Source organism: Pseudomonas cerasi (assembly GCF_900074915.1).
GTDB lineage: Bacteria > Pseudomonadota > Gammaproteobacteria > Pseudomonadales > Pseudomonadaceae > Aquipseudomonas > Aquipseudomonas cerasi.
The window spans coordinates 3239954-3470639 of record NZ_LT222319.1; the positions used below are offsets into that span (position 1 = coordinate 3239954).

At 59.7% G+C, this 230686-nt stretch carries 203 protein-coding genes, 1 tRNA gene and 15 pseudogenes (1 of these 219 only partly in view); 91 read left to right on the plus strand and 128 right to left on the minus strand.

What is annotated here, in order from left to right; all coding sequences use genetic code 11:
- Positions 1-694: the 3' portion of a class I SAM-dependent methyltransferase gene (locus PCPL58_RS16900; protein WP_065349973.1), read on the plus strand. The gene continues 269 nt to the left of window position 1, outside the view; only the last 694 of its 963 coding nucleotides appear in the window; its start codon lies beyond the left edge, outside the window; its stop codon occupies positions 692-694.
- 57 nt (positions 695-751) lie between these two features.
- Here PCPL58_RS16900 and PCPL58_RS16905 read toward each other — a convergent pair whose 3' ends face one another.
- Complete coding sequence (locus PCPL58_RS16905; RefSeq protein ID WP_065349974.1) at positions 752-2371, minus strand: methyl-accepting chemotaxis protein; 1620 nt, start codon at positions 2369-2371, stop codon at positions 752-754.
- A gap of 194 nt (positions 2372-2565) precedes the next feature.
- Positions 2566-3405: an IclR family transcriptional regulator gene (locus tag PCPL58_RS16910; RefSeq protein WP_065349975.1), complete on the minus strand. Its 840-nt coding sequence runs from the start codon at positions 3403-3405 to the stop codon at positions 2566-2568.
- Positions 3406-3646: 241 nt separating this feature from the next.
- Between PCPL58_RS16910 and PCPL58_RS16915 the strand changes: the two genes are divergently transcribed.
- The 9 genes from PCPL58_RS16915 (at position 3647) to moaA (ending at position 13028) form a co-directional block, all read left to right on the plus strand.
- A complete protein-coding gene (locus tag PCPL58_RS16915; protein WP_065349976.1) occupies positions 3647-4675 on the plus strand; it encodes an ABC transporter ATP-binding protein in 1029 nt (342 codons plus the stop codon).
- Positions 4672-5544: an ABC transporter permease gene (locus PCPL58_RS16920; protein WP_065349977.1), complete on the plus strand. Its 873-nt coding sequence runs from the start codon at positions 4672-4674 to the stop codon at positions 5542-5544. Before PCPL58_RS16915 ends, PCPL58_RS16920 begins: the two co-directional genes overlap by 4 nt.
- Before the next feature lie 3 nt (positions 5545-5547).
- Positions 5548-6342, plus strand: coding sequence for an ABC transporter permease (locus PCPL58_RS16925; protein ID WP_003348289.1), 795 nt, complete (start codon positions 5548-5550; stop codon positions 6340-6342).
- A 17-nt stretch (positions 6343-6359) separates the two neighbouring features.
- The gene (locus tag PCPL58_RS16930; RefSeq protein ID WP_003432864.1) at positions 6360-6650 is read left to right on the plus strand and encodes a (2Fe-2S)-binding protein; all 291 of its coding nucleotides are present in this window, start codon (positions 6360-6362) and stop codon (positions 6648-6650) included.
- Positions 6647-8038 carry an FAD/NAD(P)-dependent oxidoreductase gene (locus PCPL58_RS16935; protein WP_065349978.1) on the plus strand — a complete coding sequence of 464 codons (1392 nt, stop codon included), beginning with the start codon at positions 6647-6649 and terminating at the stop codon, positions 8036-8038. Before PCPL58_RS16930 ends, PCPL58_RS16935 begins: the two co-directional genes overlap by 4 nt.
- Positions 8035-9219: an NAD(P)/FAD-dependent oxidoreductase gene (locus PCPL58_RS16940; RefSeq protein WP_065349979.1), complete on the plus strand. Its 1185-nt coding sequence runs from the start codon at positions 8035-8037 to the stop codon at positions 9217-9219. Before PCPL58_RS16935 ends, PCPL58_RS16940 begins: the two co-directional genes overlap by 4 nt.
- Positions 9216-10268 (plus strand): ABC transporter substrate-binding protein, encoded by a 1053-nt coding sequence (locus PCPL58_RS16945; protein ID WP_065349980.1) that lies wholly within the window; start codon positions 9216-9218, stop codon positions 10266-10268. Before PCPL58_RS16940 ends, PCPL58_RS16945 begins: the two co-directional genes overlap by 4 nt.
- Positions 10269-10417: 149 nt before the next feature.
- The gene (locus PCPL58_RS16950; RefSeq protein ID WP_065349981.1) at positions 10418-11764 is read left to right on the plus strand and encodes a cation:proton antiporter; all 1347 of its coding nucleotides are present in this window, start codon (positions 10418-10420) and stop codon (positions 11762-11764) included.
- 265 nt (positions 11765-12029) lie between these two features.
- Positions 12030-13028, plus strand: coding sequence for a GTP 3',8-cyclase MoaA (moaA, locus tag PCPL58_RS16955; protein ID WP_003317890.1), 999 nt, complete (start codon positions 12030-12032; stop codon positions 13026-13028).
- Between the two features lie 39 nt (positions 13029-13067).
- On the opposite strand, the gene PCPL58_RS16960 is transcribed toward moaA, so the two are convergent.
- From PCPL58_RS16960 to PCPL58_RS16990, 7 genes and pseudogenes are all read right to left on the minus strand, one after another.
- Complete coding sequence (locus tag PCPL58_RS16960; RefSeq protein ID WP_065349982.1) at positions 13068-13601, minus strand: DUF3833 domain-containing protein; 534 nt, start codon at positions 13599-13601, stop codon at positions 13068-13070.
- 17 nt (positions 13602-13618) lie between these two features.
- Positions 13619-14137: a chalcone isomerase family protein gene (locus tag PCPL58_RS16965; protein WP_044310570.1), complete on the minus strand. Its 519-nt coding sequence runs from the start codon at positions 14135-14137 to the stop codon at positions 13619-13621.
- Positions 14138-14351: 214 nt separating this feature from the next.
- Positions 14352-14669, minus strand: coding sequence for a hypothetical protein (locus tag PCPL58_RS31390; RefSeq protein WP_065349983.1), 318 nt, complete (start codon positions 14667-14669; stop codon positions 14352-14354).
- 617 nt (positions 14670-15286) lie between these two features.
- Positions 15287-17248: a methyl-accepting chemotaxis protein gene (locus tag PCPL58_RS16975; RefSeq protein WP_065349984.1), complete on the minus strand. Its 1962-nt coding sequence runs from the start codon at positions 17246-17248 to the stop codon at positions 15287-15289.
- A gap of 373 nt (positions 17249-17621) precedes the next feature.
- Positions 17622-19341 (minus strand): annotated as a pseudogene (gene poxB, locus PCPL58_RS16980) (ubiquinone-dependent pyruvate dehydrogenase).
- Positions 19342-19497: 156 nt separating this feature from the next.
- The gene (gene mrdA, locus PCPL58_RS16985; protein ID WP_044308376.1) at positions 19498-21387 is read right to left on the minus strand and encodes a penicillin-binding protein 2; all 1890 of its coding nucleotides are present in this window, start codon (positions 21385-21387) and stop codon (positions 19498-19500) included.
- Between the two features lie 138 nt (positions 21388-21525).
- Positions 21526-21990 (minus strand): annotated as a pseudogene (locus tag PCPL58_RS16990) (winged helix-turn-helix transcriptional regulator).
- A gap of 88 nt (positions 21991-22078) precedes the next feature.
- Between PCPL58_RS16990 and PCPL58_RS16995 the strand changes: the two are divergent.
- The 3 genes from PCPL58_RS16995 (at position 22079) to PCPL58_RS17005 (ending at position 24344) form a co-directional block, all read left to right on the plus strand.
- On the plus strand, positions 22079-22936 hold the full coding sequence (locus PCPL58_RS16995; protein ID WP_065349985.1) for an SDR family oxidoreductase: 858 nt from the start codon (positions 22079-22081) through the stop codon (positions 22934-22936).
- Positions 22937-23033: 97 nt separating this feature from the next.
- Positions 23034-23342 (plus strand): RcnB family protein, encoded by a 309-nt coding sequence (locus PCPL58_RS17000; protein WP_003367279.1) that lies wholly within the window; start codon positions 23034-23036, stop codon positions 23340-23342.
- Between the two features lie 168 nt (positions 23343-23510).
- The gene (locus PCPL58_RS17005) at positions 23511-24344 is read left to right on the plus strand and encodes an AraC family transcriptional regulator (RefSeq protein ID WP_065351072.1); all 834 of its coding nucleotides are present in this window, start codon (positions 23511-23513) and stop codon (positions 24342-24344) included.
- Between the two features lie 9 nt (positions 24345-24353).
- On the opposite strand, the gene PCPL58_RS17010 is transcribed toward PCPL58_RS17005, so the two are convergent.
- The gene (locus tag PCPL58_RS17010; RefSeq protein ID WP_065349986.1) at positions 24354-24938 is read right to left on the minus strand and encodes a LysE family translocator; all 585 of its coding nucleotides are present in this window, start codon (positions 24936-24938) and stop codon (positions 24354-24356) included.
- A gap of 209 nt (positions 24939-25147) precedes the next feature.
- Here PCPL58_RS17010 and PCPL58_RS17015 point away from each other — a divergent pair, with 209 nt between their 5' ends.
- The 3 genes from PCPL58_RS17015 (at position 25148) to PCPL58_RS17025 (ending at position 26255) form a co-directional block, all read left to right on the plus strand.
- Positions 25148-25636 carry a DUF3828 domain-containing protein gene (locus PCPL58_RS17015; RefSeq protein WP_003317876.1) on the plus strand — a complete coding sequence of 163 codons (489 nt, stop codon included), beginning with the start codon at positions 25148-25150 and terminating at the stop codon, positions 25634-25636.
- Positions 25637-25699: 63 nt separating this feature from the next.
- Positions 25700-25903 carry a hypothetical protein gene (locus PCPL58_RS17020; protein WP_003367271.1) on the plus strand — a complete coding sequence of 68 codons (204 nt, stop codon included), beginning with the start codon at positions 25700-25702 and terminating at the stop codon, positions 25901-25903.
- Between the two features lie 154 nt (positions 25904-26057).
- On the plus strand, positions 26058-26255 hold the full coding sequence (locus tag PCPL58_RS17025) for a hypothetical protein (protein ID WP_003367267.1): 198 nt from the start codon (positions 26058-26060) through the stop codon (positions 26253-26255).
- 6 nt (positions 26256-26261) lie between these two features.
- Here PCPL58_RS17025 and PCPL58_RS17030 read toward each other — a convergent pair whose 3' ends face one another.
- Both PCPL58_RS17030 and PCPL58_RS17035 read right to left on the minus strand, forming a co-directional pair.
- On the minus strand, positions 26262-27719 hold the full coding sequence (locus tag PCPL58_RS17030) for an MFS transporter (protein WP_065349987.1): 1458 nt from the start codon (positions 27717-27719) through the stop codon (positions 26262-26264).
- Positions 27720-27780: 61 nt separating this feature from the next.
- Entirely contained in the window at positions 27781-29088 is a 1308-nt protein-coding gene (locus tag PCPL58_RS17035; protein ID WP_162273832.1) for an Nramp family divalent metal transporter, read from the minus strand.
- 315 nt (positions 29089-29403) lie between these two features.
- On the opposite strand from PCPL58_RS17035, the gene PCPL58_RS17040 reads away from it, so the two are divergent.
- Positions 29404-30822, plus strand: a complete 1419-nt coding sequence (locus PCPL58_RS17040) for an MFS transporter (protein ID WP_044308370.1) — start codon at positions 29404-29406, stop codon at positions 30820-30822.
- Positions 30823-30844: 22 nt separating this feature from the next.
- Here PCPL58_RS17040 and PCPL58_RS17045 read toward each other — a convergent pair whose 3' ends face one another.
- The 5 genes from PCPL58_RS17045 to PCPL58_RS17065 all read right to left on the minus strand — a co-directional run bounded on the left by PCPL58_RS17045 (position 30845) and on the right by PCPL58_RS17065 (position 37438).
- On the minus strand, positions 30845-31069 hold the full coding sequence (locus PCPL58_RS17045; RefSeq protein WP_003367262.1) for a DUF6555 family protein: 225 nt from the start codon (positions 31067-31069) through the stop codon (positions 30845-30847).
- Between the two features lie 736 nt (positions 31070-31805).
- Positions 31806-33632, minus strand: coding sequence for a glycoside hydrolase family 15 protein (locus PCPL58_RS17050; RefSeq protein ID WP_065349989.1), 1827 nt, complete (start codon positions 33630-33632; stop codon positions 31806-31808).
- Positions 33625-34425 carry an SDR family oxidoreductase gene (locus PCPL58_RS17055; RefSeq protein WP_058397301.1) on the minus strand — a complete coding sequence of 267 codons (801 nt, stop codon included), beginning with the start codon at positions 34423-34425 and terminating at the stop codon, positions 33625-33627. Before PCPL58_RS17055 ends, PCPL58_RS17050 begins: the two co-directional genes overlap by 8 nt.
- Positions 34426-34491: 66 nt before the next feature.
- Complete coding sequence (locus tag PCPL58_RS17060; protein ID WP_065349990.1) at positions 34492-35529, minus strand: NADP(H)-dependent aldo-keto reductase; 1038 nt, start codon at positions 35527-35529, stop codon at positions 34492-34494.
- A 97-nt stretch (positions 35530-35626) separates the two neighbouring features.
- Positions 35627-37438 (minus strand): ABC transporter ATP-binding protein, encoded by a 1812-nt coding sequence (locus PCPL58_RS17065; RefSeq protein WP_065349991.1) that lies wholly within the window; start codon positions 37436-37438, stop codon positions 35627-35629.
- Positions 37439-37526: 88 nt separating this feature from the next.
- Here PCPL58_RS17065 and PCPL58_RS17070 point away from each other — a divergent pair, with 88 nt between their 5' ends.
- Complete coding sequence (locus tag PCPL58_RS17070; protein WP_065349992.1) at positions 37527-37952, plus strand: DUF1810 domain-containing protein; 426 nt, start codon at positions 37527-37529, stop codon at positions 37950-37952.
- Positions 37953-37959: 7 nt separating this feature from the next.
- Here PCPL58_RS17070 and PCPL58_RS17075 read toward each other — a convergent pair whose 3' ends face one another.
- From PCPL58_RS17075 to PCPL58_RS17115, 9 genes are all read right to left on the minus strand, one after another.
- Positions 37960-39030, minus strand: coding sequence for a DUF1615 domain-containing protein (locus PCPL58_RS17075; RefSeq protein ID WP_065351073.1), 1071 nt, complete (start codon positions 39028-39030; stop codon positions 37960-37962).
- An 87-nt stretch (positions 39031-39117) separates the two neighbouring features.
- Positions 39118-40026, minus strand: coding sequence for a glutaminase B (gene glsB, locus PCPL58_RS17080; RefSeq protein ID WP_003367254.1), 909 nt, complete (start codon positions 40024-40026; stop codon positions 39118-39120).
- 70 nt (positions 40027-40096) lie between these two features.
- A complete protein-coding gene (locus tag PCPL58_RS17085; RefSeq protein ID WP_003367253.1) occupies positions 40097-40912 on the minus strand; it encodes a class II aldolase/adducin family protein in 816 nt (271 codons plus the stop codon).
- A gap of 866 nt (positions 40913-41778) precedes the next feature.
- Entirely contained in the window at positions 41779-44181 is a 2403-nt protein-coding gene (locus PCPL58_RS17090; RefSeq protein WP_065349993.1) for a TonB-dependent receptor plug domain-containing protein, read from the minus strand.
- Between the two features lie 281 nt (positions 44182-44462).
- Positions 44463-44864, minus strand: coding sequence for an ExbD/TolR family protein (locus PCPL58_RS17095; RefSeq protein WP_044308364.1), 402 nt, complete (start codon positions 44862-44864; stop codon positions 44463-44465).
- A gap of 1 nt (position 44865) precedes the next feature.
- Positions 44866-45594 (minus strand): MotA/TolQ/ExbB proton channel family protein, encoded by a 729-nt coding sequence (locus PCPL58_RS17100; protein WP_044308363.1) that lies wholly within the window; start codon positions 45592-45594, stop codon positions 44866-44868.
- A gap of 130 nt (positions 45595-45724) precedes the next feature.
- Positions 45725-46558: an energy transducer TonB gene (locus PCPL58_RS17105; protein ID WP_065349994.1), complete on the minus strand. Its 834-nt coding sequence runs from the start codon at positions 46556-46558 to the stop codon at positions 45725-45727.
- A gap of 393 nt (positions 46559-46951) precedes the next feature.
- Positions 46952-47446, minus strand: coding sequence for a copper chaperone PCu(A)C (locus PCPL58_RS17110; protein ID WP_003367247.1), 495 nt, complete (start codon positions 47444-47446; stop codon positions 46952-46954).
- On the minus strand, positions 47440-48045 hold the full coding sequence (locus PCPL58_RS17115) for an SCO family protein (protein ID WP_003367246.1): 606 nt from the start codon (positions 48043-48045) through the stop codon (positions 47440-47442). The genes PCPL58_RS17110 and PCPL58_RS17115 overlap by 7 nt, the downstream gene beginning before the upstream one ends.
- A 390-nt stretch (positions 48046-48435) precedes the next feature.
- Here PCPL58_RS17115 and PCPL58_RS17120 point away from each other — a divergent pair.
- Positions 48436-50920, plus strand: a pseudogene (locus PCPL58_RS17120) (TonB-dependent receptor plug domain-containing protein).
- Between the two features lie 17 nt (positions 50921-50937).
- Here PCPL58_RS17120 and PCPL58_RS17125 read toward each other — a convergent pair.
- Positions 50938-51492, minus strand: coding sequence for a TetR/AcrR family transcriptional regulator (locus tag PCPL58_RS17125; protein ID WP_003367243.1), 555 nt, complete (start codon positions 51490-51492; stop codon positions 50938-50940).
- Positions 51493-51671: 179 nt separating this feature from the next.
- Between PCPL58_RS17125 and PCPL58_RS17130 the strand changes: the two genes are divergently transcribed.
- Together PCPL58_RS17130 and PCPL58_RS17135 are read left to right on the plus strand one after the other, a co-directional pair.
- Positions 51672-52832, plus strand: coding sequence for an efflux RND transporter periplasmic adaptor subunit (locus PCPL58_RS17130; RefSeq protein ID WP_065349995.1), 1161 nt, complete (start codon positions 51672-51674; stop codon positions 52830-52832).
- Between the two features lie 33 nt (positions 52833-52865).
- Complete coding sequence (locus tag PCPL58_RS17135) at positions 52866-56009, plus strand: efflux RND transporter permease subunit (protein ID WP_065349996.1); 3144 nt, start codon at positions 52866-52868, stop codon at positions 56007-56009.
- Between the two features lie 21 nt (positions 56010-56030).
- On the opposite strand, the gene PCPL58_RS17140 is transcribed toward PCPL58_RS17135, so the two are convergent.
- Positions 56031-57623, minus strand: coding sequence for a sensor domain-containing diguanylate cyclase (locus PCPL58_RS17140; RefSeq protein WP_044308358.1), 1593 nt, complete (start codon positions 57621-57623; stop codon positions 56031-56033).
- Positions 57624-57941: 318 nt separating this feature from the next.
- Positions 57942-59042 carry a dimethylsulfone monooxygenase SfnG gene (gene sfnG / locus PCPL58_RS17145; RefSeq protein WP_003432900.1) on the minus strand — a complete coding sequence of 367 codons (1101 nt, stop codon included), beginning with the start codon at positions 59040-59042 and terminating at the stop codon, positions 57942-57944.
- A gap of 323 nt (positions 59043-59365) precedes the next feature.
- Here sfnG and PCPL58_RS17150 point away from each other — a divergent pair, with 323 nt between their 5' ends.
- Positions 59366-59701, plus strand: coding sequence for a hypothetical protein (locus tag PCPL58_RS17150; RefSeq protein ID WP_065349997.1), 336 nt, complete (start codon positions 59366-59368; stop codon positions 59699-59701).
- Positions 59702-59908: 207 nt separating this feature from the next.
- Entirely contained in the window at positions 59909-60946 is a 1038-nt protein-coding gene (locus PCPL58_RS17155) for an LLM class flavin-dependent oxidoreductase (RefSeq protein WP_044308356.1), read from the plus strand.
- 291 nt (positions 60947-61237) lie between these two features.
- On the opposite strand, the gene PCPL58_RS17160 is transcribed toward PCPL58_RS17155, so the two are convergent.
- The 5 genes from PCPL58_RS17160 to glnT all read right to left on the minus strand — a co-directional run bounded on the left by PCPL58_RS17160 (position 61238) and on the right by glnT (position 67636).
- Positions 61238-62563, minus strand: a complete 1326-nt coding sequence (locus tag PCPL58_RS17160; RefSeq protein ID WP_065349998.1) for an ammonium transporter — start codon at positions 62561-62563, stop codon at positions 61238-61240.
- Between the two features lie 664 nt (positions 62564-63227).
- A complete protein-coding gene (locus tag PCPL58_RS17170; protein WP_003367224.1) occupies positions 63228-64568 on the minus strand; it encodes an FMN-binding glutamate synthase family protein in 1341 nt (446 codons plus the stop codon).
- A 15-nt stretch (positions 64569-64583) separates the two neighbouring features.
- The gene (locus PCPL58_RS17175; RefSeq protein ID WP_003367221.1) at positions 64584-65267 is read right to left on the minus strand and encodes a GltB/FmdC/FwdC-like GXGXG domain-containing protein; all 684 of its coding nucleotides are present in this window, start codon (positions 65265-65267) and stop codon (positions 64584-64586) included.
- Complete coding sequence (locus PCPL58_RS17180) at positions 65264-66184, minus strand: class II glutamine amidotransferase (protein WP_003319399.1); 921 nt, start codon at positions 66182-66184, stop codon at positions 65264-65266. Before PCPL58_RS17180 ends, PCPL58_RS17175 begins: the two co-directional genes overlap by 4 nt.
- A gap of 117 nt (positions 66185-66301) precedes the next feature.
- Positions 66302-67636, minus strand: coding sequence for a type III glutamate--ammonia ligase (glnT, locus tag PCPL58_RS17185; protein WP_003367219.1), 1335 nt, complete (start codon positions 67634-67636; stop codon positions 66302-66304).
- A 289-nt stretch (positions 67637-67925) separates the two neighbouring features.
- Between glnT and PCPL58_RS17190 the strand changes: the two genes are divergently transcribed.
- Positions 67926-68531: a helix-turn-helix domain-containing protein gene (locus PCPL58_RS17190; RefSeq protein WP_003423969.1), complete on the plus strand. Its 606-nt coding sequence runs from the start codon at positions 67926-67928 to the stop codon at positions 68529-68531.
- Positions 68532-68579: 48 nt separating this feature from the next.
- Here the strand turns inward: PCPL58_RS17190 and PCPL58_RS17195 are convergent, their stop codons facing one another.
- From PCPL58_RS17195 to PCPL58_RS17210, 4 genes are all read right to left on the minus strand, one after another.
- Positions 68580-69746, minus strand: a complete 1167-nt coding sequence (locus tag PCPL58_RS17195; protein ID WP_065349999.1) for a DUF1624 domain-containing protein — start codon at positions 69744-69746, stop codon at positions 68580-68582.
- A gap of 51 nt (positions 69747-69797) precedes the next feature.
- Positions 69798-70358 carry a gamma carbonic anhydrase family protein gene (locus PCPL58_RS17200; protein WP_003367212.1) on the minus strand — a complete coding sequence of 187 codons (561 nt, stop codon included), beginning with the start codon at positions 70356-70358 and terminating at the stop codon, positions 69798-69800.
- Between the two features lie 11 nt (positions 70359-70369).
- The gene (folE2, locus tag PCPL58_RS17205) at positions 70370-71275 is read right to left on the minus strand and encodes a GTP cyclohydrolase FolE2 (RefSeq protein WP_065350000.1); all 906 of its coding nucleotides are present in this window, start codon (positions 71273-71275) and stop codon (positions 70370-70372) included.
- A gap of 174 nt (positions 71276-71449) precedes the next feature.
- The gene (locus PCPL58_RS17210; protein WP_065350001.1) at positions 71450-72358 is read right to left on the minus strand and encodes a LysR substrate-binding domain-containing protein; all 909 of its coding nucleotides are present in this window, start codon (positions 72356-72358) and stop codon (positions 71450-71452) included.
- Between the two features lie 208 nt (positions 72359-72566).
- On the opposite strand from PCPL58_RS17210, the gene PCPL58_RS17215 reads away from it, so the two are divergent.
- From PCPL58_RS17215 to PCPL58_RS17250, 8 genes are all read left to right on the plus strand, one after another.
- A complete protein-coding gene (locus PCPL58_RS17215) occupies positions 72567-74087 on the plus strand; it encodes an ABC transporter substrate-binding protein (protein WP_065350002.1) in 1521 nt (506 codons plus the stop codon).
- A gap of 102 nt (positions 74088-74189) precedes the next feature.
- Entirely contained in the window at positions 74190-75107 is a 918-nt protein-coding gene (locus tag PCPL58_RS17220) for an ABC transporter permease (protein ID WP_002553855.1), read from the plus strand.
- 8 nt (positions 75108-75115) lie between these two features.
- The gene (locus PCPL58_RS17225) at positions 75116-76024 is read left to right on the plus strand and encodes an ABC transporter permease (protein ID WP_065350003.1); all 909 of its coding nucleotides are present in this window, start codon (positions 75116-75118) and stop codon (positions 76022-76024) included.
- A 16-nt stretch (positions 76025-76040) separates the two neighbouring features.
- Positions 76041-77042 carry an ABC transporter ATP-binding protein gene (locus tag PCPL58_RS17230; RefSeq protein ID WP_065350004.1) on the plus strand — a complete coding sequence of 334 codons (1002 nt, stop codon included), beginning with the start codon at positions 76041-76043 and terminating at the stop codon, positions 77040-77042.
- Entirely contained in the window at positions 77039-78061 is a 1023-nt protein-coding gene (locus PCPL58_RS17235) for an ABC transporter ATP-binding protein (RefSeq protein WP_083188412.1), read from the plus strand. The genes PCPL58_RS17230 and PCPL58_RS17235 overlap by 4 nt, the downstream gene beginning before the upstream one ends.
- Positions 78058-79485, plus strand: coding sequence for a M20 family metallopeptidase (locus PCPL58_RS17240; RefSeq protein ID WP_065350005.1), 1428 nt, complete (start codon positions 78058-78060; stop codon positions 79483-79485). Before PCPL58_RS17235 ends, PCPL58_RS17240 begins: the two co-directional genes overlap by 4 nt.
- Positions 79482-80633 carry a M20 family metallopeptidase gene (locus PCPL58_RS17245; protein WP_058396773.1) on the plus strand — a complete coding sequence of 384 codons (1152 nt, stop codon included), beginning with the start codon at positions 79482-79484 and terminating at the stop codon, positions 80631-80633. Before PCPL58_RS17240 ends, PCPL58_RS17245 begins: the two co-directional genes overlap by 4 nt.
- Positions 80634-80755: 122 nt before the next feature.
- Entirely contained in the window at positions 80756-82279 is a 1524-nt protein-coding gene (locus tag PCPL58_RS17250) for an amidase (protein ID WP_065350006.1), read from the plus strand.
- Positions 82280-82341: 62 nt separating this feature from the next.
- On the opposite strand, the gene PCPL58_RS17255 is transcribed toward PCPL58_RS17250, so the two are convergent.
- The 16 genes and pseudogenes from PCPL58_RS17255 to PCPL58_RS32715 form a co-directional block, all read right to left on the minus strand.
- Positions 82342-84723, minus strand: coding sequence for a glucose/quinate/shikimate family membrane-bound PQQ-dependent dehydrogenase (locus tag PCPL58_RS17255; protein ID WP_065350007.1), 2382 nt, complete (start codon positions 84721-84723; stop codon positions 82342-82344).
- A 207-nt stretch (positions 84724-84930) separates the two neighbouring features.
- On the minus strand, positions 84931-85680 hold the full coding sequence (gene phnP / locus PCPL58_RS17260) for a phosphonate metabolism protein PhnP (RefSeq protein WP_065350008.1): 750 nt from the start codon (positions 85678-85680) through the stop codon (positions 84931-84933).
- On the minus strand, positions 85671-86237 hold the full coding sequence (gene phnN, locus PCPL58_RS17265; RefSeq protein WP_024663751.1) for a phosphonate metabolism protein/1,5-bisphosphokinase (PRPP-forming) PhnN: 567 nt from the start codon (positions 86235-86237) through the stop codon (positions 85671-85673). Before phnN ends, phnP begins: the two co-directional genes overlap by 10 nt.
- On the minus strand, positions 86237-87382 hold the full coding sequence (locus PCPL58_RS17270; protein WP_003432916.1) for an alpha-D-ribose 1-methylphosphonate 5-triphosphate diphosphatase: 1146 nt from the start codon (positions 87380-87382) through the stop codon (positions 86237-86239). Before PCPL58_RS17270 ends, phnN begins: the two co-directional genes overlap by 1 nt.
- A complete protein-coding gene (gene phnL / locus PCPL58_RS17275; RefSeq protein ID WP_003367180.1) occupies positions 87376-88092 on the minus strand; it encodes a phosphonate C-P lyase system protein PhnL in 717 nt (238 codons plus the stop codon). The genes PCPL58_RS17270 and phnL overlap by 7 nt, the downstream gene beginning before the upstream one ends.
- 41 nt (positions 88093-88133) lie before the next feature.
- Positions 88134-88955, minus strand: a complete 822-nt coding sequence (gene phnK, locus PCPL58_RS17280) for a phosphonate C-P lyase system protein PhnK (protein WP_065350009.1) — start codon at positions 88953-88955, stop codon at positions 88134-88136.
- Positions 88952-89824: an alpha-D-ribose 1-methylphosphonate 5-phosphate C-P-lyase PhnJ gene (locus PCPL58_RS17285; RefSeq protein WP_414860616.1), complete on the minus strand. Its 873-nt coding sequence runs from the start codon at positions 89822-89824 to the stop codon at positions 88952-88954. Before PCPL58_RS17285 ends, phnK begins: the two co-directional genes overlap by 4 nt.
- An 11-nt stretch (positions 89825-89835) precedes the next feature.
- Entirely contained in the window at positions 89836-90915 is a 1080-nt protein-coding gene (locus PCPL58_RS17290; RefSeq protein WP_058396777.1) for a carbon-phosphorus lyase complex subunit, read from the minus strand.
- Positions 90915-91511: a phosphonate C-P lyase system protein PhnH gene (gene phnH, locus PCPL58_RS17295; protein WP_065350011.1), complete on the minus strand. Its 597-nt coding sequence runs from the start codon at positions 91509-91511 to the stop codon at positions 90915-90917. The genes PCPL58_RS17290 and phnH overlap by 1 nt, the downstream gene beginning before the upstream one ends.
- Positions 91511-91975: a phosphonate C-P lyase system protein PhnG gene (phnG, locus tag PCPL58_RS17300; protein WP_065350012.1), complete on the minus strand. Its 465-nt coding sequence runs from the start codon at positions 91973-91975 to the stop codon at positions 91511-91513. The genes phnH and phnG overlap by 1 nt, the downstream gene beginning before the upstream one ends.
- 14 nt (positions 91976-91989) lie before the next feature.
- Entirely contained in the window at positions 91990-92739 is a 750-nt protein-coding gene (phnF, locus tag PCPL58_RS17305) for a phosphonate metabolism transcriptional regulator PhnF (protein WP_065350013.1), read from the minus strand.
- Positions 92740-92775: 36 nt separating this feature from the next.
- Positions 92776-93564, minus strand: a complete 789-nt coding sequence (gene phnE, locus PCPL58_RS17310; RefSeq protein WP_003367163.1) for a phosphonate ABC transporter, permease protein PhnE — start codon at positions 93562-93564, stop codon at positions 92776-92778.
- Positions 93565-93592: 28 nt separating this feature from the next.
- Positions 93593-94603, minus strand: a complete 1011-nt coding sequence (gene phnD, locus PCPL58_RS17315) for a phosphonate ABC transporter substrate-binding protein (RefSeq protein WP_065350014.1) — start codon at positions 94601-94603, stop codon at positions 93593-93595.
- Between the two features lie 44 nt (positions 94604-94647).
- Complete coding sequence (gene phnC, locus PCPL58_RS17320; protein WP_044308342.1) at positions 94648-95481, minus strand: phosphonate ABC transporter ATP-binding protein; 834 nt, start codon at positions 95479-95481, stop codon at positions 94648-94650.
- Between the two features lie 241 nt (positions 95482-95722).
- On the minus strand, positions 95723-96487 hold the full coding sequence (locus tag PCPL58_RS32710; RefSeq protein WP_371124460.1) for a methyl-accepting chemotaxis protein: 765 nt from the start codon (positions 96485-96487) through the stop codon (positions 95723-95725).
- Between the two features lie 93 nt (positions 96488-96580).
- A pseudogene (locus tag PCPL58_RS32715) lies at positions 96581-97612 on the minus strand (HAMP domain-containing protein); the annotation flags it as partial.
- Between the two features lie 333 nt (positions 97613-97945).
- On the opposite strand from PCPL58_RS32715, the gene PCPL58_RS17330 reads away from it, so the two are divergent.
- From PCPL58_RS17330 to PCPL58_RS17340, 3 genes and pseudogenes are all read left to right on the plus strand, one after another.
- Entirely contained in the window at positions 97946-98773 is an 828-nt protein-coding gene (locus PCPL58_RS17330) for an HDOD domain-containing protein (protein ID WP_032609424.1), read from the plus strand.
- Between the two features lie 170 nt (positions 98774-98943).
- Positions 98944-100919: pseudogene (locus tag PCPL58_RS17335) on the plus strand (DNA topoisomerase III).
- Between the two features lie 63 nt (positions 100920-100982).
- Positions 100983-101384, plus strand: a complete 402-nt coding sequence (locus PCPL58_RS17340; RefSeq protein ID WP_003367150.1) for a RidA family protein — start codon at positions 100983-100985, stop codon at positions 101382-101384.
- Between the two features lie 6 nt (positions 101385-101390).
- On the opposite strand, the gene PCPL58_RS17345 is transcribed toward PCPL58_RS17340, so the two are convergent.
- Entirely contained in the window at positions 101391-101702 is a 312-nt protein-coding gene (locus PCPL58_RS17345) for a DUF6482 family protein (RefSeq protein ID WP_065350015.1), read from the minus strand.
- 205 nt (positions 101703-101907) lie between these two features.
- Here PCPL58_RS17345 and PCPL58_RS17350 point away from each other — a divergent pair, with 205 nt between their 5' ends.
- Entirely contained in the window at positions 101908-102279 is a 372-nt protein-coding gene (locus PCPL58_RS17350) for a PH domain-containing protein (RefSeq protein ID WP_003367147.1), read from the plus strand.
- Between the two features lie 45 nt (positions 102280-102324).
- Here PCPL58_RS17350 and PCPL58_RS17355 read toward each other — a convergent pair whose 3' ends face one another.
- From PCPL58_RS17355 to PCPL58_RS32725, 3 genes and pseudogenes are all read right to left on the minus strand, one after another.
- The gene (locus PCPL58_RS17355) at positions 102325-104121 is read right to left on the minus strand and encodes a methyl-accepting chemotaxis protein (RefSeq protein WP_065350016.1); all 1797 of its coding nucleotides are present in this window, start codon (positions 104119-104121) and stop codon (positions 102325-102327) included.
- 162 nt (positions 104122-104283) lie between these two features.
- Positions 104284-105147, minus strand: coding sequence for a methyl-accepting chemotaxis protein (locus tag PCPL58_RS32720; RefSeq protein ID WP_371124462.1), 864 nt, complete (start codon positions 105145-105147; stop codon positions 104284-104286).
- A pseudogene (locus tag PCPL58_RS32725) lies at positions 105142-105897 on the minus strand (MCP four helix bundle domain-containing protein); the annotation flags it as partial. The gene PCPL58_RS32720 and the pseudogene PCPL58_RS32725, both read right to left, overlap by 6 nt.
- Positions 105898-106105: 208 nt before the next feature.
- On the opposite strand from PCPL58_RS32725, the gene PCPL58_RS17365 reads away from it, so the two are divergent.
- Positions 106106-107050, plus strand: coding sequence for a DNA/RNA non-specific endonuclease (locus PCPL58_RS17365; RefSeq protein ID WP_065350018.1), 945 nt, complete (start codon positions 106106-106108; stop codon positions 107048-107050).
- Between the two features lie 97 nt (positions 107051-107147).
- Here PCPL58_RS17365 and PCPL58_RS17370 read toward each other — a convergent pair.
- From PCPL58_RS17370 to PCPL58_RS17400, 8 genes and pseudogenes are all read right to left on the minus strand, one after another.
- Positions 107148-108069: pseudogene (locus PCPL58_RS17370) on the minus strand (substrate-binding domain-containing protein).
- 18 nt (positions 108070-108087) lie between these two features.
- Positions 108088-108801: a methyl-accepting chemotaxis protein gene (locus PCPL58_RS32730; protein WP_414860617.1), complete on the minus strand. Its 714-nt coding sequence runs from the start codon at positions 108799-108801 to the stop codon at positions 108088-108090.
- Positions 108802-108942: 141 nt separating this feature from the next.
- Positions 108943-110073 (minus strand): annotated as a pseudogene (locus PCPL58_RS32735) (HAMP domain-containing protein); the annotation flags it as partial.
- Positions 110074-110278: 205 nt separating this feature from the next.
- The gene (locus PCPL58_RS17380) at positions 110279-111115 is read right to left on the minus strand and encodes a DUF1206 domain-containing protein (protein WP_065350020.1); all 837 of its coding nucleotides are present in this window, start codon (positions 111113-111115) and stop codon (positions 110279-110281) included.
- Positions 111116-111223: 108 nt separating this feature from the next.
- Positions 111224-112315 (minus strand): SMP-30/gluconolactonase/LRE family protein, encoded by a 1092-nt coding sequence (locus PCPL58_RS17385; RefSeq protein ID WP_065350021.1) that lies wholly within the window; start codon positions 112313-112315, stop codon positions 111224-111226.
- A gap of 115 nt (positions 112316-112430) precedes the next feature.
- The gene (locus PCPL58_RS17390; protein WP_065350022.1) at positions 112431-112742 is read right to left on the minus strand and encodes a hypothetical protein; all 312 of its coding nucleotides are present in this window, start codon (positions 112740-112742) and stop codon (positions 112431-112433) included.
- Entirely contained in the window at positions 112739-113269 is a 531-nt protein-coding gene (locus PCPL58_RS29690) for a DUF2778 domain-containing protein (RefSeq protein WP_083188414.1), read from the minus strand. Before PCPL58_RS29690 ends, PCPL58_RS17390 begins: the two co-directional genes overlap by 4 nt.
- A gap of 22 nt (positions 113270-113291) precedes the next feature.
- Positions 113292-113792 carry an Hcp family type VI secretion system effector gene (locus PCPL58_RS17400; RefSeq protein WP_065350023.1) on the minus strand — a complete coding sequence of 167 codons (501 nt, stop codon included), beginning with the start codon at positions 113790-113792 and terminating at the stop codon, positions 113292-113294.
- A 206-nt stretch (positions 113793-113998) separates the two neighbouring features.
- On the opposite strand from PCPL58_RS17400, the pseudogene PCPL58_RS17405 reads away from it, so the two are divergent.
- From PCPL58_RS17405 to PCPL58_RS17415, 3 genes and pseudogenes are all read left to right on the plus strand, one after another.
- Positions 113999-114211 (plus strand): annotated as a pseudogene (locus PCPL58_RS17405) (hypothetical protein); the annotation flags it as partial.
- 2 nt (positions 114212-114213) lie between these two features.
- Positions 114214-114396, plus strand: coding sequence for a DUF1289 domain-containing protein (locus tag PCPL58_RS17410; RefSeq protein ID WP_065350024.1), 183 nt, complete (start codon positions 114214-114216; stop codon positions 114394-114396).
- 105 nt (positions 114397-114501) lie between these two features.
- Positions 114502-115755, plus strand: a complete 1254-nt coding sequence (locus tag PCPL58_RS17415) for an MFS transporter (RefSeq protein ID WP_065350025.1) — start codon at positions 114502-114504, stop codon at positions 115753-115755.
- Positions 115756-115761: 6 nt separating this feature from the next.
- Here PCPL58_RS17415 and PCPL58_RS17420 read toward each other — a convergent pair whose 3' ends face one another.
- Complete coding sequence (locus PCPL58_RS17420; protein WP_065350026.1) at positions 115762-116511, minus strand: carbon-nitrogen hydrolase family protein; 750 nt, start codon at positions 116509-116511, stop codon at positions 115762-115764.
- Positions 116512-116749: 238 nt separating this feature from the next.
- On the opposite strand from PCPL58_RS17420, the gene PCPL58_RS17425 reads away from it, so the two are divergent.
- The 11 genes and pseudogenes from PCPL58_RS17425 (at position 116750) to PCPL58_RS32745 (ending at position 129733) form a co-directional block, all read left to right on the plus strand.
- On the plus strand, positions 116750-118861 hold the full coding sequence (locus tag PCPL58_RS17425; RefSeq protein ID WP_065350027.1) for a TonB-dependent siderophore receptor: 2112 nt from the start codon (positions 116750-116752) through the stop codon (positions 118859-118861).
- Between the two features lie 53 nt (positions 118862-118914).
- On the plus strand, positions 118915-119643 hold the full coding sequence (locus tag PCPL58_RS17430) for a DUF4198 domain-containing protein (RefSeq protein WP_065350028.1): 729 nt from the start codon (positions 118915-118917) through the stop codon (positions 119641-119643).
- Positions 119644-120040: 397 nt separating this feature from the next.
- On the plus strand, positions 120041-120496 hold the full coding sequence (locus PCPL58_RS17435; RefSeq protein ID WP_024663487.1) for a hypothetical protein: 456 nt from the start codon (positions 120041-120043) through the stop codon (positions 120494-120496).
- Between the two features lie 295 nt (positions 120497-120791).
- Positions 120792-121658, plus strand: coding sequence for a formyltetrahydrofolate deformylase (purU, locus tag PCPL58_RS17440; RefSeq protein ID WP_003346974.1), 867 nt, complete (start codon positions 120792-120794; stop codon positions 121656-121658).
- A complete protein-coding gene (gene folD / locus PCPL58_RS17445) occupies positions 121655-122557 on the plus strand; it encodes a bifunctional methylenetetrahydrofolate dehydrogenase/methenyltetrahydrofolate cyclohydrolase FolD (RefSeq protein ID WP_065350029.1) in 903 nt (300 codons plus the stop codon). Before purU ends, folD begins: the two co-directional genes overlap by 4 nt.
- The gene (locus PCPL58_RS17450; protein ID WP_065350030.1) at positions 122539-123780 is read left to right on the plus strand and encodes an FAD-dependent oxidoreductase; all 1242 of its coding nucleotides are present in this window, start codon (positions 122539-122541) and stop codon (positions 123778-123780) included. The genes folD and PCPL58_RS17450 overlap by 19 nt, the downstream gene beginning before the upstream one ends.
- Before the next feature lie 13 nt (positions 123781-123793).
- Positions 123794-124099, plus strand: a complete 306-nt coding sequence (locus PCPL58_RS17455) for a sarcosine oxidase subunit delta (RefSeq protein ID WP_003367099.1) — start codon at positions 123794-123796, stop codon at positions 124097-124099.
- Complete coding sequence (locus tag PCPL58_RS17460) at positions 124096-127002, plus strand: 2Fe-2S iron-sulfur cluster-binding protein (protein WP_065350031.1); 2907 nt, start codon at positions 124096-124098, stop codon at positions 127000-127002. The genes PCPL58_RS17455 and PCPL58_RS17460 overlap by 4 nt, the downstream gene beginning before the upstream one ends.
- Positions 127003-127005: 3 nt before the next feature.
- A complete protein-coding gene (locus PCPL58_RS17465; RefSeq protein WP_065350032.1) occupies positions 127006-127578 on the plus strand; it encodes a sarcosine oxidase subunit gamma in 573 nt (190 codons plus the stop codon).
- A gap of 370 nt (positions 127579-127948) precedes the next feature.
- Positions 127949-128875: pseudogene (locus PCPL58_RS32740) on the plus strand (HAMP domain-containing protein); the annotation flags it as partial.
- 129 nt (positions 128876-129004) lie between these two features.
- Positions 129005-129733: a methyl-accepting chemotaxis protein gene (locus PCPL58_RS32745; protein ID WP_371124464.1), complete on the plus strand. Its 729-nt coding sequence runs from the start codon at positions 129005-129007 to the stop codon at positions 129731-129733.
- A 104-nt stretch (positions 129734-129837) separates the two neighbouring features.
- Here PCPL58_RS32745 and PCPL58_RS17475 read toward each other — a convergent pair whose 3' ends face one another.
- Positions 129838-130728, minus strand: coding sequence for a LysR family transcriptional regulator (locus PCPL58_RS17475; protein ID WP_065350034.1), 891 nt, complete (start codon positions 130726-130728; stop codon positions 129838-129840).
- Positions 130729-130836: 108 nt separating this feature from the next.
- Here PCPL58_RS17475 and PCPL58_RS17480 point away from each other — a divergent pair, with 108 nt between their 5' ends.
- The 3 genes from PCPL58_RS17480 to PCPL58_RS17490 all read left to right on the plus strand — a co-directional run bounded on the left by PCPL58_RS17480 (position 130837) and on the right by PCPL58_RS17490 (position 132779).
- Positions 130837-131712: an MBL fold metallo-hydrolase gene (locus tag PCPL58_RS17480; protein WP_065350035.1), complete on the plus strand. Its 876-nt coding sequence runs from the start codon at positions 130837-130839 to the stop codon at positions 131710-131712.
- A 121-nt stretch (positions 131713-131833) separates the two neighbouring features.
- Positions 131834-132232 carry a hypothetical protein gene (locus PCPL58_RS17485; RefSeq protein ID WP_003367095.1) on the plus strand — a complete coding sequence of 133 codons (399 nt, stop codon included), beginning with the start codon at positions 131834-131836 and terminating at the stop codon, positions 132230-132232.
- 61 nt (positions 132233-132293) lie between these two features.
- Complete coding sequence (locus PCPL58_RS17490; RefSeq protein ID WP_003367094.1) at positions 132294-132779, plus strand: GNAT family N-acetyltransferase; 486 nt, start codon at positions 132294-132296, stop codon at positions 132777-132779.
- 71 nt (positions 132780-132850) lie between these two features.
- On the opposite strand, the gene PCPL58_RS32340 is transcribed toward PCPL58_RS17490, so the two are convergent.
- The 6 genes from PCPL58_RS32340 to PCPL58_RS17515 all read right to left on the minus strand — a co-directional run bounded on the left by PCPL58_RS32340 (position 132851) and on the right by PCPL58_RS17515 (position 140953).
- Positions 132851-132976: a hypothetical protein gene (locus tag PCPL58_RS32340; RefSeq protein ID WP_083188418.1), complete on the minus strand. Its 126-nt coding sequence runs from the start codon at positions 132974-132976 to the stop codon at positions 132851-132853.
- 55 nt (positions 132977-133031) lie between these two features.
- Positions 133032-134519, minus strand: coding sequence for a chemotaxis protein CheW (locus PCPL58_RS17495; protein WP_044308321.1), 1488 nt, complete (start codon positions 134517-134519; stop codon positions 133032-133034).
- Complete coding sequence (locus PCPL58_RS17500) at positions 134516-136648, minus strand: methyl-accepting chemotaxis protein (RefSeq protein ID WP_065350036.1); 2133 nt, start codon at positions 136646-136648, stop codon at positions 134516-134518. Before PCPL58_RS17500 ends, PCPL58_RS17495 begins: the two co-directional genes overlap by 4 nt.
- A gap of 769 nt (positions 136649-137417) precedes the next feature.
- The gene (locus PCPL58_RS17505; RefSeq protein ID WP_065350037.1) at positions 137418-138953 is read right to left on the minus strand and encodes an amidase; all 1536 of its coding nucleotides are present in this window, start codon (positions 138951-138953) and stop codon (positions 137418-137420) included.
- 222 nt (positions 138954-139175) lie between these two features.
- Positions 139176-139808: an ANTAR domain-containing response regulator gene (locus tag PCPL58_RS17510; RefSeq protein WP_003367076.1), complete on the minus strand. Its 633-nt coding sequence runs from the start codon at positions 139806-139808 to the stop codon at positions 139176-139178.
- Positions 139805-140953 carry a transporter substrate-binding domain-containing protein gene (locus PCPL58_RS17515; RefSeq protein ID WP_004412535.1) on the minus strand — a complete coding sequence of 383 codons (1149 nt, stop codon included), beginning with the start codon at positions 140951-140953 and terminating at the stop codon, positions 139805-139807. Before PCPL58_RS17515 ends, PCPL58_RS17510 begins: the two co-directional genes overlap by 4 nt.
- Before the next feature lie 728 nt (positions 140954-141681).
- Here PCPL58_RS17515 and urtA point away from each other — a divergent pair.
- From urtA to PCPL58_RS17570, 11 genes are all read left to right on the plus strand, one after another.
- Entirely contained in the window at positions 141682-142863 is a 1182-nt protein-coding gene (gene urtA, locus PCPL58_RS17520; RefSeq protein WP_016567925.1) for an urea ABC transporter substrate-binding protein, read from the plus strand.
- A gap of 66 nt (positions 142864-142929) precedes the next feature.
- Complete coding sequence (urtB, locus tag PCPL58_RS17525; protein ID WP_003432973.1) at positions 142930-143832, plus strand: urea ABC transporter permease subunit UrtB; 903 nt, start codon at positions 142930-142932, stop codon at positions 143830-143832.
- 1 nt (position 143833) lies between these two features.
- Positions 143834-144976, plus strand: a complete 1143-nt coding sequence (urtC, locus tag PCPL58_RS17530) for an urea ABC transporter permease subunit UrtC (RefSeq protein ID WP_003432974.1) — start codon at positions 143834-143836, stop codon at positions 144974-144976.
- The gene (urtD, locus tag PCPL58_RS17535; protein WP_003367067.1) at positions 144973-145710 is read left to right on the plus strand and encodes an urea ABC transporter ATP-binding protein UrtD; all 738 of its coding nucleotides are present in this window, start codon (positions 144973-144975) and stop codon (positions 145708-145710) included. The genes urtC and urtD overlap by 4 nt, the downstream gene beginning before the upstream one ends.
- Before the next feature lie 2 nt (positions 145711-145712).
- Complete coding sequence (urtE, locus tag PCPL58_RS17540) at positions 145713-146402, plus strand: urea ABC transporter ATP-binding subunit UrtE (RefSeq protein ID WP_003432976.1); 690 nt, start codon at positions 145713-145715, stop codon at positions 146400-146402.
- A gap of 22 nt (positions 146403-146424) precedes the next feature.
- Positions 146425-146865, plus strand: coding sequence for an urease accessory protein UreE (gene ureE / locus PCPL58_RS17545; RefSeq protein ID WP_003432977.1), 441 nt, complete (start codon positions 146425-146427; stop codon positions 146863-146865).
- Positions 146862-147593: an urease accessory protein UreF gene (locus tag PCPL58_RS17550; RefSeq protein ID WP_065350038.1), complete on the plus strand. Its 732-nt coding sequence runs from the start codon at positions 146862-146864 to the stop codon at positions 147591-147593. Before ureE ends, PCPL58_RS17550 begins: the two co-directional genes overlap by 4 nt.
- Before the next feature lie 27 nt (positions 147594-147620).
- Positions 147621-148316, plus strand: a complete 696-nt coding sequence (locus PCPL58_RS17555) for an urease subunit beta (RefSeq protein ID WP_003367059.1) — start codon at positions 147621-147623, stop codon at positions 148314-148316.
- 3 nt (positions 148317-148319) lie between these two features.
- The gene (ureC, locus tag PCPL58_RS17560; protein WP_065350039.1) at positions 148320-150032 is read left to right on the plus strand and encodes an urease subunit alpha; all 1713 of its coding nucleotides are present in this window, start codon (positions 148320-148322) and stop codon (positions 150030-150032) included.
- Positions 150033-150057: 25 nt separating this feature from the next.
- The gene (gene ureG / locus PCPL58_RS17565) at positions 150058-150720 is read left to right on the plus strand and encodes an urease accessory protein UreG (RefSeq protein WP_003367054.1); all 663 of its coding nucleotides are present in this window, start codon (positions 150058-150060) and stop codon (positions 150718-150720) included.
- Complete coding sequence (locus tag PCPL58_RS17570; protein ID WP_003367052.1) at positions 150717-151574, plus strand: urease accessory protein UreD; 858 nt, start codon at positions 150717-150719, stop codon at positions 151572-151574. The genes ureG and PCPL58_RS17570 overlap by 4 nt, the downstream gene beginning before the upstream one ends.
- 41 nt (positions 151575-151615) lie before the next feature.
- Here the strand turns inward: PCPL58_RS17570 and fabF are convergent, their stop codons facing one another.
- The 4 genes and pseudogenes from fabF to PCPL58_RS17590 form a co-directional block, all read right to left on the minus strand.
- A complete protein-coding gene (gene fabF / locus PCPL58_RS17575; RefSeq protein WP_065350040.1) occupies positions 151616-152905 on the minus strand; it encodes a beta-ketoacyl-ACP synthase II in 1290 nt (429 codons plus the stop codon).
- 2 nt (positions 152906-152907) lie between these two features.
- Positions 152908-155956 (minus strand): annotated as a pseudogene (locus PCPL58_RS17580) (efflux RND transporter permease subunit).
- A complete protein-coding gene (locus PCPL58_RS17585; RefSeq protein ID WP_065350041.1) occupies positions 155953-157056 on the minus strand; it encodes an efflux RND transporter periplasmic adaptor subunit in 1104 nt (367 codons plus the stop codon). The pseudogene PCPL58_RS17580 and the gene PCPL58_RS17585 overlap by 4 nt, the downstream one beginning before the upstream one ends.
- 77 nt (positions 157057-157133) lie before the next feature.
- Complete coding sequence (locus PCPL58_RS17590; protein ID WP_065350042.1) at positions 157134-157748, minus strand: TetR/AcrR family transcriptional regulator; 615 nt, start codon at positions 157746-157748, stop codon at positions 157134-157136.
- An 87-nt stretch (positions 157749-157835) separates the two neighbouring features.
- On the opposite strand from PCPL58_RS17590, the gene PCPL58_RS17595 reads away from it, so the two are divergent.
- The gene (locus PCPL58_RS17595; RefSeq protein ID WP_065350043.1) at positions 157836-159308 is read left to right on the plus strand and encodes an efflux transporter outer membrane subunit; all 1473 of its coding nucleotides are present in this window, start codon (positions 157836-157838) and stop codon (positions 159306-159308) included.
- Between the two features lie 38 nt (positions 159309-159346).
- Here PCPL58_RS17595 and PCPL58_RS17600 read toward each other — a convergent pair.
- Positions 159347-160437: pseudogene (locus PCPL58_RS17600) on the minus strand (NADH:flavin oxidoreductase/NADH oxidase).
- A 59-nt stretch (positions 160438-160496) separates the two neighbouring features.
- On the opposite strand from PCPL58_RS17600, the gene PCPL58_RS17605 reads away from it, so the two are divergent.
- Positions 160497-160832, plus strand: coding sequence for an ArsR/SmtB family transcription factor (locus PCPL58_RS17605; protein ID WP_003367037.1), 336 nt, complete (start codon positions 160497-160499; stop codon positions 160830-160832).
- Between the two features lie 12 nt (positions 160833-160844).
- Here PCPL58_RS17605 and PCPL58_RS32345 read toward each other — a convergent pair whose 3' ends face one another.
- From PCPL58_RS32345 to PCPL58_RS17635, 8 genes and pseudogenes are all read right to left on the minus strand, one after another.
- Complete coding sequence (locus PCPL58_RS32345) at positions 160845-160973, minus strand: hypothetical protein (protein WP_260431462.1); 129 nt, start codon at positions 160971-160973, stop codon at positions 160845-160847.
- 56 nt (positions 160974-161029) lie between these two features.
- Entirely contained in the window at positions 161030-162106 is a 1077-nt protein-coding gene (locus PCPL58_RS17610; RefSeq protein ID WP_414860619.1) for a methyl-accepting chemotaxis protein, read from the minus strand.
- Between the two features lie 15 nt (positions 162107-162121).
- Positions 162122-162670, minus strand: a pseudogene (locus PCPL58_RS32755) (CHASE3 domain-containing protein); the annotation flags it as partial.
- Between the two features lie 562 nt (positions 162671-163232).
- Positions 163233-164555, minus strand: a pseudogene (locus PCPL58_RS17615) (MFS transporter).
- An 83-nt stretch (positions 164556-164638) separates the two neighbouring features.
- Positions 164639-165517, minus strand: coding sequence for an SMP-30/gluconolactonase/LRE family protein (locus PCPL58_RS17620; protein ID WP_046719564.1), 879 nt, complete (start codon positions 165515-165517; stop codon positions 164639-164641).
- Between the two features lie 47 nt (positions 165518-165564).
- Entirely contained in the window at positions 165565-166497 is a 933-nt protein-coding gene (gene kce / locus PCPL58_RS17625; protein ID WP_065350044.1) for a 3,5-dioxohexanoate:acetyl-CoA acetone transferase, read from the minus strand.
- Between the two features lie 90 nt (positions 166498-166587).
- Positions 166588-167376, minus strand: a complete 789-nt coding sequence (locus PCPL58_RS17630; RefSeq protein WP_065350045.1) for an SDR family oxidoreductase — start codon at positions 167374-167376, stop codon at positions 166588-166590.
- Positions 167373-168095, minus strand: coding sequence for a GntR family transcriptional regulator (locus PCPL58_RS17635; RefSeq protein WP_065350046.1), 723 nt, complete (start codon positions 168093-168095; stop codon positions 167373-167375). The genes PCPL58_RS17630 and PCPL58_RS17635 overlap by 4 nt, the downstream gene beginning before the upstream one ends.
- A gap of 192 nt (positions 168096-168287) precedes the next feature.
- Here PCPL58_RS17635 and PCPL58_RS32110 point away from each other — a divergent pair.
- Positions 168288-168589: pseudogene (locus tag PCPL58_RS32110) on the plus strand (tyrosine-type recombinase/integrase); the annotation flags it as partial.
- 82 nt (positions 168590-168671) lie between these two features.
- Here the strand turns inward: PCPL58_RS32110 and PCPL58_RS17640 are convergent.
- The 9 genes from PCPL58_RS17640 to thrS form a co-directional block, all read right to left on the minus strand.
- Positions 168672-168748: transfer RNA gene (locus PCPL58_RS17640), tRNA-Pro, on the minus strand.
- 88 nt (positions 168749-168836) lie between these two features.
- On the minus strand, positions 168837-169193 hold the full coding sequence (locus tag PCPL58_RS17645; protein ID WP_003315559.1) for a MerR family transcriptional regulator: 357 nt from the start codon (positions 169191-169193) through the stop codon (positions 168837-168839).
- Positions 169174-169476, minus strand: a complete 303-nt coding sequence (gene ihfA, locus PCPL58_RS17650; RefSeq protein ID WP_002553164.1) for an integration host factor subunit alpha — start codon at positions 169474-169476, stop codon at positions 169174-169176. The genes PCPL58_RS17645 and ihfA overlap by 20 nt, the downstream gene beginning before the upstream one ends.
- A 3-nt stretch (positions 169477-169479) precedes the next feature.
- Positions 169480-171858: a phenylalanine--tRNA ligase subunit beta gene (gene pheT / locus PCPL58_RS17655; RefSeq protein WP_065350047.1), complete on the minus strand. Its 2379-nt coding sequence runs from the start codon at positions 171856-171858 to the stop codon at positions 169480-169482.
- Between the two features lie 28 nt (positions 171859-171886).
- Positions 171887-172903, minus strand: a complete 1017-nt coding sequence (gene pheS, locus PCPL58_RS17660) for a phenylalanine--tRNA ligase subunit alpha (RefSeq protein ID WP_065350048.1) — start codon at positions 172901-172903, stop codon at positions 171887-171889.
- Positions 172904-173007: 104 nt separating this feature from the next.
- The gene (rplT, locus tag PCPL58_RS17665; protein WP_002553161.1) at positions 173008-173364 is read right to left on the minus strand and encodes a 50S ribosomal protein L20; all 357 of its coding nucleotides are present in this window, start codon (positions 173362-173364) and stop codon (positions 173008-173010) included.
- A 29-nt stretch (positions 173365-173393) separates the two neighbouring features.
- Complete coding sequence (gene rpmI / locus PCPL58_RS17670) at positions 173394-173588, minus strand: 50S ribosomal protein L35 (RefSeq protein WP_002553160.1); 195 nt, start codon at positions 173586-173588, stop codon at positions 173394-173396.
- Positions 173589-173648: 60 nt separating this feature from the next.
- Positions 173649-174200, minus strand: coding sequence for a translation initiation factor IF-3 (gene infC, locus PCPL58_RS17675; protein WP_170846037.1), 552 nt, complete (start codon positions 174198-174200; stop codon positions 173649-173651).
- A complete protein-coding gene (gene thrS / locus PCPL58_RS17680; RefSeq protein ID WP_065350049.1) occupies positions 174200-176122 on the minus strand; it encodes a threonine--tRNA ligase in 1923 nt (640 codons plus the stop codon). The genes infC and thrS overlap by 1 nt, the downstream gene beginning before the upstream one ends.
- A 349-nt stretch (positions 176123-176471) precedes the next feature.
- On the opposite strand from thrS, the gene PCPL58_RS17685 reads away from it, so the two are divergent.
- Positions 176472-176777 (plus strand): hypothetical protein, encoded by a 306-nt coding sequence (locus PCPL58_RS17685; protein WP_065350050.1) that lies wholly within the window; start codon positions 176472-176474, stop codon positions 176775-176777.
- A 295-nt stretch (positions 176778-177072) separates the two neighbouring features.
- Positions 177073-177285 (plus strand): cold-shock protein, encoded by a 213-nt coding sequence (locus PCPL58_RS17690; protein ID WP_003315566.1) that lies wholly within the window; start codon positions 177073-177075, stop codon positions 177283-177285.
- Between the two features lie 65 nt (positions 177286-177350).
- On the opposite strand, the gene PCPL58_RS17695 is transcribed toward PCPL58_RS17690, so the two are convergent.
- Positions 177351-177692 (minus strand): I78 family peptidase inhibitor, encoded by a 342-nt coding sequence (locus PCPL58_RS17695; RefSeq protein ID WP_065350051.1) that lies wholly within the window; start codon positions 177690-177692, stop codon positions 177351-177353.
- Positions 177693-178001: 309 nt separating this feature from the next.
- Here PCPL58_RS17695 and PCPL58_RS29710 point away from each other — a divergent pair, with 309 nt between their 5' ends.
- Positions 178002-178196: a hypothetical protein gene (locus PCPL58_RS29710; protein WP_003367008.1), complete on the plus strand. Its 195-nt coding sequence runs from the start codon at positions 178002-178004 to the stop codon at positions 178194-178196.
- 22 nt (positions 178197-178218) lie between these two features.
- Here PCPL58_RS29710 and PCPL58_RS17700 read toward each other — a convergent pair whose 3' ends face one another.
- From PCPL58_RS17700 to PCPL58_RS17735, 8 genes are all read right to left on the minus strand, one after another.
- Complete coding sequence (locus PCPL58_RS17700) at positions 178219-179244, minus strand: nucleoside hydrolase (protein WP_065350052.1); 1026 nt, start codon at positions 179242-179244, stop codon at positions 178219-178221.
- Between the two features lie 23 nt (positions 179245-179267).
- Positions 179268-179672: a D-ribose pyranase gene (gene rbsD / locus PCPL58_RS17705; protein WP_003350274.1), complete on the minus strand. Its 405-nt coding sequence runs from the start codon at positions 179670-179672 to the stop codon at positions 179268-179270.
- Positions 179669-180589: a ribokinase gene (gene rbsK / locus PCPL58_RS17710; protein WP_058416612.1), complete on the minus strand. Its 921-nt coding sequence runs from the start codon at positions 180587-180589 to the stop codon at positions 179669-179671. The genes rbsD and rbsK overlap by 4 nt, the downstream gene beginning before the upstream one ends.
- 30 nt (positions 180590-180619) lie before the next feature.
- Positions 180620-181636 (minus strand): LacI family DNA-binding transcriptional regulator, encoded by a 1017-nt coding sequence (locus tag PCPL58_RS17715; RefSeq protein ID WP_065350053.1) that lies wholly within the window; start codon positions 181634-181636, stop codon positions 180620-180622.
- 1 nt (position 181637) lies between these two features.
- Positions 181638-182630, minus strand: a complete 993-nt coding sequence (locus tag PCPL58_RS17720) for an ABC transporter permease (RefSeq protein WP_003366998.1) — start codon at positions 182628-182630, stop codon at positions 181638-181640.
- A complete protein-coding gene (locus PCPL58_RS17725) occupies positions 182627-184180 on the minus strand; it encodes a sugar ABC transporter ATP-binding protein (protein WP_065350054.1) in 1554 nt (517 codons plus the stop codon). The genes PCPL58_RS17720 and PCPL58_RS17725 overlap by 4 nt, the downstream gene beginning before the upstream one ends.
- A gap of 53 nt (positions 184181-184233) precedes the next feature.
- A complete protein-coding gene (locus PCPL58_RS17730) occupies positions 184234-185193 on the minus strand; it encodes a sugar ABC transporter substrate-binding protein (protein WP_003366993.1) in 960 nt (319 codons plus the stop codon).
- 193 nt (positions 185194-185386) lie between these two features.
- Positions 185387-185611 (minus strand): YgdI/YgdR family lipoprotein, encoded by a 225-nt coding sequence (locus PCPL58_RS17735; RefSeq protein WP_003433005.1) that lies wholly within the window; start codon positions 185609-185611, stop codon positions 185387-185389.
- A gap of 139 nt (positions 185612-185750) precedes the next feature.
- Between PCPL58_RS17735 and PCPL58_RS17740 the strand changes: the two genes are divergently transcribed.
- The 3 genes from PCPL58_RS17740 (at position 185751) to PCPL58_RS31550 (ending at position 187167) form a co-directional block, all read left to right on the plus strand.
- The gene (locus tag PCPL58_RS17740; protein WP_003366989.1) at positions 185751-186002 is read left to right on the plus strand and encodes a DUF1654 domain-containing protein; all 252 of its coding nucleotides are present in this window, start codon (positions 185751-185753) and stop codon (positions 186000-186002) included.
- Positions 186003-186006: 4 nt separating this feature from the next.
- A complete protein-coding gene (locus PCPL58_RS17745) occupies positions 186007-186708 on the plus strand; it encodes an endonuclease (RefSeq protein ID WP_024663346.1) in 702 nt (233 codons plus the stop codon).
- A gap of 222 nt (positions 186709-186930) precedes the next feature.
- A complete protein-coding gene (locus PCPL58_RS31550; protein ID WP_003366986.1) occupies positions 186931-187167 on the plus strand; it encodes a DUF6555 family protein in 237 nt (78 codons plus the stop codon).
- A gap of 74 nt (positions 187168-187241) precedes the next feature.
- On the opposite strand, the gene map is transcribed toward PCPL58_RS31550, so the two are convergent.
- From map to PCPL58_RS17770, 4 genes are all read right to left on the minus strand, one after another.
- Positions 187242-188033 carry a type I methionyl aminopeptidase gene (map, locus tag PCPL58_RS17755; protein WP_003433008.1) on the minus strand — a complete coding sequence of 264 codons (792 nt, stop codon included), beginning with the start codon at positions 188031-188033 and terminating at the stop codon, positions 187242-187244.
- Positions 188030-188287, minus strand: coding sequence for a ParD-like family protein (locus PCPL58_RS17760; protein ID WP_065350055.1), 258 nt, complete (start codon positions 188285-188287; stop codon positions 188030-188032). The genes map and PCPL58_RS17760 overlap by 4 nt, the downstream gene beginning before the upstream one ends.
- Before the next feature lie 87 nt (positions 188288-188374).
- Entirely contained in the window at positions 188375-188572 is a 198-nt protein-coding gene (locus tag PCPL58_RS17765; protein WP_065350056.1) for a hypothetical protein, read from the minus strand.
- Positions 188573-188674: 102 nt separating this feature from the next.
- A complete protein-coding gene (locus PCPL58_RS17770) occupies positions 188675-189706 on the minus strand; it encodes an Ldh family oxidoreductase (RefSeq protein WP_065350057.1) in 1032 nt (343 codons plus the stop codon).
- A gap of 270 nt (positions 189707-189976) precedes the next feature.
- On the opposite strand from PCPL58_RS17770, the gene PCPL58_RS17775 reads away from it, so the two are divergent.
- Complete coding sequence (locus PCPL58_RS17775) at positions 189977-191005, plus strand: FecR family protein (protein ID WP_065350058.1); 1029 nt, start codon at positions 189977-189979, stop codon at positions 191003-191005.
- A 227-nt stretch (positions 191006-191232) separates the two neighbouring features.
- On the plus strand, positions 191233-191625 hold the full coding sequence (locus tag PCPL58_RS17780; protein WP_024663342.1) for a Fe2+/Zn2+ uptake regulation protein: 393 nt from the start codon (positions 191233-191235) through the stop codon (positions 191623-191625).
- A gap of 33 nt (positions 191626-191658) precedes the next feature.
- Here PCPL58_RS17780 and PCPL58_RS17785 read toward each other — a convergent pair whose 3' ends face one another.
- Positions 191659-191847, minus strand: coding sequence for a hypothetical protein (locus tag PCPL58_RS17785; protein WP_003366968.1), 189 nt, complete (start codon positions 191845-191847; stop codon positions 191659-191661).
- A gap of 249 nt (positions 191848-192096) precedes the next feature.
- On the opposite strand from PCPL58_RS17785, the gene PCPL58_RS17790 reads away from it, so the two are divergent.
- Positions 192097-193905 (plus strand): monovalent cation:proton antiporter-2 (CPA2) family protein, encoded by a 1809-nt coding sequence (locus PCPL58_RS17790; protein WP_065350059.1) that lies wholly within the window; start codon positions 192097-192099, stop codon positions 193903-193905.
- Between the two features lie 37 nt (positions 193906-193942).
- Here PCPL58_RS17790 and PCPL58_RS17795 read toward each other — a convergent pair whose 3' ends face one another.
- The 3 genes from PCPL58_RS17795 to moaB form a co-directional block, all read right to left on the minus strand.
- Complete coding sequence (locus PCPL58_RS17795) at positions 193943-194869, minus strand: glycosyltransferase family 2 protein (protein WP_065350060.1); 927 nt, start codon at positions 194867-194869, stop codon at positions 193943-193945.
- An 89-nt stretch (positions 194870-194958) separates the two neighbouring features.
- Positions 194959-196170, minus strand: a complete 1212-nt coding sequence (locus PCPL58_RS17800) for a molybdopterin molybdotransferase MoeA (protein WP_058416611.1) — start codon at positions 196168-196170, stop codon at positions 194959-194961.
- 6 nt (positions 196171-196176) lie between these two features.
- Positions 196177-196716: a molybdenum cofactor biosynthesis protein B gene (moaB, locus tag PCPL58_RS17805; RefSeq protein WP_002553131.1), complete on the minus strand. Its 540-nt coding sequence runs from the start codon at positions 196714-196716 to the stop codon at positions 196177-196179.
- 75 nt (positions 196717-196791) lie between these two features.
- Between moaB and mobA the strand changes: the two genes are divergently transcribed.
- Both mobA and PCPL58_RS17815 read left to right on the plus strand, forming a co-directional pair.
- On the plus strand, positions 196792-197397 hold the full coding sequence (mobA, locus tag PCPL58_RS17810; protein WP_024663339.1) for a molybdenum cofactor guanylyltransferase MobA: 606 nt from the start codon (positions 196792-196794) through the stop codon (positions 197395-197397).
- Positions 197398-197493: 96 nt separating this feature from the next.
- Complete coding sequence (locus tag PCPL58_RS17815; RefSeq protein ID WP_002553129.1) at positions 197494-197718, plus strand: YgdI/YgdR family lipoprotein; 225 nt, start codon at positions 197494-197496, stop codon at positions 197716-197718.
- Positions 197719-197795: 77 nt separating this feature from the next.
- On the opposite strand, the gene PCPL58_RS17820 is transcribed toward PCPL58_RS17815, so the two are convergent.
- Complete coding sequence (locus tag PCPL58_RS17820) at positions 197796-198686, minus strand: pseudouridine synthase (RefSeq protein ID WP_065350061.1); 891 nt, start codon at positions 198684-198686, stop codon at positions 197796-197798.
- A 197-nt stretch (positions 198687-198883) separates the two neighbouring features.
- Here PCPL58_RS17820 and PCPL58_RS17825 point away from each other — a divergent pair, with 197 nt between their 5' ends.
- Positions 198884-199738 carry a shikimate dehydrogenase gene (locus PCPL58_RS17825; RefSeq protein WP_065350062.1) on the plus strand — a complete coding sequence of 285 codons (855 nt, stop codon included), beginning with the start codon at positions 198884-198886 and terminating at the stop codon, positions 199736-199738.
- Positions 199739-199741: 3 nt separating this feature from the next.
- Here the strand turns inward: PCPL58_RS17825 and PCPL58_RS17830 are convergent, their stop codons facing one another.
- Both PCPL58_RS17830 and quiC read right to left on the minus strand, forming a co-directional pair.
- Positions 199742-200398 (minus strand): TetR/AcrR family transcriptional regulator, encoded by a 657-nt coding sequence (locus PCPL58_RS17830; RefSeq protein ID WP_003433017.1) that lies wholly within the window; start codon positions 200396-200398, stop codon positions 199742-199744.
- A 107-nt stretch (positions 200399-200505) separates the two neighbouring features.
- On the minus strand, positions 200506-202413 hold the full coding sequence (gene quiC, locus PCPL58_RS17835) for a 3-dehydroshikimate dehydratase QuiC (RefSeq protein WP_003433018.1): 1908 nt from the start codon (positions 202411-202413) through the stop codon (positions 200506-200508).
- A 627-nt stretch (positions 202414-203040) separates the two neighbouring features.
- Here quiC and PCPL58_RS17840 point away from each other — a divergent pair.
- Positions 203041-204369 carry an MFS transporter gene (locus PCPL58_RS17840; protein WP_003433019.1) on the plus strand — a complete coding sequence of 443 codons (1329 nt, stop codon included), beginning with the start codon at positions 203041-203043 and terminating at the stop codon, positions 204367-204369.
- A 729-nt stretch (positions 204370-205098) separates the two neighbouring features.
- On the opposite strand, the gene PCPL58_RS17850 is transcribed toward PCPL58_RS17840, so the two are convergent.
- Positions 205099-205986 carry a DMT family transporter gene (locus PCPL58_RS17850; RefSeq protein ID WP_054081863.1) on the minus strand — a complete coding sequence of 296 codons (888 nt, stop codon included), beginning with the start codon at positions 205984-205986 and terminating at the stop codon, positions 205099-205101.
- A gap of 246 nt (positions 205987-206232) precedes the next feature.
- Between PCPL58_RS17850 and PCPL58_RS17855 the strand changes: the two genes are divergently transcribed.
- The gene (locus tag PCPL58_RS17855; protein ID WP_065350064.1) at positions 206233-207489 is read left to right on the plus strand and encodes an OprD family porin; all 1257 of its coding nucleotides are present in this window, start codon (positions 206233-206235) and stop codon (positions 207487-207489) included.
- Positions 207490-207544: 55 nt separating this feature from the next.
- Here PCPL58_RS17855 and pcaC read toward each other — a convergent pair whose 3' ends face one another.
- The 8 genes from pcaC to PCPL58_RS17895 all read right to left on the minus strand — a co-directional run bounded on the left by pcaC (position 207545) and on the right by PCPL58_RS17895 (position 214577).
- Positions 207545-207943, minus strand: coding sequence for a 4-carboxymuconolactone decarboxylase (gene pcaC, locus PCPL58_RS17860; protein WP_003366946.1), 399 nt, complete (start codon positions 207941-207943; stop codon positions 207545-207547).
- Positions 207940-209301: a 3-carboxy-cis,cis-muconate cycloisomerase gene (locus tag PCPL58_RS17865; protein WP_003433023.1), complete on the minus strand. Its 1362-nt coding sequence runs from the start codon at positions 209299-209301 to the stop codon at positions 207940-207942. The genes pcaC and PCPL58_RS17865 overlap by 4 nt, the downstream gene beginning before the upstream one ends.
- A gap of 24 nt (positions 209302-209325) precedes the next feature.
- On the minus strand, positions 209326-210675 hold the full coding sequence (gene pcaK, locus PCPL58_RS17870; RefSeq protein WP_044308284.1) for a 4-hydroxybenzoate transporter PcaK: 1350 nt from the start codon (positions 210673-210675) through the stop codon (positions 209326-209328).
- Positions 210676-210762: 87 nt separating this feature from the next.
- On the minus strand, positions 210763-211365 hold the full coding sequence (gene pcaG, locus PCPL58_RS17875; protein WP_003366941.1) for a protocatechuate 3,4-dioxygenase subunit alpha: 603 nt from the start codon (positions 211363-211365) through the stop codon (positions 210763-210765).
- Between the two features lie 11 nt (positions 211366-211376).
- Positions 211377-212096: a protocatechuate 3,4-dioxygenase subunit beta gene (pcaH, locus tag PCPL58_RS17880; RefSeq protein ID WP_003366939.1), complete on the minus strand. Its 720-nt coding sequence runs from the start codon at positions 212094-212096 to the stop codon at positions 211377-211379.
- 137 nt (positions 212097-212233) lie between these two features.
- Positions 212234-213154 carry a pca operon transcription factor PcaQ gene (gene pcaQ / locus PCPL58_RS17885; RefSeq protein ID WP_003366937.1) on the minus strand — a complete coding sequence of 307 codons (921 nt, stop codon included), beginning with the start codon at positions 213152-213154 and terminating at the stop codon, positions 212234-212236.
- 52 nt (positions 213155-213206) lie between these two features.
- The gene (locus tag PCPL58_RS17890) at positions 213207-213407 is read right to left on the minus strand and encodes a glutaredoxin family protein (RefSeq protein ID WP_232002956.1); all 201 of its coding nucleotides are present in this window, start codon (positions 213405-213407) and stop codon (positions 213207-213209) included.
- A gap of 99 nt (positions 213408-213506) precedes the next feature.
- Positions 213507-214577 (minus strand): acyltransferase family protein, encoded by a 1071-nt coding sequence (locus PCPL58_RS17895; protein WP_065350065.1) that lies wholly within the window; start codon positions 214575-214577, stop codon positions 213507-213509.
- A gap of 247 nt (positions 214578-214824) precedes the next feature.
- On the opposite strand from PCPL58_RS17895, the gene PCPL58_RS17900 reads away from it, so the two are divergent.
- The 7 genes from PCPL58_RS17900 to PCPL58_RS17930 all read left to right on the plus strand — a co-directional run bounded on the left by PCPL58_RS17900 (position 214825) and on the right by PCPL58_RS17930 (position 222655).
- Positions 214825-215139 carry an ElaB/YgaM/YqjD family protein gene (locus PCPL58_RS17900; RefSeq protein ID WP_002553118.1) on the plus strand — a complete coding sequence of 105 codons (315 nt, stop codon included), beginning with the start codon at positions 214825-214827 and terminating at the stop codon, positions 215137-215139.
- A gap of 4 nt (positions 215140-215143) precedes the next feature.
- A complete protein-coding gene (locus PCPL58_RS17905; RefSeq protein ID WP_002553117.1) occupies positions 215144-215536 on the plus strand; it encodes a phage holin family protein in 393 nt (130 codons plus the stop codon).
- Entirely contained in the window at positions 215533-215889 is a 357-nt protein-coding gene (locus tag PCPL58_RS17910; RefSeq protein WP_003366928.1) for a hypothetical protein, read from the plus strand. Before PCPL58_RS17905 ends, PCPL58_RS17910 begins: the two co-directional genes overlap by 4 nt.
- A gap of 178 nt (positions 215890-216067) precedes the next feature.
- Entirely contained in the window at positions 216068-217399 is a 1332-nt protein-coding gene (locus PCPL58_RS17915; protein ID WP_003433027.1) for a deoxyguanosinetriphosphate triphosphohydrolase, read from the plus strand.
- 249 nt (positions 217400-217648) lie between these two features.
- Entirely contained in the window at positions 217649-218041 is a 393-nt protein-coding gene (locus PCPL58_RS17920) for a response regulator (RefSeq protein WP_065350066.1), read from the plus strand.
- Positions 218042-218399: 358 nt separating this feature from the next.
- Positions 218400-219026: a response regulator transcription factor gene (locus PCPL58_RS17925; RefSeq protein ID WP_065350067.1), complete on the plus strand. Its 627-nt coding sequence runs from the start codon at positions 218400-218402 to the stop codon at positions 219024-219026.
- Positions 219027-219034: 8 nt separating this feature from the next.
- The gene (locus PCPL58_RS17930) at positions 219035-222655 is read left to right on the plus strand and encodes a transporter substrate-binding domain-containing protein (RefSeq protein ID WP_083188420.1); all 3621 of its coding nucleotides are present in this window, start codon (positions 219035-219037) and stop codon (positions 222653-222655) included.
- Positions 222656-222746: 91 nt separating this feature from the next.
- Here PCPL58_RS17930 and PCPL58_RS17935 read toward each other — a convergent pair whose 3' ends face one another.
- Complete coding sequence (locus PCPL58_RS17935; RefSeq protein ID WP_003346101.1) at positions 222747-223091, minus strand: YggL family protein; 345 nt, start codon at positions 223089-223091, stop codon at positions 222747-222749.
- Between the two features lie 338 nt (positions 223092-223429).
- Between PCPL58_RS17935 and dacB the strand changes: the two genes are divergently transcribed.
- A complete protein-coding gene (gene dacB, locus PCPL58_RS17940; RefSeq protein ID WP_065350068.1) occupies positions 223430-224896 on the plus strand; it encodes a D-alanyl-D-alanine carboxypeptidase/D-alanyl-D-alanine endopeptidase in 1467 nt (488 codons plus the stop codon).
- Positions 224897-224951: 55 nt separating this feature from the next.
- Here dacB and PCPL58_RS17945 read toward each other — a convergent pair whose 3' ends face one another.
- A complete protein-coding gene (locus PCPL58_RS17945) occupies positions 224952-227342 on the minus strand; it encodes a sensor domain-containing diguanylate cyclase (RefSeq protein ID WP_065350069.1) in 2391 nt (796 codons plus the stop codon).
- Between the two features lie 202 nt (positions 227343-227544).
- Positions 227545-229797, minus strand: a complete 2253-nt coding sequence (gene rlmKL / locus PCPL58_RS17950) for a bifunctional 23S rRNA (guanine(2069)-N(7))-methyltransferase RlmK/23S rRNA (guanine(2445)-N(2))-methyltransferase RlmL (RefSeq protein ID WP_065350070.1) — start codon at positions 229795-229797, stop codon at positions 227545-227547.
- A 588-nt stretch (positions 229798-230385) separates the two neighbouring features.
- On the opposite strand from rlmKL, the gene rmf reads away from it, so the two are divergent.
- Positions 230386-230601 carry a ribosome modulation factor gene (gene rmf / locus PCPL58_RS29720; RefSeq protein WP_002553055.1) on the plus strand — a complete coding sequence of 72 codons (216 nt, stop codon included), beginning with the start codon at positions 230386-230388 and terminating at the stop codon, positions 230599-230601.
- Positions 230602-230686: the final 85 nt, after the last annotated feature.

The window sequence follows — 230686 nt, forward strand, 5'->3', positions numbered from 1 at the left end:
ACACCGCTATCTGCCACAGAGCACCACGCAATGGCTGACCGGCGAGGTCATGGATGAATGGGTGATCACTGAAAACGGCCTGCGCTACAAAGTCGATTTCGGCAAAAAGCAGAACAGCGGCCTGTTTCTGGACATGCGCTACGGCCGTGAATGGGTGCAGGCTCAGGCCAAGGGCAAGCGCATCCTCAATCTGTTCGCTTACACCTGCGGCTTCTCGGTCGCCGCCCTGGCCGGGGGTGCCGACCACGTCGTGAATCTGGACATGGCCCGCGCTGCATTGAATCGCGGCCGCGAGAATCATCGCCTCAATGATCAGGACCTCAGCCGCGTGACCTTTCTGGGCCATGACCTGTTCAAGTCCTGGGCCAAGGTCACCCGTTGCGGCCCTTATGACCTGATCATCACTGATCCGCCGTCCTTCCAGAAAGGCAGTTTCATGCTCGACAAGGACTACCAGCGTGTCCTGCGTCGATTGCCGGAGTTGCTGGACGAGAACGGTTCAGTGCTGGCGTGCATGAACGATCCCGCACTGGGACCGGACTTTCTGATTCAGCACACCGCAATCGAAGCGCCCTGCCTGCGCTGCGAACAGCGCCTGGAAAACCCGCCAGAGTTCCCCGACGCTCGCGTTGAGGGCGGCTTGAAGGCGCTGGTGTTCAAGGCAGAAGGCTTGAGCCGCAGCGGATGGGCGTAACGGGCCGGGGCTGACAGCCTCTTATACGCCGAAGAGGCTGTCAGGTTTTCAAGTGACTCAGGCACCCAAACGCGCAATCACATCCCCGAGGCCAGTAGAAAGGCCCCTCAGTTCCTGACTGGCGTTCTGGGTACGTTTGACGTTGTCCTGATTGGTCACGGCGATGGCGGTGATTTCAGTGAGGTTGCGCGAGATGTCCTCTGCCACGGAAGTCTGCTCTTCGGCAGCCGTCGCAATCTGGCGATTCATGTCGCGAATATTCTCCACGGCCATGGTAATGCGCTGAAGGGTTGCGCCAGCGTTCGCGACCTGTTCCACGCTCTCTTCACTCCGCGCCTGACCGCCCTGAATGGCCTGCACCGCATCACTGGCACCGGTTTGCACCGAATTGATGATCTGATTGATTTCGGAGGTTGAAACGGCAGTACGCTGCGCCAGTGTACGAACCTCGTCAGCCACCACCGCGAAACCGCGTCCGGCGTCACCGGCCCGTGCGGCTTCGATCGCGGCATTCAGCGCCAGCAGATTGGTCTGATCGGCAATGCTGCGGATCACTTCCAGCACTTTGCCAATACGGCCGCTGTCGGTTTCCAGTCGCTCGATGACATCGGCCGTCAAAGCGATCTCGTTGCGCATGCGGGTGATGGTCGCAATGGTCAGTTGCATGACCCGCTCGCCATCCTGAGCGCTCTGGTCGGCCTCATCCGCAGCTCGCGCAGCATCGGCGGCATGTCGGGCAACGTCCTGAGCGGTGGCAGACATCTCGGTCATGGCGGTCGCGACCTGATCGGTACGCTCGAACTGCTCATGAGTGCCTTGTGCCATCAACTCGGCAATGGCATTCAACTCGCCGCCCGCCGTGTCCAGATCGGTGCTGCTGCGCTTGAGGCGGTTGAAGGTGTCAGCCAGGAAATCCCGCAGGGTATTTGCGGCAACGGCCAGACGACCCAGTTCGTCCTGTCGCGTGACCTCGACACGCGCCCCGAATTTGCCTTCGCTCAACTGGGCGACGTATTCGATAAGCATGCGAATGGGCGCAATCAGGTTGCGATTGACCATCCACAGCGCCAACAAACCGACCAGCAGCGCAGACACCAGCATCACCACGGCACCGACCAGAATGGTACGTTGGGCTTCATGGCTGATGGCAACGGACTGAGCATCGCTGCTCTTGTGCAATTGTTCGACCAGACCAGCCATCTGCTCGCTGGTCGGACGGTCGACACCTTTGACCGCCATGTCACCCGCGCCAGCGTCACCGCCCGCAGCAACAAACGCATCACGACCGGTCCGGTAGGCCGTACCCAGCGCCTGGTGTGCCTGCTGCAGCGTCTGCACCTGGCTTTTCAGCGCCGCGTCGGTGCCGTGCATTTCAGCAAGCCGACCCAGCGTGCCTTGCACCTTGCGCTCTTGCTCTTCGAACTGCCCCCAGTACTTGTCGCGCTCGGCGGGTGTTTTGCCACGCAACAGGACGTTTTTCCACTCCTGGACCTGAATCTTGAACTCCAGGTTGGCTTCGTCCACCAGTTGCGACGCCCGGACCGGGCCGTCGATAAGGCTGCGATAAGCCTGCACGTTATCGGAGAGAAAGTTGAAGCAGGCCAAGGCAATGACCAGCACAAGCGCAAGGCTACCGCCGAGCAGACCTAGAATTTGCAGTCGCAGGGATTTGGACATCAGGACGATCTCTGGAGAAAAAGAATCCGCGGGATACGCGAAAGTTGCAGACACGTCCCTGTAGACCGATCTTGTGGATCAGGTATATGTGGCCCTTGCGATCAACATCGGCCTACAAAACTTTTTCTTTAAAAACAGCGATGATCGGCAATACACCCGATAAAAGAACAAAACAGCAGCGGGTAACCTGCTGGCTAATCAACCTGCCCGAACACCTGGCTGGGCCGCCGCAGCGACGGGTCGAACGGGTTGATTCTGGCGCTGATGGCCGTGGCTTCACGCTTGAGCAATTCAACTACGGTCATCAGGCGATCGGGCCCCAGCCGGTCGGAGATGGTCGCCACACTGAGCGCAGCCACTGCACGACCGTTGCGGTCCAGGATCGGCACTGCCAGCCCGGCCATGCCCGGTAACGCGCCGGTGTTTCGCCCGGCATAGCCCAGACGCCGCACGTTTTCCACCTCCGAACGCAGAAACACCTCGTCGTACAGGTGAAAATCCTTGAGCCGTGGCAGGTTGTAGGCAATGACCGTTTCCCGCTCGTCCTCGGGCAGAAACGCAAGAATCGCCAGACTGCCCTGCCCCACGCCCAAGGCAACACGACCGCCGATGTCGCCGGTGAACGTGCGGATCGGGTACGGGCCTTCGCTGCGGTCCAGACAGATCGCATCGAAACCGCTGCGTGCCAGCAGAAACAGCGAGTCACCCAGTGACGCAGACAGGCGCAACAGGCTGGGGCGCACCACGTCACGCAGGTTGCCGGTATTACCCGCCTTGGCGGCCAAGGCGAAGAACTCAATGCTCAACCGGTAACGTTTGCTGAGCAGATCCTGCTCGACCATGCCCTCATCCATCAGGCTGCGCAGCAAGCGGTGCGTGGTGGGTTGCGACAGCCCGACACGCTGGGCGAGTTGCGTGACCCGCTCGCCGCCTTCATCACACTCGCCCAGGCAGCGCAGTACCGCGAACAGACGGGAAACAGCTCCCACACCGACTTCAGCTTTCGTAATATTCCGATCAGTGGAATTATCCATGACAATATCTCTTTATATTTCCACCAAAAGAATTAATTCAAAGAAAGATGTTATTCAGTGAAATTCCTTGTTGAGCCCATCCTAGCCTTCGCCCTACTCTCAGTCCACCGGGGCGATTTGAACAATCATCGGTAGCCGACTCAGAGCGAGCGCCAACGTCCACACAACTGCATGACTTCATTTCGCATCTGCCCATGACAAACGCGTGCTTCGGCGCGCATGCACAAAGGTGGAAGCAGGCATGGCATTTCTGCAGCTCGAAGGTCTCTCCAAACGCTACGGCTCCATTGACGCGGTCGTTGCCACCAACCTGGCCGTCGACAAGGGCGAATTCGTTTCTCTGCTCGGCCCTTCCGGCTGCGGCAAAACCACCACCCTGCAAATGATCGCCGGCTTCGTCGAAGTCAGTGACGGACGCATTGTGCTCGACGGGCGCGACATCACTCACGCCAAACCCAGCAGCCGGGGCCTCGGCGTAGTGTTCCAAAGCTATGCGCTGTTTCCGCACATGACCGTGGCTGACAACGTTGCGTTTGGCCTGCGTATGCGCAAGGTGCCTGCCGCCGAGTTGCACCCGCGTGTCAAACGGGTGCTGGAGCTGGTGCGCCTCGGTCAGCATGCCGAGCGCTATCCGCGCGAGTTGTCCGGTGGGCAGCGCCAGCGGGTCGCATTGGCCCGCGCACTGGTCATCGAGCCGCCAGTACTGCTGCTCGACGAGCCGCTGTCCAACCTGGATGCCAACCTGCGCGAAGAGATGCAGTTCGAAATCCGCCGCATTCAGAACGAAGTCGGCATTACCACGCTGATGGTCACCCATGATCAGGCCGAAGCCCTGTCGATCAGCGATCGGGTGGTGGTAATGCAGGCCGGTCGTATCACCCAGATCGACGAGCCTTACAAGCTCTACGAACACCCGCGTACACGCTTCATCTCGGGTTTCGTCGGCAAGGCCAACATGTTGCAGGGAGATCTGGACAGCAACGGCATCCCGCAGATTCGTCAGGTGCCCGGCGATGGCAGCCTGACCCTCAGCCTGCGTCCCGAGAAGATCGATCTTGTAGCACCTGGCTGCGGACGACTGTCCGGGCGCATCGTCACCCGTTATTTTCTTGGCAGCCAGTGGCTGTATCGCATCCAGACCAGCATTGGCGAAGTGACGGTTGTACGCCGTAACGATGGCCAAGCGCCGCTGGAACAAGGCGCGGCGGTCGATATGGACTGGCCCACCGAGTTGCTGCGCGTGCTGGATGCCGACGAGGTGCGCGCATGAGCCTGCTGAGCGAAATGCGTCAGGGCGGTCGCGGCTATTGGCTGTCGGCTCCGGCGCTGGCGCTGTATATCGGCTTGCTGGTGTTGCCGCTGGGGCTGACTCTGGTGCTGTCGTTCAACGTGTTCGACTATCAGGTCGGGGTGAAAAGCGACAGCTACACGCTGGCCAACTATATGGCCGTGGTCACCGACTCGTATTTCTATGAAATCTTCCTGCGCACCTTCTGGATCAGCGCGCTGGTCACCCTGCTGTGCGTGCTGATCGGCGTCCCCGAAGCCTACATTCTCAGCCGCATGGGCACGCCGTGGCGCTCGATCTTCCTAATCCTGATTCTCACGCCGCTGCTGATCTCGGTGGTGGTCCGGGCGTTCGGCTGGAGCCTGCTGCTGGGCGCGGACGGTTTGATCAATCAGGTCATCCAGTTCATGGGCGGTCGCCCGATGAAACTGCTGTACACCCCGTTTGCCGTGGTCATTGCGTTGGTCCACGTCATGTTGCCGTTCATGATCATTCCGGTCTGGACCTCGCTGCAGAAGCTCGACTCCACCGCCGAGCAGGCCGCGCTGTCGCTGGGCGCCAGCCAGGCGAAAGTCATGCGCCTGATCGTGCTGCCGCAGGTCATGCCCGGCGTGCTGTCCGGCTCGCTGATCGTGTTCGGCCTGGCCGCCAGTTCGTTCGCCATTCCCGGCCTGCTCGGCGGACGACGTCTGAAGATGGTCGCCACGGTGATCTACGACCAGTACCTCTCGGAGTTGAACTGGCCGATGGGCGCAACCCTTGCCGTGGCGCTGCTGTTGGTCAACCTGCTGGTCATGCTGTCCTGGAACCGCATGATCGAAGGCCGTTACAAAAAAACTCTGGGGGAATGATCCATGTCCAAGAACGGTCCGTTGGCCCTCTCGTTTCATGCGCTGGTGGTGATCTTCATGATGGCCCCGCTGGTCGTGGTGTGCCTAGTGGCGTTCACCCCGGAAAACACCCTGAGCCTGCCCACCACCCATTTCTCGCTGCGCTGGTTCAAGGCCGTCTTCGAGCGCGCCGACTTTATCGATTCGTTCTACAACAGCCTGATCCTGGCGTTCGTATCAGCGACGCTGGCCACGCTGATCGCGGTACCTGCCGCACTGGCAATCACGCGTCATACATTTCCCGGTCGCAATTTTTTCAACGCCCTGTTTCTCTCGCCGATCATCATTCCTCATTTGGTACTGGGGGTGGCGATGCTGCGCCTGTTTGCGCTGATGGGTGTGAACGGCAGCTTCACCTGGCTGATCTTCGCCCATGTGCTGGTCATCACGCCTTACGTACTGCGCCTGGTACTGGCGGCGGCAATCGGCATCGACCGCAGCGCCGAGCACGCCGCCGAGTCCCTGGGGGCCGACCGTTTCACGCTGTTTCGGCAGATCACCCTGCCAATGATTCTGCCCGGCGTGGCAGGCGGCTGGTTACTGGCGTTCATCAACAGTTTCGATGAAGTCACGCTGTCGATCTTTGTTACATCGCCAGCGACGCAGACCCTGCCGGTGCGCATGTATGTCTACGCCACCGAATCCATCGACCCGATGATGGCCGCCGTATCGGCACTGGTCATCGCCCTCACCGCCGCCACCATGATCCTGCTCGACCGGGTCTACGGGCTGGATCGCGTGCTGGTCGGCAAACACTAATCCGGAGCTTTCACGTTATGGCATTGCTGAAACGACTGACCGAACATGATCGCCCGGTTCTGTCCTTCACCCTTGACGGCCAGCCGGCCAGCGGTCTGTTGGGCGATACCTTGCTGACCGCGGTACTGACCGCCAGCGAACACTTGCGCGGCAGTGACTTCAGCGCCGAACCTCGCGCCGGTTTCTGCATGATGGGCGCCTGTCAGGACTGCTGGGTGAGGCTGGGTGACGGTCAGCGCGTACGTGCCTGTTCGACGCTGCTGGAGGCCGGTCAGGCGGTGATTCGTGAACCGGGGCGCTGCGTATGAGCGATCAGACAATTGCCATTGTCGGCGCAGGACCGGCCGGCATTCGCGCCGCCCAGACGCTACTGGCCCACGGCATCAAGGCCTGCCTGATCGATGAAGGGCTGCGCGGCGGCGGCCAGATCTACCGTCGCCAGCCGGACAATTTCCAACGCTCGGCCAAGGCGCTCTACGGCTTTGAAAGCGCCAAGGCGGTCGCGGTGCACGACGCGCTCGACACGCTGGCCGCGCAGATCGACTATCGGCCGCAGACGCTGGTCTGGAACGCCGAAAATCACCAACTCGATACCCTGCAAAACGGTACCGCCGCCACTGTTGATTTCAGCCACCTGATCGTCGCCACCGGTGCCACTGACCGAATTCTGCCGGTGCCCGGCTGGACCCTGCCCGGCGTGTATAGCCTCGGCGCAGCGCAGATCGCGCTCAAATATCAGGGCTGTGCGATTGGCCAGCGCGTGGTGTTTTGTGGCAGCGGCCCGCTGCTGTATCTGGTCGCTTACCAGTACGCCAAGGCTGGCGCGAAGGTGCTGGCGGTGCTCGACAGCGCGCCGTTTTCGGCGCAATGCAAGGCATTGCCGGCCCTGCTGGGCCAACCGGCAACGCTGGCCAAAGGCATCTATTACCGCGCATGGCTGAGTGCAAACGGCATTCCCGTGCATCAAGGTGCGCAGCTCACACACATCGACGGGGAAAAACGCGTAGACGGCATTCAATGGCAACGCAACGGTAAGTCGGGCCACCTGGCTTGTGACGCGGTCGCTTTTGCCCATGCGCTGCGCAGCGAGACGCAACTGGCCGACCTGCTGGGCTGTGAATTCGCCTGGAGCGCGCTCAACCGGGCGTGGCTGCCGACCCGCGACGACTGTGGACGCAGCAGCGTGTCAGGCATCTATCTGGCGGGCGACGGTGCGGGAATCATGGGCGCCGACGCTGCGGAAATGGCCGGAGAACTGGCCGCGCTCGGGCTGCTGCAAGACATCGGTGTGGTGGCAGACACCGCCCGTACCGACACGCTTAAAACTGCCTTGCGACGCATCGAACGCTTCCGCCACGGGCTGGAAACCGCGTTTCCGTTCCCTGAGGGCTGGGCCGCCAACGTGGCGGATGACACGCTGGTGTGCCGCTGCGAAGAAGTCTCTGCAGGCAAGATTCGCAGTGCCGTGCAGGATGGCCATTGGGAGATCAACCGGGTCAAGGCCATGTGCCGGGTCGGTATGGGTCGCTGTCAGGGCCGGATGTGTGGCCTGGCCGCGGCCGAGATCATCGCCCGCGAGAGCGGCCGGTCCGTCGAGCACGTCGGCCGCCTGCGCGGTCAGGCACCGATCAAGCCGCTGCCCTTCGGTATGGGGATGCAGCCCATGGAGAAGCAATCGGTGGAGACGCAACCATGAGCACACTGATTGAAACCGATGCGATTGTCATCGGCGGCGGCATTGTCGGCGCCTCGGCAGCCTTGACGCTGGCCCTGAAGGGCAAGCGGGTCGCCTTGCTGGAACGCGATTTTTGCGGATCGCACTCCAGCGGTGTCAATTACGGAGGCGTGCGGCGTCAGGGCCGTCCGTTGTCGCAGTTGCCCTTGTCGCAACGGGCGCATCAGATATGGGGCAACCTGCGTGAGCTGATCGGCATCGACGGCGAGTACCAGCGCTCGGGCCACCTCAAACTGGCGCGCAGCGAACAGGACATGAATGCCTTGCGCGCCTACGCCGAAGCCAGCCAGGGATTCGGCCTGGATTTGCAACTGCTTGATCGCGATCAGCTGCGCGCGCGTTATCCCTGGGCCGGCGATATCGCTGTCGGTGCATCGCTGTGCGCCGACGACGGACACGCTAATCCACGTCTGGTATCGCCGGCCTTCGCCCGCGCTGCTCGTCGGGCAGGCGCACAGGTGTTCGAGCAGGCGCCGGTCAGCGAAGTCAGCCACGACGGCAACGTGTTCGTCGTCACCACCGCCAGCGGTCTGACACTGCGCGCCACCTGGCTGCTCAACTGCGCCGGGGCGTGGGCCGCAGCGCTGGCAGCACAATTCACCGAACCGGTGCCGATGTATTCAGGGCACCCGGCAATGCTGGTGACAGAACCGCTGCCGATGTTTATGGACGTCAGCACCGGTGTCGAAGGCGGCGGCATTTATGCCCGGCAAGTGGCTCGCGGCAATTGCGTTCTGGGCGGCGGACAAGGCTTTGCCCTCGACCCGGCACGCACCAGACCGGGACAGGCGGCGGTGCTGGATATCCTGCGCAACGCCGTCGAACTCTACCCGCCACTCGCCGGCGCTCAGGCCATTCGCACCTGGAGCGGCACCGAAGGCTATCTGCCGGACCGTGAACCGGTGCTGGGCCCAAGCCTGAACCGTCCAGGTCTGCTGCACGGCTTCGGCTTTGCCGGGGCGGGCTTTCAGATCGGTCCGGCAGCGGGTGAAGCGCTGGCCGAATGGGTCTGCGAAGGCGCCTCACGGATTTCGCTCGATGCCTTTTCCATCGGCCGCTTTCAGCAAATCGCCCTGCAAACCCCTGCCATCGAACTTGTTACGAACGTCATCCCATTGCACAGAGGAAGGTCGTCCCTATGAAAAGCACCAAACGTCTCGCCCTCACCGGGCTGTCCTGCCTGCCGCTGGCCGCCGCACTTCTGTCCACGCCTGTCATGGCCGAAACCACGCTGTACCTGGGCATGAACGGTGGGACCATGGAGCGCCTGTATGCCGATCAGGTGCTGCCGGCTTTCGAGAAGGCCAACAACGTCAAGGTGGTGATCGTGCCTGGCACATCGGCCGATATCCTCGCCAAGGTTCAGGCGAGTAAGGACAACCCGCAGATGCACGTCATCTTTCTCGACGACGGCATCATGTATCGGGCTATTTCCATGGGCCTGTGCGACACGCTGCAGCCCAGCGCCAGTCTGGCCGACCTGCCTGCCAAGGCCAAAATCAAGGAACAGGCAGCAGCCGTCAGCCTGGGCGTGACCGGCCTGGCCTACAACACACGGATGTTCAAGGAGCAGGGCTGGAGCGCGCCCATCTCGTGGATGGACCTGGCCGATAAACGTTTCAAGGACAAGGTGGTGTTCCAGTCACTGGCCTCCTCGACCTTCGGCCTGCATGGCTTTCTGATGTTCAACCGTATCCAGGGCGGCAGCGAGAAAGACGTCGAACCCGGCTTCAAGGCCTGGCCGAAGACCATCGGCCCGAACGTACTGGAATACATCGCCAGCTCGGCCAAGATCTCGGAAATGGTGCAGACCGACGAAGCCGCCCTGTTCCCACTGACACCCACCCAGGTCACCGCGCTGAAGATCAAGGGTGTACCGGTGGAATATGCATCGCCCAAGGAAGGCGGCGTGGTGTTGAACGTGGCTGAATGTGCAATAGCCAATAACAACCAGCCGGAGCTGGCCCAGAAGCTGGCGGCCTACCTGCTGACACCAGAAGCACAGGCGCCTGCGCTGGAGTTCGGTGACCAGATCCCGTCGAACCCGAAAACCCCGACCACTGACAAGACACGCAGTCAGGTCGAGGCCATGGAGAAATACCTGGAAACAGCAGTGACCATCGACTGGGATCAGGTCAATCAGATCCGTCCCGAGTGGAACGCACGCTGGAGCCGCAGCATCGAGCGCTAGAGGTCCACGGCGACGCCGAAAGGCATCGCCGTGCGTAAAAGACGCATGCTGATTGCCATCCGGCAAATTATTTCAACTTATTACCGTGCACGGGAGTCCCACCGTTACGCCCTCTGCTTCGGGCGCATTTTGACGGTGGTTCTTTCTCTATGAGTTTTATTGTCTGCATGGGCGTGCTTGGCGTGCTGTTGATGCTATTGGCGCTCACTTCCTCTTACCTGCGCTGGATGCCAGTGACCACATCGGCCGTGTGCCTGGCGTTCGGCTTCGGCATCGGCCCGATGGGCCTGGATATCGTCGATCTGAATTTCGAGAAATCCTACGAGTGGCTGGAACGCCTGACCGAAGTGGCGGTGCTGTTTTCGCTGTTCGGTACGGGTATCAAGTTGCGCCTGCCCTTGCGCGGCAAAGCCTGGCATTCAGCCTATTGGCTGGCCGGGCCGGTGATGCTGGCGACCATTGCCGGCGTGACTGTCGCGGGGCATTACATCATCGGCCTGGACTGGGGCGTGTCGTTGTTGCTCGGCGCGATGCTGTCGCCGACCGACCCGGTGCTCGCCGGCATGGTGCAGGTCAACAACGCCCAGGATCAGGACCGCCTGCGCTTCGGCCTGTCCGGCGAAGCGGGCCTCAACGACGGAACCGCGTTTCCATTCGTGATTTTTGCCTTGCTGTACCTGAGTTCCGGGGGCGCGATGGGCGACTGGGTCCAGGGATGGCTGATCAAGGATTTGATCTGGGCGGTGCCGGCCGGTCTGTTGATTGGTTACGGGATGGGCCGCGGGGTCGGCCATCTGATGATCTTTCTGCGCATCAAGAACGCCGACAGCACCACCTCGCCCAATGACTTTCTGGCGCTGGCACTGATCGCCCTGGCTTATGTCGTTGCGCAAAGCGTGGGTGCCTTTGGCTTTCTTTCGGTATTTGCCGCCGGATTCGGGCTGCGTCAGGCTGAGGTACGTGTCACGCGGTCAGAGCTACCGTCCGAGCACGTCGCGCAGCCGGTCCTCGGGCATATGACGTCCTCCCTCGAGCAGGGCACGGTCGCGCAGGTCGACGACATGAGCGACTCGCAACTGGCTGCCGGCGTGATGATGGGCGATATGCTGGCGTTCGGTAGTCTGGTGGAGCGCGCGATGGAAGTCCTGCTGATCACCCTGCTGGGCGCGGCGCTGGCGATGTATTGGGACTGGCGAGCCATTGGCCTGGGTATCGCGCTGTTCTGCGTGATTCGTCCTGCCAGCGTCTGGTTGCTGGTGAGTCGTCGCCTGCTCAATTTCCGACAAAAAGCACTGGTTGGCTGGTTCGGTATTCGTGGGATCGGCAGTCTTTATTACCTGTGTTTTGCCTTGTCGCATGGTCTGGCACACGATGTCGGCCACGTCGTCGTTGGCATGACCCTCTCGGTCGTCGCCCTGAGCATTCTGGTACACGGCATCAGTATCCAGCCTTTGCTGGAGCGTTACGAGCGCAGTTCCGCCGCCAGGCCTGATTGATCAGTCATCAAGGCAAAGCGCCATAGAGCGTGTCGATGAGCGTATTGGAACAAGCAATTGGACTGCGGCATTTCGACTCGGTTAGCGTGGCGTCATCCGGCCAGTGCAAACCGCAATGCGTGCGGCTACTATGTTTATACGCACAAGGCACTTTGCCAGCCTGCGATCAGGCGTGAAATTGGCGCATTACAAATTGGCTGAACCCTTGTCACGCACTGGCCTCCAAACCCGGTAATACAGCCCACTCGATTATTTAGAAGGTGAAATGTCAGAACCCGTCCTGATGGACCGCTTTGCACGTAAGGTCGATTATCTGCGCATGTCGGTCACCGACCGCTGCGATTTTCGCTGCGTGTACTGCATGGCCGAAGAGATGACGTTTCTGCCTCGGCAACAGATTCTGTCGCTGGAGGAGATCCTCCAGGTGGCCGAGCGCTTCGTGGCACTGGGCACGCGCAAGATTCGTCTGACCGGTGGTGAGCCGCTGGTGCGCGCAGGCGTAGTGGGGCTTTGTGAAAAGATCGCCGCCCTGCCCGGCCTGCGTGAATTGTGCATGACCACCAACGGTTCGCAGCTGGACAAACTGGCTGCCCCGCTGTTCAAGGCCGGCGTCACGCGCCTGAACATCAGCCTGGACAGCCTCGATCCACAGCGTTTCCGCGAGCTGACCCGCACAGGCGATCTGCACAAGGTGATTGCCGGCATCGATGCCGCCAACGCCGCCGGTTTTGTGCACACCAAGCTCAACTGCGTGGTAATGCACGGTCGCAATGATGATGAGATCAACGACCTGCTGGCGTTCGCCATCGATCGCAACCTGGACGTTTCGTTTATCGAAGAAATGCCGCTGGGCATCATCAGCGAACACAGCCGCGCCGAATCCTTCTACTCCAGCGATCAGGTGCGCGAACGCATTGCCGAACGTTACACGCTGGTGCCTTCCACTGATTCGACTCAAGGGCCATCGCGCTACTGGCGCCTGGCCGAGGCACCGGGCATTCGCATCGGCTTCATCTCGCCGCACAGCCACAACTTCTGCGGCACCTGCAATCGCGTGCGCATGACCGTCGAAGGTCGCTTGCTGCTGTGCCTGGGCAACGAGCATTCCGTGGATTTGAAGGCGGTATTGCGCGCCAATCCCGGCCAGCCGGAAAAGCTGGAAAAAGCCATCATCGACGCCATGCAGCTCAAGCCGTGGAGCCACAACTTCACCCACGACGATGGTGTGCAGGTGGTGCGCTTCATGAATATGACGGGCGGCTGACAGCCGCCCTGAAGGATGACGCCTCATATGAGGCGTTATTTATTTACCGGCCTTGCGAAAGAACAAGGTGATCTGCCCGACTTCGACACCCAGCTTGGTCATCGACGAACGATTGGCCATGGTCTGCTTGTCGATCAGGTACATCCAGTCATCCAGGCTCACGTCATACTCGGTGCCATCCACCGGCAACCTGAGCACATAGTTCCAGTGGAAGCTGTTGCCTGACACTTCGCCATAGGCCTCGCCAACCACGTCACCTGCCGTGCCCTTCCAGCGCCCCGGACCATCGGGACGCAAGCGCCACTCCCGGACCTGTTTAGTGCCATCGCTGTAGCTGAAGGCCTCGTGCATGACCAGCACTTCGCCTTCACTGTGCCCGTCGATCAGCACGGTAAAGCGCTTGGTGACTTCACCGGAGCGCTTTTGAAACATTCCCCAGGCCTCGACACGCCCGGTGAAGTACTGTCTCAGATCGAGCTTGGGCTCTTCCTGACTGTAACGGGTTACCGGCACACCGCCGCAGCCGCTCAATACAAGCCCCGCACACAACATCAACATCCACTTTCTCAGCATGCGCCCTCCTTGATGGGTCATGAGCCGGTACTGCCGAGCAACTGCTCGCGAAGCTCCGGGTTACGGGTTTTCGGGTCAAGCCAGATGGAAAAGAAAGCCTTGGCGAACTGGCTGTCGGGCACCACATGCTGGAGCTTGTCGCCAACATAAAACCGCGCTTCGCGGCCAGGCAGGTACACACCGGTAATCTTCATGCCCGGCTGGACGTCGACAAATGACTGGTTCATCTGCTGGCGCCATTCAGTCAGTTGCTGTTCGGTCACCTTCGAACCGGAAATACGCTTGATCTCATCGATACTGGCATCGACCAGATCTTCCCGGTCAATGTCGCGGTGGTAGGTCAGCTCGAGAGCCAGCGGTGCATCCGCGACGAAGGGCTTGGTGGGGCTTAGCAACCTGGCCGTATAGATGCGAAAACCGAACAGACTAAGGTCACCGCCACCGACGACCTGAGCATTGGGCAATGCCTCACGCCAATCCGCCGAAGCGCCAGCGCTGAGCAACATCACCAACCATAACCATCGTGGCGCACGCATCGGCAACCTCTGTTTATGTCATGTGCAGGCACTGCCGTGACAGTCACCACAGGCAGCGAGTTAGAAGAGTCAGAATCGCTGACTCATGGCCGGAATCTATACCACCAAAAACGCTTTGTACAACCTGTAGGCCCTCGCCGTCCCGGTGACGAAAACCAAAAAGCCTGTTCCCGATCAGGATCGGGAACAGGCTTCAGGACCTGCGATGCCCTACTCAGGCAACCTGCGAGTGCGCCTGCCGACGGGTCTTCTGCCACTCACCTTTCAACGCCTGCAGCGTGTCCTCCATGTAGGCGCGATCGGCAGCGGCCTTCTTGCCGACATAACCCTGGCCACGACGGAACATCTTCAGGGATATGCGCAGTTGCGGGTGCGCATCACGAAACTCGTGCTCTTGCGTGAATGGCGACATGGCGTCGACGCGAACTTCACCCGACTCGGCCACCCAGGCGATATGGTTATCCAGCGTGTCTTTGCACGCAGCAAACAGACGAGCCAGTTCATCAATAGTCGGTTGTGTGTTGATATTCATGTTGATGCCCCTTCGCTCGTAGACTGTTCAATAATTGATACATCAAGTTCATGCGCCAGAACTTCAGCAATGCACACGATTGAGTGTGCGTCGAATACCGTTCCAGCCCTCAAGGACATGCAGGTAGCCTTGATGAAGAGCCGCTACACAGCGGCATCAGCGTAGAGAGAAGAAGTCACGAAACCCAAAGACCCGGCCCAGGATCGGCAATCGATCCGTTACAAGCATCATGAGGACATTTCGCCAGCTTCTCGCCCTTATCGACGACAAATGCCAGTTCAGCTCCATCAATCTGCCTTGTGGGCAGCCTACATCCGGGAACATCTCGACGGCTTGCCGAGCCTGTTCATCACACCTTTTGCAGCGCTCCCGATCGGGGAGACAGCTGCATAATGCAAAAGGAAAACGGGCACGTCAACGATTATGTAGTGATTATTTTTTATAACTACATAATCGTATGAGGGACGTGGGGTTACGTGAAAAGGTGACTGAATGGTCATGGGGTACAGGTTATCAAGGGTGGTCAGGGACATCGGCACGACAGCCTCTGAAGACCAGCAAAAAGGCCTGAAAGCGTTCGCTTCCAGGCCTTTTCACAACACACAAACCGCTGACTGTCAGCTCACCTTGAAGCGACCCACCAGGCCCTGCTGCTGCTCCGCCAGACGCGCGAGTTCGCGGCTGGTGACGGCGGTCTGCTCGGCACCGGCACTGACCTGGATGACCAGCGAGTTGATGTCGTCGACGTTGCGGTGGATCTCTTCGGCCACCAGGCTTTGCTCTTCAGCGGCCGAAGCGACCTGGATGTTGCGGTCGCTGATGGTCGCGATGCCTTCGGCGATCTCTTCCAGCAGTTCACCAGCGCGTACGACGTTGCTGGCACCCTCCTGCGCCTTGCCCAGAGTTTCCTGCATCGACGCGGCTGCGCGTTCCGAGCCGGACTGCAGGTTGGCGATCATTTTCTGGATGCTGACGGTAGAGTCCTGAGTCTTCTTGGCCAGATTGCGTACTTCGTCGGCAACCACCGCGAAACCACGCCCCTGCTCGCCGGCACGTGCAGCCTCGATGGCTGCGTTGAGCGCCAGCAGGTTGGTCTGGTCGGCGACGCCACGAATGACATCGAGCACTGAGGAGATCGAGTTGCTCTCGCCCTTGAGCTCGTCGATGATCCGTGAAGTCTGTTCAGCCTGCACCGAGAGCTCCTGAATCAGGCCGATGGTGTTGTCGATTTCGGTCTTGCCCTGCACGGTGCTGTTGTTGACGCGTTGCGACATCTCGGCCGCGTCGGTGGTGCTGCGCGCGACATCCTTTACCGTGGCGCTCATCTCGCTGATGGCAGTAGCGACCTGATCGGTACCCTGGCGTTGTTGCGCCACGTTCTGATTGGTTTGCAACGCCACTGCGGAAGACTGCTCGGCAGCGGTGGCAACCTGCGCCGTGGCGCTGCCGATGTCGCGGATGACCTCACTGATCTGATGCGCCATGTTGTCAAGATTGCGTGAGATCTCGCCAAACTCATCCTTGCCGATATAGCGGGTCCGCGCGGTCAGGTCGCGGGTGGAAAGAGCCATCAATGTGCGGTTCACATCGACCACTGCGACCTTGATGTTGCGGATGATGACCGACGCCAGCCACAGCACTACGATCAGCATCAGGACAACAGTAGCAACCGCCACATACAGGCTGCTTTGAGCAGAGCTGCGCGCATCCGTTGCCAGGCCGACCACGTTCTGGCCAAGCTCTGCTTCTACCTGAGCCATCATGTCGATACGTACGGTGGCAAGGTTGAACCAGTCTTCCGGCTTGACGTTGAGCGGATCACCCATCGGGGTATCGAAACCCAGGCGTTGCAAGCGCGCTACTTCCAGCGAGCCCGGCTGCTGCATGACGTCATTGAGTTTGGTCTTGAATACTTCAGGGGACCAGCGTTGAAACGCTTCGAGGTAACCGGAGAACTCTCCAAGGTTACGACTGAAGCGTGACAACAGGGGCGCGTCAAAGCGGTTCTGGTTGAATGCCTGGACGAGCAGCACGCGCTCGCGACCGGCACGTTCCTTCATGTCGACGAACTGGTTGAGCGAACTCAGGCCACGCAGTATTTCCGGATCTTCGATACTCGCTTCCAGCGAATAGGAGAACCCGACGAGAGTTTTGATAACGTCGGTGAACCGCGCAGAGGACTCGGTGTTGTTGATCCCCAGCGTATCGATCTTGAGGCGCAACGCAGTCAGGTCATCCAGTGCACGGTAGACTTTGTCCGGACCGGGAATACCGTCGGTCGACTGGGCACGCATCTCGCTTATCGCCTTGTCGGTTTCCTGACGGAAGGTCTTCAATTTGTCCTGCATGGACTTGCCGCCGCTGTCCAGAAACACGCCGCTGGCGCCGCGCTCGCGCTGCATGGTGGTAACCACGTTACTAAGTTTCTGTGCAACCGCGGTGGCTGTTACTGCTCGCCTCATGTCACCGAGGTTTTCGCTTTTGTCAGCGACGAACAAACCTGCAAAGGCCAGGAAGCCCAATAGGGGGAATATTAAAATAAGCAGCAGTTTCATACTCAAAGGAGCATTTCTAAGCATTGCAGACCTCATGACGTGCAGACTTTTCTATAAAGAATATCCAGGGCGTAACGTTCTGTAGCGTCGACGTTTTTTTTGTCGCCAGGGACTGTTCGGTAATCAGCCTGCCGTAGCCGATCTTGCTTCCGTATCACTGTCTCGGCTGTCTTCCGGGAAGCTTTACCCAGTATTTGAATTTGTTAGTTCAAACAGCGAACTCAATAAAGCACAGGGTGCGAGAAGTTTGGATCCACAAAGAAATGACCGCCTTGGGCGGTTATGTTGAGAAGAGAAATATAAATCCACCGAGAGTGTCACCTGTAACGGCGACGACAATCTCGGTGGATAGAAGTTGCAACTTTTTTCTATTCAACCCATACGTTTTTATAACTGATTAACGCAGGTTGGTTTTCGCCAGTTCCAGCACTTCACTGCCGCGCCCGCTCATGATCGCGCGCATCATGTACAGGCTGAAGCCCTTGGCCTGGGCCAGCTTGATTTTCGGTGGGATGCCCAGCTCCTGCTTGGCAGTGACAACGTCGATCAGCACCGGACCGGGATGATCGAACGCCTCGCGCAAGGCGGCAGGCAACTCTTCGGCGTTCTCGACACGCAGGCCCAGAATGCCTGCGCCCAGGGCAATCCCGGCGAAGTTGGTTTCATGCAGGTCAGTGCCATGCGGCACGTAGCCGCTGGCTTTCATTTCCATGTCGACGAAGCCCAGCGAGCTGTTATTGAACACCACTATCTTGATAGGCAGGTTCAACTGACGAATGCTCAGCAGGTCGCCCAGCAACATGGACAGACCGCCGTCGCCACACAAGGCTACGACCTGACGATCCGGATGTTCAGCCTTGGCCCCCAGAGCTTGTGGCAAAGCGTTGGCCATCGAGCCGTGGTTGAACGAGCCGAGCAGACTGCGCTTGCCATTCATGTGCAGATAGCGTGCAGCCCACAGCGTCGGCGTACCGACGTCGACGGTAAAGATCGCATCGGCATCCGCCTGCTCGTCGACCAGTCGAGTGAGGTACTGCGGATGAATCGGCGTACCATCTGGCGTCGGGGTGGCCAGCTCGTCCAATTCTTCACGGGCCTTGGCGTAGTGCTTCAGGGCCTTGTCGAGGAAACGGCGATCGGTGTGCGGCCTGAGCTTTGGCTGAAGCGCCTCCAGGGTTTCCCGCACCCCGCCCACCAGACCCAGCGCCACCGGCGTGCGACGCCCTAGCTGGGTCGGATCGAGGTCAATCTGGATGATGTCGGCTTTTTCGGGATAGAAATTCCGATAGGGGAAGCTGCTGCCGAGAATCACCAGCGTGTCGCAGGAGAGCATGGCGTGGTAGCCGGAGCTGAAGCCGATCAGGCCGGTCATGCCGACGTCGAAGGGATTGTCGTATTCGACATGCTGCTTGCCGCGCAATGCGTGAACGATCGGCGCGCCCAGCGTATCCGCCAACGCCAGAACCTGCTCGTGGGCACCCTCGCAACCCGCACCGCACAGGAGTGTGACGGCTTTGGAATCGTTGAGCATGTCGGCCATCGACTGCAGATCGTTTTCGGCAGGCACCACGTTGGGCGCTGTAGCCTCGATCCATTTTGCCGCGACATCCGGCGCAGCGCTGAGCGCCACGTCGCCCGGCAAGACGATTACCGCCACACCTTTCTGACTGATCGCAGCACGCATGGCACGTTCCAGCACACGCGGGAACTGCTCGGGGTTGCTGACCAGTTCGACGAAGTGGCTGCACTCCTTGAACAGCTCCTGCGGATGGGTTTCCTGAAAGTAATCCAGACCGATTTCCGAAGACGGAATATGCGCAGCAATTGCCAGAACCGGCACCCGGTTGCGATGGCAGTCGTACAGGCCATTGATCAGGTGCAGGTTGCCCGGTCCGCAGCTGCCGGCGCAGACCGCCAGCTTGCCGCTGGACGCCGCCTGCGCACCGGCAGCAAAGGCTGCGACTTCTTCATGACGGGTGTGCATCCAGCGAATCGAATCGGTGCGTTCCAAGCTGTCGGTCAGGCCGTTGAGGCTGTCTCCGGCCCCCCCCCCAGATGTGCGAAACACCCGCCGCTGCTAGGGTTTGCGCGAGATGGTCGGCAATGGTCTTGGACATTCCGGGTTCCTTGTCGAGGCAATGATAATGAGTTCGGTAAAACGCGCGCAGCGCTCTGCTACGCCTGTTGTGGTCGACCCGATACATTCTCGACAGTTCAGAAAACCTGAGCCCTGTTCAGGGCTCGGTCGTTCGGCAAGCGTTTTAAAACGCTGATCAGGCGTGCGGGTTGCCCGGCGCCTTGGTGGGTGTGGCGTACTCAGGCTTGAGCTTGCCCTCGCTGTCCAGCAGCCAGGCATCGAGAATCTCCCGCACCACGGGGCCTGCTACCCGGCCACCCGCCTCGCCGTTCTCGATGGTCACCGACACAACGATTTTCGGATGGTCGGCCGGCGCGAAACCGACGAACAAGGCGTTGTCGCGGTTACGCTCAAGGGTCTTCAGACGGTTATAGCGCTCACCCTGCTTGATCGCCACCACCTGCGCCGTACCACTTTTGCCGGCGATGCGGTACTGAGCGCCCTTGGCCGCATCCCGTGCAATGCCGCGGGGATCGTGCATGACCATCTGCATGCCGGTATTGACCTGATTCCATTCATTGGGATCGCGCAACACGATATTTGGCATCGGATGCTCGTCGACGGGTGCCTTATCACCGACTTCCATCGCCAGATGCGGTCGATGCCAGACACCCTTGCTGGCAATCAGTGAAGTGGCCTGAGCCAGTTGCAACGGCGTGACCTGCATGTAGCCCTGGCCAATGCCGAGAATCACCGTTTCGCCGGGGAACCATGCCTGGCGACGCGTGGCCCGCTTCCATTCGCGGGACGGCATAAGCCCTGCAGACTCCTCGAACATGTCCAGCGACACCTTCTGGCCGATGCCGAACATGGTCATGTAGTCGTGCAGGCGGTCGATGCCGAGCTTGTGCGCCACCGTGTAGAAATAGGTGTCATTGGAACGCATGATCGCCGTGTCCATGTCCACCCAGCCATCGCCACTGTGGTTCCAGTTACGGTATTTGTGGTCGAAGTCCGGCAACTGGAAGTAGCCGGGATCGAAGACCTTTGTCGAGGCGGTCATCACACCGCTGTCGAGACCGGCAATCGCCACTTCCGGCTTGACCGTCGAGCCCGGTGCGTACAGGCCACGCAGCACTCGGTTGAACAGTGGCCGGTCAATGGAATCGCGCAGCGCCGCATACTGTTTGAAGCTGATACCGGTGACGAACAGGTTGGGGTCGAAGCTTGGCTTGCTGACCATCGCCAGCACGTCACCGGTTTCCGGGTCCAGTGCAACCACGGAGCCGCGTCGATCACCCAGCGCGTTTTCCGCCGCGGCCTGCAAATGCGCGTCCAGCGTGAGGGTAATGTTCTTGCCCGGCACCGGGTCAGTGTGTTTCAGCACGCGCAGCACGCGGCCCTGGGCGTTGGTTTCGACCTCTTCATAGCCTACGTGGCCGTGCAGCTCAGACTCGTAGAAGCGCTCGACGCCGGTCTTGCCGATGGACTGCGTGCCGCGGTACTCGTTATCGAGATGGGCCGCTTCCTTTTCGTTGATGCGGCCGACGTAGCCGATCGAATGCGCGAAATGGGCGCCCAACGGGTAATGGCGAACGAACTGCGCCGCCACGTCCACGCCCGGCAGCAGGTACTGATTGACCGCCAGAATAGCGATCTGCTCTTCGGTGAGTTCATAGAGCAATGTTGCCGGTTCGAACGGATGACGGACCTGCTTCAGTTCTTTGTCGAACAGAATCCGGTCTTCGTCGGGCAATTCCAGCAGGGTCATCAGTTCGTCGATGACCTTGTGCCAGTCGCCAGCGCGTTCACGGGTCAGGGTCAGGTTGAAACTGGGGCGATTGTCGGCAAGCACTTCGCCATTGCGGTCAAAGATCAAACCGCGCTCGGGCGGGATCGGCAGCACGTGAACACGGTTGTTTTCGGAAATGGTCGAGTGATAGTCGAACTCGGTGACTTGCAGGAAATACATGCGCGCGACCAGACAGGCAGCCAGCAGGCCGACCAGCACCGCGCAGGCAATCAGGCGCTGATTGACCAGCCGCGTCTCTTTTTCGTGGTCTTTCAGGGGAATTGGATTGGGCATTTCTACAGCTTCTCGGTGAAGGGCAAACGGCGCAACTAAACGTGTATATAAAGATTTCGGCGCGCACCATACCAAGAAGCGGCTGATTACAGGCGATCAAGCCGACAATCGCAGGATGAAAAATCTGTCAGAAAAGACTCATTCGGGCGTGATCTGCAGCGTATTCGACGCTTCACGGGCCTGCATGATGCGCGGCAAATTGGTCTCGATCCAGGTGACGAGGGTTTCAACCTGCAAGGCGACCTCTTCGCCCATCGGGGTCAAGCGGTACTGAACATGCGGAGGCACTACCGGCAACGACTTGCGGCTGACGAAACCATCATGCTCCAGATGTTGGAGCGTTTGCGCGAGCATTTTCTCGCTTACCCCGCCGATCTTGCGGCGTACTTCGCTGAAGCGATGCATGCCACCCCGCAACACCACCAGCACCAGCACGCCCCAACGGCTGCAGACATGATTGAGCACCACCCGCGAAGGACAGTCAGTGGCCAGCACCTAGCCCTGACGGACCAGCGCCAATAGCGTCTCGGCCGCTTCCGGCGGGAAGCCTTGCTGCATAACACCTGATTGCGGGGTACTTGATTGCGAAGCGGATTCGCTCATGACACTTACCTTTTTGTACGTACTTACTAAAGGTAAGCATCATGACTATGCTGGCGCTTCCTTTCAACCTGATTCAAGGAATCATTCCATGATCGTTGTCACCGGTGCCACAGGCCAGCTTGGCCGCCTCGTCATTGAACAGTTGCTCAGCCGCGTACCCGCTTCGCAAATCATCGCCGCCGTGCGCAGTCCGGAAAAGGCCGCCGATCTGTCCAGGCAGGGTATTCAGGTTCGTCAGGCCGACTATTCACAGCCTGCGACACTCGACAGTGCATTTGCCGGTGCCGGCAAAGTGCTGCTGATTTCCTCCAGCGAAGTGGGTCAGCGCCTGCCGCAGCACAAGGCGGTGATTGATGCGGCCAAGCGCGCCGGGGTCAAGCTGCTGGCCTACACCAGCGTTCTGCGTGCCAAGACCTCGGCATTGAGCCTGGCCAGGGAGCACAGCGAAACCGAAGAGTACCTGAGCGCCAGCGGCCTGCCGTTCGTGTTGCTGCGCAATGGCTGGTACACCGAAAACTACACCGCAGGCATTCCGGGCGCACTGACCCATGGCGCGGTCATGGGCAGTACCGACGAGGGTCGTATCAGCTCTGCTTCGCGTCTGGATTACGCCGAGGCGGCCGCAGTGCTGCTGACATCGGAAACGACACAGGCCGGTAAGGTGTATGAGCTGGCAGGCGACGAGTCCTACACGCTGTCCGAATTTGCAGCGCAGTTGTCGACGCAGAGCGGCAAGTCCCTGCCTTACGTCAACCTCCCACAGGCCGAATTCGAAGCCGCGCTTATCCAGGCAGGCCTGCCTGACTTCGTGGCCCGGTTGCTGGCAGATTCCGATGCCGCTGCTGCCAAGGGCGCCCTGTTCGATGACAGTCGCCAATTGCGCGCGCTGATCGGCCGCCCGACCACCCCGCTCTCGGCAACCATCGCCGAGGCACTGAAAGGCTGAGCACAGCAAACCCGATCGAATGATTTGCCACGGTGAAGGTCCGAGTTATTACGAGGCATTAAGCCATCGCCTGATACCAAAGACTGGGAGTCTTCACATGAACAGCAAATCGTTGATCGCCTGCATGACCTTGCTCGGCTGCTTTTCCGCCGTCACCCTGCCCGTTCACGCGGCAGAGACGGCGGACCCGAAAGTCACCGAATCCAAGGACAACGTCCATGAGCTGGAAGTAGGCTCCCGCGTTCCGGAAAAATATCGTCGCAGCGACCTGGAAGTGAAGGACTGGAAAAGCAAAGGCCTGGAAACACCCGCCAAGGAAAGCGAATGGGTGAAAATTAACGACAAGTACGTGCGTTTCCAGAAGGTCAATGGTCAGATCATGGACATCGTGCCGGTCAAGAAGTAAGGCGCAGCCTGCTTCGCCAGTGCTCTGCGTGAACATGTCCGAGCGCCGCAGGGCGCCATTCGGGGCATGTAAGCGCAGAGCTCGTCTCGACAGGCCAACATCGCATGAGCGATGGCCAATATCGCTCAGCATCCGGTACTCTCGTCGCTCTGCCGACGGGATATCAGCATGAACCGCAACGAACCCAGCAAATCGACCGCAACCCCTTTTTTCTGGCGCGATGAGCACCTTTCGTTCATCGAAGCCCGTTCTGTAGAGGATGGCCGACGGGTCTGTTACGCGCCTCACTCGCATGAAATCTTTTCCGTCGGCGCGATCACTGCCGGAAAGAGCACCTATGTGCATGAAAAGACCTCACAGTGCGTCACGTCAGGCACTGTAGTGTTGATGAATCCGGGCGACGTGCATGCCTGCAACCCGATCAATGACCAGGCCTGGTCGTACCTGATGCTCTATGTGGACAGCGGCTGGCTGGGCGACATTCAGGGCGAAACGGGGTTGAATGCCGGGCATGGTTTTCAACCATTGCCCCATACGCACAGCGATGATTCGATCCTGTTCGCTGCATTGACTGCGCTGTTCCAGACGCTGACTGATACGAGAATCGATACGCTGCAAAAACACTGCTCAGCCGTGGCCTTCTTTACCCTGATGCTGGAGTCACTCGGCACGGCACCGGCACGGCACCGCCCACCATCACCTCGCGTTGCCCGAGCCGCCGAATACATCAACGACAATTTCACCCGGCCCATCAGGCTTTCCGACATTTGTGCCGCAGCCAATCTCTCGGCGTCCTACCTGATTCGCTCGTTCGAACAGCGCTATCATCTGACTCCGCATGCCTACCTGCTCAATCGGCGGATCCAGCATGCCCGCAGACAGCTGAAAAGCGGCAAGATGATCGCCGATGTTGCTCAGGAGGCAGGCTTTGCCGATCAGGCGCACTTTCAACGTGAGTTCAAAAAGCATCTGGCAGCAACGCCAGGGCAGTATCGGCTGTGATGACACGGGTCAGATCAGCAGATATACCGCGCAGCCAGCCAGTAGTAGCGCCATGATGCGGTTGAAGACGCGCACACTTGCCGAGCTGCGCAAGCAATGCCCAAGAAAGCTTCCGGCAAAGACCCAGCAGCCCAGCGACAGATAGCACACCACGCAGTAGATTCCTGCGAATTGCCAGATCAAGGCAGCCTCGCCGTTGGCGACAAAAACTCCCATGCCGGCTATCGAAGCCAGCCAGGCTTTGGGGTTGAGCCACTGCATGATTGCTCCGTGCACCAGCGAAGGACCAGCGCCCTGCTCGCTCATGTTCAGTTGTCCATTGTCGATGGCTAGTCGAAACGCCATGTACAGCAGAAATATCACGCCGGACCACTGAATGATTCGGGTCAGAAAGGGCCATTGCTGCAAGGTTTCATGCAGGCCAAAACCGATGAGCAGCAACAAAAGAGTAAAGCCCAGCGTGGCACCCAACACATGGCGCATGGCTGGTCTGACGCCATAGCGTGCACCGGCACTCAGCGCCACGATGTTGACCGGCCCGGGAGTGATGGAAGAAGCCAGTGCAAACGCGGCCATGGAAATCAGCAGACTCATGGAAAACCCCCTTGAATACGATCGGAAATGACCGGATCAAGGTAGTGACGGCAGCGAACCGCGTATTGAATGAAATTACCCTCAATCCGGTTCAGCCTGCCCGACCCTCTGATGCGTGACCAAAACCATTGCTTTTTTGTCCACTTGGCTTACAAATGCACTGTCATGTGCCTGTCACTCTCACTGCCACCTTTTCTGCGAGCCGCTCCATGTCCAGAACCGTCGCCATTGCCTTCGCCTGCCTGCTTTCCACCACTGCCCATGCGGCCTGCCCGGCTGCGACCCCGGTCGACACGGCGCGCTGGATCTACGAGAAGCACCAGGATTTTTATCTGAACGGCAAAGGCAGCGCTGATTATTTGTCCAAACCTCTGCTGAGCCTGCTCAAGAAGGACTGGGCGTGCCAGAACGGCGATCAATGCGCCGTCAGTGCCAACCCGTGGACCGATGCGCAGGACGGGGATGTGCAGAAGCCGATCGACTGGAAGCTGGTGTCCAACTCGGACAAGCAGGCGGTGGTCGAAATGACCTATAACCTGGGTTACAAGGACGCCCCGCAGCAGCCGGTCGCCAGCCAGACGACACGCCTGCTGCTGGCCAAAAATGCCAACAGTTGCTGGGTGCTGGAGAACCTTCAGGGGCCACAGGGCGTTGCCTTGATGCAGAGCCTGGAGGAATTTCCCTACGAAGGTGATTGATCGGCCTTGAAACAATCCGCCATTCTCGGTATCACAGGCACTTGAATTTCACGAGCGAGCACCATGAATACCTTTGAGCAATCGATTATTGAGGCTGCGCAGGCCGCCACGCCCAATAACACCGATGCCGAACGCGAAGCCGCCAGAGTCGCCGCCACGCAGGCGGTAGCCGAAATCATGTCCACGCGCAGTGGACTGGACCGCACGCTGGCACTGGCCGAGTTGCTGGATTCCTATTCGGAACACGATGATCAGGAAGATGATTAGGCTGATCGGCACGATGCGAAAAAATGATTGGCCTGTTTATTTATCTGCGGCATTAAAGAAAGCCGACCTTGCCGCCGACAACTCGGTTAGGTGGATTGATGATAGCCACCCGTTCATTTAGTGCGCTCGGATGCGACCTATAAGGGCACCATCCGTGCAGATCGAACAAATGCAAGACATCCAGGCCTACGTCAGGCGCACCGCCGACGAGCTAGAGCGAGTTTCGGCCAACCTCGCCGGGCATCTCCTCTACCTCGAGCGAACCTCCCGTGCACATGAAGCGCAAGAAGTCAGTGAGCGGATCATCGGCCTGCGTGCATCCGTAGATGGCCTTCGCGGTGTGTTCCGTTAACCGCCACTAGTTGTCCCCGGCCTGCGACAGCGGTCTCGCTAGGTCCTCCAGAGACTTGCGCTCGGCAGCCGCACCCCATATCGCCTGCACCAGCGCCGCCAGCAACATCAGCCCGGCGCCGATCAGATAACCGATCAACACATTGCTGCGCTCACCTGTTTCAATCAACTCCCCAAACAGGGTCGGGCCAATCATACCGCCCAGCCCCGTACCGAACGCGTAGAACACTGCGATTGCCAACGCACGGATTTCCAGTGGAAAGGTTTCCGCCACTGTCAGGTAGGCCGAGCTGGCCGCTGCCGACGCAAAGAAGAAAATCACCATCCACGCAATGGCCTGCTGGGTCACGTCCAGCACACCTTGCTGGAACAGGTAGCCACTGATTGCCAGCAGTACGCCCGACAGGCCATAAGTGAGGCTGATCATCACCCGCCGGCCAATCACGTCAAACAGTCTGCCTAGCAGCAGCGGACCGCAGAAATTACCCAGCGCCAGCGGCAGCGGCAGCACGTACCAGCCGACGCGCTCGGCCGGCACGCCATAGAAGTCGGTCAGCACCAGGGCGTAGGTGAAAAAGATCGCGTTGTAGAAAAACGCCTGGGCGGTGAGCAGCGTCAGGCCTACCAGCGAACGCTGACGAAACGTCACCAGCAACGTCCTGGCGACCTCGCCCAGCGGCGTGTGGTCTCGTGCGTGCAGGCGCAGGGGCTTGCCTGCTACGGCGGGCAATACGTGTCCCTGGCGCTGTAAGTCGGCTTCTATCTGCTCGACGATCTGCTTCGCCTGTTCAGCCTGGCCGTGTATCAACAGCCAGCGCGGGCTTTCCGGCAGCCACAGTCGCATCAGCAGAACCAGCAGACCCAATACCGCACCAATGCCGAAACACAGGCGCCAGCCCAGCTCGGCCCCGATCCACAGGGGGTCGAGCAAGACAATCGAGCCAATCGCACCGAGCGCGGCACCCAGCCAGAACGTGCCGTTGATGGTCAGGTCGACCCAGCCCCGGTAGCGGGCCGGGGTAAATTCCTGAATGGTCGAGTTGATTGCCGTGTACTCGCCACCGATGCCCATACCGGTCAGAAAGCGGAACAACATGAAGCTCCATACGCTGAAGGAGAACGCCGTAGCGGCCGTCGCACCGACATACAGCAGCAAGGTGATGAAGAACAGCTTGCGGCGCCCGAGACGGTCCGCCAGCCAGCCAAAGAACAACGCGCCCAACACGGCACCGGCAATGTACGCAGCGCCCGCCAGGCCAATGTCGCTATTGGTGAGATTGAGCGCCGGGCTGGCTTTCAAGGCGCCGGCTACCGACCCTGCAAGGGTGACTTCCAGGCCGTCAAGCAGCCAGGTGATGCCCAGCGCCACGACCAGCAAGGTGTGAAACCGCCCCCAGGGCAGTCGGTCCAGTCGGGCGGGCAAATCGGTTTCGAAGACGCTGCCCTTGTCGCTCGGTGTGCTCATGTCCGGCTACCTGACGGCTGACATTGGTGTCAGGCTTGAGAGTCGCTGCCGCCGCCCAAGTTCAGCTGATCCAGAACCACAGCAATGTAAGATTGGCCGCCGAGATCAGCCCGAACAGACCCCAGGCAGCCGTTTTCACCAGCCGGCTGTTGACGAACGGCCCCATCAGTTGTGGGTCGCTGGTAAAGCGAATCAGCGGCCAGAGCGCGAATGGCAGCTGCAGGCTCAGCACAACCTGGCTGAGCACCAGCATCTGCCCCACCGAGCTGTCACCCAGCCAGATCACACCGATCAGCGCCGGAATCAGTGCCAGCGCCCGCGTGATCAAGCGCCGCTGCCAGCACGGAATCTTTGCCTGCAGAAAACCTTCGAGCACCACTTGCCCGGCAATCGTGCCGGTAAATGTCGAGCTTTGCCCTGCCGCCAGCAGCGCGATACCGAACAGCACGCTGGCGATCGCGCCACCTACCAGCGGATCGAGCAGGTGATAGGCGTCCTGAATCTCGACCACCTCGGTATGCCCGGTCTTGTGAAAAGCGGCAGCAGCGAGGATCAGAATCGCCGCATTGATCAGCAGTGCCAGGCTCAGCGAACCGATGGTGTCGAGGCGCGCATAGCGAATGGCGCTGGCCTTGCTGGCCTGGTCCGAACCGTTGACCCGCGTCTGCACCACAGACGAATGCAGGTAAAGGTTATGCGGCATGACGGTGGCGCCCAGAATGCCGATGGCGATGTACAGCGGCTCCTGGCTGCTCAATACATCCCAACTCGGCTTCAGACCCGCGACGACGTCCGGCCAGAACGGTTTGATCAGAAACAGCTCGACGGCGAAGCAACTGGCGATGGTTGCAATCAGCCCCAGCACGATGGCCTCCAGACGGCGAAAATTGGCGCCCTGCAAGGCCAACACGATCAGCGTATCGAAGGCGGTCAGCGCCACACCGGTGGTGATGGAGACGCCGAGCAACAGATGAAACGCCAACGCTGCCCCCAGCACTTCCGCCAGATCGGTGGCGATGATCGACAACTCCGCCAGCAACCACTGGCCCTTGGCGACCTTACGGCTGTAGCGGGCGGCCGACAGCTGCGCCAGATCACGGCCGGTAGCGATGCCCAACCGCGAACAGAGGTTTTGCAAGACCATTCCCGAGAGGCTGGCCAGCACCACCACGAACAGCAGTGAGTAGCCGAAGCGCGACCCGGCCTCGATGGCCGTCGCCCAGTTGCCAGGGTCCATGTAGCCGATGGAAACCAGCAGGCCAGGCCCGACGAACAGCATCATCTTGCGCAGCAAGGACGCGTTCGGCGGAATGGCCACACTGTCGGTAATCGCCGAGGGGCAGAAAGGAGCGGTGGCAGTAGTGGGCAGTTTGTACGTCACGGGAACCCGGAATGCAGAAAGTTAAGGCATCATCCTAAGGTTTTACGACACATGTTGATACATCATTGCTGGCGTCATGCCTGCTGTTTTTCGCCTGCCTCTCTGCCTGACTAGGTCATCACTGCGCCGTTCTCATTTCCACGTAATTCCATCGCTTTAATGGATCCGATATAAAAAATCGAAAAATTGATCCGGTAAACAATTTTTCATCTTTTAGAGCTTGATAACCGCATTAAAAGACCAATGATTACAAATTGTAAGGAGTAGTATTCAGGCCTTAACAAGAACTCAGGATGGCCATCCATGACCTCATTACCTCATGCCGAGGCAGCCGCGAACGAGCCGTTGCGGGCAGCGTATATCTCGGCGCGCATTGACCGACTGCCTGCGGTCGCGACTATCTGGCGACTGGTCGCCCTGCTGTCTCTCGCCGGTTTTTTCGAGCTTTACGACCTGTTCCAGACCGCTTACATCAGTCCCGGCCTGATCCGCGACGGGATCTTCGCCACAGGAAGCCAGGGTCTGTTTGGTTTCTCCGATCAGGCGGCCTTCGCCTCGGCGACCTTTCTGGGGCTGTTCTTCGGTGCCAGCCTTGTCAGCCCGATTGCCGATCGTTACGGACGCCGTGCGATCTTTACCTTCGCGCTGATCTGGTACACCGTGGCCACCGTAATCATGGGCCTGCAAACCTCTGCACTGGGCGTGATAGGCATGCGCTTCGTCGTGGGTATCGGCCTGGGGGTCGAGCTGGTCACCATCGACACTTACCTGTCGGAACTGGTGCCCAAGCGCATCCGCAGTTCGGCATTCGCCTTTGCCTTCTTCATTCAGTTTTTGTCAGTCCCCAGCGTTGCGCTGATGTCGTGGTGGCTGGTGCCCCAGGACCCTTTCGGTTTTTCCGGCTGGCGTTGGGTAGTGATCAGCAGTGCAGTCTTCGCCCTGTTTGTCTGGTGGCTGCGCTCGGCGCTGCCGGAATCGCCGCGCTGGCTGGCGCAGAAGGGACGCTTCGATGAAGCCGAGCGAATCATGGACGGCATTGAGGCACGCTGCATCAAGGACCACGGCAAACCACTGGATGAGCCTGAACCGGAAAACGTAGCGCTGTCAGGCAACGGCCGATTTGCCGACATGTGGCAGCCACCCTATCGGCGCCGCGCGCTGATGCTGATTGTGTTTCATGTGTTCCAGGCCATCGGCTTCTTTGGCTTCGGCAACTGGCTGCCTGCCCTGCTCTCGGGTCAGGGCCTGAGCGTTACTCACAGCCTGGGGTATGCGTTCGTGATCACGCTGGCTTATCCGCTGGGGCCGCTGCTGTTCGTGAAATTTGCCAACCGCTTCGAAAACAAATGGCAAATCGTCGGTTCGGCGTTGGGGGCGATGATTTTTGGCAGCCTGTTCGCCTTTCAGACCAGCGCGGCAGGACTGATTTTCTGCGGGATCATGATCACGTTCTGCAACGCATGGCTGAGCTTCAGCTACCACTCGTATCAGGGTGAGCTGTTCCCAACCAACATCCGCGCCCGCGCGGTAGGCTTCTGCTACTCGTTCAGCCGACTGTCAACGGTGTTCAGCAGCCTGCTGATCGGGATATTTCTAGACCACTTCGGCACGCCGGGCGTGCTGGCCTTCATCGTCGGCAGCATGTTGATCGTGATCGTCACCATCGGCCGATTCGGGCCACGCACACGCAATCTTGCGCTGGAGCAGATCGCTCACCGGTGACAGGGTGCAGGGTTGAGTGGGTTCAGGCCTGAGCCCACTCAACGTTGGTGACACCAAAGTGCTCGGCATAGGGTTTCGATACCCGAGCGACCTTCTCCAGTCGATATTTCGGTATGCGTGCGAGACCTGCATCGACACTTGCGTGGTGCCATGCTTCAGCGTTATCCATATTCTCGGTTCGTATATAAAAGCTCTTGAACGAACCATTCAGCAGATAATCAATGCGGTAATGCTTTGGAAGTGCCATTGAAAGTCTGATCCTTTTTCAGCAGTGACTTGAAGTATAGGTGACTCTATTCGTGGCGAAGAAATTCATTATTTTTTTGATGTCTGCGACCAATGAACTCTTCTTTTGGCTATATCTGTGGATCCCAACCGCCTGGCAAGTCGTTTGGGATTTGCCCTGTCGGCACATAACTCGCGCTTGATCTCCACACACCGGCGCTTTCAGGATCCCCTGAAGCACGGACGTTGCAGTGGGTAACGGCGCGCCGGCCAGTTGTCGACCAGTCCGATCTCCTGCCGCACACGCTGGTGAGCGGCACGCTGGCAGATGAGTTCACGGGGCGCCAACCCGCCATCACCGTCGCCGCCGCGAGGTTGGCGAAGGCCTGCAGAGTATCCAGATGACGCTGCCGAAGCTCGCGGGGGTCCAACGAATCCAGGAGCGGCCTTCGGCAGACAGAATCACTGCTTAACTACCGGCCCTTCGCGCCGCGCATGGCTGATAACTTTGAAGTTGTACTGCGCGATCCGGTTACTTGATTGAACCATGAATCAATACTTGTCGCAGCGTAGAAAGTGTCAGACAACCGAATGGTATAACGCCCCCGGCGCGGCTGATGGGTTGATAGCGTTTAGCTCATGATTCAAGTAGTCAATATCGGCCATCGTTTCAAAACCACCGGCCGAAAGAACAGCCGGTGGCATTATTCATTGCGACAACGTGGAGCCGCTTGTGATTGATGCGTTTCTGTACCTTTTCAGGGCTGCCAAAGCGCCTGCCCGCCGCCCAGTTTGCGGTCCAGAAAACTGGCCGCACTGATCAACGCCAGATGGCTCAAGGCCTGTGGCGTATTGCCCAGATGATGAGCATGCGCGTCGAACTCTTCGGCGTACAAGCCCAACGGATTGGCGTAACGCAGCAACTGCTCGAACTCCAAGTGCGCCTGTTCGACCCGACCGGCGCGAGCCAGACATTCGACGTACCAGAACGAGCAAGCCACGAAGGCGCCCTCCTCACCTGCCAGGCCATCATCATGATCGTCGTCGTTGCGGTAACGGAACACCATTCCGTCACGCACCAGCGCGGCCTCAATGGCATCCAGCGTCGCAAGCCATTTGGGATCATTGGCACCGACGAAGCGCACCAACGGCATCAGCAACATCGAGGCGTCCAGATTGCGACTGCCCTTGTGCTGCACGAAGTGCCCCAGGTCGTCGTTCCAGAAGTTCTCCCAGATATCGTTGTGGATCTCCTCGCGCACCTTGGTCCAACGCTCGAACGGCCCCGACAGTGAACGCTTGAAGGCCAGACGCAGTGCCCGGTCCAGCGCTACCCAGCACATAAGCCGGGAGTGCAGGAAGTGCTGATCGCCGCCGCGCATTTCCCAGATGCCCACGTCCCTGTCGTTCCAGTGCTCGCACACATAGTCGACCTGACGCACCACATGTTGCCAACCGTCGTGCGAGATGGCGTCGCCGTACTTGTTGGCCAGGTACACGGCATCCATCAGCTCACCGTAGATATCCAGCTGAACCTGCTTGTACGCTTCGTTGCCGATGCGTACCGGCTGCGCACCGCCGTAGCCGGACAAGTGATCGAGATTATCTTCCGGCAGCTCGGCGTGGCCATCCAGCGCATAGAGAATGCCGAGTTTCTCGGTCTGTTCGCAGCAGTCATCCAGTCGCCCACGCACCCAGCTCATGAAGGCATTGGCTTCATCGGTGTACCCCAGGCGCATGAACGCATACACGGTGAACGACGCGTCACGTATCCAGGTGTAACGGTAATCCCAGTTACGTTCGCCGCCCTCGGTCTCCGGCAGCCCGAACGTCGCGGCCGCGACAATACCGCCATGCTTGCGCGAGGTCAGCAGCTTGAGCGCCAACGCCGAACGAGTGACCATTTCACGCCAGCGCCCGGTGTATTGCGATTGCCCTGACCAGCGCCGCCAGAACTTCAAGGTGTCATCGAAATAACGCGAGCATTTGCCCGCAGCAACGTTCGGATCGTCAATTCGGCCAAGGATGAACTCGATGGTCTGGCCCTTGTGCATATGAAATTCGGCCACGGCGTCGTGCTGCTCGAGACGCAACGGCGTCGCCGCCGACAGGCGCATGCCCGGTTGCCCGGCGGCTTCGAAACAGATGTCCTCACCCTCGACCCGCGCGGTGGTGTCGGCGCGGCTGTAATCCATGCGCACTCGGCAGCGCATGCGCAGCGTGGCTTCGCCAAAGCGCACCTGAACGCGGCGCACGATGCGCGGCAGATCGTCCTTGTCCTCGCCGATCGGCATCAGGTCGGTGACTTCCACCACCGCGTCCTCGGAAATCCAGCGGGTTTGCAGGACGTTGGTGTCCGGCAGGTAGATTTGCAGCCGCCTGGCGTCAGGCAGATCGGGCGCCAGCTGAAAGATCCCGGCGTCGGGCGTGTCCAGCAGCGCGGTGAAAATCGACGGGCTGTCGAAGTCCGGCCAGCAACAGAAATCGATACTGCCTGTGTCGGCGATCAGGGCAGCACTGCGCATGTCGCCGATGATGCCGTGATCCTCGATACGGTTTTGCGCCTCTGCGGAAAAATCAGCCATTGCCTCGGAACTCCGGATAGAGGGTCATGCCCCCGTCGATGAACAGGGTGGTGCCATGCACATAATCCGAGGCATCGGAAGCCAGCCAGAGCACGGCATTGGCGACATCTTCCGGCTCGCCGATACGACCATAAGGGATCAGCTTGAGCATTTCCTTCTCTGCGTCGCCCTTGCGTGCATCGGCATTGATCGGCGTACGGATGGCACCTGGGGCAACACTGTTGACGCGAATTTTCAGCTCGCCGACTTCCTGAGCGATGCTGCGCATCAACAGGTCGACGCCGCCCTTGGACGCTGCGTAATTGACGTGCCCGGCCCATGGAATCAACTGGTGCACTGAACTCATGTGAATGATCTTGCCCATTGCCCGCGACACACCGGGGCGCATGCCCTGCTTGATGAACTGGCGCAATGCAGCGCGGGCGCAGAGAAACTGTCCGGTCAGGTTGACGTTAATGACGGTATTCCAGTCTTCCAGCGTCATGTCGACGATCGACGCGTCCTTCTGCAAGCCGGAATTGGCGACCAGAATATCCACGGCGCCGAAATGTTCGATGGTCTGTGCAAACAGCCGCTCGACGTCTTCTTCTTTCGAAACGTCGGCACCCACAGCCAGCGCCTTGCCCCCGGCCGCGCGAATCTCTTCGGCCAGCTTCTCGGCAGGTTCAGGCTTGGAGTTGTAGTTGATCACGACGGCGGCACCGGCCTCTGCCAGCGCGCGCGCGGCACCTGCGCCCAGACCGGAACTGGCGCCGGTAACGATTGCGACTTGTTGCTTGAGTGAGATGTGCATCAATTTCAGCCTCGGAGTAAGCGTATTAGTGCTGACTGGCGAGGCTGAAATTAAGTTCAGTGCAGGTTATGGCGCGGGGTTTGGCTGCGAGGTGTGAATGGCCTCGATACCGGCGATGACTTCATCGGACAGCGTGACGTCGATGCTCTCCAGATTGATCTTCAGTTGATCGAGTTTCGTGGCGCCAATGATGTTGGTGGTCACGAACGGCCGACTGGTCACGTAGGCCAGCGCCATCTGAGAAGGATCCAGACCATGCTCGCGGGCCAGCGCGACGTACCTGGCTGTAGCCGTGACGGCCTGCGGATTGTTGTAGCGCTGAAAACGCTCGAACAGGGTCAGACGGCCATCGGCCGGACGTGCGCCATCCAGGTACTTGCCCGCCAGCACACCGAACGCCAGTGGCGAGTACGCCAGCAGGCCGATCTGTTCGCGAATGGCGATTTCCGCCAGACCGACTTCAAACGTGCGGTTAAGCAGGTTGTAGGGGTTCTGGATCGAGACGGCACGTGGCAGATCGAGGGTTTCGGCAAGGTGCAGAAAACGCTGAGTGCCCCATGGCGTTTCGTTGGAGAAGCCGAAGTGGCGAATCTTGCCCGCCTTGACCAGATCGCCCAGTACCGACAGAGTCTCTTCGATTTCGACAGCCTGATCATCCGGGTCGTGGGTGTAACCGAGTACGCCGAAGAAGTTGGTCTTGCGATCCGGCCAGTGCAACTGGTACAGGTCCAGGTAATCGGTATTAAGGCGCTTGAGGCTGGCTTCCAGCGCCGCAGTGATGTTCTTGCGGTCGAGGCGCGGATTGCCATCGCGGATATGATCCATACGACCTGGACCGGCGACCTTGCTGGCCAGTACCCAGTCGTTGCGGTCGCCGTACTTCTTGAAGTACTCGCCGATGATGCTTTCGGTCTTGGTGTAGGTCTCGCCACGCGGCGGCACCGGGTACATTTCTGCGGTGTCGAGGAAGTTGACCTTGGCATCCTTGGCCATACGAATCTGTTCGAATGCTTCATCCTGGGTGTTCTGCTCGCCCCAGGTCATGGTGCCCAGACAGATCGCGCTGACCGACAGATCGGTTTTGCCCAATTTACGAAATTGCATCGATGTCTCCGTTTGATTCAAAAAGATACAGCCTGAAACAGGGCTCCCATAAAACGCCGACTGGTCATTCACTGCAACACTTTTTATCCGGTTTCACCTAGCGATAACCCTGCGCCTGCAGATCGAACAGCGCGGCGTAGCGCCCTGCGGTGGCGATCAGGCTGTCATGATCACCGCGTTCCAGCACCCGCCCGTGCTCCAGCACCACAATGTGTTCGGCGTTGCGCACGCTGGAAAACCGATGCGATATGAGTAGCGTCATGCGCCCTTTGGCGTACCCGCGAAAATGCTCGAATACTGCCGCTTCTGCGCCTGCGTCCAGCGCGGCAGTCGGCTCGTCGAGAATCAGGATATCGGCGTCGCGGCGCATGTAAGCGCGTGACAACGCGATTTTCTGCCATTGCCCGCCGGACAGCTCCTGACCTCCCGCAAACCAGCGACCCAATTGTGTGGCGTAGCCTTTATCGAGCTGTTCGATGAACTGCGCGGCCATGCCCTGCGCCGCCGCTTCGCGCCAACGGCCTTCATCATGGAAGGCCTGAGTGTCGCCAACGCCGAGGTTCTCGCCGACCAGAAACTGATAGCGAATGAAGTCCTGAAAAATCACGCCGATGCGCGAGCGCAAGGCGTCTTCATCCCACTCCTGCAGGTCGCTGCCGTCCAGCAGAATGCGGCCTTGATCAGGTTGGTAAAGACGCGTCAGCAGCTTGATCAGGGTGGTTTTTCCCGAGCCGTTCTCGCCCACCAGGGCCACGCTGCGCCCCGGCGCCAGGTGCAGATCGATGTTTTCCAGTGCCGGACGGCTGGTCCCCGGATAAGTGAAACTGACGTTCTCGAAGCGCATGCCATCACCGGGCTGCGCGCCCACGGTCAGGCTGCCGGCAGACGGCGTAACTGGCTGACCGAGGTAGACATACAGGTCGGCCAGATACAGCCCGTCCTCGTATAAACCACTGATGGCGCTGAGACTGCTGCTTACTGCGGCCTGCCCCTGCTTGAACAGCACCAGGTACATGGTCATCTGCCCCAGGGTGATCCGCCCGTGCACCGCATCGACCACCACCCAGGCGTAGGCCAGGTAAAACGCAGCCGTGCCGAGCAGGCCGAGCAGGAAGCCCCAACCATCACGGCGCACCGTCAGGCGCCGATCTTCGGCATACAGACGCTCGAAGGTGTCGCGGTAACGCTTGAGCAGCAGCGGCGCGAAGCCGAACAGCTTGACCTCTTTGATGTAGCCCTCGTGGGAGAGCAGTGTTTCGATGTAGTTCTGCCGACGGGTTTCCGGAGCACGCCGGGTAAACAGGCGGAACGCGTCGCCGGAAAAATGCGCCTCGGCAAAGAACACCGGCAATGCGCCGAGCACCAGAATCAGCAACGCCCAGGGCGAGAAATGCACCAGCAGTACGGCAAAGCTGATCAGCGAAATGAGGTTTTGCAGCAATCCCAGGGATTTGGTCACCAGTGCCAGCGGCCGTGTCGAGGCTTCACGCCGGACGCGCACCAGCTTGTCGTAAAACTCCGAGTCTTCGAACTGCGACAGCGACAGGGTCTGGGCCTTCTCCAGAATCAGGGTATTGACCTTCTGCCCCAGCAGCACCCGCAGCAACGCCTGCTGCACGGAAAGCCCGCGCTGTGCTGCCGCGAGCAGAGCCAGCACACCGGCTTCGAACAACACATAGCGCAACACCGGCCACAACGGTGCTTCGCCTGCGCTGGCGTGCAACTGCATGGCAGCGACCACCGCATCGACGATGCGCTGGCCTAACCAGGCGGCCAGCGCCGGCAGCAAGCCGGCGATCAGCGTGGCGACGATCAGGCCGATGGACAGCGCTCGGGAAGTAGTCCAGACCAGATGCATCGCGCGCAAGGCCTGGTGCATGAACGAAATGAAACGCTTGAAAACCGGCATACGCTTAAAAACTCTTCAGACAGGTCGAACCCCCATGTCGGGCGGCCATCATACGACCACAGGTTCGTTGAAAAACAGGAAACTCATCATGAAAGATGCTTACAACCTGCAACGCTTTGTCGATGCCCAGCAACCGCTGTTCCAGCAGGTATTGACAGAACTCGAAGCCGGGCAGAAACGCTCCCACTGGATGTGGTTCATGTTCCCGCAGATCCAGGGGCTGGGGCGCAGCGACACGGCGCGACACTACGCAATCACCGACATCGACGAGGCCCGGGCTTACCTGCAACATCCTGTATTGGGCCCGCGTCTGGAACAGTGCGCCGGCATCATTGCTCCTCAGGTAGAACGTTCGGCACGACAGATCTTCAGCTCGCCTGATGACATGAAACTGCATTCGAGCATGACCCTGTTCAGCATCGCAGCGCCTGAGCGACCTGTGTTTCAAAAGGTGCTGGATACGTTTTTCGAGGGCAAGCGGGATGCGATGACGGTGAAACTTCTGTCACGTTGATTCAAACTCACTTCGGTGCGCGCTGTACGCAACGCTCGCGTCGGTCGTCGACACGTTCGGCAAACCAGGCGGTGGTAAGGTTACGGGTGATTTTCGGGCTTTTCAGGGTGATGCCGGGCAGGATCGCTCTGGGCAACGGTTTGCCAGCTGCCCTGTCCGCCAGTGCGAATACCTTGCTACACAGGTCGGTCTCCTCGAATTCCAGCGTGTCGCCCTGCTTGAGCTGGCTCCATATCTGCGACTTGTTCATGCCCAGTCGATCGCCAAGGGTGCGCACCGCAAGCTCGGTGGAGCCCGGCGAGGTGGAGTCAAAGCGGATCAGATCGCCATCCAGCGCCAGCTCGATGCCGGTCGCCCGACTCACGGCATTCTGGAAGGCAGCATTGCGGCTTGCGTACCAGCCGGCATTGAAGTCGGCAAAACGGTACAGCGACTGGGTGTAGTTGACCGGATAGCCCAGCAGGTGGGCAATACCGAAGTACATGCCGCCACGGCGGGTGAAGACTTCGCGACGAATCGAACCATCGACCGTGTAGGGGTAATCCTCGGCGTGTTTCTCGGCAAAGGCGATGCTGACCTGCATCGGCCCGCCGGTCTTGACCGGATTGAAGTTGCCGAACAACGTCTGCCCCAGCGGCACCATGCCGATGAAATCATCGAAGATCGCGCTGAGGTCTTTCTCGGTGCGCGCAGAGTCGAGGCGTTTGCCGTAAGTCTTGCCGTCCGGCGAGCGCACGCGCAATGCGGTGGCGATCAGCGCATTGGGAATGTGCAGCCGCGCCGCGCGGCGGTTGATTTCGGCGCGGGCGATGCGGCCCATGTCCGGCACCGCTGGATCGACCTGAAAGGTCGACTCCTGCTCGGTAACGGCCATCACCGAACACAGGTTTTCGGTGGTCAGCGGGATCTTCTGCGCAGCAAACGCGGCATGAATATCCGTAGCCCACGCCTGGCGATCCGTCACATTGGCAGGCATCAGACGCACGATCTGCGCACGCGCCTGTTCAGGCGTCAGTTCGGGTTCCTGGACGCCCTGCGTGCCACAGCCTGCCAACACCAGCAGCCCGACGCTCAGCAGGAGCGATTTGCATAGCCTTCGATTCAATCCATGACTCCTGTCTGGTTCGCGCTTCGACGCGCTGTTCACTTCAGAAGGCTTTTTATCTCAAAAGACCGACCAGTCGACCCGCGCGCTGAGTTTCTCCAGCGCAGCCATACCGACAAGGGAATTGCCCGCTGCGTTCAACTCCGGGGACCATACACAGACCGAAGCACGTTCGGGCACGATCGCAACGATACCACCGCCTACCCCGCTCTTGCCCGGCAGGCCTACGCGATAGGCGAAATTGCCGGCTTCGTCGTACAGGCCGCTGGTGGCCATGATCGAGTTGACCTGGGTGGCCTGTCGCGCCGTAAGGACCTGCTCGCCGCTGTGGGCGCAAAAGCCCTGATGGGCCAGAAACCCGAACGCCTTGGCCAGGTCGATGCAGTTCATGCTCAGCGCACAATGATGAAAGTAGCTGCGCAGCACGTCTTCCACATCGCCGTGAAAATTATCGAAGGATTTCATCAGATAGGCCGCCGCAGCATTGCGCGAACGGTGCTGGTATTCGGAGTCAGCGACTTTGGAGTCGGAGGTGATCGCCCGATTGCCGCACAGGCGTCGAACGAAGTCGCGCATTGACAGTGACGGTGCTGCAAACCGCGCCTGGTTGATGTCGCAGATCACCAGCGCACCGGCATTGATGAACGGGTTGCGCGGCCTGCCCTGCTCGAATTCCAGTTGCACCAGCGAGTTGAACGGCTGGCCGGAAGGCTCGTGCCCGAGGCGCTGCCAGATCTCCTCGCCCGAGTGACCGATGGCTTGTACCAGGCTGAACACCTTGGAAATGCTCTGTATCGAAAACGCTGTTTCGGCGTCACCGGCGCTGAACACCTGACCATCGTTGCCGTACACCGCGATGCCCAGCTGATCTGGCCGGACCTCGCCCAGTGCCGGGATGTAATCGGCTACCTTGCCCTGACCAAGCAAAGGTCTTACTTCATCGAGGATTTCGTTCAGCAGGTCTTGCATGTGTGCGCCCCTTGTTTTGGCTGCGCACACTACACCAACCTCAAGCGCCTCGCATCACTGCGTTGCAGGCTCAGGTCTTGTAGTCGGTGTCGTTACGCTCCAGCTCGCGAATCAGGGCATTCCAGTGCCGTGCGACACCCGGCGCATGCCCGTCCTTGATGGCCTTTGCCTGCTGCTCCACCCTGGCAATGACCTCGCGCGGCGGGAACACCAGTTCGGCGTTACCCGCCGACTGCGCTGCAATCTGAATATTGCAGGCGTACTCGAGGGCATGAAGCTGCTGGAACGCATGCTCGACACTCACCCCGCCGGTCAGCAATCCATGGTTGCGCAGGATCATCACGCTTTTGTCACCCAGGTCGGCGACCAGCCGTTCGCGTTCACTCAAGTCCAGCGCAATGCCTTCATAGCCGTGGTAAGCCACCCGGCCGGAGAAGGCAATCGAGTGCTGAGAGATAGGCAGCAGCCCGTCCTTTTGGGCCGACACGGCGATACCGTCACGGGTGTGGGTGTGCAGCACCGCTTGCAGGTCGTGGCGCGCAGCATGAATGGCGCTGTGGATCACGTAACCGGCGTAGTTGATACCCAGCCCGGTGGGGTCATCGACAATCGTCCCGTCAATATCGACCTTGACCAGGTTGGACGCGGTGATTTCATCGAACAGCAGCCCGAACGCGTTGATCAGAAAGTGCTCGTCGGGGCCCGGCACGCGTGCCGAGAAATGCGTATAGATATGATCGGTCCAGCGCTTGAGCGCCGCCAGCCGATAGGCCGCCGCCAGCTTGACCCGGACTTCCCATTCCTCCGGCGACACTCTGTCGCGCACGCTGCCGCTACCCGACGGCGTCGTACCTGAGTGGGCTGGCAAAGCGCTAACGTTGCTCATGGTATTGCTCCTGGATGACTGCTGACTGATCAGCAAGACTAGGCGCATGGGGATTCAATTAAAAATCACATTTACTTCTAAGCTAATTATAAAAAATGAGAATATTAAAGTCTGTCCTGCTACCGGGTTTGCATGTGTCCACGAGGGTCTATTAATGTTCCTAAAGGCTATTTAAATAAATTTTTATATAGCGATATGCTCCAGCATTGGCACCCCCCCATGGAGCATCGCATGTCCAATACCGCAAGATTTCTGCTCCGTATCAGTCGCGTCACAGCGGTCGACGCTCCGCGTCACACAGCGGTTTTTTGATGTCAGGTAGATTGGGGTTCGACTCAGGTCACCTTTTCGCCCCTCGGCGAGTCACTTTGATGGGGCCAAAGTGACCAAAGCCCCTGGCTCCGCTTTCGGCCCGACTTCGTCGGATTCCTTCGCCCTGTCACTTACGTCGCAATTTGCGTCGTCAGTGCCATCGTGGTTGAAAAGCGCTTTTGCGGCAGTGGCTGCGCTTTTGACTATCGTTCCTCACGCTCCGCGTGGGAATGCAGTTCGTGACGCTCTGCGTCACACGGCGGTTTTTCTTTGTCAGGTGGATTGGGGTTCGCCTCAGGTCAGCTTTTCGCCCCTCGGCGAGTCACTTTGATGAGGCCAAAGTGACCAAAGCCCCTGGCTCCGTTTCCGGCCCGACTTCGTCGGGTTCCTTCGCCCTGTCACTTACGTCGCAATTTGCGTCGTCAGTGCCATCGCGCCAAAAAAGCGCTTTCGTTTATGTGCAGTGCCCAGGAGCAAGGCATAGCGTCGTGTTGCAGCATCACGAGCTTTATGCAAACGCAACGTATTGGAACGACAGTCAGCGGCAAATCGCGCTACCAGTTATACGTCACCTTGCCGTAGTAATAAGCGCCGCTGTACCCGTAGGGAGAGAATGTGCTGTAGGCCAGGTTGCCGCCGCTGGAGGAGAAGTCGTTGAGCTTTTCCGGGTATTTGTCGGTGACGTTGTCGCCGCCCAGGGTGAAGACCCAGCTCTTGAGTTTGTAGTCGACCGCCAGGTCCAGCAGCCAGGCGGCGCTGAAGGTCTGGTCGTTGACCTTTTCGGCCTGATAGCTGGTGAACTCGCCGTAGCGGACCAGGTTGGAGTGCAGCGCCCAGTTGCCGAACGTCAGGTCATTGCCCAGTGTCAGTTTGTGTTGTGGCGTGGTGTCACCCAGCAAACCGATGCGCTCCCTACGATCTACCCGCACCAGATTCACTCCCAACTGATCGAGAATCGCCGGGTTGGCCTTCACGTCGGTGACTTTGGTGTGGTTGTAGTTGTAACCCACCGTGCTGTTCCAGCGCACACCGTTGTCGAACTGGTAGCGGTAATTGGCGACCAGATCGACGCCATCGGTGCTGGTGTCCGTGGCGTTGGTGAAATAGCGGGCACTGGTGTAGTTGATATCGCCTACGCCATTACTGCGCAGGTAATTGATGGCGGTGTTATTGAGCACCAGATTGGAGGACAGCGAGATACGGTCCTGAATGTCGATGCGGTAGACGTCGGCAGTCACGGTCAGGCTGTCCAGCGGCTGGAGTACCAGGCCCAGGCTGTAGTTGCGGGACTTTTCCGGCTTGAGGTCTTCGGCACCCAACAGTTGTGCAACGTTACTGCCAGCCGGAAACGTGCCCGCTTCCTGGATGGTGTTGCCAATCAGTTGCGACGACGTGAAGGTAAAGTTCTGTTGCGCCAGCGAAGGCGCGCGGAAGCCTGTCGATACGCTGCCTCGCAAGGCCACCTGCGGAGTGAAATCGTAGCGCGCTGAAAGCGAACCGCTGACATTGGAACCGAAATCGCTGTAGTCCTCGTGGCGGACGGCAGCCGACACACCGAGCTTTTCGGTCAGATTGGTTTCCAGGTCCAGGTACTGTGCGAAGTTATGCCGCGAGTAACTGCCTGCATCCGCCGCGCGGAAACCGCCCAGCCCGGAACTGCCGGTCTGGAAATACGACTCCGCCTGCCCTGCCTCGATCTGATAGCCCTGACGCAGGTATTCCGCGCCAAACGCAACCGATACCGGATAAGGCAACCACGCTGCATTGAATTCTCTGGAAAGGTCGAGGCTCAGTTGCTTCTGATCATTGGTCAGCGTGCCGTTGTAGAACGAACGCGGCGTGTTCAGTCCCAATGAGGTGTTGATGGTTTTGGTGCGCAGCTCATAAGCGTTTTTGCCATAGTTGGCAGACACGTCGTAGTGCCAGTCATACGCCAGCTCTCCGCGCAGGCCAGCGACCAGCGAGGTGTCTTCGAGCGTGCCGTTGATCAGCGGCAGATAGCCGTTGGGATAAATCGCTGCAATGTTATTTGAAGCATTGCTCGGCCGATAGAACGCGGCGGTTTCGCCACGCCGCTTGCTGTAGCCCCCGAAACTGTAGAACTCCGCCGCGTCATTGAAGCTGTATTCAGCGTTGTACTGCAGCTTGCCCTCGTGCGTCTGCGGCTCACCCTGGCGGAACACCTGCTGACCGTAAGTGGTGGACCCGATACTGGACGCTCGAAAGTCGTCATCGGCGCGGTTGGTGTAGTCGTTGTTGGCCCCTTCACCGGAAAGGTTGAACGCGCCATTGTCGCCCAAGGCAAAACCGGTATTGCCCGACACTTGGCGCTGGATACCGTCGCCCTTCTTGTATTGGCCGTACTGGCTGGAAATCGACCCGCCATGGTCGGCGCTCTTGAGAATGATGTTGATCACCCCGGCGATGGCGTCGGACCCGTAACGTGCCGACGCCCCGTCGCGCAGGACTTCGATATGGTCGATGGAAGACAGCGGAATGGCATTCAGGTCGGCAGGTGCCGAACCACGTCCGACCGCCCCGCCCAGGTTGACGAAAGCAGATGTGTGGCGGCGCTTGCCATTGACCAGCACCAGCACTTGATCCGGCGACAGGCCGCGCAGTTGCGCCGGACGCGTCAGCTCCGCACCGTCCACCAGGCTCGGCCGGGGGAAATTGATCGAAGGGATCAAACGTGCCAGCACGGTACCCAGTTCGCTGGAGCCGGAACTGCGCAGGCTGTCACCGGATATCACATCGATGGGCGAAAGAGAGGCGCTGGCGGTACGCTCCTGCGCACGGGTGCCGGTGACGATCACTGTACCCAGGGTGGACGCGCCCTGAGTGTTTTGCTCATCTGTCGCTTCTGCGCCGAATGCACTTGCACTGATGCCCGTGACGCTCAGCAAATTGGCTGAAAAAATCGCCGAGGCCACTACACTGCGTTTGAAATACCCCATACCACTACCCCTTGAAAATCCCTGATCCAGAAACTCTGCTCTGGTTACAACGAGCGATCCGTGCGGCGGACGGTGGCGATCATTACGGTGTCTGATTGATGTTCCGGTGACCCGATGCGTTATAGCTTAATGAACTTGATTTAAATATTTAAATATCAATAACGAATAAGCATCTGCATTTGTGTCAGTACTGAAAAATGCCTGCGATGCAGACAAAAAAAGGCCGCACCTGCCTGAGGATGCGGCCCAAAACCGTTGAAGCTGTAGGTGGTATAAATCTGTTACCTGGCAGTGATCACCGACAATTTGGTAATCCCCGCACGCTCAATGGAGGCCATGGCGCGCGCGACTTCCCCGTAGTTGACGCCATTGTCCGCCTGCAATTGCACGCGTACGTCAGGCGCCTTTTCCTTGGCCGCCTTCAGGTTGGTTTCCAGCAAGTCCGGCTGGATTTCGTCCTTGTTGATGAACAGCTTGCCCTGCCCGTCGATACTCACCACCAATGGGTCTTTCTGCTCCACCGGAGCGACCGAGTCGGTCTTGGGCAGGTTGATCGGGATTGAGTTGGTCAATAGCGGCGCGGTGACGATGAACACCACCAGCAGCACCAGCATCACGTCTACCAGCGGCGTGACGTTGATCTCGCTCAGCACTTCATCGGTGTCTTGCGTGGAAAAAGCCATCTCAGGAGGCCTCCTTCACGTTCTGCCCGGCGTGCGCGCCCGCAGTGCCGGACTTCAATACCGGATGCAGCAGCACCCGGAAGGCGCTCTTCTGCGCCAGGCTGTAGAAGTCGTGGGCAAAGTCATCCAGATCGGCAGCGGTCAGTTTCAGGCGTCGCAGAAAGTAGTTGTAGACCAGCACTGCAGGCACTGCGACGGCAATGCCGACGCCGGTTGCCACCAGCGCCGCGCCGATCGGCCCGGCCACCGTTTCCAGGCTTGCCGAACCGGCCACACTGATGCCCTTGAGGGCTGACATGATGCCCCAGACCGTACCGAACAGACCGATGAAAGGCGAAGTGCTGCCGATGCTGGCGAGGATGGCCAGACCGGTTTCCAGCGAGCGCCGCTCGCGGACGATCTGCTGACGCAAGGCGCGCTCAAGGCGGTCCTGATGGTTGATGGACTGACTGAGGTCATTGGCCTGCGCGCCATCCGGCACCTGAATGGCGGCGTAACCGGCCAGGGCGACCCGAGCGGCAGCGCCCGGTTGCTCCTGGGCCAGCTGAGCGGCGGAATCCAGGCTAGATGCGGCCCAGAACTGTTTGTGGAACTTGCGATCCTGAGACTTAAGGCGCGAAAACTGCACGCCCTTGAGCAGGGCCAGGCCCCAGGTAGCGACGGAAAAAATGACCAGCAGCCAGATGACCGCGTGTTCGATGGATTCAAAAGGCGAAGCAATCAGGTTCATGGCGCAGCTCTCTCTAAACAAAGTCTGAACAAGGCATGGGGTGTGTCGCGATGCGCCTTTGGTTCAGGTAGCTCGCCAGGTCAATCGAATAGCCGGGTTTGGTCTTGAAACGTTATTTGATCTTGAATCCTTATTTGATCCTGAAATCAATGGGCACGCTGACCCAGCCATCCTGGGCTACATCGCCCTGCCTGGCCGGAACGAAACTCCAGCGTTTCACCGCCGCCAGCGCGGCATCGTCAAGCTGGTCGCGACCACTGCTCTTCTGTATCTGAATCTCGCCGGGCTTGCCGCTGGCCAATACATGTACGCGCAACAGCACAGTGCCTTCCCAACCGCGACGCATGGCCAGCGATGGGTATTCCGGGGCCGGGTTGCGCAGGTAGCCCGCGCTGGCCGAGGCCGGGGTTACCGGCTTTGGTGCCGGCGGAGCGGGTGGCGCAGGCGCAGCGACAGGGGCTGCAGCCACCGGAGGCGCGGGTGGCTGCTCAACCGGTTTGGCCACTGGTTTCACGGCCGGCTTGACCACCGGTTTGGGCGGTTGTGGCTTGGGCTTGGGAATCGGCTTTGGCGGTGGTGGCTTGACGGCCAGTTCGTCCTCGACCGGAGGCGGCGGTTCGACCACCGGCTGCACGGCAGGCTCGGGCGGTGGCGGCGGTGTTTCCACAACCGGTGGCGCAGGCTGGGAAAACTCGATGGTCATCGGCGGAATTTCAGGTGGCACCACTGGCAGTGTCGGCGTCGGGTTCTGGCTCAGCCAGTAGATGACTGCGCCATGAAATACCAGCGCCAGCGCACCGAGCAAAATGGCTTCGCGCCGCCCGAGAATGGGCTTGGGGGTGCGTTGCAGCCGCGATAACGCCAGTGGCGCACGGAAAGGACGCCCCAGATCGACCAGGTCGCCACTCGGCGTCTGGCGCCAAGGCACATCATGTGCACTGGCTGCGGTCTGGACATTGCCCATTGATACACTCCTGCATTTTCATGATAAAAATCCAGGTTCTGTTGGTATCAGTCACCTTCCTCAGGCCGATATGGCGAGGCAATCATCGCCGAAAGAAGCTTGTTCCTGAAAAGAACATTTGGTTCGCCGGTTAGATCCTAAATGCATATAGGAGGCGGACGTTCCGCGTTCGCTTTTGAACGTGCAGTGAGGCACAGAGTTGTGACGCGGAGCGTCACGAAAGGCATTCCCACGCTGGAGCGTGAGGAACGATAGGCGTCATGTAGATCACTCTCTTGCCGGTGCATCGAGCACCCTGTTTGCTGGGGGACTGTGCCGGCCTCTTCGCGAGCAAACTCGCTCCCACAAGGCCGGTTTATAACGATGAGTGCCCCGCGTCCGATGCTGCAAGCCTCAATGGCCGCTGTGATCGCCGTGGCTGCTGTGCTCGTCGCTGGTCAATGACTTGGCGACTGCAGTGACCTGGATCGATTGCTTCGCGCCCTTGGCGTCTTCTACGGTCAGGGTCAGAGGCACCTGATCGCCTTCTTTGACCTGGGCAGCCAGGCCCATGAACATCACGTGGTAGCCGTCGGAATCGAGCATCACCGGTTTGCCGGCCGGCAGGTCGACCGAGTTGACGCGCTGCATGCTCATCACGTCGCCTTTCATGCTCATCTCATGGATCTGCACGGTTTTCGCAACAGGTGAAGCAACGTCGACCAGCTTGCTGTCCGTGTCCGAGGTGATACGCATGAACGCACCCGTGGCGGACTGGCCCGGCACGGTGGCGCGAACCCAGGCATCATCGACGTGTGTTTCCGCCAGGGCCTGAGCGCTCAGGCCCAACAGCGAAAGGCTCAGCAACAGCGGCTTTGCGATGTTACGAATCAAAACGGTCATCAGCATACTTCCATCAAAGTGAGCAGATCTTCAGTGCATTGTTGAGCGGACAGCCGGTGCGACAACCCCAGGCGCAATACACCGCGGGTGTCGTAGACGTAACTGGTCGCGGTGTGCGAGATCGTGTAGGTGTCACCCAGTGGGACCTTCTCGAAGAATACGCCGAACTCCTTCGCCGTTGCCGCCGTTTCTTCAAGCGTGCCGGACAGTGCGACGAACGTCGGATCGAAGGCCTTCACATAGGCGTCGATCACTTCGGGCGTGTCGCGCTCCGGGTCCAGGGTAATGAACACCACCTGCAGCGTCTTGCCCTCCTCGCCCATCAGCTTCCTGATTTGAGCAGCCCGCGCCAGCGCCGTGGGGCAGATGGCCGGGCACTGGGTGAAACCGAAGAAGATCATCGGCATCAGGCCGCGAAAGCTGGACAAGGTCTTGACGTTGCCTTGCGAATCCTTGAGCCGGAAGTTGCGGCCGACAATCTCGTTGCTCATGTCCTTGCCATGCTTGAACGGCAACGCATTGGAGCTGCCGCAGCCGGTCAACAGACCAAGGCTCAGCAATGAGAGGCCAGTGACCACCTCGCGGCGTGTCAGATGTTGCGTCATGTCTTGCGTCCCCTGAGGATAAGGCGCGTGGGTTCAGACAAATTCAAAGGCGGCGAATTTACCACTCAAGGACAATGGGGAATACCGCCAATCCTGTATCAAGCCATGAGCAGACGCGCAAACGTCGCGCTCATGGGCTGCCATACGTCGTGCGACAAAACAGCACAGGCGTTGCAACCTCTCCGACAGCCTCCCTTGCAGCGGTCGACATGCAAAGCATTAAATGCAAATAACGCATCAATATTTAAGATATAATTCCATAAATTAATAATTAACATATAGCCAAAAGGCCTTTCACAGGTCCGTTTCATAACTCTATATTCGCCAGCAAACCGACCCTTGCCGTGTGGAGGTGCCCAGGATTTTTCAGCATCCAAGGATCACTTCGCTATGGCCTTATTCGCTAACCCCCCTCGTCTTGCCCTGCACAACCCGTTGATCAAAAGCATCGCGTTTGTCGGCCTCGGTCTGATGAATCCGGCTCAGGCTGCCGATGAAGCGACCGACGAGGAGGCACGTCTGGAAAAGGTTACGGTGATTTCCACCGGCATTCGCGTCGCTCAGCGCACGGTGACTGAAAGCCCGGCCCCGATTGATATCGTGACCAGCGATCAGTTACTGAAAACCGGTCGCGCCGACCTGACCGAAGCCATCGCCAAACTGCTGCCATCGTTCAACTACGGCACCAACGTCGCAGGCTATAACTCGACCATCCGCCCCCTGTCCAACCGGAGTCTGGCACCGGCCTACACGCTGGTGCTGGTCAACGGCAAACGCCGTCACAACAGTGCTCTGCCTGCCAACGGCTCCACCGACAGCAGCGGCGCAAACTCGGTGGACATTGACATGATCCCCATCAGTGCGGTGGAGCGTATCGAGGTCCTCAAGGACAGCGCCGCCGCGCAATACGGCTCGGACGCGATTGCCGGGGTGATCAACGTGATTCTCAAATCCGGCGCCGAGGGCGGTCATCTGGGGGTGACTTACGGCAAGCTGTACAGCGGCGAAGGCGAAGTGAGCAAATTCGAAGGGGACACCGGCTTCGAACTGGGTGACGGCGGCTTTCTGCATCTTTCGGCCGATGCCCGCAAGCGTGGCGATGCCAGCTGGAACGAAAAAGCCACTAATAACGCTTACTTTCCCGGCGACTCTCGAGAGGCGAGCTGGGACCGGGTCGGGGTCAAGAACGGGGATCCGCAGATCAAGGCGTTCAACCTGGCCTACAACGCCGAACTGCCGCTGGATGATCAGACCACACTGTACTCCTACGGCACCTATGGGCAGCGTGACGCCATCATCAACAACTACTTCCGCTACCCCAACGGCAACGCCAACATTCCCGAGTTGTTTGCCGATGGCTATTACCCGTTGAACAATCTGGACGACACCGACTACCAGTATCTGATTGGCGGCAAGGGTGAAGCACTGGGCTGGAACTGGGACCTGAGCACCACGTACGGGCGCAATAACAATCATCAGTACAGCGATAGGACCATCAACCCGACGCTGGGCCCGGCCTCCCCGACTTCATTCGATGATCTGGCGACCTATCGATTCGAACAGTGGGTCAACAATATCGACATAACCCGCGCGTTCGACGGACTGTTTGGCGTACCGCTGCAAGTTTCTGCAGGCCTTGAACATCGCTGGGAGCGTTTCCAGACTTTTTCCGGTGACGCGCAGGCCTATCAGGTCGGCGGCTATCGTTTTCCGGCCACCCTGCCCAACGGTCAGGCCAACCCGCTGGCCGGGCAACTGGCGTCGATTGCCGCCCAGGCCGCAGCGGTCATCTCGCCGCAGGATACGACCAGCCTGCAACGCAACAACTACGCAGCCTACGTCGATTTCGGTATCACCCCGATAGAACCGCTGTTCGTCGATCTGGCCCTGCGCGCCGAGCACTTCGATGATGACTCGGGCAACACGGTCAGCGCCAAGCTCAACTCGCGCTACGAATTCACTGACACCTTCGCCGTGCGCGGCACCGTCGGCACCGGCTTTCGTGCACCTTCACTGACCCAGATCGGCTACAGCATCTCCGACAACAGGGTAGGTGCTGCGCCAGACGGCACCATTGTTCCCGCCGTGACGCGCATTGCGCCGGTCAACTCGGCGCTGGCCCAGGCGCTTGGCGCAACCAGCCTGGACCCGGAAAAATCGCGCAACCTGGGGTTGGGCGTGACCTGGCAACCGGCACCTCGCACCAGCCTGACAGCGGACGCCTACTGGATCGAGATTGCCGATCGCATCGCCCGAACCGAAAGCCTGTACGGGCCGGCGCTTGCACCGATTCTTGCCGCACAGGGCGTGGACCTCGTATTACGCCAATGCCTTCGACACGCGCACGCGCGGCGTGGATATCGTTATCGACCACTCCAGTCAGTACGGCGCATGGGGTGATGTGCGCTGGAGCGCCGGGTTCAATTACAACAAGACCGTCATCACCGACGTCAAGGATGCACCGGCAGCCCTGCAGGGGCTGGGCAGTAACCCCGGTGGCAGCCTGACCTGGGTCGGCCGGGCCCGCGAAGGCGATCTGACTGATGCGCAACCGAAAACCAAATGGGTGCTGGGAGGCAAATGGACGCTGGGGGATTTGGGCGTGAACCTGCAAACCACTCGTTATGGCAAGGTCAAGACGCTCCAGCAACTGGAAAGCGGCGACCGCAGTTTCGGTGCCAAGTGGATCACTGACCTGGATGTGTCCTACACCCTCTACGACAACATCACCCTCAGTGTTGGCGGCACCAATATCTTCGATGTGCGCCCGGACAAAAACGCGATCCCCTCCGCCGTCGGACTCAATCTGTACGGCAACTCTCCGTTCTATCCGGGCGGTGGCTTCTGGTACAGCAAGATTGCCTACGATTTCTGACGTCTGCACAGACCTGCCTATCGTGCCGCCGCTCCGTGCAGGAAGAACTGGGTCACCAACGCGCCCATACCGGCGCGTGCCACACGGCCACGGCGTTCGGCGTCGACCATCCCGGAGAGCAGCGCAGCGAACATTTCGGTCAGGACGGCGGCACCGACGTCGATCCGGAACAGGCCTTCACGCTGACCACGCAGGAAAAATGCATCAAGGGCGTCGGAGTAAGGCAACCAGCGGCGCCCTCCGCTGCTTTCGTCGAGCGAATCCGGACGCCACTGAAACACCAGAAAAACCAGCATTTCGCGATGCATGAGATGATTGTCGACCAGCCGCTGAAGCGCTTCCAGCGGCGGAGCAGTCTGCAGATCGGCGTCGGCGACCATCTGATTCATCAGGTCCGAGGCATGATTGAGCAGCAATTCCACGAGGTTGGCGCGAGTGCCGCAAAAGCGGTTGAGCGTCGCCTTGCTGACGCCGGCCGCCTGAGCAATATCCTTGAGCGTACCGTTGGAGTGGTCGACCAGCGCAACGGCCAGGGCCTTCAGAAATTTGTCGTCAGCAGCAGGTAATTCCATTGGGTACGTATTCAACTCGTATAAGTGGCAGGCGGCGCATTGTGCAGAAACCTTACCGGGTTCTCAAAGCACATACACAATTAGTCACTGAAGGCTCATGTGAGTCAATATTGACTCACCGTCTTTCAGAGTGGATCATTCGCGGCTTTAGCATCTGATGGGCTGCGGCCGGGTGAACGATGAGTAGTTTCAGCGATTGGCGTGTGATGCCTGCAGTAGCCCTGCTGGCAGCGTTGGGTCTGGTCGGGTGCGAGCAGAAACAGCAGCAGGATCACGCGGCATCGAAAGCGCCCAAAGAGGTGGAAGCCATTACCGTCAACGCCGAATCGTTCACGGTCGTTGACGAACTGCCCGGCCGTATCGAACCGGTGCGTGTGGCGCAGGTTCGCGCGCGGGTGGCCGGCATCGTGCTGAGCCGCAACTTCGAGGAAGGCGCCGATGTGAAAGCCGGCGCAGTGCTGTTCCAGATCGATCCGGCGCCGTTCAAGGCTGCGCTGTCCAAGGCGCAGGGAGATCTGGCCCGCACTGAAGCCACGCTGTTCGAGACTCAGGCCACGGTCAAACGTTACGAGTCGCTGGTGGAAATTGAAGCGGTCAGCCGCCAGACTTTCGACACCGCCCGCTCTGCACTGCAAAACGCAATCGCCGCTAAAAAGTCGGCTCAGGCTGATGTCGAAACGGCCAGGCTGAACCTGGGCTATGCCACCGTCAAGGCGCCGATTTCAGGCCGCATCGGCCGCGCGATGGTGACCGAGGGCGCGCTGGTCGGTCAGGGCGAAACCACGCTGCTGGCAACCATTCAACAACTCGACCCGGTCTACGCCGACTTTACCCAGCCGGCTGCCGAGGCCTTGCAGATGCGCGCCGCGATACAGGAAGGCCGCTTGCCCAAGGGCGGCGAAGACGCGTTGTCACTGAGTGTCGACGGCACCGATTACACGAGCACCGGCACCCTGCTGTTTACCGATGTCGCAGTAGACCGGACCACCGGCCAAGTGTCGTTGCGCGCCCGCTTTGCCAATCCCAAGGGCGTGCTGCTGCCCGGTATGTATGTGCGGGTGCGCACACCGCAGCGCGTCGACAGCAACGCCATTCTTGTCCCGCAGCGCGCCGTTCAGCGCTCCGGCGACGGTGCGGCACGCGTGCTGGTGATTACCCAGGACGGCACGGTCGAAGCGCGTCCGGTCAAAACCGGGGCGATGCAGGATTCGCGCTGGCAGATCACCGAAGGCCTGAAGGCAGACGAACAGGTCATTGTCGGCAATATGACCGGGCTCAGCGCCGGCGACAAGGTCGCGCGCAAATCGCCATCCGCCCAACCGCAGGCCAAGGCGCAATAAAGCCGCCTTCAGCGCGACCGAGGATCACTGTCAATGTCTCTCTTCTTTATCAAGCGCCCCAACTTCGCCTGGGTACTTGCCCTGTTCATCCTGCTCGCCGGGTTGATGGCTCTGCCGTCCCTGCCTGTGGCGCAGTACCCGGACGTGGCGCCACCGCAGATCACCATCACCGCCACCTACCCCGGCGCATCCGCGAAGGTACTGGTCGATTCGGTGACCAGCGTTATCGAGGACGAACTGAACGGCGCCAAAGGGATGCTGTATTACGAGTCGACCAGCAACTCGACCGGCAGCGCGGAAATCAACGTCACGTTCGTGCCGGGCACCAACCCGGACCTGGCTCAGGTCGAAGTCCAGAACCGTATCAAGAAAGCCGAAGCACGCTTGCCGCAGACGGTCCTCAGCCAGGGCCTGCAGGTCGAACAGGCCAGCTCCGGTTTTCTGTTGATCTACACCCTGAACTACAAGGACGGCGCGGCCAACAAGGATACCGTCGCGCTGGCCGACTACGCGGCACGCAACGTCAATAACGAAATCAGCCGGGTGAACGGTGTTGGCAGGCTGCAATTCTTCGCTGCCGAAGCCGCGATGCGGGTATGGATCGATCCGCAGAAGCTGGTGGGCTTCGGGTTGTCCATCGACGACGTGAATGCCGCGATTCGGGCGCAGAACGTGCAGGTTCCGGCAGGCAGCTTCGGCAGCAGCCCGGCCTCGTCACTGCAGGAATTGACGGCCACCCTCGCGGTAAAGGGGACTTTGGACAACCCGGAAGAGTTCGGGCGCATCGTTCTGCGTGCCAACGAAGACGGCTCTGCGGTGCACCTGTCCGATGTGGCGCGTGTAGCGGTCGGCAGCCAGGATTACAGCTTCGAATCACGCCTGAACGGGCAACGTGCCGTCGCCGGTGCCGTACAGCTGTCGCCGGGCGCCAACGCGATCCAGACGGCCAGAGCCGTCGAGCAGCGGCTCACCGAGCTGTCGGTCAATTTCCCGGAAGGCGTCGGGTTTTCGATACCGTACGACACCTCGCGCTTCGTCGACGTAGCCATCGACAAGGTGATCTACACCCTCATCGAAGCCATGATCCTGGTGTTTCTGGTGATGTTCCTGTTTCTGCAGAACATCCGTTACACGCTGATACCGACCATCGTGGTCCCGGTGTGTCTGGCGGGAACGCTGGCGATCATGTACCTGATGGGCTTCTCGGTGAACATGATGACCATGTTCGGCATGGTGCTGGCCATCGGTATTCTGGTCGACGACGCCATTGTGGTCGTGGAAAACGTCGAGCGGATCATGGCTGAAGAAGGCCTCTCTCCCGCCGCCGCAACGGTCAAGGCGATGCAGCAGGTTTCCGGGGCGATTTTCGGCATCACGCTGGTCCTGGCCGCTGTGTTTCTGCCACTGGCGTTCATGGGCGGCTCGGTCGGGGTCATCTACCAGCAGTTCTCGCTGTCGCTGGCCGTGTCGATTCTGTTTTCAGGTTTCCTGGCCCTGACGTTCACCCCGGCGCTGTGTGCCACGCTGCTCAAGCCGATCCCGGCCGGGCACCATGAAAAGCGTGGTTTCTTCGGTGGTTTCAATCGTCTGTTCGGCACGTTCACCGACCGTTACGAGCGCGTCAGCTCAAGCATGATCAAGCGCGCCGGCCGCTACATGCTGCTGTACCTCGGTATCGTCGGTCTGCTGGGCTTTTTCTACCTGCGCCTGCCGGAGTCCTTTGTGCCCGTTGAAGATCAGGGCTATCTGATCATCGATGTGCAACTGCCTCCCGGCGCCACCCGGTCGCGTACCGACCTCACCGCGCAATTGCTCGAGAACTACATGCTGTCCCGCGAAGCCACGGGTGCGGTGACCATGCTGCTGGGGTTCAGCTTCTCGGGCATGGGTGAAAACGCCGGTCTTGCGTTCCCGACCCTGAAGGACTGGTCGGAGCGCGGCAAGGGCCAGTCGGCGGCTGAGGAAGCGGCGGCATTCAACCAGCATTTTGCCGGGCTCGGCGACGGCACGGTGATGGCAGTAACGCCACCGCCTATCGACGGCCTGGGCACCTCGGGCGGCTTCTCGCTGCGCCTGCAGGACCGTGCAGGCCTGGGCCGCGAAGCCCTGCTGGCGGCACGCGACAAGCTGCTCGGCGAGGCCAACGGCAACCCGAAGATTCTCTACGCGATGATGGAAGGTCTGGCCGAAGCGCCGCAATTGCGCCTGAACATCGACCGCGAAAAGGCCCGGGCGCTGGGCGTGAGTTTCGAATCGATCAGCAATGCGCTGTCCACCGCCTTCGGTTCCTCGGTGATCAGCGACTTCGCCAATGCCGGACGTCAACAGCGCGTGGTCGTGCAGGCCGAACAAAGTTCGCGAATGACCCCGGAAAGCGTGCTCAAGCTCTACGTACCCAATAGCAGCGGCACGCTGGTGCCGCTGGGCGCCTTCGTTTCGACGCACTGGGAACAAGGCCCGGTGCAGATCGCCCGCTACAACGGCTACCCCGCATTCAGGATTTCCGGTGATGCAGCACCGGGCGTCAGTACCGGTGAGGCCATGGCGGAAATCGAACGGATCGTTTCCGGGCTGCCGCAAGGCATCGGTTACGAATGGACCGGCCTCTCCTATCAGGAAAGAGTCGCCAGCGGCCAGGCGGTCGGACTGTTCGGCCTGGCGCTGCTGGTGGTGTTCCTGCTGCTGGTCGCGTTGTATGAGAGCTGGGCAATCCCGCTGGTGGTGATGCTGATCGTTCCCGTCGGCGCGCTGGGCTCCGTGCTGGCCGTGACGGCCGTCGGCATGCCCAATGATGTGTATTTCAAAGTCGGCCTGATCACCATCATCGGGCTGGCCGCGAAAAACGCGATTCTCATCGTCGAGTTCGCCAAGGAACTCTGGGATCAGGGCCATTCCCTGCGCGACGCGGCACTTCAGGCTGCACGGCTGCGCTTTCGGCCGATTGTCATGACTTCGCTGGCCTTCATCCTTGGCGTGGTGCCGCTGACCCTGGCCACCGGCGCAGGCGCTGCAAGCCAGCGCGCCATCGGCACTGGCGTCATCGGCGGCATGCTCAGCGCGACGCTGCTGGGCGTGGTTCTGGTGCCTATATTCTTTTTCTGGGTGTTGACCGTGCTGCGCCGCAAACCGCATGCGCAACAGATTACCGACGATCAGCAACTGACGGAGAAGCGATAGGCAGCAAGCGGCCAGCGGGTATCAATCCCGCTGGCCCGACCTTGGCTCCGTGTCGGCTTGCGCGTCCGTAGAGGACTTGACGCGGGTCCAGGCCGGTAATGTGCCGGTCGCGATTTCCGACGCCACATTCACCCGGTTGCGACCCTGCGACTTGGCGGCATACAACGCGCGGTCGGCAAGCTCAATCAGGCCACGCTGATCGAGTTGGCGATCGGTGCCGACGAATGTCGCGACACCGAGGCTGATCGTCACGATGCCAAACGGGCTGGCGGGATGCTCGATCTGCTCGTCACGGATGGCCTGCAGGATGTTCTCGGCCACCTGGCGAGCGTTCGACTCGTCAGTACCTGGCAACACCACGGCGATCTCTTCACCGCCATAACGGGCGGCGACGTCGCTGGGACGACGAATGAACTGCTCAACCACTCGGGCCAGCGCAATCAGGCATTCGTCACCGGCCAGGTGGCCGTAATGATCGTTGTAGCGTTTGAAATGATCGGCATCGATCAAAATCAGCGACAGCAGGCTGCGCTCGCGTCTGGCGCGCTTGAATTCGACTTCCAGAAACTGATCGAAACGTCTGCGATTGGCCAGCCCGGTCAGCTTGTCTTCGGAGGCAATCAACTCCAGGTGCTGGTTGAGCTGGATCAGGGCTGCCTGTGAATCGAGCAACTGGTCTTCTGCGCGTATGCGGCTGTGAATGTGCCCAATCAGACGAACGCCGAGTCCGATCACCAGTCCGAGCAGCACCAGCATGACCAGAATGGACTGCTTAGTCTGGCCCAGCCAGTCGAGCATGGCTTCTTTCTGACCCAGCGCAACCACGGTGACGATCGGGTAGACATCACTGCGTTTGAACGCATAAAAACGCGCAACACCGTCAATCCTGGAAACGAACTGTGCGGTACCTGACACTCGGCCGCGTTCCGACCTGAAAATGGGCGTCGATGACAGATCGCGACCGATCTCCTGCTCCAGATGGGGATAGCGCACCCGCAACTGCCCGGCGGTCGACGTCAGACTGATAATGCCGGTTTGCCCGACCTTGATGTCCGAATAGAACTTCAACAGGTGGTCGACACCGATGGTGGCGACCATCAGCCCGGCAAAACTCGCGTCGGGATTATTGATGCGTCTGCTGACCGATATGACCCATTCACCGGAGGCACGGCTGCGAATCGTCGGACCGATGTAAGGGGCTTTGTCAGGCATCTTCAGGTGGTGCTGAAAGAACTCGCGCTGCGCGCTGTTGATGCCGATAACCCTGGGATTGCTCGAGAAGATGCAAATCCCGTCGGCGTTGTACAGCGACACGGTATCGATCTGCGGCAGCGCGCCCATTTCACGCGCAATGACCCACCTGAGACGCTCGATCTGTTCAGGCCCGACGCCGTCCTTTTCGACACGCTCCGTCAGGCCGATCAGCATCAGCTCGCTTTGCTTGAAAATGCCATCCGTATAGGTGCTTAGCGCTCCAGCCAGATTGATCGTGCTGGTCTGGATGTTTTCCAGGGTGTTGCGGCGTGCGGTCCATGCTTGCCAGGCCATCAACATCACCACGCAGGCGCACACTACGAAGATCAGCCATGACGCAAGCCGAAGGTCGCGTTTCAAAACTTGCCTCCACAACAGGTGAGAACCAGTGCATCTGGTTTTTCTGAAAACCGGACCTGATTGCTCAGGGGCCATCGACAATCCTTTCGCTACTAACTGCCATTGTCGGCAAGTGCTCGGCCATACCTGGAAGGCCTGGCATCGATAAAAGCATGCCAGTGAGTGGCATCATAATGCCACGTACAGCTGTCTATGGGTTGATCGGGGATGAACATACGAAAGCAGGCGCACACTGGATCACAGTGGCGCCTGATTTTATGGAGGGCTGTAAGCGCGGCCGGCTTACAAGGGCATGGCGGGTTGTCGTTATTGGCGGGGTCAAGCCGTCTCGGCGACAGGCTTGCGTTGTGCAGCGGCTTCCAGTTCGCGTACCAGAGGCAATACGTGCTGGCCGAAATAGGCGACTTCTTCCTGGAAATGCAGGAACGCTGAAAGCACCAGGTCTACGCCAACGGACTTGAGTTCGACGATGCGCTCGGCAATCTGCCGCGGTGTGCCAATCAGATTGGTCTTGAAGCCATCGTTGTACTGCACCAGATCCTGAAAGGTGGATTTGGCCCAGTTGCCCTCGCCTTCCGGACTGGCCTTGCCAGCCTGCTTCGCGGCATCACCAAAGGCGTTGACGGCTTCCGGATCTGCTTTTTCGACGATTTCGGCCAGCACGGCACGCGCCTCTTCTTCGGTATCCCTGGCAATGATGAAAGCATTCACACCGATCTTCACCGAATGCCCGTTCGCGGCAGCCTTGGCTCGGATGTCATCGACCTGGGCCTTGATGCCTTCGACGGTATTGCCGTTGGTGAAATACCAGTCCGACACCCGCGCCGCCATATCACGTGCGGCCCGCGAGCTGCCGCCCTGAAAGATTTCCGGGTGAGGACGCTGGATCGGCTTGGGCTTGAGGGTGTAATCATGGAAGCGATAGAAATCCCCCTTGAAGGTGAAGTTGTCGGTGGTCCAGATCCCCTTGAGGGCGCGGATGAACTCCTCGGAGCGGCGATAACGTTCATCATGCTCCAGCCAGGGCTCTCCGATAGCCTGAAACTCGCCCTTGAACCAGCCGCTGACAATATTGACCGCCACACGCCCGGCGGTGAGCTGATCGATGGTCGCCAGTTGCTTGGCGGCCACCGACGGGGTCCATGGCCCGGGCAATATCGCGGCAATGACCTTGAGCTTCTCGGTGGCCGCGAGTAGCGCATGGCTGAAGGCTACGGATTCATGCTGGAATTCGGCGCCATAACCGGCGGTAAAGCGAATTTGCGTCAGCGCGTAGTCGAAACCGGACTGCTCGGCGATCTGCGCCAGCTTACGGTTGTAGTCGATGGTCCAGCTGGTGCGCTGTTCGATCTTGCTGACTACCAGCCCACCGCTGACGTTGGGTACCCAGTACGCAAATTTTATGGACGATTGGCTCATATCGGTACTCCTCTGGCTGCAAGCTTCCCGAGCGCATTAAGCACAAGGGCCTGCACATCCACAGAGCAGCAACCGTGCCATTCAATAAAACACTGGCATATCAAAGCGTTGCGTCAGCTGACTTGCAGCGCCAACTGTCCGTGTCAAGCCAAGGTGTGGAACTGCTGTTGGCGGAGCAACAGCTTTGCGGATTTCCTGACCATGCGCAGGACGTGATTCGCTGAAAACAAGCCGACGAGAGGCAGCTCGCCCTGCTATCCAGAATCGCATGGCTGGGGTAAATTTTGGATCCAATGAAACCGCATTCATCTGCAGGAGCACCGATGAAATTGCATGCCTGTTTTCTGGCCCTGATGATCCCTGCCCTTTCGGCGCATGCCGAAGGCAAAAGCATATCCATACCTCATGATCCAACCGGCCAGCACGCACTGGTAGAGAAAAGCGGCAGCGCAAAGGAACGCGTGGTGATCACCCGGCGTGAAGGCATGCTCGGGGTGATCTACTTCAAGCGGGTCTATAACTGCGCCAACCACACTGTGAACCTGGTCGGCACCGGTTCCACGCTGGAAATCATGGAACAGGCAACGGCCGTGAGTGGCATGGGACCGGTGATTCGCGACTCCACGGCCGACTACATCGAATCCGAGGCCTGCAGTTGATTCTGACCTGATCAATCCTGCCCCGGCTGAATATGCGACATCCGAAAGCGCCTCCCATGAGGCGCTTTTTTCGTTTCTGCCGTTGGGTTTTACAGCAGGGAGCAGCACCGCAAAAAACACTTGCACCGAAAGTATTACGGTATACCATCAGACAAAAATAACTCATCACGCCGGTGCAGGCGCCAGGATTTAAGCGAGGTAAGTGTCATGAAGTTTTCGTTGTTCGTGCACATGGAGCGCTGGGATGAAAGTGTCAGTCATCGCCAGCTGTTCGAGGACCTGACCGAGCTGACGCTGATGGCCGAGCAAGGCGGCTTCAGCACAGTCTGGATAGGCGAACACCACGCGATGGAATACACCATCTCGCCAAGCCCGATGCCGTTGCTGGCGTATCTGGCGGCCAGGACCACACATATTCATCTGGGCGCCGGCACCATCATTGCGCCGTTCTGGCACCCATTGCGGGTCGCGGGTGAATGCGCGCTGCTGGACGTGATCAGTAACGGGCGTATGGAAGTCGGCTTGGCACGCGGCGCCTATCAAGTGGAGTTCGACCGCATGGCCGGTGGCATGCCGGCCTCCGAAGGCGGCAAGGCGTTGCGTGAAATGGTCCCGGTGGTACGTGCGCTGTGGCAGGGTGACTACGCCCACGACGGCGATATCTGGAAATTCCCGACCTCGACTTCCGTGCCCAAGCCGATCAACACGCCGCCGATGTGGATCGCTGCGCGCGACCCTGACTCGCACAATTTCGCCGTGCAGAACGGCTGTAACGTGATGGTCACCCCGTTGATGAAGGGTGACGAAGAAGTTGTCGACCTGAAGAACAAGTTCGCAGCCGCGCTGGCCAACAATCCCGACGTGCCCCGCCCGCAATTGATGGTACTGCGCCACACGCATGTGCATGCCGCAGACGATCCTGAAGGCTGGAAAGTGGGCGCCACTGCCATCGCGAAGTTCTACCGCACTTTCGACGCATGGTTCGGCAATAAACAGACGCCGGTCAACGGTTTTCTGGCCCCCAGCCCGGAAGAGAAGTTCAAGGAACGTCCGGAGTTCGAGCTGGAGAATATCCGCAAGAACACCATGATCGGTACTCCTGAGGAGATCATTCCGCGCATTCGTCATTATCAAGAGTTAGGTGTCGACGAGTTCAGCTTCTGGTGCGACAACAGCCTGCCGCACGCCGAGAAGAAAAAGTCGCTTGAGCTGTTCATCAAGCACGTGGTGCCGGTGTTTCGTTGAGCTGAGCGCGAGGTCTCCAGGCTGTATTGATTATCGTCCCCACGCTCTGCGCTCAACGTTATGCGCAAATCCAACTGTTTATCGTGCCAATGCTCCGCGTTGGCATGCAGTTCGTGACGCTCTGCGTCACACAGCGGTCTTTCTTTGTCAGGTGGATTGGTGGTCGACTCAGGTCACCTTTTCTCCCCTCGGCGACCTGCTTTGATGGGCCGAAGCAGGCAAAACACGCAGCTCCGTTTCCGGCCCGACTTCGTCGGGTTCCCTCGCCCTGACACTGATCCGACAGCCTTCTCAATGGTTGTAGGCCCGCTCGTTATGCTCGGCCAGGTCCAGCCCCATTTCCTCCACTGACTCATGCGCGCGCAGGCCGATCAGTGCCTGCACAGCCTTGAGGATCATCCAGCTGACCGCGAAGCAGTAGACCGTGGTGAACAGCACGCCTTTGATCTGGGCAATCACTTGGGCGCCCATGCTGACATCGGGCACCAGACCGCCCAGTGAGGGTACGCAGAACACGCCGGTCAGTACTGCTCCTATCATGCCGCCGATGCCGTGCAGGCCGAAGACGTCGAGGCTGTCGTCATAGCGCAGGCGTTTCTTCAGCACAGTCACGCTCAGGTAGCAGAACACTCCGCACAGCACGCCGATGGCCAGTGCTCCGCCGACTCCGACGTAGGCACACGCCGGGGTGATGCCGACCAGGCCCGCCAATGCGCCGCTTGCCAGACCCAGGGCGCTGGGCTTGCCGACCTTGAACCACTCGGTGAACATCCAGCCGAGTATCCCGGCGCACGCCCCCACTTGCGTGTTGAGCATGACGATGCCGGAGGTGCCGTTCAGGCCGCCACCGGAACCGATGTTGAAACCGAACCAGCCGACCCAGAGCATCGCCGCGCCGGCCATGGTCAAACTCAGGTTGTGCGCCGGCATCGGGGCGTTCTGATAACCCTTGCGCTTGCCCAGTACCAGGCATGCCGCCAGTGCGGCGACACCGGCGTTGATGTGCACTGCGGTGCCGCCGGCGAAGTCCAGCACGCCCCAGTTGTGCATCAAGGCGCCGGCGCCACCCCAGACCATATGCGCGACAGGCGCATACACCAGGGTGAACCACAGTGCCATGAACAGCAGCGCCGCAGAGAACTTCATGCGTTCGGCGAAGGCCCCGGCAATCAGCGCCGGAGTGATGATCGCGAAGGTCATCTGAAAGGTCACGAATACCCCTTCAGGGATGTCGCCGACCAGGCTGTCGAGCGTCATGCCGGCCAGAAACGCACGACTCAGACCGCCCACGAAACTATTGAAACTCACTTGCCCTTCGACCATGTTGCTGGTGTCCACCACCATGCTGTAGCCATAGATGACCCACAGCACGCCTACCACTCCGGCAATGCCGAAACACTGGGTGAACAGCGAGAGCATGTTCTTGGCCCGTACCAGCCCACCGTAAAACAGTGCCAGCCCCGGAAGGCACATGAACAGCACCAGCACGGCTGCGGTGGCCATCCAGGCCGTGCTGCCGGTGTTCAGTACGGGGGCGTCAGCTGCCTGCGCAATCGGAGCAAAGGCGCCGAGCGCGAGTAAAGCTGTAAGGGATTTGCCGTGTAGACGATTGACCATGTTCAAAGCTCCCGCAAATGAATGGAAAGTGTCTGGCAGCAAAGAGGTTCATTGGGACAGGCGAGGCTCTTCGGCCTCTTGTGGGTCAAGTTCTCGTTGCGCGAATGGCGTTATATATAAGTCCGATGAGGCCGAAAGCGGGGCTAACCACCAAGGTTCTCGTTCCCACGCTCCGCGTGGTAATGCATTTCGTGACGCTCCGCGTCACACAGTTCTGCGACTCAGTGAGATTCAGGCTCGACTTGAGTCACCTTTTCGCCCCTCGGCGACCTACTTTTGATGGGGCCAAAGTAGGCAAATCCCTTCGCTGCTGTTTCCGGCCCGACTTCGTCGGGTTCCTTCGCCCTGTCACTGATCCGGGGGGCGCCGCAACGGGCCATCCATGGCCCAAGGTGTGTAAAAACGTCACGAGCGAAGGCAAGACAAGGCAAAAACAGGCGAAAACGGCCGGGGTCGCGACCGACTCTGGGTGTTCTAAATGAGCATTTTTCGCCTGTTTTTAACGCAGTATTGCCAAGCGCAGTAGTTTTTACACAGCCTGGACCCGGCGCGGCTAGCCTGGCGTCATGCCAGGCTACCCCCGGATCAGCGCCAGGACTCAGCCGTCACTTACGTCGCACCCTGCGTCGTCTGTGCCATCGTGATCGAAAAGCACGTTATGGCGTCAGTACCCAGAGCCAGACCCCGGAATCCACGATGTCCCGGCCAGGGGCACTCGGGCCATGGCGGCTGATTCGACGGTCAGTGCCACCAGATCTTCCGGGTCGAGGTTGTGCAGGTGTGATTTACCGCACGCGCGGGCCATGGTCTGGGCTTCGAGGACGAGTACGCGCAGGTAGTTGGCCAGACGCCGACCGCCTTCGACCGGGTCGAGACGTTTGGACAGTTCCGGGTCCTGGGTGGTGATGCCCGCCGGGTCGCGGCCGTTCTGCCAGTCGTCGTAGTAACCCGCTGCCGAGCCGATCTTTCTCAGTTCTTCGTCGAGCCGCGGATGGTTGTCGCCCAGCGCTATCAGCGCCGCCGTGCCGATCGCCACTGCGTCGGCACCCAGCGCCATGGCCTTGGCCACGTCGGCGCCGTTGCGGATGCCGCCGGAGACGATCAACTGCACCTTGCGATGCATGCCCATCTCCTGCAGCGCCTGCACGGCTTGCGGGATGGCAGGCAGAATCGGGATGCCGACGTGTTCGATGAACACTTCCTGAGTCGCCGCCGTACCGCCCTGCATGCCGTCGAGTACGATCACGTCGGCGCCGGCTTTCACGGCCAGTTTCACGTCGTAGTAGGGACGACTGGCACCGATCTTCACGTAGATCGGTTTTTCCCAGTCGGTGATCTCGCGAATCTCGGCAATCTTGATCGCCAGATCGTCAGGGCCTGTCCAGTCCGGGTGACGGCATGCCGAACGCTGATCGACGCCGACCGGCAAGGTACGCATGCCAGCCACACGTTCCGTCACTTTCATGCCCAGCAACATGCCACCGCCGCCCGGTTTGGCGCCCTGCCCCAGGACGATCTCGATGGCGTCGGCCTTGCGCAGATCGTCCGGGTTCATGCCATAACGCGATGGCAAGTACTGATAGACCAGATGCTGCGACTGGCCACGCTCTTCCGGGGTCATGCCGCCGTCGCCGGTGGTGGTGCTGGTTCCCGCGATGGTTGCGCCACGGCCCAGTGCTTCCTTGGCGTTGGCCGACAACGCGCCGAAGCTCATGCCTGCAATGGTTACCGGAATTTTCAGGTACAACGGCTTCTTGGCAAAACGATTGCCGAGCACCACGTCGGTCCCGCACTTCTCGCGGTAGCCTTCCAGCGGGTAGCGCGACACGCTGGCGCCGAGCAGCAACAGGTCGTCGAAGTGCGGCAGCTTGCGCTTGGTGCCGCCACCGCGAATGTCGTAGATGCCGGTTTCCGCAGCGCGCTGGATTTCCTGAATGGTCAGGCGATCGAAGGTGGCCGATTCGCGCAGGACTGGAGCAGGTTTGTGGCTGATGGGGTCGCTCATGGTAATGCTCCTGAATCAGTACGCGGAGGCGTTATCGACTTTGAAGTTGTAAAGCTGACGGGCCGAGCCGTAGCGTTTGAAATCCGCTGCCTTCTCGTTGAAGCCAGCGCGATTGAGCAACTCCTGCAGCTCCTGCAGATGCTCTTCACGCATCTCCTTGGCGATGCAGTCAGAGCCCAGTGACTCGACCTTGCCTTTGACGTAGATCCGCGTTTCATACAACGAGTCGCCCAGCGCATCACCGGCGTCGCCACAGACCACCAGCCGACCGGCCTGGCCCATGAAGCAGCTCATGTGGCCGATGCTGCCGCCGACCACAATGTCGATGCCTTTCATGGAAATACCGCAACGCGCTCCGGCATCGCCTTCAATCACCAGCAAGCCGCCATGTGCCGTCGCACCGGCCGCCTGCGAGGCGCTGCCCTTGACCCGCACAGCGCCGGACATCATGTTTTCCGCGCAGCCGACGCCGACGTTGCCGTGCACGGTGATCGACGCTTTCTGGTTCATCCCCGCGCAGTAGTAACCCGCGTGGCCCTGGATATCGATGGAGATGGCTTCGTTGACGCCGACCGCCAGGTTGTGTGCGCCATCGGGATGCGTGACCAGCCATTCGCGGTCCTGCAATTCCTTGACCTGGTCGTGCAGGGCCTGATTCAGATCACGCACGGTGGCGCTGGAAAGATCGACGGTTTTCATGGACGTGCTCCCTCGGCTGGCTCGCGTTCCCAGATGTACATGGTGGCCGGGACCGGTTCCCAGACCCTGGCGTTTTCGATCCCCGGCAGGCTGGACAGCGCCTGGTATTCCGAAGCCATGGCGACGTAGTCATCGGTTTCGGCAAGGATCGCCGGTTTGCAGGCGATCGGGTCGCGAATCACCGCAAAGCCATTGCGTGTGCCGATGGCGAAGGTAAAGAAGCCATCAAGGTCTTCGAGCGACTTGTCGAGCGCCTGTTTCAGGCTGTCGCCCTGTTGCAGACGCCAGGCCAGATACCCCGCCGCCACTTCGGTGTCGTTGTCGGTCTCGAAGTGAATGCCTTCGCGGCGCAGGTTCTGGCGCAGACGAAAGTGATTGGACAACGAGCCGTTGTGCACCAGGCACAGGTCGGAGCCCGTGGAAAATGGATGACTGCCCTCCATGGTCACGGCGCTTTCGGTGGCCATGCGCGTGTGGCCGATGATGTGACTGCCTTTCATGGACGCCAGACCGAAGCGTTCGGAAATCTCCCGCGGCAGGCCCATGCCCTTGAGGATCTCGATGCTCTGCCCGGCACTCATGATGCGCACGCTCGGTGCCAGTTCCGCCAGCGCGGCACGCACTGGGGCTTCTTCGGCCTGAATCTTCAAGACCACGGCGCTGGCGTTCTGAAACCAGTCCAGAGGCGCGCTCAACCTGTCTTGAAGCGCCGCGATCAACGCCGTGAAATCATACTGTTCGGTGGTGGCCTGCAAGGTCAGCTTGACCCAGCCCTGCGCCACTTCATCGCCATAGATGGCGAACCCGGCACTGTCCGGTCCGCGGTCGGTCATGGCTTCGAGCATCGGCTCGAACAACTTGCCGAGTTGCGACTCCAGCGCCGGGTTTTTCAGATACAAACCAACGATTCCGCACATAAGCCTCACCTTGTTCGGGAGCGGCAAGCTTCACGCTGCAAGCCAACCGCATAGACAGAAAAATCAAATTCGCCGCAATCCAGCTTCTTCTTGCAGCCTGAAGCCTGAAACGTGCAGCTAGAAAAACTCGATATAGCGCTTCACTTCCCAATCGCTCACGTGGCGGCTGTATTCCACCCACTCCATGCGCTTGAGGCGGATGAATTCATCGACAATCTCGCTGCCCAGCACTTCGCCAAACAACGGATCGGCCTGCAGCGCGTCGCAGGCTTCGTTGAGCGACTGCGGCAGGGTCTTGATGCCCCGTGCGGCAATCTCTTCGAGGCTCAATGTGTAGAGATTCTCGTTGCAGACGTGATCGATCTCCAGTTGCCGGTCGATGCCGTCCAGCCCTGCGGCAATGATTGCGGCGCTGACTAGGTACGGATTGCACCCGGCGTCGGGCAGACGAAACTCCAGGCGGCCATAGGGCACGCGTACCATCGCCGAGCGGTTGTTGGCACCAAAGGCAATGAAAGCCGGGGCCCAAGTGGCGCCCGAAAGTGAGTTGCCGACCACCAGGCGTTTGTAGGAGTTGACCGTGGGCGCGGCAAAGGCACACAGCGCAGGCCCATGAGCCAGCAGGCCCGCAGCGAAGTGATAAGCCAGCTTCGACAACCCCATGCCACTCGGGTCACTGGCATCGTGGAACAGGTTCTTGTTGCTGGCACTGGCGATCGACAGGTGAAAGTGCATGCCATTGCCGGCACGCTTGGGGTCGGGCTTGGGCATGAACGAGCAGATCATGCCCATATCATTGGCGATCTCTCCGGCGGCCATGCGGAAGAAGGTGAAGCGGTCGGCCGATTCCATGGCCTCACTGTAGGTGTAATTGATCTCGAACTGGCCGTTGGCATCTTCATGATCGATCTGATAGATGTCGAAACCCACCGGCTGCAGTGCCTCGGTCAGGCGCTCGAGAAACTCGCGAGAGCGCGACAGCCCCTTGTAGTCATAGCAGGGCTTGTCGAGGTTATCGCTGGCATCGACCATCTGCAGGCTGCCGGTGACATCGCGCTTGAACAGGCTGAACTCGGGCTCCAGGCCGGTATTGAGGGTCCAGCCACGCTGACTGAGGCGTTCGACCTGCTGCTGCAGCACGTAGCGGCTGTCATAGGGCCAAGGTTTGCCATCCACATGGCCGATGCACACCACACGTCCATAGCCCGGCTGCCACGGCACGGGTGTCAGCGACGACAGATCGCCCTTGGCCATGAAGTCTGGCCCGTGAGGCTCCATGCCCATGCCGCAGATCGCGAAACCGGCAAAACCGGCGCCGTCCTCTGCAACCATCTCCAGACCTGTCACAGGAACGGATTTGGTCTTGGCCGAACCATGAATGTCGACGAACTGAGCCAGTACGTACTTGATGCCGTGCTGTTCGATCAGACGCTGTGTTTCGGGTGGCAACATGGGACGTGTCTCCTGGCAAAAGCAAAACGTTTCAGGGAAGGACCGCTGTTCACTGCCTCTCGGGGTATATTCCGAACAGGAAAGTTACTTTCCCTTTAGGAATGCAAGGCGCTTGCCAGTTTGGTATGCCAGTTAAACGAAGTGACTCGGGAGGGGTAATTCGGCTGTTTATATGGGAAACTCGTTTTCCCTCTGGGAATAATTTGCGACTCGGCCAGACCAAGGCTGCTTCAAAACGCACATTCCCAGTGCGAAATAAAAATTATTGAACGGAAACCGTGCAAAGCCGATGAATATGCCGACCGACCCTCATCCGAAATTGAAGCTCGAGCAGTACCTGGGCATTCAGATCAAGCGTCAGCGCCAGGCTCAGGAACTGAAGCTCGCCGACGTGGCGCGCATCGCCGGCATCAGCCAGGGCATGCTGAGCAAGATCGAGAACGCGCAGGTCTCGACCAGCCTCGACAACCTCAGCCGCCTGTGCGACGTGCTGGGCATGCCCATGTCCAAACTGTTCAGCCAGTACGACCAGCAAGGCAGCAGTGCCTTGCTGGTGAAGGCCGATGAAGGACTCGAAGTGGTGAGGCGCGGCACCGAGAAAGGCCATACCTATCACCTGCTCAACCATACCCGTGGGCCGAAGAAGAGTTTCGAGGCGTACATGGTGACGATGGACGATGCCAGCGAAGAGTTTCCGACCTTTTCACACCCAGGTACGGAGTTTCTGCACCTGCTGGAAGGCGAGCTGATCTACCGCCACGGCAACCAGTTGTATCCGATGCAGGCCGGTGACAGTCTGACCTTCGACGGCGACATCCCCCATGGCCCCGAGCAACTGGTGCAGGTGCCGATCAAACTGCTGTCGATCATGAATTACGGGGCGCACGGAGATTGACGCCAGGCGAGACGCGGTACGCCAGCAGGCGTACCGCTGTTGCGGGGACTAGAAGTATTTCAGCCAGCTGATATCCCGACGACGGGCCTTGAGCGCGGCGAACCAGCGCACCGCCGGGAACAGCAGAACGGCCAGTACCACCGAGGTCAGCCAGACTCCCCACATGTGGTCGAAACCGAAGTACGTGCCCTGATTGGTGCCCCAGATCGCCAAGGCAATCAGGTACAGGACTTTCAGCACGTAAAGGTGCAGCAGGTAGAAAAACATCGGCGCCGAACCGAGCACCACCAGCGGCCTTAACCCGCTTTTCTCCTGACTGCGTTCGAAGGCGATGAGGATCAGCAGACCAATCCCCAGCGTCAGGCAGATGAACAGCAGCGAGGGCGGGTATTTGGTGATGTTGAAGAAGCTCATGACCGTCTGTATGCCGCTGTCGCCGACGCTCCACGGTTTTTCACCGTAGCCGTTGATCAGGCGCAGGACCACGAAGCCCAGCAGTGCCCCTGCCCCACACTTCCACAGATTCGCACGGCGTTTCGCCGCGTCGTAGCTGCTTGAGAACCAGGGGCCTGCGGCGTAGCCCAGTGCGATGATGCCGATCCACGGCAACAACGGATACGACGTGCGCAAGCGCAGGTTATCGGAAGCCTCGATCCAGCCACGGTCGTGCAGGACCGCCCACGGCACGTGCATGGCCGACTCGACACCGAAATGCACCGTGTCCAGCAGGTTATGCCCGGCAATGATCACCACACCGATGACCACCAGCGCCCAGCGCGGCAGAAACACCATCAACGACAGCGCGACCATGCTCAGGCCGATGGCCCAGATCACTTGCAGGTAGATGATGGTTGGCGGGAACTTGAAGGTCCAGGCAAAGCTCACCAGCGTGAATTCCAGCGCAATCAGAAACAGTCCGCGCTTGAGCAGGAACGCCGAAACGTCGCTTTTGCCCTGATGTTTCTCGCCGTAGAGAAACGCCGAAAGCCCGGTCAGCAGGACGAACAGTGGCGCACACAAATGCGCCAGCGTCCGGCTGAAAAACAGCTCCGGCGCGGTGGTCGTGACGTCCATCGGGTCGATGACCTGGTGGTGCATGAAGAACGTTTCGCGGACATGGTCCAGCAACATGAAAAGAATGATCAGCCCGCGCAGAGCATCGATCGAGCGCAGCCGTGATGCGGGTGCCCGGGTTGAGTGAACAGCTGTTGTCATGAAAGATCCAGATCCGTGGGCGGAAGTGCAATGAGTCAAGGGTGTCCTGGGTCAGAACTCGTTCTGAAGCGCCTTGTAGCCGCGCACCAGATCAATGTTGGTGTGCGCCACATCTTCGGAAAATTCCGAAGCCGAAATGCTCACCGGTGGAAATTGCGAAAGGTCAGTACCCGGCCCGATCCGGGTGGTGGACGGCACGTAAAAGTGCTCCGGCAAATCGCGACCATCGACCACCGAGTTGTGCCTGACCACGCTGCCGTTGCCGACTTGGCAATTGAACAACACGCTATTGAAACCGATGAACACGCGATCTCCGACCATGCAAGGTCCGTGCACGATGGAGCGGTGGGCAATCGAGGTGAACTCGCCGATAGTGACAGCAGCACCTGATTTCGAATGGATCACAACGCCGTCCTGAATGTTGGAATTGGCCCCGATGACGATCGGCTCCATGTCCCCGGTGGCATCGACTTCGTCGGCGCGGATCACGGCGTAGGGGCCGACAAATACGTTGTCCTTGATGATCACCTTGCCGCAGATGATCGCGGTTTTATCGATGTAGGCGGACTCGGCAATGACCGGCAGATGGCCGGAAGGATTTTTACGGATCACGGAATGAAACCTCAGGACAGGTAGTTGGAAGTCTGGGCAGCGGCATCGTGCGGATGCAGGCTTTCGAAGTGGCGGACACTGACGCTGGAAGCTGCATAGCGGCCTTCAAGTGCTTGCTGGACCTTGCGCGCAGCGTCTTCGACGTACATCAGATTCTGGCCGTTGAGCCGCGCGAAGGCCTGCTCATCGGCACGCTTGACCGCGGTTTGCACCGGGGTGCCCAACGCCTGTTCGACAAGATCGATCAGCGTCATCAGGCCCAGCTCGGTCGCCTGGTCCGCCACCCGCACTTGCACCGTTGCAACGCTGCGCTGGCTGTGCGGCGTGGCAAACGATGCGTTCTCGCGCAGCCAGCTCGCGACCTGCATCGGATCGACAAACGACTGCCTGCCGAAGCGCGCTGCGAATGCCTCTTCCAGCAATTGGCGAGACAATGCAGCCGAGCACGGGCAGGTGGAGGAGTAGGTGATATCCACCGAACTGTCGAGGCACAGCCGACCAGCATGCCAGGTGGCATCGAGCTTCACGGGGTAGGATTTCCAGCCGCTGAGCGCTTCGGTAATCAACGCCGGGCGGCGGCACAGCAGATTGAAGCTCAGCGTCAGTCGGGCATGACTGGAGTGGCAGTCGAGGTGGCTCTCGACCATGGCTTCCAGCAAGGCCGACAACGTATAGGGGCTGACGATCTGATGCTCGGCGTAGCCGTCGAGCAGCCGATAGAGTCGCGACATGTGGATACCCTTGACGCTCGGGTCGGCCAGATCGACCTGCAGATCGACATGCGTGTGAACAGGATGACGGATGCCCGCTTCAGCCAGTCTGATCGGCACTTCCACACCTTGCATGCCGACCCAGTCGAGTGAAACCAGCGCCGGGGAAATTTCCGTCAGGGCAACATCCGGGAGAGGTTTGTTCATGTGCGTCGTTCGTCTCGTTGGCGAACTTCACCACGCGGGCGAAGCCTGATGTTGGCGGTTCACAGCCGTACAGTGCACGGCCATAAATTCGTTACACTATAACATCATAATTGTTAACTTCATCAACCAAACGTTATTCACCCCGCACGGCGCCCACGTAACACCGCCAGCGGCTCAGGTCTTTGCCAGCTCCTCGATCAGAAAATCCCGGAAGGCAGCGACTGCTGCGGGCAGGTTGCGCCCGGCCATGCTTTGCAACTCGATACGCCGTGCCTTCATGCCATCGTCGCTGATCGGCAGCGATTTGAGCTGTTTCTCATGGGCGCGTTTATCCAGGGTCATTTCGCTGGACAGGCTGATTCCGCCCTCCTCCCGAACAAACCGCAGCAAGGCGCCGATGTAGTTGCTGGTCAGCACCGGGTCGAACAGCAGGCCCTGCACGCCGCAGCAGATATCAAACAACTGGCGCAAGGTCGTGTCGGTATTGGTCAGGGCGATGGCGTAAGGCTGCAGTTCAGCCAGCGTAACCTCCTTGCGTGCGGCCAGCGGATGGTTATGACTGACCACCGCGCAGATCGCGCCGCTGTGGATGTGCTCGACCTTGATCTCGTTCTGCGGCGTCAGGCTGAAGGTCAGGCACAGGTCAGCGTCGCCCGAGCGCACCCGCTCGGTGGCCTGCGCCGGAGCACAGACCTCCATCGAGAAATGGATACCCTCATACTGCCGCCGAAAACGCGCAATGCACTGCGGCAGAAAATCCAGGGCAAAGCCCTCCGAGCATGCGATGCGCACATGCCCACGCTGCAAGCCTTGCAGCTCGGTGATTTCCAGCACTACCTGCTCGGCCTCAAGCTGTGATTTGCGCGCGTAGGCCGCCAGGCGAACGCCCGCCTCGCTGAGCATCATGCCGCGCGCCTGGCGCTCAAAGAGCACTGCGTCCAGCTCCCGCTCCAGTTTGCTGATCTGTCGACTGACCGCCGAAGACGCGACATTGAGGCGGATCGAGGCTTCGCTGATCGATCCGCACCGCGCCACTTCGAGGAAGTAGCGCAAGGCCGTGGACTGTACGCCGTAGAGTTGCATGACTGCTCCTGCGTTGCCTTTTCAGCAATGAAAGGTTCGAAATATTGTGCTTGTGGCATTGATACGCTTTGCCTAGAGTCATGTCGAGGCGCAACTCACCAAAAGAACCCAATCAAAAGAACACTGCGGCCTCGTTGTTTCCCCCTCTTCTCGCATTTGCGACCCACTGCCCTTTGATACATCCACTTTGCCTTTTGGAGACGACGGCATGGGAATCAAGGGTTTCGCTCGCAGCATCGCGCTATTGAGCCTGTTCAGCAGTTTCTCCGTCCTGGCCGGCAAGGCCGACGACACACTGGTCTACGCCTCCGACAGCGAACCGGAAAACATCAGCCCCTATCACAACGATTTGCGCGAAGGCGTGATCCTCGGTCGCCTGATTTGGGACAACCTGGTCTACCGCAACCCGGACAATGGCGAGTACCAGCCGATGCTCGCCACCAGCTGGAAACAGGTCGACGATACGACCATCGATTTCCAGCTGCGCCAGGGCGTGAAGTTTCACAACGGCGACCAGTTCACCGCAGATGACGTGGTGTTCACCCTCAATTATGTGGTGTCTCCAGAGTCCAAGGTGGTCACGGTACAAAATGTCGACTGGATCAAGAGCGCCGAAAAGCTGGGCGACTACAGCGTTCGTCTGCACCTGAAAAAGCCTTTCCCGCCTGCGCTGGAATACCTCTCCAACGCCGTACCGATGTTCCCGAAAAAATACTTCGAAGAAGTCGGGCTGGCAGGCTTCAGCCGTAAACCGATCGGCACCGGGCCTTACAAGGTGACGGCCATCGCCACCGGCGAAGGCGTGAAAATGGACAAGAACCCGGACTACTTCAAGGACAGCCCACAGGGTCAACCGAAGATCGGTCACATCAACTTCCGGGTGATCGCCGATGCCGAAACGCGTCTGGCCGAGCTGATGACCGGCGGCGTCGACTGGACCTGGCGGGTTGCACCGGATCAGGCGGAAAACCTCAAGGCCATGCCCAATCTGGTGGTCACCAGCGGCGCGACCATGCGTATAGGTTTTCTGATTCTGGATGCGCGCGGCACCTCCAGCGCCGATTCGCCGATGAAACACCTGAAGGTGCGCCAGGCGATCAACCACGCGATCAACCGTGACGGTCTGGCCTCGCAACTGGTCGGCGGCGAGAGCAAGCCGTTGCAGGTCGCCTGCTACCCTGGCCAGTTCGGTTGCGACACCAGCGCAGCCACGGTCTACAACTACGACCCGGCAAAGGCCAAGGCGCTGCTCGCCGAAGCCGGCTACCCGAACGGCTTTGAAACCGAAATCTTCGCCTACCGTGACCGCGATTACGTGGAGGCCATCATCGGTAACCTGCGCGCCGTGGGCATCAACGCCAAGCTGCGTTACCTGAAGTACGCTGCTCTGCGTGATCAGCAGCGTGGCGGCAAGGTAGCGATGTCGTTCCAGGCGTGGGGCTCGTTCTCGATCCTCGATACCTCGGCGTCGGCCGGCACCTGGTTCAAGGGCAATCCCGACGACAACATCAAGGACCCGCAAGTCCAGGGCTGGCTGCAGACCGCCGACAACGCGCTGGACCCGCAGGTGCGCAAGGACAACTACCGCAAGGCGTTGCAACGCATCAGCGAGCAGGCCTACTGGGCGCCGTTGTTCAACTACTCGATGAACTACGCCTATGTCTCGGACCTGAACTTCAAGCCTTACCCGGACGAGTTGCCGCGCTTCGTGCTGTCGAGCTGGAAATAAGCGCCTGACCAAGACCGTCGGCAAGCCTGGCTGTGAGGCGCATGACGCGCCTTGCAGTTGGGTCAGTCACCCCGTCATTCCCTGAACACAAGGTCACTTGCCATGTTCGGATTTCTCTTGCGCCGCCTGGGCATTGCCCTGTGCGTAGCGATTACCGTGTCGGTGATCAGCTTTTCCCTGCTGCACCTGTCCGGCGATCTGGCCACTGCCATCGGCGGGCCGGAAGCCACCAGCGAGCAGATCGAACAGATCCGGGTGCAGTACGGCCTCAACAAGCCGTTGGTTACGCAGTATTTCGAATGGCTGGCCGACGTAGTGCGTCTTGATCTGGGCGACTCGTTCTTCTTCCAGGAGTCGGTTTACAACCTGATCGCCTCGCGCCTGTCGATCACCCTCGGGCTGGGCGCAATGGCCCTGAGTATTGCGCTGCTGATCGCCATTCCGCTGGGTGTGCTGGCCGCCGTGAAACGCGACACGTGGATCGATCGCCTGGCACTGAGCATCGCGGTACTGGGTCAGGCCATGCCCAGTTTCTGGTTCGCGCTGATGTTGATCGTGGTGTTTTCGGTCACCCTGAAATGGCTGCCGGTGTCGGGCAATTCGACCTGGGCGCACTTCGTGATGCCGGCCATCGCACTCGGTTACTACGCCACGCCTGCGATTATGCGCCTGACCCGTGCGGGCATGCTCGACGTGCTCAATTCCGATTACATCCGCACCGCGCGGGCCAAGGGCCTGCGCCCCGCCACTGTCCTGTTCAAGCATGCGCTGCGCAACGCGCTGATTCCGGTGGTGGCCCTCGCCGCGGTGGAGTTTGGTTTCATGCTCGGCGGCTCGGTGGTCATCGAGACGGTTTTCTCGCTGCAGGGCATTGGCCAGCTGGCCTGGGACGCGATTGCCCGTGACGACTTTCCGGTGGTGCAGGCGGTCGTGCTGTTGATCGCGGTGATCTACATCGTCCTCACCCTGCTGGCCGACGTGCTCAACGCACTGCTCGACCCGCGCATCCGCGTGAAATAGGAGGCCCCATGAGCACAACCACCTCATCGCCGCTGCTGATCAACGATTACCAGCCTCCGGCGCGCAGCGTCTGGCGCACATTACGCAGCAGCTTCGCGCATCGCGGCTTCGTCATCGGCGCAGTATTGCTGCTGATTATCCTGCTCGGCGCCCTGTTCGCGCCCTGGCTGGCCCCCTACGACCCTTATGCGCAGGACGTGATGCTGCGCATGAAACCGCCTGTCTGGATGGCCAACGGCACCTGGGACTACGTGCTGGGCACCGACAAACTGGGCCGCGATTACCTGTCGCGACTGCTCTACGGCGCACGCATCTCACTGTTCATCGGCTTCTCGGCGGCGCTGATTTCCGGCGTTATCGGCACCATCATGGGCCTGCTGGCCGGCTACTTCGGCGGCAAGACCGACGCGGTGATCAGCTACCTGATCACCACCCGCCTGGCGATGCCGGTGGTGATGATCGCGCTGGCCTCCGCGTCGCTGATCGGTGGCTCGCTGAAAGTGGTGATCGTGCTGCTTGGCTGCCTGCTCTGGGACCGCTTTGCCGTGGTGGTGCGCGCTGCCGTGCAGCAGATTCGCGACGCTGAATACGTCGCCTCGGCCCAGGCCCTGGGCTGCTCGACGCTGCGCATTCTGGCCAGCGAAATCCTGCCCAATCTGGTCGGCGCGCTGATCGTTGTCGCTACCCTGGAAATGGCTCACGCGATCCTCCTCGAGTCGGCACTGTCGTTTCTCGGGGTCGGCGTGCAGCCGCCCATTCCTTCATGGGGGCTGATGATCGCCGAGGGCAAACTGTACATGTTCTTTTCCCCTTGGGTCATCGCCATTCCCGGCGTCGCCCTGATGGTGCTGGTGCTGGGCATCAATCTGGTCGGTGACGGCCTGCGCGACCTGATCCTGCCCGACGGGCGCAACTGACAGAGGAGATACGCACATGGCGCTGTTGCATGTTGAAAACCTGCGTGTCGAGATTCCTCTCGGCCAAGACACGCTCCACGCAGTGCGCGGCCTGGACTTTCAGGTCGAGCGCGGCGAAATGCTGTGCATCGTCGGCGAGTCCGGCTGCGGCAAATCCCTGACTTCGCTGGCACTCATGGAGCTGCTGCCGCGTAAGGCCCGGCGTACCGCAACGACACTGAGCCTGGACGGCATCGACATGCTGACCCAGAGCGAGCGGCAGATGTGCGACCTGCGCGGCAACCGCCTGGCGATGATCTTTCAGGAGCCGATGACCTCGCTGAACCCGGCCTACAGCATCGGCGATCAGCTCAGCGAAGTGCTTACCCGACACCGCAAGGTGTCCCGCAAGGAGGCCCTGCAGCGCGCCGCGCAGATGCTTGAGAAAGTCGGGATCAGCAATGCGGGCGAGCGGCTGCGTCAGTACCCGCATCAACTGTCGGGCGGCCTGCGCCAGCGGGTAATCATCGCCATGGCCCTGATGTGCGAACCGGACGTGATCATCGCCGACGAACCGACCACTGCGCTGGACGTGACCATTCAGGCACAGATCCTGCGCCTGATCCGCGACATTCAGAAGGAGCTGGGTCTGGCCGTGATCTTCATCACCCACGACCTGGGGCTGGTGGCACGTATCGCCGACCGGGTTGCGGTGATGTACGCCGGACAGATCGTCGAAACCGCCCCGGCCATCGAGTTGTTCGAGAACCCGCAACACCCCTATACCCGCGGCTTGCTGGCGAGCATACCGATCCCCGGACGCACTCAACCGGGTCAGCCGCTGGGGTCGATTCCAGGGCTGGTGCCCAGCCTGGTCGGCGAACAACACGGCTGCGCATTTCGCAATCGCTGCCCGCAAGCGATCCCCGCCTGTGCCGACGACGTCCCGCCGATCAATAGCCACAACCACATGACTCGCTGCCTGTTTGCCGCAGCGGGTGCCGAACCTGTGTTTCACCGTGAGGGCGTACCGTCATGAATACCGCCGTGAAACAGGTCCCGACTGCCAGCATGAAGAAAGACATCGCGCTGGAGCTGTGCGATATGCGCCGCGAATTCAGCATCAGCCGTGGCTTTTTCAAACCCAATGCCACGCTCAAAGCCGTCGATGGCGTGTCGCTGCGTCTGATGCGTGGCGAAACACTCGGGCTGGTCGGCGAATCGGGCTGCGGTAAAAGTACCCTGGCGAAGATGCTGCTGGGGCTGCTTGCGCCCAGCAGTGGCGACGTACTGGTCAACGGCAAGCACCTCGCCGGCACCGACCGCAAGGAGATGGCGCGGCGCATTCAGCCGATCTTTCAGGACCCCTACTCGTCACTCAACCCGCGCAAGACCCTGCGCGAGATCGTCACGTTGCCGCTGATCGTGCATGGCATCGGCACCCCGGCCGAACGTCGCCAGCGCGCCGAAGCGATGATGGACGTGGTCGGCTTGCCCAAGCGCGTGATCGACAGTTACCCGAGCCAGCTTTCCGGTGGCCAGCGCCAGCGTGTGGCGATTGCCCGGGCGCTGGTGATGCGCCCGGATGTATTGATCTGCGACGAGCCGACTTCGGCGCTGGACGTTTCAGTGCAGGCACAGATTCTCAATCTGTTGCAGGACCTCAAACAGGAATTCGGCCTGACTTACCTGCTGATCAGCCATAACCTGGCCGTCATCGAACATCTGGCCGACCGCGTGGCGGTCATGTACCTGGGGCGGATCGTCGAAGAGCGCAGCCGCGAATCATTGTTCGCCCGGCCTGGCCATCCCTACACCCAGGCGTTGCTGGACTCGGTGCTGACCCCGGACCCGCACTTGGGCATTCCCGATCTGGGTTTGCACGGGGCCTTTCCCAATCCCATGTCGCCGCCGTCCGGCTGCGCCTTTCATCCGCGCTGCCCGGCCTGCATGCCCCAGTGCAAGGAAAAAGCCCCGGCCATTGGCCGCATCGAAGGCGGAACCGTTCGCTGCCACCTGCACGACACCTCAAAACCTCTGGAGCAGATGCCCTCATGAGTAGCCGTTCGCACGCCATCGAAAACGTCACTGAACAGTTCGACAACGGCGCGTTTTTCGCCCTGCTCGGCAAAAGCGTCGCCTACCCGACCCAGAGCCAGGAGGCCGAAAGCCTGCCCGAGCTGTATCGTTATCTTCATGAGTTCATCACCCCGCATGTCGAGCGTCTGGGTTTCAGCGTTGCCGTGCATGACAACCCGGTCGCCGGACGCGGCCCGCTGATGATCGCCACGCGCATCGAAGCCCCTGAACTGCCAACGCTGCTCAGTTACGGCCACGGTGACGTGGTTCGCGGCTATGACGCGCAGTGGCAGACAGGCCTGTCGCCGTGGCAGGTGATCGAACGTGGCGAGCGCTGGTACGGACGTGGCACCGCCGACAACAAGGGCCAGCACCTGATCAACCTGACGGCACTGGAGCAGACCCTCAAGGCTCGCGACGGCAAGCTGGGTTTCAACGTCAAACTGCTTCTGGAAATGGGCGAGGAAGATGGCTCCCCCGGCCTGAGCGCGTTCTGCCAGGCGCACGCAGAAGAACTCGCCGCCGACATCTTCATCGCCTCCGATGGCCCGCGCCTCGCAGCGGCACGCCCTACCCTGTTTCTCGGCTCGCGCGGGGTGTTCAACTTCGAGCTGACGGTGAACCTGCGCGAAGGCGCGCACCATTCCGGCAATTGGGGCGGTCTGCTGGCCAACCCGGGGATCATTCTGGCCAATGCCATCGCCAGCATGGTCGATGAGCATGGCCGGGTGAAAGTCGCGGGGCTCATGCCCAAGGTCATCCCCGACGCGGTGAAGGCCGCATTGGCGGATATCGAGGTCGGCGGCGGCCCTGGCGATCCGGACATCGACGCCGACTGGGGCAACCCGGCGCTGTCGCTCAGCGAAAAAGTCTTCGGCTGGAACACCCTCGACGTGCTCGCCTTCAAGACCGGCAACCCGGACGCCCCGGTACACGCCATTCCCGGCAAGGCTCACGCGTTGTGTCACATTCGCTTTGTGGTCGACAGTGATTACAACGCGTTCATCCCCGCGGTGCGCGCGCACTTGGATGCCCATGGCTTCGATCGTGTCGAGGTCAGACAGACGCGCATGGACGTGATGCACGCCACGCGCCTGTCACCGGACAGCCCGTGGGTCGGCTGGGCGCTGGATTCGCTGGCCGCCACCACGGGCAAGAAACCCGCGCTGCTGCCCAATCTGGGCGGTTCGCTGCCCAATGACGTATTCGCTGAAGTGCTGGGCCTGCCGACGGTCTGGGTGCCACACTCATACCCGGCGTGCTCGCAGCATGCACCTGACGAGCACTTGCTGGCTCCGGTGGTCAAGGAGAGCCTGCAAATCATGGCCGGACTGTTCTGGGACCTGGGCACGGACGGCGCACGACTGACCCGGGAGCAGCGGGCACAGGAGCTGAGTGAATGAATGAGGCACAACTGCACGCCACCGCGTGGCTGGCCGAGCAATATGAGGCGATGGAAGCGCTGCTGCAGCGCCTGGTCGATACCGATTCCAACAGTTACGACAAGGCCGGCGTCGACGCAGTCGGTGACCTGCTCTGCGCACAATTGCAGGCTGACGGAATCAGCGTAGAGCGTATCCCGGTCGAGGGTTTCGGCGATGTGCTGCTGGCTGAATTGCCCGGTGGCCCCGGCAAACCAGTGTTGTTGCTGGGTCATCGCGACACCGTATTCCCCAAGGGCACAACCACAACACGCGGCTACACAAAAGACAGTGAGTTGGCCTACGGCCCTGGCGTGGCCGACATGAAAGGCGGACTGGTGCTCAACTGCTTTGCACTGAAGGCCTTGAAGCGCGCAGGCCCGCTGCCGTTCCCGGTGCAGATTCTGTATACCGGCGACGAGGAAATCGGCTCCGCCAGCGCTCGCACTCACATCGAACACTACGCCCGCCAGGCGCGCGCGGTGCTCAACCCAGAACCGGGACGCGCCAGTGGCAATGTGGTCAGCGCGCGCAAAGGCGGTGCCACGCTGATTATCGAAGTCAGCGGCCGCGCGGCGCATTCCGGGGTCAATCATGCCGACGGCGCCAGTGCCATTCAGGCGCTGGCGCACAAGGTGATCAAGTTGCATGCGTTGACTGATTATGCAGCGGGCATCACCACCAATGTCGGGCTGATCTCTGGCGGCACCTCCAGCAATACGGTAGCGCCCAGCGCCACGGCAAAGCTCGACATACGTTTTGTCGAGCTTCGGCAATGGGAGGAAATACTTGCAGCCGTGCAAGCGATCGTCGCCGAAGAGGAACTGCCCGGCACGTCAGCCAGACTGCTGGAAGCCACGACCTTCCTGCCGATGGAAGCCCGGCACAGCACTGAACTGCTGGGTATTTATCAAGGTCTTGCGCAGGAACTGGGGTTCAGCGTGGAAGGCGAATTCACCGGGGGCTGCGCCGACTCTGGCTTTACCGCCAGCCTGGGGATCCCGACCCTGTGCGGCCTCGGCCCGGTGGGCGGCAAGGTTCACACCGACCGCGAGTACCTGGAACTGAACACCCTGGTGCCCAGAGGCCAGGCGCTGGTCGGGACGATACTGGCGTTGGGGGATGTTTGAAGAGACTGCCCACGTGCGCCCAATCTGGAAAAAGAGGCGCGACGCAAATGTGTGATGCAGAGCGTCACGAAATGCATTCCCACGCGGAGCGTGCGGAACGATGACATTCGGGAGAACACTCCATGCAAAATTCGTCCGAGCTGCTCGGTAAATCCGCCACCGAACTGCGTGCGCTGATCGGCAACAAACAGCTCTCTCCGGTGGAATTGCTGGACGCCTGTATCGAGCGGATTGAAAGTCTGAACCCGAAGCTCAATGCCTTCGCCGCGACCTGTTTCGAGCGCGCCCGCGACGAGGCACTGCTGGCCGAACATGCCGTCCTGCAGGGCAAGCCACTGGGGCTGCTGCATGGCCTGCCAATCGGCATCAAGGACCTGGAAGAAACCGCCGGGGTACTCACCACCTACGGCTCGCAACTGTTTCGCGACAACATTCCCGCGCAGGACAACCTGTTCGTCGCACGCCTGCGTGCTGCCGGGGCAATCGTGGTCGGCAAGACCAATGTTCCGGAACTGGGCGCAGGCGCCAATACCCGCAATGTGGTGTGGGGCGCGACCGGTAACCCGTTCAATCCTGAACTGAACGCCGGCGGTTCCTCGGGTGGATCCGCCGCCGCACTGGCCGTCGACATGGTGCCGTTGTGCAGCGGCTCGGACACCGGCGGTTCGCTGCGCATTCCCGCCGCGCTGTGCGGTATCGTCGGCCTGCGTCCCTCACCAGGGCTGGTACCGAGCGAACGCAAGAAGCTCGGCTGGACACCGATTTCAGTGGTAGGCCCGATGGGTCGCAATGTTGCCGATACCCTGCTTCAACTGCGCGCCAGCGCCGGGTTGGGGCAGTCCGATCCGTTGAGTTATGCCATTGCCGATGACGCGTTTGCACCACGCACCGTCGACCTCAGCCAGCTGCGCGTTGGCTACAGCGAAGACTTCGGCACGTGTGCTGTGGATGACAAAATCCGTGCCGTCTTTCGAGAAAAGATCAGCGCCCTGAAATCGCTGTTCAAGTCCTGCGAATCCATCGACCTGAACCTGACCAGCGCCCATCGCACCTTCGACGTACTGCGCGCCGAAGCGTTCGTCGCCGGGCTGCAGGACGCTCACGACCGCGATCCTGATGCACTGGGGCCCAACACCCGCGCCAATTTCGACATGGGTGCCGCGATGTCACTGCAGGACTGCGTCAAGGCGCATGGCGAGCAAAGCCGGATCTTTCGCGGCTTTCAGAAACAATTCGAACACTACGACCTGATCCTCGCGCCCACCACGCCAGTCTCGCCCTTCCCCTGGAGCGAACTGTACCTGCGCGAAGTCAACGGCGTGCCTCTGGACAATTACTATCGCTGGCTGGCGCTGTGCTACACCATCACCCTGACCACCAACCCGGCGCTGTCCCTGCCCTGCGGCACCGACCACAACGGCATGCCGTTCGGGCTGCAGGTGATCGGCGGGTTCCGCGGCGACGCAAAACTGCTCGCCTGCGCCGAAGCGCTTGAACAGGCGACGGCGAATGACCCACGTTTGTCTCGCCCACGCCCGGACCTACAGAAACTGCTGGCCTCGGCGGTCGACCTGACTCACATCGTCACGCATCCGCCGGTTTACGGCGGATCGAGAACGGGCAAGCCGGAGATTGGTGCGATGTGAAAGCGGCGCAGCAAGATAAACAAGGCTGAGGGGCAGCATCTGCCCCTCAGAGGTGACATGCGTTACTTGGGTAACGCGTAGGCAATCACGTAATCGCCACGATCCGGCGATTGGCGGGCGCCGCCTGCGGTGAGCAGGATGTACTGCCTGCCGGTCTTGGGCGACACATAGGTCATCGGGCCGGACTGGCTGCCGACTGGCAGACGGGCCTTCCAGATTTCATTGCCGTTGCCGCTGTCGAAGGCACGCAGGTAGAAGTCCTGAGTACCGGCGAAGAACAGCAAGCCCGACTGGGTGGACAACGAAGCGCCCAGCGTCGGCATGCCGATCGGAATCGGCAGGCCCATGCGGATGCCCATCGGGCCTGTGTCTTTCACGGTGCCGACCGGAACCTGCCACATCAATTTTTTGGTTTTCAGGTCAATTGCCGACATGGTGCCGAACGGCGGTGCCTGGCAGGGGATGCCGACGGCAGACAGGAAACGCTGACGCATGGCCCCGAAAGGAGTGCCGGTCTGTGGCACGACGCCCATTTCGATACCGCTGGCACCGGCGGCGATCTTGTCGCGCGGGATCATGTAGTTGGCCAGGCCCAGGCGCATGTCATTGACGAACATGTAGCTGTTGGTCGGGTCAACCGAGACACTCCCCCAGTTCATGCCACCCAGCGAACCGGGGAACTGCAACGCCGGGTCGAGCCCCGGTGGCGTGTAGACACCCTCGTGACGCATGCCTTTGAAGGCGATCCGGCACATCAACTGGTCGAATGCCGTGGCGCCCCACATGTCCGACTCTTTCAAGGTCTGGTTGCCGATCGACGGCATGTCCACCGAGAACGGCTGGGTAGGCGAATAGCGTTCGCCCGGCACGTTACCTTGCGGCACAGCGCGCTCCTCGACACGCGAGATCGGCACGCCGGTTTCGCGGTTGAGCAGGAAGATCTCGCCCTGCTTGGTGACTTGTGCCAGTGCCGGCTGGGTACCGCCCTTGCCGTCCGGGATGTCATACAGCAACGGCTGCGCCGGAATGTCGAAGTCCCACAGATCGTGGTGAGTCATCTGGAAGCTCCAGCGCACCTGACCGGTCTTGACGTCCACCGCCACGACTGACGAGGACCACTTGTCATCCTGCTCGGTACGCGTCCCGCCGAAGAAGTCGGGTGTTGCGTTACCGGTCGGCAGGTAGATCAGGCCAAGCTTGTCATCGTAGGACATGGCCGACCAGACGTTAGGCGTGCCACGGGTATAGGTTTCGCCTGCGGGCGGACGTTTGGTGGTATTCGGATTACCCGGATCCCACGCCCAGACCAACTCACCCGTGTGCACGTCGTAGGCGCGTACTACGCCCGGTGGCTCACCGGTAGAGAAGTTGTCGGCAACACGGCCACCGACAACCACTACATTGCCCGCCACCAATGGCGTCGAGGTTTGCTGGTAGTAGCCCTCCTTGACTTCGCCCATGTCGGTTTTCAGATCAACCACGCCTTGACTGCCGAAGTCCTTGCAGGTCTCGCCCGTCTTGGCGTCGAGTGCGATCAGACGCGCGTCGCCAGTCGGCAGGAACACGCGCGCGACGCATGCGCCTGAGACTGATGGTGCTGGCGCATTGGCTGTCGCTGCTTCGGCTACAGGTGCCGCGAAGTAGCCCAAGCCTCGGCAACGTTGCCAGTTGGGCGCACTGCCCTGAGGATCGAATTTCCAGCGCTGTGTGCCGGTATCTGCATCGAGTGCGAAGACCTTGCCGTAAGCGGTGCAGGTGTAAACCGTGTCGCCGATTTGCAGCGGGGTGTTCTGATCCTCTGCGCCGGCCCCGGTACTTTGCGGGATGTCGCCGGTATGAAAGGTCCAGGCAACCTGCAGCTTGTCGACGTTGCTTTTGTTGATCTGATCCAAAGCGGCAAAGCGATTGCCCGCCGGGGTATTGCCCCAGTGCGCCCAGTTCTTCTGCTCGGAGCCCGGAGCCACCGGAATCACATCAGGCATGCTGGCGGCGCTGACCACATGGCTCGGGACGAACATATAACCGATGGTCGCCACAACACCAATGGCCAACAGACCGGCCAGGCCATAGGCACCGCGGCCTGCCTGAGCACCCGAGGCGCGAACCAGTGTCGGATAGATCAGTGCCACCACCAGGCCGATAACGGCGAAGGTCAATACTCGGGAAACCAGCGGCCAGTAATGCAGGCCTGCATCCCAGACAGCCCAGATGACGGTCAGTATCAGGGCAATGCCATACAGTAACGCACCTTTGGGCTTGCGGGCGGCGATCAGTGCACCACTGACCAGCATCGCCAGGCCCATCAGCAGGAAGAACCAACTGCCGCCAAGCGCTACCAGATAGCCACCGCCACCTGCCAGCCCGAGTCCGATCAAGGCGATCAACCCACCCAGTCCAGGCAGCAGGAACCTGCCGGCTGCCCCTGTATTTTGCGCATTTGTCATTTTTCAAACCTGTCGGATTTTCACAGGCGCGCAGAATGTACTAAACGGTTCATTAAGACAAATTGTCGCAGCCTGTCAGGCATGGTTAAAGTCATGGCCGAGCGACATCAGGCAGACTCAGGTTACTGACAGGACCGGGCAAGGCCGCGAGGCGTCTGGCGCGATGGATTGCGGGCGATCAGCGAACAGAATTTTCGCGCCAGCGTCTTACAGGATCATCCTGTCCTGACCGACGAACACTTGATCAGGCAGTTGCCCCGCTCGCCCCATCAACCACGCATCCAGCGTATGGCCGACATGCGTCAGCACCGCCCTGCCCGGTCGCAGACACTCGATGGTTTGCAGCGCCAACGTCAAGTCGTTGTGATTACGTGGCGGCTGAGGCTGTGGAGGCATCGAGCAGTCGAGCACCAGCAGGTCCAGCGGTCCACGTTGCAGATACTCGCGGGTGTCGTCGGGCAAGCCGACGGTGTCGGTTAGGTAGGCAAAACGTTGCCCGTCGCCTTCGAACAGGTAACCGAACGTAGGTTTTGAGTGCGCCAGTGGCAGCGCTGTGACCTGCAACGCACCCAGTGCACGGCGTTCGAAGGCCGCGAATGGCTGGCTGAAATCCAGAATACCGGGGTGTTTGTAGAGGTCGGCCAAGCCTTCCGGATCCGCCGGGCCGTGGACCGGAATCACCAGCCCCTGGCCCCAGCGCAGGTGCAACAGCCCCTGCGCATGGTCGGCGTGATAGTGCGTCTGCAGAATCCCGCTCAGGCTGCGCGGTGGGAAACGCTCGGTGAGGTCGGTCAGGCCGCTGTCGATCAACCAGCGTTGGTCGGCGCACTCGATCAGCGCGCTGCACGGCAAGCGGCGCAGATCATGGTCGGCCCGCGCGGCAGCACACGCCACGCACTGACAACCGTAGACCGGCACCTGTCGGGCGTCACCGGTGCCCAACAGGGTCAGGCGCATGCGTGACGCTTGTCGAGCAAGCCGAGCAGCGTGGCAACGGTGTGTTGCAGATCAGCGGAATTATCCAGCGGGAAAACCTGCGGATTGCTCGCCAGCAAATCCCCGGCAAAGCGCGAGTTGCGCGCAAGGCGCTCCTCGATTTCCGCGAGGCTTTCCCGGTTGCGCGCCAGCAGGCGCTTGCGTAACACCTCCTGATTGACGGTCAGCAACACCGCCAGCAGCGTGGGATAGCGCGCCTGCGCCTTTTGCAGATGCGCCCTGGAGCCGTTGATAAGGACGTCATGGCCTTCCAGCAGCCACTGATCGATCTCGACGGGAATGCCGTAGTGAAGACCATTGGCCTGCCAGCTCAAGGCGAACGCGCCTCGCTCGCGCATCTGCTCGAACTGCTCGACGGTCACCGCCTGGGCTGCCTCGCCCACCGCTTCGGCGGAACGGGTGATCACCCGCCGAACGACCCGGCAATCACGTTGCGCCAGGGTATCCCGGGCCGCGTCCAGCAGGCTGTCCTTGCCTGATCCGGACGGCCCGATGAGATAGATCAACCTGCCAACCATCAAAACACCCTCTTGCCTTGTCGCCAGACCCTGTCGATAACCGGCAGGCCGGCATGATCACGCGCCTGGATCAGATCAGCGCGCAGCCCCACACGTATTTCACCACGATCCGCCAACCCGGCAGCCACGGCCGGCGTACGGCTGACCATGTTGATCGCCTGCGGCAGGTCACATGCGTTGTCCTGAGCGGCGAGCATGAATGCAGACTGCAACAGGCTGGCCGGGTAGTAATCGCTGGACAGAATATCCAGCAACCCGTCACGGGCCAGCGATGCTGCCGCCACGTTACCGGAGTGCGAGCCGCCGCGCACGATGTTCGGTGCGCCCATCAACACGCTCATGCCCAGTTGCCGACAGCCACGGGCCGCTTCGAGCGTGGTCGGGAACTCGGCGATGTTCATGCCGAAACCTGCCGACTCCTCGACATGCGCCATGGTTGCATCGTCGTGACTGGCAATCGACAGGCCGCGCGCCAGGCACAGTTCGACAATCGCACGCCGGTAACGGTCGGCGTACTCGTTGGAGTTGGCCACCTGTTCAACGATGAAACGGTCCATTTCCTCATTGTTCATGTGGTACTTGCCCATGTAGTACTCACGGTACTTGGACTCCAGGGCAAACTGACGCTGGCCGGGCGCGTGGTCCATCACCGAGACCAGTTGCACCAGTGGCTGGTCCACCAGATCGCGAAACACGCTCAAGGTGTCCGGGTGACTGACCTCGCAGCGCAGGTGCAACACGTGCTCGGCGCGAGTCAGGCCTGCCGCATTGGCGTCGGCAATCGCCTGTAGCATGGCGGGCAATTGCTGCATGCGCTTGCCTTTGGGGTTGATGTCGCCGATCGACAGCGCGTCGAACACCGTGGTGATGCCCGCCGCGACGATTTGCGCATCGTGGCTGATCACCGCCGACATCGACGGCCAGTCGACACCCGGACGCGGCGACAGATGCTTTTCCAGGTTGTCGGTGTGCAATTCCACCAGCCCCGGCAGCAGGTAATCGCCCTGCATGTCCTGGGCCTGACTCAACTGGCTGCATCCACTCTCGACCTCGGCAATCAGGCCGTCACGGACCACCACAGTGCCGGTGAATACCTGCTCGGCCGTCACCACGCGGGCGTTACTGAAAACCTGTTCATTCAGCATTGCAGCAACTCCTTGGCGGTAAGGTCCACCGGGGTCATGTCGAGTTGACGATTGGCGACAGCGTCACGGGCGTCGCGGTCATGGAAGATACCGATCAGGGCGGCACCGGCCTGTTTGGCCTCGTCGACCAGTTCCAGCACCACCCGGCGATTGGCGTCGTCCAATGACGCAGTCGGTTCGTCGAGGAGCAGCACCGGCCACGGCACCATGAACGCGCGCGCAATGTTGATGCGCTGCTGTTCGCCACCGGAAAACGTGCTGGGCGCCAACGGCCACAGGCGCTGCGGAATATTCAGCCGCCCCAGCAGCAGTTGCGCGCGCTCCTGCGCCTGTTCACGGGACCAGCCGCGCGCCAGAGCCGGTTCCATGACCACGTCCAGGCTGGACACACGCGGAATCACGCGCAGGAACTGGCTAACGTAGCCGAGCGTTTTGCGCCGCACCTCAAGCACCTGGCGCGGGGTTGCGCCGACCAGCTCGGTCCACTCGCCTTCATGCTGCACGCGAATGCTGCCGGCGGCAGGCAGGTAGTTGCCATACAGGGTGCGCAGCAGCGTGCTCTTGCCCGCGCCGGATTGCCCGCTGAGCACCAGGCATTCGCCGGCGCGCACCGAGAAATTCAGGCCGCGCAGCACATTGAGGACCACGCCGTTGTGCTGATGCAGGGTGAAGGTTTTCGACAGGTCACGGACCTCGATCAAGGTTGTCATCGGGCTCACCTCATCTGTACAGGCTGTTCGGACAGTGCGACTCATGGCTGCAATACCGAGGACACCAACAGTTGCGAATACGGGTGTTGCGGGTCATCGAGAATCTGGTCAGTCAGGCCGCTTTCGACCACTTCCGAGCGACGCATGACCATCAACCGGTCGGCGAGCAGCCGCGCGACCGCCAGATCGTGGGTAACGATGACCACGGCCAGATCCAGCTCCCGCACCAGGCCGCGCAACAAATCGAGCAAGCGGGCCTGCACCGACACGTCGAGCCCGCCGGTGGGTTCGTCCATGAACACCAGTCTGGGGCTGGAGACCAGATTGCGGGCGATTTGCAGGCGCTGCTGCATGCCGCCGGAAAAGGTCCGCGGCAGGTCGTCGATGCGCTGCGGATCGATCTCCACCTGGATCAGCCAGTCCAGCGCGGCACCCCGCAACTGCTGATAATTACGTACCCCCTGCGCCATCAGACGCTCGCCGATATTGGCGCCGGCCGACACGCCCATGCGCAGGCCATCGCGCGGGTTCTGTTCGACAAAACCCCACTCGGTGCGCAGCAAGGTGCGCCGCTGCGCCTCACTGGCGCTGTACAGGTCGAACCGGTCGCCCGCCTTGCTGCGATAGTCGATGCTGCCGCGGTCCGGCGGGCAACGTCCGCTCAACAGCGAGAGCAGCGTGGATTTCCCCGAGCCGGACTCGCCAACGATGCCCAGCACTTCGCCGGGGTACAGATCGAAACTGACGTCCTGACAGCCCTTCTGCACACCGTACAGGCGAGTCAGGCCGCGTACCTTGAGCAGCGGCTGCACCGCGTCAGGAAGGCGCCCGCCCGCCGCGTCCAATGAACGTGCACTGATCATCGGTCGTTCTCCTGCTGTTTGACGCGCTGGGCGCAGTAATCGGTGTCGGAGCAGACAAAGCTCTGCGTCCCGGCATCGTCGAGAATCAGCTCGTCGAGAAAGGAATCATGACTGCCGCAGATCGCACAGCACTGCTCCCAGCGCTGCACCTCGAACGGGTGATCTTCAAAGTCCAGGCTTACTACTTGCGTATACGGCGGCACGGCGTACAGACGCTTTTCGCGCCCCGCACCGAAGAGCATCAATGCCGGGCTCATGTGCAGCTTGGGGTTATCGAATTTGGGAATCGGCGACGGGTCCATCACGTAGCGTTCATCGACCATCACCGGGTAGGCGTAACTGGTGGCGATATGGCCGAAGGTGGCGATGTCCTCGTAGAGTTTGACGTGCATAACGCCATAATCATCCAGCGCGTGCATGGTCCGGGTCTCGGTTTCCGAGGGCTCGATGAAACGCAGCGGCTCGGGAATCGGCACCTGATAGACCATGATCTGATCGGCCTGCAGCGGCGTTTCCGGGATCCGGTGACGGGTCTGGATGACGGTCGCCTCAGGCGTGCGCTCGGTGGTAGCGATGCCGGCCGTGCGGGCAAAGAAACGCCTGATCGAGACAGCGTTGGTGGTGTCGTCAGCGCCCTGATCGATGACCTTGAGCACATCATCAGCGCCCAGGATCGCAGCGGTCAGCTGCATCCCGCCAGTGCCCCAGCCATACGGCAGCGGCATTTCCTGCCCGCCAAACGGCACCTGATAACCGGAGATCGCCACCGCCTTGAGCAAGGCGCGACGAATCATGCGTTTGGTCTGCTCGTCCAGATAAGCGAAGTTGTAGGCCTCATCCCGTGCAGGCCTTTGCTGTGCGGTGTTCATCGGTGCATTACTCATTGGTCGCTCCCCGGTTTCGGTGCAGACTTGCGCAGCTTGCGGATCAACTCCAGTTCGGACTGGAAATCGACGTAATGCGGCAGCTTGAGGTGCGAGACGAAACCCGCCGCTTCGACGTTGTCGCAATGCGCCAGGACGAACTCTTCCTGCTGGGCCGGTGAGCGGACTTCTTCGTTGAATTCCTCGGCGCGCAGCGAGCGGTCCACCAGCGCCATGCCCATCGCCTTGCGCTCAGCGTTGCCGAAGGCAAGGCCGTAACCCCGGGTAAACTGCGCGGGTTCGCTGGCCGAGCCGACGAACTGATTGACCATCTCGCATTCGGTGACTTCAATGTCGCCAATCGCAATCGGGAAGCCCAGTTCTTCAGGTTCGATCCAGACTTCCACCTCGCCGACGCGGATTTCCCCGGCGAACGGGTGATTGCGGCCATAACCGCGCTGGGTCGAATAACCCAGCGCCAGCAGGAACCCCTCATCGCCACGCGCCAGCGCCTGCAGGCGCTGGGCACGACTGGACGGATACTCCAGCGGTTCGCGGGTGATGTCCGCCACGCGCTCACCGTCGTCGACTTCGGGCTTCATAAGCCCTTCCTTGGCCAGCAACCCGAGCACTCGCGGACAGGGCTCAAGGGTGGCGTGCGGGGTAACTTCCGGGCCCGGGTGCTCGCCTTCGGCCAGCAAGGTGAAATCCAGCAGGCGGTGGGTGTAGTCGAAGGTCGGCCCCAACAATTGACCGCCGGGGACGTCCTTGAACGTGGCCGACAGGCGACGGTTGAGCTGCATGTTCGAGGTGTCGATGGGCAGGCTGGCGCAGAAGCGCGTCAGCGTGGTGCGATAGGCACGCAGCAGGAAGATCGCTTCGATCAGATCGCCCGCCGATTGCTTGATCGCCAGCGCAGCCAGTTGCGGGTCGTACAGCGAACCCTCGCTCATGACCCGCGCGACCGCCAGCGGCAGTTGCTGGCGGACCTGCTCGACGTCGAGTTCGGCAATGCCGGTGTCGCCACGACGCCTGCTGGCCAGCAGACGGTGAGCGTTATCGATGGCCTGTTCGCCACCCTTGACCGCGACGTACATCAGGCACACTCCTGCACACGGGTGCTGCGTGGCAAGCCGACCAGTCGATTGCCAGAGACAAAGAACACATCCAGCCCGCAAGGGAAGACATTACATGCTTCACGTGCAGCCCAGAAACCTTCATCCAGCGGCAACGCCACCGAATGGTGTCGCTCGATGCCGGGACCGCTCCAGGCAAGCATCCGCCCGCCTTCCAGGTCAGGCAGCTGGATCAGCAAGGTGCAGGATTGATCCGGGTAGCGATCATTGCCGGTATCGAAATCGTGCAGTTGCAGAGCAGTCGATGCATCGAGCAACGCGAAGCGGGCCGCGTGCCGGTCAGTGACAATCGGGCTGCCGCAATGAAAGGCAATGTTTGCGCGAATCGCCGGGGTATCGAATGCCGGCGCCAGCCACACTGGCGTGTCCAGGTCCAGCAACGCCAGGCACAGGGCATGGGTTGCACTGTCCAGGCCCTGCAAGGCCGGCGGTTGGTGCGCGGTGGGCAGGGTCTGAATCACGCCCGGCCCGGACAACGCCTTGAGGGCGACGCGAAAACTGCGCTGGGCGTCCAGTACCGGATCGGTGAAGGCAGGTTGCAAAAGGACGGCATTCATCAGTCTTCTCCTCGGACCAGGGTAAAGAATTCGACTTTGGTGGCAGCGGCCTCCGCGTCCTTGCGCGCCCGACGCTCGGCTTGCGCACGCGCCAGCGGCTCGATCAGTTCGGACAGCCACCAGGCCTGCTGCGCGCCCTGCAAATGCGCGTCGGCCAGAGCCGCCAGTTCGGCGTGGCGCTTGTCGCGTCCGGCCAGATAGCTGTAGCCGGTGCGACCATCGGCCAGACGCACCACACAGCGCGTCACACTCATTTCGCCGAGGTTGAAAGCTGAACCGGTGCCGCCCATACGGCCCCGCACCAGGGTCATGCCGATTTCCGGAGCGCGGATCATCTGGTAATCGGTGTCGCGCAACGCCGCTTCGTGACGCTGCAATCGCTCGCGACTCGGCTCATCGATATGGGCACGTGCCAAGACGCCCATCCAGTGCTGACGTGCGGCTGTTTCAGGGGATGCTTGCATGGAACACCTCGGGGTCAGTCCGTCGTTGGGTGGCCAGCCATCTGGCTGTCGGCAATCGGGTTGAATGCCACTTGGTACTGGAAGCGGTCTGAACGGCTGACCGAGCGTGAAAGCTCTACGGGCCGCCCCGACCGGTCACACGAAACCGTCAACACCGTCAGCGCAGGCATGTGTCGGGGCATCAGCAGCAACCCGGCCTCTCCGCGGGACGGCAAGCGGGCACCGATCAGGCTCTGTGCACGGCTCAACGGCAACTCGCGCTCGGCCAGGTACTGGCGTACCGAGCCGCCCTGATACTCAGCCAGCAACTCGCTGTAACGGGCGCTGTAGCGATGGCAGATCAGACTCACGGCCTGTCCGTCCAGCTTGCGCAAGGTCTGCAGTTCAATCAGTGGCGCATGCTCGGCCAGCCCCAGATGCAGCGCATCTTCCTGGCTGGCGAGGCATTCGCGGCGCACCAGCAGCACGGCCTCGACCCCGATGCCCTGCGCCGACAGCGACTTGCTATAGGCGCTTTCGGCCTGCATCGGGTAGATCAACGGGCGTTCCAGTACCTGAGTGCCCTTGCCCTGCCGGCGCAGCACACTGCCCTCGCGGACCAGTTCGTCGACAGCACGGCGAATCGTGTGGCGGTTGACGCTGAAGCGTTCGGCCAGCTGAAACTCGGCGGGCAGGTAATCGCCAGGCAGGTACGTGGCCAGCTCGTCACGCAGCGTCTCAGCCAGTTCCAGGTACATCGGCTCATCTTGTCTAGACAACTGCATGGTTAAAAAAAGTGTTCATTGAACACCCCTCTTCTGTCAGATGAATTGCTTGCGCAGGCGCTGCGACATGATGTCGATGACGCTTACCACAACGATGATCACCAGCAGCACGGCGCTGGTCTGGACGAACGCAAAGGCGCGAATGTTTTCCCAGAGGATAACCCCGATGCCCCCTGCGCCGACCATCCCGACCACGGTTGCCGAGCGCACATTGGATTCGAACCGGTATAGAGCATAGGAGATCCACAGCGGCATGACCTGCGGAATGACCCCGTAGATGACTTCCTGCAAGGCGCTGGCACCGGTGGCGCGCACCCCTTCGACCGGTCCGGGCTCTATGGCTTCGACAGCTTCGGCGAACAGTTTGGCGAGGACCCCGGTGGTGCTGATCCACAGTGCCAGCACCCCGGCGAACGGCCCCAGCCCGACGGCGACCACAAACAGCATCGCGAACACCATCTCGTTGATCGAACGAAAAGCGTCCATGCAGCGCCGCAGCGGCAGATGAATCCACCACGGCGTGATGTTCTCGGCGCACAGGATGCCCAACGGTATCGAGCAGACAATCGCCAGCGTCGTACCCCACAGGGCGATCTGGATAGTCACCAGCATTTCCTTGAGGTAGCTGCGCCACTCACGGAAGTCCGGAGGGAAGAAATCGGCGGCGAATGTAGCCATGTTCGACGAGTCGCGAACCAGTGCCATCGGGTTCATTTCTGCGCCCTGCCAGGCCCAGGCCAGTGCAGCGAGCAACAGGCCCCAGCCCAGATAACGGGACCAGTTGGGTTTGCCTGCAACCTGGGCGTAGGCAACGTGAGTGGTCATGACGAACTCCTGATCGTGAACGGCTGGCTCAACCTGCGGAGCTGCCTGCGGTTTTCTGGTTCAGCTCAGTGATACGCTCCTGCAACTTGCTCAGGCTGGCATCGATATCCTTGAGACGGGCAGTTTTCTCCTGGGCGTCCAGCGTGGTGCTGGCAGCCACTTCGGTGCGCTGCTTGAACAGCTCGAGCTGGCGGATGGGCAGCAATTGGTCATCGCTGGACTTGAGAAACTTGCCCATCTGCATGTTCTTCAGGACGGTTTTCTCTTCATCGGTATTGCCATAACTGGTGAAGAACTCACGAATCTTTGCCTTGTCCTGGTCCGACAGCGCCTTGCTCCAGACAATCGGGTCGGCCGGGATCAGCGGCGATTTCCAGATCACCTTGAGTTGCTCGACCTTGTCGGGTTGGGTCACAGCCAGGCGATCCCAGCTTTCGGTATTGAAGGTCGCAACGTCCAGCTGCCCCTTGGCAACACTCAGGGCGTTGACTTCATGACTGGAGTTCAAGGTGCGCTTGAAGGCAGTGGACGCATCGACGTGGTTTTTCGCAAACACGTAATAACCTGGCACCAGATAGCCCGAGGTGGAGTTCGGGTCGCCGTTGCCGAAGGTCAGGCTCTTGGCATTCTTGAGCATGTCTTCGACGCTATTGATCGGGCTGTCCTTGCGCACGATCAGCAGGCTCCAGTAACCCGCGTCACCGTTGGCTGCGGAGGTCTGGGCAAAGATCTCGCCGTTGGAGCGGTCCACCGCTTCCATCGCCGCCTTGTTGCCCAGCCAGGCCACGTCCACCTTGTTGAAGCGCATGCCCTGAATAAGGCCGGCGTAGTCCGAAGCGAAGGTGGCATTGACCTTGAGACCGGTCTTGCGGCTCATGTCATCGAGGAACGGCTGCCAGATACTTTTCAGGTTTTGCGAAGACTCGGTGGACATGATGCCGAAATTGATGGCTTTTTCTTCTGCGGCCTGGACGGTGCCCAACGCGTAGGCAGTCAGCAAGGCGGCAGAGGCGAGAAGACGACCGATACGCTTGAACATGCAGGCTCTCCGGAAAATGTCAGGTGGGGGATGTTGAAAGGACGTCAGACCTTGGCCAGCGTCAGGCTGGCTTTTTGCCGCACGCGCCGGCTTCGTTCGGTGATCATCAGACTCGCGTCCGCGTCTGCACCGTAGAGGTCGTTGAGGAACTGTTTGCTGAGCTCCTGCGCCAGACCATCAAAATGAATACGCCCGGATTTGAGCGCCACCGCACGCGGGCAATAGCGCACGGCATAATCGACCTGATGCAGGGTCACCACGACCGTCTTGCCGTCGCGGCGGTTGATGTCGGCGAGGATTTCCATAACGCGGCGGGCCGATTCCGGGTCCAGTGAGGCAATCGGTTCATCGGCGAGGATCACTTCGGCGCGCTGGGTCAAGGCGCGGGCAATCGCTACCCGCTGCTGCTGCCCGCCGGACAGGGTCGAAGCCCGTTGCGCGGCAAGGTCCGCCAGCCCGACCCTTTCCAGCGCGGCCATTGCACGCTGTTTTTCCTCGTTGTTGAACAGCGCCAGACTGCCGCGCCAGCGTGGCATGCGCCCCAGACAACCGAGCAGGACGTTGTCCAGCACGCTGAGGCGATTGACCAGATTGAATTGCTGGAAGATATAACCGATATCGGCGCGCAGACGTCGCACCTGGCTGTTGAGGCGGCCGGAGGACTGAACCTCGCGGCCCAATACCTGAACCTGACCGCCATTGCTGCGATCACAGCACGCCAGACCGGCGAGATGCCGAAGCAGCGTTGACTTGCCCGAACCGGAAGCGCCAATCAGCGCGACCATCTCACCAGGTTGTATAGACAACGCGAGATCAATGAGAGCGCTTTTGTGGGAAAAGGTCTTGTTCAGGCCTTGTACATGAATGGCTTCGTTCATGAGGCTTCTCGGTCTGTGCACGACCCGGGACAGGTCGCATTTGGTTGTCAACCAAACTGAACCTGTGTTGTTGCAGCCTCATGAACCGCGAGTGACCAAGTGATAACAGTTTGTCACCAATCGTGTGGCAACGTACAGCGGTGGGACCCTCATCCGCTGCATTGCCACGCTGAAGCATTGGGACTGAAAGAAGCCCAGGCAGCCGCTCCCGGTACTGCGGAGCGGCGCAAACGCAGCCGGATCAGATCCTGAAGCTGCCCACCAGTTGCTGCAGACGCGCAGCCTGCTCTTCCAGGGAGTTGCAGGCATCCAGGGTCTGGCGCAGGTTGTCGACGCCCAGCTGGTTGAGGGTGTTGATGTGAGTGATGTCGACATTGATCGACTCGACCACCGAGGTCTGCTCTTCAGTTGCCGCCGCGACCGACTGGTTCATGCCATTGATCTCTTCGATGCGGCGGGTCACGCTGCTCAGACGCTCGCCGGCCAGATTGGCGATGCCGACGCTGTCCTCGCTCTGACGCTGGCTCTCGGTCATGTTGGTCACTGCTTCGCGAGCGCCGACCTGCAGCTCTTCGATCATGGTCTGTACTTGCTGGGCAGAATCCTGAGTGCGGTGCGCCAGGTTGCGCACCTCGTCGGCCACTACCGCAAACCCGCGCCCTGCTTCACCGGCACGCGCCGCTTCGATGGCGGCGTTGAGCGCCAGCAGGTTGGTCTGCTGGGAAATGCTGGTGATCACTTCAAGAATCTGCCCGATGTTGGCGGTCTTGCCATTCAGGCTTTCGATGTTCACGCACGACTCGCTGATCTTGCCGGACAGCTCGTTCATCGCCTTGATAGTCTGCTGCACAACGTTCTGGCCGTCGCTGGCCAAGCCGCTCGCATCGCTCGACTGCTGCGAAGTGCGCGCCGCATTCTGGGCGATTTCCTGGGCAGCGGCACCCAATTCGTTGATCGCCGCTGCCACGCTTTCAGTGCGATTGGCCTGCTGGTCGGAGTTGCCCATCGACGCGTTGGAGACCTTGACCACCCGGGTGGCAACCTCGCCCAATTGCGCGGCAGTCGAAGCCACTTCGCGGATCGAGGTATGGATACGTTCGACAAAATGGTTGAACGACTCGGCCAGTGCGCCGAATTCATCCTGCGAAGTGATGGCCAGACGCTTGGTCAGATCGCCCTCGCCATCGGCGATATCACGCATCGCGCGGCCCATCTGATGCAGGGGTTGCATCAACACCCGGATCAACAGGCCCAGCAACAGGATGATCACCATCACCACAACCACCATCGCAGTGATGGCCGAGGTACGGAACTCGGTCAACATGGCGTAGGCGGAATCCTGCTCCAGTACCAGTGCCACGTACCAGTTGGCCGTCGAGACACCTTGAACGGGCGTGAAGGAAATGATCTCGGGCTTTTTACCGGAGTCGATTTCACTCACCCCGGCAGCAATTTTCGGCGTATTGGTCGGGTAGGCTTCACTGATGTTCTTGAGCACCAGCTTGCTGTCCGGGTGCACCAGAATCTTGCCGTCGGCGCTGACCAGAAACGCATAACCATGGCCATCGAAGTTCAGCGAGTTGATGATCTTGGTGACGTTGTCCAGAGCGATATCGGCACCGGCCACGCCCACGAACTGATTCTGGAACTTGACCGGTGTGGCCATGGTCATGACCAGCTTGCCGGAAGATGCCGCGATGTAGGGTTCGGTCACAATGGTGCCGGGGGCATTCTGTGCCGCCTTGTACCAGCCACGCGCACGCGGATCGTAGTCAGATGGGCGATTGGCCGACGGCACCGAGAACATCACGCCATCGGTGCTGCCAAAGTAGCTCAGCTGAAAACTGTCACTGTAGGCAGGCAGGCCGATGGCGCGCTGCAACTGGGGCAGTTCCTTGCCATCCGCGGCGATTTGCTGCGACATCGATTGCAGCAATTGCATGCGGCTTTCCAGCCAGGTTTGAATGTTCTGCGTGGTGAGCGTACCCAGTTGTTGCAACTCGGACTTGACGCTGGATTTGAGCGACTGACGCTGTCGATAGTCATTGACGACAATGAATACACTGAACGCCACGACCACAATCAATGCAGCGGCGAGAAGAATCTTTTTGCTGAAACCCAGACTTTTCATAGCGGTTACTTCCACGGCAAAAAACCAATAAGGACGATCTCTGGATCGCCAATCAAACTTCACAACAGTGCCGTCTATTTCACATTACAACCCACAGGCCGTTCAGCAACCGGAGCCGATACGTCTGCCACGGCGTCAATCACCAGGCAGGTCCGAGTATCGAAACCTTACAGAGACGCTTGTATCGCCATATCGGCGCGATCCACGAGTCCTTGATTATTTTTTTCGTCGCAGGTCGAGACGCCCTTCCCACAATCGACACTCAAGCGTGCAGAACAGGAAAAACTGGCTATGGTTGAAATCATCCCCCGCCCTGCACAGGATGGTCTCGCCATGCCAAGTATCGAGCAACTTTTTGACGGTTTGCATAGCCTCCCGAGTATTCCCAAAGTGGCTCAGGATCTGATGCTGCAATTTGACAATCCCTCTTCGAACCTGGAAAGCATTGCCCGCAATATAGAGAAAGACCCGGTGATTGCGGCCAAGGTATTGCGTCTGGCCAACTCGGCGCGCTTTCGCGGCTCAAGGGAATCCTCGAGTATCGAAGACGCGGCCATGCGCCTGGGTTTCAATACGCTGCGTACGCTGGTGATGGCCTCGGCAGTGACCGGTGCATTCAAGGCCGGGCCGAGTTTTGATCTCAAGGGGTTCTGGCTGAAAAGCTTTCAGGTAGCAGGAATCTGCCGGATGCTGGCGAAACAGACGGGCGCCGACCCTGAAATCGCCTTTACCTGCGGGGTGATGCATAACATCGGTGAGTTGCTGATCCAGACCGGCGCGCCCGATGTTGCCGAACGCCTGAACAACGCCGCCAAAGCCGGGACGCCAGGACGTGCGGCCAGCGAAACCCTGCAACTGGGTTTCAGCTACCCGGAAGTCGGTGCAGAGCTGGCCAGTCGCTGGCATTTGCCCAAGGTTATTCAACAGGCTATCGCCTATCAGGCAACGCCGATGAGGGCTCCGGCTGACGCATCGCTGCCGAGGATCGTCGCCCAGGCCATTACCATTTCGGATGCGCTGGAGGCCCACGGCGGCGCGACACCTCAGGCGCAGCAGGCGTCAGGCGGTCCGCTGATGGAAGGCATCGATCTGGACGCGCTGTTTGCCGGGTTGCCGGCGGTGCTGGAAGCAGACAAGGCGTTCTCCGAATTACTGAACTGAACCAAAAGCAATTCTCCAGGCTGACCAGCGTATGCGGGCATGGCGTCAGGCGGTCCATTTTTGAGGCCGTATAGCGCGTTTATCTGTATATCCATACAGATAAACCTTGCCCGCTACGCATTCAACGTTCATCCTTGCAGCCCTTGCACCGGTAATCGACGACGGTAGTCATGCGGCTGTTTCTCTGCGAAAAACCTTCCCAGGCCAAAGACATTGCGGCTGCGCTCGGCGCGACCCGGCGTGGCGATGGCTGCTGGGTGGGTGCCAATGCGACGGTCACCTGGTGCATCGGCCACCTGCTGGAAACCGCCCCGCCCGACGCCTACGATGCACGTTACAAACGCTGGGTACTGGAAGACCTGCCCATCGTGCCGGAAAAATGGAAAATGCTGGTCAAGCCCAGAACCGCCAGCCAGTTCAAGGCAGTCAAGCGGCTGCTGGGTGAAGCCCGGGAACTGGTGATAGCCACCGACGCCGACCGTGAGGGCGAAATGATCGCCCGCGAACTGATCGAGCACTGTCGCTATCGCGGGCCGATTCAGCGTTTGTGGCTGTCGGCACTGGATGACGCCTCGATCCGCAAGGCGCTGGCGGCGCTCAAGCCCGGTGCCGATACGTTCAGCCTGTATCACTCGGCGCTGGGTCGATCACGCGCCGACTGGCTGATCGGCATGAACATGAGTCGCCTGTTTACACTGCTGGGTCGACAATCCGGTTATCAGGGCGTGTTGCCAGTAGGTCGGGTACAAACCCCGACCCTGCGACTGGTGGTAGACCGTGATCGCAGCATCGCCGACTTCGTCCCGGCGCCCTACTGGGCTATCGACGTCAGGCTGCTGCATGACAATCAGGCGTTCATCGCCCAGTGGCGCGCACCATCGGATGCCTGCGACGACCAGGACCGTTGCCTGAACTAGGCGCTTGCGCAACAGGCTGCGCACGACATGCGCGGCGCGGCCAGCGCACGACTGGTCAAGCTGCGCACGAGCGCATTCGCGAAGCGGCGCCTTTGCCGTTCGACCTGGGCACCCTGCAGGAAATCTGTTCGAAGAAGCTCGGGCTCGGCGCGCAGGAAACCCTCGACATCGCCCAATCCCTGTATGAAACCCACAAGGTCATCACTTATCCGCGCAGCGATTGCGGGTACCTGCCGAACAGTCAGCATGGTGAAGCCGCAGGCATTATCGCGGCGCTGTGCAAGGCCGACCCTGCGCTGGCAGGCCTGTCGCCGCACCTCGACCCACAACGTCGATCACGGGCCTGGAATGACAGCAAAGTGACTGCCCACCACGGCATCATTCCCACCGCGGCGGTGCGCGGCGTAGAACGTCTGACCGGCAAACCGCGAGCGGTGTATACCCTGATCAGGGCGCGTTACCTGGCGCAGTTTCTGCCCAACCACGAATTCGATCGCACCCAGGCTGACTTCGACTGTGCAGGCCACGCGCTGCGTGCGGTGGGCAAGCAGATTGTCGAGCCAGGCTGGAAGCGTGCGATGCCCGAAGCGCTGGCCCCGGCCAAGGGTCGCGAAGCGCCTGCCCCGCAGCCGTTGCCGGCATTATTTCAGGGCTGCGAGTGTGTGGTCGCCGAGGTCATCCTCAAGGACCTCTGGACCCAGCCGCCCAAGCCGTTCACCGAGGGAGACCTGATCAAGGCAATGAAGAACGTCGCCAGACTGGTGGAAGACCCGCTGCTCAAACAGAAGCTCAAGGACACCACCGGCATTGGCACCGAAGCCACACGCGCCGGGATCATTCAAGGCCTGCTGGACCGTGGCTACCTGACCAAGCAAGGCAAGTCGCTGTGCGCAGCACCGGCAGCCTTCAGCCTGATCGACGCCGTGCCCCGTGCCATCGCCGATCCGGGCACCACCGCCATCTGGGAAAAGGCGCTGGACATGGTCCAGAGCGGCGAAATGAGCCTTGAAGAGTTCGTCGCCAAACAGGCGGCGTGGATGAGCAAACAGGTCAGCCGTTGCGTCGGCATGCGTATGAGTATCAGCGGACCAGCCAGCCCCGCAGGCGTTACACCGCCCTGGAAGAAAAAGCGCAAGACCACTAAACGGCCCGCAAAGACCTCCACCGCCACGACGGATACTGCGGCGAAAAAGCCGCGGCGCGCTGCCAGACCGGCCGCCAAGGCGTAGGCCGGAACAGCGATAACCAGATCAGCCATTGCACATTCAAGCGTTACGAACAGGTGTTACAACATGTCAGACCGAGAGCTCATCATTCCGTCCACCATGCAGTCGATCATGGACCGTGCAGGCTATGCACCTGCGGTCAGGGTTGGGGATACCCTGTACTGCGCGGGCCAGGTGGGGCGTACGCGGGATATGGAAGTCATCCTCAACCCGGAGGCGCAGTTCATCGCCTGCTGGGAGAATCTGCGCACGGTGCTCGCCGAGGGCGGTTGCACCTTCGAGGATATAGTCGACATGACGACTTACCATGTCGCCATGAGCGAACACATGGCGGTCTTTCGTGAAGTAAAAAACCGCATATTCCCGCGTGGCCAGTGCGCCTGGACCTGCATCGGCGTTGCCGAACTGGCGCACCCCGGGTTGCTGCTCGAAATCAAGTGCGTTGCGATCAGGCGCAACAACGCCTGATCGACATCACAGACTCGAGCGCAGGGGTATCTCGTGCCGCGAAGTTTGTGCCTGGACATCGTCCAGACCGACCATTTCGTCATGCGCCACGGCCTGGGTCATGAACAGTTTTACTTCAGAGACCGAAGACAGCACCTTGCGCGCCTCTTCCACCGAAGCAACGTGCAGGGTTTTTCCGCTCGAATCTTCCACTGGCACAGACTTGCCCTCGAGCTTTGCGTGCAGCACGTAGGAACCGCCTTCCATGGAGATCAGATCGAGTTCACGAACCGTTTGATCCTTTACATGTTTGGTCAGGTCTTGAATGTTCAAAGTCACACCTCCGGTGGCGTTCTGGAAATCAGCGCCGCTTGAAAATGGAGCTTTTATTGGCGCAAACGTTCAGTCGTTTGGGGGACGGCCAGCCTGAATATCCATGTCGCAAATACATGAGACAGGTTGAGCGATGTTATTCTGCGGCGGCTTCGGACACCCGGCTGCGCACGTCGCGTACCCCCCCGAACAGATATTCAAGGATAGACAGATGATCGACTTCAACAACAAGGGCTTCTTCAAACTCAAACAGAATGACGAATACGCGGACCGGGTCAAGGACCTGCTGCTCGACGGCGAAGAGGTTATCGATGCCTACAAGTCCATGCGTGATGGCGTAGTGTTCACGAGCAAACGCATCATTGCGGTCAACGTCCAGGGGCTGACAGGCAGCAAGAAGGACTTCACCTCCTTGCCGTACAAGAACATCGTGGCGTGGTCGGTCGAGACGTCGGGTACGTTCGACCTGGACTCTGAACTGGAAATCTACTTCTCGGCGGTCGGCAAGGTAAAATTCGAATTCACCGGCAAGACCTCAATCGTTCAGATATCCAGGTACATCTCCCAACACCTTCTGGGCTGAAAAACGCCATCAGCCTGCGCATGGCGCAGGCCCTGGCATCTTGGGTCACTTGCCCAACAGCAGCGCTGCGTCGAAGCCCATCCGCAAGTTGCCCCAGTGGCGCCCCTCGAAAAAGAACGGCACATCGATTTCGGTCATGATCTCTCCGGTATCGCGCAAATAAGTCTGCAACAGAAAACGCTGCTTGTTGCCTGCGGCGCGCAGACCAATCGGGTCGGAGAACATGCGTTTGTTGCGGCACACTGGCAGATCGACTTCGCGGTTGCCGGTAGGCTTTTGCGATACCCAACTGTTGTTGACCGGGCAATAGCCTTTGCTGTCGACGATGAAGGTGACCTTGCCGCCGCGTGTGCCCTTGGTCAGCTTGTCGCATTCTTCCTGGCAGACTTGCGCAAAACGCTCGGTGTAACCGGTGTTGTATTGTTTGGGGTCTGTGCCCGGAATCAGCTTGTAACTCTGATCGAACAGATTGGCGCCCTGTTTGTGCAGCTCGGCCAGGCGTACTTGCAGAATGTCACGGCACTGACTGGCGCGAGTGATCGCCGCATCCAGTTCGCCATGCCCAAGCACGAAACGCCCCAGCAGCGCCTGCACTTGCTCAGCCACACTGGACAGATCCCGAGTAGCCGTTGCGGAGTGCTGCATGCGCTGATCGATGGCCTGGCTATCGGAATAGATCCGCGTTACCCGTTCATTGATCCCTGTGTTGGTAGAGGCGAACTGCTGAATGTGTGCAGCGATGTCGGCGAGCTTGTCGTTGGTCGACTCGAAATCGCCGATCATGCTCTCGAAATGGCCGGATGCGCGCTCCACCACCAGTTGGGTTTCACGGGCGCTGTGGCTGATCTGGATGGTCTGTTCGTGTGTGGAACTGACTTCCTGAAGCATCGCATCGATGTTGCGCGAGATGTCGTCAGTGGCTTTGCTGACGTTTTGCGCCAGCGTGCGCACCTCGTCGGCCACCACCGCAAAACCTCGACCACTCTCCCCCGCCCGCGCCGCTTCGATGGCCGCATTGAGCGCCAGCAGGTTGGTTTGCGAAGAAATCTGCTGAATCAGCCCGACAATCGACTTGATGCTTGATGAACGCTCATTCAGGCCGGAGACCAGCCCACCGAACTCGTTGAGACTGGTGGATATCTGGCTGATATTGCCGGTCACCTCAAGCAGTTCGGCGTAAGAGTCGCGTGCCATGCTCAGATTCTGCGCAGTGGTGCTGGAAATACCCTGGGTCTGCTGCGAAACATCCTCGATGCTGCCCACTGCCATATTGCTCTGGTCCATCACTTCTCTGGCGAAGCGTGCCTGATCGGTCGCGCTGTCGCTGGAGTCACTGATGTTCTTCAGCGAACGCGCCGACTCGACGGCGATCTGCACAGTCAGCCCCTGAATGCTGCTGATGATCTCGCGCTGTTTGGCCAGAAAGAGATTGCAGGTACTGGCCAGCCCGCGAATTTCATCATGGGTGAGCAGCGGCAGATCCCTTGATAGATCACCTTCGCCACTGGCGACCTCTTCGAGCGCGCGAGTCATGGACATCACCGGACGCACGATCAGGTGGCGGAAATACCACACCATGAAGCTGACCATGACCAGCGTGAACAGGGTGCTCAGCAGAATTGCGTTGCTCAGCAGATCGAGCTGACTCTGGATCACGCCCAGCGCGACAGGGTCCGTTTGCGTGCCGCGCAATTGCAGCATGATGTCGGAACGAATGTTCAGCGCCACCCAATACAGCAAGGCGCTGACCAGGACCAGCAGGAAAAGGCTTGATAGCTTCTTGGTCAGCGTGTTGAAAAACTGCTTTTCAACTGACTCGTACAAAGCCTTTAACGTCTGCATTTTCCTGCTCCTGGGTAAAAGGGTGATTCTCGTGCGATGGTTAACGTCTGTCGCGACCAAAGCTTTAATGCGTTCGCCTTCAGCGGAGGCGGAAAAACTTCGACCACACAGCTCGCGGCGCTTTTCGCGCCGCAGAGTACTGCAGAGCTGGGCAATTTGATATCACAGTTGAAAGCGATCAACCGATTGTGAAAGCTGCCCGGCCATCAACGACAGTTCATCAGTGGTACTGGCTGTCTGGCCGATGACACGGCTATTGCCCTCGGACATGCTGGCAATCATTTCTACCTGATGGGCGATTTCGTTGCTGGCCAGGCTCTGCTCGCCAATGGTACGGGTGATGTCATTGACCAACTGCGTGGTGCTCAATGTGGCATCCAGGATATCGCTGATCGCACGCTCCACTTCAGCGGTGACCGCCATGCCCTTGTCGACCTGGGCCACGCCGGCTTCCATGCTGGTAACAGCCTCGCGGGTGCTCTGCTGAATGCGCGCGACCATGGTGGTTATTTCCTGAGTGGAAGCACTGGTGCGCCCTGCCAGGCTGCGCACCTCGTCGGCCACCACGGCAAAACCACGGCCCTGCTCGCCAGCGCGGGCAGCTTCGATGGCCGCGTTGAGCGCCAACAGGTTGGTCTGGTCGGCAATGCCCTTGATGACCTGAATAATATTGAAGATGCCTTCCGAATCCTTGTCCAGCGTGCGGATCACCTGAGCCGACTGCTGTGCCGAACGGGCAATGCTGTCCATGTCACTGACCACCTGATGGATCACCTTACCGCCGTTCTTGGCCAGGGATTCTGCCTGACTGGCCATATCCAGTGCCTGCCCCGCATGTCGGGTGATTTCTTCAATGCTTGCGGTCATCTCGCTGGTCGCCGCCGACATGGTGCCAGCTGCTGAACTCTGTTGCCGGCTGCTGTCGGCCACCTCATGGCAACCACTGCTGAGCTGACGGCTCATGCCACTGACGTCATTGGCATTGCTGCGCACCACTTCGATCATGCTGCGCAGATCACGCTGCATGATCGCCAGGCTGCGAATCAGCATGCTGGCTTCGTCACGGCCACTTGACTCGGCGATGGGTTCGCGCAGGTTGCCATGGGCAATACTGTCGGCAATACGGCTGGCGGACGCGAGCGGGATCATGATGCTGCGCGTCACCCAATGCCCCTGCACCAGCAGCAGCAAAATACTGATCGAAAGCACGATTACCAAGGTGACATTGGCACTAAGAGTGGTCTGACGGGTGCGTTCGCCGCTGGCTTTGGCGTTGTCCTCGATCAGGTCACTCAAGCTCGACATCTGCCCCTCCAACTGCGTGAAGGCACTGGAAAAAGTACCCAGCTCTTGCTGCGCGCGGTCCGGGCTGTCGATGGCCAGCCCGACAATTCGCTCGCCTGCGCTGATATAAGCGTCGAGGCTTGGCTTTATCCTGCTCAGCTCTGCCTTGATGGCATCAGTGAGCGGCAATTGCAGGTTATCGCCCACGACCTTGCGAAACAGCGCGGCATGCTCTTTGAGGGATGCCTGCACTTCGTCACGCGTACTGTTGCTCTTGCCCAGGCCGAACAGCATCGCTGACAGCACATCGGCGCGCAGCGCATCGTGCATCATGTCGGCTTCGAGGTGATTGCCCAGTGCAGCCATGCTGACTTCACTGTCGAGCATCGCCGCCTCCATGCGCGTATTACCCAGGTAGTTGACCAGGCTGATGATCATGACGGTCAGCACACTGGTGCCTATCAGCAAGAACAGACGTAGTTTTATCGACATCCTGTAGCCCCTCCGGTCAATGAAATAACGCGAGCTGCGGATTGCTCTTATTCAAGAGCTTATCGACGCACGTTGCCAGATACTTAAGCTTATTTAACGGATATTGCCGAATCCGCAGACGATCACGTTGAACGTCAGGCCTGACGCCGCTCTGTAACGCGTCTATGGTGAACTGAGGACATTCAATCCACACACAGGAGCCAGCACCGTGCCTGACAAGAAGTTCGCCATCGATCTCGCCTACCGGCCCCGCCTTGCCGACCTCAAACCGCTGACGTCGACTACCACGCTGCTAGAACCTCAGGCGCTGGCCGCACCACGCACTACACCGGCAAGCGACTTGAAAAAACGCACCGGCTACGCCGAGAACTTCCTTGGTGATTTCATCGTGCCCTGGCCGACCACCGACGAAGAACTTGCGCCTGATGTCTACCCTTTGAAGAACACCGGTAATCGCCTCGATTACACGCACTTTTCCATCACCATGTCGCGCAGTCGGCGTCTGGCGCTGTATGTCGGCGTCAACATTGATGGTGCCAACAGCGTAGAGGTCAAACGCAGCAAGGATTCCTGGGCATTTGACGGCCGCCTGCCCGCCGAGGCGCAGATTGGCGAAAGTGTGTACGCCGACAACCTGCTGGATCGCGGCCATCTGGTTCGGCGTCAGGACCCTAACTGGGGCAAGGAAGCCGAAGTTGCCAACAGCGATACCTTCCACTTCACCAACTGCTCGCCGCAGATGGGTGCGTTCAATCAGAAGACCTGGCTGGAGCTGGAGGACTACATTCTCGACAACACACGACGCTGGAAGTCACGGGTAACGGTGTTTACCGGCCCCGTGCTGCGCGACGACGACCGCAGCTACCGCAATGTCAAAATCCCTTCGGCATTCTGGAAAGTCGTGGCGTTTCTCGGCGATGACGGCAAGCCTTCGGCCAGCGCCTATATGATCGACCAGACCCTCGAGCTGGGTAAGCTGGACATCATGTTCGGCCCGCTCAAAACCTGGCAACGCAGCGTGGCGCAGATCGAGCAACTCACCGGTATCCGTTTTGGCGATCTGTCCAGCTACGACGGTTTCTCCAACGAAGAGCGCCTGACCGGCACACGCATCGAAGCCCAGATCCGCGGACCACAGGATATTCGGGTCTGACTTGCCGGTAAGCGCGGCCTACTCCACGTTCGATCCCGAGTGTGCAGCAAGGACACAAACGTGTGACGCACAGCGCCACACGTTTGCAACCTGCACACTACTCGAACTGCTGACGGTTTTCCGGAGTAATAAGCTTGAACGGCACCCAGATGACCGGGGACGCCAGGGGTTCGCCGCGCGCCATACGCATCGCGGCATCCACTGCGCCGTTGGCCTGCCCGAGCGCATCCTGGAACACGCTCACCGCCATCTTGTCTTCGGCCATCAGCTTCAAACCGTCCGGGGTGCCATCGATCCCGCCCACCAGATAGTCACCCGCCTTTTTGCCGGTTTTTTTCCAGCCCCATGATTGCCCCAATGGCCATTTCGTCATTGTTGGCGGCGACGATGGAGAAGTCCACGCCCTGCTTGACCCATTCAATCACGATGGTCGCAGCCTGACTGCGCTCCCAGTTGCCGATTTTCTTCTGCACGACCTTCATGTGCGGGTACTTGGCGACCACCTTCTCCACGTCCTCGGTGCGCATGACCGATGATTTGTTGCTCGGGTCGCCGACCAGAATCACCACATTGCCCTTGTAATTGGCGCGGCGGGCCAGCTCTTCCATCTGCAGGGTGCCGGACTCCAGTTCGTCAGAGCCGACGAACGCCGTCAGCGCAGGCCATTTGGCAGGTTCCGGATTACGGTTGACGAATACCAGCGGAACCTTGGCTTCATTGGCCAGACGCATCATTTCCGGCGCACTTTTGCCACTCACCATCGCGACCACGATGGCATCGACTTTCGAGTTCACCAGATTGCGAAACTGCCGCATCTGCAGCTCCGCGTCGTCCTGGCCGTTTTCCATGAAAATGTCGGCGTCCAGCAGGGCTACCTGTTTCTCCACGCCGTGGCGCAGGATGGTCTGGAAATTGTCGTTGTATTTGGCCATGCCTACACCGATCAGCGGCGTTGCTGCCTGCGCCAGGCCAGCGAACAGCAGGCTCGCACTCAGGGAAATCGATAACCACTGTTTCATGTTCTGACTCCCGGGGCGTTAAACGCTGAAATGATGGAGCAGCTCGCGCTGATCCCTGGCCATTTTCGACAGATCCTGACTGCTGATTGCCGATTGCTCGGCACCGTCGGCGGCCTGCTGGGCAGAATCGTTGATGTGCGTGACCATGCGACTGGTCTCCTGCACCGTTGCGCTTTGCTGCTCGGTGGCCGCAGCGATCTGAATGTTCATGTCGCGAATCGTATCCACCGCCTCGCCCATTTCCACCAGCAATTGATCAGCGCCGGAGGCCAGTGTTACGCAATGGTCGGACTGGATCTGGCTTTCGTTCATCACCTCTACCGCCGAAGGGATCTTGCTCTGCATCTGGCCGATCATTTCCTGGATCTCGCTGGTGGAGGTCTGTGTGCGACTGGCCAGCGAGCGCACCTCATCGGCCACCACCGCAAAGCCCCTGCCCTGCTCGCCAGCCCGCGCCGCTTCGATGGCTGCGTTGAGCGCCAGCAGGTTGGTCTGTTCGGCAATGGTGCGAATGGCGTCGACGATACCGTCGATGTTCTGCCCGTATTTCTGCAATTCGTCGGTCACCGCAGACGCCTTGTTGACCTGTTCAGCCTGCTGGCGAATGTTGACGATGGTTTCAGCCACACGCTTTCGCACCTTTCCGGTCAGCTCACTGGTGCTGTCCACCGCGCCGCGTGTGTCCTGAGCCCGACGGGCCACTTCCTCGACCGTGCTTTCCATTTCATTCATGGCTGACGCGGCAGAGTTGAGCCGATCCTTTTGCTGGTCGACCACGCGGGTCGTCTGCTCACTGATCTGCGCGTTCTGGCTGGCGGTCAGCGCCAGGGTATCGGCCGACCCGATCAACTGACGAAACGTCTGTTGCAACGACTGGGTGAATTCATTGAGATAACCACCCAACTCACCAAACTCATCGCGACGGCTAACGTCGAAACGTACCCGCATGTCGCCACCGGTGAGAGTCTTCAAAACCTCGCGAAACGCCGCCAGAGGGCGACGCAGGCTGAAGGCGACCCATGTGCCGATGATCGCTGCCGCCATGACGGCCAGCAGGCAGGCGATCAGCAACAGGCTAAGGCTGGTGGCAATGGTCGAATCCGCCCCGGCCTTGGCCTCATTGGCCACCGCCAGTGACTGATTGCCGAACTCGCCAATCTTGTCCAGCGTTGCCTGAAGACGGGTTTCCGCTGCCTGGCGCTGTTTGTCGACCTGCTCGGCGAGCGCCGCTTCCTGCCTGTAGGCCTGATAAACGCCGTCGCTGCCGGTCAGATCATTAAGCAGGCGGTTGACCATCACGCCGGCAATCCGGCCAGCACGCGGGTCGGCTGCGATGAGCTCCCGTGTGCGGGTGCTTATCACCTCATTCTGCAGGTTGAGCACGCGCTGCAAGGCCTGAATATTCGGTGTGGCGGCATGGGCAGCCAGACCTTCGTAGGATTTACCGACTTCCAGTAAAAGCTTTTCCCCCGCTGCCACAGTTTCGGCGGAACCGGCGTTGCGCTCGCGGGCAATGTAGTCACGAAGATAACCGGTCAGTTGCGCGCCCTGACTGTTGCTGTAGCCCTGCAACAGTCGGCTCTGAACTGTCTGCAGAACGTGCTGTCGATGGCTGGCAATCAGCGTCTGCGCCTGCTCGGCATAGGCAGCACTCAGTTGGCGCTGCTGGTTCAGGTTGTCGCGCAGTTCGGAACGATCGCCAATATAGGCAGGCGTGCTGTCCAGCAGCTGATTGAACCGAGCCATGCTGTCGTTGAAGGGCTGTTTGCCATCGTCGATCTGTCTGGGATCATTGCTGACCAGGATCCCGAGCAGTGCCTGATTGGCGCGCAGCACATGCACGTAAAGCTCGCTCGCCGCCCTGCTCAAGGGTGCGGACTGCCCTGTGATGACGCTGATCCGATCGCTTATGGAATGGGTGCTTTGATAGCTGATACCTGCCATGGCAAGCAGCAGTACTACCAGCACAGCAAATCCACCGATCACTCGCTGAAGAATGGTCATGGCTATCCTCTTTATTTTTATTGCGCTGAATCTGATCCGGGCCCGCGTCGAGAACGTCAGTCCGGAAAATGATCGGAGCGCTAAAGAGAATGTCGGCTGCGCCAAGGGCGACTTGAGAAGTAGGTCACGTTTTTTTACTGGCAGGAGCCACTAAAAAGGACTGCCTGACCTGAGACGTCAAGCAGTCCTCTATCAAATATGGTGATCAGCGGAAATGACGCGCCACGGCTTCCGGCGCATCAGGCACGTCCATATTGATCCGGCGCCAGGCCGCCTGCGCGAAGCTGTACACCGAAAACGCAATCAGCCCGAGCGCCACAATCAGCAATACCAGGCCACCTGCGGGCAAATCCTGCAAACCGTTGAGCGCGTCCTTCATGCCCGGCGGGTGCATGGCCTGATAACTGGAACCGCTTACCGCCAGTAACACGGCAATTTCGATGAATGCCACGCCCCGGGCGATCAAGCCGAAGCGCGATACCGGACGCACGTACTTCATGACGTCCTCGTCGGCCTCGAAATACTTCTCGAAGGAAGCCTTGTAGCCCTTGATGATGTGCACAACGCCCAACCCCAAGGGCACCAGGGCGACCACGTAAACCAGCAGATTGGAGTGATCCCAGGACAGAATGGCTGCCAGCAGGTCCTTGGCCTGACCACCGTCCGATGAGCCACCGGAGCTCTTCAGCCCACTGACCAGCAGGCCAAGGGCGAAGAACGCCAGTGCGCCGTACGTAAAGCCGCCCACCAACAGACCACCGCGAATCACCAGCCCTTTGAATTCGCGGCCATGATGATCAACGTCCCGGGTAGCCTGCAAGACACGCCATGCCGCAAACGCCAGCAGGCCGATGATCACTACCCCGACCAGAACACCGCCGAATGGCTGGCTCAACAGCGCTTCAAGACTGCTGTGGCTGTCGGCAGGCTGCGAGGAGCCTTGCGCCGCCAGTACCGCGAACAGACCGATAATCAGATAAACAACACCACGGGCGGCATAACCGCCCCGTGCAAGTAGAACAAGGCCGCGTTGCGCCGACATAATTAACTATCCCTGAAAGTGATTACAGGAACAGACCGGGCACAGCCCGAGGGGTTCGACCCGATTGACGACGCGTCATGCCATGCGCCGTCATCGGGTCACACGCCGTCAGGCAAACGTGGCACCGCGCGCGTTGACGAACACCGAATAAAGCGAATGGCTGCTGGCCATGAACAGCCGATTACCCTCTCGCCCGCCGAAGCAGATGTTGGCGCAGCGTTCGGGCAGGCTGATGTGGCCGATGGCCTTGCCTTGAGGGTTGAACACGCGCACGCCGTCGAGTTTCTCCATATCCGCCTTGGGGTCACCATTGCCGCCCCAGCCGCACCACAGATTGCCGCTTTCGTCGCACTTGATGCCGTCGATGGCCGCGTAGTCCAGACCTTCGATGTGCTTGCGCCGTTCGCCCAGCGTGCCATCTTCCTTGACCGCTATAGCCCAGATAAGGCCATTGGGTTTGGCCCGCCCTTCGACCACATACAAGGTTTTCTCGTCCGGCGAAAAGCACAGACCATTCGGACCGGCCAGATCATCGATAACCCTGGAGACCTTGCCGTTCGAGGGGTCTATGCGATAGACGCCGAAGGGTTGCTCCTGCTTGACCTTTTGACCTTCATAATTGCTTTCGGCCTGAAAGGTAGGGTCGGTGAACCAGATAGACCCATCACGTTTGCAGGCGATGTCGTTAGGCGAATTGAAAGGTTTGCCCTCGAAGCTGTCGGCCAGCACGGTGATACGCCCGTTGTACTCGGTACGCGTCACCCGCCGCCCTTCGGTGGTGGTGCTCGACCCCTCACAAACCAGCAACCGGCCCTGACGGTCGCGGCACATGCCATTGGAAAAGTTCGAGTGCTCGCGGTACACCGACAGCTCACCCGTTACCTCGTCCCAGCGCATGATGCGATTGTTGGCGATATCGCTGACCAGCAAGTAGCGACCGTCTCCGATCCACACCGGCCCTTCGGACCAGCGCATGCCGCTGGCCAGCTTCTCGACGCTGGCATTGAATATTCGTATGTCAGTAAAGCTGTCATCCAGCACACGGACCAACGGGTCGGGATAGCGCTGGGTCAGCGGCTGAGCGCTGGAAAGACGCGGCAATGCGCCGATGGCGGCAACGGTTGCTGAAACGGCCAGCGATTTTTTCAGAAAGCTCCGACGGCTTGGCTCCAGAGCGGGGCTTGAGGTTGAGAAATCCATCATGCGTCTCCTTGTTATTTTTGGAATGGCGCCGGCCTTGCGGCCGAACGTCATCCTACAAGATAACGCTGCATGGCTTGAATGATGGCCGTGTGAGATCAGGCAGCACTGCGTATTATCTGCCAGTTCTCTTATTAGCTGCTGACTGCCGTTCTGCTCTGAACGTATGAAGCCTTTTAGCTGCAGCGCATACAAGAAACGCCGATGGAACCAGCATTACGAATACCATTAAGGCAAGAATCAGGAACTCTCCATCCTCGCCACCGATTATGCCTAGCGCACTCACTGCTGAAGCATACATATCGAGGCCTGTTTCAGTTCCAAGAAGCCAGCCAATAAAGCCTAAAGCGACAACCCACTTAGTGAGCAGCGTAGCCAGTAGCAAAACCAAAATACCCATTACGATGAGTTTTATTCTCTTCTTCATTTGGAATTCTTATCGCCAGCATCGACCACATCTATTATCCCATAGTACTTGAGATTTGTTCCGTCAATAACCGCCCCCCTCTGGCTGCGAAGATACTTCTTAAGCTCATCGAAACCAATCTGAGAGTTAAGAGTAACGCAGCCTTCGCTTACACCACGCGGCCCGACGGGGTGGAGCCTAAACGCGCCACGCCGTATATTATCAACAGTTGTCTGATCATCAACTTCCCCGTCATCTCTGTAGAGACCAAACCACTCTCCTCTGTCTGTGCCAGCCAAAAAGTCTTGTAACGGCTCTCTAACCCGACCGAACCTGCCCCCACTTTGCCGATCAACAATAAAATATCGCCCAGTTGGAATTGCACCTTTCCCCTGAACAGACTGATATTGAGGATTGTTAACAAATGGAGCCCCCATACCCGAGAACGCTTCATAGCTAGCTTGGCCACAACGTAAGGTGCTCACGGATTCACTATTTAATGAAAAGCTGCAATATGCAACATTAGGATTATTGGTATTTTCCGACATGTAACACCCTTCTTTGGCAAAACTAGGCGTAGACTCTATTTTTTATACCATCCCAACCACCCGCTACTTGTCCGCCGCCTTGACCATCGGATCGCTTCTGCTTGGTATAGAGCATTTTTATACGCCCATAATTAAGGCGCACTGTTTCAGTTGGAAAACCACTTTCAATCGAGCCATTACCATTCAGAGATACCGAAGAAATTATTACCTCTTCAAGCTTTATCTCTAGATATTTTATTTTTTCCGTACCTGCACGATTTACAGCGATAGTGACCTCTTTGAAATGCTTACCACTGCAGCAAGCCTCATGGAGCTTGGGGGTAGATTTATCAACAGCTTTACGGAAAAAGAAATCGCTCATACTGGCTCGCCCGCTGCTTGCCCCGCCAGCGCTTGTTGTCGTCGCCGACGCTGACTGGCTTGCACCAACATCAAAATCCGAAAGCTCTATCCAATCTTTAAATACAGCGTCAAGAGATTCGCCAGGAATACCTTCGATCTGCATATAAGTATCAAACGCCATAGCACCACTCCCTGTGTACATTTAACAAAAGACTTATAGTAACTGATTTTTTAGGCTGAAAACTTTTTTCCTATAACTCACCCAAGAGAATTCAAGAGAAATTCTCGCAAAGCTTGCAACTCAACACTGAATCATTAACAGCGCCATTAGCATATCAAGTGTTGACACCTACAAATAATGCGCCAAACACACCTTTATGAAAAACCATCTTTGACACGCTGGCTGACAAGAACGCTGCACTGGAGCGCGGGTTGGGCGAGCGGATGATCGGTCTTACGGTAGAGGCGCTTGACGATGCACAGGTCAGCCTGTCGAATCCAGCGGCTCATGTGCATGTCGACTGCGAAGAGCAGTGCCTGCGCGAGAACGCGGGCGACTGGCAGCAGCGCATCAAACGCAAATACGCCAGACGAGGTTGAACATGGCCAAGGACATCGAAAACCCGTGCATTTCCTTATGCCAGCTCAGCGGCGATCTGTGTGTGAGCTGCGGGCGTACCAAGGACGATATCCGCAAGTGGAAGCGCATGAAGCGGCCAGAAAAAATGGCTGCCGTGCAACGCGCGACCCAGCGACTGAAAAGCCTGCAGAAAAAGAGCATTTGAAGCCTAAATTTCATCTTCGGTGCGGAAACTTCTTTAAAACGGCCCGGGTCAGTATTACCCGTGACTCGGTTGCCTGGAGTCGGACGAATTACAGGAACTTCACTCTTGGTCAGTCATGCAGATCGCCGCAACACCCTTTCACTGGACAGCCTGAATTTCTTCCTTGCCGATGTGCGCGATGGCCTGGGCCCGTATCTGGCGATCTACCTGCTGGCGGTGCATAAATGGGACCCGGCCAGCATCGGTGTGGTGATGACCATCGCCGGCATTGCCGGGCTGCTGACCCAGACACCTGCCGGGGCGCTGATCGACCGTACGCCCTACAAGCGCGCCATGATTGGTGTGGCGGCCTTGTTGGTGACGCTGAGTTGCGTGATTCTGCCGTTTACCTCGTCCTTTTCCATTGTCGCCCTGACCCAGGCGTTGAGCAGCATTGCGGCCTCGGTATTTGCACCGGCCATCGCGGCCATTTCGCTGGGCATCACCGGGCCAAAAGCGTTTACCCGCCGTACCGGACGCAACGAAACGTTCAACCACGCTGGTAACGCCTGCGCAGCCCTTCTGGCTGGCGGCTTCGCCTATCTATTCGGCCCTATTGCGGTGTTTTACCTGATGGCCGCAATGGCGCTGGCGAGTATTGTCGCGGTCAGCTTCGTTTCCGCAGACGCCATCGATCACGACGTGGCTCGGGGCTTCGACGCCAGTCACGACGTCAGTGGTCATCAGCCGTCGGGGCTTTCTGCACTGTTGAGCAACAAGCCGCTGCTGATGTTTGGTATCTGCTGCGCCCTGTTTCATCTGGCCAACGCAGCGATGCTGCCGCTGGTGAGTCAGAAGCTGTCACAGATCAACATGCAAATGGCGACACCGCTCACTTCAGCGTGCATCGTCGCGGCCCAACTGGTGATGGTGCCAGCCGCGCTGCTGGTAGGTATGAAAGCGGATGTCTGGGGGCGCAAGCCGCTGCTGCTGGCCGGTTTTCTGTTTTTGCCGATTCGCGGTGTGCTTTACACCCTCTCCGATGATCCCTATTGGCTGGTAGCGGTGCAGATGCTCGACGGCATCGGTGCGGGCCTGTTCGGTGCCCTGTTCCCATTGATGGTCAAGGACCTCACTCAAGGCAGCGGGCGTTTCAACGTGAGTCTGGGTGCGCTGTCCACGCTGTTCGGGCTGGGTGCAGCGCTGAGCAATAGCCTGGCGGGTTTTGTCGTGCATGCGGCAGGTTACAGCGCGGCCTTTCTGACCCTTGCCGGTGTGGCAGCGGTAGCGTTCTGCCTGTTGTGGCTGGCCGTGCCAGAGACCCTTTCGCGCTCGCATGACGAACCCGGGCTCAAGCCGGACACTGCCGTGGGCGCGTGAAACGTCTTACTCCAGCGTAACCGCCCTGACCTGCCAGCCCTCGCGCTGGCGGGTCGCGACTACCAGACCACCTCCTTCACCTTCCATCCCGCCGACCCAACGCCCTTCCTCGTCCCACAGACCACTGCGCCCGGCCGACTGCCAACCGCCAGTCGGCCCTCCATGATTGGCCATCAACACCGGCAGCGAGTGGCGGCGGGCATGCCCCGAAAGCAGTCCGGCGTCGTATTCATAGCCTCCCGGCGAGATCAGCACACTGGCTGCGTACACCCAGGCTCCGCCTTGCGCCAGGCGGCGCGCATGCTCGGCGTGTGCAAAGTCTGCACACACGCACAGACCGATCCGCTGCTGACCAAGTGGCAGATAGCAGTCCGCATTGCCTGCGCTAAACACTGCGTCTTCACCGGGATGCAGGTATTGCTTGGCATAGGCGATGACATCGCCCGCAGCGGTGAAGGTCAATGCGCCAATCAGGACGCTATCGTCCGGCCCCTTGAGCGGCACGCCAAGGGTGGTCGTCAATCGCAACTTCACCGCCAGTGCCGCGAGCGGCGCCAGACGCACATCGTCGGCAGGCAGGGTGAGTTCGCGAGCCAGATCCGGTTCGTAGCCTGTGAGTGACAACTCTGGAAACAGCAGGTAAGTGGCGCCCTGTTCAGCTGCCCGTTGCATGAACGCCAGGTGCCCGGAGAGGTTGTGCTCGATAGCTCCCCGTGCAGAGCAGAATTGGGTCGCGGCGAGTATTGGAAACGTCATTGGCTCTCCAGAGCACACAGGAATCACAGGCGAGAGGTTCGCCGACCTCAATAGCCGGGTTGACGCATATTACATTTTCAAGGCCCAGCGAAGTTGTACGACGTAGTCCCCCACCTGAGCGCTGAGTTGCAAGGATCGCCCCCCTACTGATCAGCCCGATGTTACATGCCCAGCAACAAACAACAATAATTCTCAACAGAGATGTTATATTGTATCTATTACTATCAGGAAGTCTCACATGTCGTCTCGTAGAATCGCGTCTCTGGCAGGCTTGGCAATCGGCGTTTTGGGCAATACGGGTTACGCGGAGGAAAGCCCGCAGACCATAGAACTGGAAAGCGTCAACGTCACGTCCGACTATCAGTACGAGACGGCGACCACCCCGGTCCAGGGCTATCGCGCTACCCGTTCGGCCACGGCCACCAAAACCGATACCGCCATCGCGGATATCCCGCAGTCGATCAGCGTGGTACCTGCCTCGGTGCTCAAGGACCTTGGCAGCAACAGCGTCGAGCGTGCGCTGGATTTTGCCGGCGGCGTGTCGAAGCAGAACAACTTCGGCGGTCTGACGCTTTACGAGTACAGCATCCGGGGCTTTACCACTTCCGAATTTTACAAGGACGGCTTCAGCGCCAACCGCGGCTACCCTGCCACGCCGGATGCCGCAAATATCGAGCGTATCGAAGTGCTGAAAGGCCCCGCCGCCAGCCTGTACGGGCGTGGCGATCCGGGCGGCACGGTCAATTTCGTCACAAAGAAACCCCAGCGTGAAGCCTTTACCACCTTGCAGACCAGCGCAGGCAGTTGGGATCGCTATCGCACCGCACTGGACGTCAACACCCCGCTGGATGAAGAAGGCAATCTGCTCTCGCGGGTCAATCTGGCCGTCGAAGACAACAACAGCTTTCGTGACCATGTAGAAAGCAAACGGGTGTTTGTCGCCCCGTCCTTCAGTTGGCAGCTGAACCCAGACACCCGCCTGCTGGTGGAAACCGAATTCGTGCGCCACACATCGACTTTCGACCGGGGCGTGGTCGCCCCCAACAACACCTGGAGCGGCGTGTCTCGCTCGACCTTCCTCGGTGAGCCGGACGATGACATCGATAACGACAACAACATGGTCCAGTTCGCGTTGGACCACCAGCTCAACGATATCTGGTCACTGCGTCTGGCCAGCCATTACAAACAGGGCGAGATGTCGGGTTTTGCCAGCGAGGCGCGCCCGTTGAATGCCGACGGGCACACGGTCAATCGCCGTTATCGGGAGCGCGACAACAACTGGCATGACAGCATCACCCAGTTGGAATTACGCGGTCGTTTCGATGGTATGGGAGTCGAGCACGAAGTGCTGATCGGCACCGAGTACGAGAACTATCGCAAGAACGAGCGCGTCACGACCATCGCCGGCAGCCCCTACGCCATCGACATCTACAACCCGGTCTACGGCCAACCGAAACCCGCCGGCGCACGCTCCGGTACTGATTTTTACGAGCATGTCGAAAGCCGCGCGCTGAACCTGCAGGATCAGATTGTCTTTACCGACAAGCTGCGCGGCATGATCGGGGCACGCTACGAGCACTTCGATCAGCAGGTCGATGACTTCACCACCAACGCCACCTCCGGGCAGCGCCAGGACGCTTTCACTCACCGCGCCGGGTTGCTTTATCAACTCACACCGCAGGTCGGTCTGTTCGCCAACGCGTCCACCTCGTTCAAGCCCAACAATGGCCTGGATGCCGCCGGCAAAACCTTCGACCCGGAAGAAGGCGTCGGCTATGAAGTCGGGATCAAGAGCGAACTGTTCGACGATCGCCTGAGCACGACCCTCGCCGCCTTTCATATCGAAAAAGAAAACGTTCTCGCGCTGGATCCGGGCACCGACACCAATCGTGCGGTGGGCAAGGCTCGCAGCCAGGGCTTGGATCTGCAATTGACCGGGCAGGTCAGCGAAGCCATTCGGGTCATCGGTGCCTTCGCCTACATTGACGCCGAAGTGACCAAGGGCGACCAGACCATCCCCTCCGGCAGTCGGATCCTCGGTGTCGCCAAACACAGCGGCAGCCTGCTGGGCGTCTATGAGTTCCAGGAAGGCGCGTTGCGCGGCTCGGACGTCGGCGCGGCGTACACCTACGTCGGCGACCGCTCGGGACAGTCGGGCGCTGACTTCGAGCTGCCGGCCTACCAGACCGTAGACCTGCTGGCGCATTACAAAGCCAGCGACAACGTCACGGTGGGTCTGAACCTGAACAACATTTTCGATGAAAAATACTACGAGCGCTCCTACAGCAACTACTGGGTCGCGCCTGGCGAACCGCGCAACTTCACGGTCAGCCTGACCCTCAGCCTTTGACGCCCATGACCACCCGATTCACAACACCCCGCTCTCAACAACAAGGACGCATCATGCTTTCAAACAAACCTTTCCTGGCCCTGGGCCTGCTCGGCGCTTTGTTCGCCAGCCACGTCAATGCGCACGGTCTGTGGACCGAACAGCGTCGCGGCAATATCGAAGTGGTCTACGGTCATGGCGCCGAAGACAACGCTTTCAAGGCGCAGAAAGTCAGCGGGGCGTGGGCCTACGACCTGCAGGGCAAAATGATCCCGGTGACGGTACAACGCCTTGAAGACCACGCGCGTCTGGTGCCGCTCAAGCCGCCTGCGGTCATGACCGTTGCGCTGGATAACGGCATGTGGACGCGCGACGCCGAGAAGCGATGGGTCAATGAAGGTCGCAGCAAAGTACCCAATGGCACCGACTCCATCCACACCTTCAAATACAGCGTGGCCATTTACGCCGAAGGCGCGCACCTGCCAGCGTTCAACAAGTTGAATTTCGTGATCGTGCCGCAGACCGACCCTTTGAAAGTCGGCGCAGGCAAACCACTGCCGGTGCGCGTACTGATCGACGGCAAACCCGCCGCCGGCATCAAACTGATCGGCGATTACCGCAGTGCACCGGATGTCGTCAGCGCCGAAACCGATGCACAAGGTCTGGCCAGCGTCATTGTGCGTAACGAGGGGCTGAATATCATCGCCGCCGAAGTCACGCTGCCGGTCAAGGACAACGCCGACATCGCCGAACGCGGCTTGTTTACCTCGCTGACGTTTGTTGGTGAAGCGCATCACGACTGATGACGCGCAGTAGCAAATAACTTCTATTCAGCCACGCAAGGTATCTTCGGCCGACGTTGCCGGAGAACCTTGCTGATCGCACTTTGCGCGTGCCTGCTCGATTGCCTGCCTGTTAATGCTTGCCCGTGCGGACAGCATTTCCAGCTGCGGCGTCAATGAGTGGCCGAGTTCGGTCAAGTCATAGCAAACATGGTCGAAGCCTTGGTCAGGCAGTCAGGTTCAACCCAAGAGCCTGTCCACTAGAGATGTACAGAACCTTTTCAAGAGCCTGACCATGGAATGCGTGCGCGAATATACAATTTTGTACAAAATAGATACATCAATCTAAAGGCCCGCTGTTGCGGGCCGATAGGCGTACTAAACAAGACTCCACAAATCCTCCGGGACCGGAACCTCAATGAAAATCGCACCTTTCGACACCCCTCCGATCATGAATATTCAAGTCGTGAGCTCAACGCCAGCTTCGGTGACAGAAAGCTCCGCAGTATCCAGTGTTACACCTGCCGCTGTTAAGGTTCAGATCTCGAAGGAAGGTCAGGAAAAACTCGAAAGTGAAAGGAACGCGGACATCGATCGGTCCGGCCTGCCTGAGGACGTCAAGGAAGTCTTGAAAAACATCCGCAAGCTTCAGGATAAGATCGCTGAAAAGAACCAGGAATTGATGGAACTGCTGAACGACAAGACCCTGTCGGAAGATGAGAAGAAACGGCAGAGAGAGCTTTTGACGTCCACCATCAGGAGCATGCAATCCGCGTTGTCCCAAGCCATGAGCGCGCTGAATAACGCGATGTCGTCCAATAATATGGACTCCGATAGCCGTAGCCAGGCCAAGGGCCTGATCGGGATGAAATAGGCGTCACGCATTGACCGGGCCGTGAATATTTCCAGCGGGCGCAACGCTCCGCCGGAATAGCAGCTTGCCACTACAGTGAAATCCGGCGACCCCGCCCCCCCACAAGAAACCTGCAATATTCCCTTTAGTAAACAAAGTTTCCAGAAACCTCTGGACGCTGGATTTCCTTTCGCCTATAAAACAGCCTTAAAGAATATTAAATTCCTGTAGAGAATTTTATTCATCAACGAAAAACCTCTGCACCTGACCTTTTTCGCCCTGCGCCAAACTGCCGCTACCCTTCAGAGGACACGCCATGCAACACGAGAAGAACCATTTCATCCTGAAGATCAGCTGCCCGGCGACCTCCGGGATTGTCGCGGCGGTGACTTCCTACCTGGCTGGCAACAGCTGCTACATCGGTGAAATGGCCCAGTTCGACGATGAGTACAGCGGCACTTTTTTCATGCGTGCAGTGTTTCGCTTCAACGATGGTCATGAGGGCGACATCCAGCAGTTGAAAGCCGGCTTCGACGCCGTTGCCAACGACTTTGCCATGCAGTGGGAGCTACACGACACGCGCCGGCCGATGCGTGTGCTGCTGATGGTCAGCAAGTTCGATCACTGCCTGACCGACCTGCTGTACCGCTACCACAAGGGCGAAATGGACATGACCATCACCGCCATCGTGTCCAATCATCTTGACCTGCGACCGATGGCCGAACGTGAGGGGATTCGCTTCATCTACCTGCCCGTGACCCGAGAAACCAAGGCCGCGCAGGAAGCCGCACTGATGAAGGTGGTCGATGAAACCGGCACCGAGCTAGTAGTACTGGCGCGCTACATGCAGATTCTCTCCGACGACCTGTGCCAGCAACTGGCTGGCCGGGCGATCAATATCCATCATTCGTTTCTGCCGGGGTTCAAAGGCGCCAAGCCCTACCATCAGGCTTACGAGCGCGGTGTGAAGCTGATCGGTGCCACCGCGCACTACGTCACCAGTGACCTGGACGAAGGTCCGATCATCGAGCAGGAAGTGCAGCGCGTCGATCACGTCTATCTGCCTGCCGACCTGGTCGCGGCGGGACGCAATAACGAAACCATCGCGCTGTCGCGGGCCGTCAAATATCACCTGGAGCACCGCGTGTTTCTCAACACGGATCGAACGGTGGTGTTCCGATGAGCGCACACATCATCGACGGCAAGGCCGCCGCCGCTCGCGTTCTGCAACAGGTCAGACACGATGTGAACACCTTGAAGGTCGAAGGCATCGAACCGGCACTGGCGGTCATTCTGGTCGGTAATGACGCGGCCAGTGAGGTTTACGTACGCAACAAGATCCTGCGTGCCGAGGAAGCCGGCATTCGCTCGCTGGAACACCGCCTGCCGGCCGACAGCAGCCAGGCCCGCTTACTGGCGCTGATTGCCGATTTGAATGCCGACAACACGGTACACGGCATTCTCCTGCAACTGCCCTTACCCGCTCACATAGAAGAAAACCGCGTCCTGCAGGCTATCGATCCGGGCAAGGACGTAGACGGCTTTCACAGTGAAAACGTCGGTGGTCTGAGCCAGGGGCGCAACGTATTGACGCCCTGCACCCCCAGCGGCTGCCTGCACTTGCTCGAAGAAACCTGCGGCGATCTGAGCGGCAAGCATGCGGTGGTAATCGGTCGTTCCAACATCGTCGGCAAACCCATGGCCGCCCTGCTGCTGCAAGCGCACTGCTCGGTGACGGTGGTGCATTCGCGCAGTAATGATGCCAGGGCCTTGTGTCAGTTGGCCGACATCGTCGTGGCAGCGGTTGGCCGCCCGCGCCTGATAGATACCAGCTGGCTCAAGCGCGGCGCGGTGGTGATCGATGTCGGTATCAACCGCATCGACGACCACGGCCGTAGCCGCCTGGTGGGCGATGTGGACTTCGACAGCGCCATCGAAGTCGCCTCTGCGATCACGCCCGTTCCCGGCGGGGTCGGACCGATGACCATCGCTTTTCTGATGAAAAACACCGTTACTGCTGCCCGGCAGCAGGCCCACGCGCAACGCAGCCAATCGGAGGCCGTATGCCTTTCAACCTGTTGAAATACGGGCTCAGTTCGGAGTACCCGGTCGAGGTAGATCTGCCTGCGCCGAAGGAACTGAAGTCCTCCTACGACGTGGTGATCATCGGCGGCGGCGGGCATGGCCTGGCCACCGCCTACTACCTGTCGAAATACCACGGCATCACCAATATCGCCGTGCTGGAAAAAGGTTACCTGGGCGGCGGCAACACGGCGCGCAACACGGCGGTGATCCGCTCCAATTACCTGACCAGCGAAGGTGTGAAGTTCTATGCCGAGTCGGTGAAGATGTTTCAGGGCCTGTCCAACGAGTTCGACTTCAACATTATGTACTCCGAGCGCGGCCAACTGACCCTCGCGCATACCGATGCCACGGTCCGTTCGTTCCGCCAGCGCGCCGAGGTCAACAAGCATTTCGGCGGCCGCACCGAGATGATCGACCGCCAGCAGATCCGCGAACTGGTGCCGAGCCTCAATCTGGACCCCGGTCATCTGCCGGTGCTCGCCGGCCTGTGGCACATCGACGGCGGCACCGCCCGGCATGACGCGGTTGCCTGGGGCTACGCCAAGCAGGCGGCCAAGCGCGGTGTGGAGATTCATCAACTGACCGAAGTGCAGGAACTGGTGATCGAGAACGGCACCATCACTGCGGTGAAGACCAATCGCGGCACCATCCAGTGCGGCTGCGCCGTACAGGCGGTGGCGGGCATGAGTTCGCAGATGATGAAGAAGGCCGGGATTCGCTCGCCGATCCAGACCTTCCCGCTGCAGGCGATGGTCACTCAACCTTTCAAACCCTTTCTCGACCCGCTGGTGAGTTCGTCCGCCCTGCACTGCTATGTGCAGCAGACCAGCCGTGGCGAAGTGGTGTTTGGCGGCGGTTCTGATCCGTACCCGTTGTTCAACAGCCGCTCGACGCCGGACCTCAAGGAAAGCCTGCTGGCCCACGCCATCGAGATGTTTCCGTTTCTGGCCAACGCCAAACTGATGCGCCAATGGGCCGGGATCACCGACATGACCCCGGACTACAGCCCGATCATGGGCCTTTCCCCCGTCAGGAACTACTACCTCGATGCGGGCTGGGGCACCTGGGGCTTCAAGGCCACGCCGATCTGCGGCAAGACCATGGCAGAACTGGTGGCCAGCGGCGGCAAGGTGCCCGAGTTGATCAGGCCATTCGCGCTCGAACGCTTCTCAACCTTCCAGCAAGTCAACGAAATGGGCGCAACAGCGGCCAGCCACTGACGGAGAGCGACACATGAAAATCATGACCTGCCCGCTCAACGGGCCGCGCAACATCAGCGAGTTCACCTACGGCGGGGAATTCAAACACATGCCCGATCCGCAAACCTGCAGCGACAGCGAGTGGGCCGATTACGTGTTCAACAGTGAAGACACACTGGGCGTGGTGTGCGAGTGGTGGATGCACAACCCCTCCAGCTACTGGTTCCTGGCCGAGCGCCACACCGGCAGCGACGAGATCATCCGCACCTTCGACCCACGCGACCTGTTTACCGCACGTATCGACTTCGCCCCCCTCGCCTCCAAGGAGATCGCAGGATGACCACCCCCGCCCGCCTGCCCGCGCCCATGGGCCTGCTGATCGATCGCACCCGGCCGCTCACGTTCAGCTTCGATGGCAAAACCTATCAGGGCCTGCTGGGCGACAGTATCGCCAGTGCTCTGCTGGCCAACGGTCGCTTCCTGCTTTCGCGGTCGTTCAAGTACCACCGCCCGCGCGGCCCCCTGACCATGGCCGGGCAGGACGCCAACAGCCTGATCCAGTTGCCTCACGAGCCCAACGTAATGGCCGACACCGTTGCCCTGCAGGAAGGCTTGCAGGCCACCGGCCAGAACTTCAACGGCTCGCTGGACAACGACCGGGACGCGTACCTGGGCAAGTTCTCGAAGTTCATGCCGGTGGGTTTCTATTACCGCTCGTTCTACAAGCCCAAGGGCATGTGGAAAGTCTGGGAGCCGATCATTCGCAAGAAGGCCGGCCTTGGCGTGCTGGACCTGGCGTTCCAGCCCGAGTACTACGACAAGGCCTACCTGTTCACGGATCTGGCGGTGATCGGCGCGGGACCTGCCGGCTTGCAGGCAGCACTGAGCGCCGCCAATGCAGGCGCCAAGGTGTTGCTGATCGAACAGCAGCCCATTCTCGGCGGTTCGCTGGCCTATGCCCGCTTCGATGTCGACGGCCTGCGTGCCGAACAGCTGCGGCGTGAACTGGTCGCTGCGGTAGAAGCACATGACAATATCCAGGTGCTCAAGCAAGCGACCTGCAACGCATGGTTCACCGACAATTACCTGCCGGTGATTCAGGGCAAGCGTTTGTACAAGGTGCGCGCCACACACTGTCTGGTATGCAGCGGCTCGTTCGATCAGCCGGTGATTTTCCGTAACAACGACCTCCCTGGCGTCATGCTGACCAGCGCCGTACAGCGCCTGATCAAGTTGTACGCCGTCAAGCCCGGCAAACGCGCGGTAGTGCTGACCGGCAACGATGACGGTTACCTCGCCGCACTGGACTTGCACGATCAGGGCGTCGATGTGGTCGCAGTGGCCGACATGCGCAGCAGCCCGTCGGACCGGACGCTGCGGCTTGCGCTGGAGAAGCGCGGCATCGTCTGCCACATGAACACAACGGTCTATGAAGCGCTGCATGAGAAAGGCATGCGCCATGTGAGCGGTGCCGAGCTGCGCAAAATCACTGGCCAGGGTCAGGTGGCGAACAGCGGCTCGCGCGTCGACTGCGACCTGCTGTGTATGTCCGGCGGCTACATGCCGGTCTACCAGTTGTTGTGTCAGGCCGGCGGCAAGATGGCCTATGACGATCAGCAGGCCGAATTCGCCATCAGCAGCCTGCCGAAGAATCTTGGCATTGCAGGCTCGGTCAACGGTTACCACGCGCTGGACAACGTGCTGGCCGATGCTGCGCATGCTGCCGCCGGCGTGGTCACGGCACTGGGCCTGACATCGGCTGAAAGCCCTGCTCCGCTGCGCAGCGAAGCGCAGGTCAACTTCGCCTGGCCGATCTTCCCGCACCCTGACGGCAAGGATTTTGTCGATTTCGACGAAGACCTTCAGGTACGCGATATCGTCAATGCCACGCGCATCGGCTATCGCGACATCCAGTTGGTGAAACGCTATTCCACGGTAGGCATGGGCCCGTCACAGGGTCGTCATTCGGCACTGCCGACCGCGCGACTGGTGGCCGCTTCGACACAGCGCAGTATCAGTGAAACCGGCGTGACCACAGCCCGACCGCCCTTCGAGGCAGAAAAACTGGCACACGTTGCGGGCCGTGCCTTCGATCCGTATCGGCAGACGCCCATGCACCAGCGTCATGTGCAGGCCGGTGCGAAGATGATGCCGGCCGGGATCTGGCAGCGTCCGGCGTTCTATGGCAAAGCCTCGCAACGCGATGCCTGCATGCAGCAGGAAGCGCTGCACGTGCGTAACAAGGTCGGCATCATCGACGTGTCGACACTCGGCGGTCTGGACGTGCGCGGCCCCGATGCCGCCGAGCTGCTCAACCGCATGTATACCTTCGCCTTTCTGAAACAGCCGGTCGGGCGTTCGCGTTATGCGCTGATGACCAACGAACAAGGTGTGGTCATCGACGACGGCGTTTGCGCGCGCTTTGCCGAACAGCATTTCTACGTTACCGCCACCACCAGCGGCGTGGATCGCATTTATCAGCAGATGCTCAAGTGGAATGCCCAGTGGCGTCTGAACGTGGACATCACCAACGTCACGGCGGCCATTGCCGCGGTCAACGTGGCGGGTCCGGATTCACGCAAGGTGCTGGAGCAGGTCTGTACCGACCTTGATCTGTCTGCCGAAGGTTTCCCTTATCTTGGCGTGCGCCTGGGCACTGTTGCCGGTATCAAGGCGCGGCTGCTACGGGTCGGTTTCGTCGGCGAACTGGGCTACGAGATCCACGTCCCCGCTCGTCACGCGCTCAGGCTCTGGGATGCACTTGTCGAGGCTGGCAAGGTCTTCGACATGCGTCCGTTCGGCGTCGAGACGCAACGTCTGTTACGTCTGGAAAAAGGCCACGTCATCATCAGCCAGGACACCGACGGCATGACCCATCCGGCCGAAATCGACATGGGTTGGGCCGTCAGCCGGAGCAAACCTTTCTTCGTCGGCCGCCGCTCGGTGGACATCCTCGAAGCCCAGCCGCAAAAGCGCAAACTGGTTGGCTTCACCCTGCCCAAGGCCAGCCCGCTGCCGCTCGAGGGGCATCTGGTGCTCAAGGGCCCGGACATCAGTGGCAACGTGACGTCCTGCGAGTACTCCTCGACCCTGGGCATGATCATCGGCATGGCCTATGCCGCGTTCGACCAGAGCACACCCGGCCAGCAGATTCCGATCCGCGTCGAAGATGGCGTGGTGGTTCAGGCAACCGTCGTGAAACTGCCCTTCTTCGACCCTGAAAACCAGCGCCAGGAGCTCTGACCCATGACCAGCCTTCTCCAGAACAGTCCTCTCGGCGCCAACGCGCGCGCCTTGTGCACGCTGCAAGACCTGACCGATCGGCCACGCGTGGGATTTCGCGGTACGCAAAGCGCTGACTACCTGACGGCAAGCGGCTTCAACCTGCCCGAGGCACCGAACCGCGCTGTCACACAGGCGGACGGCAGCCACGTCGCGCGCCTTTCACAGACCGAATACCTGCTGCTGGGCAGCCCGCACGATGACGGGCAGCGCATCGCCGATGAAGAAGCTCGCTGGGAGCTCGACCACAGCGCCAATTACCTGCTGCCTCGCGAAGACAGCCATGCCTGGCTGCAACTGAGTGGCGCGTGCATCGCCGAGGTGATGGCCAAACTGTGTGGCGTGGATCTGCGCCCCGAAGCGTTTGCGACAGGTTCGGTGGCGCAGACCTCGGCAGCGCGCATCAATGTGATCTTCATCAACCTCGGCGCGCAGGCTGAACCCTGTTTCCAGATCCTCTTCGATCGGGCTTCACTGGCTTACTTCAAGGACGCGATGCTGGATGCCATGACCGAGTTTGGGGGGCGCCTCTCATGAACAACGGGTTACTGCTTCGGTGAATAAAGGCCGTTTCGTGCTCATGAACGACAACAAGTGTCTGTTACCGTCAAGCCGCCTAAAGAATGCTGGCAAAAAGTCGTTGACCTCTTGGTAGACCATAAGAGCGACCCTCAGCTCAATGCCTCGGGTCGCAGACTGCATCCATGCAGCACCCGACACTTGCGGCAGTAACACGCCCCCCGGAGCTCAAATGAATATCAAACAGAAATTGACGTGGGCGTTCGCAGTCATTGCGTGCTTGCCCATATTAGTCGTCGCCGCCATCGTGGTCGTGAACCTGCGCGACAAGGCGACCAGTGATTTCGTGGACGGTAGCGCACGTGAGATTCGCCAGGTCGACAATGCCATGCAGCTGTTTTTCGACGGCATTACGCAGAACGTCAATTACATCGCGGCGCACCCGCTGATCGCCGGGGCGAGCGATGATTTCCGCAACTACATGGGCGCCACGCCTCCCCCGCAGTCCGAGAATGACAGGCAGGCGACCGAGCTGTTCGCCAATATCGCCAAGGCTCACCCGGCCTACTCCTACGTTTCTTATGGTCTGATCAACGGCAGCTACATCATGACGCCGGAAGACCCGAAAATGAGCAACTACGACCCGCGTGTGCGGCCGTGGTACAAGACGGCGATGGCCAATGCCGGCAAAACCGTGCGCAGCGACGCCTATTACTGGGCCAACGACGACGCGGTGCTGGTCAGTACCATCCGGGCGATTCCCAATAAACTGGGCAACCCTGGTGGCGTGGTCAATATCGACGTATCGCTCAAGCAACTGACCAACATCGTCAAGCAGATCAAGCTCGGCGAAAGCGGCTATCTGATGCTGATGGAAAAGAACGGCACCGTGCTGGTCGATCCCAAACAGCCCGAGCATAACTTCAAGAAACTGGGAGAACTGGGCGACGGCTTCAGCGATTTGGCGAAAACCGCCAGTGGTCTGGTCGAGGTGACACTCAACGGCGAGCGTTACATGGCCAATGTGTACTCGTCCGAGCAACTGGGCTGGAACTTCATCGGCCTGATCAAACAGGACGAAGTGATGGCCTCGGCCACCCGCCTGACCTGGTTGATCGGCGTCATCGCGGTGGTGCTGGCGGTTGTCTTTGCGATTGTCGGGGCCAGTTTTGCCCGGGTCATCGTGCGCCCGATTCACAGCGTGTCCAGCGGCCTGGAAGGTATTGCAGGCGGTGAAGGCGACCTGACCCAGAACCTCGCCGTGCGCGGCAAGGATGAAACTGCGCAGTTGGCTGGCTGGTTCAACAAGTTCCTGACCGCGATCCGCAGCCTGATTCAGCACATCGGTCAGGCGGCCGGGAAGATTCTCGAAGCCTCACACAGCTCGACACGTGTCTCCAACGACATGGCCGAAGCTGCTGGCCGGCAGCGCGAAGCGGTGGACATGGTCTCCACGGCGTTTCATGAAATGGTCGCCACCTCCAATGAAGTCGCCCGTTCCTGCAGCCAGGCCGCAGACTCGGCCGACAGCGGCCAGCAACAGGCGCGTGAAGGTCAGCGGCAGATCGATGATGCGGTGCGCAGCGTCGACCAGCTCAGCGAAGAACTCACCCGCTCGGCCAAGGACATGACGCAACTGGAAAAGGACAGCGCAGGCATTCAGTCGATCCTCAATACTATCCGTTCGATCGCCGAGCAGACCAACCTGCTGGCCCTCAACGCGGCCATCGAAGCAGCACGTGCAGGCGAACAGGGGCGCGGCTTCGCCGTCGTAGCCGACGAAGTCCGCGCACTGGCCAAACGCACCTCGGACTCGACCGCAGAAATCGACAGCCTGCTGGGCAACCTGGCCAAACGCACTGCCTCGGTGGCGCAACAGATGCATGCCAGCCTCGACGTATCGCAGCAATCGGTGACCAAGATCGGGCAGGCACGCAGCAGCTTCGGGCAGATTCGTGAGTCAGTGGATGTGATTCGCGACATGAACACCCAGATCGCAACCGCTGCCGAGGAGCAGCATCAGGTGGCCGAAGACATCAACCGGCACATCAGCCAGATCCATGGCGACGCCCAGTTGATCGCCGAACTCTCGGACTCGGCCCGCGCGGATTCCAGAAGCCTGGAGATCCTGTCAAGCGAGCTGGACGGCCTGGTGCGCAAGTTCAAGACCTGATCCTGCCTATGCGGAGCGTGAGGAACGATGGGCGTCTGTGTCTTCCTATCGTGCCCATGCTCCGCGTGTTCTGGACGCTCTGAGTCCTGTCCACAGCAGGAGATCTAACCTCCACCCCTCTCAAACCATTCAGTCAGAAAATCCAGAAAAGTGCGCAGCGTTGCCGACTGATGGTGCCTTGAGGTGTAGATCGCGTGTATCCCCAAAGCCCGTGGCTGGTACTCCGGCATCAGGGCGATCAGCTTGCCGCTCGCCATCAGCGGCGCCGCCGAATGCACCGGTTGCAGGCTGACACCGGCGCCAGCCACTGCGGCCTCCAGCAGCACCACTGAATCGTTGGCACTGAGGTTGCCGCCGACCGGCACACTGAGCGGCATCTGCTGGCGGGTAAACTCCCACAGGCTTTTGCCGAAGTACGAATAGGTCAGGCAGTTGTGAGCAGACAGTTCCTGCGGCCTGGACGGTGTGCCGTGCACGGCGAGATAGGCCGGAGAAGCACACACCACCGAAGCGCACTGCCCCAGCGGACGGGCAATGACATTGGGGTCCAACTGATTGGTGATGCGGATCGCCAGATCGATTCGCTCGCTGACCAGATCCACGGCCTCGTTACCGATAAGCAGGTCTGCCGAGGTGTCGGGATAGCGTTGCAGGTAAGCCGTCACCGCGGGTGCCAGAACGGCCTGGGCCAGTGACTGCGAACAGGCGATACGCAGCATGCCGCGTGGCTCGTCGACTTGCGTATCGGCTGCCAGTGGCACCGCGTCGGCCAGCTCGACCAGTTGCTGACACCGCAACAAGGTCACTTGCCCTGGGGCGGTCAAGCCGAGCTTGCGCGTAGTCCGGTGCAGCAGTCGCGCTCCGGCCCAGCTTTCCATCTGCGCCAGATAACGCGTGACCATGGCCCTAGACATATCCAGCGCCTCGGCGGCGGCGATGAGGCTGCCCCTCTCGTTAATGGCGATGAATACCCGTGCAGCTATGATCCGATCCACAATTCGTCCGATATAAGCAATCAATAGTTGCCAATACTGAGGCTTTTGTTTCACTTGAGGCAACCTAAGATAACGACCTCAGCCCTGTCCAAACAAAGGTCGTATCCCATGCCGCGCAAATCCCTGCTTGCCCTGTCCTTCGCCGCTCTGTTCCCTCTCGCAGCCCAGGCCGCCGCTCCCTTGGCGATCGAGGTATACCACCCGGCTGAAAAAGCCGTCTTCCCGGTTTCATCCGAACTGATCACCGGCAAGCATGACGCGGTGCTCATCGATGCGCAGTTCCAGCGCAACGACGCCGAGGCCCTGGTGCAAAAGATCAAGGCCAGCGGCAAGCAACTCACCACCGTCTACATCAGCCACAGCGACCCGGACTACTACTTCGGTCTGGACGTCATCAAAGCCGCGTTCCCCGAAGCGAAGATCGTCGCCAGCGCGCCTACCGTGAAGGCGATCAAGGCTTCGATGCAGGGCAAACTCGCCTACTGGGGCCCGATTCTCAAGGACAATGCGCCAACCAGCCTGGTTGTGCCGGAAGAGCTCAAGGACGACCACCTGACGCTTGAAGGCCAACCATTGCAGATCAAAGGCCTTAACGGCCCGGCACCCGAGCGCAGTTACGTATGGATTCCCTCCCTCAAGGCAGTGGTTGGCGGTGTCGTGGTCTCCAGCGGCATCCATGTCTGGGTCGCTGACACGCAAAGCCCGAAATCGCGTCAGGACTGGCTCGCGACACTCAAAGGCATCGAGGCGCTGAAACCGGCCACCGTAATTCCGGGTCATTACCTGGGCAAGATTCCGTCAGGCACCCAGGCTGTGACATTCACCGCCGACTACCTGAAGTCCTTCGAAGAACAGGCCGCCAAAGCCAAGGATTCCACCACCCTGATCGACGCCATGCACAAAGCCTGGCCGCAACTGGCCGAACCGGCTTCGCTGGAGATGAGTGCAAAAGTCATCAAGGGCGAGATGAAATGGCCGAATTGATCCGGAACCTGTAAGGCCTCGGCGAGGCGGCGCGAATATCGCAGTGGACGGACTTTTACGTGCGCTGCGGACACGCACGGAGGTATGGTCAGACGCCCTTGTCAGTCGTTATGCTGCGCCCATGAACGCCCCTCTGAAAATCCGTAACCCCTGTCCGCCCGGCGCTTGCGACTGCAAGCGCGAGCTGCTGGATGCGGAAGGTGCAGACCTGCGGATTCTGCTGCTGTCCCGCGACGCAGAAAAAACCCTGCTGGATCGCCTGGAGCGTATCGAAAGTCTGGAAGATCTGGAGCACATGCAGCGCAAGATTTTCCAGCAACTGGGCGTGCGTGTCGACGTCGCGCCGGGCTTCAATGAAGTGCGCACCATGCGTGGCATCAGCATTGTCGTCGAGGAAAAGGTCGGGCTGTGTCGCAAGACGCGTCAATCGATACCTGCCGCCATCCGCCGCGCCCTGGAAGCACGTCCACAGATCGCCTATCAGTTGCTCAACGCCAACGACCTGCTGCGTGACGCCTGACTATCGAGCGCCTGGCGAGTGCGGCTATCATGCTGCGCCCATTAGCCAAGGATTGCCCTCCGTGTCCCTCGAAATCCGTCCAGCCACTGCCTCTGATGCCAGTCAGATTCTGACGTTCATTACCGAACTTGCCATCTATGAACGCGCAGGGCATGAGGTCAAGGCCAGTACCAACGACATTCAACGCAGCCTGTTCGCCGACAACGCACCGGCCAGGGCGCTGATGTGCCTGCATGACGGCCAACCCATTGGCTATGCCGTTTATTTCTACAGTTACTCGACCTGGCTGGGACGCAACGGCGTGTATCTGGAAGACCTGTACATCACTCCTGAGAAGCGCAGCATCGGTGCCGGACGCGCACTGCTTCGACATATCGCTCGCGAAGCGGTAGCCAACGATTGTGGTCGCCTGGAGTGGAGCGTGCTGGACTGGAACGAGCCAGCCATCAAGTTCTACGAAGCGATCGGCGCTGCGCCGCAAAGTGAATGGGTTCGCTACCGGATGGAGGGTGCCGGGCTGCTGGACTTCGCCAAAGGCGGCGATTGAAGCACAAAGGCCTGACACGAAAACGCCCGGCCTGTGTGGGCCGGGCGTTTAAGAAAAGCATTCAACAGCGGTCAGCAAACCCCAGGCGGGATGCCGTCCTTGTTGAAGTCTTTCAGGCGTTCCTTTTCTTCGGGCGTCGAGTGCGAGGGCACGTCGCTTTGCGGTTCCGGTTTTTTCTCGTCTTTCTTGTCAGTCATGGTCGTTGACTCCGCTGGTGAACACTCAAATAAGGCCACGCGCGGAGCATTCGGTTCAGACTGATTGCACACTGCGGCGCTGATCAACGTTGCATTCCAACTGTCGGGCCAGGCCCTGCAGATCAAGCAGGGTCGCACGCCAACTGCGCTCCTGACTGCCGACGCTGACCAGCGAGCGGACCCGGTCATTGACCGAAATGCCCTTGCCAGTACTGGCTTGCCAGCCTTGTTCCAGCATGGCCGGATCGAACTGATTGAACGCGTCGATCGCATCGACGCGGTTCACTGCAAAACCGAAGCACAGCCGCTCGCCACGCACGATCAATACACGCGACGCTTCGCCCTGGACCTGTGCGCCTTCGCCCAGCAGACTGCTCAGGCAGATCAGCGGCACCTGTTCGCCGCGCAGATTGAACTGTCCCAGCAAATGCGTTTCCGGCTGCGACAGGCCGATCAATTGCTGCGGCATGCTCATGATCTCCACGATCTGGCTCAACGGTGCCACGAAGCGGGTCGGCGCATCGAACAGCAGGCAGGCGTGGCGCAGCATGGCCTTGGTCACATCGTGCGAGGCCTGGGCAGGTTTGACGTCGTGCTGGTAAACCTGGGTGTAGCTTTTGACTTCCGGGCGCTGCAACAGCATCGGATGATCGAGCAACAAGGCCTGCTGCCCCTCTTCCAGGTTCATTACCCCGGCCAGCAGCTCTGGGTGCGGCAGGCCATAATGCGGTGCCGCCAACAGGCTGTCCGGATCCTGACGCTGAATGGCGACCATGCGGTCGTAGCCAAACCCGCACACCCGCCCGTCCGGCGCAGTCAACAGCAGCAACTGCGGCTTGGACGTCTGACGCTGGTGGTCCAGGCCAAGCACTTCTGACAGGTTGAGCGCCGGGACCTTGGTGCCACGCACCGAGGTGACGCCGAAGCAGCAGTCACTGGCAAAATCCGACGCCGTGATCTCGGGATCGTCCACCAACTCGGTCACAACGCTCGCATCGATACAGAAGTTGCGGCCGTCGCACTCAAACACCAGGTAATGCAGCAAGCGGCCCTTGGCGGCCAGTGCCTCGTCCTTGAGCACTTGCGCGCTCGGATCGGCAGCGAACATCACGCCTGGCAAACCACTCATGAAGTCGAGGTCAAGCTTGTAGATCATCCGCGACTCTTCGGCGCCGAGCAGCAGAGAGGGCAGCAAGCCGACACCGCTGCCCGCTGGTCCCAGTGGACTGAACTGAGAATCACGGGCCTTGAGAATGTCGCACACAGCGTCAATCGCCAGCCCGAGGTATCCACCGCCGTACTTGAGAATCGCCACCAGTGGCGTCGGCGAAGACATATCGCCGCCCTCCGCCAATTGAGCCCGCAGGTCGACCAATGGCACCGGTTTGCCACGCAAGGTAAATACCCCACGCAGCGCTCCCCGTGTCAATGGATGGGGATGCAGATCAGCAGGCCAGTGCACGGCCTCCATCAACGCATCGGCAACCACCGCCAGATACACACCGTTGATCTGCACGACGCCATAGGCATTCAGGCTGCTCATGCAGGTTGTCCGATGGATACCTTGTCCAGAGTCTGGGTGTAGCCGGTCAGGTTGGCTTTATGCAGCTCGACGATCAGTGTCTCGACTTCCTGCGCCGACAGACGTTGCTTCTCTGTCGCCGTGTTGATCCCGTCAATCGCCTGAGTGGTCTGCATCACGCCTTCCACGATGTGTTCGAAAGCTTCGCCCGCACTGCGCGAAATCTCGTTGCCCGACTCGATCCGGCTGACCGTTTCCAGAATCAGCTTGTTGATTTCCTTGGTCGCACGCGAAGACTTCTCGGCCAGCTTGCGCACCTCGTCGGCGACTACCGAAAAGCCCAGGCCATGTTCACCGGCCCTGGCTGCTTCGATAGCCGCGTTGAAGGCCAGCATGTTGGTCTGACTGGCGATCTCGCTGATCACCTGAATAATGTCCTGAATACCCTCGGCGGACTTGGCAATCATGTCCATCGCGTCGGAGGCCTTGACCAGCGTCTGCGAACCGGTGCTGGCCTGCTCACGCGTCATTCTGGCCAGATCGGTGGCCGTCTCGGTACTCTGTGCCACATAGGAAATGGCATTCATCAGTGCTTTCACCGACTCGCCCATGGCGCGTGTCTTGGCCTCTATCGCCTGTTCCATCTCGACCTGACGGGTAATGTCAGTAGCGAATTTCACCACTTTGAACGGCAAGCCGTCGTGGTCGAAAATCGGGCTGTACGTCGCCTGAATCCAGATTTTCTGCCCGTATTTGCTGACGCGCATGAAGCGCCCGGAGTAGAACTCGCCCTGCCCCAGCCCGTGCCAGAATTCACGGTACTCGGTGCCGCGCACGTATTCTTCCTCACAGAAGATACGGTGGTGCTTGCCTTTGATTTCCTGAAGGCCATAACCCAGCGCTTTGAGGAAGTTGGCATTGGCGGTGATGATGTTGCCGGCCATGTCGAATTCGATGACGGCCTGGGCGCGGTCGATGGCATTCACCTTGCCCTGGTCCTCGACGCTGGTTTCCTTGGCATCTGTCACGTCGAGCGCGAATTTGACGATCTTGTAGGGTTTGCCCTGCGCATCGAAAATCGGGTTGTAGGTGGCCTGAATCCAGATCTCCTTACCGTCCTTGCGCTTGCGCTTGTATTCGTTGGCGTCGTACTCGCCGCGCCCCAGCTTCTCCCAGAGCTCACGATACTGCAGGCTGCTGACAAATTCCTCGGAGCAGAACATGCGGTGGTGCTCGCCGACGATTTCATCGAGCTCGTAGCCAAATACCGCCAGAAAATTGCGGTTGGCATGCAGCACCTTGCCCGTCAGATCGAATTCGATCACCGCCTGAGAACGTTCAATGGCTGTCACCTTGCCCGCGGACTCAGCCTGACGAATGCGGCTCTCGGTCACATCGTTGGCGAACTTCACGACCTTGTAAGGACGACCATCCGGGTCGAATATCGGGTTGTAAGTGGCGCTGATCCACAACTCGCGACCGTTCTTGCCGATGCGCTTGTATTCGCCGGAGTCATACTCGCCACGTTCGAGCTTGGCCCAGAAGGCACGATAGGCCGGACTGTTCAGGTAGTCGTCTTCGCAGAACATGCGATGGTGCTGACCCTGAATCTCGTCCAGACGATAACCCAGGACCTTGAGAAAGTTTTCGTTGGCGGTGAGCACGCGACCGTTAAGGTCGAATTCGATGACACCCTGCGAGCGATCGATGGCCGCAACCTTGCCTTCGTACTCAGCATTGGACTTGCGCTGCGCAGTCACGTCCGTGGCGAACTTCACCACCTTGAACGGATTGCCTTGCTCGTCAAACACCGGGTTATAAGTGGCCTGCAACCAGATCTCGCGCCCGTTCTTGCCCAGGCGCTTGTACTGCCCTTCGTCGAAAGCGCCCTTGCCCAGTTTTTCCCAAAACGTCGCGTATTCGACGCTGGACGCATATTCCGGCGTGCAGAACATACGGTGATGCCGACCCTGGACCTCATCCAGCCGATAACCGACGCAATCCAGAAAATTGGTATTGGCCCGCAGGATATTGCCTTCAAGATCGAACTCGATCATCGCCTGGGAACGGTCAATGGCCGTCAACAGCGATTGAAGATCAAGTTCCAGCCCGGCCCGGTCCCTGTAGGTGCTTTCAATTGTGGTCGACATGTGGAAGTACTCTGCGAGTAAGCATCTGTGGAAGTATTGTTATAAAGCCCCGGTCTCTGCGAGCCCTGTCAGACACACCGATGTGCGGACTATGGAGGCTGCCGGTCAAGCCGGTTAATCGTCTTTTTCAATGCCTTCCATAGCGCAAACCGTCAGTTCATCAGCGCCGATGGAACGACTGATCCCAGTTGGGATATAGCTACAGCATTAACATCGGCATCAATTGGAACAGCTTTAGGGCCGGCGGGTCGCCACTACACAGATACGTATCCTTTGGCCCAGCCGGTGGTCGGCCAAGAGCGCTTCGTGCATCACGCCTTTACCCGCTTTGAACACCTCGCCGCTATCAAGAGTAAAACCAGATGACGAGAATCACGGCGCCAGTCCAGCCCAGGGTCAGCAAAAAGGAAAGTCCAGCAAGACGTGGATCCATGGAACTCCTGTTCTACAAGACTTGGGTAAACAGAGCGCTGCATACGTAGGCCTATATCGGCCGGATCACCGACATATCAATTATTTTCGTCACCTTGAAATCTGTAGACGTGCAGGTTTTGCCCAGGATCAATAGTTGTTCGTTGCGACCCGATCAGGTACTTGAGCAAGGCGTAGACCTGGCCGTGAGGTGCTGATAACCAAGGTCGGGGATGACGTACAGGTCGCCAGTGCGTTATCCGCAACCGATTTGCTGTACAAGGCGCGAAGTGTGGAGGTGTCACGGGTGCATACACACTCACCTCGAGTAATGTATGCCCCCGTTCAAACGCTGAACTCAAACACCCGGCGGCGTTGGAAACGCTCCGCGAGCGGTTTCATAAGCCTGCGCGACACGCAACGCCAGGGCATCCTTGAAGCGCGGCGCGACGATCATCATGGCGACCGGCAGTCCGTCGGCCAGACCGGCCGGTATCGACGTGGCCGGGTGGCCGGTCAGGTCGAACGGTGCGGTGTTGGCCAGCATGTTCAACGCGCTATGCACGTACTCTTCAATTGGCGCGTCGGCGGCGGTCAGCGTGGTGGCCACGAACGGCATGGTCGGCATGACCAGCACGTCGAACTGCTTGAAGGCTTCATCGTATTGACGGGTCAGCTCTGGCACCAGCATCCGCGCCTTGGCGTAGTACGCACCGTGCTGGTTTTTCAGGCTGTAATGCCCGGTCAGCGCCACGGCACGCACGCTGCTGGATAACGCATTGGCGTGTTCGCGACGCTTGGCACCGAAGTAACTCATGATCTCGGGGTCGTAATAGCCGTCGACATTCATGCCATAACCGTTGCCTTGCAGCATCTGGTACGCCGCGCCATCGGTGGCGATGACATTCCACATGTCCAGCGCCACCCCGCGGTGCCACGGCGCACTGGCGTCACCGACCGTCGCACCGAGACTTTCCAGCTGAGCCACGGCGGCGCGAACCAGTGCGTCAACCTGCGGCTCGGACATGCCGGGAATCGCGAAGCCTTCACTCAGCAGGCCTATTTTCAGGCCCGCAACGCCTTGATCGAGGGTCGCGACGCAACTGACGGCTGGCGGGTTTTTCTGCCTTGAGTCGAGCCCGTCGGCGCCGGCGATCACATCGAGCATGATTGCGCAGTCGCGCACGTTATTGGCCATCGGGCCGACATGGTCGATGGTCCGTTCAATCGGGAAGGCGCCGGTGTAAGGCACCAGGCTATAGGTGGGCTTGTGTCCGACGATGCCGCTCCACGCCGACGGCATGCGGATCGATCCACCCTGATCGCCACCGATGGCCATGTCCACTTCCTGCAGGGCGACCAGCACGGCACTGCCGCTGGATGAACCGCCGGCGTTACGGGTCAGGTCCCAGGGGTTTTTCACCGCGCCGGTGGCCGAGGTAAAACTGGCGCCGGAGAAACACAGGTCTTCGCACACCGACTTGCCGATGACCGTCGCTCCGGCGGCCAGCAGACGCTTGACCACCGTGGCGTCTTCGGACGGCACGTAACCGTCAAGGCTCAGTGAGCCGTTGGCCATCGGTACGCCGGCCACTGAGACGTTGTCCTTGATGACCACCGTTCTGCCCGCCAACGGGCCACTGGCAGCACCGGCAATGTGGGTCTTGACGTACCAGGCACCGTACGGGTTCTCGGCGGCAGCCGGTTTGCTGTGTTCGCGCAACGGCGCAGGCTGGGCGACATGGGCAGCGTACAGGGCATCAATGGCTTCGTAGGAACCCAGGGTTTCGTCTGCAAGACTGAGGAACGACTCCATCTGGCTGTCTGACAGGTCGTAGCCATGGTCCTGGGCGGCAATCAGAAAGTCGGCTTTGCTGGGGCGTTTTACGGACATGGTGTTCTCCAGATAACGGTAAGGACAGCCCGGGTTCAGGCCGTCATTGACTGGAGCCGCCTGCGCAGGGGCGCACAGGCCTGGGCTCGATCCGGAGGACGTCGTTGTCCACGCCGGTCGCCACGCGGTGTTCCATACCTGCCGGTTCAGGGCGTATGGCAACCGTCCACGCAGAAGAGGATCAGGCGTGGCGCCCGATACTCGAAGCTTGTCTGCAACCTGTCAGGAACAGGCTTGTTGAAACAGTTCATGGGCCTTGACCAGCGCCTCGGCGATTTTTTCCACCGGCTCGCGCTTGGCCATCGCCTGATCACGCAACGCGTTATAGGCGTCCGTTTCAGACAGGCCCTTGGTTTCCATCAGGATGATCTTGGCCTGCTGCACGGTACGCATAACCGCCATGCGCCCTTCCAGGCGCTTGACATGCTTTTCCCTTTCCCGCGTCTTGCGGGCCTGGCTGAGGGTGATGGCCAGCGCAGTCAGCAGGCCGAACGAGCGGACCGGCGACGGAATCACCGAGCAGGCGTTGAGCTGCACCAGCGCCTCGACAATGATCGGGTTTTCATAGGCGATCACCGGAATGATCGGTGGTGTCGAGCTGTGCAGCAGCCAGGGTGTGTTGGTCGACAGGCTTTCCGGCGATACCGCCAGTACGATTACGTCAGCCTCGCTGTGCAGACGTTCGGGAATCGGCCATTGCACCCGCACCTGACAACCAATGCGCTGCAACTGAGCGATCAGGTTGCGACCGTCTTCGTCATCGGGATGCATCACCAGCACGCTGATATCGCGCAGGTCCTTGATGCCGCCTGCGCTGTCGTTGCGCAAACGTTTCTTGGCGGCACGCAGGGTCATGGACGCCTCCCGGTCAGGCTGGACCAGCCATTGAAGTCAGGCGCCACCGCATACGGATCGGGCTTCAGCGCTTTCTGACTTTCGTAAAGGATGTCGAACTGCCCGTCGGCATTGGCACGGCCGATCCGCGAGTACAGGTAGGTATGGTGATTGTGTTCATCGATACGCACCCGTCCCTGAGGCGCGTCGTATTCCAGACCGCGCATGGTCTGCAACACACTCTCCACTTCGGTACTGCCTGCACGGGCGATCGCCTTGGCCAGCAGATGGACCTGAAAGTAAGCGGCCTCCCAACAGCGGTCGGTCACCTGATGCTGGCCGAACATTTCCCGATACTGGGCAATGCACTGGCGATTGAGCGGCGTGTCGATCGACTGGAAATAGGTCGCTGCCGAAATGTGCCCGGTGCCCAGATGGACGCCCATCTGCTGAATGTCGGTTTCGCTGGTAGTGACACTGGCAATCGGCATGACCGCTGGGTCGAAACCGGCATCAGCGTAGGCCTGATACAAGTGGGCCATGGTGTCGCCGACCACTGTCGAAAAAATGAACGAGGGTTTCAGCTCCCGAGCTTTGACCATGAGCCTGGCGAAGTCCTCTGCCCTGGCGTTTTTCAGTGGCAAGTAGTACTCACCCAGCTTGCTGCCACCCCGCTCGTAAAGCAGGTCGCTCATCAACCGGTTGGTTTCGTAGGGGTAGACGTACTCGGAGCCGATCATCAGCACGCGACTGCCGAAGTGATCGAACATGTAGCTGCCCAGTGGCACCGCATTGTGATTCGGCGTAGCGCCGGTGTAGATGATGTTGCGCGAATACTCGAAGCCCTCGTAGTACACCGGATAGAGCAGCAATGCGTTGTAGCGTTCGACGACAGGCAATACCGCCTTGCGCGCCGCCGAGGTGTAGCAACCGAAGAAAAACCGCAGATTCTCTTCGCGAATCAGCGATTCAACATGCATGGCAAACAGCGCAGGCGTGGAATCCGGGTTGCGGGTGATCAGTTCCAGAGGACGGCCATTCACGCCCCCGGCGGCATTGATCTGATGAATTGCAAACTGTGCGCCGCGCATTGTTGAACACTCACCGGCAGCGGTGACGCCGGTATTGGAAAACAGACCTCCTATGCGGATCGACGGGTCAGTCATGCCTATAAACCTTTCACGTGAGATGAGACGCCCGCAGGTGGCCGGGAGCCTGAAAAGAAGACTGAGCGAATAACCGTGGATTCAACGGTGGCTCTCAGGCGGTTGTGCCTGGGGCTGGCGTGACGACAGTGTCAGGACCAGTCGTGCGAGGGGCCTTCCACACTTGCCGAGAATGGGCGTGTGGCAAGAGACCCTGCGAGGGTGTCGGGCAGGCCCATGCAGGGAGCGGGCCATACGTGACGCGGCGCGTCGGGGAGAAGCGAATTCGATGGCGAAGACGGCCATGCATTCATGGGGTTTATGTTGCCTCGAACATTGCTTTCGCGAACTAGTTCGCTCCTGCAAAGCAAAATATCTCAGCCTATGCATGAGTACATATCGCGAAAAAAAAAGCGTCTTCCGCCTCACGCTTTTGGTGCGCTAGAGCCCTGTTCGCGCCAAAGCGGCGCATGTCGGTGTGTGCGTGCAATTAATGCAGGGATGCTCTGCCTCAGGGTTTCGAAACGCGCGCCAACAGCCGTTTCGCCAGTTGGCATTGCCCTTGCTACGTTCCTCCTGAGACATCGCGCCAGCTGTTTGCCCTACGCCCCTCTCGGCAAGTAGGGAGACACCTCGCGTACGACTGGATCGGACGCAGTTGTCCCGCCAGATTCGGCATAAAAGCCTGACCTCCCGCCCATTGATTTGGCCGGGACGTCGGGCTTTTTTCATTCCTGGGAGATAAGTGAATGCACAACGACAAACGCCGTTTGATCAAGCATGCTCTGTTGCTGGGTGCGATCAGCCTGCTGCCGTTTTCCCTGATCGGTCAGGCGCAGGCGGACGAGACTGTGAAAGTCGGCATCATCCACTCGCTGACCGGCACCATGGCCATCAGTGAAGCCTCGGTGGTCGACGCAGAAAAACTGGCCATCGAAGAGATCAACGCCAGTGGCGGCGTGATGGGCAAAACCATCGAGCCGATCGTCGAGGACGGTGCCAGCGACTGGCCGACCTTCGCCGAGAAGGCGCGCAAGCTGCTGGAAAACGACCACGTCGCAGTCACCTTTGGCGCGTTCACCTCGGCCTCGCGCAAAGCGGTGCTGCCAGTCTTCGAGCGCAACAAGGGCCTGCTCTACTACCCGACCTTCTATGAAGGGCTGGAGAAATCCCCGGCCATTATCTACACCGGTGCCGAAGCCTCGCAGCAGACCCTTGCCGCCGTCACCTGGCTGATGGCCAACAAGGGCAAAAGCGTCTACCTGGTCGGTTCCGACTACATCTGGCCACGCACCACCAACAAACTGGCACGGGCATCGGTGACCAAACAGGGCGGCTCCATCGTCGGCGAAGACTATCTGCCGCTGGGGGCCATCGAGTTTTCCTCGGTGATCAACAAGATCAAGGCGGCCAAGCCGGACATCGTGCTGTCGACCATCGTCGGCGGCTCCAACGTGGCGTTTTACAAACAGCTCAAGGCCGCGGGTATCGACAGCAGTAACCAGACGCTGATGGGGCTGGCGATCACCGAAGAGGAAGTCACCGGCATCGGTGCGGAGAACCTCGTTGGCTTCTTGACCTGCATGAGCTATTTCCAGAGCCTGAAAAACCCGGTCAACGAGAAGTTCGTCCAGGCCTTCAAAACACGCTACGGGCAGCAGCGCGTCGTCGGTGACCCGATGGCTGCGGCGTATACCGCAGTGTACCTGTGGAAAAAGGCCGTCGAGAAAGCAGGCAGTTTCGACGTGCCGAAAGTAATCGCCGCGTCCTCGGAGCTGACCCTCGATGCGCCCGAAGGCGAGATCAAGGTGCACAAGGACAACCACCACCTGTGGAAGCGTGCGCGCATCGGCACCCTCAATGCGCAGGGCCAGGTCGACGTGATCTACGAGTCGGCACCGATCGAGCCCAACCCCTTTCCGAAACTCTGATCCCGGCACGGGCGCGATCCGCTTCGCGCCCGCTTTCGTCAATGTGCAGCAACAGGTAGCGACGGCATGACTCTCGATACGCTGGTAATGCAAGTCTTCAGCGGGTTCTCGCTGTTTTCAGTGCTGGTGCTGATGGCACTCGGGCTGACCATCGTGTTCGGCCTGATGGGCGTGATCAACATGGCGCACGGCGAACTGATGGCGATGGGCTCATACATGACCTACGTCACCTCCGTGGTGTTTCAGCGCTACTTTCCGGAGCTCATGGGCTGGTATTTCATCATCGGCATCGGGATGGCCTTTGTGGTGACCTTTGCCTTCGGTCTACTGCTGGAACGCTGCTTCATTCGCTTCATGTACAACCGACCGCTCGACACCCTGCTGGCGACCTGGGGGCTGTCTCTGGTCCTTCAGCAGCTGTTTCGCCAGGTCTTCGGCCCCAAGGAAGTCAGCGTGCCCACCGTGCAGTGGTTGCAGGGCGCATGGAAAATCAGCGACGGGCTGGAGCTGCCCCTCAACCGGATTTTCATCATTGGTCTGACCTTCGTGATTGCCGCTGCGGTGTTCCTGTTTCTCTACCGCAGTCGCTGGGGCCTGCGCATTCGCGCCGTGACCCAGAACCGCGCCATGGCCGGTGCAGCCGGGATCAACACCGCGCGGGTCGACTCGGTGACCTTCGCGCTGGGCTGTGGCCTTGCGGGCATTGCCGGCAGTTCATTCACCATGCTCGCCTCCACTGGCCCGGTCAGCGGTCAGCAGTACCTGGTGGACACCTTTATCGTCGTCGTGTTCGGCGGCGTGGAAAGCCTGCTGGGCACCTTCCTTTCGGCGTTCGCCATCGGCCAGACCCAGGTTTCGCTGGAATACCTCACCACCGGCTCCATGGCCAAGGCGATCACCCTGCTGGTGGTCATCGTGCTGCTGTTCTTCCGCCCCAACGGCCTGTTCGCCACGAAAGTGAGACGTTGAGATGAATGACATGACTGAAAAGCCGACGCTGCGGCCGCAGGCCACAGTGCCGGGCGCAGGCAAGCCAGCGGGTGGCTGGTTGACGCTGATCGAGCGCTACAGCCTGATCTGGCTGTCGCTGCTGTTGTTGGTGGCGTTGCCACTGATACTTGGCGATTTTCGCCTCGGGCTGGCCGGCAAATACCTGAGCCTGGCGTTCTGCGCAGTGGGCATGGTGATGATCTGGGGCTACGGCGGCATCCTCAGCCTCGGTCAGGGGATTTTCTTCGGCCTGGGCAGCTACATGATGGCGATGTACCTCAAACTCGAAGCCACCGCCACGGATGAAGCGGCCAGCGCCCTCGCCGCGTTCTACGGTTCGGCACTGCCGGACTTCATGATCTGGAACAGCGTCGAAGCCCTGCCCTGGTGGTGGAAACCGTTCGAGTCGGCGACCTTTACCCTGGCCGCGATCCTGATCCTGCCTGCACTGCTGGCGTTTCTGTTCAGTTATGCCTACTTCAAAAAACGCGTGGGCGGCGTGTACTTCTCGATCATTACCCTGTCACTGGCCTCGATCATGTCGATCATGATCATCGGCCAACAGGGCTACACCGGCGGCGTCAACGGCCTGACCGATTTCAAGACCGCCTTCGGCCTGAGCCTGCAGACGCCCCAGACGCCCTGGATTCTCTACCTGATCACCACACTGTTGCTGCTGGCCAGCGTCGCGATGTGCGGGTTCATTCTGCGCAGCCGCCTGGGCAAGGTGATCGTGGCAATCCGTGATCGCGAAGACCGGGTGCGTTTCTCCGGTTACAACACTGCGCTGTTCAAGGCCTTCATTTTTGCCGTGGCCGCACTGATTTCCGCGCTGGGCGGGGTGATGTTCACCTTGCAGGTCGGCCTGGCGTCGCCCTCGCTGGTGGGCATCATTCCGTCCACCGAGATCGTCATCTACGCCGCGCTGGGTGGACGCCTTTCGCTGGTGGGTGCGGTGTACGGCACGCTGTTGATCGGCACGGCCAAAACCTGGCTGTCAGAAAACTTCGTCAGTTTCTGGCAGTACTTCATCGGTTTCCTGTTCATGGCCGTCGTGCTGTTCCTGCCCACCGGGCTGGCCGGACTGCTGCAGCGCCTGAGCAACAAGGAGGCGCAGTCATGAGCGCGATGTTACTGAGTGTCGAAGACCTGACCGTGTCGTTCGACGGTTTCAAGGCGGTCGACAACCTCAATTTCTATGTCGAGGAAAACCAGGTGCATGTGGTGATCGGGCCCAATGGCGCGGGCAAGACCACCCTGCTCGACATGATCTGCGGCAAGACCCGCCCGAGTGCCGGCAGCATCCGCTTCAAGGACCTGCAACTGGCCAACATGATCGAGTACCAGATCACCCGCGCTGGCGTGGGCCGCAAGTTTCAGAACCCGTCGGTCTACGAAGACCTCACCGTACGTGAAAACCTCGACATTTCCTCGCCGGACAAGCGCGGCATCTTCAACTGCCTGTTCGCCGGGAAGAACGCAGCGCTGAATGCCGAAATCGATCAGACCGCCGAAATGATCTTTCTCAAGGACCAGCTGGGACGCAAGGCCGGGCTGTTGTCCCACGGCCAGAAACAGTGGCTGGAGATCGGCATGCTGTTGATGCAGCGCCCGGAACTGCTGCTGCTCGACGAGCCCGTCGCCGGCATGAGCGCAGGCGAGCGGGAGAAAACCGCTGGCCTGCTCAAGCTCATCGCCAAGGGTCGCGCGATGGTGATCATCGAGCACGACATGGAGTTCGTGAAATCGGTGGCTGACAAGGTCACCGTCCTGCATCAGGGCAAGACCCTGGCCTACGGCTCGATGGATCAGGTGCAGAACGATCCTCGCGTCATCGACGTCTACCTGGGGCACTGAACATGCTGAATGTCTCTCACCTCAACGTGTATTACGGCGACAGTCACGTGTTACGTGACCTCAGCCTGGAGCTGGCGGCAGGCGAGTCACTCGCGGTCATGGGCCGCAACGGCATGGGCAAGACCACACTGCTCAGAAGCCTGGTCGGCATGTTGCCGACGCGCAGCGGCAGCATCACCCTCGCCGGGCAGGAACTGACCGGCAGCAAGAGCTATGAGCGGGTCGCCGCCGGGGTCGGTTTCGTGCCTCAGGGGCGGATGATCTTCCCCTACCTGAGTGTCGAGGAAAACATCCTGACCGGCATGCAGGGTGCGCCCGCAGCGCCGATTCCCGACTACATCTTCGAATACTTCCCGGTGCTGTTCGAGATGCGCCGACGCAAGGGCGGCAACCTGTCCGGCGGTCAGCAGCAACAGCTGGCCATCGCCCGGGCGCTGGTATCCAACCCCAAGGTGTTGATCCTCGATGAGCCCACCGAAGGCATCCAGCCGTCGATCATCAAGGACATCGCCAAAGCCCTCAACCTGCTGAAAAAGGAACGCGGGTTTTCGCTGATTGTTTCCGAGCAGGTGCTGTCGTTCGCCATGGCGGTGGCAGACCGCTACCTGATCATCGAAAAAGGCGAATTCGTGCACAGCGAAGTCCGCGAAACCGTCGACCGCGAGCGCATCCTGCGCTACCTGACAATCTGAACAACGTACGGGAGCCATCGCCATGCTGATACTCGACCGCATTCTGGGCCAGGCCAGCGACCCTGCCCTCGCCGACCGCCTGCATGACCTGAGCCATGCCGGTCAGGTCGAAACCCTGAGCCTGTCCGGCAGTGACATTCAGCGCCATCGCCTGCGCCTGGCCAGTGATCGGGGCACCGACTGCGCGATTCGTCTGGAACGTCACCAACACCTGCGCAACGGCTCGGTGCTGATGCTCGACAGTCAACGCGCCATCGTCGTGCAAATGCAGGATCAGCAATACCTCGACCTGCAACCACGCGATGCGGCGGCCGCGCTGGAACTGGGTTATTTCGCCGGCAACATGCACTGGGCAGTGCGCTTTGCCGGAGACACCTTGCAGATCCCGCTCAACGGCCCGGAAGCTGACTACCTCGAGCGTCTGGCGCCCATGCTCGCGGACGGCCGGGTGCAGCGCGCATGAACGCCTCGAGCAGCCTGTTGCTGGCCCTGCAGCAGGCCGACAGTTTCTTTCCCGGCGGTGCGGTGGCGTGGTCATGGGGTCTGGAAACGCTGGTCGCTGACGGACACCTCGGTCACGGCGAAATCGTCGCGCCACGGCGCCGGCAACGAACGGTTCGCCATAGCCGCAGTGCCGAGGTACATGGCTTCGTCGAGGGCCAATTGCGCCATCGCTGGAACAGTTTTGATCGAGTGTTTCTGCTCGCCGCCTGGCACGCGGCCGATGACCAGCCGGCGTTGATGGCTCTGGACACTCAGATCGAAGCACTGACCCTGGCCGAGGAACTGCGCCAGGGCTCACGACGTGTCGGCCAGGCATTGCTGGGCGTGCATGTCGCGCTGGGCACATCGGGCGCGGCGTCCTATCAACAGCAGATTCTGGCAGGCCACACACCGGGCCATCTGCCCGTGGTGCAGGGCCTGCTCTGGAATCACCTGGGCATGCACCGCTATCACTGCCAACTGGCTGCCGCACACGCCTTGTGCACCGGGCTGGTCAGCGCCGCCGTACGCCTCGGGGTCATGGGCCACATCGATGCGCAACGAGTGCTGACCGATATTCAACCGCTGATCACCGAACTGCTGGCGCAGGAACCGCCTGAGCCAGACGACGCGTGCGGCTTCACACCCATGGCCGAAATCGCCGTGATGCGTCACGAAACCCAGGACCTGCGCCTGTTTGCCAATTGAGCCAGCCACCCTACCGGGAGCCCTGTCATGCTGCTGACCCCCACCGAGCTTGAACGACTCACGCTGTACACCGCCGCCGAGCTGTCACGCAAACGCCGCAGCAAGGGCCTGCGCCTGAACTTCCCGGAAGCCTCGGCCCTGATTGCCGACGAGATCCTCGAAGGCGCACGTGAGGGGCGCAGCGTCGCCGAGCTGATCGGTTTCGGCTCGACGATCCTCAACACCGATGACGTGATGCCAGGGGTCGCCGACCTGCTGCCGGTGCTGCAGGTCGAGGGCACGTTTCCGGATGGCACCAAACTGGTCACCGTGCATCAACCGATCCGGCCGGGCCGACTGCCGCTGGCGGTCATGCCGACACCGGGGGAGATTCTTTCACCTGACGGCGATATCCACCTGAATGGCGAGCGGCCGACCGCCACCCTGCGCGCGATCAATACCGGCGACCGACCGGTGCAGATCGGCAGTCACTATCACTTTTTCGAAGTCAACAAGGCGCTGGATTTCCCGCGTGAACGTGCCTTCGGCATGCACCTGGATATTCCCGCAGGCACGGCGGTGCGCTTCGAACCCGGCGAGCTGCGCGAAGTGCAACTGGTGCAGTTTGGCGGAACTGGCGACATCCACGGCTTCAGTGGCCTGACCAATGGCAACCTGCACGATCCGGCCTGCAAGCTCGCAGCGCTGGAGCGTGCCCGCGCCCAACTCTTCAAAGGAGCCTGAGGCATGGCAACGATGACACGCAAGGAATACGCCGCCATGTACGGCCCCACGACCGGCGATGCCGTGCGCCTGGGTGACACCTCGTTGCTGGCCGAAGTCGAGTTCGACCACTCGGTGCCTGGCGATGAGTGTCTGCACGGTGGTGGCAAGACGCTGCGTGACGGCATGGGCCTGATGCCCGGGCACGACAGCGCTGACGGGGCCCTGGACATGCTGATCTGCAAAGCGCTGATCATTGACCCGGTGATCGGCATCATCAAAGGCGACATCGGTATCAAGGACGGCAAGATCGTCGCCATTGGCAAGGCCGGCAACCCGCAGATCATGGACGGCGTGCACCCGCAACTGATTTGCGGCGTCGCCACGACCGTACGCGATGCCGAGGGCTTGATCGTCACCCCCGGCGGTATTGACGTGCATGTACATTTCGACTCGGCGCAACTCTGCGATCACGCGCTGGCGGCAGGCCTGACCACACTGATCGGCGGCTCGCTGGGGCCGATCACGGTAGGCATCGACTGTGGCGGGGAATGGAACGTCGGCAAAATGTTGCAGGCCGCCGAAGCCTGGCCGATCAACTTCGGTTTTCTGGGGCGCGGCAATTCCAGCAAGCCTGAATCGCTGCTCGGGCAACTGCGTGGCGGTTGCCTGGGGCTGAAGATCCACGAGGACTGGGGCGCCATGCCGGCGGTGATCGACACCTGCCTGAAAGTCGCCGACGAATACGATTTTCAGGTTCAGTTGCACACCGACACCCTCAACGAATCCGGGTTTCTCGAAGACACGCTGGCGGCCATTGGCGACCGCACCATTCACATGTACCACACCGAAGGCGCAGGCGGCGGGCATGCGCCGGACATCATCAGCGTCGCTGGCAAAAGCAACTGCATCCCCTCCTCGACCAACCCGACCAACCCCTACACCGTGAACACGTTCGACGAGCATCTGGACATGATCATGGTCTGCCACCACCTCAATCCGGACGTGCCGGAAGACGTGGCGTTCGCCGAATCGCGGGTGCGCCCGCAGACCATCGCTGCCGAGGACATCCTGCACGACACCGGCGCCATTTCGATCCTGGGCTCCGACAGCCAGGGCATGGGCCGTATCAACGAGGTGATCTGCCGGACCTGGCAACTGGCGTCGAAAATGAAAGACCAGCGCGGTCGCCTGCCGGAAGAAACCACGGCACTGGGCGACAACGAACGGATCAAGCGTTACATCGCCAAATACACCATCAACGCCGCGCGGGTATTCGGCATCGACAGCTACATCGGCTCTCTGGAGCCCGGCAAGCTGGCCGACCTGGTGCTCTGGCGGCCGGCCTTCTTCGGCATCAAGCCGGAGCTGGTGGTCAAGGGCGGCTTCATCGTGCACGCCGTGATGGGTGATTCCGCCGCCTCGCTGTACACCTGCGAGCCCTTGGTGATGCGTCCGCAATGGGGCGCATTTGGCGAGGCCAAACAGGCGCTGTCAGTCAACTTCGTCAACCGTCTTGCCGTCGAGGCCGACACCGCGACACGCCTGGGGCTCAAGAAGCAACTGCTGCCCGCGTTCGGCACTCGCACCCTGCGCAAGTCCGACATGCTGCACAACGATGCCTGCCCGGACATCCGCGTCGACCCGCAGACCTTCGATGTGTATGCCGACGGCGAGCGCCTGCACTGCGAGCCGGTCAGCGAAGTGCCACTTGCGCAACGCTACATGCTGCGTTGAAACCCTCCCGCACAGGAACCCCGACATGAGCCTGCCTCTGAATGCATCCGCCCCGCACACCGACGCCCAACCTCATCCCGGCGCAGCGCGCGTCGGTATCGGCGGGCCGGTCGGCTCGGGCAAGACACGTCTGCTGGAACAACTGATCCCGCGCTTCATTGCGCGCGGCACCGAGCTGGCGATCATCACCAATGACCTTGCGACCCGCGAGGATGCCGAGCGTGTGCAGCGCAGCGGCCTGATCGATCCTCAGCGGGTTCGTGCGGTGGAAACCGGTGCCTGCCCGCACACGGCCATTCGTGAAGACCCGACCCTCAACCTGCAAATGGCCGATGAGCTGGAGGCGCGCTTCGGCAATCTCGATCTGGTGCTGATCGAATCCGGCGGCGACAACCTGGCCTCGACCTTTTCGCTGGATCTGGTGGACTACTGGATTTTCGTCATCGATGTCGCAGGCGGTGACGATATCCCGCGCAAACGCGGACCCGGCGTGCTGAGCTGCGACCTGCTGGTGGTCAATAAATACGACCTGGCACCCTATGTGGGGGTCGACCTGCCGCGCATGCGGCGCGAGTCGGCGCAGGCGCGCAACGGCCAGCCGGTGCTGTTTACCAACTGCAATACCGGCGAAGGCGTCGACGCGGTGGTTGAAGCGATAAGCCGTGCCGTGTTGTTCGACCGCACATGAACGCCCATCAATCGTCACTGCCCGCACAGGCAAAAAGCACGGCGCATATTGCTTTCAGCAAGGCGCCTTCCGGGGCCAGTTATGTGTCTCGTCAGGAAGTCGGCTACCCCTTCCATCTGGGCCGTAACCTGACCCTCCCACAAGACCCGCCCGGCATGGCGGCGGTCTACCTGCAGTCGTGCTCGGGAGGCCTGTTCGCCGGGGAACAACTGCACCTGCGTCTGCACGCAGGGCCAGGCACACAAGTGCACGTCAGCACCGGCGCTGCGACGGTCGCGCACAGCATGCTTGAGCAGTCGGCGCAGCAGACCGTGACGCTGGTCGCCGAAGCCGATGCACTGCTGGAGTACCTGCCGATGGCCACCATTCTGTTTCCACAGACGCGGCTGCATAGCCAGGTAAACGTAACGCTGCACCCCGGCGCAAGAGTGTTGCTGTGCGACGCATTCTGCCTGCACACACCTCCAGGCAGCGAAGGGTTGCCCGACTTTTACCGCGCCGATCTGCAGGTCTACAGCCCGGCCGGAAAACTGCTGGCCGGTGACCGACTCGCAATGACCGGCGCAGACCTGCAACGCCGACTGCCTGGTGTGAGCGGTCAACGGCAAGCCTTGGCGACGTTCATGCTGGTGGGCCAGGGTTTGCCGATAGAGGATTTGAAACGGACGTTGCGCGAAGCGTTACACGACGTTGCCGATAGCTACCAGGGCGTCAGCGCATTGCCGAACGATTGCGGCGTGTCCGTACGCATGATGAGCGCCGATGCAGTGGCGTTGCGTAATGCGCTGCACCTGGCCTGGGCATGCGTTCGTCAGCAATTGACAGGACTTGCGCCACGGGTGCGGCGCAAGTGAGCAGTCAGGCCACTGCAGAGCACTTTCCAGGCTGAAACGACTTACGGCATGCCTTCCCAGCGCCGAAAAAGAACGCTGGCATTGACCCCGCCAAATCCGAACCCGTTTGAAAGGGCGTGGACGATTGGGGTCTCTCGGGCGACCATGGCCACCAGGTCAAGCCCTTCGGCAGCCTCGTCCGGGTGAATGAGGTTCAATGTGGGTGGCACGATTTGGTCTCTCAGTGCCAGCACTGTGAAAACTGCCTCGATTCCGCCGGCCGCACCCAGCAAATGTCCGGTGGCCGATTTTGTAGAGCTGATGGCGACGCCTGATCGAGTGCCGAACAATGAGCGAATGGCAGCCAGCTCACCCTTGTCACCGACAGGCGTCGAGGTGGCGTGGGCATTGATATGCTGCACCTCATCAACCCCTGCGCCACCTTGATGCAGTGCTTGCTCCATTGCCCTGCGCGCACCGCGACCGTCTTCCGGCCCGGCTGTCAGGTGATAGGCGTCCGCACTGGTGCCGTAGCCTGTCAGTTCCGCAAGCGGCGTCGCGCCCCGCGCCAGGGCATGCTCCAGTGATTCGATGACCAGCAGGCCCGCCCCTTCAGCCATGACGAAACCGTCACGGTCCCGGTCAAACGGGCGTGAGGCCTCTTGCGGCCGACCCGTAAAGCTCGTGGAAAGCGCACGAGCCGCAGCAAAGCACCCCAGCGTGACGCGATCGATGGCGGCCTCGGCACCACCGCAGATTGCAATGTCGGCCTCACCGCTTCTGATCAACCGCGCTGCGTCGCCAATGGCTTGCACGCCGGCTGCGCAGGCAGTCACGGGGGCGCCCAACGGACCTTTAAAGCCATAACGGATGGAAATCTGGCCAGCCGCCATGTTCGCCAGAAAAGATGGCGCAGTGAATGGCGACAGTCTGCGAGGTCCACGTGTATCCGTGACACGCACAGCGTCGGCAATAGCGCCAAAACCGCCGACACCCGACGCAATGACGGTCGCCGTTCGCTGCTGTTCCACCTCGGAGTCAGGATGCCAACCAGCCTGCGCGAGCGCTTCATGAGCAGCGACGAGCGCGAACTCGATGAAGCGGTCCATCTTCTTGCGCTCTTTCATCGGGATCACGCTATCCGGGGCATACCCGGCAACCGGGTCTTCTCCGAGGGTCGGCACCTGGCCCGCGACTGAAACACCGGTGCCATCACTGACACTGCCCGGCAGCAAGCTAATGCCCGAGCGGCCACCCAACAATCTGTGCCATACCTTCTCGACTCCGCACCCCAAGGGACTGACTATGCCGCAACCGGTTACGACGATCCGCTTTTGGACATATTGATTCATGATCAGATCCTCTTCATCTCTGTGCCCGTTGAGGCGTGACTGCTGGAGTTTGGGGGTAGCGATCCTCTATCCGGACGGATTTTGAACCAGATTGAATACATGGCTGGCAGGAACACCAGCGTCATCACAGTCCCGCCGAGGGTGCCTCCGATCAGCGTGTAGCACCGGGCGTGCCCGCTGTACGGTCGCTTCGACCACCGCCTGAAACGGGTCGAGCCCTTGCTTTTCGTTGTGGTCGATTTGCCCGATCAGGATCAAGGTATTGCGCATCAGAATGCCGGACAGCGCGATCAGCCCGACGAGAGCGTTGATACCGAACGGCTGATTGAACAAAAGCAGTGTCGGCACAACACCGATCAACCCAAGTGGAGCGGTGAAAAACACCATCATCATCGCCGACATCGAACGCACTTGAAGGATGATGATCAGCAAGGTGACGGCAATCATGATCGGAAACAGCGGGGCCAATGCCGCAGTAGCCTTTGCCGATTCCTCTACTGATCCGGCCTGCTCGATCCGATAGCCCTCCGGGAGGCTGTCGATGATCGGCTGCAGTGCTTTCATGATCACGGCGGAGACATCCGGCGGTTGCAGATCTTCCGCGATATCACCGCGCACGGTGATGGTCGGCACACGATCTCTACGGCGCAGAATCGGGTCTTCCATACGCCCTTCAACGACTCCGGCATGCGACAGAGGAATGCGCTGACCGGCAGCCCCCACCAGCGTGAAGCCCTCGATCTTCGCGGGGTCCAGGCGGATGTCACCCGCCGCCCTGCCCATCACTTCCACCGAGCGGATATCTTCGCGTACAGACGTGACAGGGATGCCCGAGAGCAGGAACTGTAATTGCCGGGCTGCTGCGCTCGAGGTCAGCCCGACGGCCTGCAAGCGATCCTGATCCAGAGAGAAGTGCAGCGTAGGCACTCGCGTTCCCCAATCGCTGTTGACAGTGCGCATCATCGGACTCGCCGCCATGATGGTTTCGACCCGACTGGCGATCTCGCGCAATGTGTCAGGGTCTGGCCCGCGCACGCGATACGCCACAGGAAACGGCGAATAAGGACCGAACACGAGCTGTGTGACCCGGACCCGGGCCTCAGGTGCAAGCCCGTTAGCAACGGCCTCACGAATCCGCAGCTTGAGCGCTTCTCGTGCGTCCTGGCTTTCAGTCAGTACAACGATCTTTGCAAACGACGGATCCGGCAGCTCCGGCGCCATTGCCAGATAAAACCGTGGCGAGCCCTGTCCGATGTAGGACGTGACGATCTTCGCGGCATCCTGCTGTTGCAGCCACGCCTCTACCTTGGCGGTGGTTGCGCTGGTCTGCTCAATGGATGTGCCATAGGGCATCTGCACTTCGATCAGTACTTCCGGACGATCGGAGGTCGGGAAGAATTGTTTCTTGACCGCCCCCATCCCGAGAACTGCCACGACAAATGCAGCGATCACCGCACCCGCCACCCACCACTTCCTGGCAATGACGTGGGCCAGAACCCGTCTGAAACGATTGTAATGCGCAGTGTCATAGATGGCGGCGTGTCCGCCTTCAACCAGCTTGATTTCCGGCAGCATCTTCACCCCCAGATAAGGTGTGAAGACCACTGCAACTATCCAGGAGGCAATCAAGGCGATGCCGACAATCCAGAACATGTTGCTGGTGTACTCACCGGCAGTCGACTGCGCAAAGCCGTTCGGCATGAAGCCGATAGCGGTCACCAGGGTACCAGCAAGCATGGGCGCTGCGGTGTGGCTCCAGGCATAGGCTGACGCCTTGATCCGGTCGTAGCCCTCCTCCATCTTCACCACCATCATTTCGATGGCAATGATTGCGTCGTCCACCAACAGGCCCAGTGCCAGGATCAATGATCCCAGGGTAATCCGGTCGAAGTTCTTGCCCGTCGCTTCCATCACCACGAAGACAATGGCCAGCGTGAGCGGTACGGCTGCAGCGACCACCACACCGACTCGCCAGCCCATGCTGAGAAAGCACACCAGCATCACCACAAGCAGGGCGACGAAGAACTTGATCATGAACTCGTCAACCGCCGAACTGATGTTCACCGACTGGTCAGTGACCTTCGAAAGCGTCATTCCCAATGGCATGCCTTGATTGATTCTGGCTGTTTCCGCGTCCAGCGCCTTACCCAGGTCCAGACCATTCCAGCCGTCGCGCATCACGATGCCCAGCAACAGGGTCGGCTCGCCCTGATTGCGGACCAGAAAGGTCGCGGGGTCTTCGTAGCCGCGTTCCACTGTCGCCACGTCCTGCAGCTTCAGCGTTTTACCCCGCGCCACAATCGGCGTGTTGCGGATTTTCTCAAGGGTGTCGAAGGCACCGTCCAGACGTACAAACACCTGTGGCCCGCTGGTTTCAATCGAACCGGCGGGGGTCAGGACGTTCTGGTCGTTGAGCGCCGAAAAAATGTCCTGGGGAGCGATACCCAATGTTGCCAGCCGCTCGTGGGAGAACGACACGAAAATTCGTTCGGCTTGCTCGCCGATGATATTGATCTTCTTCACGCCCGGCACATTCAGCAGACGCTGGCGCAGTGACTCGGCATCGCGCACCAGTAGCCGCTGCGGCTCACCTTTTGCCTTCAACGCAAACAGCGCAAAGGTCACATCCGAAAATTCATCATTGACCAGCGGACCAATAACCCCCGCAGGTAACGACTTCGCGGCATCACTGAGTTTCTTGCGCGCTTGATAAAACTCTTCCTGCACCTGAGAGGGTGGGGTCTTGTCCTGGAATGAAACCATAGTGAATGCCAGACCCGGCCGGGTGTAGGTCTCGCTACGGTCGTACCACTTCAATTCCTGCATGCGTTTTTCAAGCGGCTCGGCGATCTGATCCTGCATCTCCTGAGCGGTTGCGCCAGGCCACGCAGAAATAACGGTCATTTGCTTGACGGTGAAAGGCGGATCTTCCGCACGCCCCAGTTTGAAAAATGAAAGCGTACCGGCCACGCCGATCAAAACAATCAGAAACAGCGTAATGGAGCGTTCGCGAACCGCCAGTGCAGAAAGGTTGAAACGTCCCGGATTCATGGTCGCGCCTCAGCGGTGATACCACCCTGCTGCACACGCACTTCTTCACCGTCATGAAGTAAATGCGTGCCCAATGCCACGACCTGCTCACCGGCCTCTAAACCACCACTCACGTTTGCCGAATCTTCACTCACACCCAGCAGTTGCACAGCGCGCCAGGTGACTTTTGCAGGCGTACCTGCGATGACCCAGACACCAGGGCCTCGACCCGGATCATGCAGAGCGGCAATGGGTATCGCCAGCGACTGCCGGGCAGGCTTGCCAACAGCGATATCGAGGGACACCGTTGAACCCAGAGGCGCACTGACGTTTGAACCTTCAAGCACATACCTGGCTTCAAAGGTACGCGTCAGCGGATCTGCTGCGTCGGAGAGCAGCCGCAGCCTTGCCGGTATGACGCTCGCACTGTTTCCATACAGTCTGGCCTCAGCCCGATCACCCATCGCCGGCCGCAAGGTTTCAGGCAGATGGACAATGGCTTCGCGTGGCCCGGCCTTTGCCAGCCTGACCACGGGCTGGCCTGCGCTGACGACCTGCCCAGGCTCGACCAGGGTGTCGACCACCACGCCGTCGGCGTCCGCCAGTAAAACAGCGTACCCGGTTGCGTTACGTGCCACGCTGGCCTGCGCTTGAGCCGCATTCAGTTCTGCCTTGGCGGTGTCGGCCAGGGATTTGATCCGGTCGTAGGCGGAAGCGGATATCGCACCAGCGACGACCAGGTCACGGTTGCGCGCTTCGTCATCTGCAGTCTGCCTGGCTCGCGCCACAGCGGCGGCAACCGCCTGCTGTTGGGCCTGAGCCTGAAGCCCAAGGTCAACGGGGTCCAGGCGCATCAGTGGCTCACCGCGCTTGACGGTCTGGCCGGTATCAACCAGGCGCTCGAGCACCTTCCCGGAAACCCGAAACCCCAGGTCGCTCTGAACCCGAGCGACCACGACACCTGTGAAAGAACGGAAGGCTTGATCAGCATTTGCCACAGTGGCCGCCCTTACCAGCGGCGGCTGGGTACGTGGATCGCGCACCTCGGACGACTCGTTGCACGCAGTCAGAAAGAGAGGCAATAACAGCAAGGCAGTGGTTTTGGGTCTGGACAAGAGCATGGGATCCCTTACTTGAAATCAAGTGAGCAGGGAAACGATTCTCCGTAAAGTGACCAAATTAGTCAATGGTCACAAGTTCATGGTGCCAGACTTCGCAGTATCAACGCCGACAGCTGGACCGGAGCCGTCGACACAATGTCGAGGTTGTATTGCAATTGCACCGGGTTGATGTACGGGCGCATGACCAGGTGAATGGCTTGAACGGCCTCGTCCAGAGGTGTCTTGCGCTCGAACTCTCCCGACTCCCTGCCTTCAAGAACGATTTGCTGGATGAGCTGGCGAATACGCTCGTCGTGCGCGGCAGCAGAAGGCCACTGATCGCGGCCTGCGACAGCGGCTATGTCATACAGCTTCCGGTCGTGAAAAAACAGATCGCTACCGGCTTCCACAAGCGAGCGGAACAGGCGGCGCAGCATTTCGGAGGCCGTTGGCGCCTCGCTGATTGCCGAGTTCACCAGCGCCATGATCATGGCCAGCCGGTTCGAGCAAATCACTTCGCCAATGGCTTGCTTGGAGTCGAAGAACTTGTAGATGTAGGCCTTGGAAAAACCAATGGCTTTGGCCAGATCGGAGACCGTGGTTTTCTCATAGCCGTAGTGGCCGAAATGCTGTGTTGCCGCTTCGACAACCTGATCGCGAACGCTGTGGTCGGAGGGACCGCGCATTGGCGATGTTTTGATTTGATTAGTCATGTTTCCAGCTTAGCTATGTGAACACTCGTTGACAACAAGTGACCAAATCGTAATATAGTCACAACCTGATCATCTCAAGGAATTTCCATGCGCCCGATTTGTACTTATGTACTGGTCATGAGCACCGGCCTGCTGTCGGGCTGCGCCGTGGGCCCGGATTACCAGCGCCCGGATGCGCCCCTGCCTGACCGTTATCTGACTCAACCACGTGGCGCTGCGAATATTACCGCGCATCCGCCTGTCAGTGCCGCGTGGTGGGACGGTTTTGATGATCCGTTACTGAGCAGCTTCGTGTCACGCGCACTGGCGCAGAACCTCGATCTCGCTCAAGCCCGTGCGCGGCTTGCTCAGGCACGCGCCGGAGCAGATGCGGCAACCGCCGCCCTGCTCCCATCGGGCAACATCGATGCACAGACGGCTCGCGCGCAGCAATCGGTAGAGACTCCACTCGGTCAGGTCCTGAACTCGACACCTGGCTACGATCGTTATGGCAATTCCTATGAAGCCAATCTGACGGCAAGCTGGGAGCTGGACGTTTTTGGCGGTTTGAGACGCAGCCGACAGGCTGCACTGGCTGAATATCAAGCTTCGCAGGCAGGTGTTGCGGCTGCCAGGCTGGCTGTGGCAGCCCGGACCGCTGATACCTACATTACCGTCCGTGGTCTGCAAGCCAGACTGGCAATCGCGAACCGACAGGTTAAAACCCGGCAGGACCTGCTGGAAAAAGTCCAGCTCCTTCATGAGCGTGGTCTGTCCCCGGAATATGAAACTCGTCAGATCGAAGCGGAGCTTTTACAGGTGCAGGCAACAGTGCCTATTCTGCAAACAGGTCTCGACGCGGCGATGAACGCGCTAGATGTGATGTTGGGCGTGCCGCCTGGCACTCACCGGAGCTCTCTGGCTGAAACAGGTCGAATCCCACACGCACCCGAGCTCACGTCGACAGGAACGCCAGCCGATCTTCTCCGTCGCAGACCTGATCTGATCGTGGCCGAGCGGCGCCTCGCCGCTTCGAACGCACGTATCGGCGTGGCGATCAGCGAGTATTATCCCAAACTCTCACTCAGCGCACTGCTGGGCAGCGCCACAGCCGTGTCGAGCGGCAACCTGTTTACCGATGGTGCCAGTCAGTCAGCAGGTATTTTGGGGCTTCGCTGGAGGCTTTTTGATTTCGGCCGGGTGAACGCCCGGATCAGACAAGCCAAAGGACAAGAGGCAGAAGCTCTGGCGGCTTATCGACAGTCAGTTTTGCGCGCCACTGAGGACGTTGAAAACGCTTTTTCTTCGTTGACCAGCCGCGAAACTCAAGCTGCAATGCTGGGTAAAGGAGAAACTGCACTTGCTTCAGCCCGGCAATCCTCATTCGCAAGCTACAGCAAAGGTGCTGCCAGTTTGATCGAGGTTCTGCGCGCTGACGAGAAAATGCTGCAGGTCGCTGACGCCAAGGCGCAGGCACAGGTCGAATCCGCACAGACGGCGGTCGCCGTCTTCAAAGCGCTGGGTGGTGGTTGGCAAATGCCTTCCACCACTTCACCTGAAGAGAAGATGCCTACACTGTAGGTGTCACCAACGAACGCATCCTTTCAGATCAGGCGTACTCAGCGATAACGTTCAAGCCAGTGAGCGTAAGGCGCCGGCAAGGTCCAGGCCGACTTTTCAACGCCCAGTTCTTTCGCCGCGAAATAGGCCCAATGAGGATCGGCCAGATGCGCACGGCCAATCGAGACCAGATCGAGCTGGCCTGACTTGACCGCCTCTTCAGCCAGCTTCGGCTCGCCGAAGCCCCAGGCGCTGGTCACTGCAATATCCGCTTCACGACGCACACGCTCGGCGATCGGTCCCATGAACGCAGGCCCCCACGGAATGTTGGCGTCCGGCGTGCTGAAACCGACGCTGACGCTCAACAGATCCAGCCCGCCAGCCTTGAAGCGGCGCGCCAGTTCGATTGACTCGGCAAGCGTCTGCTCGTCGCGACCGTCGTATTCGATCACGCCAAAACGTGCGGTGAGCGGCAGGTTCTCAGGCCAGACTTCACGTACTGCGGCCAGGGTTTCCAGCAGGAAACGGCTGCGGTTATCGAAGCTGCCGCCGTACGCATCGGTGCGTTGGTTGGAGTGCTCGGAGAAGAAGCTCTGCCCCAGGTAGCCGTGGGCAAAATGCAGCTCGATCCATTCAAAGCCGGCATCGCGGGCGCGACGCGCAGCATCGACGAAGTTCTGGCGAACACGCGCGATGTCGTCCAGGGTCATGGCGCGCGGGACTTTCGGCAGGTTGGCACCGAACGCAATGGCGGACGGAGCGATAGTGTCCCAGCCACGCGAATCGGAAGCAGCGATATGGTCATCACCTTCCCATGGACGATTGGCACTGGCCTTGCGACCCGCGTGGGCAATCTGAATACCCGGCACGCAACCTGCGGCCTTGATGGCTTTGACGACAGGTACGAAGCCTGTGCCTGTTCATCGTTCCAGATACCGGTGCAACCGGGAGTGATACGTCCTTCCGGCGCAACGGCGGTAGCTTCGACCACCAACAGACCAGCACCGCCACGTGCCATGCTGGCCAGATGCACGTGGTGCCAGTCGTTGATGACACCTTCGGTTGCCGAGTACTGGCACATCGGAGGAATGGCAATTCGGTTGCGCAGCGTAACGTCTTTCAGTTTGAAGGGTTCGAACAATGCAGACATTGGAAAGCTCCCGTAAGCCAGATGACTTTTGATTTCAGTTGTTCGATGGTAATCGAACTATGGCAATAAACGGAAGCCTTGATATCATCCCCTCCATGCGAACCTTCCAACACCCCGATCCTGAAGACCTCACACTCGAACGCTTACTCTATGCCTTGAGTGATCCCGTTCGCATGGGAATCGTGCGCTGCCTGGCCGGCGTCGCAGAAGCCACCTGCGGCGAACTGGACGGCGGACGTCCTAAATCGAGCATGTCCCATCATTTCCGCGTGCTGCGCGATGCCGGGCTTGTACAGACGCGCAACGTGGGCACCACGCACATGAACTCGCTACGCAAACAGGTGCTTGAGAGCCGGTTCCCGGGTCTGCTGGACAGTATTCTGGCTCAGCATTGATGTGACAAGGCATCAGCCCTGAGACAACCTGCGCTGCCATTTCATTGCATGAATTTCGATGCGCTGGACGGGATCGTCATCCAGCGCACCAAAGGTTAGGCGCGTTTTTTGAATATGCAAAAAAAACCCGGCATTAGCCATCGACTAATCCCGGGGTTTTCAGCGGCGCTAACGTATTGACGATTCGCGTTCAGACCTTAAAGCCGAAACTTGCCCACTTCCGTCTGCAGGCTGGTGGCGAGGGTCTTCAGGCCGCCGCTGGTCTTGAGCAGTTCCTGAACCGACATGTTGTTCTGTTCAGCCATTTGCGCAGAACGCTCGACGTTACGCGCGACATCCTGACTCGCTGCGGTTTGCTCACGCAGTGCGAAGGATATCTGGTCGACCACCTGCAGAACCTTGCCCGAACTGTCGCGAATCTCGATGATCGCCTGACCGGCGGTGCCCGCCATTTCGACGCCTTCGTTCACTTCCTGAACGCCGCTACGCATGCTTTCGACGGTCTCCCGTACGCCCGCCTGAATTTTCTCGATCATTCCGGCGATTTCCTTGGTGGATTTGCCGGTGTTCTGCGCCAGCAGGCGTACCTCGTCAGCAACCACTGCGAAGCCACGGCCTTGCTCACCGGCCCGAGCAGCCTCGATGGCAGCGTTGAGAGCCAGCAGGTTGGTCTGGTCGGCAATGCCCTGAATCACGCTGACGATCGATGAAATGTGCTCGGAGTGCTGACCCAGGCCTGCGACCTGAGTAGAAGACAGCTGCACGGTCCGGGCGATGCCATTCATGCTGGACAAGGTGTTTTCGATGACCTGCGCACCATCTTTCGACTGCTGCCCCGAACGGCTGGCGAGTTCATGCGCCTCGTCGGCGTTTTCGGAGACGTGATGGATGCTGACGGTCAGTTCTTCGATTGTGGCCGCCATCGCCGAGGCGGACGTCGACTGCTCCTGGATCGCACCGTACAGTTGCTCGGACGCACCGGAAATCTGTTGTACGGCAACGACCAGTTGATTGGCGGCCTGGCTGATCTGTTGAATCATCTCGCGCAGACGATTCTGCATACGATCAAAAGCTTTCGGCAGTTTATCGTGACTGCTGGTGTCGATCACGGTATCCAGCTTGCCATTGGCAATTGCTGTTGCGGCATCAATGGCCAGTTGCAGGCGCGCTGTGGTGCTGCGTCCCAGTGCCGCGGCCAGTATCATCGCCAGAACGGCAGCTGCCAGGCCACCGCACATCAGGATCATGATCGCGAGCCGCTTGGCATCCGCCATTTTCTGGCTGCGTTGAAGCAGCAACTTCTGCTCGGTGCCGCTGATCTCAGCCAGCAGAGCGCGCATGCTGTCCATTTTGGCTTTGTCAGCCCCCGAGGTGATGCGTGCATCCAGTTCATCATCAGCCGCATTGCGTGCTGTCAGATCGCGGCGCAGGGCGATGATCGGATTGATATCCTCGTCAAGCCAGCGCTTCTGGGTTTCACCCAGTGCAGCCAGGCGGCGCTGCTGCTCCGCATTGTCGGCTGTCAGGCGCTTGAGCGAATCGAGCTCTTCGATGAAGCGCTTTTCCCCCGCCACCAATGGCTACAGAAACGCATCCTTCGAGGCAATGACAAAGCCGCGCATGCCAGTTTCGATATTGATCAGCTGTTCAAGGGCAAGTTGAGCTTCGCTCAGCACCTGGTACGTATGGACATTACTGTTGGTGGCTTCCTCGACCTGCTCGAAGCCTCTGTAAGCACTCGCGACAAGGACGGCGATAAATACGATGATCGCGGCAAAGCTGAAGTAAAGCTTTTGCGAGATGCTGAGTTTGCTGAACATGATGTCGATCCTGAACATAGCCGTTCCGTGGCTTGCATGGTGGGCGTTATCGCTCGTAAAAATAGGCTGAACCAACTTTTATGATTGATGTCATTGAGATATTACTCATGTCGCCCGCCAGCTCAGTAACTTTAGAGACCGTAATTTTATCGAACCTGAATAAAGGCTCTAATTCCACCCAACCTGTTGATATTAAAGGTTAAAAAATTTTTATTACACTTGGCATTTCATTCACTGTACGACTCAAAAAACTTGACGGTCCAGTTTTTATGACGTCAATTTTTTGCCTCTGATAGTAAAGGCATGTTCTGATCGCGACAGCTCAGATGTCGCTGCACAACAAGTAATGCCAGGAAAAAGTAATACTTTATTCTTCCACTCCCATTGGCTGTATGGTCCGGCAAACGCATGCTGACGCTCTTGAAAGTGGCACTTTTTGGCTGACACGGGGACAGATGTTGAGAACTGACGTTCTCTTTCTGGTCCCCGCAGGCCGACGCATCTGTGCAGATACAGCGCGTCATTACAGAGTGACTTCCCGTTCTGGAAGATCAAAATCAAGTGACCTTCCTTGTCACCCTTACACGCTCCGCTGCGCTGTCAGCAATTCCGGACGGTGTGAAAACAGTTGCAAAAACGCCCCGCCCAACGCGCAACCGGCCATCACGAAAAAGCACACGGTATAACCGCTGAGGCTGGTCCAGCCGCCACCCATGGAAATCAGCGTCCCCATCAGCACCGGGGCAATACCGCCGCCGATGAACATCGCCGTGGTGATGATCCCGTTGGCTGTAGAGGTTGCCGAAGGTTGTGCAGAGTCGGAAGCGACTGCGTAGTAGATGGGCCAGACGGCATTGGCGACCAGACCGAAAAGCAACTGTACGGCGATGACGATCAGGATGGTGTTAGCGAAGTAAAAGGCCCCGACACTGAGCGCCATCCATATGCCACAGATGATCAAGGTGATGCGCCGGCCGATGATGTCCGACAGCGAAGGCCAGATCAGTTGCCCGAGAATGCCGGTCAACGTGAACACCACGCTCATCCCCGCTGACTCGGCCAGCGACAGGTTGAGGATGTTGTACAGGTAGGCCGGCAGAACAATATTGACACCCATGTACACCACCTGCGTGAGCAGGGTATTACCGGCAGTCAGGGCGATATTGCGGTTACTCAGCGTCGCTTTTACCGACTTCCAGACCTGGCCTTTTACATTGGTCGACGGCGTGCTGTCCGGCGGAGTCATGCCTTTGGCAGCGATGTCCACGTACAGTTGAGTAATGCGCTCGGCCGTGGAGTAGCGTGCCCAGAAGATCATCAGTGGCAACGCAACCACGAAGGCGAAGAAGAACACATAACGCCAGTTTTCCTCACCGTAGGTGCTGATCACGAAACTGGCTACAATGCCGCTGAGCATCGCGCCGATGGGGTAACCGGTATGGTGCGCGCCCAAGGCAAAACCACGGCGTTCAACAGGCCACCACTCGGCAGTGTTGCTGACGCCGACCGGTTCGCCCCAGCCAGCGCCCAGGTTCACCCCGACCCGCAAGGCAATGAAACTGGCGAGGCTGCCACTCAATGCCTTGAAGCCCGACAAAAACGACAGCGCGGTGTAACCCAGTACCAACGGCACCTGAAAGCGCGCCCGTTTCCAGCCCCCGCCGTAACGATCACTCCAGATGGAGCCGGGTATATCGAGAACGGCCAGCGCCAGCATGACCACCGTAGCTACCGTCCCCCACTGGTCCGCAGACAGGTCGAAATGCTTGGAAATCGTTGGGCCCAGACGCAAGACGATCTCGCGATCGTAGGCATTCAGAATCCAGATCATTCAGCAGACCAGCAACGACACCCACGAAAAACGATGAATCTTGCCCAGCGATGCGTTCTTGTTATTTGGCATGGGAAATCTCCAGGCGTGCCGCACACGCCCCTGCGAGAAAGGGTCCAGTCGTCCTTAACGTTCAGGTTCAGTCTGTCGACGGGTTAACTGGCAAAGCGCCGCTCGGCGATGCCTTTCACACCCAGTCCGGTGATGGCGAACAGGGCACCGCGCTGCTGGCCATCTTCCGGAAAGCGCGGCAATGGCGGCTTGGCCATGGAGGTGACAAACAATGTGTCCAGATTCGGGCCGCCGAAGGTCAGACTGGTCACTTTTTTCACCGGCATGTCGATGATGCGATCCACCTGCCCGTCGGGGGTGTAGCGCACCAGTTTTCCGGCATACACCAGCGCTTGCCACAGACAGCCTTCGGCATCCACGGTGCAGCCATCCGCCGCCCCTCCGCCTGAGGTGTCGACCTTGGCAAACGTACGTCTGTCGGCGACTGCGCCGCTGGCGTTGTCGTAATCGTAGGTCCAGATCTCCCCTGACCAGGTGTCGGCGAAATAAAAGGTTTCCCCGCCCGGACTCCAGCAAGGACCGTTCGACACGATGATGCCTTCATCCAGGGTGTGCAGGCTCAGGTCCGGATCGAGGCGATACAGCTTGGCGCTGGCCTGATCCTCCTGCGTGTCCATCGAGCCCACGATGAACCGGCCCTGCCGATCGACCTTGCCATCATTGAGTCGATTGTTCGGCAGCCCCGGTTCGGGGTCGACGATCAGCTCGAGATCACCGCTCGGCAAGTCAAGGTTGTAGATACCCGTCTGCAACGCCACGAGCGCCGCATCGCCGTGCTTGCGCAAGGCCATGGAGCCGATTTTCTGACCGACATCCCAGGCGCGCAGTTCGCGCCCGTCGTCGGTGCAGCGCAGAACGCGGCCGTCGAAGCTGTCGATCCAGTACAGGCGCTGTTGCTCGACATCCCAGACCGGGCCTTCGCCCAGCGTGGTCTTAACGTCGACAACGATTTCGATACGCATTTTTCACCTCTGTCTTGTTGTTATTGAGATGACACATTTTGCGGCCGCTAGAAATTAACCTTGTCCTGCCCCTTCAAATCAAGCATTTCACGGGCTTGGTCAGGCGTTGCCACCTGCCCGCCCAGCGCTTCGATCACTGTGCGGATACGCTTGACCTGATCGGCATTGGACGCCGCCAGTTTGCCCGGTCCATCCCACAACGAATCCTCCAGACCGACCCGCACATGGCTGCCCATCAACAGGCCCATGGTGCCCAGCGGAATCTGATTGCGACCGGCCCCCAGGATCGACCACTGATAGGCATCGCCAAATAGGCGATCAGCCGTACGGCGCATATGCGCCAGGTCTTCAGGATGCCCGCCGATACCGCCACGCAAACCGAATACCGACTGTATGAAAATCGGTGCCTTGAGCAACCCGCGCTGCAGGAAGTGCGCTGCGGTATACAGATGACCGATGTCGTAGCAGTCAATTTCAAAGCGTGTGCGGTTTTCGGCGCAGGTATTGAGGATGTGCGCGATATCGCGGAAGGTGTTGCGGAAAATCCGGTCGTCGCTGTCGGCCAGATAAGGACGCTCCCAGTCGTGCTTGAATTCGCTGTAGCGATCGAGCATTTCGTACAGCCCGAAGTTCATTGACCCCATGTTCAACGAGGCCAGTTCCGGCTTGAGCTGCGCCACCGGCTGCAGGCGCTCTTCCACGCCCATGGTCGGCGCGCCGCCCGTGGTGATATTGATCACCACGTCGCTCTTGGCCTTGATCTGCGGCAGGAACTGCCGAAACAGATCGACATCCTGACTGGGCCTTCCGTCATGTGGGTCGCGGGCGTGCAAATGAACGATCGAGGCCCCGGCCTCGGCGGCACCGATGGCTGCATCGGCTATTTCCTGCGGCGTGATCGGCAAATGAGGCGACATCGACGGCGTGTGGATCGCACCCGTCACTGCGCAGGTGATGATGACCGGACGTTTCTTGGGCATGAGCATTCTCCATTCTTGTTGTTGGCGAGAAGTCTGATGTGGAACATGACTCGGAAGATGTCCGGTCATCATTGCTATCGGGCCGAATCCTCAGAGGTACTCGACGTTGCCATCCACACTGATGGCCTGACCCGTGACGTTGCGGGCGGCGGGCGAACACAGAAAGAGCGCCATCGCCGCAACATCCTCGGCGGTGACCATGCGCTTGAGCGAAATCTTTTTCATGTACTCCTCGCGCATCTCCTCCTCCGGCACGTTCATCTGCTGTGCACGGGCCCGAATCACCCCGTCCATGCGCGGACCTTCGACGATACCCGGCAGCAAGGCATTGACGCGGATATCACTTTCCCCCAACTCGGACGCCAGCGACTTCATCAGCCCGACAATCGCCCACTTGGTCGCGGCATACGGGGTGCGCCAGGCATAGCCCAGGCGACCAGCGACCGAGGCGATATGGATCAGGTGAGCGTTGGGTGAGTCCTTGAGCAACGGCACCGCGTGATGAGCGAAGCGGTACTGCCCAGTGAGATTGATATCAATGGTGCGCTGCCACTCTTCTTCGCTGATAGCATCGATACCTGCCGTCGGGCCAGCGATCCCGGCGTTGTTGATCAGCACATCAAGACCATCGAAGCGTGCGCGCTGCACCCTGAACACCGCCTCGATCTGCGCCGGATCAGCGACGTCTGCGTGGGTGGCGACACTGCCTGGATGACGATCGAGGAATGCCGCAATGGCCGCCTCGCTGACATCGCACACGTGTACCTTTGCCCCCGCTTCCAGGTAAGCCGCCGCCAACACCTCACCGATCCCGGCCGCACCGCCGGAAATAAGGACGCGCAGCCCTGCATAGGGAACCAGACGATTGAGAACACTCATGCTTTTTTCACTCCCGAGACCCGCGACCTGGAGCGGTCGCTCTTTGCGATCAGGCGTGTCAGAGAGTCGGCAGCCTGCATGATGTCGTCGGTGACAGCTGCACGAGCAGCCGCCCCATCACGCGCCGCCAACGCCTCGACGATACGGTTGTGTGCTTCCATCGAACGCTGAAGATGCGCCTTGTCAGGCGCAACCAGCGCGAAACACGGACCGATGTGCAGCCAGAAATTCTCCACTGCTGCCACGATGAGTTCGGCCTTGGCCACCGCGTAAATGCGCCGGTGAAAGGCAAAGTTGGTCCACAGATAGAGCGCGACATCAACGCTGTCAGCAGCCGTCTGCATCTGCCCGCAGAGCTGGCTGATGTCGGCAAGATCGGCGTCGTTGATCAGAATGACCGCCTTCTCGGCCAACAGACCTTCCAGCGCGACCCTGGCATCACGAATTTCACGCAGCCGCTCCGGGGTCATCATGGGTACGCGAAGACGAGCGGTTTCGGTGACTTCGAAGGCGTTCTCGGCGCTAAGACGATTCAACGCCTCGCGCACCGGCATCGGACTGGAACCCAGCGCTTCGGCAAGGCCACGGATCGTCAGCTTTTGACCCGGCTGAAAGCGCCCGCTCATCAGTGCTTCACGGATCTGCCGGTAGACTTGGTCCTGGAGGGTATCGCGAGAGACCTGCCGCATGGCGGGCAGGAGGATGGGACGATCTGTCATGGGAGTGACTCATATTGGCTTTCTTATGGAGCAAATATGTGATCACAAATGACATATGTCAAATTGTTTTTTGAAGTCCGTGGGAACCACAGCCAGAGCTCGCGTCGCGAGCCTAAGGGCAAAGCGTTGTCGTGAGAGAAGGTCGCCACATTTTTTAGGTAACAGCTCTTGGCTATTCCGAGCGGCTGGATGTGGACGCTGGCACGGGGCCGCGCCTCTTATAAAAAGCGACAGAATTTTATGTGTAAGCAAGCAGCGCGAGAAGGTTTCGCGAGGATCCGCATCCACGACCTCAAGCATTCATTTGGAAGACGGCTGCGTGCCGCTGGCGTTACCGATGAAGACCGGAAAGCTTTTCTCGGGCACAAGAACGGAGTATCAACACCCACTACTCGACAGCGGAGCTGGATCAGCTTATTGCAGCGGCAAACAAGGTATCAGTAACCGATTCACGCGCACCAGCGCTGGTGATTCTGAAGAGGAGGCAAGTGTAGGTCAAAAACCCAAGGTCACTCGAAATTTCACTGGGGTAGAAATGAAAAAGCCACCCGAAGGTGGCTAAGTCATTGAATTATATGGTCGGGACGGAGTGATTCGAACACTCGACCCCTAGCACCCCATGCTAGTGCGCTACCGGACTGCGCTACGCCCCGACTAGGCGTGTATCTGTTTTGCAACCTGCGAAAACGTTGAGGAATATACCCTAAGCATTTGAATTTTGGAAGTATCCTGACTGCTCAATTACGCCTTGAGCATGACGAGTACGTCTTCCAGCTCGGCAATCATCTCCCGAATCATCTGCTTGTACTGCTGAGTATCATCCTTCGGTTCACCGCTGGTGAGACGAAGTCGGGCGCCACCGATGGTGAAGCCCTGATCGTAGAGCAGGCCGCGGATCTGGCGGATCATCAGCACGTCCTGGCGCTGATAATACCGACGGTTTCCGCGCCGCTTGACGGGGTTGAGTTGAGGAAACTCCTGCTCCCAATAACGCAGAACGTGCGGTTTTACCGCGCAGAGCTCGCTGACCTCACCGATGGTGAAGTAGCGTTTGCCGGGGATCGGCGGCAGCTCGTCGTTATGACTTGGTTCCAGCATATGCCTCAACTCGGGCCTTCAGCTTCTGCCCTGGACGAAAGGTGACCACACGGCGCGCCGTAATCGGAATCTCTTCACCGGTCTTGGGATTTCTCCCAGGCCGCTGGCGCTTGTCTCGAAGGTCGAAGTTGCCGAAACCTGACAACTTCACCTGCTCGTTATCTTCCAGAGCGTGCCTGATTTCTTCAAAAAACAGTTCGACCAGTTCCTTGGCTTCCCGTTTATTCAGGCCCAGCTCTTCGTACAGACGTTCGGCCATCTCAGCTTTAGTCAGAGCCCCCATACGCTACTTCCTTAACGTGGCGTTTAACCTCTCCTCAAGCGAGGTGAGGATAGCAAGTGTCGTTGCGTTTACCTCATCGTCATTAAGAGTGCGTGATGGATGCTGCCAGGTCAAGCCGACTGCAAGGCTTTTTCTATGCGGATCAATGCCTTTACCCTGGTAAACATCAAATAACCTGAGGTCTGTGAGCCACTCGCCTGCATTTTCACGAATAACGTCCAGAACCGCACTGGCCGAAACATCCCGATCAGCCAGCAGTGCCAGGTCGCGGCGCACTTCAGGGAAGCGCGACAGCTCGTGGAATTTCGGCAGACAGCCGGTGGACACTTCCGCCAGAACCAGCTCGAAAACAAACACGGGACGATCAAGCCCCAGGGTTTTCGACAATTCCGGGTGAATGGCGCCCAGGAAACCGACTTCACGGCCATCACGCTCGATGCGAGCCGTCTGACCTGGGTGCAAGGCAGGATGCTGCCCCGGCGTGAAGGTGAACTCGCCCAACGCACCGGCAAAGCCCAGCACGGCTTCAACGTCAGCCTTGACGTCGAAGAAATCGACTGCATCGCGACCTTGCGCCCAGCCTTCAGGCAGGCGGCTGCCGCAGACAACGCCGGCCAGCATCGGCTCTTGCTTCAAGCCGTCGAGCTGACCGACGAAGCGCAGGCCGCTTTCGAACATCCGCACACGATCCTGCTGACGGTTGAGGTTGTGCTGAAGCGCCTTGACCAGACCAGGCCACAGCGAGGCACGCATGGCTGCCATGTCATTGGAGATCGGGTTGGCCAGCAGCAAGGGCTTGGCGCCCGGCGTGAACAGCTCGAACCATTTCGGGTCGATGAAGCTGTAGGTGATCGCTTCCTGATAACCGCGGGCAACCAGCAGGCGGCGCAGCTCAGGCAGATCGCCCTTGGCTTCGGCCTTGGCCTGGGGAGCCAGACGGGCTTGTGGATAGCGGACCGGCAGGCGATTGTAGCCGTACAGACGCGCCAGCTCTTCGATCAGGTCGACTTCAAGGCTGATATCGAAACGATGACTTGGCACTTCGACACGCCATTTTCCGTCGGCTTCGGCAGTCACAGCCAGGCCGAGACCTATCAGCAGACGCTCGATTTCGGCGTTTTCGATCACCAGACCGAGCATCTGCTCGACGCGGCTGGCGCGCAACGTAACCGGAGCAATCGATGGCAAATGCTGTTTGCTGACCACTTCTGTTATCGGACCAGCCTCACCACCGGTGATTTCCAGCAGCAGGCCAGTCGCACGCTCCATGGCCTCACGGGCCAGCTGCCAGTCAACACCACGCTCGTAACGGTGCGAGGCATCGGTGTGCAGACCATAGGAACGCGCCTTGCCAGCCACCGAGATGGTGTCGAAGAAAGCACTTTCCAGGAAGATGTCACGAGTACCGGCAGTTACGCCGCTGTGCTCGCCACCCATGACACCGGCAATTGCCAGAGCACGCTGGTGGTCGGCAATGACCAGCGTGTCGGCACGCAGGCTGACTTCCTGACCGTCGAGCAGAACGAGCTTCTCGCCCTCCTCGGCCATGCGTACACGAATGCCACCGTTGATTTCGGCCAGATCGAAAGCATGCAGAGGCTGCCCCAGCTCGAGCATCACGTAGTTGGTGATATCGACAGCGGCATCGATGCTGCGCACGTCAGAACGACGCAGACGCTCGACCATCCACAGCGGAGTCGGACGCGACAGATCGACGTTGCGGATGACGCGGCCCAGGTAACGTGGGCAAGCTGCTGGAGCCAGGACTTCAACCGGGCGCACTTCATCGTGCACAGCGCTGACAGCAGCGATCTGCGGACGGGTGACGTCAGTGGCGTACAACGCGCCGACTTCACGCGCCAAGCCTGCCACCGACAGGCAGTCGCCACGGTTAGGGGTCAGGTCGACCTCGATGCTGGCATCGTCCAGGCTCAGATAGACACGAATGTCCTGACCGACTGGCGCATCGGCTGCCAGCTCCATCAGGCCATCATTGCCCTCGCCGGCCTGCAACTCGGCAGCCGAACACAGCATGCCGTTGGACTCGACGCCACGCAGCTTGGCTTTCTTGATCTTGAAATCGCCCGGAAGCTCGGCGCCGATCATGGCAAATGGAATTTTCAGGCCCGGACGCACGTTTGGCGCACCACAGACAACCTGAAAGGTTTCGCTGCCATTGCTGACCTGACACACACGCAACTTGTCGGCATCGGGATGTTGCTCGGTGCTCAGCACCTCACCCACCACCACGCCGCTGAAAACGCCGGCGGCCAGCGTCACGCTGTCAACCTCAAGACCGGCCATCGACAGACGAGCAACCAGCTCGTCGCGGGAAACCTGCGGGCTTACCCAGCCGCGCAGCCATTGTTCACTGAATTTCATCCTGCTCTCCTGAAAGGTTCGTTACGACTTAGCGAAATTGCGCGAGGAACCGCAAATCGTTGTCGAAGAACAGGCGCAAATCATTGACGCCGTAACGCAGCATGGCCAGACGCTCTACGCCCATGCCGAACGCGAAGCCCTGAAACTCTTCAGGGTCGATGCCCGACATGCGCAGCACGTTCGGGTGGACCATGCCGCAGCCCATGACTTCAAGCCAGCCAGTCTGCTTGCAGACGCGGCAACCCTTGCCACTGCACATGACGCATTCCATATCCACTTCCGCCGAGGGCTCGGTGAACGGGAAATACGAAGGACGGAAGCGCACGGCCAGCTCTTTCTCGAAGAACACCCGCAGGAATTCTTCGATGGTGCCTTTCAGATCGGCAAAATTGATGTCGCGATCGACCAGCAGACCTTCGATCTGGTGGAACATCGGCGAGTGGGTAATATCGGAGTCGCTGCGGTACACACGGCCTGGGCAGACAATGCGGATCGGCGGCTGCTGCGATTCCATGGTGCGGACCTGTACCGGTGAGGTATGGGTGCGCAGCAGCATGTTCGCATTGAAATAGAAGGTGTCATGCATCGACCGGGCCGGGTGATGGCCTGGGATGTTGAGCGCCTCGAAGTTGTGGTAATCGTCTTCGACTTCAGGGCCTTCGGCGATGCCGTAGCCGATGTGCGTGAAGAATTGTTCGATACGTTCCAGAGTACGGGTAATCGGGTGCAGACCACCGGAGGTCTGACCGCGGCCCGGCAGGGTCACATCGATGCATTCGGCTGCGAGCCTGGCAGTCAGTTCTGCATGCTCAAACGATGCCTTGCGTGCATTGAGAACCTCTGTGACACGTTCCTTGGCAACGTTGATCAGCGCACCGACTTGCGGACGCTCTTCAGCTGGCAGGTTCCCCAGGGTCTTCATCACCTGAGTCAACTCGCCTTTTTTGCCGAGGTAGTGAACCCGGATTTGCTCCAGGGCATTGATATCTTCGGCGCTTTGCACAGCCTCAAGAGCTTGAGAGACCAGCGCGTCCAGGTTTTCCATGTACAGACTCCAGATACAAAATAGGGGAAGAGCTGAAGGCTCTTCCCCTATTTATGACGTTTAACACCGACCCCGGAGAACCGGGGCAAGTGATTGTCGGGGACTTAGGCCAAGGTGGCTTTAGCTTTCTCGACAATCGCAGCAAACGCCGCTTTTTCGTTCACTGCCAGATCAGCCAGAACCTTACGGTCGATCTCGATGGACGCTTTTTTCAGGCCGGCAATGAAACGGCTGTAGGACAGACCGTTAACACGAGCACCAGCGTTGATACGAGCGATCCACAGAGCGCGGAACTGACGTTTTTTCTGACGACGGTCACGGTAGGCGTATTGGCCTGCCTTGATTACCGCTTGCTTGGCAACACGGAATACGCGTGAACGCGCGCCGTAGTAACCTTTTGCAAGTTTCAGAATTTTTTTGTGACGCTTACGGGCAATGACGCCACGCTTTACACGAGCCATGAGTTACTTCCTCTATATCTTGATCAAAATTAACGAAGGCGCAGCATGCGCTCGACTTTTGCCACGTCAGACGGATGCAGCAAGCTGCTACCGCGCAATTGACGCTTACGCTTTGTCGACATTTTGGTCAGGATGTGGCTCTTGAAAGCGTGCTTGTGCTTGATGCCGTTGGCGGTTTTCAAAAACCGCTTAGCTGCACCACTTTTAGTCTTCATCTTTGGCATGTTCGGATACTCCGCATTCAGTTGATAAATATAACCGCAAGGCCTGCCGTGCCCTGGTGGTTATTTCTTCTTTTTCGGGGCGATGACCATGATCAGCTGGCGTCCTTCCATCTTAGGATGCTGTTCGACGGAACCGTATTCGAGCAGGTCACCTTCAACCCGCTTCAACAATTCCATACCCAGCTCCTGGTGGGCCATCTCACGACCGCGGAATCTCAACGATACCTTGGCCCTGTCCCCGTCACTCAGGAAACGTACCAGGTTGCGTAGTTTTACCTGGTAATCCCCTTCCTCCGTCCCTGGACGAAACTTGATTTCTTTAACCTGGATCTGCTTCTGGTTCTTCTTCGCTGCAGCAACCTGCTTCTTCTTCTCGAAGATCGATTTGCCGTAATCCATCACACGGCAGACCGGAGGGACTGCGTCGGCAGAAATCTCTACCAGATCCAGCTTCGCCTCTTCGGCAATACGAAGCGCTTCATCAATCGAGACGATGCCAATCTGCTCGCCGTCAGCGCCAATTAAACGAACCTCGCGGGCCGAGATATTTTCATTGATCGGGGCCTTGGGTGCAGCTCGTTTATCTTGTCTCATTTCACGCTTAATAATAATTACTCCGTATCTTGGCGACCACGCCGGGAAACCGCTTGTGCGAGGAATTCAGCGAATTGGGCGACCGGCATCGAGCCAAGGTCAGCGCCTTCACGTGTACGCACAGCGACAGTTTGCATTTCAACCTCCCGATCTCCAATCACGAGGAGATAAGGAACCTTGAGCAAAGTATGCTCACGGATTTTAAAGCCGATCTTTTCATTTCTCAAGTCGGACTTGGCACGAAACCCGCTTTCGGCCAGAGTTTTTTCCACTTCGAAGGCAAAATCGGCCTGTTTGTCAGTGATATTCATGATCACTGCCTGGGTGGGTGCCAGCCAGGCCGGAAACGCGCCTTCGTAATGCTCGATCAGAATCCCGATGAAACGCTCGAAAGACCCGAGAATTGCGCGGTGCAGCATGACCGGATTCTTACGGCTGTTGTCTTCCGACACGTACTCGGCACTCAAGCGGATCGGCAGATTGAAGTCCAGCTGCAAGGTGCCGCACTGCCATACCCGACCGAGACAATCCTTGAGGGAGAACTCGATTTTAGGACCGTAGAACGCGCCCTCGCCCGGCTGCAGGTCATAAGGCAGACCTGCGCTGTCGAGTGCGGAAGCCAGCGCCGATTCGGCACGATCCCAAAGCTCGTCGGAGCCTACACGCTTTTCAGGGCGAGTGGACAATTTGAGTTCGATATCCTTGAAGCCGAAATCGGCATAGACATCCAGCGTGAGCTTGATGAACGCGGCGGACTCAGCCTGCATCTGGTCTTCGGTACAGAAGATGTGTGCATCGTCCTGAGTGAAGCCGCGCACGCGCATGATGCCGTGCAGGGCACCCGACGGCTCGTTACGGTGACAGGCACCGAACTCGGCCAGACGCATCGGCAGCTCGCGGTAGCTCTTCAGGCCCTGATTGAACACCTGCACGTGGCAAGGGCAGTTCATCGGCTTGATCGCGTAGTCGCGGCTTTCGGACTCGGTGGTGAACATGTTGTCGGCGTAGTTGGCCCAGTGCCCGGATTTTTCCCAGAGCGAGCGATCGACCACTTGCGGGGTCTTGATCTCGAGGTAGCCGTTTTCACGCTGCACTTTGCGCATGTACTGCTCGAGCACCTGATACAGGGTCCAGCCCTGTGGGTGCCAGAAGACCATGCCCGGCGCTTCTTCCTGGGTATGGAACAGGCCAAGACGCTTGCCGATCTTGCGATGGTCGCGTTTTTCGGCTTCTTCGATGCGCAGAATGTAGGCCGCCAGCTGCTTCTTGTCAGCCCAGGCAGTACCGTAGACGCGCTGCAGCTGCTCGTTTTTGGCATCGCCACGCCAGTAGGCGCCAGACAGCTTGGTCAGCTTGAATGACTTCAGGAAACGAGTGTTCGGCACGTGCGGACCGCGGCACATGTCGACGTATTCTTCGTGGTAATACAGGCCCATGGCCTGCTCGTTCGGCATGTCTTCGACCAGACGCAGCTTGTAATCTTCGTGACGGGCGGTGAACACCTCGATCACTTCAGCGCGCGGGGTGACTTTCTTGATGACGTCGTAATCTTTTTCGATCAACTGCTGCATGCGCTGCTCGATCGCCGCCATATCGTCAGGCGTGAACGGGCGCTCGTAGGCGATATCGTAATAGAAGCCGTCGTCGATCACCGGGCCGATGACCATTTTTGCAGTCGGATACAACTGCTTGACCGCGTGCCCTACCAGGTGCGCGCAGGAGTGACGGATGATTTCCAGTCCTTCCTGATCCTTGGGGGTGATGATCTGCAGGCTGGCATCGTTTTCGATCAGGTCGCAGGCGTCGACGAGCTTGCCGTCGACCTTGCCGGCGACGGTGGCCTTGGCCAGACCGGCACCGATTGAAAGCGCGACATCGGCTACGGAAACCGCATGATCGAATGAACGTTGACTGCCGTCGGGAAGAGTAATAGTTGGCATGGCGCCTCCTCTCCTAGTGGTGACCCCTACCAAAGGTCACGTGGGTTGGGACGAGCCAGTACGTGATCCGGTGGTATGCCTGCCTCACAGTGGCAGGAGCCTTGGGGCCAACCTTAAACCGGACCAGATGACTGGAATGTACGAAAAACCTGCCTGCGCGGCACCGAAAGCCATTGGCCATGGGGCGCTTGAAAATAACAGGACGCGCATCCTAACACAGCCAGACCGGCCAGGATGCACATCCACGCAAATGAAATGGAATTGGCACACCACCTGAACTGGCAGGCTTCATGGGCGTCAGAAACCATCGAGACCCCGAACGTTTTTTCCAGCAATCAAGGAGAACACCATGAAGTTTTCACGCCTGACCAGCCTCCTCCTCTGCAGCGCCGCCCTTATCCCTCTGGGTGCTCACGCCGCAATGGACGGAACGACACGCACTACCTTCACTCAGGAATGCGTGGCTGCGGCCAAGAAACAGGGGCTGGATGACAAGACTGCAACGACTCACTGCGAATGCGGTGCAAAACAGGTGGACAGTCATTTTACCGACAAGGAAATAGCCTCGCTCAAGTACACCAAGACAGCGCCACCGGCTGCATTGACGGGAAAACTGCAAAAACTGGTCGCAGAGAACTGCACGGCGACAAAATAATCATTTTTTTCAGCCGGGGTAAAACGCGCACGCCGGGCACTGATAGCAGTTGGCCCAGCGCCTTCTGAAAGCCATTGAAATCATGGCGTTAAGCGCTATTGCCACAGCCCGTTCAGTACCGGGTCTGGCACGCCGGAGGGCGCTTTGCGGAGTATGGTGAACTGCATATACGGGACCTTTACGCAAAGCGCCCACCTTAATAGCTGTTTTTTTGCACATTTCGACTATGATAGCTCGGTGTGCCCAGTTGGCCTGAGCAGCACGTTACTGAAAATTATGTTTCTGGAGATACACCATGTCTAATCGCCAAACCGGCACCGTAAAATGGTTCAACGATGAAAAAGGCTTCGGCTTTATCACTCCACAAGGTGGCGGTGACGACCTGTTCGTACACTTCAAAGCAATCCAGAGCGACGGTTTCAAAAGCCTGAAAGAAGGCCAGACCGTTACTTTTGTTGCTGCTAAAGGCCAGAAAGGCATGCAAGCAGAAGAAGTTCAGGTGGCCTGATTCACCTGACACAAAAAAACCCCGTCACTGACGGGGTTTTTTTATGCGCGGAAGAAAGTATCGGCTCAACCGCAATTGATACGGGTCACCTTCCCCGACGCATCGGTGTTGACGTTTACCCGCTCGGACCGGTATTCCAGCGTGACCATGTCGTCAGGACCGAGAATGCGCGCATCCTGCGAACCGGAACGGGTGCGGACTTGAGAAAGGAGGTCTATGGAAGCCTGCTTGCCGACAGCGAACTGGGCAAGCCCTGCATCACAACGGCCAGGTATCGCGTTGCTGGCGGGCGCGTCGGCCTTGACGGGCGCCTCAGCACTGGCACTGCTATCCGAAGCCGTACTGCTGCAGCCTGCCATCAATGAAGCCACGACCACAAAACCCAATGTTGCGAATTTCCGGGGCATACACCCTCCTCTGCCAATGAACATTTCCAGACCTGTCCGACCGCGCTAAGGCGCGTTGGTTGCACGGTCCGACCGACATGCCTTGTGTAACCTGTTGATCTGCCTGGACCGGGAGTCTGCCTTGGCATGACACAGGGCGCGCGAAGAAATCGTCACAAAACGTTTATCGCCGATGCGCATTGAAGCGGGCTATCAGGATCATATGTAAGTAGGAGTGTCAAAATGCGCACTGGATGGTTTACTGCCAGAGACACAAGCGCCGGGAAGCGAGCAGCGTGTGCGTGACCCTTCACTGGAGATCAGACAGACATGACAGCCATAACCCTAGACGCAGACATCAAGGCCAGATGGCCTCAGGGCCATTGCTCGCACAGCCCCGGGAATCCGGAAGAACTGATGATCATCGCAGTTGACCTGTTGATCAAGGAACTGGGCACCGAGGGTGCCCGTGCCTTCATCAGCCAAGTGCTGAGCCGCTACGCCACGGCAGGATTGCCCGCCTGATACGCGGCTTCAGAATGCGTGATTATTTGAGGCGCGCCAGACGCTCGGTCAGCAGATCGAAGAACCCCTGAGCGTCGCCGTTCTCGACCCAGAATACGTTCTGCGGCTGCTTGAGTGTGCCGTACCAGTCGGCCACTGTCTGACCGAAACCGATACCCTCACAGGTGTCCACTGCGACGTTGATCTGCCGTCCGGAAAACAACTCAGGCTTGAGCAGCCAGGCAATCACGCTGGCATCGTGTACCGGTCCGCCGGGCAAACCGTAATGCTCCATGTCCAGCTTGACGTATTCATTGAGAATGCCGTCCACCAGCTTGCCCGCATTATTGCCCAGTGCGGCGATCTGCTTGAGGCGCTGTTCACTGGTGAGAATCTTGTGGGTCACGTCCAGCGGCACGTACGTCAGCTTCACACCACTGGCCAGAACGATCTGCGCGGCGTGCGGGTCGGCGAACAGGTTGAATTCGGCAACCGGAGTGATATTACCGCCGTTGAAATGCGCGCCACCCATGACCACCACTTCCTTGATGCCCTGGGTGATTTCCGGAGCCTGCACCAGCGCCAGCGCCAGGTTGGTCTGCGGGCCGAGCATGGCGATGGTGATGCTGTGCGGCTTGGCCTTACTCAGGGTGCGAATCAGGTAATCGACGGCATTGCCTTCGGCCAACCCCTTGGCGGGCTCATGCACGGGTACACCCGGCAGGCCTTCCTGACCGTGAACGTTCTCGGCATAGATTGGTGTACGCACCAACGGCTTGGGCGCACCGGCATACACAGGCACCTCTTCGCGCCCGGCCCATTCCCGCGCCAGCCTGGCGTTACGCGAGGTCTTGTCGAGGCGCACATTACCAGCCACCGTGGTGATAGCCATCACGTTCAGCTCTTCAGGTGACGCCAGCGCCAACAATAGCGCGACGACATCATCCGCACCTGGATCGGTATCGATGATCAGATCGCGCTTTTCAGCCGCCTGGACAGCGGCAGTACCGAGGATGGACAAGAGCAACGCTCCACGAATGAACTGTCTGGAAAACTGTATCAATGTCATATGAAACTCCCTTTCTTGAATAACTAGAAGACGACTCCGGATACCAGCGCCACATTACTGTACGGCTGACATTCTCCGGTACGGATGATTGCCTTGGCCTTGCGACTCAAGACCTTGAGGTCTTCATGGCTTATCCAGCGTTGTTGCCCCAATTGGTCGTCCAGATTCAGGCTTTCGATCACCTGCAACGCAGGCGGCTTGATCTCGGCCATCTCGTTGGCCAATACGTGGCTTTCAACCTGCATTTCACTCAGCACGACATCCAGCACACTGATGAAATCCGGCACACCGCGGGTCAGCGCGAGGTCGATCAATTCGACGCCCGCCGGTACTGGCATGCCGGCGTCGACGATCATCAGGATGTCACCGTGACCCAGCGATGCAATCACGCGGGACAGGGCAATATTGAGTAGCGGGGTCTTTTTCATAGCGAATTGAATTCCTGTACTTCCTCGAACGTCGGGATGGACGGCTGGGCACCCGCTCGGGTGACGGAGATGGCCGCCGCAGCCTGACCGAAACGAATTGCCTGCAATTCGCCATGGCCTGCGGACAATGCCGCCGCAAAACCGCCGACAAAGGTATCACCTGCAGCGGTGGTGTCCACGGCCTGCACACGACGTGCGGGAATATGCTCAACGCCAGACGCATTGGCGAACAGGGTTCCGCGCTCGCCAAGGGTAATGATCACGTTGCGCGCGCCGGCCGCCAGCATCGCCGAAGCCGCGTTTTCAGCGGCCGCCGGTGAGTCAACGCTGACACCGGTCAGGGTCTGCGCTTCGCTTTCGTTGGGGATCAGGTAGTCGATCAGGGCATACCAGCTTGCCGGCAGCGGCTCGCTGGCCGGCGCAGGATTGAGAATGACGGTCTTGCCCAGCGCACGTGCGCGGGCCAGGGTATGGAAAACGGTCTCGGTCGGCACTTCGAGCTGGCAGATGACGATTTGCGAATCCGCCAGCAGCGCATCGAAGCGCTCGATCAATGCCGGACTGAGCCGACCATTGCCACCGGCCACGATGACAATAGCGTTCTGGCTGTTGGCGTCGACCACGATCGAGGCGATCCCGGTGGACACACCCTCAACGACGGTCACCGCCTGGCAATCGATATGCTCGGCCAGCAGCGCCGCACGCAGTTGCTCACCGTAGGCATCAGCCCCGACACAACCGATCATCGCTACGCTGGCACCCAGACGTGCCGCAGCAACCGCCTGATTCGCACCCTTGCCGCCCGGCACGGTATCAAATGTTTCCCCGCTCAAGGTCTCGCCGGGACGCGGCAGACGCTGGGCGCGGATGACCAGATCCATGTTCAGACTGCCCACTATCACTATTTTTGCTTGCATGGCTCATTAATACGTTGCTGCGCGTGCGCGTCATTCGTTGGACAAAGTAGTGGGCGCTGCCGTGGACTCGCGCACCACGACGCTGGGCGTCACGAGTCTTTTTTCGGCAGGAAGCCCATGGGGTGTGGCGATTCTGCTCAGCAGCATTTCTGCGGCGGTTTCGCCCAGTTGCATGATCGACTGCCCCACGGTGGTCAGCGCCGGATAAACATAGCGACTCATCTGGATATCATCGAAACCGATCACCGACAGGTCCTGAGGCACGCGAATCAAGCGCTCGGCGGCGGCGCGCAATACGCCGATGGCAATGACGTCGTTGCCGGCAAAAATCGCCGTTGGCGGATGCGCTGCCAGAAGCTGACACGCTGCCTCATGACCGGCAGAGCTGGTGAACTCACTGTGCGCCGCCCATTCGGCCCGGGCCTGAACGGACGCCTGCTGCAGGGCGCGCCGGTACCCCGCCAGACGCATCTCGGCCACTGTGCTGTGTAATGGCCCGCCGATGCAGGCAATGGCGCGATGCCCGAGGTCCAGCAAGTGCCGAGTCGCCAGATAAGCGCCCTGCTCATGGTCGATACGGATCATGTCGGCATCGATACCGTCCAGTTCCCGGTCAACGATCACCAACGGCGTACGAACCTCGGCAAGGCCACCTGCAATACCGGCATCGCCCCCCACCGAAGAAACAATCAGACCGTCGACACGCTTTTCCAGCAGCACGCGCAGATAGCCACGCTGTTTCTCCGGATTATCATCGGAGTTGCAAAGGATCACGCAAAAACCGTTGCGCTCGCAGTAATCCTCGATGCCCCGCGCCAATTCGGCGAAATACGGGTTCATGCCGCTGGGAATCAACAGGCCGATGGTCGAGGTGGTCTTGGCCTTCAGCGAACGCGCCACTGCACTGGGGACATAATCGAGCTGTGCAATGGCGGCTTCGACCTTGAGCCTGACCGGCTCGCTCACCGGCCGGGTCTTGTTCAACACGTGGGAAACCGTGGTGTACGAGATCCCCGCCAGGGCCGCGACATCCTTGATGGTTGCCATATCAGCCCTGGCGCCGAGCCCGATGGCTGCGATAGGTGTCCAGTACCACAGCGATCACAATCACCGCACCGGTGATGATCCGCTTGGTCGGCTCGGTCGCACCGATCTGCGCCAGGCCTGCGGCCAGCACGGAAATGATCAGCACACCGAAAAAGGTGCTGATGATCGAACCGCGTCCGCCCATCAGGCTGGTGCCGCCGATCACAACGGCTGCAATGACCTGCAGTTCAAGCCCGGCGCCGGCATTCGGATCGGCGGCTTCTAGCCTGGATATCTGGAACAATGCCGCGACACCGGCCAGCAGCCCCATCAGCGAGAACACCAGAATCTTGTAAGGCTTGGGATTGATACCCGCCAGACGCACGGCCTCTTCGTTGGTGCCGATGCCGATCAGGTAGCGACCGAAAACGGTCCGGGTCAATACTGCCTGAGCGACGAAGATGATCAGCAACGCGATGATGAAGGACGGCGCAATGCCGAAGGCAATCGGATCGGACAGCCAGGCGAACGAATCACCGATGTAGGCGGTACGCGAATTGGTCATCTGGTAGGCCGCGCCACGGGCCATTTCCAGCACGCCCAGAGACACGATGAACGACGGGATGCGCCAGGCGACCGTGATCGAACCGGTGACCGTACCCGCCAGCGTCGCACAGGCAATGCCCAGCAGCGCCGCCGGAAACACGCTCCAGCCCCAGCCGAGGATTGCCACACTGACCGCCGAAGCGGCCAGGGCAAGCACCGAGCCGACCGACAGGTCGATGCCGCCGATGATGAGGATCAGCGTCATGCCGACCGACAGCACCATCAGGTCCGGGATCTGGTTGGCGAGCATGCTGAAGGTCTGGTAGGACAGGAAGTGATCGCTGAGCAGCGAGAACAGCACAATCATCACCAGCAACGCACCGGCCAACCCGATGTAGGTACCCAGACCAAAGTAGTTGCCGCCGCGACGGACTGGCACAGTCAGCGTCGGAGAAGGAGTATTTTTCATGAGTCGTTCCTGGGCGCCGCATCATTGAGCAGCGCGTCACGTTTCTGATAACCGGCGAAGGCAGCGGCCAGCAATTGGTCCTGGGTCCAGCTGTCGCGTTCGAACGTGTCGATCAGGCGACCGGCAGACAGCACGCCGATACGATCACAGATCAGCATCAGCTCGCGCAGATCACTGGAAACCACCACCAGCGCCCTGCCCTGACGGGTCAATTCGGCCAGCAGCGCGTAGATATCGAACTTGGCACCGATGTCGATGCCCCGTGTCGGCTCGTCGAACAGCATCACCGTGCAGTCACGTTCCAGCCAGCGACCGATCACCACCTTCTGCTGATTGCCACCCGACAGCTCGGAGACCAATTGGCCCGGACTGGAGCTGCGAATGCGCATGGCCGCTACCTGGCGCTGCGCCAGCTTCAGCTCGTCGTCGCTGTTGACCATGCCCGCACTGGAAATCGAATGCATGTTGCCCAGCGCAATGTTGGCGCTGATCGATTGCGACATCAGCAGGCCTTCGCTCTTTCGGTCTTCCGTGATCAGCGCGATACCCTGCTCCACCGCGTCGGCTGGCGAGCGAATGCAGACTTTCCGCAGCGGCTTTCCGACTTCGATGTCACCGCTGTCGGCAACGTCTGCACCGTAGATCAGGCGTAACAACTCGGTACGCCCGGCACCGATCAGCCCGGAAATACCGAAGATTTCACCTCGACGCACGTCGAAGGACACATCCTGAACCTTGCCGGCGCGATTGAGCCCCTTGACCGACAGCGCCACCTCGCCAATCTGCCGGGCGCCCATGTCGATATGCTCGCCGAGCTCACGGCCGACCATCAGGGTCACCAGTTGCTCACTGTTGTATCGGACAATCGGCTCGACACACACCAGCTTGCCGTCGCGCAGCACGGCGATGCGCTGGGACACCCTGGCCAGCTCTTCAAGCCGATGGGAGATGTAGATGATCGAGACGCCACGTGCCTGCAGCCGTGTGATCTGCTCGAAGAGCATTTCCACTTCGCGCGAGGTGAGCATGGCAGTGGGTTCGTCGAGAATCAGGACGTGACAGTCGCCGATCAGGTTGCGGGCGATCTCGACCATCTGTTGGTGGCCGATCCCCAATTCTCCGACCAGCGTGTCGGGATCAATGGCGTCCAGCCCCACTTGGGCCATGGCCTCGATCGCGTTTTCGCGCAAGCGCTTGCGGTCGATCCAGCCGGCCCTGCGGGGCAGGTCATGAAGAAACAGATTTTCGGCCACGGTCAGGGTCGGCAGCAGGTTGAGCTCCTGCATGACCATGCGAATGCCGAGTTTTTCGGCCTGGGTACGACTTGCAGGCTGATAAGGCTGGCCCTGGAACTCCATGTTTCCGGTGGTAGGGGTTACCAGCCCGCCGATGATTTTCGACAAGGTGCTTTTACCGGCACCGTTTTCCCCGGTCAGGGCGAGCACTTCGCCACGCATCAACGTCAGGTCGACGTCACCAAGTACGGGCTGTGCGTAGGTTTTGCCGATGCCACTGACCGAAAGAACAGCTGTCTGAGCAGACGCTGACATACATTTCTCCCAGCGCCCGTCCTCTGCGGACGGGCACCTTTACACGGCGTGGATCAAGGTTGAGTAACGAGTTGCACCGGCGTTTCGATCACGCCCTTGTCGTTAGTGTCGACCTTCTCGCCTTTGACGAGCTTGAGGGCAGCTTCGATGCCGAAGACCGCCTGCCTGGCTGCGTACTGATCGGCCGTGGCCAGAACCCGGCCATCCTTGAGCATCGGCTTGATCGCATTGATGTTGTCGTAGCCCACGACCATGACCTTGCCAGCCTTGCCTGCCGCACGCACTGCAGAGACGGCGCCCAGCGCCATGCTGTCATTACCGGCCAGCAAGGCTTTCAGGTTCGGGTATTCGTTGAGCATCGCCGAGGCCACAGCGTTGCCCTTGTCGATTTCCCAGTTACCGGACTGCGTGGACACCACTTTCATTTTCGCTTCGTCCATGGCGTCCTTGAAACCGGCGGTGCGTTGCTGAGCATTATTGGTGGTCGACACACCTTCAATGATGCCCACCTCGTCGCCAGCGGTCAGTTTCTTGGCCAGATAGTCGCCCACCAGCTTGGCACCCTTGCGGTTGTCAGGCCCTACGAACGGGATTTGCAGGTTCTTGCTTTTGAGCACGTCGACATCGAGTTGGTTGTCAATGTTGACGACCTTGATTCCGGCATCGGTGGCTTTCTTGAGCACCGGTACCAGCGCCTTGGAGTCGGCTGGTGCGATCACCAGCGCATTCACGTTGGAGGCGATCATCTGTTCGACAATGCGGATTTGCGCGGACGTGTCGGACTCATCCTTGATCCCGTTGGAGATCAGGTCGAATTCGGTGGCATGTTCTTTCTGGTAGGCCTTGGCACCGTCTTCCATGGTCAGGAAGAACTCGTTGGCCAGCGATTTCATGACCAGTGCGACCTTGGGTTTTTCAGGCGTCTGGGCATAGACGGTAGAGAGGGGCATGACTGCCGTGACGGCAGCAAACATGGCGACAGCGAGAAGGCGTCCAGCGAATGGCAGCTTCATGAGTTCATCTCCGATCTTGTGATTATTGTTCGGGCGAACGGCGCAGAATCGATGCCGGGCATCGACGCGCAAACGTTTGCGAGGAGCGAACTATGGAAAAAGCTGCAACCTTTGTCAATCCACCTGAAATTAAATCTTACCGAGCTGCCCGCCCCCGCTAGCGCGGGGAACGGGCGTCACGATCAGTAGGGTCTCACTCTTCAGGTTTGACCGTCGCTACATCATCAGCCTTGATCCGGACGGTCTTGCCGGAGATATCCTCAAACTCGTAGAAACCGTCGCGTGTCTTGGTCTTGGGCATGTCTTTGGTCACGTACTGAGTACCGTTTTGCAGCGTGACGACCGAGGGCGTGGAACAGCCTGCCAGCAGCACAACTGCCGAGGCCAGTAACGGAAATGCCAGTGACTTGATATTCATGCGTGACTCCAGAAACGTCAGGGTGTTTTTTCAAGGCAATAGTGTGCCACTTCGAGCGCTTTATCTTACATAGATGTTGCGAAAGATCCGACACTGAAATACTGTATGCCCGTACAGCAATATTCAGGGACCTTTTTCCGTGGCAAAACAAAGCGCAGCGACCCCTTCCATTCCCGGCCCTTACGAGCGCATGGGCATGCGGGTACAGAAGATCATCAACTCGCCCACCGCACAGAAATCCAGGGCTGCCCTGCTCTTTCGTCAGCCAGACGAGGCAGAGGACGACTGGGCGCAACTCCTTGAAGAAATAGCCGAGAACGACAATGTCACCCTCGCCTGGCGCGACGACGGTGGCGTGCAAATATTCTGGACGTTGCCGAAGGAAGACTGACGGCATGACGTTTCGATTTCCCACACTGCTTTGCACCACCCTGCTCATCACCGCCTCATTCGCCGCCCAGGCACAAGCCCCGCGCACCTTCAGCGAAGCCAAGAAAGTTGCCTGGGGCTTGTATGCACCGCAGTCGACCGAGTTTTACTGCGGCTGCAAATACACCGGCAATCGGGTCGACCTCGCGGGCTGCGGCTATGTCCCGCGCAAGAGCGCCAAACGGGCCAGCCGTATCGAATGGGAGCACATTGTGCCTGCCTGGCAGATCGGCCACTTGCGCCAATGCTGGCAGAACGGCGGGCGCAAGAACTGCACTCGAACTGACCCGATTTACAAACGCGCCGAGGCAGACCTGCACAATCTGGTACCGAGCATCGGCGAGGTCAACGGTGACCGCAGCAACTTCAGTTTTGGCTGGATACCCGAGCAAAAGGGCCAGTACGGTTCATGCCTGACACAGGTGGATTTCAAGGCCAAAAAGGTCATGCCTCGCCCCTCGATACGCGGCATGATCGCGCGCACCTACTTCTACATGAGCAAACAGTACAATCTGCGCCTCTCGCGCCAGGACCAGCAGCTCTATCAGGCCTGGGATAAAACCTATCCGCCCCAGGCATGGGAGCGCCAGCGTAACCAGCAGGTCGCCTGTGTCATGGGACGTGGTAATGATTTTGTAGGCCCGGTAGACCTGAAGTCGTGTAAATAACTAAGCTTGATCAAAGGCCGAGCCCTCAAACGGATGATTGCTCGGCCATTGATTAACGCGCTTGAGTGAATCCAAAACCACTTATCGGACATCTGTTAACTCAATCCATGAACGCTACGATTTTCGGTCTACTCTCTGGAATCAAAGGCGTGATCGGGAGGCCCCCTGTCGTGCATACGCCCAAAACAGTCAGGCTGATTATCACGTTAGCAGGCAGGGAAGATGAATCATCAAACGGAATTTGAAATTCACTATCAATTCAATGGCCAACCTCACTGCTTTCTGCATCAGGCAACGCAACTGTGCCAGAGCGACGCCTTACATTGTGCGACCCTGCATGCAGGTGTCGGGACCGTGAGCGGCAATATATCCGCAGGCCCGATAGGCGTCGCAACCTTGCAGGCAAAGCGTTTTGGCGTGACGCAGGTGCATTGGAGAAGGGCTTCGCTACAAGCCTGAAACATCGTCCTGTTCAACACAACAATGGCCTTCGAAAAGGCCATTGTTCCCATGCATTGCCAGACCCTTGCGGATCAAATGGCAGGGTAAGCGCCTGTGCCGTCAGGCCACGGCGTCAGCAGCTCGAAACCGGTCGAGGTGACGGCAACCATATGCTCCCACTGCGCAGACAGTGAAAGGTCGCTGGTCAGAACCGTCCAGCCATCCGGCAACGTCCGGGTGCCCGCCCTGCCCGCGTTGATCATCGGTTCAATGGTGAACACCATGCCCGGCTTGAGCCTGAGGCCTTTGCCCTGCGCACCGTAGTGCAAAACCTGCGGCTCTTCATGGTACTTGCGCCCAATGCCGTGTCCGCAATATTCACGCACTACGCTGAAACCTTCGCGGTGAGCGACGCTCTGGATGGCGTAACCGATATCACCCAGGGTTGCACCCGGACGCACAGCATGAATACCGGCGCGGGTTGCCTCATAGGTCGTCTCGACCAGACGCCTGGCCAGGGGGCTGACCTCACCCACCAGGTACATACGGCTGGTATCGCCATACCAGCCGTCCTTGATGACCGCGACATCGATATTGACGATATCGCCTTCCTTGAGGATATCGGTGGCAGAAGGTATGCCATGGCACACCACGGCGTTCGGAGAGATGCAGGTGGTCTTGGTAAAACCGTGATAGCCCACATTCGCAGGAATCACTTTCAGCTCTTTGACGATGTACTCGTTGCAGATGTCGTCAAGCGCTTCGGTGCTGACGCCCGCCTTGACGTAAGGCGTGATCATCGCAAGTACATCGGCAGCCAGTCTGCCGGCTATGCGCAGTTGCACGAGGTCCTGTTCGGTCTTGAGACCGATAGCGCTGCTCATGAGACCGCCTTGGAAAGGCTGGAAGCCGAAAGCTCCGAGACGTTGAAGTTCGAAGCAGTCAGCACGGTCTCACCGGCATTTTCGTGACGGATCAGCATCTGGCAGATCTCGCTGTAATCCAGCGTCGGGTGCAGTTCAGCGAGCATACCGACACGCATCCAGTGCTCGGCCTGCGCATTGATCGAGCGGCTGAGCGCAACGCTGGCAGAGCGCAGATTGGCGTGCATGTTTTCAGAAATTTTTACCAGACCCATGATTCACCTCAAGCTGAATATATGAAGCATATACGCTGCGTATACTCACAATCAACCCGAGACGTGCCGTGGCTGTGATCAGCCACCTTATTCCATCGAGCCAGCCTGGCGGTATTCGCCGCCCGCGCGGGCAGCCGCGATGACTATCGACACCTCTGGCTCGTAGGCATTGAACTGGCGCAGTGCGGCCGCCAACTGGAGAAAATCCTCATGCTGCATTTCATTGGCTGCAGAGAGCATGCGATGTTGTTGAGCAACCGGGCTTTGCGCTGACTTAAGGGACATGACAGACCTCATTCGTTCCTTACTGTTCATGCATACAGTATTTTGAACTGCGCGCCGATACAAGACCGGTCGCGACGAATGGTCGGTGAATGTGTAAATGGCTCAATGCCCCGCCAGGGTCTGCAGGCGTTCCAGATCAGCCTGGAGGATGCTGATACCGTGCGCCATTGATCGCGCGCGCTCGCTGTAGCGTCGATCCCCCGGCAGACGCTCCTGCCCGGCCCCATGCAGTTGCCGCACCAGTTCCTCACTGCGCTGTGCAAACGACTGACCGCTGCCCTTGTCAGGATCGATGACGATCAGCAACTGGCCGGTCCAGGGCGTCTGCGCACCGGGATGCTTCGACCAGTCGAATTCGAACGAGAAATTGCCCCCTGTCAGCCCTGCGGCCAGCAGCTCGACCATCATCGACAATGCCGAACCCTTGTGCCCGCCGAACGGCAACAACGCGCCACCCTCGAGAATGGCGCGCGGCTCTTCAGTGGGCTGGCCGTCGCGATCGACCCCCATGCCCGCTGGTAACAGCCGACCTTCACGTGCGGCGATCTGTACATCACCGTGGGCGATGGCGCTGGTCGCCAGGTCGAAAACAATAGGCTCTCCGCCTGCACGGGGCGCGGCGAAGGCAATCGGGTTGGTGCCGAACAGAGGCTGACGCGCACCATGCGGCACAACGCAGGTCATGCTGTTGACCATGCTCAGGGCAACCAGCCCCTGTTCGGCGAAAGGCTCGACATCCGGCCATAACGCAGCGAAGTGATGAGAGTTGCGGATGGCCAGAACCGCAACTCCGGCACTGCGTGCCTTGTCGATCAACAAGGCTCTGGCCGCCGCCAGTGCAGGCTGGGCAAAGCCGCCCCCGGCGTCGACCCGGACAAACGCAGCGCCGACATCCTCGACCACCGGCACAGCCTTGCCGTTCACCCACCCGCTGGCCAGCGATGAGAGATAGCCGGGAATGCGAAAGATGCCATGGCTATGCGAGCCGTCGCGCTGGGCGCTGGCGCAGTTCTCGGCCAGCACGTCGGCAACCTCCGTGCAGGTGCCGTGGGCAAGGAAGATCCGGCGCAACAGATCTGTCAGTTGCTCAAAGGAAACAGTACGGGTCGACTGATCGGCAGGGTTGGCGCGCATCTGAAACTCCTGTTCATGGCGGTAGATCGAGAACGCTAGCGAGAACGACAAGGCGAAGACAGGTTCCGAGAGTAGCGCCGAGGACTCTGCAAAGACACTCCCCGGGCACTAACTTTATTGCGGCGGGCAGACTGCGACGGATAGTTTTCAATGAGAGCAGCTTGCATTCACCAGAAAATACGCAGCACCTTGATAGGTGATAGCCGGCAAATGTTCTCTCTCTCTGAAATCAAAGGGTAGAATGCGCCGAAGGTATAGGCCGGAGCGCCCATGAGCGACCCTCTTTTCAGCAACGCAGAACACGACGCGATCACCGATGCCGCTGCGCATTGGTGCATGCGCCTGCGTGCAGAAGACTGTACCGCTGCCGAACGAAAAGCATTCGAGCAATGGCTGAAGGCCCACCCCCTGCATGCGGTCGAATACAACGCCATGCTGGAAGTCTGGGATATCACCGGGCAAATCGAACCGCTTAATCCGGCACCTGTGCGCCAAGCCCAGACTGACCGGCCCGATCAGGTTCGGCCTCGTCGCGGTCGCCGCTGGGCAAAACTGGCCGCAGCCGCAGCGGTCGTTGCCCTGGCGCTACCGATTGTCGGGTACGTCGGCTGGCACCAAGGCTGGCTGCCTGATACCTACGAAACTTACAACGCCGATACCACCACACGCCTGGTCATGCTGGAAGACGGCAGCCGCGCCGAGCTGAACCTGGGTACCGAATTGACTTATGCCAATTACCGGGATCGACGCAGCGTCACGCTGAAAAAGGGCGAGGCGTTCTTTGAGGTCAGCCACGACAACACCCACCCCTTTGTTGTCGACGCCGGCTCAGGCAGCATCAGGGTCACCGGCACACGTTTCAATGTATGGATGTACCAGGATCAGGTACGCGTGACGCTGGTCGAGGGATCGGTTCAGGTCACCAGTGATCGTGCACATCCTTCCTCGAACCACCCTCTCGCCCCCGGCATGCAGGCCAGCTACAAGGCGGGCGACGATGCTCCACTGATCAGCCAGACCGAAGCACGCGATACCAGCCTGGCGTGGCGCAATGGCAAGCTGATCTTCAATGATCTGCCGCTCAGCCAGGCACTGCCGCTGATCAATCGCTACCTGCAAACACCTATCCTGCTGGCGGACAGCGCAACCGGTGCCATGCGTCTGGGCGGCAGTTACAACACCCATGACCTGTCGAGCCTGCTGACTTCTCTGCCCAAGGTGCTGCCGGTTTACGTGACGCAGAATCAGAACGGCAATCCGGTGCTCAATCGCCGCACCTCCGACACACCGAAAGGCTGATCGCACTCGCAGTCTTGCCGATGCGCAGCGACTTCGACTGCGCCCACCGTCGGAACAATCTCCTCTCGCGACCGACGATTGTTCATCTAACCTCAAGCGCACAACGCTGCAGCGAGCCTGTACACGTTGAGCCGCATATTTTTTTCCGCTGATAACTGAGGTTTTGCCGAGCTCGTTCGTCTTAGTAATCGAGAGTGTTTAAAAAAAGCCTGAAAAGGAGTTTACGGATGTTCAATCGCCAAGGAATCACGACTCGCACCCTGCTGCGGCAAACCGCACTGGCTGCGCAGGCACAGTCGCCCGCTCTGGAGGCCGAGCGCCCCGGAAACGAGCACATCCGGATGCTCCTGAAAAGCTTTGGCCTGCGCACCAGCCTGGTCAGGCTCAAGGTGCTCGATGCGCTGCTGGTCTCGAGCGAGGAAGGCCATCCCCTGGGAGTGCGCGGCGTACACAGCCAGTTGCTCAGGCTCGATGTGCCGCTATCGTTTCTGAGCGTGCGCGAGGTGCTCAAGCGTCTGTGCGACGAGGGCGTGATCCACCTCAACGACGACAAGACCTACAGTCTGCACCCTCGCGCCCGGGAATGGCTGGGAGACGTCGGCAAGGACAGCGCCCAGTAAGCACAGCCCCCTTGCCGCATCGACCATCAGCGCTTAGCGCTTGACCTTGCGACGCATGATGCCGTTGAGGATCACTACCAGCACCGCCACGCTGATGGCGATGTACTGAAAGGTCTTTTCGGTGATGGCACCGGTGTTTTGCAGATGCGACAAGCCCAGCATGATCGCCAGAACGCCGAGGGCGATCAGAATCGAGTAAATCAAACGCTGCTTGTTGGTCATAACGGCTTCCTGAATGCTCATGAGCGGGCAACTGACGCTGCCTGTTTGCGCGCATATCTTACGCCGATGCGCGACGGATGGCATCGTCACCCTCTGTCTCGCCTCACTCTCCTGCGCGCCCTCTCCTGCACGTTCTATTAACGACGTTGATTATCGTCATGCCGCGATGCGCGTTGCCGTGTAAAACTCCCATGCTTTAATACCGCCCCTGCTTCAACAGTGTGTTCAATCATTACCAAGGAGTTTCACATGCCCCATGAAGGCAGCCTGCTGCAGGTCGCAGTAGTGTTTCTACTCGCCGCCGTGCTGACTGTGCCGTTGGCCAAGCGGCTGAAGCTGGGCGCGGTGATCGGCTATCTGTTCGCCGGCGTGATCATTGGCCCTTCGGTATTGGGTCTGATCGGTGATACCGAGAGCGTCAGCCATATTTCCGAACTTGGCGTAGTACTGCTGCTGTTCATCATTGGCCTGGAGCTTTCGCCCAAGCGTTTATGGGTGATGCGCAAATCCGTGTTTGGCGTCGGCATGGCGCAGGTGCTACTCACCGGCCTGATCATCGGCGGGGTCGCCTTCGCTGCCTTCGGCCAGTCGCTGAACACCGCGGTCATTCTGGGCCTCGGCCTTGCCCTGTCGTCCACGGCCTTTGGCCTGCAGAGCCTGGCGGAGCGCAAACAACTGAACAGCCCGCACGGCAGGATGGCGTTCGCCATTCTGCTGTTTCAGGACATCGCGGCGATCCCGCTGATTGCGATGGTGCCATTCCTGGCCGGGGCCGATCACGCGATGGACACCGGCGAAAGCATCAACCACGGCCTGCGCGTGCTGGGCAGCATTGCCATTGTGGTGATTGGCGGACGCTATTTGCTGCGTCCGGTGTTTCGTATCGTCGCCAAGACCAAAATCCAGGAAGTCTCGACCGCCACGGCCTTGCTGGTGGTGATAGGCACGGCGTGGCTGATGGAACTGGTGGGGGTGTCCATGGCGCTGGGCGCGTTTCTCGCTGGCCTGTTGCTGGCCAACTCCGAGTACCGTCACGAACTGGAAGCACAGATCGAACCGTTCAAGGGATTGCTGCTGGGGCTGTTCTTTATCAGCGTCGGCATGGGCGCCAACGTCGGCCTGTTGCTCAGCTCGCCGCTGATCGTGCTGGGCCTGACGCTGCTGCTGATCGCAATCAAGCTGCCGATGCTGTTCCTGATCGGTCGCACCCTTGGCGAACTCAACAACCGCAGCGCGTTGCAGTTGGGCCTGGTACTGGCCGCAGGCGGCGAGTTTGCCTTCGTGGTGTTCAAGATCGGCAGCGCTCAGGGGCTGTTCGAGGCCGGGCTGTACGACATGCTGGTGTTGACCATCACCTTGTCGATGGCGATCACGCCGTTGCTGTTCATTGCCCTGGCGCGCTGGATCAAACCCAGGATCAAGCCTGTCGAGGTGCCGGACGAATACCGCGATATCCAGACCGACAAACCACGGGTGGTCATTGCCGGCATGGGCCGTATGGGGCAGATCGTCGCGCGTATCCTGCGCGCGCAGAAGATTCCTTTCATCGCTTTGGACACCGCCGTAGAGTCCATCGAGTTCTCACGCAGCTTCGGCAATGTCCCGGTCTTCTATGGCGACCCGCTGCGCCCGGAAATATTGCGTGCCGCCAAGGTCGATGAGGCCGAATTCTTTGTCATCGCGACCGATGATCCGGACACCAACATCAAGACTGCCGAGCTGATTCGCAAACTGTATCCGCACATGAAGATCATTGCTCGCGCACGTAACCGCCAGCATGTTCATCGGTTGATGGACCTGGGGGCTCACGCGGTTCGCGAAACGTTCTACTCAAGCCTGGAAATGAGTCGCCAGACCCTCATGGGCCTGGGCCTCAGCGAAACACAGGCCGACGCACGCATCAGTCGCTTCAAGCGTCACGACGAACAGGTGCTGGCCGCTCAGCATGAGGTGTATGACGACGACGCCAAGGTGCTGCAGACCGCCCGCGAAGCCAGGGCCGACCTCGCGCAACTGTTCGAGGCAGACCGTCTGGACGAAGAAGCCGCAAAAAGCTGACCTGCCCATACGCCGCAGGCCTTGTCTGCGGCGCAACTCAGGCGTAAGGGCTGTCCCAGTAGCGCGCGTACATGCCGAGCTTCTTCTTCACGCCGCGCGGCAAGCGCTTTTCCTGTCGGCTCAGCTTGTAGGCCAGCAGCTTCAGCGCATTGCGCACGAACGACACAGGCCACCAGAGGATTCGCCGGGGACCGAGGAATTTCAGCTCGGACTTGACGTAACGCATGCCCTCGCCGCCAATGCCGCCAAAGGTTTCGTAGATCCACGCCTCGCGGGCCTGGAACACGCCGATATCAAAGTAACGGCGAAACTCTTCGCGCAGGCTGTAATTATGGGAATGACGGCATACAGCCGAGCCTTCGTAAGCCGCTTTCCAGCCATCGATAAGCATTTTCGCGGTGACGTACATGTCCTCCGAAAGGATCACATGCCGCGGAAAACCGCCAATGGCCCGCAACGCTTCGCCTCGATAGGCCGCAAACGAGTTGGACATGAATGGCGTCTTGATACCCAGCGTACCGGCGTCGGCGAGCGTCTTGATCTGCGAGGTCGGCGGGTAATTGAACAGCCGCGCATGCTGGGCCAGCAGGTTGGCGTCCTTGTGCGGCAACTGTCGCCCGCACACAGCACCGACCTTCGGGTCGGCGAACGGCAGCAGAATGTTGGCGATGGCATTGATGCCTTCAACGTACGCATCCTGGGTCATGAAGACATACACATCATAGTCAGGATGCAGATCGACCATCATCTGTCGGGTACCGCCGTGGTTGAAATCCTTGCTGTCGATGCGCAGCACATTGGCACATCGGGCTTGCGCCAGCTCCAGCGTGCCATCCGAGGAACTGGAGTCCACGATCAGCGTATCGAAGCTGGCAGTCTGCGCAGCCAGTGAATCCAGCAGACGTTCCAGATCCTTGCGTCCGTTGTAGGTCGGGATCACACAAGCCACTCTCAATGGCGCCATAACAATACTCCAGGGCGAAGTCCGGTTGCCCACTGTGTCAGCGTTGTTGAGCGTAGCTCATGCGTACCCGCCCCACCATTCGAATGCACTCAGCCCAGCACTTCACTCAACGGAATGAAATTGACCCAGTCACCTTCGGCAACGGTCGAGCCTTCGCGCACTTCAATCAGACCATCGGCCCACGCAGCGCTGCGCAGGACTCCCGAACTCTGATTGCGATACGCCACGGCCCGACCCTGCTCCAGACGGCCGCGCAGGTACTCGCGACGATTGCCAGGACGCGTCCAGACAAACCCGGCCGGCACCGGAAACTGCAAGGGGGCGACGTCGATCACGCCCTGGCGACGCAGCAGGTAAGCCCTGGCCAGCAAAGCGAAGGTAACCAGCGTAGAGGCTGGATTGCCAGGCAGACCGATCACCGGCACACCCCGAAAATGCCCGAAGGTCAGCGGCTTGCCAGGCTTGATGGCCAGCTTCCAGAGCGTCAGCTCGCCCTCCTCACGCAATGCGTGGCCGAGGAAATCAGCTTCGCCCACGGACACTCCGCCCGTGGAGAGAATCAGATCGACACCCTGCAGATTCGCCAGCGCAGCACGCGTCTTTTCCAGATCGTCCGGCAGGATGCCGGCATCCACGACCTCGCATTGAAGCCGCTTCAGCCAGCTGCACAGCAACACCCGGTTGCTGTTATAGATCTGCCCCGGCCCCAACGGCTGACCGGGCTCAATCAACTCATCGCCCGTAGACAGCACCGCGACCCGCACGCGGCGAATGACCTCCAACTCGGCGAGGCCCAGCGAGGCCGCCAGACCCAATTCGATCGGACCCAGCCGCGTGCCGGCGGCCAGCACAGTATCGCCGACCCGGGTTTCCTGGCCTTGCGGACGAATATTCTGCCCGGCGCCCAGCGGTTCGTTGAACCGCACACGCTGATCCGCCAGCACCTCGGCGTTTTCCTGCATCTCGACGCAGTCAGCGCCTTCGGGCATCGGCGCGCCAGTGAAGATACGCGCGCAGGTGCCAGGGGCCAGAGGCTCGGGGGCCTGACCGGCGAAGATACGCTGACTGACCGTCAACGGCTCGCCGTGCCAGTCCGCCGCGCGCAAGGCATAACCGTCCATGGCGCTGTTAGGCCAGGGCGGCAGATCCAGCGTGGAGACCAGATCCACTGCCAGTACGCGGCCTTCGGCATCGGCCAGCGAGACGCATTGGCGCTCGGTGATCGGCGTGGCTTCGGCCATTTTCAACAGACGCGCAATGGCGTCTTCAACAGGCAGCAGGGTTTTCGGCTCGTTGCTCATGAGCACTCAACCACGAGTCGCACAGGGCTCGGCCTGCTTGAGGTGAGGCACAAAGTTGCAGGGACGGAAACGCGAGTCCAGCTGCTGGGCAAGAATGCCGTCCCATGCCGTGCGCACCGCATTGGTGGACCCTGGCAGGCAGCACACCAGCGTGCCATTGGACAGGCCGGCCAGCGCGCGGGACTGAATGGTGGACGTGCCGATATCCGGCACCGAGATCTGCCGGAACAGCTCGCCAAAACCATCGACTTGCTTGTCCAGCAGGCAGGCTACAGCTTCAGGTGTGCTGTCGCGGCCGGTAAAGCCGGTGCCACCGGTGATCAGCACGACCTGCACCTGATCGTCGGCAATCCAGGTCGCTACCTGAGCGCGGATCTTGTACAGGTCATCCTTGAGCAGCACGCGCTCGATCAAACCATGGCCTGCGTCGGTCAGGCGGTCGACAAACATCTGCCCCGAGGTATCGGTTTCACGGGTGCGGGTATCGCTGACGGTCAGTACGGCGATATTAAGGGGTACGAAAGGTGTGTCAGCCTTGGCTTTCATGGCCTCATCCAGTTGTTAAGAAAACAGGCGGGTGTTATATCACAGCCCTCCTTTTGACTGCCCGACGAGTGTTCGATGAATGTTCCTGCCCCACTGCCGCCCTGCTCTATTCTGCTGCTGGCCGGAGGCCGGGGACAGCGCATGGGCGGGCGCGACAAGGGCCTGATCGAATGGCAGGGCACCCCGCTTATCGAACATCTGCATCGTCTGACCCGGCCGCTGACCGACGATCTGATCATTTCCTGCAATCGCAATATCGATCGCTATGCGCGTTACGCCGATAGACTGGTGCAGGACGACGATACCGATTTCAACGGCCCTCTGGCCGGGATTCGCGCCGCACTGCCCCTGGCGCGGCATCGATGGTTGCTGATCCTGCCCTGCGACGCACCTTTGGTCGATGAAGCGTTGCTGCACGCATTGCGTGAAAAAGCCTCTGAATACCCGGAGCGACCGATAATGGTGCGTGAAGGTCAGCACTGGCAGCCGCTTTTAGGTATGATCCCTGTCGCTCACGCCGCAACGCTGGAAGCCGCATGGCAGGCCGGCGAACGCAGTCCGAGACGGGCTCTGGAACCGCTGCAGCCAGTCGCTCTGCAACTGGAAGCCGGTGATCCACGCCTGGCCAACCTGAACACTCCCTGTCTGTTGACCGGGATCAGTGAAAACCGCAACAAGTGACTTGTCATTGAAGTTGCTGCGGGTGTATACGGAACTTGCTGACGGTGTATCCGTCTGAGAGTTCAGCAAATCAAGAATCCATCTGGAGACACAGTAATGAAACAACGGACCCTTCCCGCTGCCTTCCTGCTTGCACTGAGCATTGCCTCCCTCGCCGGCTGCGCATCGCCCACTGTGATCACCTTGAACGATGGTCGTGAAATTCAGGCTGTCGACACGCCGAAGTACGATGAAGAATCCGGCTTCTACGAGTTCAAGCAACTCGACGGCAAGCAGACCCGCATCAACAAGGATCAGGTACGTACCGTCAAGGATCTGTGATTCGGATGTCGCGTTACTGATTTGAAAAAACCCGCCGAGTGCGGGTTTTTTTTGCCTGTCATTTCACTGCCCCTGTACTACCAGTCGAGCTGCAACAGGCTCTCGAAGTGGCGCGGCTCGCCATTGATGGGATCGATGAAGCGCAAGCTGCTGGCCAGCAGCTTCAAGGGATGCCGATAGTCGTCCACCGGGTCTTTCACCACGTCCGGGTAAAACGGGTCGTTGCAGATGGCAGCGCCCAGCGCAGCCATGTGCACGCGCAACTGATGCTTTTTGCCGGTCACCGGATAAAGCCCGTAACGCCACAATTTATCCTGCCGTTCGAGCACCTCGATCTGCGTACGGGTGTTGCTCGCGCCGACGCCTTCCTGCATGCGAAAGAACGGTTCACCCTCGACCAGACGACTCTCGTGCAGACGCGGAAATATCAGTTCCGGCAGCGCTGGTGCAATGGCTTGGTAAAACTTGTCGATGCGCCGGGTGGGAAACAATGCCTGATAAGCCGAGCGCGTCTGCCGGTTGGCGGAAAACAGCACCAGCCCTGCGGTGTGCCGGTCGATGCGGTGCAGCGGCACCAGATCAGGGTTGTCCAGGCGATGGATCAAGCGCCGCAGCAAGGTTTGCTCGACATACTCGCCTGCGGGTGTCACCGGTAGGAAGTGCGGCTTGTCAGCCACCACCAGATGCTCGTCGGCGTAGAGGATCGTTTCAACCACCGGGATCGGCGTTTCGTTGGCAACCTCACGAAAGTAGTGAACCCGCAGCCCTTCCCGATACGCCAGATCAGGCGCGATGGCCTTGCCGTTTTCGTCCAGCACCCGGCCGCGGGCAAACCGATCCAGCCATTGTTCGCGGCTGATGGCCGGAAATTTCGCGCACAGGCAATCGAGCACCGTGGCCCACGAGCCCGGTGGCAGATACAACGTACTGGCTTGCTGCTGTGCGGCGTTGAAGACGGACTCGGACATGCGGGAACTCGGACTCGTGTAAGCCTGAAGCGGCTGGCGGTGGATTATCACTGATTAGTGCGATCACCGCACAACATCGCTGCGTGGTAATCGACTCCTGCCTGCGGCACTATTAACCATCTGGTACATTCCGTTTAACACCTGCCGCCAATCGGGCAGTGACACAAAAACAAGAGACGTATTTAGAGACGTATTTTATGACTCATGCTGAAAAACCCTCCATCCTCGCCGGCCTGATCGGCTCGGGCATCCAGGCCTCGCGAACGCCCGCCATGCATGAGCATGAAGGCGATGCGCAAGGCATGCGCTATCTGTATCGGCTGATCGACATCGATGCCCTGCAAGTGGACATCCACGCCCTGCCCCGGCTTCTGGAAGGCGCCCAACAGTGCGGCTTCACCGGCCTGAATATCACCTTCCCGTGCAAGCAGGCGGTCATCCCGTTACTGGATGAGCTGTCCGATGAAGCGCGCGGTATCGGCGCGGTGAATACGGTGGTGTTCAAGGACGGCAAGCGCATCGGTCACAATACCGACTGCCTGGGATTCGCCGAAGGTTTCCAGCGCGGCCTGGACAAGGCACCACGCCAACAGGTGGTGCAGATGGGTGCAGGCGGCGCGGGCGCTGCCGTGGCTCATGCGCTGCTGGGCGCGGGCGTCGAGCGCCTCAGCGTGTTCGAAGTCGAGCCGCAACGCGCCCAAGGGCTGGTGGACAACCTCAACCAGCACTTCGGTGCCGGGCGCGCTCAGGTGGGCATCGACCTGCCTGCGGCGATGGCCGAAGCCGACGGACTGGTCAATACCACGCCGGTCGGCATGACCAAACTGCCAGGCACGCCGCTGCCGGTCGAGTTGCTGCGGCCCGAGCTGTGGGTGGCGGAAATCATTTACTTTCCGCTGGAAACCGAGCTGCTCAAGCATGCCCGCGCATTGGGCTGCCGAACCCTGGATGGCAGCACCATGGCGGTGTTTCAGGCAGTCAAGGCCTTTGAACTGTTCAGTGGCCAGTCCGCCGATGCAGAGCGGATGATGGCGCACTTCCACACGTTGTAAACATCAGCGTTTGAGATAACGCAACACAGCGTCGCAGATCATTGCCTTGTGACGCTGTTTGACCTCCTCGCTCCACAACTCGATCTGAAAGATCTCGCTGAAGGTATGGCGATTGGAGACCCGGTAGAAGCAGAACGAGCTGATCATCAGGTGCAGGTCCACCGGATGAACACCGTCACGGAACAGGCCGCTGGCTTCGCCACGACGCAGGATGCCGTCGAGCGCCCTGATGATGTTCTGGCTCTTGGCCTGAATCGATTCGGACTGTTTGACGTTCTCGCCGTTATGGATGTTTTCGATGCACACGATACGGACGAAATCGACATTGCTGTCGTGGTGATCGAAGGTGAACTCGACCACACGATGAATCGCTTCCACCGGCTCGAGTTCGGACAGATTGAGCTGGCTCTCGGTGTTGCGAATCGCGCCGTAGAGTTTTTCCAGCACTTCGACGTACAGTTGCTCTTTGCTGCCGAAGTAGTAATAGATCATCCGTTTCGAGGTTTTGGTGCGTTCGGCAATGGCGTCGACGCGCGCCCCCGACAGGCCATGGGCGACAAACTCGGCAACGGCGGCCTGCAGTATGTCTTCGCGGGTCTTTTCCGGATTGTTCTTGCGCCCTTTCGACGCAACGGCAACGGAGTCGTCAGTTGTTTTCATTGTTGGCTCATGACCACGAGTGATGCGCGGAGTATGAAGCCGACCGGCAACCGAGGGAAGCTGCGAGGGCATCGAACCCTCGCAGCAGCCCTGCAATCGGATTCGCCTTACAGACGCGCCTGACGTGCTGCCACATTGCGCGCCTTGGCCATCGCAGCCAGACGCACCGGGACGTTGGCAGCGCCGTACCCTACGTAGCCGTTCTTGCGCTGCAGGATTTCGAAAAAGAAGCGCCCGTCGAACGCATCGGTGTAGACGTGGAACAACTCGCCACCCTGCGCATCGCGGTCATAGAGCACGTTGTAGTACGCCAGTTCGCTGAGAAATTCCTCGTCGAAATCGAAGCGCGCCGCCAGGTCATCGTAGTAATTGAGCGGGATGTCCAGCAAGGGTACGCCCGCTTCCTTGGCACGGCTTACCTCGGCGAAGATGTCTTCGCAGGAAAATGCGATGTGGTGCACACCCGAGCCACGATAGCTCGACAGCGCATGGGAAATGGCCGTATTGCGATTCTCGGAAATATTCAGCGGCAGGCGCACGGTGCTGCAACGGCTGCGCAGCGCACGGCTCTTGACCAGGCCGTAGGGGTCGGGCAAGACCACTTCGTCGTCAGCCTCGAAGTCCAGAATGCTTTTGTAGAACAGCACCCAGCTGTCCAGGCTGTCGGCCGGCAGCGCCATGGCCATGTGGTCGATACGCTGCAACCCGCCCTTGGCGACTGCTTGCGGATCGACGACAAAATCGCTGTCGTAAATCGATTCTCCCGGTGCGGCGTTGTCCACCAGATAAATCAGGCTGCCGTCGGGCGCACGGACCGAAGGAATCTCCCGTTCGTTGGGGCCGACCAGGCCACGATAGGGCTGGCCCTTGAAGGCACGCGCACGCTCCAGCGACTGATGACCGTCGTCGACACGCAAGGCGGTCGCGCACAACGAAGGGCCGTGCGCCTCGAAGAAGCTGTGGGCGAAGGAATAGGGTTCGGCATTGAGCACAATCCTGATATCGCCCTGCCCCAGCAGACTGACCGCCTTGGAGCGATGCTGACCCAGCTTGGCAAAGCCCAGCCGTTGCAGCCAGCCCGACAGGCGAGCGCCATGGCTCTCGTCAACGGCAAACTCGAGAAACTCGACGCCATTGTAGGTACTGGCAGCGGGTGGATTGAAAAGGATTTCGGGAGCTGCGGCCGGCTCGTCACGCGCCATCAGCTGGCGGGTTTTCTCTTCCAGATAGAGCAGCGAACGCAGACCGTCAGCGGCATTGGCACGTGTCGGCGCTGCACGGAAACCGTCGTTGAACACTTCCAGCGACAACGGCCCGGTGTAGCCACTGCGCAGGATCGGCGCGAGGAAGCCGGCCAGATCGAATTCACCCTGGCCCGGGAAGCAGCGGAAATGACGGCTCCACTCCAGTACATCCATCGCCAGAAGCGGCGCGTCGGCCATCTGCACGAAGAAGATCTTGTCGCCCGGGATCTGCGCGATGGCGCTCGGATCGCCCTTCAGCGACAGGGTATGGAAACTGTCGAGCAGCACGCCAAGCGCCGGGTGGTCAACCTGACGCACCAGGTTCCAGACCTGTTGCCAGGTGTTCACGTGCTTGCCCCAGGCCAGCGCTTCATAACCGACGCGCAGGTTACGGGCGCCGGCGCGCTCGGCGAGCAGGCCCAGATCATCGAGCAGAATGTTTTCGTCGCCCACCGAATCGGCAGACGCATTGCTGCAGACCAGCACCAGATCGGTGCCCAGTTCCTGCATCAGATCGAATTTGCGTTCGGCACGGTCGATATTGCGCTGCAGACGGTCACGGCGGCAGCCTTCGAAATCGCGAAACGGCTGGAACAGGGTGATGGCGATGCCCAGGTCGGCACACATCTGCCTGATATTTCGTGGGCTGCCGTCGTAGTACAACAAGTCGTTTTCGAAAATCTCGACGCCGTCAAAGCCGGCTGCGGCGATGGCTTCGAGCTTTTCGGGCAGAGTACCGCTCAAGGATACGGTAGCAATTGAACGCTGCATGCTTTTCAGCTCCTGGATGAACGCGACCTGCTTGGGTCGCGACTGGACAGCACCGCATTCCTGGCCTTTCCCGGCCTTTCCCGGCCTTATTCAGAGGTGCGAGTAAAGTATTTGCCTGTGAAAATACTACAGCAACATAAAGTGTACGAACCGGTTAGTTTTACGTTCGATTATCGAACAAAAGCCGTTTTACTCAATTGACGCTGTATCTCGCAATGCTCAACATCAGCATCACATTGCAGGATAGACCCGCAGTCCAACATTTTTGATCGTCGCTTCATCAGCAGCAACCCATAACAATTCAAAAAACAGGAACATTGCTCATGTGCACCCTTCTCGCTTTGCTCGCCCGCTCGCCCATCCGTCTTACCAGACGTCCTGTTCGACGAACCCGCCCGGCCAAAAGCCCAGCCTGGCTACACGTCGCCTGAAACATTCCAACACACTTACGCGGCCCAACCTGTAAATTGTCGGCCCGACGGATCGTTTCGAGGACAGCCTGAGTCTACAGGCCAGTCGAATCACGGTTCTACGACTTCACTTTACCTGCACAACGCCTGCATCGAGTGGACTTCTCAGTCCGACTGTTGCCAGCAGCACAGTCCTGGAACGGATGGTTAGAACATCATGCTTAACACCCAGACCAACCCTGTCGCCCAGGCCGCCCGTGCCGGGATGGGCGAAAAGATCCGCGGCGCACTCGCCGTGGGCAAGACGCGCTGGGGCATGCTCGCCCTGGTGTTCTTCGCCACTACGCTGAACTACATCGACCGGGCCGCGCTCGGCGTCATGCAGCCCATCCTCGCCAAGGAAATGAGCTGGACGGCGATGGACTACGCCAACATCAACTTCTGGTTTCAGGTCGGCTACGCGGTCGGCTTCGTGCTGCAGGGTCGCTTCATCGACAAGGTCGGCGTCAAGCGCGCGTTCTTCCTCGCGGTGCTGCTGTGGAGCCTGGCGACCGGCGCGCACGGCCTTGCCACTTCCGCCGTCGGCTTCATGGTCTGCCGCTTCATTCTGGGCCTGACCGAAGCCGCCAACTACCCGGCCTGTGTGAAGACCACGCGGCTGTGGTTCCCTGCCGGTGAGCGTGCGGTGGCCACCGGTATCTTCAACGCCGGCACCAACGTCGGCGCCATGCTGACCCCTGCCCTGTTGCCGGTGATCCTGACTGTCTGGGGCTGGCAGGCAGCCTTCGTGGCAATGGGTTCGCTGGGGCTGCTCTGGGTCATCACCTGGCGCTTGAAATACTACAACCCTGAAGATCACCCGACCGTCAGCAAGACCGAACTGGATTACATCAACCAGGAAGTAGAACCGGCGCCGGTCAAGGTGCCGTTCACCGGCATTCTGAAGATGCGTGGCACATGGGCGTTCGCGCTGGCGTATGCGATTACTGCCCCGGTTTTCTGGTTCTACCTGTACTGGCTGCCGCCGTTCCTCAATCAGCAATACAACCTGGGGATCAGCGTGACGCAGATGGGCATCCCGCTGATTCTGATCTGGCTGACGGCTGACTTCGGCAGTGTGGGTGGCGGCATTCTGTCGTCCTGGCTGATTGGTCGTGGCATGCGTGCGACGACTGCGCGCCTGTTGTCGATGCTGATCTTTGCCATCACGATCTGCAGCGTGGTGTTCGCTGCCAATGCCAGCGGGCTATGGGTGGCGGTACTGGCCATCTCGCTTGCCGTGGGTGCGCATCAGGCCTGGACCGCGAATATCTGGAGCCTGGTGATGGACTACACGCCCAAGCACATGATGAGTACCGTGTTCGGCTTCGGCGGCATGTGTGCGGCCATTGGCGGTATGTTCATGACGCAGATCGTGGGTGCGGTGCTGACCGCCACCAACAACAATTACAACGTGCTGTTCACCATGATCCCGGCAATGTACTTCATCGCGTTGATCTGGCTGTACTTCATGGCGCCTCGCAAGGTTCCGACGCTCAGCGAGTGATCGTCTGACACCATCAAAAAGGCCCGGCTCACTCAGTGACCGGGCCTTTTTGCTATTGTGCCCACGCTTTGCGCAGAGTGACGAAAAGTGCTCTCCCGGACGCCTCTCGTTCTTCACGCTCCGCGTGGGAATGCAGTTCGTGACGCTCCGCGTCACACGGCGATTCTGTGGTTTCAGGTGGATTGGGTTCGACTCAGGTCACCTTTGTTATCCCAGACGCCGCTCGTTCCTCACGCTCCGCATGGGAATGAAGTTCTTGACGCTCCGCGTCACACGGCGATTCTGTGGTTTCAGGTGGATTGGGATTCGACTCAGGTCACCTTTGTTATCTCAGACGCCGCTCGTTCCTCACGCTCCGCGTGGGAATGCAGTTCTTGACGCTCCGCGTCACAAAGCGGTTCTGTGGTTTCAGGTAGATTAGGGTTCGACTCAGGTCACCTTTTCGCCCCTCGGCGACCCACTTTGATGGGGCCAAAGTAGGCAAATCCCCCCGCTCCTGTTTCCGGCCCGACTTCGTCGGGTTCCTTCGCCCTGTCACTAAGGTCGCACTCTGCGTCGTCAGTGCCACCGCGATAAAAAAGCGCTTTATCTATGTAAAGTGATTGCGCGCAAGACACTACGTTGTGCTGCGGTACAGATGTGACGCAGAGCGTCACGAACTGCATGCCAACGCAGAGCATTGGCACGATAGTCAGTTAGATTTGTGTATTCGTGCGTGGGAACAGCTCATCACCCACCCTTGCGCCGCTGTTGCCAAGCCGCCGCCAGGCCGCTGAGGCAGATGATGGCGATGCCTGCCTGTGCGGTCGGTGATGGCATGTGGTCGAACACCACGAAACCCAGCAGCCCGGCAAACACGATCTGGCAATAGCTGAACGGTGCGAGCATGGCCGGGGCGGCGAAGCGGAAGGCCTGGGTCAGCAGCAAATGCGCCGACATCCCGCACGCGCCGAGCGCCAGCAGAAACGGCAAGTGCTTGAGCGCCGGCACTTCCCAGAAGAACGGCACCAGTGCACTCATCAACAGGGTATTGAACAACCCCGCGAAAAAGTTGCTGGTGGTCGGACTGTCAAACGGGCTGACCAGCCGCGTCAGGAGTTGATACAGCGCAAAGCACAAGGCTGACGACAGGGGCAACAGAATCGCCGGGGTAAACAGCTCGCCCCCCGGATGAATGATGATCATCACCCCGACAAACCCGACGACCACTGCTATCCACTGCCCACGCGTGACACGCTCATGCAACAGCGGCACCGATAACGCGGTAACGAGCAACGGCGCAAGAAAGTTGACCGCCGTCGCCTCTGCCTGCGGGATGAACATCAGGCTGCTGGTAAACAGCAGACTGGTGCCCAGCAAGGCCAGGGCGCGCAAGACCTGCAGGCCAGGACGCTTGGTGCGCAACACCCGCAACCCCGCTGACGGCATGAAGATGCAGGCCATCAACAGCGTATGCACCAGATAGCGTGCCCAGACCACCAGAATGATCGGATAGAAGCCGGACAGGTATTTGGACAGCGTGTCATGACTGGCAAACAGAAAGGTCGCCAGAAGAATGAAGCCAATACCTTTGAGAGGTTGATTGACGCCGGACAACGGCGTGCTGGCAGTGCTCATTGCGCTTCCTTGTTCAAGTTTCAGCAGCCTGACAGCGTGGCCGAAAGCGCCAGCGCCCGCTGCTCATATCGACAGACCCGTGAGCATCGCACACCCGTTTGCAGCGCTTCGCAGAAAATGTTCGAACCGGTTCATTAACGTTCGATAATCGCCCAGAACAGCTGTTTCACAATTGCGCAGCGCTTTCCGGCATTTCACTATCGCAGCCAGCTACACGACTCAATAACTACAAAAAAGGTCTGCTCCATGCGCGTGAATTCCCCCTGCAAAATCCTTTGCGGCCTGTCAGCAGCCGTCGCTGCAAGCCTGACGCCCATCAGCGGCAACAGCGCCGGATTCGTCGAAGACGCCAAGGTCAATCTGAACCTACGCAACTTCTACATCAATCGCAACTTCGTCGACCCGGCCAACGCACAGAACTACGCCGAGGAGTGGACACAGAACTTCATCCTCGACGCACGCTCCGGCTTCACCCAGGGCACCGTCGGCTTCGGTGTCGACGCGCTGGGCCTCTACTCGCTCAAGCTCGACGGCGGCAAGGGTACCGGCGGCACGCAATTGCTGCCCATCCATAGCGATGGGCGCCCGGCCGACGACTTCGGGCGACTGGCCGTGGCCGGCAAGGCGCGCTTCTCGAAGACCGAATTGAAGGTCGGCGAGTGGATGCCGGTGCTGCCGATCCTGCGCTCGGATGACGGCCGCTCGCTGCCACAAACCTTTCAGGGCGGGCAGATCACCTCCAAGGAGATCGACGGCCTGACCCTCTACGGTGGTCAGTTCCGTGGCAACAGCCCGCGCAACGACGCGAGCATGGAAGACATGTCCCTGAATGGCCGTACCGCGTTCACTTCCGACCGCTTCAACTTTGGCGGCGGCGAGTACGTGTTCAACGAAAAGCGCACCCAGGTCGGCGTGTGGTACGCCGAGCTTGAAGACATCTACCACCAGCAATATTTCAACCTGCTGCACAGTCAGCCGTTGGGCAGCTGGACGCTGGGGGCCAACCTTGGCTACTTCCAGGGCAAGGACGACGGTCAGTCGCTGGCCGGCGAGCTGGACAACAAGACCTGGTCAGCGCTGCTTTCGGCACGGCACGGCGGCAACACCTTTTATGTGGGCCTGCAGAAAGTCAGCGGCGACAGCGCCTGGATGCGCGTCAACGGTACCAGTGGCGGGACGTTGGCCAACGACAGTTACAACTCCAGCTTCGACAACGCCAGGGAGAAGTCCTGGCAGTTGCGCCACGACTATGACTTCGCAGCCTTGGGCGTGCCCGGCCTGACCCTCATGAACCGCTACATCAGCGGCGACAACGTGCATACCGGCGCCATCACCGACGGCGAAGAGTGGGCACGGGAAACCGAGCTGGCCTACGTGTTCCAGAGCGGCGCGCTCAAAAGCCTGTCAGTCAAATGGCGCAACTCCACCATGCGCCGCGACTACAACACCAACCAGTTTGACGAAAACCGCCTGATCGTCAGCTACCCGTTGTCGCTGCTCTGATCCAGACAGAACGCCGCCGTGGCCGATGGCGCGGCGGCGTTCTCGATCACCACCCTCAATTGTCCTGCAACGACTCCACGCCCATTTCATCCCACACCGCTTCAGCGAGGTGGAACGTTGCATTGGCCGCCGGAATGCCGCAGTAGATCGCGCTCTGCATCAGCACTTCCTTGATTTCCTCACGGGTCACGCCATTGTTTTTCGCGGCCTTGAGGTGCAGGCGCAATTCGCCTTCGCGATTCATACCGATCAGCATCGCAATGGTGATCAGGCTGCGCGTGTGGCGCGGCAACCCCGGACGCGTCCAGATATCACCCCAGGCGTGACGGGTAATCATCTCCTGGAATTCTTCATTGAACGGCGTCAGTTTGCTCAGGCTGTTATCGACATGCGCATCGCCCAGCACAGCGCGGCGCACGTGCATGCCGGCTTGGTAACGTTCGTCTTCGGTCATCGGGAAATCCTTGTGTGTTCAGCCACGGCACGCTCGACCCAATGGCGAGCCTGGCCAAGGTAATGGGCCGGATCGAGCAGTCGATCCAGCTCGTCGGAAGAAAACTGCTCGCTGATCTGCGGGGTTTCGCCGAGCACCTGACGCAAATGGGCGCCCTGCTCCACCGCACGCCGGCAGCACTGTTCAACCAAATGGTGGGCAGCATCGCGGCCGATACGCTGAGCCAGGGCAATGCTCACTGCCTCGGCGAGAACCAGGCCTTTGGTGGATTGCAGATTGATCGCCATACGCTCGGCATCGACCTGCAGGCCGGGTATCACCTGCAACGCCTGCTGCAGCGAACCGGAAACCAGGCAGCACAGCTCCGGCAAGGTCTCCCACTCGGCATGCCACAGGCCCAGACTGCGCTCGTGCTCCTGCGGCATGGCGGCCAGCATCGTGGCGACCAGCCCCGGTGCGCGAGTGGCGGTGCTGATCATGACCGCAGCACCGACCGGGTTGCGTTTGTGCGGCATGGTCGAAGATCCGCCCTTGCCCGGTGCCGAAGGCTCGAAGACCTCGCCCACTTCGGTCTGCATCAGCAGGCTCACGTCTCGCCCCAGTTTGCCGAGGCTGCCGGCGATCAGGCCCAGCAGACCGGCAAACTCTACCAGTCGGTCACGCTGGGTGTGCCAGGGCTGCTCGGGCAACGCCAGTTGCAATTCACCGGCCAGCGCTTCGGCCACCGAAAACGCCTGATCGCCCAGCGCCGCGAGGCTGCCGGAAGCACCGCCGAACTGCAGGCACAGCAGGCGTGGTTTGATCTCGTTCAAGCGCTGTCGATGACGAGTGACCGCGCCCAGCCAGCCGGCGATTTTCATCCCCAGGGTGACCGGCGTGGCCTGTTGCAGCCAGGTGCGTCCAGCCAGCGGCGTGCCAGCATGACGCTGTGCCTGCTCAGCCATCGCATCGGCCAGTCGAGCAAGATCATGCTCAAGCAGTACGATGGCTCGACGCAGTTGCAGGATCAGACCGCTGTCCATCACATCCTGACTGGTCGCGCCCATGTGCACGTAGCGCTCGGCTTCAGCGCTGCGTGCGGCAATCTGTTTGCCCAGCGCCTTGACCAGCGGAATCGCCGAATTGCCGGCGCTGCCGATGGCGATTGCCAGCGCGTCGAAATCGAACAGCCGTGCGTCGCAGCTCAGCTCGATGTCAGCGACCACCTCGGGCGGGATCAGGCCTACTCGTGCCTGTGCCCGAGCCAGTGCAGCCTCGAAATCGAGCATGCCCTGCACCCGGCCTTCATCCGAAAAGATCTCGCGCATTTCGGGTTGCATGAAGTAGGCATCGAAAAGTTGATTGCTCGCTCTGTTCACATCACCACTCCAAATTGAAAGGTTTCAGGTAGCGTCCGAATGACTGACCCAGCCCTTGATCAGCACCGCTATCGCGGCAAGCGCCGCCGGAACCACCAGCGCGGTCAGCACCTGCTCGAACGTCCAGCCCAGGCCCAGCAGCGTGGCACCGGCCCACGCGCCGAGAATCGCGCCGAAGCGGCCGATCCCGAGCATCCACGACACGCCCGTGGCACGCCCCTGGGTGGGATAGAAACGCGCTGCCAGTGACGGCATTGCCGACTGTGCGCCGTTGATGCACATACCGGCCAGCAGCACCAATGTCGCCAACAGTGCGACGTTACCCAGACTCTGCCCGACCAGCCAGGCAAATACCCCGGCCAGCGCGTAGGCACAACCAATGACCTTGTGCGGGTTGTAACGATCCATCGCCCAGCCCACGCCTACAGCGCTCAACACCCCGCCGAACTGAAACAGCGCGCCGATGAAGGCCGACTGTTCCATGCTCGCGCCGCTGTCGCGCATCAGCGTCGGCAGCCAGCTGGTCAGCAGGTAAACGATGACCAAGCCCATGAAATATGTCAGCCACAGCAACAGGGTGCCTGCGCTGTACGTGCCGGAAAAAATCACTTTCAGCACATTGCGGCTGCTCACCGTTTTCTGCTCGGGAACGCTGAAGTCAGTGATGCCAGCCAGCGCCTTCGGCGCAATCGGTGCCAGCACTTTGCGAATCCGCTCTGCACCGCGATTGCGTACCACCAGAAACCGCGCCGACTCCGGCAGCCAGACCATCAGCACCGCCGCCAGCAGGATGGGCAGGATGCCGCCCAGCATCAACAGGCTGTGCCAGCCCATGCTGGGGATCAGCTTGGCTGAGACAAAACCGCCGCAGGCCATGCCCAGATTGAAACCGCAGAACATGCTCGTCACCAACAACGACTTGAGCCGTTCCGGGGTGTATTCCGACAGCAACGTGGTGGCATTGGGCATCGCTGCGCCAAGCCCCAGCCCGGTCAACAGGCGCAGCACCAGCAATTGATCGATGTTGCTGCTATAGGCTGAGGCCAGGCTGAAAAGACCGAACAGCAGCACCGCGACCACCAGCACCACCTTGCGCCCGAAACGGTCGGCCAGCGGGCCGGAACCCAGCGCGCCGAACACCATGCCGATCAGCGCGGCACTCATCACCGGCCCCAGACTGGCCCGATCGATTCCCCAATCCTGGCTGAGCGCGGGTGCAATGAAGCCCATTGCGGCAGTATCGAGGCCGTCGAGAAACACGATGAGAAAACACAGCGCAACCACTCGCCACTGATAGCCGGACAGCGGTTGCGCATTGATGAAGGCCTGAACGTCGAGCGTACTCGACGCAGGGCTGCTGGCGGAAAGCGTCATGAAGGTGTCCTTTTATTTTTATAGGGTCGCCTGCCGATGCAGGCGCCTTGAAACGCACGCACATTGATTTCTGAATCGACAAGCGATTCAGAAATCGAAAAACACTGTCTCGCCTTCACCCTGCACACGGATATCAAAACGATAGGCCGTCTGCCCCTCGTGCGTGCAACGGCGCGCCACCAGGGTTTCGCGACGCGGGGGCTGCTCGATCAGATTGAGCACCGGGTCCTGCGCATTCGCCTGGGCTTCGTCGTCGAAATACAGCCGCGTCTGCAGATGAATATTGATGCCACGGGCAAACAGCGAGACATTGATGTGCGCCGCCATCGGCACACCCGCCGCATTGCGCGCCGAGCCTGGCTTGATGGTCTTGAGGATCCATTGACCATCGTCCGCGGTAGCCGTGCGACCAAAGCCGTTGAACGGCCTGTCCGGGTCGAATTCGCTGTGATACGCGCCCTGATGATCCGCCTGCCAGAATTCCAGGTAGGCATCACGAATCAGATGACCGTTGCCGTCGAAGACGTTGCCCAGCAACACGATATGCTCGCCGGGCGCCTCGGGCCTGGCCATCTCGTTCCAGATTTCCAGTTCGCGGGTCGGGTTGCCGGCCACCTGTGGTGCAAGACCGATGTGGACGTAAGGGCCAGCGGTTTGCGAAGGGGTTTCCTGCAGCAATTGAACGGGCATGTCGGGCCTCCTCAGCAATTTTCGAAGTGAGTCTTGCGCTGGCCGCGCAACACGATATCAAAGCGGTACGCCAGGCAATCCATAGGGTTGCCCATGCCCAGGTCGAGCCTGGCAATCAGGCTCTGCACGGCGTCCGGATTGGCGATGGCCTTGACGATCGGGCAGATCGGAATCAGCGGATCGCCTTCGAAATACAACTGGGTAATCAGGCGTGTGGCAATCGACGGCCCGCTGATCGACACGTGAATGTGCGCCGGGCGCCAGTCGTTGGGACCGTTGCGCCACGGGTAGGGCCCTGGCTTTACGGTACGGAAGCTGTAATTGCCTTCGCTGTCGGTCAGTGCACGTCCGACGCCGCCGAAATTGGGATCGATGGGCGCCAGATAGGCATCGCGCTTGTGGCGATAACGCCCACCGGCGTTGGCCTGCCAGATCTCCACCAACGTGTGCGGAATCGGCTTTCCATACTGATCGCAGACCCGCCCGGCCAGCAGGATACGCTCGCCGATGGGCAGACCGCCGTTGTTGAAATTGAGCAGCAGATCGTTATCGTGCTGACCGAATTTCAAATGCGAGAAATCCGGGCCGGTGGTTTCGGAAATGGACTGCGGGATACTGACCAGCGCCTGACGCGGCGAGCGCAGGATCGAGGTCTTGTAATCAGGGGTGAGAGCTTTTGGATGCCAGTTTCGGTCACGAATGACGAAGCGGCTGTTGTCCGCGGCAGACATGGCGTTCTCCTCGTTTTTCTTATGGGGCGCGCAGGCGTGGGTCACATGCGCTACAGGCTGCGGCGAAGTGTCGCGCGATCCATGCTTATAGAGAACTGAAATAAACCCCATGATCCATAACCAATTGGTTATGGATACTAGACGTTGCGATAGGCCTCTCCAAGGCTCCGCAGTTCGTCCACGCACCACTGCGCTGCGCGCGTGAGTGGCAAGGCCGGGTTGCTGCACAAACCGACCGAGCCGCCCGGTTCACGAATACCCATGTCCAGCTCCACCAGCGTGCCGCCTTTCAACTCCAGCGACACGGCATCCAGTGGCGCGATCCACACCGCATCGCTGCATTGCACATAGCGGCGGCTGAGGGTGAGCGAGAGGGTTTCAAGGCGTTGACGCGGCATGCGGATACCGCACTGCACGAACAGACTGTCGGCAAACTTGCGGATGGTGGTGCCTGCCAGCGGCAATACCAGCGGGAATTGCTCCAGACTTTCGGGCTTGAGCGGCGCAGCCAGCAACGGGTGATCGCTGCGCACCACCAGCGTCATCGACTCGTTGTACAGGTGCTCGAACGTCAGGCCCTGAATCTGCGGGCTGTCTGTCATGCGCCCGACCACCAGATCCAGCTCCCCTACCCTCAATTGCGACAGCAGATACGCGCTGGGCCCGGTCATCACGCTGACGATCAGCGCCGGGTGCCGCTGGTGCAGGCGATGAACGACCTCAGGCACCAGCAGGCTTTCGGCCGTCGACAGTACACCCAGTCGTGCAGTGACGGTGTCATGCTCACCCGAGCGCAGGCTGCTGACGCCCTCGCGCAGGGCCTGCACGCTGGGCCCGGCAAACCGCATGAACGCCACGCCGGCTTCGGTGAGTGCCGCGCCGCTCTTACTGCGCACGAATAACGTGGTGTCGAGCAGGGTTTCCAGCTCTTTGAGACTTTTCGACAGCGCAGGCTGACTGATCGCCAGAACGTCGGAAGCACGCGCCAGACTGCCCTGCCGGGCCACTTCAAGAAAGCAGACCAGATGGCGAAATTTGATGCGTGTATCGATATTCACTGCGCGTCGTGTCCGGTAAATGAAAGGGAATACAGCTCAACGACAAGGCAGCTCAGCGACTCAGAAACGACGCCACTTGAGGCGCGTCAAATGGCCAGTCCAGCTCGTCACCGGTGTCGATCCGACGCAACACAGGAACGCGCAACTCATAGCGTTCATGCAGTTGCTCATCCTCGCAGATGTCGACCAGCTCAACCAGCAGGCCGTGCTCAATGGCAAATGGCAGTAAAACTGCTTCGGCAACCTCGCACAGCGGGCATCACAGGGTGCTGAACAGCTGGCATTCGGGGGTCATGAGTCGATCCTCGGCGAATCCTCGGTAAGCGGAAATTATTCTAGGCGCGCACCGGGATCACGTCGACACCCGGAAATGCGCCTTGCTGAACGCATTGGCGCGGTCCAGTACCGGTTTCTCGAAACAACGGTAACCGACCCAGCCATAGCACAGCGCCGCAGCCATCATCAGCAGCGCGAAAAACAGGTTGTCCAGGTAGCTTTCGGGCCAGGCCCCCACCAGACTCCAGACCCTGCCGATCACCCCCAGCACCAGCAGATGAGACAGATAGATCGTGTAGGACATATCGCCCACGGCAACCAGAAACACCGGCACCACCAGCTGTCGGCGCCGTTCGAGCAAGGCCAGCGTCACCACCAGTACGCCGAACGTGCCGCCGACCATGAGCATGCGCAGCAGCCCCTGACTTTCGTACAACCGGTAATAGCCGATCAGGGGCACCGCCGCCAACAACGCGACACCGAGCAGCAACCAGACCGCAGCCGTCGGCACGCGGGCACTGTGGCGACCGTAAAAGAACAAGGCCAGCGCGGCACCCAGCATGAATTCGAGGGCATAGGGATGCAGGACGATCTTCACTGCCGAGGAATAGTCCTGCCAGTCTGCCAGCGTATTGAACACCACGATGATCATGCCCCAAACACCGAGCAGAAACGGCAGACTGCGCTCGCGAAACAGCAGGAAGCCGGAGAACACCACGTAGAACCACAGCTCGAACAGCAGCGACCAGGCCACCATCACCAGCAGCACCTTGTCGTTGGGCAACAGCAGGAACGACATGATCAGATTGGACGAGCCATGCCCGCTGTTGACCATGCCCGGCTGCACCAGATAAACCCCCAGGGTGATGAAAAAGTACAACCAGTAGGTGGGATAGATCCGCGAGACCCGATTGAACAGAAAGCGCTGAGCCTCGACTCCGCTCTGAAAACGGCCACGGCTGACAATCACTATGACGAATCCGCTGATGACGAAAAACAGATCGACGCCCAACTGAAAAAAATCGAGCCAGGGCGGCAAAAGGATATCGCCACCGGAAAACTTGCTCTCCACCGACATCATATGAAACAACACAACGCCAAGGACCGCTACGCCCCTGAGCCCCTGCAGGGAATACAGCCGCTCCATGCCTCTCTCCATTCAACGGATGTCGCGCGCGCCAGGCCATCCCGTGGTCACGCGTGTGGAGCATAGCCAATGGCCAGAAATACGGAACCCCAATCTTCCAGTGCTTGCGGTTTTTCCTGGCAGATAGTTTTGGAGTAAGGTGCAGCGGCTGCGTAAAGCCTGATCGAACACGATACGCCAATCGAAGTGAACCTTCAGGAATCACCTGTACTCGAAACATTCATACGCCCACCAAACGGAGAACATCATGGCCCGCCAAACTGCACAGAATGCTCAGGAAATCCTGAGAGCCGACTTCCAGGTACTGGTTGCCGACACTGAGAAATTGCTGGCGCATACCGCCTCTCTCGCTGGTGATCAGGCCGATGAACTGCGCGCCCAGATCCGCGAAAGCCTGCTGCGTGCCAAGGAAACCCTGAAGACCACCGAAGATTCGTTGCGCGAGCGCGGCGAAGCTGCAGTGATCGCCACCGAAGATTACGTTCAGAACAACCCCTGGCAGTCCGTCGGTATCGCCGCAGGTGTCGGCTTTCTGATCGGTCTGCTGGCTACAAGGCGCTAACATCATGACTCTGGGAACGGAATCAGCACCGCCCGAGGGAACTCCGGGCTCTTCACCGCGGCGCCTGGGCGCTGCCTTCCTTGGCCTGTTGCACACTCACGTCGAGCTGTTCGGCATCGAACTGCAGGAACAGAAAGCGCGAACCGTCAGCCTGCTGCTGTTCGCCGGTCTGGCACTGGTTTTCGGCCTGCTGCTGCTCACTGGGCTCTCGGCCTTGCTGCTGATCGTTCTGTGGGACAGCTATCGCCTGGCCGGCATCGTCGGCCTGTGTACGTTTTACCTGCTGGCCGCGATTTTCTGTGGATTGCGCCTCAAGGCAGCGATCTTCGACGAGTCTTCGCCCTTCCATGCGACCCTCGAAGAACTGGCCAATGACCGCGAGCGATTGATGCCATGAGTGAACCCAAGTCGCACCAGAGCAATACCCGTCGAGAACTGCGCAAGGCACTGATTCGCTTGCGTATGGAAATGCACCGCCAGGAAATTCGCCACGAATCTGCGCAACTGATGCAACCGTTGCAACGCTTTCGCGGCATCCGTCACGACTGGAAAAGCGCGCTGGGCTTTCGCCACGCGCCGCTCTGGGGCGTGGGCTCGGTTGCCCTGCTGGGTTTTCTGAGCGGCAAACGTGCCAAGACCGGACGTACCAGCCTGCTGGGTCGCCTGTTGAAGCTGGGCATCACGTTGACGCCAGTGGTCAAGGTCGCCATGCAAACGCGCGCCCTGCAGAATCGCAATCGCAAAGTCTGATTGCGCCATGCGTCCAGCGTGACCCAGGCCTGACTGTATCGGCCTGAATATAAATGCCCGCTCCGGTATTCCGGAGCGGGCATTTGTTTTTCTACGGGCCTGTTTTCATCAATGCAGCCCTTGCGGCAGGCGTGTCGAACCGGGAAGCTACGCCCCTATTACTGACGGAGTGAACGCATTGGATTGGCAAACGCTGCTTAACCGCGAACGACTGGGCAAGACCCTGCACAGCCCCGAGGAACTGGGGCGCAGTCCGTTTCACAAGGACCATGACCGGATCATCTTTTCCGGGGCCTTTCGCCGCCTGGGGCGCAAGACCCAGGTGCATCCGGTGTCCAGCAACGATCATATTCATACGCGCCTGACCCACTCGTTGGAAGTCAGTTGTGTCGGCCGTTCGCTGGGGATGCGCGTCGGCGAAACGCTGCGCTCTGCCCTGCCCGACTGGTGCGATCCGAGCGACCTGGGCATGGTCGTGCAATCGGCCTGCCTGGCGCACGACATCGGCAATCCGCCGTTCGGTCACTCGGGCGAAGATGCGATTCGCAACTGGTTCAATCAGGCGGCCGGGCGTGGCTGGCTTGATGCGATGAGCGACACCGAGCGCAATGACTTTCTCAATTTCGAAGGCAATGCCCAGGGCTTTCGGGTGCTGACGCAGCTGGAATACCACCAGTTCGACGGCGGCACCCGCCTGACCTACGCCACGCTGGGCACTTACCTCAAATACCCGTGGACCGCGCGCCACGCAGATTCGCTGGGCTACAAGAAGCACAAGTTCGGCTGCTATCAGAGCGAACTGCCGATTCTTGAGCAGATTGCCGGCAAGCTGGGTTTACCGCAGCTCGAAGATCAACGTTGGGCGCGCCATCCGCTGGTGTATCTGATGGAGGCTGCCGACGACATCTGTTACGCCCTGATCGACCTGGAAGACGGTCTGGAGATGGACCTGCTCAACTACGCAGAAGTGGAATCACTTTTGCTCGGGCTGGTCGGTGATGATCTTCCGGAAACCTACCGGCAACTGGGTCCGGGCGACTCACGGCGGCGCAAACTGGCAATCCTGCGCGGCAAGGCCATCGAACACTTGACCAACGCGGCCGCCAGAGCCTTCGTCGAGCAGCAGGATGCCTTGCTGGCCGGCACCCTGCCTGGCGACCTGGTCGAGCACATGCACGGTCCGGCCAAACGCTGTGTGCTGAATGCCAAGGACATGGCGCGCAAGAAAATCTTCCAGGACAAGCGCAAGACCCTGCATGAAATCGGTGCCTACACCACGCTGGAGATCCTCCTCAATGCGTTCTGCGGCGCGGCCGTCGAACAGTTCGGCGGCAGGACGCCATCGTTCAAGCATCGGCGCATCCTCGACTTGCTGGGTAACAGTGCGCCCGATCCCAAGGCACCGCTACATACCTCGTTCCTGCGCATGATCGACTTCATCGCGGGCATGACCGACAGCTACGCCAGCGAAATGGCCCGGGAAATGACCGGCCGCTCCGGACAGATATAGCCTCCCTCGACCCGCCCGCTGCCTGAACGGATGCAGGCAAAAGGCTGGTCAGACTGATTGCCTCGCAGAACTCAGACAGGCCCTACAAGCATGTCGGACGGGTCCTATCGCAGGTTTTCTTGCATCCCTCAATAATTCCAGCCACTTCAACTGCCATCCGGCACGTCATCCATCCGCCTGCGATACTCACGGGTCCGCACGCCGCCTGCCGATGCCTGAACGCTTCGCCAGGGCCTTTCCGGAACGCTCATGTCCACACATAGCCTGCGCATCCTTCTGGTGGAAGATCACCCGTTTCAACTGATTGCCACCCAAGTGCTGCTCAACAATCATGGCTACTTCCTGCTGACTCCCGTGCTTACGGCTGCCGAGGCGATGGCCGCCATGCAACGCAGTGCCGAACCCTACGGGCTTTTGTTGTGCGATCAGTGCCTGCCGGACATGTCGGGCCTCGACCTGATCGACGAGGCATCCCGACACGGCTGGCTGCGCCAGGCCATTCTGCTCAGCGGCTTGCCGGATACACAGCTTGAAAACCTGCAGCAACTCGCCCTGCAGCGCGATCTCCCTCTGCTCGGTTGCCTGAGCAAACCCCTGCACGGACCCGACCTCAGCCGCCTGCTGGGGCACCTCGTTGACTGACATCGGCAACCCGGCTTTATGCGCTTTTGGATATCCCGGGTAAAAACCGGTACATACCTTAAACCGGCAAACCGTACCGATTACATTCGACGTTCAGACGCGTAGGAAATCATCAGTCAACATGAATGATGATTCCAGAAAGTAATAAACATTGGGTGCATCGCTCGCCAAACACACAATGAAATAAGCGTTAACGTTTAAACACACTTGTGTTCTACGTAGGCTTTTACGTACTCCGATACGCTAATTCTTGTAGGACCTTTCCTATATATGCCTGCCGAGCAAGTCTCTTTATGTGCCTGCCCGAACATCTGAGCTAAGGTGCGCGCTTTCTTCACTGCTTGTTATGGAATGGAATATGAACTCAGTTTTTATCATCGACGATCACCCGGTCATCCGGATGGCGGTAAGAATGCTTCTGGAGAACGAAAACTATGAGGTGGTCGGCGAAACCGATAACGGTGTCGACCCCATGCAAATGGTTCGTGAATGCATGCCCGACCTGATCATCCTCGATATCAGCATTCCCAAGCTCGACGGCCTTGAGGTGCTGGCTCGCTTCAATACGATGGGGCTGTCCTCCAAGATTCTGGTGCTGACGTCGCAAACTCCCAACCTGTTTGCCATTCGCTGCATGCAATCGGGTGCCTCGGGTTATGTGTGCAAGCAGGAAGACCTTAGCGAGCTGCTCAGTTCGGTGAAAGCGGTATTATCCGGCTACAATTACTTTCCCAGTCAGGCGTTGACGTGCGCAGTTCGTGAAGATGGACAGACCCACGAGCTGGAGCTGTTCAAGTTGGTCAATGACCGCGAACTGATGGTATTGCAGTTATTTGCCCAGGGCCGTTCCAACAAGGAAATAGCCAAGGGTATGTTTCTCAGTAACAAAACCGTCAGTACTTACAAAACGCGACTGATGCAAAAACTAAAAACAAGAACCTTGGTAGAACTTATCGAGATGGCAAAACGCAACGCGCTAGTGTGAGAAAACGGATGCCCAAGCGCTTCAGACAATTATTAATACTGGCTACAAGCCTGTGCATAGGCTGGGGTGCTGAGGCCGGTCCTCATGCGGCCGATCACTATACCCTGCTCGGTCGCTCGAGCCCGGCGCACATGGATGTGAAGCTGGAAAGTCACCAGTGGCAGTGGGTGCGCGGTCAACGCGAACTGATTCTCGGCACCTCGAACCCCGATTACCCGCCCTTTGATATCACGATGTCGGGTAACGATTACGAAGGCATCACTGCCGATTATGCAGGGATCATTTCGGATGCGCTGGACCTGCCCGTCAGGGTTCAGCGTTTCGAAACCCGTGATGCGGCGATCAAGGCCCTTGCCGCAGGCCAGATCGATCTGCTGGGTACCGCAAACGGTTTTGAAGCCATCGATCGAAACATCAGGCTTTCGCAGCCCTACTCGGTGGATCAACCCGTTCTGGTCACCCGGGTCGGAGACACCCGCCCCCTGAACGAGGGCCTGAAAGGTATGCGGCTGAGCATGGTCTATCACTACCTGCCACCTGCCGAGGTCGAAGCGTCCTATCCAGGCGCAACGCTGAAAACCTATCCCTCTTTTCAGAACGCCATCAACGCAGTCGCTTTCAATCAGGCGGACGTGTTTCTGGGCGATACGATTTCCACCCAATACATCATCAACAAGGGTTATCTGAACAACGTGCAGATGTCGAATTTCGGCCAGCACGAGCCCAACGGTTTCAGCTTCGCGGTCAGCAACGAAAACACGCAACTGCTGGGCATCATCAATCAGACGCTGAAAGCCATCCCCGTCGATGAACGCATCAATATTTCCAGACGCTGGAGCACGGGCAGCGACCTGCTGCTCACCGACCAGAAGCTGCAACTGACGCAACGCGAGGAACGCTGGATCGCGCAGCACCCGACCGTACGCGTGGTCGTCAACGAAGCGTATGCGCCGCTGACATTCTTCGATGCCAAGGGTAACTTTCGCGGCATCACCGCAGACTTGCTCGAACTGGTGCGTCTGCGTACCGGGCTTAGGTTCGACGTCAAACGCTCGCCCAGCCTGACCGACATGCTCAATCAGGTCAGCGAAGGCCAGGCAGACATGATCGGCGCGCTGGTGTCCAGTGATGCGCGTGAGGACCGCTTGAGCTTCACCCGCCCCTACATCGACAACTCGTTCGTGCTGGTCACCCACAAGGGCCAGGGTGCCCCCAGCTATCTGGAGCAGATGGACGGCAAGCGTCTGGCGATCACCCAAGGCAGCCCGATGCTGGACTGGCTAAGCCGCAAATACCCCAGGGTCGTGCCGCTGGAGATCGACAATCCATTCCAGGCGCTGGACATGTTGTCGCTGGGCAGAGCGGAAGGTGCAGTCATCTCGCTGCTCAGCGCGGACTATTTCCTGTCTTCCGGCATCTTCGAGGAGCGTTTGCAGATGACCGCCACCGTCGGCGAGGATCCGGCGCTGATTTCCATGGCGACCTCACGCAATGCCATCGAGCTGAGTTCGATTCTCGACAAGGCGCTGGCGAGTATCGCGCCGCAGGATCTGGCAGCGATCAACAACCGATGGCGCGTCTACACCCCCTCACGCGCCAACTGGCATGACTATGAGCGGCTGATCTATCAGATTGTGGTGGGTGCAGGCCTGTTGCTGCTGGGCCTGCTGGCCTGGAATGCCTGGATGCGCCGGCAGATACGTCAGCGCGAGGCTGCGGAACGAGCGCTGGGCGATCAGTTCGAATTCATGCGCGCGCTGGTCGAGGGTACACCGCATCCAATCTACGTAAGGGATCGCGAAGGTATGCTGCGCATGTGCAATGACAGCTACCTCAGGGTTTTCTCCGCGCAACGGGAAGACATCATCGGCAAGAGCGCCACCGAAGGGGTGCTGGGCAATGCCTTCGAAGCCCGGGAGTATGCTGCCGACTATCAGCGGGTCATGGCCAGCAATACCGCGCTGATCCTCGACCGCCCTCTGCGCATTGGCGATCGACAGTTGACCATCTACCACTGGATCCTGCCGTTTCGTGACTCTCTGGGCGAAGTGCAGGGCATCATCGGTGGCTGGATCGACATCAGCGAGCGTCGCCAGCTCATCGAGGACTTGCAGGCTGCCAAGGAGCAGGCCGACGCCGCCAGCCGGGCCAAGAGCACCTTCCTTGCCACCATGAGCCATGAAATCCGCACGCCCATGAATGCAGTGATCGGCATGCTGGAACTGGCGCTCAAACGTGCCGATCACGGCGAACTGGATCGCTCCGCCATCGAAGTCGCCTACAGTTCGGCCAACGACCTGCTCGACCTGATCGGCGATATCCTCGACATCGCCCGCATCGAATCCGGGCGGCTGTCACTCAACCCCGAGCGGGCGAATCTGCGTCGTCTGGTGGAATCGGTGCTCAGGGTATTCGACGGTCTGGCGCGGCAGAAGGACCTTGAGCTGGTACTGGAACTGGACAGCAGGATCAATGCCGACGTATTGATCGACCCGCTGCGCTTCAAACAGATACTGTCCAACCTGGTCAGCAATGCCATCAAGTTCACCCCGATGGGGCGGATCAAGGTCGTACTGCAGGCAGCCGAAAGTCCGGACCCGCAACTGCTGCATCTGCACATCACCGTTCAGGACAGCGGCATCGGCATCAGTGTCGAAGACCAGCAACGCCTGTTTGAACCGTTCGCTCAGGCCGATAATACCGGACAAATGGCGCGTACCGGCGCCGGGCTCGGGCTGGTGATCTGCCGCAGTCTGTGCATGATGATGGGCGGCAATCTCTCGCTCGACAGCACACCGGGGCACGGTACCCGGATCAGCATGAACCTGGTGCTGACCACACTTGAAGCGCTGACCGGGCAGCCCGTCGTTGCGCAACCGGCAGCCGTCGTTCATCAGGCACTCAGAATCCTGATCGTCGACGATCATCCGGCCAATCGACTGCTGCTTTGCCAGCAGCTCGGCTTTCTAGGCCATCACTGCGAAATGGCCGAAAACGGCGCGCAAGGGCTCGAGCGCTGGAAGACCGATACCTTCGATCTGGTCGTCGCCGACTGCAACATGCCTATCATGAACGGCTACGACATGACCGCGGCTATCCGCGAACAGGAGCGCGCCTGCGAACGCCAACGCTGCCCGGTCTGGGGCTTCACGGCCAACGCGCAGCCCGACGAGATAGAACGCTGCCGGGCGGCAGGCATGGACGATTGCCTGTTCAAACCCATCAGCCTCTCGATGCTCAGCGAGCGGCTGGCAGCCATTGCCCCGCTTGCGCCCCTGCGGGCCCTGCCCTTCAGCCTCGACAGCGTCAGCAACCTGACCGGTGACCGTCCTGAAATGGTTGAGCGCCTGCTCGCGCAACTGCTGCACAGTAACCACGAAGACCGGCTGTTGCTCGCCAGACTGATGCCGGAAAACAATCGTCAGAAAACCCGTGACCTGGCGCACAGGATCAAGGGCGCAGCACGGATCATCCAGGCTTCAAGGGTGGTCGACGCCTGTGATGCGCTCGAACTGGCCTGCGAACCGGACACGCCGGATGAACAGTTCCGCACCTGCCAGCAGGCGGTCGAACTGGCCATGATCGAGCTTGAGGACGCACTGATACTGCAACAGGCAAAGCCTGACTGAGCGAGCGCTGAAGACGGTACGGCGAGGGTATGTACGAAAGGGTACGCGGGAACAGGCAAGGGAAGCAGGCGCTGGCCTGCTTCCCGCTACATCAGGCGGCCGGATTGATTTCTTTTTCCGGGTACCAGACGTCGATCAGCGGGCTGACAGTGACTTCTGTCAGTTCGCTGCGGCCCTTGAGCCAGGCTTCGACAGCAGCACGCTGCTCTTCGCTGACCGAGCCACGCTTGCTCAGGCAAACCAGACCGAAGTCGTCGCCGCCCACATAGCCAAGACCGTTGGCTTCCATTGCTTCTTTCAGGAAAGCGTCAAGGAAAGCATCGATTGCCTTGTCGTCCAGCTCTTGCTTGAAGTCCAGGTTCAGTTCGAAACCCAATTCCTGGAACTCGTCCACACACAGTTTCTTGCGCAGACGGCGGGAGCGGTTAGTGGCCATGGGACAATCCTCATCAATAAATATCGGGCGGCACTTTACCAGCTTGGCAATTTAAAAGCCCGACAATTACAGCGGGTGATGGATATCCGGCCTTGCAGCAGCCGCCGATGCCGAATCAATAAAAAATAGCATTTACCGGCTTACCCCCCGGTCACAAGCCTGCCCCGCTTGGGGCATAATGCGACTCGTTTCATGCGTGGCATTGCGTGTTACAAAAAAAGCCCGCCGCGCATTCACTACTATAGTTATCGAAATCGAATCGCCATTTGCAATAGTTACCGAGGGAATTCATCCATGCCCTCTTTTTCGTTTCCCTCTTTGCAGTAGGGTTTTAGTCAATGATCAAGTCGCTACGTCCATTGTTGCTCGCGTCACTTTTTTTGCCCCTGGCTCTGCCCTCCTACGCCGCCGTCATCAACACCACGCTGCCCCCCAAGGTTCAACAGGCTATGAAAGCCAGCAAACTCAGCGATGACGCACTGTCGCTGGTGATGTTGCCGCTTAACGGCCCGGGCACGCCGACCGTATTCAACGCCGACGTATCGGTCAATCCGGCTTCTACGATGAAGCTGATCACCACTTATGCGGCCCTGGAAATGCTCGGCCCGACCCATCAGTGGAAAACCGAATTCTTCACCGACGGCACTCTGAGCAATGGCGTGCTTCGCGGTAACCTGTATCTCAAGGGCGGTGGCGATCCCAAGCTGAATATGGAAAAGCTCTGGCTGCTGATGCGTGACCTGCGCGCCAACGGTGTACAGCAGGTGACCGGCGACCTGGTACTGGACCGCAGTCATTTTGTGCAACCGCAATTGCCGGTGTTCAACGATGACGGCAATGACGACAACAAGCCGTTTCTGGTCAAACCCGACGCGCTTATGGTCAACCTCAAGGCGCTGCGATTCGTGACCCGTAATGACGATGGCAGGATTCTGCTCTCGGTCGAGCCGCCGATTGCCAGCATCCGCATTGATAATCAGGTCAAGGCAAGCGCCTCGAAGCAATGCACCGGGGATGTGCGCTACAACCCGGTCACCCAGGCCGATGGCAGCGTCAACGTGACGGTCACCGGCCAGTTGGGCAATGGCTGCAACTCACAGACCTACCTGTCACTGCTGGACCATCCGACCTACGCGGCCGGCGCAGTGCGAGCCATCTGGCAGGAACTGGGCGGCACCATTCAGGGCAAGGACCGCGTTGGCGTGCTGCCCGGCAATGCCAAGTTGCTGGCCAAGGCCTTTTCACCGGATCTGGTGGAAGTCATTCGTGACATCAACAAATTCAGCAACAACACCATGGCCCAGCAACTGTTCCTGAGCCTGGGCGAAGAGTTCCGCAACGAAGCGGACGGTGACGACGGCAAGGCCGCGCAACGTGTCATCCGCCAGTGGCTGGCGAAGAAAGGCATCACTGCGCCGCATCTGGTCATGGAGAACGGCTCCGGGCTTTCGCGGGCCGAGCGTGTCAGCGCGCGTGAAATGGCGGTGATCCTGCAAGCGGCCTGGCGCAGCCCCTATGCGGCCGAATTCATGAGCTCAATGCCGCTGGCCGGCCTCGACGGTACCATGCGCAAGCGACTCAAGCGTACCCCGCTGCTGGGCGAGGCGCACATCAAGACCGGCACCCTGAATACCGTACGCGCGATTGCCGGCTTCAGCCGCGACAGTAACGGCAACACCTGGGCAGTCGTGGCGATCCTCAACGACCCGCGTCCGTTCGGCGCATCCTCGATACTCGACGAGGTACTGATTGATCTGTATCGACAGCCCAAGCTGACCAACACCACGGTCTCGATCCAGCAATAACCAACCGATACTGGCCATCAACAACAGACCCGCTGTCGCAGCGGGTCTGTCTTCATCAGCGTTGCTCGGGCTCGACCCGATCGCGACCGGCCTGTTTCGCCGCATAGACACCCGAGTCGGCGCGCAGCAACATCGCGTCGACACCCTCACCCTCGCGCCAGCTGGCGATCCCGAAGCTGCCCGTGACCACCTGATCGACGCCTTCGATAACCTGCTTGCGCAGTTCATCGCGCAGGCTCAGTGCCAGTTGATAGGCCTGGGCACCGCGCGTTCCCGGGCAGATCACCATGAACTCTTCGCCACCCAGGCGGCAGAACACATCATCGCTGCGCAGCCGCTGGCTGATCTTTTCCGAAATGGCCTTGAGCACCTGATCGCCTGCGGCATGCCCGAAGCGGTCATTGATCCGTTTGAAGTGATCGATATCGAGCATGATGACCGACAGGTTACCGCCGTGCCGGTCGATTCTTTTCAGCTCGGACTGCATCCGGTCCTGAAAGTAGCGCCGATTATAGGCACCGGTCAGCACGTCAGTGACCGACAGCGCACGCAACTCCTGCTCGACGCGCTTGAGGTCGGTGATATCGGACACAAAGCCATGCCACAGCACGCTACCATCGGCCAGGCGCTCAGGCGTCGACGCCGAGCGTAGCCAGCGCAAACCCTTGCGTGGCAGATCAACGCGGTACTCCTGACTCCACGGTGTCAGGTGCTTGGCGCTGATCAAAATGGAGCTTTTGACCCGTGTCAGATCCACCGGCTGTATGCGTTGCAGGATAGTTTCAGAGTCGCCCAGCAACTGCTCTTCATCCACTTCGAACAGCTCGCACATGCCGGCGCTGGCGTACCTGAAACGCGCGCTGCCATCAACGGCCAAATGGTACTGGTAAATACCGCCTGGGACTTGCGAGCCGAGCTTTTTCAGCAACTGCCCCTGCTCGGCAAGGGCCTGATTGACACGCTTGTGCTCGGTAACGTCGATGCACACGGCCAGATACCCGGTCCAGAGCCCCTGATCGTCACGCACCGCGGTGACCAGCATATTCACCACCAGCGTGCTGCCATCGCTGCGCTGCAGGGTCCACTCCTGCGAAGGGTGGTTACCATCCTGCACGGCGTCGAGAAACATCAGTTGCGAGGCGCTGATCGGTTGCCCGCGGCTTTTGCTCAAGCGGCTCGCTCGGGCCTCCAGGTCAGCAGACTGATAAAAGTCCATGAGGCGAAACCTGCCCAGCACATCCTCCTGTGCATAGCCGAGCATTTTCTGTGCCCCGACATTGAACGTCTTGATCAGCCCGTCCAGATCGGTCGCGATGATTGCCACTTCTGTCGCCGCATCCAGCACACTGCGCAGTTGACCGTGCGCAGCCCTCAATTGTTGCTCGCGCTGGCGCAGCTCGCGGGTACGCTGCGCCACCCGTTGCAAGGCGCGCTGACGCTGGCTGATCAGGCTGTAGAGCAAGGCACTGAGCATCAGGCTCAAAAGTCCTCCAAGCCACAGCACCCGACCGGGCATCATGATTTGGTTATTCAGACTGAAAATCTGCGTAGGGCGAACCTCGACCAGATAATCCCTGTCGCCCAGGCTCAGCAGGCTGCTGGCGTACAGCTGATTGCGTATTGCGGGGAGCGGAGACTGGTAGACCTGCTCGGGCGTTTCCGGCGAACTGAGGTCGAGCATGGTCACGGCAAGGTTGTCCTGCTCCGCCGTTCCAACGTTCATCAATTGCGTCAGGCTGATCACTGCGGTGACGTAGCCCCTCAATTGCGGAACCGGCTGGCCAATCGAGAACACCGGTGCGACCAGCAAAATGCCGTAGGTATCGGACGGCTCCAGGGACAGCAGGCGAATACGAGGCGTTGCGACCGTTCGTTTCAGCAAGCGCGCACGCTCCAGAGCGGCACGCCGCACCGGCTCGGAAGCAATATCAAACCCCGCTGGCGTTGGAATGTTGCTGAGGGTCTGGATGAATCGAACCGGGAAGTATTCATTTCGCACTGCGGCGATTTTCAAGGCGCCGTTTTCATCCATCTCGCGTATGGCATACCCGGGCGATCCTTCCTCACGCGACTGTCGTTCAAAGGCTGCAAGCTCGGCCTGCAGCACCCTCGGGTTCCAGGCATACGCCTGGGTGCCAATCAGCAACGGCGCGACAAACCCGTCGAATTCGGACAGTTCAACCTGATGGGAGTAGATAAAGAAGCGAGCCAACGTGTCGAGCCGGGTGACCTGCCGGTCCAGACGCTCCTGCAGGCGACTGAAGCGCTCCGCGGCAACCATGTCGAAACGCTGACGCAACTGGCGCTGATACAACTCGTTATCGGCCAGCGCCAGCATGATCGTAAGTGCCGTACCGATCAGCAATACCAGCACTGCGATAAGCCACGCTGATCGCTGACCATTGATGAAACTCAGAATTCTCAGCTTGAACCGTTTCACTGTCATACACACAAACTCATGACGCCAACATACGGAAGCGTCAGGCTGGCTATGACTTCTGTTATAGCTATTCGCCAGTAATTTTCATAGGCTTATGGCGGTTTCAGGACGATCCGTTGGTCTGTCTGCACGGGCATGCAAGCGAGTGCAGGAGGTATCGCGAGGCGCGATGAACGGACCATTACCGATCAGTTCATCGCGCACCGGATCAGCTACGCGCCATGATTTTCCAGGCGCGGTGGATCTTGCCGTTACGGGCGAAGTCCTGATCGATGGTTTGCGCGGTAATGTCCTCGACCGCGTAACGCTGACTCAGGTTTTCATCAAGCACAAACTTGCGGAAGTTGTTGGAGAAGTACAACACGCCTCCCGGTGCGAGACGCGCCATGGCCAGATCGATCAGCTCGACCTGATCACGCTGGACATCAAAAATGCCTTCCATGCGCTTGGAATTGGAGAACGTCGGCGGGTCGATGAAGATCAGGTCGTACTCGTCGCGATTGGCCTGCAGCCAGGCCATCACGTCGCCCTGCTCGAGACGATTCTTGTCGGAGAAACCGTTCAACGACAGGTTACGACGCGCCCAGTCCAGATAGGTCCGCGACAGGTCGACGCTGGTGGTGCTGCGCGCACCGCCCTTGGCAGCATGCACACTGGCCGTCGCCGTGTAGGCAAACAGGTTCAGGAAGCGCTTGCCGGCCGCCTCGCGCTGAATACGCATGCGCATCGGCCGGTGATCGAGAAACAGCCCGGTGTCCAGGTAGTCGGTCAGATTGACCAGCAGCTTGACGCCGCCTTCGCTGACTTCCAGAAACTGGCCCTGGGCGCTCTGGCGCTCGTACTGCTTGGTGCCGCTCTGACGCTCGCGACGCTTGATCACTACGCGGTTCTTGTCGATGTTCAGGGCTTGCGGAATGGCCGCCAGCGCATCGAACAGCCGGGCTGACGCCTTTTCCGGATCGATGGACTTGGGTGCGGCGTATTCCTGAACATGCACCCAGTCGTGATACAGATCGATCGCCAGCGAGTATTCAGGCATGTCGGCGTCATACACGCGGTAGCAATCGATCCCCTCGCGACGTACCCACTTGCCCATCAGCTTGAGGTTCTTTTGCAGGCGATTGGCAAACATCTGCCCGCCTTCACTCAGGCGCGCCTGTTCGACCACCACCGGTTCCGGCTTGATCGGGTTGCCGTTCTTGTTGAGTTTGCGCTCAACGACTTCAACCTCGACCGGGTTTTCGCGTTCGATCTGACGCTGCTCGGGGGTGCGTCGCTCGCCGGTCACGAACTGGTCAGGCGTGACCTTGATCAGCAGCAGCTTGCACGGCAAGGCGCCGTTCCAGAACGAATACTGTTTGTGGCTGCGAATGCCCATGCGCTTGCCGAGGTCCGGCGCGCCGGTGAACACCGCAGCTTCCCAGTTAAGGCAGGCCTGACGCAGGCGCTCGCCGAGGTTCTGGTAGAGATACAGCAGGCTGGCTTCGTCACCCAGGCGCTCGCCGTACGGAGGGTTGCAGATCACCAGACCTTTCTGGTTCTGGTCGGGACGCGGCTCGAAGGTCGCGACTTCGCCCTGATAGACCTTGATCCAGTCACTCAGACCAGCACGTTCGATGTTGTTGCGTCCCGGCTGGATCAGTCGCGGATCAGCCTCGTAACCGCGAATCCACGAAGGTGTTTTGGCCAACCCGGCGTCTGCGCGGGCCAGCGCTTCGTCGTGCAGCTTGCGCCACAGCGCCGGGACGTGGCCCAGCCAGGCCGAGAAGCCCCAGCGTTCACGCTTGATGTTCGGGGCGATGTCGGCGGCGATCATCCCGGCCTCGACCAGAAACGTACCGACACCGCACATCGGGTCAGCCAGCGCGCCGCCCTCGGCAGCGATGCGCGGCCAGCCAGCACGAATCAGGATAGCGGCAGCGAGGTTTTCCTTCAGCGGTGCAGCGCCCTGCTGCAGACGGTAACCGCGCTGGTGCAGGCTATGCCCGGACAGGTCGAGGGACAGAATGGCTTCGCCGCGATCCAGGCGCAGGTGCACGCGCAGATCGGGGTTGATCTTGTCGACCGAAGGACGCTCGCCATCCGGAGTACGCAGCTTGTCGACGATCGCATCCTTGACCTTCAATGCACCGAAATGGGTGTTATCGATGCCCGAACCATGACCACTGAATTCCACCGCAATGGTGCCGTCGGATTCAAGATGATCCTGCCACTCGACATCCAGTACGCCGTGGTAGAGGTCTTCGGCATCCTTCATCGGGAAGCGCTTGAGCACCAGTAACACGCGGTTGGCCAGTCGCGACCAGAGACATAGCCGGTAAGCGGTCTCCATGTCGGCCGAGCCGCGAATGGCTGAAGTGTGCTCGCGGGTCTCTTGCAGGCCCAGCGCAGTGGCTTCCTCCGCAAGCAGGCCTTCGAGACCCTTGGGGCAAGTGAGGAAAAGTTCGTAGCGATCCGACATGTGTATTCCAGGGCCTGAGCCGTCTGCGGCGGGCAACGCATTGCCCTGCCAGATTTGAACAGGCGTCTTTCATGGAGAACGCCTGCGTGGCACGTGATGTGTGCCGGTCCACCGCATGATCCTGTCATGTCATTGCGGCAGTTCTGGCGCGTATTAGAACAGATATCAGGCAAGTCGATGTCGGCAATAAGGCACGCAATCAAAAGTGGTGTTTTGAAAAGTCACATTTGTGCAGCGCCGATCATGACCCTTCGTCGCTTAACCAGCCAAGGCATTGAGCCAGTATATGAGCCTGATAAGCGATTTCAATTAGCCTGCAAACGCCCATGTTCAAGGGGCTGCAGAAAAAATCATGGTTGAAACAGATCATCGCTTATTGCTCGACAGACCTAAATGTGACGTGCTTATGACAAAACGATCATTCACACCGCCCTGCGCTTTGGTTAGAAATCGTCTCAGGTCATCGCCGCAATGGTGATGGCATCAAGGCCCGCGACGCCGGCAGCGGGCCCCAACGGCAGAAGATTCTGCCCGACCTCATCACGGGGTCTCAGGGATATTACAGTCAACAGACGAGGGCATTACCCTATGAGAAGACTTAAGCGTGATCCGTTGGAAAGAGCATTTTTACGCGGATATCAATACGGCGTTCATGGTAAATCCCGTGAGCTTTGCCCTTTTACTCTACCGTCAGTACGCCAGGCATGGATCAATGGCTGGCGCGAAGGACGCGGCGACAACTGGGACGGTATGACCGGCACTGCGGGCATCCACAGACTCAACGAACTTCACGCGGTCGGATGAGGCGATTCACATCAAAGACTTTCGGCCTCTGTCGGGCCACACACATGATTGACTGATTCACACCTGCACCATGCACGCCCGACCC

Coding starts and splice junctions, on each gene's coding strand:
- PCPL58_RS17635 (WP_065350046.1), bottom strand. CDS start 168,095: ATGACAGATCGTCCCATCCTCCTGCCCGCCATGCGGCAGGTCTCTCGC.
- rbsD (WP_003350274.1), bottom strand. CDS start 179,672: ATGAAAAAGACCCCGCTACTCAATATTGCCCTGTCCCGCGTGATTGCA.
- rlmKL (WP_065350070.1), bottom strand. CDS start 229,797: ATGTCGGATCGCTACGAACTTTTCCTCACTTGCCCCAAGGGTCTCGAA.
- PCPL58_RS17780 (WP_024663342.1), top strand. CDS start 191,233: ATGTTCAATCGCCAAGGAATCACGACTCGCACCCTGCTGCGGCAAACC.
- PCPL58_RS16930 (WP_003432864.1), top strand. CDS start 6,360: ATGGCATTGCTGAAACGACTGACCGAACATGATCGCCCGGTTCTGTCC.
- PCPL58_RS17155 (WP_044308356.1), top strand. CDS start 59,909: ATGAAGTTTTCGTTGTTCGTGCACATGGAGCGCTGGGATGAAAGTGTC.
- PCPL58_RS17715 (WP_065350053.1), bottom strand. CDS start 181,636: ATGGCAACCATCAAGGATGTCGCGGCCCTGGCGGGGATCTCGTACACC.
- PCPL58_RS16995 (WP_065349985.1), top strand. CDS start 22,079: ATGATCGTTGTCACCGGTGCCACAGGCCAGCTTGGCCGCCTCGTCATT.
- PCPL58_RS17920 (WP_065350066.1), top strand. CDS start 217,649: ATGTCCACACATAGCCTGCGCATCCTTCTGGTGGAAGATCACCCGTTT.
- PCPL58_RS17010 (WP_065349986.1), bottom strand. CDS start 24,938: ATGAGTCTGCTGATTTCCATGGCCGCGTTTGCACTGGCTTCTTCCATC.
- PCPL58_RS17030 (WP_065349987.1), bottom strand. CDS start 27,719: ATGAGCACACCGAGCGACAAGGGCAGCGTCTTCGAAACCGATTTGCCC.
- PCPL58_RS17735 (WP_003433005.1), bottom strand. CDS start 185,611: ATGAATATCAAGTCACTGGCATTTCCGTTACTGGCCTCGGCAGTTGTG.
- purU (WP_003346974.1), top strand. CDS start 120,792: ATGCAACACGAGAAGAACCATTTCATCCTGAAGATCAGCTGCCCGGCG.
- PCPL58_RS17050 (WP_065349989.1), bottom strand. CDS start 33,632: ATGGCTGATTTTTCCGCAGAGGCGCAAAACCGTATCGAGGATCACGGC.
- urtA (WP_016567925.1), top strand. CDS start 141,682: ATGCACAACGACAAACGCCGTTTGATCAAGCATGCTCTGTTGCTGGGT.
- PCPL58_RS17645 (WP_003315559.1), bottom strand. CDS start 169,193: ATGCTGGAACCAAGTCATAACGACGAGCTGCCGCCGATCCCCGGCAAA.
- PCPL58_RS17210 (WP_065350001.1), bottom strand. CDS start 72,358: ATGCAACTCTACGGCGTACAGTCCACGGCCTTGCGCTACTTCCTCGAA.
- PCPL58_RS16935 (WP_065349978.1), top strand. CDS start 6,647: ATGAGCGATCAGACAATTGCCATTGTCGGCGCAGGACCGGCCGGCATT.
- PCPL58_RS17355 (WP_065350016.1), bottom strand. CDS start 104,121: ATGCAGACGTTAAAGGCTTTGTACGAGTCAGTTGAAAAGCAGTTTTTC.
- PCPL58_RS17045 (WP_003367262.1), bottom strand. CDS start 31,069: ATGGCACTTCCAAAGCATTACCGCATTGATTATCTGCTGAATGGTTCG.
- PCPL58_RS17605 (WP_003367037.1), top strand. CDS start 160,497: ATGGCAATAAACGGAAGCCTTGATATCATCCCCTCCATGCGAACCTTC.
- PCPL58_RS29690 (WP_083188414.1), bottom strand. CDS start 113,269: ATGTCGGAAAATACCAATAATCCTAATGTTGCATATTGCAGCTTTTCA.
- PCPL58_RS17815 (WP_002553129.1), top strand. CDS start 197,494: ATGAAACAACGGACCCTTCCCGCTGCCTTCCTGCTTGCACTGAGCATT.
- PCPL58_RS17695 (WP_065350051.1), bottom strand. CDS start 177,692: ATGCCCCGGAAATTCGCAACATTGGGTTTTGTGGTCGTGGCTTCATTG.
- urtB (WP_003432973.1), top strand. CDS start 142,930: ATGACTCTCGATACGCTGGTAATGCAAGTCTTCAGCGGGTTCTCGCTG.
- PCPL58_RS17465 (WP_065350032.1), top strand. CDS start 127,006: ATGACCAGCCTTCTCCAGAACAGTCCTCTCGGCGCCAACGCGCGCGCC.
- PCPL58_RS17060 (WP_065349990.1), bottom strand. CDS start 35,529: ATGCAATTTCGTAAATTGGGCAAAACCGATCTGTCGGTCAGCGCGATC.
- PCPL58_RS17100 (WP_044308363.1), bottom strand. CDS start 45,594: ATGAACCTGATTGCTTCGCCTTTTGAATCCATCGAACACGCGGTCATC.
- PCPL58_RS17700 (WP_065350052.1), bottom strand. CDS start 179,244: ATGACATTGATACAGTTTTCCAGACAGTTCATTCGTGGAGCGTTGCTC.
- PCPL58_RS17055 (WP_058397301.1), bottom strand. CDS start 34,425: ATGCACATCTCACTCAAGCAACAAGTCGCAATCGTTACCGGCGCCAGT.
- pcaH (WP_003366939.1), bottom strand. CDS start 212,096: ATGTCTGCCGCGGACAACAGCCGCTTCGTCATTCGTGACCGAAACTGG.
- PCPL58_RS17270 (WP_003432916.1), bottom strand. CDS start 87,382: ATGCTGAATGAACAGGTTTTCAGTAACGCCCGCGTGGTGACGGCCGAG.
- PCPL58_RS17730 (WP_003366993.1), bottom strand. CDS start 185,193: ATGAAGCTGCCATTCGCTGGACGCCTTCTCGCTGTCGCCATGTTTGCT.
- moaA (WP_003317890.1), top strand. CDS start 12,030: ATGTCAGAACCCGTCCTGATGGACCGCTTTGCACGTAAGGTCGATTAT.
- PCPL58_RS17285 (WP_414860616.1), bottom strand. CDS start 89,824: ATGAACACCGCACAGCAAAGGCCTGCACGGGATGAGGCCTACAACTTC.
- kce (WP_065350044.1), bottom strand. CDS start 166,497: ATGCCCAAGAAACGTCCGGTCATCATCACCTGCGCAGTGACGGGTGCG.
- PCPL58_RS17510 (WP_003367076.1), bottom strand. CDS start 139,808: ATGACCCTGCGTGCCGCCAAGAAACGTTTGCGCAACGACAGCGCAGGC.
- PCPL58_RS17550 (WP_065350038.1), top strand. CDS start 146,862: ATGAACGCCTCGAGCAGCCTGTTGCTGGCCCTGCAGCAGGCCGACAGT.
- PCPL58_RS16950 (WP_065349981.1), top strand. CDS start 10,418: ATGAGTTTTATTGTCTGCATGGGCGTGCTTGGCGTGCTGTTGATGCTA.
- PCPL58_RS17015 (WP_003317876.1), top strand. CDS start 25,148: ATGTCCAGAACCGTCGCCATTGCCTTCGCCTGCCTGCTTTCCACCACT.
- PCPL58_RS17245 (WP_058396773.1), top strand. CDS start 79,482: ATGAATGAGGCACAACTGCACGCCACCGCGTGGCTGGCCGAGCAATAT.
- PCPL58_RS17230 (WP_065350004.1), top strand. CDS start 76,041: ATGGCGCTGTTGCATGTTGAAAACCTGCGTGTCGAGATTCCTCTCGGC.
- PCPL58_RS17380 (WP_065350020.1), bottom strand. CDS start 111,115: ATGTCGGCGCAACGCGGCCTTGTTCTACTTGCACGGGGCGGTTATGCC.
- PCPL58_RS17400 (WP_065350023.1), bottom strand. CDS start 113,792: ATGGCGTTTGATACTTATATGCAGATCGAAGGTATTCCTGGCGAATCT.
- PCPL58_RS17250 (WP_065350006.1), top strand. CDS start 80,756: ATGCAAAATTCGTCCGAGCTGCTCGGTAAATCCGCCACCGAACTGCGT.
- phnK (WP_065350009.1), bottom strand. CDS start 88,955: ATGATCAGTGCACGTTCATTGGACGCGGCGGGCGGGCGCCTTCCTGAC.
- mrdA (WP_044308376.1), bottom strand. CDS start 21,387: ATGCCCAATCCAATTCCCCTGAAAGACCACGAAAAAGAGACGCGGCTG.
- urtE (WP_003432976.1), top strand. CDS start 145,713: ATGCTGAATGTCTCTCACCTCAACGTGTATTACGGCGACAGTCACGTG.
- PCPL58_RS17685 (WP_065350050.1), top strand. CDS start 176,472: ATGAAGTTTTCACGCCTGACCAGCCTCCTCCTCTGCAGCGCCGCCCTT.
- PCPL58_RS17895 (WP_065350065.1), bottom strand. CDS start 214,577: ATGGAGCGGCTGTATTCCCTGCAGGGGCTCAGGGGCGTAGCGGTCCTT.
- glnT (WP_003367219.1), bottom strand. CDS start 67,636: ATGTTGCCACCCGAAACACAGCGTCTGATCGAACAGCACGGCATCAAG.
- PCPL58_RS17595 (WP_065350043.1), top strand. CDS start 157,836: ATGCGCCCGATTTGTACTTATGTACTGGTCATGAGCACCGGCCTGCTG.
- PCPL58_RS17455 (WP_003367099.1), top strand. CDS start 123,794: ATGAAAATCATGACCTGCCCGCTCAACGGGCCGCGCAACATCAGCGAG.
- PCPL58_RS17825 (WP_065350062.1), top strand. CDS start 198,884: ATGACTCATGCTGAAAAACCCTCCATCCTCGCCGGCCTGATCGGCTCG.
- fabF (WP_065350040.1), bottom strand. CDS start 152,905: ATGAATCAATATGTCCAAAAGCGGATCGTCGTAACCGGTTGCGGCATA.
- mobA (WP_024663339.1), top strand. CDS start 196,792: ATGAATGTTCCTGCCCCACTGCCGCCCTGCTCTATTCTGCTGCTGGCC.
- PCPL58_RS16945 (WP_065349980.1), top strand. CDS start 9,216: ATGAAAAGCACCAAACGTCTCGCCCTCACCGGGCTGTCCTGCCTGCCG.
- PCPL58_RS17590 (WP_065350042.1), bottom strand. CDS start 157,748: ATGACTAATCAAATCAAAACATCGCCAATGCGCGGTCCCTCCGACCAC.
- PCPL58_RS17720 (WP_003366998.1), bottom strand. CDS start 182,630: ATGAAAAATACTCCTTCTCCGACGCTGACTGTGCCAGTCCGTCGCGGC.
- rmf (WP_002553055.1), top strand. CDS start 230,386: ATGAGAAGACTTAAGCGTGATCCGTTGGAAAGAGCATTTTTACGCGGA.
- PCPL58_RS17095 (WP_044308364.1), bottom strand. CDS start 44,864: ATGGCTTTTTCCACGCAAGACACCGATGAAGTGCTGAGCGAGATCAAC.
- PCPL58_RS17410 (WP_065350024.1), top strand. CDS start 114,214: ATGGCCAAGGACATCGAAAACCCGTGCATTTCCTTATGCCAGCTCAGC.
- PCPL58_RS32345 (WP_260431462.1), bottom strand. CDS start 160,973: ATGGCTAATGCCGGGTTTTTTTTGCATATTCAAAAAACGCGCCTAACC.
- PCPL58_RS17585 (WP_065350041.1), bottom strand. CDS start 157,056: ATGCTCTTGTCCAGACCCAAAACCACTGCCTTGCTGTTATTGCCTCTC.
- PCPL58_RS17900 (WP_002553118.1), top strand. CDS start 214,825: ATGGCCCGCCAAACTGCACAGAATGCTCAGGAAATCCTGAGAGCCGAC.
- PCPL58_RS17150 (WP_065349997.1), top strand. CDS start 59,366: ATGAAATTGCATGCCTGTTTTCTGGCCCTGATGATCCCTGCCCTTTCG.
- PCPL58_RS17555 (WP_003367059.1), top strand. CDS start 147,621: ATGCTGCTGACCCCCACCGAGCTTGAACGACTCACGCTGTACACCGCC.
- PCPL58_RS17905 (WP_002553117.1), top strand. CDS start 215,144: ATGACTCTGGGAACGGAATCAGCACCGCCCGAGGGAACTCCGGGCTCT.
- PCPL58_RS17485 (WP_003367095.1), top strand. CDS start 131,834: ATGAACGCCCCTCTGAAAATCCGTAACCCCTGTCCGCCCGGCGCTTGC.
- PCPL58_RS32745 (WP_371124464.1), top strand. CDS start 129,005: ATGGTCTCCACGGCGTTTCATGAAATGGTCGCCACCTCCAATGAAGTC.
- PCPL58_RS31390 (WP_065349983.1), bottom strand. CDS start 14,669: ATGAATATCAACACACAACCGACTATTGATGAACTGGCTCGTCTGTTT.
- PCPL58_RS17220 (WP_002553855.1), top strand. CDS start 74,190: ATGTTCGGATTTCTCTTGCGCCGCCTGGGCATTGCCCTGTGCGTAGCG.
- PCPL58_RS17910 (WP_003366928.1), top strand. CDS start 215,533: ATGAGTGAACCCAAGTCGCACCAGAGCAATACCCGTCGAGAACTGCGC.
- PCPL58_RS17425 (WP_065350027.1), top strand. CDS start 116,750: ATGTCGTCTCGTAGAATCGCGTCTCTGGCAGGCTTGGCAATCGGCGTT.
- folD (WP_065350029.1), top strand. CDS start 121,655: ATGAGCGCACACATCATCGACGGCAAGGCCGCCGCCGCTCGCGTTCTG.
- phnG (WP_065350012.1), bottom strand. CDS start 91,975: ATGCAAGCATCCCCTGAAACAGCCGCACGTCAGCACTGGATGGGCGTC.
- ureG (WP_003367054.1), top strand. CDS start 150,058: ATGAGCCTGCCTCTGAATGCATCCGCCCCGCACACCGACGCCCAACCT.
- PCPL58_RS17480 (WP_065350035.1), top strand. CDS start 130,837: ATGCCGCGCAAATCCCTGCTTGCCCTGTCCTTCGCCGCTCTGTTCCCT.
- PCPL58_RS17390 (WP_065350022.1), bottom strand. CDS start 112,742: ATGAAGAAGAGAATAAAACTCATCGTAATGGGTATTTTGGTTTTGCTA.
- PCPL58_RS16975 (WP_065349984.1), bottom strand. CDS start 17,248: ATGCTTAGAAATGCTCCTTTGAGTATGAAACTGCTGCTTATTTTAATA.
- PCPL58_RS32720 (WP_371124462.1), bottom strand. CDS start 105,147: ATGCAGCGTGATCTGCGCAGCATGATCGAAGTGGTGCGCAGCAATGCC.
- phnP (WP_065350008.1), bottom strand. CDS start 85,680: ATGCGCCTGACCCTGTTGGGCACCGGTGACGCCCGACAGGTGCCGGTC.
- PCPL58_RS17620 (WP_046719564.1), bottom strand. CDS start 165,517: ATGCGTATCGAAATCGTTGTCGACGTTAAGACCACGCTGGGCGAAGGC.
- phnC (WP_044308342.1), bottom strand. CDS start 95,481: ATGAACGAAGCCATTCATGTACAAGGCCTGAACAAGACCTTTTCCCAC.
- PCPL58_RS17105 (WP_065349994.1), bottom strand. CDS start 46,558: ATGGGCAATGTCCAGACCGCAGCCAGTGCACATGATGTGCCTTGGCGC.
- PCPL58_RS17840 (WP_003433019.1), top strand. CDS start 203,041: ATGCTTAACACCCAGACCAACCCTGTCGCCCAGGCCGCCCGTGCCGGG.
- map (WP_003433008.1), bottom strand. CDS start 188,033: ATGAGCAGCGCTATCGGTCTCAAGACCGAACAGGACCTCGTGCAACTG.
- PCPL58_RS17000 (WP_003367279.1), top strand. CDS start 23,034: ATGAACAGCAAATCGTTGATCGCCTGCATGACCTTGCTCGGCTGCTTT.
- PCPL58_RS17020 (WP_003367271.1), top strand. CDS start 25,700: ATGAATACCTTTGAGCAATCGATTATTGAGGCTGCGCAGGCCGCCACG.
- urtC (WP_003432974.1), top strand. CDS start 143,834: ATGAATGACATGACTGAAAAGCCGACGCTGCGGCCGCAGGCCACAGTG.
- phnE (WP_003367163.1), bottom strand. CDS start 93,564: ATGACCACTCACGTTGCCTACGCCCAGGTTGCAGGCAAACCCAACTGG.
- PCPL58_RS16925 (WP_003348289.1), top strand. CDS start 5,548: ATGTCCAAGAACGGTCCGTTGGCCCTCTCGTTTCATGCGCTGGTGGTG.
- PCPL58_RS17830 (WP_003433017.1), bottom strand. CDS start 200,398: ATGAAAACAACTGACGACTCCGTTGCCGTTGCGTCGAAAGGGCGCAAG.
- PCPL58_RS16960 (WP_065349982.1), bottom strand. CDS start 13,601: ATGCTGAGAAAGTGGATGTTGATGTTGTGTGCGGGGCTTGTATTGAGC.
- phnL (WP_003367180.1), bottom strand. CDS start 88,092: ATGACAACCTTGATCGAGGTCCGTGACCTGTCGAAAACCTTCACCCTG.
- PCPL58_RS17935 (WP_003346101.1), bottom strand. CDS start 223,091: ATGGCCACTAACCGCTCCCGCCGTCTGCGCAAGAAACTGTGTGTGGAC.
- PCPL58_RS16915 (WP_065349976.1), top strand. CDS start 3,647: ATGGCATTTCTGCAGCTCGAAGGTCTCTCCAAACGCTACGGCTCCATT.
- ureC (WP_065350039.1), top strand. CDS start 148,320: ATGGCAACGATGACACGCAAGGAATACGCCGCCATGTACGGCCCCACG.
- PCPL58_RS17945 (WP_065350069.1), bottom strand. CDS start 227,342: ATGACAGTGAAACGGTTCAAGCTGAGAATTCTGAGTTTCATCAATGGT.
- PCPL58_RS16940 (WP_065349979.1), top strand. CDS start 8,035: ATGAGCACACTGATTGAAACCGATGCGATTGTCATCGGCGGCGGCATT.
- PCPL58_RS17255 (WP_065350007.1), bottom strand. CDS start 84,723: ATGACAAATGCGCAAAATACAGGGGCAGCCGGCAGGTTCCTGCTGCCT.
- PCPL58_RS17235 (WP_083188412.1), top strand. CDS start 77,039: ATGAATACCGCCGTGAAACAGGTCCCGACTGCCAGCATGAAGAAAGAC.
- PCPL58_RS29710 (WP_003367008.1), top strand. CDS start 178,002: ATGACAGCCATAACCCTAGACGCAGACATCAAGGCCAGATGGCCTCAG.
- ureE (WP_003432977.1), top strand. CDS start 146,425: ATGCTGATACTCGACCGCATTCTGGGCCAGGCCAGCGACCCTGCCCTC.
- PCPL58_RS17160 (WP_065349998.1), bottom strand. CDS start 62,563: ATGGTCAATCGTCTACACGGCAAATCCCTTACAGCTTTACTCGCGCTC.
- PCPL58_RS17460 (WP_065350031.1), top strand. CDS start 124,096: ATGACCACCCCCGCCCGCCTGCCCGCGCCCATGGGCCTGCTGATCGAT.
- PCPL58_RS17385 (WP_065350021.1), bottom strand. CDS start 112,315: ATGGATTTCTCAACCTCAAGCCCCGCTCTGGAGCCAAGCCGTCGGAGC.
- dacB (WP_065350068.1), top strand. CDS start 223,430: ATGATCAAGTCGCTACGTCCATTGTTGCTCGCGTCACTTTTTTTGCCC.
- PCPL58_RS17195 (WP_065349999.1), bottom strand. CDS start 69,746: ATGACAACAGCTGTTCACTCAACCCGGGCACCCGCATCACGGCTGCGC.
- phnH (WP_065350011.1), bottom strand. CDS start 91,511: ATGAATGCCGTCCTTTTGCAACCTGCCTTCACCGATCCGGTACTGGAC.
- rpmI (WP_002553160.1), bottom strand. CDS start 173,588: ATGCCAAAGATGAAGACTAAAAGTGGTGCAGCTAAGCGGTTTTTGAAA.
- PCPL58_RS17180 (WP_003319399.1), bottom strand. CDS start 66,184: ATGTGCGGAATCGTTGGTTTGTATCTGAAAAACCCGGCGCTGGAGTCG.
- PCPL58_RS17925 (WP_065350067.1), top strand. CDS start 218,400: ATGAACTCAGTTTTTATCATCGACGATCACCCGGTCATCCGGATGGCG.
- PCPL58_RS17290 (WP_058396777.1), bottom strand. CDS start 90,915: ATGTACGTCGCGGTCAAGGGTGGCGAACAGGCCATCGATAACGCTCAC.
- PCPL58_RS17330 (WP_032609424.1), top strand. CDS start 97,946: ATGCCAAGTATCGAGCAACTTTTTGACGGTTTGCATAGCCTCCCGAGT.
- PCPL58_RS17190 (WP_003423969.1), top strand. CDS start 67,926: ATGAATATGCCGACCGACCCTCATCCGAAATTGAAGCTCGAGCAGTAC.
- phnF (WP_065350013.1), bottom strand. CDS start 92,739: ATGCAGTTGTCTAGACAAGATGAGCCGATGTACCTGGAACTGGCTGAG.
- folE2 (WP_065350000.1), bottom strand. CDS start 71,275: ATGAACAAACCTCTCCCGGATGTTGCCCTGACGGAAATTTCCCCGGCG.
- PCPL58_RS17930 (WP_083188420.1), top strand. CDS start 219,035: ATGCCCAAGCGCTTCAGACAATTATTAATACTGGCTACAAGCCTGTGC.
- PCPL58_RS17110 (WP_003367247.1), bottom strand. CDS start 47,446: ATGCTGATGACCGTTTTGATTCGTAACATCGCAAAGCCGCTGTTGCTG.
- PCPL58_RS17350 (WP_003367147.1), top strand. CDS start 101,908: ATGATCGACTTCAACAACAAGGGCTTCTTCAAACTCAAACAGAATGAC.
- PCPL58_RS17065 (WP_065349991.1), bottom strand. CDS start 37,438: ATGCCGGTTTTCAAGCGTTTCATTTCGTTCATGCACCAGGCCTTGCGC.
- urtD (WP_003367067.1), top strand. CDS start 144,973: ATGAGCGCGATGTTACTGAGTGTCGAAGACCTGACCGTGTCGTTCGAC.
- quiC (WP_003433018.1), bottom strand. CDS start 202,413: ATGCAGCGTTCAATTGCTACCGTATCCTTGAGCGGTACTCTGCCCGAA.
- PCPL58_RS17785 (WP_003366968.1), bottom strand. CDS start 191,847: ATGACCAACAAGCAGCGTTTGATTTACTCGATTCTGATCGCCCTCGGC.
- PCPL58_RS16965 (WP_044310570.1), bottom strand. CDS start 14,137: ATGCGTGCGCCACGATGGTTATGGTTGGTGATGTTGCTCAGCGCTGGC.
- PCPL58_RS17820 (WP_065350061.1), bottom strand. CDS start 198,686: ATGTCCGAGTCCGTCTTCAACGCCGCACAGCAGCAAGCCAGTACGTTG.
- PCPL58_RS17070 (WP_065349992.1), top strand. CDS start 37,527: ATGAAAGATGCTTACAACCTGCAACGCTTTGTCGATGCCCAGCAACCG.
- PCPL58_RS17215 (WP_065350002.1), top strand. CDS start 72,567: ATGGGAATCAAGGGTTTCGCTCGCAGCATCGCGCTATTGAGCCTGTTC.
- glsB (WP_003367254.1), bottom strand. CDS start 40,026: ATGCAAGACCTGCTGAACGAAATCCTCGATGAAGTAAGACCTTTGCTT.
- rplT (WP_002553161.1), bottom strand. CDS start 173,364: ATGGCTCGTGTAAAGCGTGGCGTCATTGCCCGTAAGCGTCACAAAAAA.
- PCPL58_RS17175 (WP_003367221.1), bottom strand. CDS start 65,267: ATGAAAACCGTCGATCTTTCCAGCGCCACCGTGCGTGATCTGAATCAG.
- PCPL58_RS17725 (WP_065350054.1), bottom strand. CDS start 184,180: ATGTCAGCGTCTGCTCAGACAGCTGTTCTTTCGGTCAGTGGCATCGGC.
- PCPL58_RS17085 (WP_003367253.1), bottom strand. CDS start 40,912: ATGAGCAACGTTAGCGCTTTGCCAGCCCACTCAGGTACGACGCCGTCG.
- PCPL58_RS17430 (WP_065350028.1), top strand. CDS start 118,915: ATGCTTTCAAACAAACCTTTCCTGGCCCTGGGCCTGCTCGGCGCTTTG.
- PCPL58_RS17770 (WP_065350057.1), bottom strand. CDS start 189,706: ATGCGCGCCAACCCTGCCGATCAGTCGACCCGTACTGTTTCCTTTGAG.
- PCPL58_RS17420 (WP_065350026.1), bottom strand. CDS start 116,511: ATGACGTTTCCAATACTCGCCGCGACCCAATTCTGCTCTGCACGGGGA.
- PCPL58_RS17765 (WP_065350056.1), bottom strand. CDS start 188,572: ATGTCCCTTAAGTCAGCGCAAAGCCCGGTTGCTCAACAACATCGCATG.
- phnN (WP_024663751.1), bottom strand. CDS start 86,237: ATGGTTGGCAGGTTGATCTATCTCATCGGGCCGTCCGGATCAGGCAAG.
- PCPL58_RS17760 (WP_065350055.1), bottom strand. CDS start 188,287: ATGGGTCTGGTAAAAATTTCTGAAAACATGCACGCCAATCTGCGCTCT.
- PCPL58_RS17125 (WP_003367243.1), bottom strand. CDS start 51,492: ATGGAATTACCTGCTGCTGACGACAAATTTCTGAAGGCCCTGGCCGTT.
- pcaC (WP_003366946.1), bottom strand. CDS start 207,943: ATGACCGAAGACGAACGTTACCAAGCCGGCATGCACGTGCGCCGCGCT.
- PCPL58_RS17225 (WP_065350003.1), top strand. CDS start 75,116: ATGAGCACAACCACCTCATCGCCGCTGCTGATCAACGATTACCAGCCT.
- PCPL58_RS16905 (WP_065349974.1), bottom strand. CDS start 2,371: ATGTCCAAATCCCTGCGACTGCAAATTCTAGGTCTGCTCGGCGGTAGC.
- PCPL58_RS17790 (WP_065350059.1), top strand. CDS start 192,097: ATGCCCCATGAAGGCAGCCTGCTGCAGGTCGCAGTAGTGTTTCTACTC.
- pheT (WP_065350047.1), bottom strand. CDS start 171,858: ATGAAATTCAGTGAACAATGGCTGCGCGGCTGGGTAAGCCCGCAGGTT.
- PCPL58_RS17610 (WP_414860619.1), bottom strand. CDS start 162,106: ATGGCGGATGCCAAGCGGCTCGCGATCATGATCCTGATGTGCGGTGGC.
- PCPL58_RS17570 (WP_003367052.1), top strand. CDS start 150,717: ATGAACGCCCATCAATCGTCACTGCCCGCACAGGCAAAAAGCACGGCG.
- PCPL58_RS17630 (WP_065350045.1), bottom strand. CDS start 167,376: ATGAGTGTTCTCAATCGTCTGGTTCCCTATGCAGGGCTGCGCGTCCTT.
- PCPL58_RS17340 (WP_003367150.1), top strand. CDS start 100,983: ATGTCAGACCGAGAGCTCATCATTCCGTCCACCATGCAGTCGATCATG.
- sfnG (WP_003432900.1), bottom strand. CDS start 59,042: ATGAGCCAATCGTCCATAAAATTTGCGTACTGGGTACCCAACGTCAGC.
- pcaK (WP_044308284.1), bottom strand. CDS start 210,675: ATGACGCTTTCCGCCAGCAGCCCTGCGTCGAGTACGCTCGACGTTCAG.
- phnD (WP_065350014.1), bottom strand. CDS start 94,603: ATGTTCAAGCGTATCGGTCGTCTTCTCGCCTCTGCCGCCTTGCTGACT.
- moaB (WP_002553131.1), bottom strand. CDS start 196,716: ATGAAAGCCAAGGCTGACACACCTTTCGTACCCCTTAATATCGCCGTA.
- PCPL58_RS16910 (WP_065349975.1), bottom strand. CDS start 3,405: ATGGATAATTCCACTGATCGGAATATTACGAAAGCTGAAGTCGGTGTG.
- PCPL58_RS17690 (WP_003315566.1), top strand. CDS start 177,073: ATGTCTAATCGCCAAACCGGCACCGTAAAATGGTTCAACGATGAAAAA.
- PCPL58_RS17435 (WP_024663487.1), top strand. CDS start 120,041: ATGAAAATCGCACCTTTCGACACCCCTCCGATCATGAATATTCAAGTC.
- PCPL58_RS31550 (WP_003366986.1), top strand. CDS start 186,931: ATGAATCATCAAACGGAATTTGAAATTCACTATCAATTCAATGGCCAA.
- PCPL58_RS17130 (WP_065349995.1), top strand. CDS start 51,672: ATGAGTAGTTTCAGCGATTGGCGTGTGATGCCTGCAGTAGCCCTGCTG.
- PCPL58_RS17500 (WP_065350036.1), bottom strand. CDS start 136,648: ATGTCGACCACAATTGAAAGCACCTACAGGGACCGGGCCGGGCTGGAA.
- ihfA (WP_002553164.1), bottom strand. CDS start 169,476: ATGGGGGCTCTGACTAAAGCTGAGATGGCCGAACGTCTGTACGAAGAG.
- PCPL58_RS17855 (WP_065350064.1), top strand. CDS start 206,233: ATGCGCGTGAATTCCCCCTGCAAAATCCTTTGCGGCCTGTCAGCAGCC.
- PCPL58_RS17800 (WP_058416611.1), bottom strand. CDS start 196,170: ATGAGCAACGAGCCGAAAACCCTGCTGCCTGTTGAAGACGCCATTGCG.
- PCPL58_RS17090 (WP_065349993.1), bottom strand. CDS start 44,181: ATGGGGTATTTCAAACGCAGTGTAGTGGCCTCGGCGATTTTTTCAGCC.
- pcaG (WP_003366941.1), bottom strand. CDS start 211,365: ATGCCCGTTCAATTGCTGCAGGAAACCCCTTCGCAAACCGCTGGCCCT.
- PCPL58_RS32340 (WP_083188418.1), bottom strand. CDS start 132,976: ATGACTGACAAGAAAGACGAGAAAAAACCGGAACCGCAAAGCGACGTG.
- PCPL58_RS17505 (WP_065350037.1), bottom strand. CDS start 138,953: ATGTCCGTAAAACGCCCCAGCAAAGCCGACTTTCTGATTGCCGCCCAG.
- pheS (WP_065350048.1), bottom strand. CDS start 172,903: ATGGAAAACCTGGACGCGCTGGTCTCTCAAGCTCTTGAGGCTGTGCAA.
- PCPL58_RS17795 (WP_065350060.1), bottom strand. CDS start 194,869: ATGGCGCCATTGAGAGTGGCTTGTGTGATCCCGACCTACAACGGACGC.
- PCPL58_RS17515 (WP_004412535.1), bottom strand. CDS start 140,953: ATGACTGACCCGTCGATCCGCATAGGAGGTCTGTTTTCCAATACCGGC.
- PCPL58_RS16920 (WP_065349977.1), top strand. CDS start 4,672: ATGAGCCTGCTGAGCGAAATGCGTCAGGGCGGTCGCGGCTATTGGCTG.
- PCPL58_RS17170 (WP_003367224.1), bottom strand. CDS start 64,568: ATGAGCGACCCCATCAGCCACAAACCTGCTCCAGTCCTGCGCGAATCG.
- PCPL58_RS17775 (WP_065350058.1), top strand. CDS start 189,977: ATGAGCGACCCTCTTTTCAGCAACGCAGAACACGACGCGATCACCGAT.
- PCPL58_RS17495 (WP_044308321.1), bottom strand. CDS start 134,519: ATGAGCAGCCTGAATGCCTATGGCGTCGTGCAGATCAACGGTGTGTAT.
- PCPL58_RS17450 (WP_065350030.1), top strand. CDS start 122,539: ATGCCTTTCAACCTGTTGAAATACGGGCTCAGTTCGGAGTACCCGGTC.
- PCPL58_RS17240 (WP_065350005.1), top strand. CDS start 78,058: ATGAGTAGCCGTTCGCACGCCATCGAAAACGTCACTGAACAGTTCGAC.
- PCPL58_RS17115 (WP_003367246.1), bottom strand. CDS start 48,045: ATGACGCAACATCTGACACGCCGCGAGGTGGTCACTGGCCTCTCATTG.
- rbsK (WP_058416612.1), bottom strand. CDS start 180,589: ATGCAAGCAAAAATAGTGATAGTGGGCAGTCTGAACATGGATCTGGTC.
- PCPL58_RS17850 (WP_054081863.1), bottom strand. CDS start 205,986: ATGAGCACTGCCAGCACGCCGTTGTCCGGCGTCAATCAACCTCTCAAA.
- PCPL58_RS32710 (WP_371124460.1), bottom strand. CDS start 96,487: ATGGGCAACTCCGACCAGCAGGCCAATCGCACTGAAAGCGTGGCAGCG.
- thrS (WP_065350049.1), bottom strand. CDS start 176,122: ATGCCAACTATTACTCTTCCCGACGGCAGTCAACGTTCATTCGATCAT.
- PCPL58_RS17040 (WP_044308370.1), top strand. CDS start 29,404: ATGACCTCATTACCTCATGCCGAGGCAGCCGCGAACGAGCCGTTGCGG.
- PCPL58_RS17005 (WP_065351072.1), top strand. CDS start 23,511: ATGAACCGCAACGAACCCAGCAAATCGACCGCAACCCCTTTTTTCTGG.
- PCPL58_RS32730 (WP_414860617.1), bottom strand. CDS start 108,801: ATGAATGAAATGGAAAGCACGGTCGAGGAAGTGGCCCGTCGGGCTCAG.
- PCPL58_RS17135 (WP_065349996.1), top strand. CDS start 52,866: ATGTCTCTCTTCTTTATCAAGCGCCCCAACTTCGCCTGGGTACTTGCC.
- PCPL58_RS17745 (WP_024663346.1), top strand. CDS start 186,007: ATGACGTTTCGATTTCCCACACTGCTTTGCACCACCCTGCTCATCACC.